At 60.9% G+C, this 224,019-nt stretch carries 221 protein-coding genes, 5 tRNA genes and 1 riboswitch (2 of these 227 cut by a window edge); of the genes, 111 read left to right on the forward strand and 115 right to left on the reverse strand.

The window, feature by feature from the left end; translation table 11 throughout:
• The 3 genes from FHX16_RS02190 to FHX16_RS02200 all read right to left on the reverse strand — a co-directional run.
• Positions 1–396, reverse strand: partial view of a cupin domain-containing protein gene (locus FHX16_RS02190; protein WP_183860532.1) — the 5' portion only. It extends 30 nt beyond the left edge of the window; the window shows 396 of its 426 coding nt (coding positions 1–396); its start codon is at positions 394–396; the stop codon falls past the left edge of the window.
• Positions 397–493: 97 nt separating this feature from the next.
• On the reverse strand, positions 494–1,558 hold the full coding sequence (trpS, locus tag FHX16_RS02195) for a tryptophan--tRNA ligase (protein WP_183753231.1): 1,065 nt from the start codon (positions 1,556–1,558) through the stop codon (positions 494–496).
• Positions 1,559–1,655: 97 nt separating this feature from the next.
• A complete protein-coding gene (locus FHX16_RS02200; RefSeq protein WP_259126400.1) occupies positions 1,656–2,051 on the reverse strand; it encodes a VOC family protein in 396 nt (131 codons plus the stop codon).
• A 702-nt stretch (positions 2,052–2,753) separates the two neighbouring features.
• On the opposite strand from FHX16_RS02200, the gene FHX16_RS02205 reads away from it, so the two are divergent.
• Positions 2,754–3,179, forward strand: a complete 426-nt coding sequence (locus FHX16_RS02205; protein ID WP_183753229.1) for a DUF882 domain-containing protein — start codon at positions 2,754–2,756, stop codon at positions 3,177–3,179.
• Positions 3,180–3,194: 15 nt separating this feature from the next.
• On the opposite strand, the gene murJ is transcribed toward FHX16_RS02205, so the two are convergent.
• From murJ to mutS, 4 genes are all read right to left on the reverse strand, one after another.
• On the reverse strand, positions 3,195–4,775 hold the full coding sequence (gene murJ, locus FHX16_RS02210; RefSeq protein WP_259126401.1) for a murein biosynthesis integral membrane protein MurJ: 1,581 nt from the start codon (positions 4,773–4,775) through the stop codon (positions 3,195–3,197).
• A gap of 10 nt (positions 4,776–4,785) precedes the next feature.
• Positions 4,786–7,695 (reverse strand): [protein-PII] uridylyltransferase, encoded by a 2,910-nt coding sequence (locus tag FHX16_RS02215; protein WP_183860526.1) that lies wholly within the window; start codon positions 7,693–7,695, stop codon positions 4,786–4,788.
• Positions 7,696–7,800: 105 nt separating this feature from the next.
• Positions 7,801–8,076, reverse strand: a complete 276-nt coding sequence (locus FHX16_RS02220) for a hypothetical protein (protein ID WP_183860524.1) — start codon at positions 8,074–8,076, stop codon at positions 7,801–7,803.
• Between the two features lie 3 nt (positions 8,077–8,079).
• Complete coding sequence (gene mutS, locus FHX16_RS02225; protein WP_183860522.1) at positions 8,080–10,812, reverse strand: DNA mismatch repair protein MutS; 2,733 nt, start codon at positions 10,810–10,812, stop codon at positions 8,080–8,082.
• 111 nt (positions 10,813–10,923) lie between these two features.
• Here mutS and FHX16_RS02230 point away from each other — a divergent pair, with 111 nt between their 5' ends.
• On the forward strand, positions 10,924–13,209 hold the full coding sequence (locus FHX16_RS02230; protein WP_183860520.1) for an NADP-dependent malic enzyme: 2,286 nt from the start codon (positions 10,924–10,926) through the stop codon (positions 13,207–13,209).
• Positions 13,210–13,263: 54 nt separating this feature from the next.
• On the opposite strand, the gene FHX16_RS02235 is transcribed toward FHX16_RS02230, so the two are convergent.
• The 5 genes from FHX16_RS02235 to FHX16_RS02255 form a co-directional block, all read right to left on the reverse strand.
• A complete protein-coding gene (locus FHX16_RS02235) occupies positions 13,264–14,139 on the reverse strand; it encodes a GNAT family N-acetyltransferase (protein WP_183753217.1) in 876 nt (291 codons plus the stop codon).
• A 109-nt stretch (positions 14,140–14,248) separates the two neighbouring features.
• Positions 14,249–16,519 (reverse strand): ATP-binding protein, encoded by a 2,271-nt coding sequence (locus tag FHX16_RS02240; RefSeq protein WP_183860770.1) that lies wholly within the window; start codon positions 16,517–16,519, stop codon positions 14,249–14,251.
• A 55-nt stretch (positions 16,520–16,574) separates the two neighbouring features.
• A complete protein-coding gene (gene lspA / locus FHX16_RS02245; protein ID WP_183860518.1) occupies positions 16,575–17,078 on the reverse strand; it encodes a signal peptidase II in 504 nt (167 codons plus the stop codon).
• The gene (locus tag FHX16_RS02250; protein WP_183860516.1) at positions 17,075–17,935 is read right to left on the reverse strand and encodes an RNA methyltransferase; all 861 of its coding nucleotides are present in this window, start codon (positions 17,933–17,935) and stop codon (positions 17,075–17,077) included. The genes lspA and FHX16_RS02250 overlap by 4 nt, the downstream gene beginning before the upstream one ends.
• Positions 17,925–19,031, reverse strand: a complete 1,107-nt coding sequence (locus FHX16_RS02255) for a class I SAM-dependent methyltransferase (protein ID WP_183860514.1) — start codon at positions 19,029–19,031, stop codon at positions 17,925–17,927. Before FHX16_RS02255 ends, FHX16_RS02250 begins: the two co-directional genes overlap by 11 nt.
• A gap of 117 nt (positions 19,032–19,148) precedes the next feature.
• On the opposite strand from FHX16_RS02255, the gene FHX16_RS02260 reads away from it, so the two are divergent.
• Together FHX16_RS02260 and FHX16_RS02265 are read left to right on the forward strand one after the other, a co-directional pair.
• Positions 19,149–19,601: a carbon monoxide dehydrogenase subunit G gene (locus FHX16_RS02260; RefSeq protein ID WP_183860512.1), complete on the forward strand. Its 453-nt coding sequence runs from the start codon at positions 19,149–19,151 to the stop codon at positions 19,599–19,601.
• Positions 19,602–19,610: 9 nt separating this feature from the next.
• Positions 19,611–20,084: a GNAT family N-acetyltransferase gene (locus tag FHX16_RS02265; RefSeq protein ID WP_183860510.1), complete on the forward strand. Its 474-nt coding sequence runs from the start codon at positions 19,611–19,613 to the stop codon at positions 20,082–20,084.
• Between the two features lie 18 nt (positions 20,085–20,102).
• Here FHX16_RS02265 and FHX16_RS02270 read toward each other — a convergent pair whose 3' ends face one another.
• The 4 genes from FHX16_RS02270 to sppA all read right to left on the reverse strand — a co-directional run bounded on the left by FHX16_RS02270 (position 20,103) and on the right by sppA (position 22,893).
• Positions 20,103–21,008 (reverse strand): S1C family serine protease, encoded by a 906-nt coding sequence (locus tag FHX16_RS02270; RefSeq protein ID WP_183753205.1) that lies wholly within the window; start codon positions 21,006–21,008, stop codon positions 20,103–20,105.
• A gap of 149 nt (positions 21,009–21,157) precedes the next feature.
• A complete protein-coding gene (locus FHX16_RS02275) occupies positions 21,158–21,490 on the reverse strand; it encodes a lipopolysaccharide assembly protein LapA domain-containing protein (RefSeq protein WP_183753204.1) in 333 nt (110 codons plus the stop codon).
• A 123-nt stretch (positions 21,491–21,613) separates the two neighbouring features.
• Positions 21,614–21,913, reverse strand: a complete 300-nt coding sequence (locus tag FHX16_RS02280; RefSeq protein ID WP_003544934.1) for an integration host factor subunit beta — start codon at positions 21,911–21,913, stop codon at positions 21,614–21,616.
• A 26-nt stretch (positions 21,914–21,939) separates the two neighbouring features.
• Positions 21,940–22,893, reverse strand: a complete 954-nt coding sequence (gene sppA / locus FHX16_RS02285) for a signal peptide peptidase SppA (protein WP_183860507.1) — start codon at positions 22,891–22,893, stop codon at positions 21,940–21,942.
• A 211-nt stretch (positions 22,894–23,104) separates the two neighbouring features.
• On the opposite strand from sppA, the gene lptC reads away from it, so the two are divergent.
• The 6 genes from lptC to ptsN all read left to right on the forward strand — a co-directional run bounded on the left by lptC (position 23,105) and on the right by ptsN (position 28,304).
• Positions 23,105–23,770, forward strand: coding sequence for an LPS export ABC transporter periplasmic protein LptC (gene lptC, locus FHX16_RS02290; RefSeq protein WP_183860505.1), 666 nt, complete (start codon positions 23,105–23,107; stop codon positions 23,768–23,770).
• Positions 23,771–23,783: 13 nt separating this feature from the next.
• Positions 23,784–24,407 carry an LptA/OstA family protein gene (locus tag FHX16_RS02295; protein ID WP_016552527.1) on the forward strand — a complete coding sequence of 208 codons (624 nt, stop codon included), beginning with the start codon at positions 23,784–23,786 and terminating at the stop codon, positions 24,405–24,407.
• Between the two features lie 39 nt (positions 24,408–24,446).
• A complete protein-coding gene (gene lptB / locus FHX16_RS02300; protein WP_016552528.1) occupies positions 24,447–25,229 on the forward strand; it encodes an LPS export ABC transporter ATP-binding protein in 783 nt (260 codons plus the stop codon).
• A gap of 157 nt (positions 25,230–25,386) precedes the next feature.
• The gene (rpoN, locus tag FHX16_RS02305) at positions 25,387–26,946 is read left to right on the forward strand and encodes an RNA polymerase factor sigma-54 (RefSeq protein ID WP_183860503.1); all 1,560 of its coding nucleotides are present in this window, start codon (positions 25,387–25,389) and stop codon (positions 26,944–26,946) included.
• A gap of 253 nt (positions 26,947–27,199) precedes the next feature.
• Entirely contained in the window at positions 27,200–27,775 is a 576-nt protein-coding gene (gene hpf, locus FHX16_RS02310; RefSeq protein WP_016552530.1) for a ribosome hibernation-promoting factor, HPF/YfiA family, read from the forward strand.
• A 64-nt stretch (positions 27,776–27,839) separates the two neighbouring features.
• Entirely contained in the window at positions 27,840–28,304 is a 465-nt protein-coding gene (gene ptsN, locus FHX16_RS02315) for a PTS IIA-like nitrogen regulatory protein PtsN (RefSeq protein WP_183753195.1), read from the forward strand.
• A 73-nt stretch (positions 28,305–28,377) separates the two neighbouring features.
• Here ptsN and FHX16_RS02320 read toward each other — a convergent pair whose 3' ends face one another.
• From FHX16_RS02320 to FHX16_RS02330, 3 genes are all read right to left on the reverse strand, one after another.
• The gene (locus FHX16_RS02320) at positions 28,378–30,717 is read right to left on the reverse strand and encodes a methyl-accepting chemotaxis protein (protein ID WP_183860501.1); all 2,340 of its coding nucleotides are present in this window, start codon (positions 30,715–30,717) and stop codon (positions 28,378–28,380) included.
• A gap of 219 nt (positions 30,718–30,936) precedes the next feature.
• Positions 30,937–31,836, reverse strand: coding sequence for a ribokinase (locus FHX16_RS02325; protein ID WP_183860499.1), 900 nt, complete (start codon positions 31,834–31,836; stop codon positions 30,937–30,939).
• Positions 31,837–31,884: 48 nt separating this feature from the next.
• Positions 31,885–33,111, reverse strand: coding sequence for a DNA recombination protein RmuC (locus FHX16_RS02330; protein WP_183860497.1), 1,227 nt, complete (start codon positions 33,109–33,111; stop codon positions 31,885–31,887).
• Between the two features lie 194 nt (positions 33,112–33,305).
• On the opposite strand from FHX16_RS02330, the gene FHX16_RS02335 reads away from it, so the two are divergent.
• The 5 genes from FHX16_RS02335 to arsC all read left to right on the forward strand — a co-directional run bounded on the left by FHX16_RS02335 (position 33,306) and on the right by arsC (position 37,692).
• A complete protein-coding gene (locus FHX16_RS02335; RefSeq protein ID WP_183860495.1) occupies positions 33,306–34,802 on the forward strand; it encodes a globin-coupled sensor protein in 1,497 nt (498 codons plus the stop codon).
• A 96-nt stretch (positions 34,803–34,898) separates the two neighbouring features.
• Positions 34,899–35,417, forward strand: coding sequence for a peptide deformylase (def, locus tag FHX16_RS02340; RefSeq protein WP_114712448.1), 519 nt, complete (start codon positions 34,899–34,901; stop codon positions 35,415–35,417).
• Positions 35,418–35,568: 151 nt separating this feature from the next.
• Entirely contained in the window at positions 35,569–36,504 is a 936-nt protein-coding gene (gene fmt, locus FHX16_RS02345; RefSeq protein WP_183860493.1) for a methionyl-tRNA formyltransferase, read from the forward strand.
• Positions 36,504–37,310: a tRNA pseudouridine(38-40) synthase TruA gene (gene truA / locus FHX16_RS02350; RefSeq protein ID WP_183860491.1), complete on the forward strand. Its 807-nt coding sequence runs from the start codon at positions 36,504–36,506 to the stop codon at positions 37,308–37,310. Before fmt ends, truA begins: the two co-directional genes overlap by 1 nt.
• A complete protein-coding gene (arsC, locus tag FHX16_RS02355) occupies positions 37,288–37,692 on the forward strand; it encodes an arsenate reductase (glutaredoxin) (RefSeq protein ID WP_183860489.1) in 405 nt (134 codons plus the stop codon). Before truA ends, arsC begins: the two co-directional genes overlap by 23 nt.
• A gap of 3 nt (positions 37,693–37,695) precedes the next feature.
• On the opposite strand, the gene FHX16_RS02360 is transcribed toward arsC, so the two are convergent.
• From FHX16_RS02360 to dapD, 3 genes are all read right to left on the reverse strand, one after another.
• Positions 37,696–38,292: a hypothetical protein gene (locus FHX16_RS02360; protein WP_183753179.1), complete on the reverse strand. Its 597-nt coding sequence runs from the start codon at positions 38,290–38,292 to the stop codon at positions 37,696–37,698.
• Positions 38,279–39,472 carry a succinyl-diaminopimelate desuccinylase gene (dapE, locus tag FHX16_RS02365; protein ID WP_183860487.1) on the reverse strand — a complete coding sequence of 398 codons (1,194 nt, stop codon included), beginning with the start codon at positions 39,470–39,472 and terminating at the stop codon, positions 38,279–38,281. The genes FHX16_RS02360 and dapE overlap by 14 nt, the downstream gene beginning before the upstream one ends.
• A 160-nt stretch (positions 39,473–39,632) precedes the next feature.
• Positions 39,633–40,493 carry a 2,3,4,5-tetrahydropyridine-2,6-dicarboxylate N-succinyltransferase gene (dapD, locus tag FHX16_RS02370; RefSeq protein WP_183753170.1) on the reverse strand — a complete coding sequence of 287 codons (861 nt, stop codon included), beginning with the start codon at positions 40,491–40,493 and terminating at the stop codon, positions 39,633–39,635.
• 192 nt (positions 40,494–40,685) lie between these two features.
• Here dapD and FHX16_RS02375 point away from each other — a divergent pair, with 192 nt between their 5' ends.
• Complete coding sequence (locus FHX16_RS02375) at positions 40,686–41,552, forward strand: LOG family protein (RefSeq protein WP_183753168.1); 867 nt, start codon at positions 40,686–40,688, stop codon at positions 41,550–41,552.
• A 46-nt stretch (positions 41,553–41,598) separates the two neighbouring features.
• Here FHX16_RS02375 and FHX16_RS02380 read toward each other — a convergent pair whose 3' ends face one another.
• Positions 41,599–42,237, reverse strand: coding sequence for a calcium-binding protein (locus FHX16_RS02380; protein WP_259126409.1), 639 nt, complete (start codon positions 42,235–42,237; stop codon positions 41,599–41,601).
• A 110-nt stretch (positions 42,238–42,347) separates the two neighbouring features.
• Positions 42,348–43,055: a pyrimidine 5'-nucleotidase gene (locus FHX16_RS02385; protein ID WP_114711094.1), complete on the reverse strand. Its 708-nt coding sequence runs from the start codon at positions 43,053–43,055 to the stop codon at positions 42,348–42,350.
• Between the two features lie 101 nt (positions 43,056–43,156).
• On the opposite strand from FHX16_RS02385, the gene FHX16_RS02390 reads away from it, so the two are divergent.
• Positions 43,157–44,236, forward strand: a complete 1,080-nt coding sequence (locus FHX16_RS02390) for a bifunctional transcriptional activator/DNA repair enzyme AdaA (RefSeq protein WP_259126820.1) — start codon at positions 43,157–43,159, stop codon at positions 44,234–44,236.
• Positions 44,233–45,006: an isocitrate lyase/phosphoenolpyruvate mutase family protein gene (locus tag FHX16_RS02395; RefSeq protein ID WP_259126410.1), complete on the forward strand. Its 774-nt coding sequence runs from the start codon at positions 44,233–44,235 to the stop codon at positions 45,004–45,006. Before FHX16_RS02390 ends, FHX16_RS02395 begins: the two co-directional genes overlap by 4 nt.
• An 18-nt stretch (positions 45,007–45,024) precedes the next feature.
• Here the strand turns inward: FHX16_RS02395 and argB are convergent, their stop codons facing one another.
• Entirely contained in the window at positions 45,025–45,912 is an 888-nt protein-coding gene (gene argB, locus FHX16_RS02400; RefSeq protein ID WP_016552548.1) for an acetylglutamate kinase, read from the reverse strand.
• Between the two features lie 132 nt (positions 45,913–46,044).
• Here argB and FHX16_RS02405 point away from each other — a divergent pair, with 132 nt between their 5' ends.
• The 3 genes from FHX16_RS02405 to FHX16_RS02415 all read left to right on the forward strand — a co-directional run bounded on the left by FHX16_RS02405 (position 46,045) and on the right by FHX16_RS02415 (position 47,981).
• Complete coding sequence (locus tag FHX16_RS02405; RefSeq protein WP_259126411.1) at positions 46,045–46,584, forward strand: sigma-70 family RNA polymerase sigma factor; 540 nt, start codon at positions 46,045–46,047, stop codon at positions 46,582–46,584.
• A complete protein-coding gene (locus FHX16_RS02410; RefSeq protein ID WP_259126412.1) occupies positions 46,581–47,300 on the forward strand; it encodes an anti-sigma factor domain-containing protein in 720 nt (239 codons plus the stop codon). Before FHX16_RS02405 ends, FHX16_RS02410 begins: the two co-directional genes overlap by 4 nt.
• Positions 47,301–47,423: 123 nt before the next feature.
• A complete protein-coding gene (locus tag FHX16_RS02415; protein ID WP_183753160.1) occupies positions 47,424–47,981 on the forward strand; it encodes a fasciclin domain-containing protein in 558 nt (185 codons plus the stop codon).
• A gap of 52 nt (positions 47,982–48,033) precedes the next feature.
• Here FHX16_RS02415 and yihA read toward each other — a convergent pair whose 3' ends face one another.
• The 4 genes from yihA to rpmH form a co-directional block, all read right to left on the reverse strand.
• A complete protein-coding gene (yihA, locus tag FHX16_RS02420; RefSeq protein ID WP_183753158.1) occupies positions 48,034–48,693 on the reverse strand; it encodes a ribosome biogenesis GTP-binding protein YihA/YsxC in 660 nt (219 codons plus the stop codon).
• Positions 48,694–48,828: 135 nt separating this feature from the next.
• Complete coding sequence (gene yidC / locus FHX16_RS02425) at positions 48,829–50,622, reverse strand: membrane protein insertase YidC (protein WP_183753156.1); 1,794 nt, start codon at positions 50,620–50,622, stop codon at positions 48,829–48,831.
• On the reverse strand, positions 50,622–51,023 hold the full coding sequence (gene rnpA, locus FHX16_RS02430) for a ribonuclease P protein component (protein ID WP_016552554.1): 402 nt from the start codon (positions 51,021–51,023) through the stop codon (positions 50,622–50,624). The genes yidC and rnpA overlap by 1 nt, the downstream gene beginning before the upstream one ends.
• Before the next feature lie 21 nt (positions 51,024–51,044).
• On the reverse strand, positions 51,045–51,179 hold the full coding sequence (gene rpmH / locus FHX16_RS02435; RefSeq protein ID WP_016552555.1) for a 50S ribosomal protein L34: 135 nt from the start codon (positions 51,177–51,179) through the stop codon (positions 51,045–51,047).
• 446 nt (positions 51,180–51,625) lie between these two features.
• On the opposite strand from rpmH, the gene FHX16_RS02440 reads away from it, so the two are divergent.
• The 3 genes from FHX16_RS02440 (at position 51,626) to FHX16_RS02450 (ending at position 55,503) form a co-directional block, all read left to right on the forward strand.
• The gene (locus FHX16_RS02440; protein WP_183860476.1) at positions 51,626–53,626 is read left to right on the forward strand and encodes a methyl-accepting chemotaxis protein; all 2,001 of its coding nucleotides are present in this window, start codon (positions 51,626–51,628) and stop codon (positions 53,624–53,626) included.
• Between the two features lie 155 nt (positions 53,627–53,781).
• Positions 53,782–55,305 carry a HAMP domain-containing sensor histidine kinase gene (locus FHX16_RS02445; protein ID WP_183860474.1) on the forward strand — a complete coding sequence of 508 codons (1,524 nt, stop codon included), beginning with the start codon at positions 53,782–53,784 and terminating at the stop codon, positions 55,303–55,305.
• Positions 55,306–55,426: 121 nt separating this feature from the next.
• Positions 55,427–55,503 (forward strand) — tRNA-Arg (locus FHX16_RS02450).
• Between the two features lie 137 nt (positions 55,504–55,640).
• On the opposite strand, the gene FHX16_RS02455 is transcribed toward FHX16_RS02450, so the two are convergent.
• The 3 genes from FHX16_RS02455 to FHX16_RS02465 all read right to left on the reverse strand — a co-directional run bounded on the left by FHX16_RS02455 (position 55,641) and on the right by FHX16_RS02465 (position 57,498).
• Entirely contained in the window at positions 55,641–55,904 is a 264-nt protein-coding gene (locus FHX16_RS02455) for a hypothetical protein (RefSeq protein WP_259126414.1), read from the reverse strand.
• Positions 55,905–56,294: 390 nt separating this feature from the next.
• Complete coding sequence (locus FHX16_RS02460) at positions 56,295–56,765, reverse strand: aminoacyl-tRNA deacylase (protein ID WP_183753148.1); 471 nt, start codon at positions 56,763–56,765, stop codon at positions 56,295–56,297.
• Positions 56,766–56,925: 160 nt separating this feature from the next.
• The gene (locus FHX16_RS02465) at positions 56,926–57,498 is read right to left on the reverse strand and encodes a cysteine hydrolase family protein (protein ID WP_183860472.1); all 573 of its coding nucleotides are present in this window, start codon (positions 57,496–57,498) and stop codon (positions 56,926–56,928) included.
• Between the two features lie 116 nt (positions 57,499–57,614).
• On the opposite strand from FHX16_RS02465, the gene FHX16_RS02470 reads away from it, so the two are divergent.
• From FHX16_RS02470 to FHX16_RS02485, 4 genes are all read left to right on the forward strand, one after another.
• A complete protein-coding gene (locus tag FHX16_RS02470; protein ID WP_259126415.1) occupies positions 57,615–58,601 on the forward strand; it encodes a GlxA family transcriptional regulator in 987 nt (328 codons plus the stop codon).
• A gap of 96 nt (positions 58,602–58,697) precedes the next feature.
• Positions 58,698–59,021: a hypothetical protein gene (locus FHX16_RS02475; protein ID WP_016552562.1), complete on the forward strand. Its 324-nt coding sequence runs from the start codon at positions 58,698–58,700 to the stop codon at positions 59,019–59,021.
• A gap of 167 nt (positions 59,022–59,188) precedes the next feature.
• On the forward strand, positions 59,189–59,560 hold the full coding sequence (locus FHX16_RS02480; protein WP_259126416.1) for a surface protein: 372 nt from the start codon (positions 59,189–59,191) through the stop codon (positions 59,558–59,560).
• Between the two features lie 801 nt (positions 59,561–60,361).
• Positions 60,362–61,399: a 4-hydroxyproline epimerase gene (locus FHX16_RS02485; RefSeq protein WP_259126417.1), complete on the forward strand. Its 1,038-nt coding sequence runs from the start codon at positions 60,362–60,364 to the stop codon at positions 61,397–61,399.
• A 3-nt stretch (positions 61,400–61,402) separates the two neighbouring features.
• Here the strand turns inward: FHX16_RS02485 and FHX16_RS02490 are convergent, their stop codons facing one another.
• Together FHX16_RS02490 and FHX16_RS02495 are read right to left on the reverse strand one after the other, a co-directional pair.
• On the reverse strand, positions 61,403–61,885 hold the full coding sequence (locus FHX16_RS02490) for an RbsD/FucU family protein (protein WP_259126418.1): 483 nt from the start codon (positions 61,883–61,885) through the stop codon (positions 61,403–61,405).
• Positions 61,869–63,116, reverse strand: a complete 1,248-nt coding sequence (locus FHX16_RS02495) for an ROK family transcriptional regulator (protein WP_259126419.1) — start codon at positions 63,114–63,116, stop codon at positions 61,869–61,871. The genes FHX16_RS02490 and FHX16_RS02495 overlap by 17 nt, the downstream gene beginning before the upstream one ends.
• Before the next feature lie 231 nt (positions 63,117–63,347).
• Between FHX16_RS02495 and FHX16_RS02500 the strand changes: the two genes are divergently transcribed.
• The 8 genes from FHX16_RS02500 to FHX16_RS02535 all read left to right on the forward strand — a co-directional run bounded on the left by FHX16_RS02500 (position 63,348) and on the right by FHX16_RS02535 (position 70,677).
• Positions 63,348–64,373 (forward strand): sugar ABC transporter substrate-binding protein, encoded by a 1,026-nt coding sequence (locus FHX16_RS02500; protein WP_016552567.1) that lies wholly within the window; start codon positions 63,348–63,350, stop codon positions 64,371–64,373.
• Positions 64,374–64,525: 152 nt separating this feature from the next.
• Positions 64,526–65,590: an ABC transporter permease gene (locus tag FHX16_RS02505; RefSeq protein ID WP_259126420.1), complete on the forward strand. Its 1,065-nt coding sequence runs from the start codon at positions 64,526–64,528 to the stop codon at positions 65,588–65,590.
• 1 nt (position 65,591) lies between these two features.
• A complete protein-coding gene (locus FHX16_RS02510; RefSeq protein ID WP_183753132.1) occupies positions 65,592–66,374 on the forward strand; it encodes an ATP-binding cassette domain-containing protein in 783 nt (260 codons plus the stop codon).
• On the forward strand, positions 66,371–66,997 hold the full coding sequence (locus FHX16_RS02515; RefSeq protein WP_183860462.1) for a nucleoside triphosphate hydrolase: 627 nt from the start codon (positions 66,371–66,373) through the stop codon (positions 66,995–66,997). Before FHX16_RS02510 ends, FHX16_RS02515 begins: the two co-directional genes overlap by 4 nt.
• Before the next feature lie 112 nt (positions 66,998–67,109).
• Complete coding sequence (locus tag FHX16_RS02520) at positions 67,110–67,460, forward strand: DUF805 domain-containing protein (protein WP_183860460.1); 351 nt, start codon at positions 67,110–67,112, stop codon at positions 67,458–67,460.
• Between the two features lie 91 nt (positions 67,461–67,551).
• A complete protein-coding gene (gene pyrC, locus FHX16_RS02525) occupies positions 67,552–68,592 on the forward strand; it encodes a dihydroorotase (RefSeq protein ID WP_183860458.1) in 1,041 nt (346 codons plus the stop codon).
• A gap of 180 nt (positions 68,593–68,772) precedes the next feature.
• On the forward strand, positions 68,773–69,951 hold the full coding sequence (locus tag FHX16_RS02530) for a GGDEF domain-containing protein (RefSeq protein WP_183860456.1): 1,179 nt from the start codon (positions 68,773–68,775) through the stop codon (positions 69,949–69,951).
• A gap of 189 nt (positions 69,952–70,140) precedes the next feature.
• On the forward strand, positions 70,141–70,677 hold the full coding sequence (locus tag FHX16_RS02535; protein ID WP_183860454.1) for a glyoxalase superfamily protein: 537 nt from the start codon (positions 70,141–70,143) through the stop codon (positions 70,675–70,677).
• A gap of 33 nt (positions 70,678–70,710) precedes the next feature.
• Here the strand turns inward: FHX16_RS02535 and FHX16_RS02540 are convergent, their stop codons facing one another.
• Both FHX16_RS02540 and FHX16_RS02545 read right to left on the reverse strand, forming a co-directional pair.
• Positions 70,711–71,208 (reverse strand): DUF1772 domain-containing protein, encoded by a 498-nt coding sequence (locus FHX16_RS02540; protein ID WP_183753889.1) that lies wholly within the window; start codon positions 71,206–71,208, stop codon positions 70,711–70,713.
• Positions 71,196–72,020, reverse strand: coding sequence for an NmrA family NAD(P)-binding protein (locus tag FHX16_RS02545; RefSeq protein ID WP_183753121.1), 825 nt, complete (start codon positions 72,018–72,020; stop codon positions 71,196–71,198). Before FHX16_RS02545 ends, FHX16_RS02540 begins: the two co-directional genes overlap by 13 nt.
• A 98-nt stretch (positions 72,021–72,118) precedes the next feature.
• On the opposite strand from FHX16_RS02545, the gene FHX16_RS02550 reads away from it, so the two are divergent.
• Positions 72,119–72,769 carry a TetR/AcrR family transcriptional regulator gene (locus FHX16_RS02550; RefSeq protein WP_183860450.1) on the forward strand — a complete coding sequence of 217 codons (651 nt, stop codon included), beginning with the start codon at positions 72,119–72,121 and terminating at the stop codon, positions 72,767–72,769.
• Between the two features lie 16 nt (positions 72,770–72,785).
• On the opposite strand, the gene FHX16_RS02555 is transcribed toward FHX16_RS02550, so the two are convergent.
• The gene (locus FHX16_RS02555; protein ID WP_183860448.1) at positions 72,786–74,057 is read right to left on the reverse strand and encodes an MgtC/SapB family protein; all 1,272 of its coding nucleotides are present in this window, start codon (positions 74,055–74,057) and stop codon (positions 72,786–72,788) included.
• Positions 74,058–74,276: 219 nt separating this feature from the next.
• Here FHX16_RS02555 and FHX16_RS02560 point away from each other — a divergent pair, with 219 nt between their 5' ends.
• Positions 74,277–74,966: an orotate phosphoribosyltransferase gene (locus FHX16_RS02560; protein ID WP_183860446.1), complete on the forward strand. Its 690-nt coding sequence runs from the start codon at positions 74,277–74,279 to the stop codon at positions 74,964–74,966.
• A gap of 90 nt (positions 74,967–75,056) precedes the next feature.
• Positions 75,057–75,983: a carbohydrate kinase gene (locus tag FHX16_RS02565; protein ID WP_183860444.1), complete on the forward strand. Its 927-nt coding sequence runs from the start codon at positions 75,057–75,059 to the stop codon at positions 75,981–75,983.
• 8 nt (positions 75,984–75,991) lie between these two features.
• Here the strand turns inward: FHX16_RS02565 and FHX16_RS02570 are convergent, their stop codons facing one another.
• Positions 75,992–76,792, reverse strand: a complete 801-nt coding sequence (locus FHX16_RS02570) for an alpha/beta fold hydrolase (RefSeq protein WP_183860442.1) — start codon at positions 76,790–76,792, stop codon at positions 75,992–75,994.
• A 175-nt stretch (positions 76,793–76,967) separates the two neighbouring features.
• Here FHX16_RS02570 and FHX16_RS02575 point away from each other — a divergent pair, with 175 nt between their 5' ends.
• The gene (locus tag FHX16_RS02575) at positions 76,968–77,252 is read left to right on the forward strand and encodes a BON domain-containing protein (protein ID WP_183860440.1); all 285 of its coding nucleotides are present in this window, start codon (positions 76,968–76,970) and stop codon (positions 77,250–77,252) included.
• An 81-nt stretch (positions 77,253–77,333) separates the two neighbouring features.
• Here FHX16_RS02575 and pgi read toward each other — a convergent pair whose 3' ends face one another.
• On the reverse strand, positions 77,334–78,959 hold the full coding sequence (gene pgi / locus FHX16_RS02580) for a glucose-6-phosphate isomerase (RefSeq protein ID WP_183860438.1): 1,626 nt from the start codon (positions 78,957–78,959) through the stop codon (positions 77,334–77,336).
• Between the two features lie 137 nt (positions 78,960–79,096).
• Entirely contained in the window at positions 79,097–80,797 is a 1,701-nt protein-coding gene (locus FHX16_RS02585) for a long-chain fatty acid--CoA ligase (RefSeq protein WP_183860436.1), read from the reverse strand.
• A 249-nt stretch (positions 80,798–81,046) separates the two neighbouring features.
• On the opposite strand from FHX16_RS02585, the gene FHX16_RS02590 reads away from it, so the two are divergent.
• Entirely contained in the window at positions 81,047–81,439 is a 393-nt protein-coding gene (locus FHX16_RS02590) for a PRC-barrel domain-containing protein (protein ID WP_183753103.1), read from the forward strand.
• A 116-nt stretch (positions 81,440–81,555) separates the two neighbouring features.
• Here the strand turns inward: FHX16_RS02590 and FHX16_RS02595 are convergent, their stop codons facing one another.
• From FHX16_RS02595 to FHX16_RS02620, 6 genes are all read right to left on the reverse strand, one after another.
• Positions 81,556–84,006, reverse strand: a complete 2,451-nt coding sequence (locus tag FHX16_RS02595; RefSeq protein WP_183860434.1) for a glycoside hydrolase family 2 protein — start codon at positions 84,004–84,006, stop codon at positions 81,556–81,558.
• A gap of 9 nt (positions 84,007–84,015) precedes the next feature.
• Positions 84,016–84,411: a VOC family protein gene (locus FHX16_RS02600; RefSeq protein WP_183860432.1), complete on the reverse strand. Its 396-nt coding sequence runs from the start codon at positions 84,409–84,411 to the stop codon at positions 84,016–84,018.
• A gap of 47 nt (positions 84,412–84,458) precedes the next feature.
• Entirely contained in the window at positions 84,459–85,208 is a 750-nt protein-coding gene (locus tag FHX16_RS02605) for an ABC transporter permease (RefSeq protein WP_183860430.1), read from the reverse strand.
• The gene (locus FHX16_RS02610; protein ID WP_183860428.1) at positions 85,205–86,149 is read right to left on the reverse strand and encodes an ABC transporter ATP-binding protein; all 945 of its coding nucleotides are present in this window, start codon (positions 86,147–86,149) and stop codon (positions 85,205–85,207) included. Before FHX16_RS02610 ends, FHX16_RS02605 begins: the two co-directional genes overlap by 4 nt.
• Complete coding sequence (locus tag FHX16_RS02615) at positions 86,146–87,312, reverse strand: ABC transporter permease (RefSeq protein ID WP_259126422.1); 1,167 nt, start codon at positions 87,310–87,312, stop codon at positions 86,146–86,148. Before FHX16_RS02615 ends, FHX16_RS02610 begins: the two co-directional genes overlap by 4 nt.
• 65 nt (positions 87,313–87,377) lie before the next feature.
• On the reverse strand, positions 87,378–88,286 hold the full coding sequence (locus FHX16_RS02620; RefSeq protein ID WP_183860424.1) for an ABC transporter substrate-binding protein: 909 nt from the start codon (positions 88,284–88,286) through the stop codon (positions 87,378–87,380).
• Positions 88,287–88,706: 420 nt separating this feature from the next.
• Here FHX16_RS02620 and FHX16_RS02625 point away from each other — a divergent pair, with 420 nt between their 5' ends.
• Together FHX16_RS02625 and FHX16_RS02630 are read left to right on the forward strand one after the other, a co-directional pair.
• Positions 88,707–89,900 (forward strand): LysR family transcriptional regulator, encoded by a 1,194-nt coding sequence (locus tag FHX16_RS02625; protein WP_183860422.1) that lies wholly within the window; start codon positions 88,707–88,709, stop codon positions 89,898–89,900.
• A 30-nt stretch (positions 89,901–89,930) separates the two neighbouring features.
• Positions 89,931–90,653, forward strand: a complete 723-nt coding sequence (locus FHX16_RS02630; protein ID WP_183860420.1) for a copper homeostasis protein CutC — start codon at positions 89,931–89,933, stop codon at positions 90,651–90,653.
• A gap of 29 nt (positions 90,654–90,682) precedes the next feature.
• Here FHX16_RS02630 and FHX16_RS02635 read toward each other — a convergent pair whose 3' ends face one another.
• The 7 genes from FHX16_RS02635 to FHX16_RS02665 all read right to left on the reverse strand — a co-directional run bounded on the left by FHX16_RS02635 (position 90,683) and on the right by FHX16_RS02665 (position 98,642).
• A complete protein-coding gene (locus FHX16_RS02635) occupies positions 90,683–91,702 on the reverse strand; it encodes a zinc-binding alcohol dehydrogenase family protein (RefSeq protein WP_259126423.1) in 1,020 nt (339 codons plus the stop codon).
• Positions 91,703–91,768: 66 nt separating this feature from the next.
• On the reverse strand, positions 91,769–92,743 hold the full coding sequence (locus tag FHX16_RS02640; RefSeq protein WP_183753083.1) for an ABC transporter permease: 975 nt from the start codon (positions 92,741–92,743) through the stop codon (positions 91,769–91,771).
• A gap of 24 nt (positions 92,744–92,767) precedes the next feature.
• Complete coding sequence (locus FHX16_RS02645) at positions 92,768–94,315, reverse strand: sugar ABC transporter ATP-binding protein (protein WP_183860417.1); 1,548 nt, start codon at positions 94,313–94,315, stop codon at positions 92,768–92,770.
• Between the two features lie 123 nt (positions 94,316–94,438).
• The gene (locus FHX16_RS02650; protein ID WP_183860415.1) at positions 94,439–95,425 is read right to left on the reverse strand and encodes an ABC transporter substrate-binding protein; all 987 of its coding nucleotides are present in this window, start codon (positions 95,423–95,425) and stop codon (positions 94,439–94,441) included.
• Between the two features lie 205 nt (positions 95,426–95,630).
• Positions 95,631–96,077, reverse strand: a complete 447-nt coding sequence (locus FHX16_RS02655) for an RbsD/FucU family protein (protein ID WP_183860413.1) — start codon at positions 96,075–96,077, stop codon at positions 95,631–95,633.
• Positions 96,078–96,086: 9 nt separating this feature from the next.
• Positions 96,087–97,106: an aldo/keto reductase gene (locus tag FHX16_RS02660; protein ID WP_183860766.1), complete on the reverse strand. Its 1,020-nt coding sequence runs from the start codon at positions 97,104–97,106 to the stop codon at positions 96,087–96,089.
• A gap of 33 nt (positions 97,107–97,139) precedes the next feature.
• The gene (locus FHX16_RS02665; protein WP_183860764.1) at positions 97,140–98,642 is read right to left on the reverse strand and encodes a UxaA family hydrolase; all 1,503 of its coding nucleotides are present in this window, start codon (positions 98,640–98,642) and stop codon (positions 97,140–97,142) included.
• Positions 98,643–98,879: 237 nt separating this feature from the next.
• Here FHX16_RS02665 and FHX16_RS02670 point away from each other — a divergent pair, with 237 nt between their 5' ends.
• Positions 98,880–99,791, forward strand: a complete 912-nt coding sequence (locus FHX16_RS02670) for a GntR family transcriptional regulator (protein WP_183753071.1) — start codon at positions 98,880–98,882, stop codon at positions 99,789–99,791.
• Between the two features lie 87 nt (positions 99,792–99,878).
• Here FHX16_RS02670 and FHX16_RS02675 read toward each other — a convergent pair whose 3' ends face one another.
• Both FHX16_RS02675 and FHX16_RS02680 read right to left on the reverse strand, forming a co-directional pair.
• On the reverse strand, positions 99,879–100,160 hold the full coding sequence (locus tag FHX16_RS02675; RefSeq protein WP_183860411.1) for a hypothetical protein: 282 nt from the start codon (positions 100,158–100,160) through the stop codon (positions 99,879–99,881).
• Between the two features lie 122 nt (positions 100,161–100,282).
• Positions 100,283–101,776: an MDR family MFS transporter gene (locus FHX16_RS02680; protein ID WP_183753068.1), complete on the reverse strand. Its 1,494-nt coding sequence runs from the start codon at positions 101,774–101,776 to the stop codon at positions 100,283–100,285.
• Positions 101,777–102,085: 309 nt separating this feature from the next.
• Between FHX16_RS02680 and FHX16_RS02685 the strand changes: the two genes are divergently transcribed.
• Complete coding sequence (locus FHX16_RS02685; protein ID WP_183860409.1) at positions 102,086–103,450, forward strand: sensor histidine kinase; 1,365 nt, start codon at positions 102,086–102,088, stop codon at positions 103,448–103,450.
• Positions 103,451–104,110, forward strand: coding sequence for a response regulator transcription factor (locus FHX16_RS02690; protein WP_183860407.1), 660 nt, complete (start codon positions 103,451–103,453; stop codon positions 104,108–104,110).
• Between the two features lie 451 nt (positions 104,111–104,561).
• On the opposite strand, the gene FHX16_RS02695 is transcribed toward FHX16_RS02690, so the two are convergent.
• From FHX16_RS02695 to FHX16_RS02730, 8 genes are all read right to left on the reverse strand, one after another.
• The gene (locus tag FHX16_RS02695; protein ID WP_259126426.1) at positions 104,562–105,017 is read right to left on the reverse strand and encodes a DUF6065 family protein; all 456 of its coding nucleotides are present in this window, start codon (positions 105,015–105,017) and stop codon (positions 104,562–104,564) included.
• Positions 105,018–105,025: 8 nt separating this feature from the next.
• Positions 105,026–105,769 (reverse strand): hypothetical protein, encoded by a 744-nt coding sequence (locus tag FHX16_RS02700; protein ID WP_259126428.1) that lies wholly within the window; start codon positions 105,767–105,769, stop codon positions 105,026–105,028.
• Between the two features lie 675 nt (positions 105,770–106,444).
• On the reverse strand, positions 106,445–107,662 hold the full coding sequence (locus FHX16_RS02705; RefSeq protein ID WP_183860401.1) for a hypothetical protein: 1,218 nt from the start codon (positions 107,660–107,662) through the stop codon (positions 106,445–106,447).
• A gap of 2 nt (positions 107,663–107,664) precedes the next feature.
• Positions 107,665–108,612, reverse strand: a complete 948-nt coding sequence (locus FHX16_RS02710) for a DUF2950 family protein (protein WP_405049260.1) — start codon at positions 108,610–108,612, stop codon at positions 107,665–107,667.
• 17 nt (positions 108,613–108,629) lie between these two features.
• Positions 108,630–110,135 carry a DUF3300 domain-containing protein gene (locus FHX16_RS02715; protein WP_183860398.1) on the reverse strand — a complete coding sequence of 502 codons (1,506 nt, stop codon included), beginning with the start codon at positions 110,133–110,135 and terminating at the stop codon, positions 108,630–108,632.
• 298 nt (positions 110,136–110,433) lie between these two features.
• Positions 110,434–110,778, reverse strand: coding sequence for a hypothetical protein (locus FHX16_RS02720; protein WP_183860396.1), 345 nt, complete (start codon positions 110,776–110,778; stop codon positions 110,434–110,436).
• A gap of 306 nt (positions 110,779–111,084) precedes the next feature.
• Positions 111,085–111,160 (reverse strand) — tRNA-Thr (locus FHX16_RS02725).
• Between the two features lie 130 nt (positions 111,161–111,290).
• Positions 111,291–112,250, reverse strand: a complete 960-nt coding sequence (locus tag FHX16_RS02730) for a nitronate monooxygenase family protein (RefSeq protein ID WP_183753054.1) — start codon at positions 112,248–112,250, stop codon at positions 111,291–111,293.
• A 255-nt stretch (positions 112,251–112,505) separates the two neighbouring features.
• Between FHX16_RS02730 and FHX16_RS02735 the strand changes: the two genes are divergently transcribed.
• A complete protein-coding gene (locus FHX16_RS02735; protein ID WP_259126429.1) occupies positions 112,506–113,684 on the forward strand; it encodes a hypothetical protein in 1,179 nt (392 codons plus the stop codon).
• A gap of 1 nt (position 113,685) precedes the next feature.
• Here the strand turns inward: FHX16_RS02735 and ppk2 are convergent, their stop codons facing one another.
• Positions 113,686–114,567 (reverse strand): polyphosphate kinase 2, encoded by an 882-nt coding sequence (gene ppk2 / locus FHX16_RS02740; protein WP_259126430.1) that lies wholly within the window; start codon positions 114,565–114,567, stop codon positions 113,686–113,688.
• A 236-nt stretch (positions 114,568–114,803) separates the two neighbouring features.
• Between ppk2 and phoR the strand changes: the two genes are divergently transcribed.
• The 7 genes from phoR to phoB all read left to right on the forward strand — a co-directional run bounded on the left by phoR (position 114,804) and on the right by phoB (position 122,516).
• Entirely contained in the window at positions 114,804–116,027 is a 1,224-nt protein-coding gene (gene phoR / locus FHX16_RS02745; RefSeq protein ID WP_183860762.1) for a phosphate regulon sensor histidine kinase PhoR, read from the forward strand.
• A 198-nt stretch (positions 116,028–116,225) separates the two neighbouring features.
• Positions 116,226–117,260: a substrate-binding domain-containing protein gene (locus tag FHX16_RS02750; RefSeq protein WP_016552611.1), complete on the forward strand. Its 1,035-nt coding sequence runs from the start codon at positions 116,226–116,228 to the stop codon at positions 117,258–117,260.
• Positions 117,261–117,408: 148 nt separating this feature from the next.
• A complete protein-coding gene (gene pstC / locus FHX16_RS02755; protein ID WP_183753048.1) occupies positions 117,409–118,890 on the forward strand; it encodes a phosphate ABC transporter permease subunit PstC in 1,482 nt (493 codons plus the stop codon).
• Positions 118,887–120,209 carry a phosphate ABC transporter permease PstA gene (gene pstA / locus FHX16_RS02760; protein ID WP_259126431.1) on the forward strand — a complete coding sequence of 441 codons (1,323 nt, stop codon included), beginning with the start codon at positions 118,887–118,889 and terminating at the stop codon, positions 120,207–120,209. The genes pstC and pstA overlap by 4 nt, the downstream gene beginning before the upstream one ends.
• 14 nt (positions 120,210–120,223) lie before the next feature.
• Positions 120,224–121,039, forward strand: a complete 816-nt coding sequence (gene pstB / locus FHX16_RS02765) for a phosphate ABC transporter ATP-binding protein PstB (RefSeq protein WP_016552614.1) — start codon at positions 120,224–120,226, stop codon at positions 121,037–121,039.
• 43 nt (positions 121,040–121,082) lie between these two features.
• Positions 121,083–121,796, forward strand: a complete 714-nt coding sequence (phoU, locus tag FHX16_RS02770; RefSeq protein ID WP_016552615.1) for a phosphate signaling complex protein PhoU — start codon at positions 121,083–121,085, stop codon at positions 121,794–121,796.
• 36 nt (positions 121,797–121,832) lie between these two features.
• Complete coding sequence (gene phoB, locus FHX16_RS02775) at positions 121,833–122,516, forward strand: phosphate regulon transcriptional regulator PhoB (protein ID WP_016552616.1); 684 nt, start codon at positions 121,833–121,835, stop codon at positions 122,514–122,516.
• 98 nt (positions 122,517–122,614) lie between these two features.
• On the opposite strand, the gene FHX16_RS02780 is transcribed toward phoB, so the two are convergent.
• Positions 122,615–123,148 carry a GcrA family cell cycle regulator gene (locus FHX16_RS02780; protein WP_183860389.1) on the reverse strand — a complete coding sequence of 178 codons (534 nt, stop codon included), beginning with the start codon at positions 123,146–123,148 and terminating at the stop codon, positions 122,615–122,617.
• Between the two features lie 427 nt (positions 123,149–123,575).
• Between FHX16_RS02780 and FHX16_RS02785 the strand changes: the two genes are divergently transcribed.
• The 3 genes from FHX16_RS02785 to FHX16_RS02795 all read left to right on the forward strand — a co-directional run bounded on the left by FHX16_RS02785 (position 123,576) and on the right by FHX16_RS02795 (position 126,821).
• Positions 123,576–124,772 carry an aspartate aminotransferase family protein gene (locus FHX16_RS02785; protein WP_183860387.1) on the forward strand — a complete coding sequence of 399 codons (1,197 nt, stop codon included), beginning with the start codon at positions 123,576–123,578 and terminating at the stop codon, positions 124,770–124,772.
• Positions 124,773–124,815: 43 nt separating this feature from the next.
• Complete coding sequence (gene argF / locus FHX16_RS02790; protein ID WP_183860385.1) at positions 124,816–125,733, forward strand: ornithine carbamoyltransferase; 918 nt, start codon at positions 124,816–124,818, stop codon at positions 125,731–125,733.
• Positions 125,734–125,825: 92 nt separating this feature from the next.
• The gene (locus tag FHX16_RS02795; protein WP_183860383.1) at positions 125,826–126,821 is read left to right on the forward strand and encodes an Hsp33 family molecular chaperone; all 996 of its coding nucleotides are present in this window, start codon (positions 125,826–125,828) and stop codon (positions 126,819–126,821) included.
• Here the strand turns inward: FHX16_RS02795 and apaG are convergent, their stop codons facing one another.
• Positions 126,822–127,214, reverse strand: a complete 393-nt coding sequence (apaG, locus tag FHX16_RS02800) for a Co2+/Mg2+ efflux protein ApaG (RefSeq protein WP_016552621.1) — start codon at positions 127,212–127,214, stop codon at positions 126,822–126,824. It lies immediately after the preceding gene.
• A 200-nt stretch (positions 127,215–127,414) separates the two neighbouring features.
• Positions 127,415–128,599: an O-succinylhomoserine sulfhydrylase gene (locus FHX16_RS02805; protein WP_183860381.1), complete on the reverse strand. Its 1,185-nt coding sequence runs from the start codon at positions 128,597–128,599 to the stop codon at positions 127,415–127,417.
• Positions 128,600–128,644: 45 nt separating this feature from the next.
• Positions 128,645–128,723, reverse strand: a riboswitch (SAM riboswitch).
• Positions 128,724–128,795: 72 nt separating this feature from the next.
• Between FHX16_RS02805 and FHX16_RS02810 the strand changes: the two genes are divergently transcribed.
• Positions 128,796–129,890, forward strand: coding sequence for a 2'-deoxycytidine 5'-triphosphate deaminase (locus FHX16_RS02810; protein ID WP_183860379.1), 1,095 nt, complete (start codon positions 128,796–128,798; stop codon positions 129,888–129,890).
• A gap of 21 nt (positions 129,891–129,911) precedes the next feature.
• Here FHX16_RS02810 and FHX16_RS02815 read toward each other — a convergent pair whose 3' ends face one another.
• The 3 genes from FHX16_RS02815 to FHX16_RS02825 form a co-directional block, all read right to left on the reverse strand.
• On the reverse strand, positions 129,912–132,080 hold the full coding sequence (locus FHX16_RS02815) for a glycosyltransferase (RefSeq protein WP_183860377.1): 2,169 nt from the start codon (positions 132,078–132,080) through the stop codon (positions 129,912–129,914).
• The gene (locus FHX16_RS02820; RefSeq protein WP_259126433.1) at positions 132,065–133,225 is read right to left on the reverse strand and encodes a hypothetical protein; all 1,161 of its coding nucleotides are present in this window, start codon (positions 133,223–133,225) and stop codon (positions 132,065–132,067) included. The genes FHX16_RS02815 and FHX16_RS02820 overlap by 16 nt, the downstream gene beginning before the upstream one ends.
• 186 nt (positions 133,226–133,411) lie before the next feature.
• Positions 133,412–134,797: an HlyD family secretion protein gene (locus FHX16_RS02825; protein ID WP_183860374.1), complete on the reverse strand. Its 1,386-nt coding sequence runs from the start codon at positions 134,795–134,797 to the stop codon at positions 133,412–133,414.
• A gap of 261 nt (positions 134,798–135,058) precedes the next feature.
• Between FHX16_RS02825 and FHX16_RS02830 the strand changes: the two genes are divergently transcribed.
• Together FHX16_RS02830 and FHX16_RS02835 are read left to right on the forward strand one after the other, a co-directional pair.
• A tRNA-Gly gene (locus FHX16_RS02830) sits at positions 135,059–135,132 on the forward strand.
• A gap of 132 nt (positions 135,133–135,264) precedes the next feature.
• Positions 135,265–135,471 carry a CsbD family protein gene (locus FHX16_RS02835; protein ID WP_183860372.1) on the forward strand — a complete coding sequence of 69 codons (207 nt, stop codon included), beginning with the start codon at positions 135,265–135,267 and terminating at the stop codon, positions 135,469–135,471.
• Between the two features lie 41 nt (positions 135,472–135,512).
• Here FHX16_RS02835 and FHX16_RS02840 read toward each other — a convergent pair whose 3' ends face one another.
• Both FHX16_RS02840 and FHX16_RS02845 read right to left on the reverse strand, forming a co-directional pair.
• Positions 135,513–136,538, reverse strand: coding sequence for a glycosyltransferase family 2 protein (locus FHX16_RS02840; RefSeq protein WP_183860370.1), 1,026 nt, complete (start codon positions 136,536–136,538; stop codon positions 135,513–135,515).
• Positions 136,539–136,556: 18 nt separating this feature from the next.
• A complete protein-coding gene (locus FHX16_RS02845) occupies positions 136,557–137,375 on the reverse strand; it encodes a glycosyltransferase family 2 protein (RefSeq protein WP_405049257.1) in 819 nt (272 codons plus the stop codon).
• Positions 137,376–137,679: 304 nt separating this feature from the next.
• Between FHX16_RS02845 and FHX16_RS02850 the strand changes: the two genes are divergently transcribed.
• Positions 137,680–137,865: a hypothetical protein gene (locus FHX16_RS02850; protein ID WP_016552630.1), complete on the forward strand. Its 186-nt coding sequence runs from the start codon at positions 137,680–137,682 to the stop codon at positions 137,863–137,865.
• A gap of 130 nt (positions 137,866–137,995) precedes the next feature.
• Here FHX16_RS02850 and FHX16_RS02855 read toward each other — a convergent pair whose 3' ends face one another.
• Both FHX16_RS02855 and FHX16_RS02860 read right to left on the reverse strand, forming a co-directional pair.
• Positions 137,996–140,017, reverse strand: coding sequence for a methyl-accepting chemotaxis protein (locus FHX16_RS02855; protein WP_183860366.1), 2,022 nt, complete (start codon positions 140,015–140,017; stop codon positions 137,996–137,998).
• A gap of 243 nt (positions 140,018–140,260) precedes the next feature.
• Entirely contained in the window at positions 140,261–142,180 is a 1,920-nt protein-coding gene (locus FHX16_RS02860) for a glycosyltransferase family 2 protein (RefSeq protein WP_183860364.1), read from the reverse strand.
• 57 nt (positions 142,181–142,237) lie between these two features.
• On the opposite strand from FHX16_RS02860, the gene FHX16_RS02865 reads away from it, so the two are divergent.
• The gene (locus FHX16_RS02865; protein WP_183860362.1) at positions 142,238–143,113 is read left to right on the forward strand and encodes a transporter substrate-binding domain-containing protein; all 876 of its coding nucleotides are present in this window, start codon (positions 142,238–142,240) and stop codon (positions 143,111–143,113) included.
• Here the strand turns inward: FHX16_RS02865 and FHX16_RS02870 are convergent.
• From FHX16_RS02870 to FHX16_RS02890, 5 genes are all read right to left on the reverse strand, one after another.
• Positions 143,110–143,523 (reverse strand): tellurite resistance TerB family protein, encoded by a 414-nt coding sequence (locus FHX16_RS02870; protein WP_007529830.1) that lies wholly within the window; start codon positions 143,521–143,523, stop codon positions 143,110–143,112. The genes FHX16_RS02865 and FHX16_RS02870 overlap by 4 nt on opposite strands.
• A gap of 53 nt (positions 143,524–143,576) precedes the next feature.
• On the reverse strand, positions 143,577–144,311 hold the full coding sequence (locus FHX16_RS02875; RefSeq protein ID WP_183860360.1) for a thermonuclease family protein: 735 nt from the start codon (positions 144,309–144,311) through the stop codon (positions 143,577–143,579).
• An 11-nt stretch (positions 144,312–144,322) separates the two neighbouring features.
• Positions 144,323–144,988 carry a helix-turn-helix transcriptional regulator gene (locus FHX16_RS02880; protein WP_183752876.1) on the reverse strand — a complete coding sequence of 222 codons (666 nt, stop codon included), beginning with the start codon at positions 144,986–144,988 and terminating at the stop codon, positions 144,323–144,325.
• A 102-nt stretch (positions 144,989–145,090) separates the two neighbouring features.
• Entirely contained in the window at positions 145,091–145,738 is a 648-nt protein-coding gene (locus tag FHX16_RS02885; RefSeq protein ID WP_183752874.1) for a response regulator transcription factor, read from the reverse strand.
• A 90-nt stretch (positions 145,739–145,828) separates the two neighbouring features.
• On the reverse strand, positions 145,829–146,227 hold the full coding sequence (locus FHX16_RS02890; RefSeq protein WP_259126437.1) for a hypothetical protein: 399 nt from the start codon (positions 146,225–146,227) through the stop codon (positions 145,829–145,831).
• A 108-nt stretch (positions 146,228–146,335) separates the two neighbouring features.
• On the opposite strand from FHX16_RS02890, the gene FHX16_RS02895 reads away from it, so the two are divergent.
• Both FHX16_RS02895 and FHX16_RS02900 read left to right on the forward strand, forming a co-directional pair.
• The gene (locus FHX16_RS02895; RefSeq protein WP_183860356.1) at positions 146,336–146,689 is read left to right on the forward strand and encodes a DUF952 domain-containing protein; all 354 of its coding nucleotides are present in this window, start codon (positions 146,336–146,338) and stop codon (positions 146,687–146,689) included.
• Complete coding sequence (locus tag FHX16_RS02900; RefSeq protein WP_183860354.1) at positions 146,686–147,774, forward strand: quinone-dependent dihydroorotate dehydrogenase; 1,089 nt, start codon at positions 146,686–146,688, stop codon at positions 147,772–147,774. The genes FHX16_RS02895 and FHX16_RS02900 overlap by 4 nt, the downstream gene beginning before the upstream one ends.
• Here the strand turns inward: FHX16_RS02900 and FHX16_RS02905 are convergent.
• Genes FHX16_RS02905 through FHX16_RS02915 form a run of 3 tightly spaced genes read right to left on the reverse strand, consistent with a single transcriptional unit; the run spans position 147,750 to position 149,893 of the window.
• Complete coding sequence (locus tag FHX16_RS02905; RefSeq protein WP_259126439.1) at positions 147,750–149,096, reverse strand: MATE family efflux transporter; 1,347 nt, start codon at positions 149,094–149,096, stop codon at positions 147,750–147,752. The genes FHX16_RS02900 and FHX16_RS02905 overlap by 25 nt on opposite strands.
• Before the next feature lie 31 nt (positions 149,097–149,127).
• Positions 149,128–149,625 (reverse strand): CAP domain-containing protein, encoded by a 498-nt coding sequence (locus FHX16_RS02910; RefSeq protein ID WP_183752864.1) that lies wholly within the window; start codon positions 149,623–149,625, stop codon positions 149,128–149,130.
• A 1-nt stretch (position 149,626) separates the two neighbouring features.
• On the reverse strand, positions 149,627–149,893 hold the full coding sequence (locus FHX16_RS02915) for a DUF6460 domain-containing protein (protein ID WP_016552643.1): 267 nt from the start codon (positions 149,891–149,893) through the stop codon (positions 149,627–149,629).
• Positions 149,894–150,039: 146 nt separating this feature from the next.
• Here FHX16_RS02915 and FHX16_RS02920 point away from each other — a divergent pair, with 146 nt between their 5' ends.
• Complete coding sequence (locus FHX16_RS02920; RefSeq protein ID WP_259126441.1) at positions 150,040–150,972, forward strand: methyltransferase; 933 nt, start codon at positions 150,040–150,042, stop codon at positions 150,970–150,972.
• Positions 150,973–151,182: 210 nt separating this feature from the next.
• A complete protein-coding gene (locus FHX16_RS02925) occupies positions 151,183–151,818 on the forward strand; it encodes a YitT family protein (protein ID WP_183860348.1) in 636 nt (211 codons plus the stop codon).
• Here the strand turns inward: FHX16_RS02925 and FHX16_RS02930 are convergent.
• Positions 151,815–152,276, reverse strand: a complete 462-nt coding sequence (locus tag FHX16_RS02930) for a carboxymuconolactone decarboxylase family protein (RefSeq protein WP_183860346.1) — start codon at positions 152,274–152,276, stop codon at positions 151,815–151,817. The genes FHX16_RS02925 and FHX16_RS02930 overlap by 4 nt on opposite strands.
• Positions 152,277–152,305: 29 nt before the next feature.
• Positions 152,306–152,806 (reverse strand): Rrf2 family transcriptional regulator, encoded by a 501-nt coding sequence (locus tag FHX16_RS02935; protein ID WP_183752856.1) that lies wholly within the window; start codon positions 152,804–152,806, stop codon positions 152,306–152,308.
• A 174-nt stretch (positions 152,807–152,980) separates the two neighbouring features.
• Here FHX16_RS02935 and FHX16_RS02940 point away from each other — a divergent pair, with 174 nt between their 5' ends.
• From FHX16_RS02940 to FHX16_RS02960, 5 genes are all read left to right on the forward strand, one after another.
• Positions 152,981–153,736, forward strand: coding sequence for an ABC transporter substrate-binding protein (locus FHX16_RS02940; protein WP_183860344.1), 756 nt, complete (start codon positions 152,981–152,983; stop codon positions 153,734–153,736).
• Positions 153,737–153,799: 63 nt separating this feature from the next.
• Entirely contained in the window at positions 153,800–155,053 is a 1,254-nt protein-coding gene (locus tag FHX16_RS02945) for an FAD-binding oxidoreductase (RefSeq protein WP_183860342.1), read from the forward strand.
• Between the two features lie 51 nt (positions 155,054–155,104).
• Complete coding sequence (locus FHX16_RS02950; RefSeq protein ID WP_183860340.1) at positions 155,105–157,615, forward strand: ligase-associated DNA damage response DEXH box helicase; 2,511 nt, start codon at positions 155,105–155,107, stop codon at positions 157,613–157,615.
• A 102-nt stretch (positions 157,616–157,717) separates the two neighbouring features.
• On the forward strand, positions 157,718–158,443 hold the full coding sequence (pdeM, locus tag FHX16_RS02955) for a ligase-associated DNA damage response endonuclease PdeM (protein WP_183860760.1): 726 nt from the start codon (positions 157,718–157,720) through the stop codon (positions 158,441–158,443).
• A gap of 158 nt (positions 158,444–158,601) precedes the next feature.
• Positions 158,602–159,252, forward strand: coding sequence for a glutathione S-transferase family protein (locus tag FHX16_RS02960; RefSeq protein WP_183860338.1), 651 nt, complete (start codon positions 158,602–158,604; stop codon positions 159,250–159,252).
• 63 nt (positions 159,253–159,315) lie between these two features.
• Here the strand turns inward: FHX16_RS02960 and FHX16_RS02965 are convergent, their stop codons facing one another.
• Entirely contained in the window at positions 159,316–159,546 is a 231-nt protein-coding gene (locus FHX16_RS02965) for a hypothetical protein (protein WP_114711272.1), read from the reverse strand.
• 392 nt (positions 159,547–159,938) lie between these two features.
• Between FHX16_RS02965 and FHX16_RS02970 the strand changes: the two genes are divergently transcribed.
• Positions 159,939–160,241, forward strand: coding sequence for a hypothetical protein (locus FHX16_RS02970; RefSeq protein ID WP_183752846.1), 303 nt, complete (start codon positions 159,939–159,941; stop codon positions 160,239–160,241).
• A 57-nt stretch (positions 160,242–160,298) separates the two neighbouring features.
• Here FHX16_RS02970 and FHX16_RS02975 read toward each other — a convergent pair whose 3' ends face one another.
• Positions 160,299–160,880, reverse strand: coding sequence for a transglycosylase SLT domain-containing protein (locus FHX16_RS02975; protein WP_183752844.1), 582 nt, complete (start codon positions 160,878–160,880; stop codon positions 160,299–160,301).
• A 239-nt stretch (positions 160,881–161,119) separates the two neighbouring features.
• Here FHX16_RS02975 and FHX16_RS02980 point away from each other — a divergent pair, with 239 nt between their 5' ends.
• Positions 161,120–162,187 carry a cyclic nucleotide-gated ion channel gene (locus FHX16_RS02980; RefSeq protein WP_183860336.1) on the forward strand — a complete coding sequence of 356 codons (1,068 nt, stop codon included), beginning with the start codon at positions 161,120–161,122 and terminating at the stop codon, positions 162,185–162,187.
• Positions 162,188–162,225: 38 nt separating this feature from the next.
• On the opposite strand, the gene FHX16_RS02985 is transcribed toward FHX16_RS02980, so the two are convergent.
• Positions 162,226–162,783 carry a dihydrofolate reductase family protein gene (locus tag FHX16_RS02985; RefSeq protein ID WP_183860334.1) on the reverse strand — a complete coding sequence of 186 codons (558 nt, stop codon included), beginning with the start codon at positions 162,781–162,783 and terminating at the stop codon, positions 162,226–162,228.
• 89 nt (positions 162,784–162,872) lie between these two features.
• On the opposite strand from FHX16_RS02985, the gene FHX16_RS02990 reads away from it, so the two are divergent.
• Positions 162,873–163,379, forward strand: a complete 507-nt coding sequence (locus tag FHX16_RS02990) for a helix-turn-helix domain-containing protein (RefSeq protein WP_183860332.1) — start codon at positions 162,873–162,875, stop codon at positions 163,377–163,379.
• Here the strand turns inward: FHX16_RS02990 and FHX16_RS02995 are convergent, their stop codons facing one another.
• Entirely contained in the window at positions 163,380–164,186 is an 807-nt protein-coding gene (locus FHX16_RS02995; protein ID WP_183752830.1) for a TIGR02186 family protein, read from the reverse strand.
• Positions 164,186–165,106 (reverse strand): sulfite exporter TauE/SafE family protein, encoded by a 921-nt coding sequence (locus FHX16_RS03000; protein WP_183860330.1) that lies wholly within the window; start codon positions 165,104–165,106, stop codon positions 164,186–164,188. Before FHX16_RS03000 ends, FHX16_RS02995 begins: the two co-directional genes overlap by 1 nt.
• Positions 165,107–165,384: 278 nt before the next feature.
• On the opposite strand from FHX16_RS03000, the gene FHX16_RS03005 reads away from it, so the two are divergent.
• The gene (locus FHX16_RS03005; RefSeq protein WP_183860328.1) at positions 165,385–165,978 is read left to right on the forward strand and encodes a DUF922 domain-containing Zn-dependent protease; all 594 of its coding nucleotides are present in this window, start codon (positions 165,385–165,387) and stop codon (positions 165,976–165,978) included.
• A 24-nt stretch (positions 165,979–166,002) separates the two neighbouring features.
• On the opposite strand, the gene FHX16_RS03010 is transcribed toward FHX16_RS03005, so the two are convergent.
• Positions 166,003–166,635, reverse strand: coding sequence for a TerC family protein (locus FHX16_RS03010; protein ID WP_183752827.1), 633 nt, complete (start codon positions 166,633–166,635; stop codon positions 166,003–166,005).
• Between the two features lie 280 nt (positions 166,636–166,915).
• On the opposite strand from FHX16_RS03010, the gene FHX16_RS03015 reads away from it, so the two are divergent.
• The gene (locus tag FHX16_RS03015; protein ID WP_183752825.1) at positions 166,916–168,538 is read left to right on the forward strand and encodes an ABC-F family ATP-binding cassette domain-containing protein; all 1,623 of its coding nucleotides are present in this window, start codon (positions 166,916–166,918) and stop codon (positions 168,536–168,538) included.
• 104 nt (positions 168,539–168,642) lie between these two features.
• Here the strand turns inward: FHX16_RS03015 and FHX16_RS03020 are convergent, their stop codons facing one another.
• Complete coding sequence (locus tag FHX16_RS03020; protein ID WP_183860326.1) at positions 168,643–169,125, reverse strand: hypothetical protein; 483 nt, start codon at positions 169,123–169,125, stop codon at positions 168,643–168,645.
• A 535-nt stretch (positions 169,126–169,660) separates the two neighbouring features.
• On the opposite strand from FHX16_RS03020, the gene FHX16_RS03025 reads away from it, so the two are divergent.
• From FHX16_RS03025 to FHX16_RS03035, 3 genes are all read left to right on the forward strand, one after another.
• Positions 169,661–170,473, forward strand: coding sequence for an arginase family protein (locus tag FHX16_RS03025; RefSeq protein WP_183860324.1), 813 nt, complete (start codon positions 169,661–169,663; stop codon positions 170,471–170,473).
• A gap of 79 nt (positions 170,474–170,552) precedes the next feature.
• Positions 170,553–171,668 carry an NAD(P)/FAD-dependent oxidoreductase gene (locus tag FHX16_RS03030; protein ID WP_183860322.1) on the forward strand — a complete coding sequence of 372 codons (1,116 nt, stop codon included), beginning with the start codon at positions 170,553–170,555 and terminating at the stop codon, positions 171,666–171,668.
• A 122-nt stretch (positions 171,669–171,790) separates the two neighbouring features.
• Positions 171,791–172,219, forward strand: a complete 429-nt coding sequence (locus FHX16_RS03035) for a plastocyanin/azurin family copper-binding protein (protein ID WP_183860320.1) — start codon at positions 171,791–171,793, stop codon at positions 172,217–172,219.
• A 69-nt stretch (positions 172,220–172,288) separates the two neighbouring features.
• Here the strand turns inward: FHX16_RS03035 and FHX16_RS03040 are convergent, their stop codons facing one another.
• The 4 genes from FHX16_RS03040 to FHX16_RS03055 are packed head-to-tail and all read right to left on the reverse strand — an operon-like array spanning position 172,289 to position 177,811.
• Positions 172,289–174,505, reverse strand: a complete 2,217-nt coding sequence (locus tag FHX16_RS03040) for a 3-hydroxyacyl-CoA dehydrogenase NAD-binding domain-containing protein (protein WP_259126450.1) — start codon at positions 174,503–174,505, stop codon at positions 172,289–172,291.
• Positions 174,506–174,539: 34 nt separating this feature from the next.
• Positions 174,540–174,758 (reverse strand): hypothetical protein, encoded by a 219-nt coding sequence (locus FHX16_RS03045; protein ID WP_153269414.1) that lies wholly within the window; start codon positions 174,756–174,758, stop codon positions 174,540–174,542.
• A gap of 11 nt (positions 174,759–174,769) precedes the next feature.
• On the reverse strand, positions 174,770–175,978 hold the full coding sequence (locus FHX16_RS03050; RefSeq protein WP_153269413.1) for an acetyl-CoA C-acetyltransferase: 1,209 nt from the start codon (positions 175,976–175,978) through the stop codon (positions 174,770–174,772).
• Positions 175,979–176,014: 36 nt separating this feature from the next.
• A complete protein-coding gene (locus FHX16_RS03055; RefSeq protein WP_259126453.1) occupies positions 176,015–177,811 on the reverse strand; it encodes an acyl-CoA dehydrogenase C-terminal domain-containing protein in 1,797 nt (598 codons plus the stop codon).
• A 204-nt stretch (positions 177,812–178,015) separates the two neighbouring features.
• On the opposite strand from FHX16_RS03055, the gene FHX16_RS03060 reads away from it, so the two are divergent.
• From FHX16_RS03060 to FHX16_RS03080, 5 genes are all read left to right on the forward strand, one after another.
• Positions 178,016–178,489 (forward strand): VOC family protein, encoded by a 474-nt coding sequence (locus tag FHX16_RS03060; RefSeq protein WP_183860314.1) that lies wholly within the window; start codon positions 178,016–178,018, stop codon positions 178,487–178,489.
• Between the two features lie 138 nt (positions 178,490–178,627).
• Complete coding sequence (locus FHX16_RS03065; protein WP_259126456.1) at positions 178,628–180,121, forward strand: CHASE3 domain-containing protein; 1,494 nt, start codon at positions 178,628–178,630, stop codon at positions 180,119–180,121.
• Entirely contained in the window at positions 180,118–180,555 is a 438-nt protein-coding gene (locus FHX16_RS03070; RefSeq protein ID WP_183752807.1) for a response regulator, read from the forward strand. The genes FHX16_RS03065 and FHX16_RS03070 overlap by 4 nt, the downstream gene beginning before the upstream one ends.
• Before the next feature lie 16 nt (positions 180,556–180,571).
• A complete protein-coding gene (locus FHX16_RS03075) occupies positions 180,572–181,591 on the forward strand; it encodes a histidine kinase dimerization/phosphoacceptor domain -containing protein (RefSeq protein WP_259126458.1) in 1,020 nt (339 codons plus the stop codon).
• 236 nt (positions 181,592–181,827) lie between these two features.
• Positions 181,828–182,199, forward strand: a complete 372-nt coding sequence (locus FHX16_RS03080) for a hypothetical protein (RefSeq protein ID WP_183860308.1) — start codon at positions 181,828–181,830, stop codon at positions 182,197–182,199.
• Between the two features lie 13 nt (positions 182,200–182,212).
• Here the strand turns inward: FHX16_RS03080 and FHX16_RS03085 are convergent, their stop codons facing one another.
• Positions 182,213–183,496, reverse strand: a complete 1,284-nt coding sequence (locus FHX16_RS03085; RefSeq protein ID WP_259126459.1) for a cystathionine gamma-synthase family protein — start codon at positions 183,494–183,496, stop codon at positions 182,213–182,215.
• A 120-nt stretch (positions 183,497–183,616) separates the two neighbouring features.
• Here FHX16_RS03085 and FHX16_RS03090 point away from each other — a divergent pair, with 120 nt between their 5' ends.
• The 4 genes from FHX16_RS03090 to FHX16_RS03105 all read left to right on the forward strand — a co-directional run bounded on the left by FHX16_RS03090 (position 183,617) and on the right by FHX16_RS03105 (position 189,478).
• A complete protein-coding gene (locus tag FHX16_RS03090; RefSeq protein WP_183860305.1) occupies positions 183,617–184,075 on the forward strand; it encodes an Lrp/AsnC family transcriptional regulator in 459 nt (152 codons plus the stop codon).
• A gap of 58 nt (positions 184,076–184,133) precedes the next feature.
• Complete coding sequence (locus FHX16_RS03095) at positions 184,134–184,835, forward strand: SDR family NAD(P)-dependent oxidoreductase (RefSeq protein WP_183860303.1); 702 nt, start codon at positions 184,134–184,136, stop codon at positions 184,833–184,835.
• A 343-nt stretch (positions 184,836–185,178) separates the two neighbouring features.
• Positions 185,179–188,976, forward strand: a complete 3,798-nt coding sequence (locus FHX16_RS03100; RefSeq protein ID WP_183860301.1) for a peptidoglycan-binding protein — start codon at positions 185,179–185,181, stop codon at positions 188,974–188,976.
• A gap of 286 nt (positions 188,977–189,262) precedes the next feature.
• A complete protein-coding gene (locus FHX16_RS03105) occupies positions 189,263–189,478 on the forward strand; it encodes a hypothetical protein (RefSeq protein WP_016552681.1) in 216 nt (71 codons plus the stop codon).
• A gap of 117 nt (positions 189,479–189,595) precedes the next feature.
• On the opposite strand, the gene FHX16_RS03110 is transcribed toward FHX16_RS03105, so the two are convergent.
• Positions 189,596–190,096 (reverse strand): MarR family winged helix-turn-helix transcriptional regulator, encoded by a 501-nt coding sequence (locus tag FHX16_RS03110; protein ID WP_183860299.1) that lies wholly within the window; start codon positions 190,094–190,096, stop codon positions 189,596–189,598.
• 54 nt (positions 190,097–190,150) lie between these two features.
• Between FHX16_RS03110 and FHX16_RS03115 the strand changes: the two genes are divergently transcribed.
• The gene (locus FHX16_RS03115) at positions 190,151–190,555 is read left to right on the forward strand and encodes a GFA family protein (protein ID WP_183860297.1); all 405 of its coding nucleotides are present in this window, start codon (positions 190,151–190,153) and stop codon (positions 190,553–190,555) included.
• Between the two features lie 13 nt (positions 190,556–190,568).
• Here the strand turns inward: FHX16_RS03115 and FHX16_RS03120 are convergent, their stop codons facing one another.
• Positions 190,569–191,774: an MFS transporter gene (locus tag FHX16_RS03120; RefSeq protein WP_259126461.1), complete on the reverse strand. Its 1,206-nt coding sequence runs from the start codon at positions 191,772–191,774 to the stop codon at positions 190,569–190,571.
• A 131-nt stretch (positions 191,775–191,905) separates the two neighbouring features.
• Here FHX16_RS03120 and FHX16_RS03125 point away from each other — a divergent pair, with 131 nt between their 5' ends.
• The gene (locus tag FHX16_RS03125; protein WP_183860293.1) at positions 191,906–192,460 is read left to right on the forward strand and encodes a TetR/AcrR family transcriptional regulator; all 555 of its coding nucleotides are present in this window, start codon (positions 191,906–191,908) and stop codon (positions 192,458–192,460) included.
• Between the two features lie 4 nt (positions 192,461–192,464).
• On the opposite strand, the gene FHX16_RS03130 is transcribed toward FHX16_RS03125, so the two are convergent.
• On the reverse strand, positions 192,465–195,968 hold the full coding sequence (locus FHX16_RS03130) for a PAS domain-containing hybrid sensor histidine kinase/response regulator (RefSeq protein ID WP_183860291.1): 3,504 nt from the start codon (positions 195,966–195,968) through the stop codon (positions 192,465–192,467).
• Between the two features lie 217 nt (positions 195,969–196,185).
• Between FHX16_RS03130 and mscL the strand changes: the two genes are divergently transcribed.
• Together mscL and FHX16_RS03140 are read left to right on the forward strand one after the other, a co-directional pair.
• Positions 196,186–196,626 carry a large conductance mechanosensitive channel protein MscL gene (gene mscL, locus FHX16_RS03135; RefSeq protein WP_183752784.1) on the forward strand — a complete coding sequence of 147 codons (441 nt, stop codon included), beginning with the start codon at positions 196,186–196,188 and terminating at the stop codon, positions 196,624–196,626.
• 124 nt (positions 196,627–196,750) lie between these two features.
• Complete coding sequence (locus FHX16_RS03140) at positions 196,751–197,917, forward strand: pyridoxal phosphate-dependent aminotransferase (protein ID WP_183860289.1); 1,167 nt, start codon at positions 196,751–196,753, stop codon at positions 197,915–197,917.
• A 74-nt stretch (positions 197,918–197,991) separates the two neighbouring features.
• On the opposite strand, the gene FHX16_RS03145 is transcribed toward FHX16_RS03140, so the two are convergent.
• From FHX16_RS03145 to FHX16_RS03160, 4 genes are all read right to left on the reverse strand, one after another.
• Positions 197,992–198,303 (reverse strand): potassium channel family protein, encoded by a 312-nt coding sequence (locus tag FHX16_RS03145; protein ID WP_183752780.1) that lies wholly within the window; start codon positions 198,301–198,303, stop codon positions 197,992–197,994.
• Positions 198,304–198,437: 134 nt separating this feature from the next.
• Positions 198,438–198,779, reverse strand: a complete 342-nt coding sequence (locus FHX16_RS03150; protein ID WP_183860288.1) for a hypothetical protein — start codon at positions 198,777–198,779, stop codon at positions 198,438–198,440.
• A gap of 97 nt (positions 198,780–198,876) precedes the next feature.
• A complete protein-coding gene (cax, locus tag FHX16_RS03155) occupies positions 198,877–200,022 on the reverse strand; it encodes a calcium/proton exchanger (RefSeq protein ID WP_183860286.1) in 1,146 nt (381 codons plus the stop codon).
• Positions 200,023–200,109: 87 nt separating this feature from the next.
• Positions 200,110–201,612, reverse strand: coding sequence for a DUF1254 domain-containing protein (locus tag FHX16_RS03160; protein ID WP_183860284.1), 1,503 nt, complete (start codon positions 201,610–201,612; stop codon positions 200,110–200,112).
• Between the two features lie 260 nt (positions 201,613–201,872).
• On the opposite strand from FHX16_RS03160, the gene FHX16_RS03165 reads away from it, so the two are divergent.
• The 3 genes from FHX16_RS03165 (at position 201,873) to FHX16_RS03175 (ending at position 204,593) form a co-directional block, all read left to right on the forward strand.
• Positions 201,873–202,064, forward strand: coding sequence for a hypothetical protein (locus FHX16_RS03165; RefSeq protein ID WP_183860282.1), 192 nt, complete (start codon positions 201,873–201,875; stop codon positions 202,062–202,064).
• Positions 202,065–202,356: 292 nt separating this feature from the next.
• Positions 202,357–203,388 carry a UDP-glucose 4-epimerase GalE gene (gene galE / locus FHX16_RS03170; RefSeq protein ID WP_183860280.1) on the forward strand — a complete coding sequence of 344 codons (1,032 nt, stop codon included), beginning with the start codon at positions 202,357–202,359 and terminating at the stop codon, positions 203,386–203,388.
• Positions 203,389–203,528: 140 nt separating this feature from the next.
• On the forward strand, positions 203,529–204,593 hold the full coding sequence (locus FHX16_RS03175; RefSeq protein ID WP_183860278.1) for an enoyl-CoA hydratase/isomerase family protein: 1,065 nt from the start codon (positions 203,529–203,531) through the stop codon (positions 204,591–204,593).
• 3 nt (positions 204,594–204,596) lie between these two features.
• On the opposite strand, the gene FHX16_RS03180 is transcribed toward FHX16_RS03175, so the two are convergent.
• Positions 204,597–206,657, reverse strand: coding sequence for an ATP-dependent helicase (locus FHX16_RS03180; protein WP_183860276.1), 2,061 nt, complete (start codon positions 206,655–206,657; stop codon positions 204,597–204,599).
• A gap of 81 nt (positions 206,658–206,738) precedes the next feature.
• The gene (locus tag FHX16_RS03185; protein WP_183860274.1) at positions 206,739–207,017 is read right to left on the reverse strand and encodes a hypothetical protein; all 279 of its coding nucleotides are present in this window, start codon (positions 207,015–207,017) and stop codon (positions 206,739–206,741) included.
• 467 nt (positions 207,018–207,484) lie between these two features.
• On the opposite strand from FHX16_RS03185, the gene FHX16_RS03190 reads away from it, so the two are divergent.
• Both FHX16_RS03190 and FHX16_RS03195 read left to right on the forward strand, forming a co-directional pair.
• Complete coding sequence (locus FHX16_RS03190; RefSeq protein WP_183752764.1) at positions 207,485–207,742, forward strand: hypothetical protein; 258 nt, start codon at positions 207,485–207,487, stop codon at positions 207,740–207,742.
• Between the two features lie 151 nt (positions 207,743–207,893).
• The gene (locus FHX16_RS03195) at positions 207,894–209,042 is read left to right on the forward strand and encodes an acyltransferase (RefSeq protein ID WP_259126468.1); all 1,149 of its coding nucleotides are present in this window, start codon (positions 207,894–207,896) and stop codon (positions 209,040–209,042) included.
• A gap of 231 nt (positions 209,043–209,273) precedes the next feature.
• Here the strand turns inward: FHX16_RS03195 and FHX16_RS03200 are convergent, their stop codons facing one another.
• Complete coding sequence (locus FHX16_RS03200) at positions 209,274–209,516, reverse strand: DUF982 domain-containing protein (RefSeq protein ID WP_183752760.1); 243 nt, start codon at positions 209,514–209,516, stop codon at positions 209,274–209,276.
• A 298-nt stretch (positions 209,517–209,814) separates the two neighbouring features.
• On the opposite strand from FHX16_RS03200, the gene FHX16_RS03205 reads away from it, so the two are divergent.
• Positions 209,815–210,063 (forward strand): hypothetical protein, encoded by a 249-nt coding sequence (locus tag FHX16_RS03205; RefSeq protein ID WP_016552701.1) that lies wholly within the window; start codon positions 209,815–209,817, stop codon positions 210,061–210,063.
• A 181-nt stretch (positions 210,064–210,244) separates the two neighbouring features.
• On the opposite strand, the gene FHX16_RS03210 is transcribed toward FHX16_RS03205, so the two are convergent.
• Entirely contained in the window at positions 210,245–210,382 is a 138-nt protein-coding gene (locus FHX16_RS03210) for a hypothetical protein (protein ID WP_183860270.1), read from the reverse strand.
• Between the two features lie 250 nt (positions 210,383–210,632).
• Positions 210,633–210,707, reverse strand: a tRNA-Thr gene (locus FHX16_RS03215).
• 152 nt (positions 210,708–210,859) lie between these two features.
• On the opposite strand from FHX16_RS03215, the gene FHX16_RS03220 reads away from it, so the two are divergent.
• From FHX16_RS03220 to FHX16_RS03265, 10 genes are all read left to right on the forward strand, one after another.
• Entirely contained in the window at positions 210,860–211,054 is a 195-nt protein-coding gene (locus FHX16_RS03220) for a hypothetical protein (protein WP_016552704.1), read from the forward strand.
• Positions 211,055–211,157: 103 nt separating this feature from the next.
• Positions 211,158–212,450: a UDP-N-acetylglucosamine 1-carboxyvinyltransferase gene (gene murA / locus FHX16_RS03225; protein WP_016552705.1), complete on the forward strand. Its 1,293-nt coding sequence runs from the start codon at positions 211,158–211,160 to the stop codon at positions 212,448–212,450.
• A 117-nt stretch (positions 212,451–212,567) separates the two neighbouring features.
• Complete coding sequence (locus FHX16_RS03230; RefSeq protein WP_183752756.1) at positions 212,568–213,005, forward strand: DUF2948 family protein; 438 nt, start codon at positions 212,568–212,570, stop codon at positions 213,003–213,005.
• Between the two features lie 35 nt (positions 213,006–213,040).
• Positions 213,041–214,339 (forward strand): histidinol dehydrogenase, encoded by a 1,299-nt coding sequence (gene hisD / locus FHX16_RS03235; RefSeq protein ID WP_183860268.1) that lies wholly within the window; start codon positions 213,041–213,043, stop codon positions 214,337–214,339.
• 3 nt (positions 214,340–214,342) lie between these two features.
• Positions 214,343–214,816 (forward strand): UPF0262 family protein, encoded by a 474-nt coding sequence (locus FHX16_RS03240; RefSeq protein WP_183860266.1) that lies wholly within the window; start codon positions 214,343–214,345, stop codon positions 214,814–214,816.
• A 5-nt stretch (positions 214,817–214,821) separates the two neighbouring features.
• Positions 214,822–215,298 carry a low molecular weight phosphatase family protein gene (locus FHX16_RS03245; RefSeq protein ID WP_183860265.1) on the forward strand — a complete coding sequence of 159 codons (477 nt, stop codon included), beginning with the start codon at positions 214,822–214,824 and terminating at the stop codon, positions 215,296–215,298.
• Between the two features lie 118 nt (positions 215,299–215,416).
• Entirely contained in the window at positions 215,417–215,635 is a 219-nt protein-coding gene (gene infA, locus FHX16_RS03250; protein WP_003545338.1) for a translation initiation factor IF-1, read from the forward strand.
• Positions 215,636–215,684: 49 nt separating this feature from the next.
• Positions 215,685–216,305, forward strand: a complete 621-nt coding sequence (locus FHX16_RS03255) for a Maf-like protein (RefSeq protein WP_016552710.1) — start codon at positions 215,685–215,687, stop codon at positions 216,303–216,305.
• A 17-nt stretch (positions 216,306–216,322) separates the two neighbouring features.
• Positions 216,323–216,529 (forward strand): DNA gyrase inhibitor YacG, encoded by a 207-nt coding sequence (gene yacG / locus FHX16_RS03260; protein ID WP_259126491.1) that lies wholly within the window; start codon positions 216,323–216,325, stop codon positions 216,527–216,529.
• Positions 216,530–216,712: 183 nt separating this feature from the next.
• Positions 216,713–216,788 (forward strand) — tRNA-Phe (locus tag FHX16_RS03265).
• Positions 216,789–216,902: 114 nt separating this feature from the next.
• On the opposite strand, the gene FHX16_RS03270 is transcribed toward FHX16_RS03265, so the two are convergent.
• From FHX16_RS03270 to FHX16_RS03280, 3 genes are all read right to left on the reverse strand, one after another.
• Positions 216,903–217,748: a class I SAM-dependent methyltransferase gene (locus tag FHX16_RS03270; protein WP_183860263.1), complete on the reverse strand. Its 846-nt coding sequence runs from the start codon at positions 217,746–217,748 to the stop codon at positions 216,903–216,905.
• 145 nt (positions 217,749–217,893) lie between these two features.
• Positions 217,894–218,094 carry a hypothetical protein gene (locus tag FHX16_RS03275; protein ID WP_183860261.1) on the reverse strand — a complete coding sequence of 67 codons (201 nt, stop codon included), beginning with the start codon at positions 218,092–218,094 and terminating at the stop codon, positions 217,894–217,896.
• Between the two features lie 180 nt (positions 218,095–218,274).
• Positions 218,275–218,508: a hypothetical protein gene (locus tag FHX16_RS03280; RefSeq protein ID WP_183860259.1), complete on the reverse strand. Its 234-nt coding sequence runs from the start codon at positions 218,506–218,508 to the stop codon at positions 218,275–218,277.
• A gap of 245 nt (positions 218,509–218,753) precedes the next feature.
• Here FHX16_RS03280 and FHX16_RS03285 point away from each other — a divergent pair, with 245 nt between their 5' ends.
• Positions 218,754–219,158, forward strand: a complete 405-nt coding sequence (locus FHX16_RS03285; protein ID WP_183860258.1) for a hypothetical protein — start codon at positions 218,754–218,756, stop codon at positions 219,156–219,158.
• A 112-nt stretch (positions 219,159–219,270) separates the two neighbouring features.
• Here the strand turns inward: FHX16_RS03285 and FHX16_RS03290 are convergent, their stop codons facing one another.
• A complete protein-coding gene (locus tag FHX16_RS03290) occupies positions 219,271–219,477 on the reverse strand; it encodes a hypothetical protein (RefSeq protein WP_016552716.1) in 207 nt (68 codons plus the stop codon).
• Between the two features lie 235 nt (positions 219,478–219,712).
• Here FHX16_RS03290 and FHX16_RS03295 point away from each other — a divergent pair, with 235 nt between their 5' ends.
• Positions 219,713–220,138, forward strand: a complete 426-nt coding sequence (locus tag FHX16_RS03295) for an OsmC family protein (protein WP_183860256.1) — start codon at positions 219,713–219,715, stop codon at positions 220,136–220,138.
• A gap of 147 nt (positions 220,139–220,285) precedes the next feature.
• Entirely contained in the window at positions 220,286–221,182 is an 897-nt protein-coding gene (locus FHX16_RS03300) for a DMT family transporter (RefSeq protein ID WP_183860254.1), read from the forward strand.
• Positions 221,183–221,188: 6 nt separating this feature from the next.
• Here the strand turns inward: FHX16_RS03300 and FHX16_RS03305 are convergent, their stop codons facing one another.
• The 3 genes from FHX16_RS03305 to FHX16_RS03315 all read right to left on the reverse strand — a co-directional run.
• On the reverse strand, positions 221,189–222,208 hold the full coding sequence (locus FHX16_RS03305) for a polysaccharide pyruvyl transferase family protein (RefSeq protein ID WP_183752738.1): 1,020 nt from the start codon (positions 222,206–222,208) through the stop codon (positions 221,189–221,191).
• Between the two features lie 42 nt (positions 222,209–222,250).
• A complete protein-coding gene (locus FHX16_RS03310) occupies positions 222,251–223,741 on the reverse strand; it encodes a lipopolysaccharide biosynthesis protein (RefSeq protein ID WP_016552720.1) in 1,491 nt (496 codons plus the stop codon).
• A gap of 67 nt (positions 223,742–223,808) precedes the next feature.
• Positions 223,809–224,019 carry the 3' portion of a glycosyltransferase family 2 protein gene (locus FHX16_RS03315; RefSeq protein ID WP_183752736.1) on the reverse strand. The gene runs 707 nt beyond the window's last position, so the window shows 211 of its 918 coding nt (coding positions 708–918); the start codon falls outside the window, past its right edge; it ends in the stop codon at positions 223,809–223,811.

Here is a 224,019-nt window from a genome sequence, read left to right on the forward strand (position 1 = left end):
GATCGCCTTCACATGCTCGATGTCGGGTTTCCCATGAACGTTGATGGCCAAAGCCATTTCCTCGAAATAGCGCCTGCCGATCAACCCGGGCGTCATGGTGATCAAGGCCTTGGCGGCTTCACCGTGCAGGTTCTCGTGGGTGTGGACATAGCCGCGCGGAATGAACAGGGTGGCCCCGGGCCCGATCTCGTGCTTGCGCCCGTCCAGCGTCGTCGTCATCGTGCCGGACAAGCCGTAGATCACTTCGTCGACGTCGCGGTGATAGTGAGGGGCGGGGACACGTGCCTGGGGCGGGACCGTGAATTCGAACATCACGAGGCTCTCGGCGCTCTGATCCTCGTCGATCAGAAGCCGGATCTCCATGGTTCCGATCTGGATGAGGTTGCGATCTCGCATCGAAGCCTCCTGACGGTCCGTTTCGATAAGACTACGCCGCAGGTCTGGCTTCGACAAGCCCGGGGCGGTGAGGTCCGCCCCGGGCCAAGGTCATATTTCAGTACAGGAAGCCGACGATGTCGCGCACTTCTTTCATCGTCACTTCGGCCCGCGCCCGCGCCCGTTCGGAACCATTGCGCAGGATCGCGTCGATGTGGCTGGTGTCCGACATCAGGCGACGCATTTCAGCGGTGATCGGCGAGAGCACGTTGATGGCCAAATCAACAAGCGCCGGCTTGAACACCGAGAACTGCTGGCCACCAAATTCGGCAAGCACATCAGCCTTCGACCTGTCGGCGAGCGCCGCATAGATGCCGACAAGGTTGTCGGCTTCCGGGCGGCCCTTGAGGCCGTCGACTTCACCAGGCAAACCTTCCGGATCGGTCTTGGCCTTGCGGATCTTCTTCGAGATCGCGTCCTCGTCGTCCATCAGGTTGATGCGCGACAGATCTGATGGGTCCGACTTCGACATTTTCTTGGTGCCGTCGCGAAGCGACATGACGCGTGGCGCCGGGCCATCGATCAGCGGCTCGACCATCGGGAAATAGGCATGCACCGGTTCGTTGCCGACCGTGATGTCGATGCCGTAGTCCGTCTTGCGGATATGTTCCGCATAGTCGAGGTTGAACTTCATGGCGATGTCGCGGGCGAGTTCAAGGTGCTGCTTCTGGTCGTCGCCGACCGGGACATGCGTGCCGCGGTAGACGAGGATGTCGGCAGCCATCAGGCTCGGATAGGCGTAGAGACCGAGCGAAGCCTGCTCGCGGTCCTTGCCGGCCTTGTCCTTGAACTGCGTCATGCGGTTCATCCAACCGATGCGCGCAACGCAATTGAAGATCCAGGCAAGCTCGGCATGCTGAGGCACGGCCGACTGGTTGAAAACGATATGCTTTTCCGGATCGATGCCGGACGCAATGAAGGCGGCGGCGATCGAACGGATCTGGTTCGGCATGTCCTCATGGACGAGCTGTGCCGTAAGCGCATGCATGTCGACGACGCAGTAGATGCAGTCGTTGCCTTCCTGCAGGGCGACGAACTTGCGGATCGCGCCGAGATAGTTGCCGAGATGGAGATTTCCTGTCGGCTGGACGCCGGAGAAAACCACTTTCTTGAATTCGTTCATCATGTCCTCGATTAGGCTGGTGGAGGGCCCCAGGGCCAATGGCCCATGTTGCTAACGGGCGCGCTTATGCACGCGGACGCCAGCGCAATCAAGGGGTTCAGCCTGCGGTGTGTTCGATCAGATCGAAGGTGTTGCCATAAGGATCCGCAAAGACGGCGACTGTGCCGTAAACCTCGTGCCGCGGCGCCTCGAGAAACTGCACGCCCTTCGCCAGCATCGACGCGTGGTCGCGGGCAAAATCGTCGGTCTTGATGAAGAAGCCGACGCGCCCGCCCGCCTGGTTGCCCATCGCCGCCGTTTGCCGGTCGTTGGCAGCTCGCGCGAGCAGAAAGGCGGCACCGTCCCCGCCCTTCGGCTTGACGACCACCCATCGCTTGCCGTCGGGCTGAATGTCGTCCTGGAGGCAATCGAAGCCAACCGCGCCGCAGTAGAAATCTTTGGCACGATCGTAATCGTCGACGACGAGGGTCACGAGGAAAAGTGATTGGAACATTGCAGGCTCCGATTCGTGGTGTGGTGTTGTCGCCAAGGATGCGTGGCTGGTCAAGGGCGGCCGGGTGCCGGCGTTCGGTGCACGGCGCTTCCCTCACGCGGTCCTTGCGGCCCGTGGCTTGATCCTGCACTTCACTCGGACGGGGCGCTGGAAATTGCCTCGCTGGAGTAAAAACAATATGGCGCTTCCCAGCGCCCCGTTCGGCGGTTTATGCCCGCAACTCCGGTCCCTCTGCCGCCTTGCCCGAGGAAGCTTTGCTTCCCCTGGGGGCCATGTGTGCCACACAGGCACGTCCGGGGCTCAACTCGACGCCGGATTCGCGCGATCGCCGCCGTCCCCGGAGGGAGACCATTTTCTGCGGACCCGGTGCATGAGGTTTTGCGTCCTACCCTCACCCCCCGCGCCGGTCCCGCCTCGCCGCAACGCCTTGCGGTGTATCCGCGACAGGAGGGACGAATTCTAGGATCGGTCCAGATGTCGGGGAAAATTTGCCGAGATTCTTTTTTTGTGAATATGTCTCACAAACTGCGAGCAGAAAATTCGTACCTCTTTTGAGGTATTTCTAACCTATCAATTAGCAGTAAATTATGGCGATGTTCCGTAACGGTAGGTAAACAATTTCACAAAAAGGCCATTTTTAGGGAGATCTTTCCATTCGCCAAAAATTGCGCCACCGCGGCGTATTTCGAGGGGAGGGGAACCATGCAATCCGCATTTTCCATCGCACTCGCCGGCCTGTTCTGTCTGTCGTGTTTCGACAGCGCCGACGCGCAGAATGTCAGAAGAGTGACAATCCCGTCGCTCAAACACAAAGAAACGCTCGCCTACTCGCTGCAGACCGTCAGCGTTCAGGCGAACTGCTTCCCGCCGCAGCTGCGCGGCATTCTCACCTACATAGCCGCTAAGACCGGTCGCCGCCCGATCGTAACCTCCGGGTTTCGCTCGCGTGGTCGATCGCATTCCCAGCATCGCAGTTGCGCTGCCGCGGACATTCGAATTCCCGGGGTATCCGAACGAACGATCATCGCGATTGCCGCTTCGGCTCCCGGCATCGGCGGGATAGGCCGCTACTGCAACGGGATAGTGCATGTCGACATCGGCCCCAGCCGACGATGGACCTATTGCTGAAGCATGCCGGACCGCTTAGCCGTCCACCTTTGCGGTCGGCTTGCGGTTCAGGTTGCGACGGATCATGCCGAGGTTCGCGCCGCCGATCAGGAAGGCTGTCGCGAAGTAGACAGCCATGGCGATGACGATCAGAAGGCCGAGCGTGCCGACCTTCGTCGCCAAATGCGCGCTCGAGGCAAGCCACGGCTCCCAGCGGTGCTGAAGGTACATGATGACTGCGCCCATGACGGCCGCGGAGACGACCAGCAGCGCCGCACGCCGCGCCAGCGCCCATTCCCAGATGAGGTGACCGCGGCGCAGCAAAGTCGTGAACAGAAGCACGGTGCTGATCCAGCCTGCCGTTGCTTCCGCAACCGCAATGCCGGGAGCGCCGATGAACGGGAACAGCGTCAAAGCCGTCGCACAGTTGACGCCAACGGCAACGGCGGAAAAACGCATCGGCGTCCTGGTGTCCTCGCGCGCATAGAAACCCGGCTGCAGCGCCTTGATCAGTACGAAGGCAGGGAGACCGACGCCATAGACCGCGAGGATGGAGCCGACGATCGCCGTGTTTTCCTGATGGAAGGCGCCACGTTCATAAAGGACGCGGATGATCTCGTCGGAGAGGATCCAGAGCGCAAAGGCGGCCGGGATTGTCAGGAACAGAACGAATTCCATCGACCGGTTCTGCAAGTTCGCCGCCTCGCGCAGATTGCCGCCCTTAAGCGCGCGCGCCAATTCCGGCAGCAGCACCACGCCGACGGCAACGCCGACGACGCCGAGCGGCAGCTGGTAGATGCGGTCCGCATATTGAAGCGCGGCGATCGCACCCTCCTTGCTGGAGGCAATCGCCTGGCCGATCATCTGGTTGATCTGGGTGATGCCACCGGTGACGGCGGCAGGCACCGCGAGGATCAGCAGCCGCTTGACGTTCGGCGTAATGCGGGGAAAGCGTAACCCGATGCTCATGCCGGCATGCAGGACGCCGAGATAGACGACGACGAGCTGTAGGATGCCCGCGACGAGCACGCCCCAGGAGAGATACCAGGCTGTCTGCAGCGGTTCAGCGCCGGTGTAGAGCGCGTAAAACAGCGCCCCGATCATCACCACGTTGAGGAAAACCGGGGCGATGGCTGCGGCGAAGAAGTGATGCAGCGAGTTCAGCATCCCGCTCATCATCGCCGTCAGAGACATGCACATCAGATAGGGGAACATCACCGCCGCCATGCGGACGGTAATCGAGAATTTTTCCGCATCGTCGGCAAAGCCCGGCGCGATGACGAAGCGCACGAGCAGCGGCATGCAGAGTTCCATCACGATGGTGATGAGCAGCAGCACCGAAAACAGCACGCCGAAGACTTCCTCGGAGAAGCGCTTGGCTCCGTCAGTGCCGTTCGCTTCGATTTCCTTGGCAAACAGCGGCACGAAGGCGGCGTTGAACGCACCTTCGGCGAAGAGCCGTCGGAAAAGGTTCGGAAACCGGAAAGCGGCATAGAAGACGTCGGCCATCGGGCCGGTGCCGAGGGCCGCGGCCATCAGCGTTTCACGGGCAAAGCCGAAGATGCGGCTGCCGAGGGTGGCGCCGCCGACGGTGGCGAATTTTCTGACGAGGCTCATGCGATTGGGCTCATGCGGGCGAATCCGCCTTCTTGTCTGTCTGCATCGCGGCCCGGACAGGAGTCGGTTGCGCGATGATGCCGGAAGGCATCCGTTCGCGCAGTTCGTCCTGTTCCTCGGCCATGACGGCCTTGAGGCGTGCGGTGATGTTGGCGCGCTTGCTGTCGCCCGAGATCTTCTGGCCGACGAGGTCGGTCACGTAGAAGGTGTCGATCACCTTCTCGCCGAAGGTGGTGATCCGCGCCGATTGAATGTCGAGCGAAAGGTCCGAGAGAACCGCGGTGATTTCCGAGAGCAGGCCCGGCCGGTCAAGGCATTCGACCTCGATGACGGTGAACTTGTTCGACAGGCTGTTGGAGATGTTGACCGACGGCGGGATGACGAAGGCCTTGCTCTTCTTGCGGTTCTTGGTCCGTGTCGCAATTACCTCGGGCAGCCGCTTGCGGCCGGAAAGCACGTCTTCGATCATACGCCCGATCGTGCCGGCACGACGCAGCTCGTCGGCGTCGTCCTTGAACTCGCGGCTGACATGGATGGTATCGAGCGCGCGGCCGTCCGAGGTCGTGAAGATCTGCGCATCGACGATGTTGGCCCCCGCCGCCGCGCACGCACCGGCGATGACGGCAAGAAGGCGCGGATGGTCCGGCGAGAGCACGGTGATCTCGGTGATCGCGTGGAAACTGTCGGTGCGCACCATCGTCGCCAGCGCCTGGCCCGCCTTGTCCGCCTGGCGGATGAAGCCGGCGTGCCGCACCTGGTCTTCCAGCGGAACCGAGAGCAGGTAGGGCTGATAGTGCAGCTTGCTGTAGATCTTGCGGTCCTTCTGGCTCCAGTCGGAGAGCGCATTGTAAAGCGCTTCGGCCGCGAAGTTGGCGCGCTCCTTGCGCGACACTTCCGAGAAGCCGCCGGCAAGCAGCAGTTCGGTTTCGTAGTAGAGTGTGCGCAGCAGCTGGCCCTTCCAGCCATTCCAGACGCCGGGGCCGACGGCGCGGATGTCGCAGATCGTCAGGATCAGCAGCATCTTCAGCCGGTCAAGCGACTGCACCACATCGGCAAAGTCGGTGATTGTCTTGCGGTCGGTCAGGTCGCGGGTCTGCGCGACCATCGACATCGCCAGATGCTCCTGGATCAGCCAGACGACCATCTCCGTCTGCTTCTGCGACAGACCAAAGCGAGCGCAAAGCTTGCGGGCGACGCGGGCGCCGGCAATCGAATGGTCCTCCTGGCGGCCCTTGGCAATGTCGTGCAGCAGCACCGCGACATAGAGCGCCTCGCGGTCTTCAATGCCGGGCATCAGTTTGTTGGCAAGCGGATGCAGATCGTCTGCCTTGCCCTTGTCGATTTCCGAGAGCACGTCGACGGTGCGGATCAGATGCTCGTCCACCGTATAGTGGTGGTACATGTTGAACTGCATCATCGCGACGATCTTCCCGAACTCCGGGATGAAGCGGCCGAGCACGCCGGCTTCGTTCATACGGCGCAGGATCAGCGCCGGGTCGCGCTTCGAGGTCAGGATCGACATGAAGAGGCGGTTTGCCTCGTCGTTCTCGCGCAGATTGTTGTCGATGAGGCTGAGCGAGCGGGTGACGCGCTTCAGTGCGTCCGGATGGAATTCCAGCCCGTTGATATCGGCGACATGGAACAGTCGAATGATGCTGATCGGATCCCGCTTGAACACATCGGGGCTTGCAAGCGCGATGCGGCCACGATCCTCGACGAACTCGGTGCTGCCGGCGATCTTGCGGCTGCGGTGTGCGAAGCGGCTGATGACGCCGGTCAGACCCGGCGTCGACTTCGCCTGCTGATCCTCGAGCGCCGCGCAGAGAATGCGCGTCAGGTCGCCGACATCCTTGGCGACAAGAAAATAGTGCTTCATGAAACGCTCAACGGCCGAAAGGCCAGGGCGCGCATGGTATCCGAGTGCTTCGGCAATCTCGCGCTGGATGTCGAAGGACAGCCGCTCCTCTGCCTTGCCGGTCAGGAAATGCATGTGGCAGCGCACCGCCCAGAGGAAGTCGTCCGCCTTCTGGAACAGGTGATACTCGTGCTTGGAGAGGACGCCGAGCGGCACGAGCTCAGCCGTGTCGCGGACGTGATAATAGTATTTCGAGATCCAGAAGAGCGTGTGCAGGTCGCGCAGGCCGCCCTTGCCTTCCTTGACGTTCGGCTCGACCAGATAGCGCGTATCGCCGGCCTTGCGGTGGCGCTCGTCACGCTCGGCAAGCTTGGCGGCGATGAATTCGGGGCCGGTGCCGGTGACGATTTCCTTGTCGAAACGCGTCTCAAGCTGCGTTTCCAGCGCGCGCAGGCCGCAGATGTAGCGCATCTCGAGGATAGCCGTACGGATAGTCATGTCGGACTTCGACAGTGCGATGCACTCTTCCAAGGTGCGCGTGGCATGGCCGACCTTGAAGCCCATGTCCCAGAGGACATAGAGCATGAATTCGACCGCCTTGTGCGTTTCCTCCGCCGGCTTCGGCTGGAACAGGAACAGGAGGTCGATGTCGGAGCCCGGCGCCAGCGTGTCGCGGCCATAGCCGCCGACGGCGGTGACGGCGAACTTGTCCTTCTGCTTCGGGAAGACGTGCGCGCAGACGAACTCGTAGAGAACCGTGATGATCTGGTCCTGCAGCCAGGAAATCCGGCGGGCGCAATTGATGCCGCTGCCATCGGCCGAAAGCAGCTCGCGCGCCTTCTGCCGACCCTCGCTGCTCGCCTTTTTGAGGATCGCCAGCAGATCCGACCGCATGACGTCGGGCCGAGTCTTGTTGGCCTCGGCGACCGCGTCGCACATCTTCCGGAGATAGTCGGTGTCGAGGATATCGGAGAAATCGATTTCGTTCGTCGTCGCCATGCGCGGGGCGGCTTCCTCTTCGCGCGGGGCAGCCGCTTCGTGCTGCACCTCTCGTTTCGTCTGCATGCGCTATAGCCTCTTTGCCCACCGATGACACGGGCTTTCCTACTGCAGAACGTTTAATTTTGGCGAAAAGGTGTTGCCGCGCCTGAAACCTGCGGCTTCAACCCATCAGGCGGCGATCTGCGCCCGCACGGAATAGAGCACCTGCCGCGTTTCGCTGGTGATCGCCTCCAGGGTCTCTTGGTCGCACTCGCGGTAGCCGGCTTTGGCGACACAGGAGGAGAGTTCCAGAATCCTGGCGCAGCAGCGGATGATTTGCAGCAGGCCGAACGGCGAGGCCCAGCCACGCGGATTGCCGCGCTCGTCGGCAAGCCGCAGCGCTTCAAGCGCGCTGAAGATCGCCGCAAGCCTTTGGGTCTCGTTGAACAGCCGGTCCATGAACATCGGTCAGCCCTGCTTCAGCTTCTTCTTGAGCTCGTAGAGCGCGTCCATGGCTTCGCGTGGGGTCATGTCGTCGAGGCTCATGCCCTTCAATGCTTCCTCGACCTTCGAGGGACCGCGATTGGAATCCTCGCGGCGCACTGCCACTTGGAAGAGTGGCAGGTCGTCGATGAGCTGGCTTGCCGGGTTCTTGCGGTCGGCGTCCTCGAGCCGCGTCAGCACATCGCGGGCGCGGGACACTACGGAAGCCGGCAAGCCGGCAAGCCGGGCGACCTGGATGCCGTAGGAGCGATCGGCGGCACCGGGACCGACTTCGTGCAGGAAGATCACGTCGCCGTCCCACTCCTTCACGCGCATCGTCGCATTTGATAGCCGCGCAAGCTTTTCCGAAAGCACCGTGAGTTCGTGGAAGTGGGTTGCGAAGAGACCGCGGCAGCGGTTTGCTTCGTGCAGATGCTCGACGGCGGCCCAGGCGATGGAGAGGCCGTCGAAGGTTGCGGTGCCACGGCCGATTTCATCGAGAATGACCAGGGAACGGTCGGTCGCCTGGTTGAGGATCGCCGCCGTCTCGACCATTTCGACCATGAAGGTCGAGCGACCGCGCGCCAGATCGTCAGAGGCGCCGACACGCGAGAACAGCCGGTCGACGATGCCGATATGGGCCGAGGTGGCCGGCACGAAGGACCCCATCTGCGCGAGGATCGCGATCAGCGCGTTCTGGCGCAGGAAGGTCGACTTACCGCCCATGTTCGGGCCGGTCAGCAGCCAGATCGCGCCATCCTTGCCGTCGGAAACGGGCGAGAGATCGCAGTTGTTGGCGACGAACGGGCCTGACGATTGCCGCCTGAGCGCCTGTTCGACCACCGGATGGCGGCCGCCCTCGATCGCAAACATCTTCGAGCCATCGACGAGTGGTCGGCAGTAGGCCTGTTCGTCGGCAAGCAGCGCCAGGCCAGCAGCAACGTCGATGACGGCCAGTGCGCGGGCGCCCGCCTTGATTGCCTCCGCTTCGGCTACGACGGAATCCGTCATGCGGTCGAAGGCCGCCAGTTCGATCGCGAGCGCCTTGTCGGCCGCATTGGCGATCCGGCTTTCCAGATCAGCAAGCTCGGTCGTCGTGAAGCGCATCGCGTTCGCCATCGTCTGGCGGTGGATGAAGCGCCCCTTGGCCTCGGGCGTATCGGTCATCGGCCCGGCATTGCCGGCGGTCACCTCGATGAAGTAGCCAAGGATATTGTTGTGCTTGATCTTCAGCGACTTGATGCCGGTTTCCTCGGCATATTGCAGCTGCAGGCCGGCAATCACCCGACGCGATTGATCGCGAAGCGCCCTGACCTCGTCAAGTTCGGTATTGGCACCGTCGCGCAGGAAGCCGCCATCGCGCTTCAATAGCGGCAACTCGTCGCCGAGCGTCTCGGAAAGCAGTATCGCAAGGCCGGAGGGCAGGGCCTGAAGGCTGGAAAGCGCAAGCTGCAGTTCTTCCGGCAGCAGCGCGTCGGACAACAGCCGACCGATATCGCCCGCAGCATTCAGACCTTGGCGGATGGCGGCAAGGTCGCGGGGCCCGCCACGGTCGAGCGCCAGGCGCGAGAGCGCGCGCGGCATGTCCGGAACATGCTTGAGATGGTGGCGCAGGTCGCCACAAAGCGACGGCTCCTCCATCAGGAAGCCGATGGAATCCAGACGCTCATTGATGCGGACGGGATCGGTCAGCGGCGACATCAGCCGTTCGGCAAGCAACCGTGCTCCGCCACCGGTGACGGTGCGGTCGATCGCCTTCAGCAGGGAGCCGTTGCGATCGCCTGACAGCGTGCGGGCAAGTTCGAGGTTGGCGCGGGTCGCCGGATCGATGAACAGCGTGGACGCGCCGCTCTCGCGCTCCGGCCGTCCGAGCGGTGGCCGTTCGGCGATCTGCGTCTTCTCGACATAGGCGACGGCCGCAGCAGCGGCAGCAAGCTCGGCACGCGAAAAGGTGCCGAAGCCGTCGAGTGTCGAGACATTGAAGTAGCGTGCGATCCGCCCTTCGGCCGTGGCACTGTCGAAGAGCACAGCCGGCTGCGGAACGGCGGTGCGACCCAGCACGTCGAAAACAGGCTTCAGTTCGGGATCGTGAAAGATAGTATCGGGCACGATCAGTTCGCGCGGGTCGATACGCAGGATATCGGCAAGCAGCCGCGAGCCTTCAGTCTCGGCCAGCCGGAAAATCCCGGTCGAAATGTCGATCCACGCAAGCGCCAGCACAGGCTCGGCGCCGGCGCGAATCCGGGTAAGTGCCATCAGATAGTTCGATTCCGATGGTGAAAGCAGCTTTTCCTCGGTGATCGTGCCCGGCGTCACCAGGCGGACCACGTCGCGCTTCACCACCGATTTCGAGCCACGTTTCTTGGCCTCGGCCGGGTCTTCAACCTGCTCGCAGACGGCAACCCGGAAGCCGAGTCCAATGAGTTTCTGCAGATAGTCGTCGGCCGCATGCACCGGCACGCCGCACATCGGGATGTCCTGCCCCATGTGCTGGCCGCGCTTGGTGAGCGTGATGCCGAGCGCACGCGAAGCGTCCAGCGCATCCTCGAAGAACAGCTCGTAGAAATCGCCCATGCGATAGAACAGCAGCGAGTCAGGGTTGTTGGCCTTGATCTCGATGAATTGCTCCATCATCGGCGTTGCCGAGGCACGGCTTTCTTCCGTGGCCAGTTCGGCAGCCGAAAAGGCTTCTATTCCAGTGTCTATTCGTTCGTTCACGGAGATGCATTTTTTCCAAAAAAGAGGTGCCAACCCTAGCTGCCCGCCGCTATAGATGACAACTGCGATTGAGGAAGAGCAAGGCGTCACCCACAAGACGTTGGAGGAAAAATGCCCGATACCGAGAAGAAGCAGCGGCCGGTTACATCTGTAACCGACAACGAGGCTCTTGAGTTCCACGCCATGGGGCGGCCCGGAAAGCTGGAGATCAACGCCACGAAGCCGATGGCGACGCAGCGCGATCTGTCGCTTGCCTATTCGCCTGGTGTGGCCGTTCCGGTGAAGGCAATCGCCGCCGATCCGGCGACCGCCTATGATTACACCACGCGCGGCAACATGGTTGCGGTCATCTCCAACGGCACGGCGATCCTCGGCCTCGGCAATCTCGGCGCACTGGCTTCGAAGCCAGTGATGGAGGGCAAGTCGGTGCTCTTCAAGCGCTTTGCCGACGTCGACTCGATCGACCTCGAAGTCGACACCGAGAATGTCGACGAATTCATCAATTGCGTGCGTTTCCTCGGACCTTCCTTCGGCGGCATCAATCTCGAAGACATCAAGGCGCCCGACTGCTTCATCATCGAGCAGCGCCTGCGCGAGCTGATGGACATTCCTGTTTTCCATGACGACCAGCACGGGACGGCGATCATCGCGGCTGCCGGCCTCATCAACGCGCTGGAATTGACCGGTCGCGACCTGAAGACGACGAAGCTCGTCTGCAATGGTGCCGGTGCCGCCGCCATCGCCTGCGTCGAACTGATCAAGGCGATGGGCTTCGCCCCCGAGAATATCGTTCTTTGCGATACCAAGGGTGTGATCTATCAGGGCCGCACTGAGGGCATGAACCAATGGAAATCGGCGCATGCGGTCAAGACCAAGGCACGCACGCTCGAGGAGGCCATGAAGGGCGCGGATGTCGTCTTCGGCCTCTCGCAGAAGGGAGCCTTCTCGGAGACGATGATCCGCTCCATGGCCGATCGTCCGATCATTTTTGCCATGGCCAACCCCGATCCGGAAATTACCCCGGAAGAGGTCGCGCGCGTCCGCGACGATGCCATCATGGCAACCGGTCGCTCAGACTATCCGAACCAGGTCAACAACGTTCTCGGCTTTCCCTATATCTTCCGCGGCGCGCTCGATGTTCGTGCGACCACGATCAACGACGCCATGAAAATTGCGGCCGTCGAGGCGCTGGCAAACCTCGCCCGCGAGGACGTGCCTGACGATGTCGTTGCCGCCTACCAGGGCAACCGCCCGCGCTTCGGCGCGCAGTACATCATTCCGGTGCCGTTCGATCCGCGGCTGATCTCGGCGATCCCAGTTGCCGTGGCGCAGGCAGCGATGGATAGCGGCGTCGCCCGCAAGCCGATCGCCGACATGGCAGTTTATGCCCGCGAGCTGTCCGCCCGTCGCGATCCCATCGCCTCGACCTTGGCGAGCCTTTACGAGCGCGTACGCCGCCGCCCGAAGCGGGTGGTTTTTGCGGAAGCGGAAGAAGAGCAGGTCATGCGCGCAGCAATGTCCTATGCCAACCAGGAACTCGGGACGGCAATCCTGCTTGGCCGCGAGGACCTGATTCAAGCGACCGCGGAACGCGCCGGTATCGATCTCAATCGGCCGGGGCTGGAAATCGTCAACGCGCGCATCTCCACCCGCGTCGAAACCTATGTCGACTATCTCTATGCGCGCTTGCAGCGCAAGGGCTACCTGCATCGCGATGCCCAGCGCCTGATCCACCAGGACCGCAACCACTTCGCCGCCTGCATGGTGGCGCTTGGCGACGCCGACGGAATGGTCACCGGTATCACCCGCAACTATTCGACGGCGCTCGAAGACGTGCGCCGCTGCATCGATATGAAGCCGGGGCACCGCGTGATCGGCGTATCGATTGCGCTCTGCCGCGGCCGAACAGTGTTCGTCGCCGATACGGCGGTTCATGACATGCCGAACGCCGAGGAGCTCGCTGATATCGCTGTCGAGGCCGCAGGCTTTGCGCGTCGCATGGGCTATCAGCCGCGTGTTGCCATGCTGGCCTATTCGACCTTCGGCCACCCGTCGGGCGAACGCTCCGAGCGTGTGCGCGAGGCTGTAAAGATCCTCGACAAGCGTCGCCTTGATTTCGAGTATGACGGCGAGATGGCGGCTGACGTGGCGCTGAACCGCAGGGTGATGGAGCAGTATCCGTTCTGCCGTCTGTCAGGGCCGGCCAATGTGCTGGTCATGCCGGCTTTCCATTCGGCAGCGATCTCAACGAAGATGCTGCAGGAACTCGGCGGTTCGACCGTCATCGGCCCGATCCTCGTCGGTCTCGACAAGGCCGTTCAGATCACCTCGATGGGCGCGAAGGATTCCGATATTGTCAACATGGCGGCGATCGCGGCCTACACGGCCGGATCGTGAAATAAAGACGGAGCGGGAGGCATCCTCCCGCTCCGTCTTTTCATCCGTTTGAAATCAGCTCGCGAACCGTCCGGCGTCGGCGCCGTAATAGTTTAGGTAGCGATCGGAGATGCTTGATATCGGCAGGACGATCAGAACATCCGTCGTGTTGAAGGCCTTGTCGACCACGGCGGTCGAACCGACCATGGCGCCAAGGCGCAGATAACCCTTGATCAGCGGCGGCAGTGCCATCAGGGCCCGCTTCGGGTTGACGGCTTCGGCCGGCATCAGATCCATATCGCGAGCCAGATGCGGAAGGGCGCTGACCGCCCACTCGTCCTTGGCGGCGACGTTGTGATGCAGGAAGGAAAGTGCCAGCGCATGGCTTTCCGGATGGATACCCGGGAAGGACGCGCAGCCGAACATGGCGCTCATGCCATGCTTCAGCGCATAGGCCCAGTTGCCCTGCCACAGAAGCTCGACCGTACGCTTGGTGCGGTAATCAGGCAGCACGCAAGAGCGGCCGAGTTCCATGAACCGCTTATCCGGGTGGCGGGCCAGCAGCTCGTCGATGGCGAATTCCGAAGCCGAGTAAAAGCCGCCGTTTGCCATGGCAACTTCCTGCCGGAGCAGGCGATAGGTGCCAACGATCTGGTCCTCGCTGTCGCCCTCGATCGAGCGGTCGAGCACGAGCAAATGGTCGCAGAACGCATCGTAGGAATCGAAATCGCGTTTGCGGCGCATGGCTTCCTGTGAAAGCTCGGCACCCATTTCTTCGACGAAGACACGGAAGCGAACGGCCTGTGCGGCGTCGATCTCGCTGGAACTACGGGCGAGGCGGGTCTCGAGATTGCCGATGCGGCCGAGAATGTCGCCTTCCTTTGGCGCAAGCGTGCTCGACGGCCGATGAACCTCGGCGACGGCGGCACAATTGAAAGCGTCTGCGGACATGGCGATTCTCCCGTTGCCGGCTTTTGACACGCCATAAAACACTTATGTACGACAGGAAAGTGACATCATGTCGCCGTCACACTTAAGCAGCGTGCCGGTCTCTCGGTGGTTACCGTGCTTCCGCGCGGCGGGCCGAAAGCGCAGCAACGGCTTGGACTTCCGTCAGCAACCTTATCGGGTCAACTGGCTTTACCATGACGCGGTTTGCGCCATTCAGCAAGACCTGTCTACGGGATTCGTCGCGCTTGTCGGCGGTCAGCACGATGATCGGGACCGGGGGAACATCAAGCCGGCGCTCATGTCCGCGTAGCCGGCCAAGCATGTCGATGCCATCGCCGCCCGGCATGGAAAGATCGCTGATGACGATATCGGGGCGTGCGCTTCCTTCCGACAGCGCGCAGTCGAGAAGCGTTTCGAAGTGGTCGACATGCTGGACGGTATGGCCGGCTTTCTCCAACATGGCGCGAATGAGCATCGCGTTGATCGGGTCGTCTTCGGCCAACAGGATTCGCAGCCCGCTCTGGATGCCCGCCTCCGGGATGACGACGCTGAATCCAGGCTGGTTGTCGTTCAGAGCGTCACGCTTCTCCATGCCGCGCATCCTGCCGCGCAATACGTCGATCAGCGACTGCTCTCGCAGCGGCCGTATCAGCCATGCGTCGAAGAGGTCGAGCGCATGGGCGTTGCGCTCCTCGGGGTTGACCAGGAAGATCTTGCGCAGCCCCAGTGCAGCGATTTCCGCGCGATCGGCGAGGTGGTCGGCAAATTCTCCCGACATGCGGTGGTCGACGATAATGTCCGTTGGCCGGCATCCGCGCGCCGTCATGGCAAGCAGCATCGCATGCGCGCTCTCGCCATCAGTGACCAGGTGGCAATCGCCGCCGAGCGTTGTGATCGTCTCAGAAATCGCCAAGCACGCCGCGCCGGGTGGCGCCAGCAGCAGGACGACGCTGCCGGCAAGCACCGTATTCCGGCGCGCGCGGTTTTCCTCCGGAATGTCGATCGGAAAGCGGATGCTGAACTCGCTGCCGGTGCCTCTTTCGCTCGAGACCGCGAGCGAGCCGCCGAACTCGCGCATGATGCGGGCAGAGATCGACAGACCAAGTCCCGTCCCGGCACTCTTGTCGACCGTGCTTCCGCCCTGCTCGAATTCACCGAAGATGCGGTTCTGTTCTTCCTCGGTCATGCCGGGGCCGGTGTCGTTGACGCTGATCAGCACACCATTGCCCTGCTGGGATGCCCGCACGAATACGCCACCCGCCTGCGTGAATTTAACGGCATTGCCGATGACGTTGAACAGGACCTGACGTAGGCGTGCCGGATCGAAGCTCATCAGTTCCGGCAGGTCGGAGGAAACGGTTGCGCCGATCTCGATGCCCTTTTCGTGGGCGCGGTGGGCGAGCATCTCGACCACGCTCTCGAGCAGCTTGCGCAGAGATTCTGCCCGGGGACGGAGCTGAAAACGACCGACCTCAATCGTCGAGAAATCGAGCAGGTCCTCGACCAGTTGCGTCAGTGCATAGCCGGATTGGCGAATGCCGGTGAGGTAGTTCTGCTGTTCCTGGGTCAGACGGGTCTCGCTCAGCAGGTGCGTCATGCCGAGGATGCCCGAAAGTGGCGTGCGGATTTCATGGCTGACGGTCGCAAGCAGCCGCGATTTCGCGGCACTGTTATATTCGGCTTTCTGCCGCGCCTCTTCGCGGGACTGCGCTGTTAGCCGTTCTTCGGTCACATCGCGGGCGATGCTCTGCAGCAACAGCCGTCCGTCGCCGGGATCGCGGGTCACGACGTCGCGCCAGACGTAGATGCGCTGGCCCTCAGGCGTCGAGATCTCCACCTCGAAGCGGTGCGGTGCGGGACCCGGACGAAAGGCGATCCCGATCTCCTCACAGGTCAGCCCTTCCGGATTGAGGCGACCGGTCAGCCGACGGAACATCTCGTTGGCGCCGACGATGCGCCGGTCCATGCTGCGTGTGACGGTAATGTCGCCAAGCGCGTCATGGATATCGGCGAAGAGAACCGCGCCTTGGCTCCACGCGGGAGAAACGCCAGTCGAGGGGCTCCGCGTGCTTCTCCGTTTGGTGGCCGAAAAGACTGCAAGAAGGGCCATGGCGGATAGGGCGGCAACGCCAAGCCCTATCGAAAGCACCGGGGAAATACCGGCTTTGGATATGGCAATGAGGATCAGACCGGCAACAAGCCCAAGTCCGCCCAACCACCATGACAGAAGCTTGCGGCCTATCCGGCGACGATGGGGTTGTGGCGAAACGAGCCCGGTTTGCGGGTCAACAGCATCCAAAATCCACGCGCCATGGCGACGAGCGGTACGCCGCCCAAATGCGGCGGCAAGTCTTTCGTGCAATTGACCGAGACTTTGCATGGTCGCGGGATAGCACAACGGCGGTTCCAAATGCCTTCAGCAAATCGCTAGGATTTTAACGGTCTGCGTTTTTAGGTTGTATCAGCTCGTCAAGAATCACGCATCCCGCGCCGATCGTGATAAAACTGTCGGCTAGGTTGAAGACGGCGAACGACCATGTCTCGGTATGAAACAGGATGTAATCGATCACATGCCCGTAGAGGAACCGGTCGATCAGGTTGCCGAGCGCGCCGGCGATGATCAGCGCATAGCCGAGATGAGCAAAGGTGCGCTGCTTGCCAGTGCGGTGCCAGAGCCAGATGACGAAAGCGACGATAACAAGGCGCATGCCGACGATGAACCACCCGTCCATGCCAGAGAGCATCGAGAAGGCGACGCCGAGATTGTACGTCCGGTAGAGCGCCAGCATCGGGATTAGATGCACCGGCTCCTGAAGTGGCAGCGTACGGTCGACGACGATCTTGACGATCTGGTCAAGCACGACGGCAATGACGATGAAGATCAGGATCGGCAGCGGCCTGGCAAACAGCGTCGGGCGCTCTAGCGTCTGTTCGGTCATTTGGCCTCGTCGAGTGAGAGAAGGTGACGCCGTGCCTCGAAGAGCATGACGGCGCTGGCGACGGCAAGATTGAGGGAGTCGGCGCGGCCCTGCTGCGGAATACGGGCAAGCGCATCGGCTTCCTTTGCAAGATGCTCGGGCAGCCCAGACTGCTCGTTGCCCATCAGGATCACCACCGGCTTCTTCTTGTAGTCGATCGTGCGGTAGTCGACCGATCCGGCCAGGTGCGTCGCGACGACGGAAACGCCGGCGTGCTTCTTCCAGGCGATAAATTCTTCCGCCGTGGCGCGTGCAACGGGAACGGCAAACACCGAGCCCATGGTGGCGCGCACCGTTTCCAGCGAGAAGGGATCAGTCGTTTCGCCGACGAGGATGACGCCGGAGGCGCCGGCAGCATCCGCGGTGCGAATGATCGTGCCGAGATTGCCGGGGTCGCGCACGCGGTCGAGGGCAATCCAGGTTTCGCCTGGCTTCGGGTGGATCTCGCGCAATGGCTTCCAGCGGCTTTCGAAGATGCCGACCACCATCTGCGGATTGTCGCGGCGGGTGATCGAGGAGATCACCTTCTCGCTGACCTCGAGCACCAGGCCACCCGAGGCGACGGTCTTTGCCGCCATCTGCTCGACCAGCGGCTTGCCCTTGGCTGCCTTGGCGTAAACGAGGGTGCGGATTGTCCAGCCGAGTTCAATGGCATCGATGACAAGCTTCAGCCCTTCGGCCATGAAGGTACCGCTCTGCTCGCGGTTTTTCTTGTCGCTAAGCGCCTTGATGTCCTTGATGATAGGATTGGCGAGCGAAGTGACCTCTTTCACGTGCCCGACCTTATGCGGGCCGTGGCCCCTGTGTTCATGGCTCATTTGGGTACCAACGGGAGAAGAGAGAGGTGGAAAGGGCGCGGCCCGGCCTATTGCCGTCCAGCCCGGCCTCGCGAATGACAAGCTCGCCGGATTCGACGACACCGCCGGCCCCGCGCATGGTCTCGCGCATCAGTTCGTGGATCGAATAGAAGCTGGCGCGGATCGAATAGGCGGTCAGCACGAGCCCGACAGCCTTCGGAGACAGGATTTCGCGGCAGATGTCGAGCATTAGCGGTAGGTGGGCGAAAAGATGCCAAACCTCGCCGTTCGGGCCGCGGCCGAAGCTTGGCGGATCAGTGAGGATGATGTCGTAGGTGTTGCCGCGGCGTTCTTCCCGCAGGATGAACTTCATCGCGTCTTCGCAGATCCAGCGGATCGGCGCCTTTTCCAGTCCGCTCATCGCCTGGTTTTCGCGTGCCCAGCCGATCGCTTTCTTGGAAGCATCGACATGCGTAACCTCGGCGCCCGCAGCGGCGGCGACGAGCGAGGCGACACCGGTGTAGCCGAACAGGTTCAGAACCTTCAATGGCCGCTTGGCGGCCTCGACCTGCTGTTTCATCCAGGTCCAGTGGGCGATCTGCTCGGGAAAGACGCCGACGTGGCGGAAAGAGGTGAAGCGGCCGAGAAAATCGACGCCGAGCAGATTAAGCGGCCAAGTCTCGCCGAGCGCTTCCTTGGGAAAGCGCCAGCGCCCGGTGCCTTCCTCGTCGGTGTCGCCGGTGAAGACGGCATCGACTTTCTCCCAGGCCTGTTTCGGCAAGGACGGCTGCCACAATGCCTGGCCCTCCGGGCGCACGATCCGGTAGGGGCCGTATTGCTCCAGTTTCTCGCCATTGCCACTGTCGATCAGATGGAAGTCGCCTGCGCCGAGGGACTCGAGGATAACGGGCACGCGTTCAGCCGGACGTTCGCCAGTGCGCACCATCAGCGGCCGGTCGATTGCCGTCGGCACGGAAGCCGGTTCGCGCACCTTCTCACGAACTGGCGCTGGCTTCGCTGCCGGCTTTATCGGCCGCTGGCCGCGATCGTCAGGGCGGCGTCCGCCCGAGGGGCCGGCGGCGGATTTCTGGCCAGGCCGGCGTTCTTTCTGTCTCACGTGATTTTCCGCGTGCTTCAATTCGATAGAACTCGTGCAAATAGCATCCTGTTTCACCTTGGCAAAGCGCTTTCGGGCTGTGATAAATTGAGGCAGGTCGAAATGGGAGGATTTCGGATGGACTTGACCGGCGAAGAACGGATTACCGCGCCTCGCGATGTCGTATGGGCAGCGCTCAATGACCCGGAGATATTGAAGCAGTGCATTCCGGGCTGTCAGAGCCTGGAAATGAAGTCCCCAACCGAGCTGACGGCTGTGGTCAAGATCAAGATCGGTCCGGTTTCGGCAACCTTCAACGGAGAGGTCACGCTTTCCAATATCAACGCGCCGGAAAGCTACACGATCTCAGGCGAAGGCAAAGGTGGTATCGCCGGCTTTGCCAAGGGTGGCGCCGATGTGGTGCTGAAGGACGAGGGCAACGAAACGGTCCTGCAGTACGAAGCAAAAGCCCAGGTCGGTGGAAAGATCGCGCAGCTCGGCGCACGACTGATCGACTCGACCTCCACGAAGCTGGCGCAGCAGTTCTTCTCGAGTTTCAACGCCGCCGTCAGTGCCAAAGCCGCAGAATAAGGGTCGGAATTGACAGATCTCTCCGTTCAGACGCAGCCGCAATCCGTCAAGTGGACGATCAGATCGCCACGGGAATCGGATCTGGAAACTCTGGCAGACATTTATCTCGCCGTGCGCCGCGAGACCTTTGCGTGGGTCGATCCAGCCAGCTTCCGCCACGATGATTTCAGGGCCCACACACAGGGCGAACATCTGTGGCTCGCGGAGGCGCCAAACGGCGAAATCGCCGGCTTCATGACGTTGTGGCCGCCGGACGATTTCATTCACATGCTCTATGTCAGCAGATCCTGGCAGGGGCAGGGCGCCGGTGCCGCGCTGCTCGCGGCGCTCCCCGATTGGCCGCATAACAAGTATCGCTTGAAATGCCTGGTGAAGAACAACCGCGCCAAGGCCTTCTATTGTTCGAAAGGGTTCGTCGTCACCGGATCAGGCACATCGGCGGAAGGCGACTACGAGGAGATGAGTTTTTATCCAGACGCGTAGAACCACGCGTCTCCGACCCTATTGCAACTGCGGCTTTTTCAGGAACTGATTGCGGTCGGCGGACCTGATGCGCAGCCACGCCTCCCGGCCATCACGCAGCACGCGCATCGGGATTTCCGCGCCCGCCGGACCGCTGCTCCAGACCTTGCGATAGAAATCGGCAAGTCCATCGACTTCGCCATCGCGGATTTCGGAAATGATGTCACCTCGCCGCAGGCCGGCGGTATCCGCGGGGCTGCCTTCAGCGACGCTCATCACGATCACATCGCCGTTGCTTTCCGCCGAGAAGGCTCCAAGCCACGGCCGCGGCGGTTTGTTGACGCGCCCGCGCGTCATCAGGTCGTCCAGAATTGGTGGAAGCAGGTTGATCGGCACGATCATGTTGATGTCGGCGACCTCGCCGTTCTGGCTCATCTGCAAACGCAGCGAACCGATCCCAAGCAGCTTGCCCTCGGCATCAATCAGGGCGGCGCCGCCCCAGGACGGGTGCGCAGGCGTGGTGAAGATTGCCTCATCCAGAAGATATTCCCAGTAGCCGGCGAATTCCTGCTTTGCAACGATCCTCGCCTCCACGAATTGGCCGATGCCATCCGCCAATACGACGGGATCACCGAGGCCGGCTCCGGTCCCGCTTCCGAATTCCAGGGCCGGCAGGCCGAGGTCGCCGAGAGCCTGCAGCAGGCCGAACCCGGTCTCCTGATCATACGCGAGCGGATGGGCTGCGATCACCCGCCCGTCAAGCGTCGTCAGCCAGACTTCCTCGGCTTCGGTGATCAGGTAGCCAATGGTGAGGACCAGCCCGGATGAGTTGATCACGACGCCGCTGCCTTCGCGGCGTGTGCCAAGTGTGCCTGCTGTAAAGGCGTCTTCGGGAATTGATGAGCGGACGGCCACGACTGACCGCAGGATTTCGTCGATATTCATGGTCTCATCCTCGCAAGGCGCCGCGCGTGTGTCGTAGAACGACTGTGCCTAGCAGATGTGCAGCGGGTCTACTTTGTATAGCTATGAAGCTGGGGCGATGGCTGCAAGTGCTTGCCCCGCCGAATTTCAGCCTCGCTTCGGGCGAGCTGTCACCGCGACGGCAGCTGTCCGGCAATTTCCTCGGCGCGGTTTTTGTGCCGATCCGCCTCTGCCTGCCAGCGAACCGCTTCCTTAGCCTCGGTGCGAGCGCGCTTGCGATATTTGCTCTGGTTGAACCAGGTGGCAGCCGAACCGACGACCATGCCGATGATCAGCGCGATAAAGATGAATACAAAGAATGGCGCCGACAGCGAGAGCACGCGGTCTTCCGGCAGGAAGGGATTGAATGCGAGCGTAACCACCTGCCTGTTGGCGACGCAGAAGACAATGAGGATGATTCCGAGTGGCAGCAAAATCAATAGGTTGGTGATCTTTTTCGCCATGCTCGGCCTCCGTATTTCAACGCCCACCGCCTTTGGCGTAGCGCTTTGATCTGGTCAGCAGGATAGTGGGCCGAGAGCCAAGTTCAAGTGCAGGCTTGCCGCAGGCAGTCGTGATCGCGAGGATCAATCCTCTTCGTCGGCCTGTCCCGGGTTGAGACGCTCGCGCAGCTCTTTGCCGGTCTTGAAGAAGGGAACCCACTTCTCCTCGACGAAAACGGTATCGCCGGTGCGCGGATTGCGGCCGGAACGGGAAGGGCGATTTTTGACCGAGAAGGCACCGAAACCGCGCAGCTCGACGCGGTTGCCCGCCGCGAGCGCATCGGTGATCTCGTCGAGCACCGCGTTGACGATATTTTCGACATCGCGATGGTAAAGATGCGGGTTGCGAGCTGCAACAATCTGCACCAGTTCGGACTTGATCACTTCTGCCCCCTTAAATTATTGATTTCTTATTGGTCATTGCCAACCTGCCAAACTGAAAGGAGCCCGTCAAGGAGCAACTTTTGGGGCAGAATTCCACCAAGGTCCCGCGCCTTGGCAAGATTGTCGTAGCCGAGCAGTGTCAGGATTTGAGATGCGCTGTCTGCGAGCAGGAAGGGTGTGCTGCTTCGCTTGTCCCAATCGACCTCCGGTAGGCTCTTGCTGACCTTGCGCGTCTCCAGGTAGGCGCGGATCTCGTCATCCCCGCCGATCTGATCGATCAACTTGGCCTTCAAGGCCTGACGCCCGGTGAAAATCGTGCCATCCGCCAGTTTTAGCACCTCATCACGCGGCAGCTTGCGCCGCTCGGCGACGAGATCGACGAACCACCCATAGCTGTCGACGATCATACTGTTGATCATCGCCTTGGCCTCCTCGCTCGCCGGATGGAACGGCGAGGGTTCGGCCTTCAGGGGCGAGGATTTGATTTCTTCAAGCGACACGCCGATCTTGTCCAGCAGCGGCTTGACCTGCGGATATTGGAAGATCACGCCGATCGAGCCGGTGATCGAGCTGTCGCCGGCAATAATCATGTCGCCGGCAGTCGCGATCATGTAGCCGGCGGAAGCGGCCAGCGTCCGCACGTCGGAGACGACGGGTTTCTTGGCGGCGATGGCGCGGATAGCCTTGAAGACCCTTTCACCGCCATAGGTCGTGCCGCCGGGCGAGGAAATGGAGACGACGACGGCCTTTACCGCATCGTTCTTTTCGATCTTCTTCAGTCGCTCCAGCAACTCGTCATCATCGGTGATCAGTCCGGAAATGGTCACGTGGGCGACGTGTGGCCGGCTGCGTGGGACGTCGCCGATGAAGGCGCTGTAGGCGGCAAAGCCCAGTGCCACGAGCAGCAACACCGCGACGACGCGCCAGAAGCCGACCTTGCGGCGAAGCCTGCGGCGATCGGCGATCATCGAACTGTCCATTAATTCCTCCAGGGGGTGGCGAGCACGCACGACCCCTAACCTTAGGGCTATTGCGCCGTTCGGACACGTTGATTTTACACGTTCCGGCGCCTTTGTTGCTTGTTGCAGAAAAAAATCCATATTGGCAAGTCAGTGTAATAATGCGAAACGAACTGTGATCGGGCGCGGCAACGCCTATATAAGCTGCCCGATCACGGACATGGACCAGGTTATGCTCAATACATTGAACACCAGCGGAAAGGCCGACTATGCGGCGCCGAAGCGAGGCGCCTATGTCGATGCGCGCTTCCATTCCGCACGTGTACGCCGCCTGAAGGTCATTCTGCCGGTGGCGGCCGTCGTGGTGTCGCTGGTCTTTATTGGTGTGTCTGTTATCCGCACCTATCTGCCGGAAAATATAAAGATCGAGGGCGCCAAGATCGAGAACGGCAAGGTCGTAATGGAAAAGCCCGCCATCTCGGGCCGCAATTCGGACGGGATCAACTATTCGATGCTGGCCGAACGGGCGCTCCAGGATATCAAGAATCCGAACCTGATGACGCTTGAGAAGATCAAGGCTGCGGTGCCGATGAAGGACGACCTGATCGCTCGCGTCGAAGCGACGTCTGCGGACTACGATCGCGCGACCGACAATCTCGATGTTCGATCCCCCTTTGCCATTCTGTTGAGCAACGGCCTTACGGCCAAGTTCCAGACCGCCAAGGTGGATATCAAAGGTGGGAAACTCACCAGCGAGGATCCCGTAAGTATTCAGAAAGATGGCGCCTCTATTGTTGCGCAGTCGATCAAGATGACGGATAAGGGGCAGACGATCACATTCGAGGGGAATGTACGCATGAATGTCGATCCGTCCGCTATTCACAAACAGGGCACTTAACAGCCGGGTCACCATGACAAACGATTGTCGCATTTCTACCCGCAAGGCGGGAGCAGTATTTTTCAATGGCGCGGTCGCGCTGCTGCTGTTGGCCGGAGGCGCCCTGGCGCAGGCAACGACCAGCCAAATGGACGGCCTGAAGCTGAACAGGGACGAACCGATTCAGATCGAGAGCGACAAGCTGGAGATCCACGATCAGGAGCACACGGCCGATTTCACGGGCAATGTGAAGGTCGTACAAGGCAAGACAACGCTGCAGGCCGGCCACATGACGGTCTATTACAAGCCGAAGGCCGATCCCAACGCGGCGCCGGCCGCTGGCGCCAAGAAGGCTGCACCCGCCCAGAACACCTCGGCGTCGATTTCATCGGGAAACACGGATATCGATCACATCGTGGTCACGGATAAGGTGTACCTGACCTCGGGCACGCAGACAGCGACCGCCGACAACGGTTCGTTCGATATGGCCAAGCAGCTGTTCATCCTCAAGGGGGACAAGGTTGTCTTGACCGATGGACCGAACGTCTTTACGGGCTGCCAGTTGACGGTCCACATGGAAACAGGTCAGGCACAGTTGGACAGCTGCGGGGGGCGCGTCCAGATCCAGCTTGATCCGAAGTCACAGAAACAGAACTGACCCCGGCCTTACCACGTGAAGTTATTCTCGCTATCGACCATGTTCGGCAGGTCCGGGCAGCAAGCTGCTGAGACCCCCGCCGGTGACAAGAGCCGCTATCAGGGCACGCTAATCGCGCGCGGTCTGACAAAGACCTACAGCACGCGGCGCGTGGTGAACGGCGTGTCGCTGGTCGTTCGACGTGGCGAAGCCGTCGGGCTGCTCGGCCCGAACGGTGCCGGCAAGACTACCTGCTTCTACATGATCACCGGGCTCGTACCCGTTGACGAGGGTACGATCGAGATCGACGGCAACGATGTCACGACGATGCCGATGTACCGTCGCTCGAGGCTAGGTGTCGGCTACCTGCCGCAGGAAGCGTCGATCTTCCGTGGGTTGACCGTCGAAGAAAATATTCGCGCGGTTCTTGAAGTGCACATCAACGACAAGGCTGCACGCGAGAAGAAACTCGACGAGCTGCTCGACGAATTCCATATTCGCAAGCTGCGCAAGAGCGCCGCGGTGTCGCTCTCCGGTGGCGAGAGGCGGCGTCTGGAAATTGCTCGCGCACTGGCAACCGATCCGACCTTCATGCTGTTGGACGAGCCGTTCGCCGGCGTCGATCCGATTTCCGTCGCCGACATCCAGCACCTCGTGCATCACCTGACAGGGCGCGGTATCGGCGTGCTGATCACCGACCACAATGTGCGCGAGACACTCGGCCTGATCGACCGCGCCTACATCATCCATGCAGGCGAAGTGCTGACGCATGGTCGCGCCAACGACATCGTCAACAATCCGGAAGTGCGCCGCCTGTATCTCGGCGACAATTTCAGCCTCTGACGCGTGCAGGCCAGCCCGGAAATTCACCTTCCGTGACGGTTCTGCTTGACCAAATAGAATAAAAAAGCAATTTTTGGGCCAACTTGGATATCCGTGGCCTGAGCCCGTGGCAGGACGCGGTTTCCCGGAGGAGACGAACGGGAGTTTCGCGTCCGCTATGGCATTGTCGGCCAACCTTTTTCTGCGCCAGAACCAGTCGCTGGTGATGACACCGCAGCTGATGCAGTCCATCCAGTTGCTGCAGATGACGCATTTTGAGCTGACCCAGTTCATTGCCCAGGAAGTTGAGAAAAATCCGCTGCTCGAGATTCCGTCGACTGACGCAGACGCAGCTCCCGAGCGCGGCGGCGCGGAAGACGAGGCTTACGCATCGCAGCCGGACGAGACCTCCGAAGACGGCTACGACAGCCGGACTGAAGTTCTGTCGGGCGACTGGTACGAGAGTGGCAACGCCGGGGGCGCAAACCGCCTCAGCGATGAACTCGACGCCAACTACGCCAATGTCTTTCCCGATGACGGTGCCCCGCAGCGCGCCGATGCGCCGGAGCTGATCAGCCAGTGGAAATCGATGCCCGGCGGCGGCGATGGGGCAGAGAGTTACGATCTCGATGATTTCGTTGCCGGCCAGACCTCTCTGCGCGACCACCTGGCCCAGCAACTGCCCTTTGTTCTGCCCGACATGGCCGACCGGATGATTGCCCAGCATCTCGTCGACCAACTCGACGAGGCCGGCTACCTTCACGGCGATGCGACCGAGGCGGCCGATCGCCTGGGCGCCGACCCCGACGATGTCGAGCGGGTGATCGCAGCCCTGCAGACCCTCGATCCGCCCGGTGTTTTCGCCCGCAATCTGGCGGAGTGCCTGGCGATCCAGCTTCGCCAGAAGGATCGCTTTGATCCTGCTATGCAAGCGTTGGTCGGCAATCTCGAGCTTCTGGCGCGGCGTGACTTCGCGACACTGAAACGGCTTTGCGGCGTTGACGAGGAAGATCTGCTCGACATGCTGAGCGAGATCCGCCAGCTCAACCCGAAGCCCGGCACCGGCTTCGAAGCAGGGATGTCCGAGGCGATCATGCCTGACGTCGTCGTGCGCGCAAGCGCCGATGGTGGCTGGCTGATCGAGCTCAATCCGGACACGCTGCCGCGCGTTCTGGTCAATCAGGCGTATTTTTCAAAAGTTACGAAAAGTGGCGATGACTACGCCTTTCTGTCGGAATGTCTGCAGACCGCCAACTGGTTGACCCGGAGCCTCGATCAGCGGGCTAAGACGATCATGAAGGTGGCAAGCGAGATCGTCCGGCAGCAGGATGCCTTCCTGATGCATGGCGTCGATCACCTGCGACCGCTCAACCTCAAGACGGTGGCGGATGCCATCAAGATGCATGAATCCACGGTCAGCCGCGTGACGTCAAACAAGTACATGCTGACACCACGCGGCCTCTTCGAGCTCAAGTATTTCTTCAGCGTTTCGATCAGTGCCGTTGAAGGCGGCGATAGTCATTCGGCCGAGGCCGTCCGCCACAAGATCCGGACGCTGATCATGCAGGAAACCCCGGAGGCCGTGCTTTCGGATGACGATATAGCGGATATCCTCAAGAAGAGCGGCGTCGATCTCGCTCGTCGCACAGTGGCAAAATACCGTGAAGCAATGAGCATTGCTTCCTCCGTCCAGCGCAGGCGCGAAAAGAAAGCCCTGGCCAAGGTCGCGGGCTTTTGAGAGCGATTTCGCAGCCATCAGTGCGTGTATTTCAAGGCGCTAATAAAAGTCTGTTGACATTTTGGTAACTTCTGGCTAGAAGCCCGCCGCAATTGGCGCTGTGGACAGCGCTAGGAAGTTATCCCCATCATCCTCAGGGCGCCTGAAGCCGGCAACTTCGGCCGATCTTGCTTGGGATCGTGCGAAGTGCTTGGATGAGCGGGAGCCTTGGCGTAAACTGGTACTCGCAAACTACCATAAGAAGGGAAACTCCATGAGTGTGCGTGTATCCGGTAAACATATGGAAATTGGTGACTCGTTTCGTCAGCGGATCGAGGACCAAATCGGTGTAGCCGTCACGAAATACTTCGACGGAGGGTATTCCGGTCAAGTGATCGTACATAAGGCCAACGCCCGGTTTTCCGCGGACTGCAAGCTTCATCTCGATAGCGGAGTTGTATTGCATGCCGCCGGAGAGGCGATGGATCCGCAGTTGGCGTTCGATGCCGCTTCCGAGCGGATCGAAAAGCGTCTTCGCCGCTACAAGCGCAAGCTGAAGGATCACTACTCTGGAAATCACCAGAATGGTTCAGCGGAAGTTGCCTATACCGTCATGGATGGCATGTCGGACAACGAAGACGAGATCCCGGATGATTTCGCGCCGGCGATCGTCGCCGAAAGCACCAAGCAACTGAAAACAATGTCGGTCGCGACCGCCGTGATGGCGCTCGACATGACGGATGAGCCGCTGCTGCTGTTTCGCAGCCCCGGCAAGGAACAATTGAACATCGTTTATCGTCGGCATGACGGTAACATTGGCTGGATCGATGCAGCCAGCATCAAAAGCTGAGGTTAAGGCGAAGGGCGGCAGTTAGGCTGCCGCCATCGCTCTCTCGGCGCAGAAGGAAAATAAAATGGCATTGGCAGATTTGCTGCAGCAAAATGCGATAATTCCCGCCCTCAGGGTAAATTCCAAGAAACAGCTCCTCCAGGAATTGGCTGCAAAGGCGTCGAAAGTCACAGGACTTTCGGAGCGGGAAGTTTTCGATGTTGTCCTGCAGCGCGAGCGCCTCGGCTCCACCGGCGTCGGCAACGGCATCGCCATACCGCACGGCAAGCTCGCAAGCGTCCACTCCATCGTCGGCATCTTCGCGCGCCTTGAGCAGCCGGTCGATTTCGAGGCTCTGGACGATCAGCCTGTTGACCTTGTGTTCCTGCTTCTCGCGCCAGAAGGCGCCGGTGCGGATCACCTGAAGGCCCTGTCTCGCATCGCCCGCGTGCTGCGTGACCACGATCTTGTCGCCAAGCTGCGCGCGACCGACTCCGCGTCGGCGATCTATGCATTCCTCAATGAAGAGCAGACCTCGAACGCTGCCTGAGCATTCGACATTCCATTAGAAAAGGCGCCTGATTGCTCAGGCGCCTTTCTTGTTTTGAGCGACCGGGCTCGGCTTAGAATTCCTCCCAATTGTCCTGGGCCAGTGCTGCCGAACCGTGTGTCTGCGGGACGGCCCGGCGCGGTGCCGGAGCTGCGGCCTGGCGATAGGTCGCAGCGGCGGTCGGCGCACGCATCTGCTGAGCCGTCGAGCGCAGCGCCGAAGCGTGGCTCATGCCGGATACGCGGAAGCGCGTGACGAGCTGCTTCAGCGTCTGCGCCTCGTCGTTGAGCGTGACGCTGGCGGCCGTCGTCTCCTCGACCATGGCGGCGTTCTGCTGGGTCACCTGGTCCATCTGGTTCATGGCCTGGTTGATCTCTTTTAGGCCGATCGCCTGTTCGCTGGCCGATGCCGAGATCTGGCGGATGAGACCGTTGATACCCATGACCTGCTCGGAGATCTTGTGGAGCGTGTCGCCCGCGCGACCGACGAGATCGACGCCTTCCTTGACCTGTACGGCCGAGGTGTTGATGAGCGTCTTGATCTCCTTGGCGGCATTTGCCGAACGCTGAGCTAGCTCGCGGACTTCCTGCGCGACGACGGCGAAGCCCTTGCCGGCTTCCCCAGCGCGGGCGGCTTCGACGCCGGCGTTCAGTGCCAGCAGGTTGGTCTGGAAGGCGATCTCGTCGATGACGCTGATGATGCGCGAGACCTCTGTCGAGGACTGCTCGATGCCCTGCATCGAAGCGATCGCCTTGCGCACGACTTCGCCTGACTTTTCGGCATCCTCGCAGGCGAGGTTGACGTTATCAGCGGCGGTGCGGGCATTCTCGGCGCTCGAGTTGACCTGGGCGGTAAGCTCGTTCAGTGCCGCCGCCGTCTCTTCGAGGCTTGCTGCCTGCTGTTCGGTGCGCTTGGCGAGGTCAGAGGCACTGCCACTGATTTCGCTGGTGCCGGAGCCGATGTTCACGACGCTGAGGTTCATCGTCTTGATGGTTTCCTCGAGGCTTTCGAGCGCCGCGTTGAAATCCTGCTTCAGCTTGGCATATTCGCCCGGGAACTCCTCGGTGATGCGGTGACCGAGATTGCCCTGAGACAATTCGGACAGGCCAGAACCGACGATCGAGACGATGTGACGCTGCAGCGTGACGGACTGCTGCCGCTCGGCCTCCGACCGGCCGCGCTCGGCCTCGGCTGCGTCTCTCTGGTTGTTCGCTTCAGCTTCGAGGCGCTGCGTGTCGGCAAGCGCAAAGCGGAAGCCTTCCAGCGCCTTCGCGACCGAACCGATCTCGTCGGCCCGCTCCTGACCGGCAACCGGCTGCTCGTACTTGCCGTCGCTAAGTGCCTTGACGCTGGCGACGAGGCCGCCGATCGGGCGCTGGACGAGAGAACGGACGGCTAGGTAGAGGGCAATCATGACCGCGGCGAGCACGAGAATGCCGGCTGCGACCATCATGAAGGTCTGATCTTGAACAGGCGCGTTGATGGCGGTGTGCGGGACGTCGACGAGGACGACCCAAGTCGTGTTCACGTCGGGTAGGGCGAAGGGGTAAACGACGCGATCGAAGGGTTCATAACCGTCATAGGCGAGGTTCTTGACGACGGCGGGCTGCAGTGTCGAAAGCGCGCTCTTTACGGCGTCGGTGCCTTCGCCGTCGTAGTCCTTCATGGCGAGTTCGGGGATCGGCGAGACAATCCATTTGCCGGTCTGCGAGAGCAGCGTGACGCGGCCGGAACCGAAGGGATGCAGCGTCGAGAGCTTGTCGCGGAGCGACTTAAGCGAGATGTCGACGCCGCTGACACCGATCAGCTTGCCACCAGACATGACCGGATAGGCAATCGAGGTCATCGCGGTGTTTTCACCGGTGGTCGTTTCCGCATAAGGCGGCGACAGTGCGCCCTTCTTGCTCTCCGCAGCGAGCGCGTACCAGGCAGCCTTGTAGTCGGAATCAAAGGTCGAAAAGGTGAAGCCACCATCCTTGCTCTTCGTCCAGTAGGGGTTGAACGTGCCATCCTTGCCGGCGCCGAATTCGACCTTGCCTGCCATCGTCGGCGACTGGCCGTCAAAGGCGTTCGGCTCTTCGGCGAACCAGCTTCCGAAGGCGAACTGGTTGCGTTCGACGTTTGCCTTCAACATGTCGAGAACGGCCTTGCGGTCGAGATATTTGCCTTCCTGACCGCGGCCGATCGTGCCGGCCATCGAGCGGGCCGCGCCCGCCAACTCTCCAACGGAGGAAGCAACCTCGTTGGCGATCGCCTTCGCTTCGAGATTGGCTTGATCCATCGTTAGCGTCTGGACGCGGTTGCGCGTCTCGCCGATGAGGAAGAAATTGGAGACGAGGAGGACGAATGCGATGGCAATGCCGGTAATGAGGATAAGCTTGGCTGCAAGCGATTTCATGCGAAAGATGAACATGGAGTCCTCGGGGAGCAAGGATGTGCCGGACGGGGCATTCATCGGCACAGGGGACGGAGGCGTCGCCCCCTCATGGAGCAGCCGTTACAGAAACCGGCCCCCTAGGGAAGTCCGGTGATGGCTGGAACATCACCGAAAACCTCTTAAATTTGAATGAAATCCTATAAAAATCGACTGGATCTGCAGCGAACGGTTCAATGTGTCGCGGGTGAGGCTGTCTTATAGCGCGTTTGCGACGTCCGAGCTCGATGGGATCGATGGCTGGGCCCCCTGCTTGAGGCAAGCGAGTGAGCCGGCCACCGCCGCGCGGCGCAAGGATGCTTCGAAATCCAGTCCCTCATCGAGGCTCGCGGCGAAGTAGCCACAGAAAGTGTCGCCGGCGCCCACCGTATCGACGGGCTCGATCTTCAGTCCCTTGGCCCGAGAAACGACACCGTCGCGAATGGCAATGACGCCGTCCGCGCCAAGCGTCACGATCAGGGTCTGCCCGGTCTCCGCATTGAGGCGCTTCAATGCGGCCTCGCGGTCGCCTGCGCCCATGTTCTCCTGGCCGGCAAGCCGCTCGAATTCCGTCTCGTTCGCAATCACGATGTCCGCGAGGCGGCCGAGGCGGGCGGCGTCTTCGATCAGCGGCGCAAGGTTGAGCACGGTCGTCACGCCCTTGGCGCGGGCGTTGGCCAGGGCCTGCTCGACCGCCGGGACCGGAACTTCGAGTTGCAGCATCAGGATGTCGCCCCTGCTCATGGCACGGACCGCCGCGTCGGCATCGGCTGGCGTTATCGTGCCGTTTGCCCCTGGCACCACGGCAATCATGTTCTCGCCGTCACCGCCGACGAGGATCAACGCGGTGCCAGTCGGCTCGTCGACCTGTTTGACCGCCTGAAGCTCGGTGCCGGCTTCCTTCAGCAGCGCGAGCGCCGGCTCGGCGAAGCCATCTCGCCCGACTGCGCCTGCCATGTGAACGGTTCGTCCCGCCCGTCGCGCAGCAAGCGCCTGGTTGGCGCCCTTGCCGCCAGCAGCCGTCGAGAAGCCGTTGCCGGCGACGGTCTCGCCGGGCTTCGGCAACCGCGCGGTGGTGGCGATGAGGTCCATGTTGATGGAGCCGAAAACTGTGATCATGAGTGTCCCGTCCCGTGCTTTTCTTGGGCGCGACACTGCCCGAAGGGCTTACTCGTCGTCAACCACTCTGAGCTTCAGAAGCCCGCTGCGGCTATCGACGGATTTCGGCGAGGAGTCGTTGTCGCGCGCCGCGGCCTTGCCATTGTCGCTGCCTTCGAACTCCAGGGCCTCGATCTTTGCGCCGCGCTTGGTGAGCTTATCGGTGGAGGTGAGAATCTGGTCGACGTCCCTCTGAGCCATGGAAAAATGGCTCTGCAGCTTGCGGACGCGCTCGTCGAGCCGGCCGAGGTCATCCATCAGGTTCGCCACCTCGCCCTGGATGACATGCGCTTGGGCCCGCATGCGCTGATCCTTCAGCACCGCCTGGATGACCTGGATGGAGAGCATCAGCAGTGACGGCGACACGATGACAATGCGCGACCGATGCGCCTTCTGGACGATCGCTTCGAAATTCTCGTGGATCTCCGCGAAGATCGATTCCGACGGGACGAACATGAAGGCGGTGTCCTGCGTCTCCCCCTGGATCAGATATTTTTCGGAGATATCGCGTATATGCGTCTCCATGTCGCGGCGAAACTGCTGCGAGGCGACCTTGGCTCCGTCAGGCCCGCCGGCATCGCGTATCGCGTTCCAGGCCTCAAGTGGAAACTTGGCATCGATCACCAGCGGCGGCGCGCCGTTCGGCATGCGGATCGTGCAGTCCGGGCGCGAGCCGTTCGACAGCGTCTGCTGGAAGGCATAGGCGCCCATCGGCAAGCCATCCGCGACAATCGTCTCCATGCGCGATTGGCCGAAGGCTCCGCGCGTCTGCTTGTTGGAGAGGATCGCCTGCAGGCCGACGACGTCCTTTGCCAAAGTTTGGATATTGTTCTGTGCGGCATCGATGACGGCGAGACGTTCCTGCAACCGCTGCAGGTTTTCGTGTGTCGACTTCGTCTGTTCGCTGATCGTCGTACTGACGCGCTGCGACATTCCGTCCAGGCGCTGGTTGATCGCCTGGTTCAATTCGGATTGTCTCGAGCCGAACACTTCCGCCATCGTCGACATCCGCCCGTGCATCTCGGACTGGATCTTCAGAAGTTCCGCCATGCGGGCATCCGCCTCTGCCGCGCGCAGGCTCGCAACCTCCGCCTGCTCGCGCCGCACCTGCCCACTGCGGACAAGGAGGACGACCAGGAGCAAGATCATTGCGGCAATTCCGCCGCCGGCGAGCGCCAGCATTGCGGGGCTAATATGCGACAGGGCGAGGAAGAGCGACTCAGAGCTGGTGTTCATGGCGCAACCATAGCAAATCGGGATGAGATGACTAGATCAAAACGTGAACAACTCACAGTCACTTCGAAACGCTCGCAATGCCGGAAGAAACGAGTGCTGACAAATGACAAGCTCATTTAACCATTACTCAACCATATTGCGCAAAAGCTCTGCTCAATTTTTCCCTTCCGTATCAATCACGAAGCAGAGACATCATGACCAGCCAGCAGTCCGACAGCGCGCTCAAGCAACGCCTCGATTTCATTGAGCTGGATGATGCAGCGCGCACGGCCCTGCGGGAGATGCGCCCGGCGATCTCCGAGCTGCTCGGTGGCGCACTGGACAAGTTCTATGCGAAACTGGCGAAGACCTCTGATGTCGCAAGCTTCTTCGCCGACAAGGCGCACATGGGCCATGCTAAGAAGCGCCAGGAAGACCACTGGGCGAACCTAGCGGGCGGCAACTTCGACGAGTCCTATGTGAAGGGGGTGGTTGCGGTCGGCAAGACGCACGCCCGCATCGGGCTCGAGCCACGCTGGTACATCGGCGGCTATGCTTTGCTGATGAGCGAACTCGTGAAGGGCCTCATGGCCAAGCAGTGGCCTTCTATGTTTGGCAGGCAGCAGGGCAAGGTCCTGGCCGAGAAGCTGGCAGCTGTCATCAAGGCCGCGATGCTCGACATGGATTACTCGATCTCGGTCTACCTGGAAACTCTTGAAGAAAAGCGCCGGACGCTGGAAGCGGAACGTGCAAAGGCCGAACAGGATCAGGCGATCGCACTCGATCATCTTCGCCGCGGGCTGGAGGCACTCTCTAACGGCGATCTCGAGGCGACTCTGCCACCCGATCTTCCGGGCAACTTCAAAGCCATGGCTGACGATTACAACCGTGCTGTCGCCGCACTTCGCACCTCCTTCGTCTCTGTGCGGGCAACCTCGGGTGAGATTCTCAAGGGTACGGATGTAATTGCCAAGGCGTCCGATGACCTTGCTCTGCGTACCGCTCAGCAGGCCGCCGGTGTCGAAGAAAGTTCGGCGGCGCTGCAGCAGCTCTCGGTCAGCGTCGGCCAGACGGCGGCAAATGCCGAAAAGGCATCTGGCGCCGTTCGCGAAACGCAGCAGAAGGCGAAGAACTCCGGCGAGCTTGTGACCAGCGCAGTTTCCGCCATGGCCGGCATCGAAAAGTCTTCCACGGAGATCTCCAAGATCATCGGCGTGATCGACGAGATCGCCTTTCAGACAAACCTTTTGGCACTGAACGCCGGCGTCGAAGCGGCGCGTGCCGGCGATGCGGGCAAGGGTTTTGCAGTTGTCGCGCAGGAAGTCCGCCAGCTCGCTCAACGCACAGCCGACGCCGCCAAGGAAATCAAGAACCTGATTTCGGAGAGCTCGATCCAGGTGAACGAGGGCGTCGACATCGTCAGCAGCACCGGTGAGGCGCTCAACGACATGATCAACCGCATCGACATCATCAACCGCTTTGTTGCCGATATCGCCGCCGCCGCGCGCGATCAGGCAACCGGCGTCAATGAGGTCAGCATCGCCATCCGCAACATGGATACCATTACCCAGCAAAACTCGGGCATGGTCGAGAACACTTCGGCCGAAACCCGGCATCTGCGCGGCGAGGTCGACAATCTTGTGGCGCTGCTGCAGCGGTTCCGTACCGGCGGCGAGCATCGCTCGATGGCCGCGCCACGCCGCGCCGCTTAAAGGAATGCGGCGAAAATCCGGGCTGGGACGTAAAAAAGCGTCCCGCCCGCCTGCCGGATAATTCCATCCTGGAAAAAGATGCGTTATGGGAACGCCATGACCATCAAGCCACTCATCATTCTCCCCGATCCGCTGCTTCGTCAGGTTTCCAAGCCGATCGAGCGCGTCGACGCCGATTTTCAGCGTCTCGCCGACGACATGCTTGAAACCATGTATGACGCGCCAGGCATCGGCCTTGCTGCCATCCAGATCGGCGTGCCGCGCCGCATGCTGGTGATTGACGTTTCCCGCGAGGGCGAAGAGAAGCAGCCGCTGGTATTCGTCAACCCGGAAATCGTCGCATCCTCAGACGAGCGCTCGGTGTACGAAGAGGGCTGCCTATCCATCCCTGATTACTACGCCGAAGTCGAACGGCCGGCGACCGTCACCGTCAACTATCTCGACCGCGACGGCAAGGAGCAGACGGTGCAGGCCGACGGCTTGCTCGCGACCTGCTTGCAGCACGAGATCGACCACCTGAACGGCGTGCTTTTCATCGACCACATCTCGCGCCTGAAGCGCGACATGGTGATCAAGAAGTTCACCAAGGCAGCGAAGTCGGCGAAGGCGCTTTAAGCGGGGTTTGCCGGGAGTCGATTACGATCCGACGACGACCCCAAGCGCCTGGAACTCCGGCGGCGATGTCGCCGGGCAAGCCAATGGACTTGATCTTAGGCTCGTAAGCCCGTTTGAAGACGGGTGACGATCTGCAACATGGCGAGATACAATGTCGCTTCGCATCATCTTCATGGGTACGCCCGAATTCTCTGTTCCGACCTTGCGCGCGCTGGTCGATGGCGGGCATGAAATCATCGGTGTCTATACGCAGCCTCCGCGGCCGGGTGGGCGGCGCGGTCTCGATCTGCAGAAGTCGCCGGTGCATCAAGCCGCTGAACTGCTCGGCATTCCCGTCTTTACGCCAGTGAATTTCAAGGATCCGGAAGAACGTGAGCGCTTCAAGGCGCACGACGCCGACGTTGCCGTTGTCGTGGCCTATGGCCTGCTGCTGCCGGAGGCGATCCTGACCGGTACCCGCCTTGGCTGCTACAATGGTCATGCCTCGCTCTTGCCGCGCTGGCGCGGTGCCGCCCCGATCCAGCGGGCGATCATGGCCGGCGACGAAAAGACCGGCATGATGGTGATGAAGATGGACAAGGGGCTGGATACCGGCCCGGTCGCCCTCACCAGCGAAGTCGAGATCGGCGCCAACACCACGGCTGGCGAGTTGCACGACAGACTGATGCATGTCGGTGCCAAGGCGATGGCCGAGGCGATCGTCAAGCTCGAGATGGGCGAGCTGCCCCTGACGCCCCAGCCGTCGCACGGTGTGCTCTACGCCGCCAAGATCGACAAAGGCGAGACGCGGATCGACTTTTCGAAGAACGCTACCGACGTCCACAATCACATTCGCGGCCTGGCGCCGTTTCCCGGCGCATGGTTCGAGGTTGCGATCGGCGGCAAGCCGGAACGTGTGAAGGTGCTGGCGTCCGAGCTCGCACAAGGTCAAGGGGTTGCGGGTGACCTGCTGACCGACGATCTGGTTGTCGCCTGCGGAACCGGCGCCGTACGTCTCACTAAACTGCAGAAGGCTGGCGGCAAGCCGCTACAGGCTGCCGATTTCCTTCGCGGAACGCCGCTTGCATCAGGTACGAGGCTCACCTGATGCATCGCTACCGCATGATCGTCGAATATGACGGTGGCCCTTATGTCGGCTGGCAGCGGCAGGACAACGGACCTTCCGTCCAGGGCGCGATTGAGAAGGCGATTCTTTCGGCAAGCGGCGAAACGGTGTCGATCCGCGGGGCCGGCCGCACCGATTCCGGCGTCCATGCGACAGGCCAGGTCATCCATGCCGATCTTGCCAGGGAATGGTCGCCCTTCAAGCTGCAGAATGCGCTGAACGCCCACCTCAAGATGGCAGGCGAACGGGTCGCGATCATCAACGTGGAAGCGGCCAGCGAGTTTTTCGATGCCCGCTTCTCGGCGCTGCGGCGCCATTATCTCTACCGCATCATCAGCCGCCGGGCGCCGCTGGCACTCGAGGCTGGCAAGGCCTGGTGGGTGCCGAAACCTCTCGATCACGATGCTATGCATGCGGCCGCGCAGACCCTTGTCGGCAAGCACGATTTCTCCACCTTCCGTTCCGCCCATTGCCAGGCGAATAGTCCTGTCCGTACGCTGGATCGGCTGGACGTCACAAGAAGCGGCGAACTGATCGAAATCCGCGCGACCGCACAGAGCTTCCTGCACAACCAGATCCGCTCCTTCGCCGGCACATTGAAGCTCGCCGGCGAGGGGAAATGGACACCAGACGATGTGCGCGCCGCGCTCGAAGCCCGCGACCGCAAGGCTTGCGGCCCGGTGGCGCCGCCGGACGGACTTTATTTCATGCAGGTCGATTATCCCGAGGTGATCACCGATCGCCGGCGGGAAAAGGAGGCACGCGATGACGACGACGATCTATCATAATCCCGCTTGTGGCACCTCGCGCAACACGCTTGCGATGATCCGCCAATCCGGCGAGGAGCCGGTAGTGATCGACTATCTGAAAACGCCGCCGACACGCGAGCGATTGGCCGAGCTGGTCGCTGCGATGGGGATCCCCGTCCGCGCGCTGCTGCGCCAAAAGGGCACGCCCTACGATGAACTCGGATTGGACGATCCATCGCTGAGTGATGACCAGTTGCTCGACGCGATGATCGCGCATCCGATCCTGATCAATCGCCCGATCGTCGTCACGGAAAAGGGCGTGCGGCTCTGCCGGCCCTCGGAGACGGTGCTGGATATCCTGCCGAATGCCTCCATCGGGACCTTCACGAAGGAAGATGGTGAAGTCGTTCAAGGCAAATAGCTGCTAGACGGGATAGATGCCGAGAAAGCGTTGCAGGTATTCCGACAGCATCAGCGACGGGACCAGCAGCACCAGCGTCATCGCGCCAACCATCAGCCCTTGGCCGTGGAAGATCATCCTGAGAATGCGGGCGATGGCGAAGACCTGCGCCAGCATGAAAGCCAAAAGCAGCAGAGACACGAAGCCCATCAGTTGCGGCAGGAAGAAGACCAGCGCCAGCAGCAGCCCGTTGATATAGGAAAGCGGCACACCCAGCCAATTGACGCTGACGATGACGGGCGCGAAACGCTCGCCCTTCTTGAAGGCGAGCAGCAGCAAGCCCGCAAAAACCAGCGGTACGAACCAGTTGGCGGCTTCGACGAGTCCGAGGCGGAAATAGAAGAGCGCGCCGACATTGGTGTGCGGCGGCATCGTTTGCAGGAAGGCCTGGCGCCACCAGAGCCACGAGATCCCCATCGGCGGCAGGCACCAGAAGATCGCCCAGAACGAGCGGTTGACGCCGCGCTCCGACATGTCGAGAAAACGGAAGCCGCGCGGGTCCATGCGGATCAGCAGCCAGATTCCGGCAAGATAGTATTGAACTTCCCTAAAGCCCGGCATTCGCGAACCAGCGCTCGATGAAGGTTTCATAGATTACCGTGAGTCGCTCGAGGTCGGAAACGGCAACGCGCTCATCGACCATATGCATTGTCTGACCAACGAGGCCGAACTCGACGACCGGGCAATAATCCTTGATGAAGCGGGCGTCGGACGTGCCGCCCGTGGTGGAAAGCTTCGGCGACTGGGCGGTTACGCTCTCGACGGCGGAGGATAGCGAGGCGATCAGCGCATTGTTGCGCGTCAGGAAGACGTGGCTCGGACGCTCAGCCCACATGATGTCGTATTTGAGCGGCGGACGGCCGGGGCGCAGCACACCGTCCGCGGCGGCGGCATCGAGCCGGCGCAGGATCTCCTGTTGCAGGCTTTCCGCTGTCCACGTGTCGTTGAAGCGGATGTTGAAGCTCGCTGTCGCCTTGGCCGGCACGACGTTCGTCGCCGGATTGCCGACGTCGATGGTCGTCACTTCGAGGTTCGACGGCTGGAAGTTGTCGGTGCCGGCATCGAATGGCGGGTGCATCAGGGCCTGCGTCAGTTGCAGGATGCCGCGCACCGCGTTGTCGGCCAGATGCGGATAGGCGGCATGGCCCTGGACGCCGTGCACGGTGATCTTGCCGGACAGCGAACCGCGACGACCGATCTTGATCATGTCGCCGAGCTGGTCCGGATTGGTCGGTTCGCCAACGAGGCAGGCATCCCATCGCTCGCCGCGCTCGGCCGCCCACTTGAGCAGCTTGATCGTGCCGTTGACCGCCGGGCCCTCCTCGTCGCCGGTGATCAGGAAGGAGACCGAGCCCTTCGGCGCTCCATGCTTTTCGACATGGCGGGCAATGGCCGCAACGAAGCAGGCAACGCCGCCCTTCATGTCGACCGCGCCACGGCCAAAGAGTTCGCCGTCGGCGATCTCGGCGGCAAAGGGCGGATGCGTCCAGGCCGCTTCGTCGCCAACCGGCACCACATCCGTATGCCCGGCAAACATCAGGTGCGGGCCCTCGGTGCCGAGCCGCGCATAGAGGTTCTCGATGTCGGGCGTTCCCGGTTCCGTCGCCGTCACCTTGTCGACCTTGAAGCCGAGCGGCGACAGCATTGCTTCGAGTGCCGAAAGCGCACCGCCCTCGGCAGGCGTGACGGACGGGCAGCGAATCAGGGTCTGAAGATTGGCGACGGGATCGGTAGCGGTCATGGGAGTGGAACTATCCAGCTGTAATGGCAAAGAAAAGGCAAGCCGGCGATGCCGCCTTGTTGAAATGTGCCGTTCATTTTGCCGGATCAAGTCCGACCGTCAGCGTTCGGGCGGCGCGCGTCTTTTCAGATGCGCGGACCGCCGGAACGCCAAGACTTGATCAGTCGCGCAGCAGTTCGTTGATGCCCGTCTTCGAGCGGGTCTTTTCGTCGACGCGCTTGACGATGACGGCGCAGTAGAGGTGTGGTGCCGGCAAGCCGTTCGCCATGGTGGCGTTGCCCGAAGGCATGGAGCCTGCAACGACGACGGAGTAGGGCGGCACTTCGCCGTACATCACTTCGCCCGTGGCGCGATCGACGATCTTGGTCGACTTGCCGATATAGACGCCCATGCCGAGGACCGAGCCCTCGCGGATGATGCAGCCTTCGACGACTTCCGATCGCGCGCCGATGAAGCAGTTGTCCTCGATGATCGTCGGGCCGGCCTGCATCGGCTCAAGAACGCCGCCAATGCCGACGCCGCCAGAGAGATGCACATGCTTGCCGATCTGTGCGCAGGAACCGACTGTCGCCCAGGTATCGACCATCGTGCCTTCATCGACGAAGGCGCCGAGATTGACGAAGGACGGCATCAACACGACGTTCTTGGCGATATAGGCCGAGCGACGCACGACGCAGTTCGGCACGGCGCGGAAGCCGGCGGCGCGATACTGGTTTTCACCCCAGCCTTCGAACTTGGAAGGCACCTTGTCCCACCAGGTCGAGTTGCCCGAACCGCCCTTGACGACCTCCATGTCGTTCAGGCGGAAGGAGAGAAGCACGGCCTTCTTCAGCCACTGATTGACCTTCCAGGCGCCGTCGCTGCCGCGCTCGGCAACACGTGCCTTGCCGCCATCGAGCAGTTCGAGCGCTGCCTCGACAGCGTCGCGAACTTCGCCCTTCGTGGACGTATTGACGTTGTCACGGTTATCGAAGGCAGCTTCGATTGTCTTTTCAAGGGAAGAAAGGTCGCTGGCGCTCATGGGAATTCCTTAAACTTCGATCTCTATCGTGGAGACCGAAGCCTCCGGAATTGTGATTGGCGGGACGCGATCTGCTCTATCCCATGCAGGGGTAAAATGGAATGATTTTTCGGGGCGTGGTAACTCTCCCAATTCAAAGCAGGAAACGACATACCGGCACCACCTGCCGGGCGTACTGAGAGGCATTTTGACATGGCAAAAACAAAAAACAGCAGGCTGCGGCGCAAGGATGGCGTCTGGGACCCGCTGAAGACGAGCGCAACCGACAAGCATCGCGCCGAAGCCGTGCCGAAAACACCCCAGACGCTGTCACCTGCCTATCGTCTTGCCTATGTCGATGAAGACTTTCTATGCCGCGAAGAGCTGCGGCCGATCCGCCTGCAACTGGAGCTGATGAAGCCGGAAATGCTGCTGACCGAGCGCGGAATCAAGTCGACGGTCGTCATGTTCGGCGGCGCCCGCATTCCGGCGCCAGGCCAGAGCGCCTGGGCAGCGAGAAACGAAACGCAGCGCGCCAACCTCGAGGCAGCTTCGGTCTACTACGACGAAGCACGCAAGTTCGCCCGTCTGTGCTCGAAATATTCGGCGGGCTTCGATTTTCATGAGTATGTCGTTGTTACGGGCGGCGGCCCTGGTGTCATGGAGGCCGGCAACCGTGGTGCGGCTGATGAAGGTGCTCCCTCGATCGGCCTCAACATCGTGCTCCCGCATGAGCAGGCGCCGAACGTCTATGTGACGCCGGAACTGAGCTTCAATTTCCACTATTTCGCGATCCGCAAGATGCACTTCATGGTGCGGGCAAAGGCGATCGCTGTCTTCCCTGGCGGCTTCGGTACGCTCGATGAATTCTTCGAGTGCCTGACGCTGATCCAGACCGGCCGGATGGAAAAGATGCCGTTGATCCTGTTCGGCGAGAAGTTCTGGAGGAGCATCGTCAATTTCGAGGCGCTTGCGGAATTCGGCACGATTGCGCCCGACGATGTCGACCTGATCAGCTTCGTCGATACTGCCGACGCTGCCTGGAAGATCATCCAGGATTTCTACGAACACCACGAGTAAGAAAAAGCCCGCCGGTGGGCGGGCTTCGATCTATGTAAGCTCTAGCTTACGGGAACGGACGATCCGGCATGTCGTCGAGCGAGATCGTGCCGTCCTTGTTGCGATCCATCCAGGTGAAGAACTTGTCGAATGCCGCTTCGGCTTCCTGCTTGGAGATCTGGCCGTTCTCGTCGGTATCGAAGCGCTGCATCATCATCATGCCGCGCATCATCCCGCCATGCATGCCGCGGCGATCCGGACGGCCGTCGGGACCGGGCTGCGGTTGCGCCGGCTGAGCATTGTCGGCATCGGCCGGCGGCGCCATCGGCGTAGCATCGTCATCCGTTGCATCATCGGCGGGTGCCTTTACCTTGGCCATCTGCGCTTCGCGGTATTTGCGGATTTCGCCTGGCGTCAGGGAGCCGTCCTTGTCGGTATCGATCGCGACGAAGATTGCCTCCATCCCGTCCTTGGCTTCCTGCTTGGAAATCTGTCCGTCCTTGTTCGTGTCGAACTGCTTCAGCATGCGAACGAAGATGACTTCACGGATCGCGCCCATGCGCGGCCCCATCATCATGCCCATGGCGTGTTGCGGGCGCGACGAATGGTGCTTCTTGTCGTGAGAGGCGGCAAAACTGGTGCCGGCTGCGGCACCGACGATCATGACGGAGGAGAGTGCGGCCAGTATCAGCTTGTTTCGTGACATCTCAATTCCTTTCGATCTGCAATCACAATGAGGACTACAGGTGAAAGGGTAGGGCCGGTGCGGCAAATTGCCCAATTAAAGATCGGTAAGCTGGATGAAATTTCTGTAATCTAGTCGGCAATCTTCGCAAGAAAATCAGTGAGATCGTCGGTCACGAAGTCGATGTGATCGTCCTCTCCGCTGGTCTTTTCCCACCATTCGACGACCGTGTCCTCGAGATTGTTCGGCACCAGCAGGACCGTCTGCATGCCGAGCGCTTTCGGGACCTTCAAGTTGCGTGGGAGATCCTCGAACATCGCCGCCTTGCCGGTTTCGATCCGCTTCAGCGCAGTGAACTTGTCATAGGTCTCCTGCGCCGGTTTCGGCACGAAATCGGCGGCCACGATGTCGAAGATGTCGTCGAAATGCTCGAGGATGCCGAGCGCGCCCGCCGCCATCTCGGCATGCCTGACGCTGCCATTGGTGAAGATGAACTTGCGGCCCGGCAGGGCCTTGATTGCCGCGCCGAGTTCCGGCTGCGCCGTCAGGCTCGAATAGTCGATCGCATGCGCCTTCTCGAGGAAGTCGTTCGGATCGATACCGTGGTGGATCATCAGCCCCTGCAGGGTCGTACCGTGATCGAGGTAGTACTGTTTCTGCAGCTTACGCGCCTCGTCCCGCTCCATCTGCAGCAGGGTCGCGACATAGGCCGTCATGTTCTTGTCGATTTGCGCGAAAAGATTGACGTGGTGCGGATAGAGCGTGTTGTCGAGGTCGAAAACCCACTCGGTCACATGCGAGAAGTCCGCCTTGGTCGGCGTGCGATCTATCTTGGTCATGCGGTCGTTATGGCACGGCTTGCCGGGCAAGGAAATCGGCAAGAAAAAATAGACGCCCGATTTGCGGCGGACGCAGCCGGGAAGGGATGGTAGAACTCCTCATGCTCTTCGACCTTCCCAGTGACGACGCGCTTTACGATGCGCTGATTGCCCGCAGCCCGGCCTATGAAGGCCTTGCCTATGTCTGCGTCAAGACAACCGGCATCTTCTGCCGGCTGACCTGCCCGGCTCGTAAACCGAAGCGGGAAAACACGCTGTTCTATGGTTCTATCGCCACCTGCATGCAGTCCGGATTTCGGCCCTGCCAACGCTGCCGGCCTCTGGAGGAGGCGGGCAGGGAGCCGATCGTCGACCAGCTCCTCACCGCGCTCGACCGCGATCCCGCAGCGCGATGGACGGAGGACGATCTGATTGCGGGCGGCTACGATCCCTCGACCGTACGGAGAGCCTTCAAGCGATCCCTCGGCATGACCTTTCTCGATATCGCCCGTTATCGCCGTCTTGGCGAGGCGGCGAAACAGCTGGCGAATGGCGCCCGTGTCATCGACGCTCAGATCGAGGCAGGGTATGAATCGGGCAGCGGCTTCCGCGCGGCATTTCAGCGGCTGATCGGCAAAGCGCCCGCGCTATCGCAGAAACGCGACCTTCTGCGTGCGGATTGGTTCGAAACGCCGCTCGGCCCCATGGTTGCTGTGGCCGACCAGACGCATTTGCATCTCCTCGAATTCCACGACCGCAAGGCGCTGCCTGCTGAGCTAGACAAGCTGCAGCGCAAGACGCGCTCTACCGTCGCAGCCGGCCGCACGCCGGCGATCGAGCAGATCGATGCCGAGCTGAAGGCGTATTTCGATGGCAGATCGGCATCCTTCCGGACGCCGCTTGCGCTGGGTTTCGGCACGGCTTTCGAGCGGCAGGTCTGGTCGAAGCTGATGGAGATACCCGTTGGCGAGACACGCGCCTACGGCGACATTGCGCGCGATATGGAAAACCGGCAGATCGTGCGCGCCGTCGGCCGCGCAAACGGGGCGAACCAGATGGCGATTGTCATCCCCTGCCACCGGCTGATTGGCGCCGATGGCTCACTGACCGGCTACGGCGGCGGGCTCTGGCGCAAGCAATGGCTTTTGCGACACGAAAATGAGATGAAATCCAAGAGATTGTCTGTGGAGGGAATTCAATGAACCAGGCTGAGAAGGCAAAGGCGTTCGGCGCCTTGCATCAAAAGGGCAATCCCGTCGTCCTTTATAACATATGGGACGCCGGAACGGCGAAGGCGGTGACCGAAGCCGGCGCAAAGGCGCTGGCGACCGGAAGCTGGTCGGTCGCGGCAGCGCAGGGCTATGGTGATGGTGAAAAGATTCCGATGGAGGCGTTGATCGCCACTACCCGCCAGATCACCGCGGTCAACGGCCTGCCTCTCTCGGTCGATTTCGAGGGTGCCTATTCCACCGATCCGGCGGGTGCTGCCACCAATGTCGAAAAGCTGATCGACGCCGGCGCAGTCGGTATCAACTTTGAAGATCAGGTGGTTGGCGGCGAAGGGCTGCACGCCGTCGAGAAGCAGGTCGCCCGCATCCGCGCCATCCGCGAGATGGCGGACCGCCGCGGCATTGCCTTCTTCATCAATGCACGCACCGATCTGTTCCTGCGCGAAGGTGATCTTTCGAAGCATGCCGGTCTGGTTGAGGAAGCGATCGAGCGCGGCAAGGCTTACGCCGCCGCCGGCGCCAACGGCTTCTTCGTGCCTTGGCTGATCGACGAGGGTCTCATCGAGAAGGTCTGCGCCGCGTCGCCGCTGCCGGTCAACATCATGATGCGGCCGGGCGCCCCGGACGTGAAAACGCTGGCGAAGCTCGGTGTCAGCCGCGTCAGCTACGGGCCGGGACCATATCGGGCGATGATGGAGAAGCTGAAAGAGGCAGCCGCGGCGGTCTATGCCGCCGCGGGCTAACAGAGGTCCGGCAAAGGCTCAGGGAACGATCAGCGTTCCCGCGCCGTGCTCGGTGAAGATCTCGAGCAGCACCGAATGGGCGGTCTTGCCGTTCAGGATGACGACACCCTGGACGCCGGCCTTGATCGCATCGATGCAGGTCTCGACCTTCGGGATCATGCCGCCGGAGATCGTGCCGTCGGCGATCAGCGCGTGCGCCTGCGCGACGGACAATTCCTTGATCAGGTTGCCCTGCTTGTCGAGAACGCCAGGAACGTCAGTTAGGAAAAGCAGGCGGGTGGCGTTCAGCGCACCGGCGATCGCGCCGGCAAACGTGTCGGCGTTGATGTTGTAGGTCGCGCCGTCGCGGCCGGGGGCGACCGGTGCGATGACCGGGATCATCTCCGAGCGGGCAAGCAGGTCAAGCAGCGTGCGGTCGACTTCGACGACCTCGCCGACGAAGCCGAGGTCGAGCACGCGCTCGATGTTCGAATCCGGGTCCTTGATCTTCTTCTGCGCCTTTTCGGCGAAGACCATGTTGCCGTCCTTGCCGCAAAGGCCGATCGCCCATTCGCCCGTCTGGTTGATGAGCGCGACGATTTCCTTGTTGATCGAGCCGGCGAGAACCATTTCGACGATCTCGACCGTCTTGGCGTCGGTGACGCGCAGGCCGCCTTCGAACTTCGATTCGATGCCCATCTTCGTCAGCATCGCGCCGATCTGCGGGCCGCCGCCGTGGACGACGATCGGATTGACGCCGGACTGTTTCAAGAGCGCGATGTCGCTCGCGAAAGCCTTGCCGAGCTCGGCATTGCCCATGGCATGGCCGCCGTACTTCACGACAATCGTCTTATTCTCATAGCGCTGCATGAAAGGCAGGGCCTGCGCAAGCAGGCGTGCCTGGGTTTCGCTTTCGGACTGGTTCATGGGATACCCCGCGGAATTGATCGCGGCCTTTTATCTCAAGTTTTTGACAGATGGAATAATCCAGAGGCCATTAGTTTGCCGTATCAGCTGGCAGTAAGCCCGGGGAGTCGGGCTAGTGGTAAGGGGCATGGCATGACAAGCGACGAAATCGCGCATCTGATCAGCCTGGTGGCGATCGGCGATCGCAAGGCCTTTGCCACGCTCTATCGCGAGACCAGCCCGAAACTCTTTTCCATCTGCCTGCGTATCTTGAAGGACAGAACCGAGGCCGAGGAATCGCTTCAGGAAGTCTACGTGAAGATTTGGCAGCGTGCCGGCGTGTTCGCTGCCGGATCCGGTGCGCCGTCTTCCTGGCTCGCGGCAATCACGCGCAACCAGGCGATCGACATCATGCGCGCGCGAAAGCCGATTGCCGACGAACTCGATAGTGCCTACGACCTCGCGGATGACGAACCCTCCCCCGAGATACAGACTGTGATCAAGGATGAAGGAAGGCGCATTGACACCTGCATGGAAGAGTTGGAAGCTGATCGGGCAATGGCGGTGAAGAAAGCTTACGTCGAAGGGCAGAGCTATCAGGAACTGGCCGATCAGTTTGGCGTCCCTTTGAACACGATGCGCACATGGCTGCGTCGCAGCCTCTTGAAACTGAGAGAGTGCATGGAACGATGACATCGCCGGATCAGAGCAAGGGAGGCCGCTCCCGCGACGAGGTACTCGCCGGTGAGTATGTTCTTGGTGTTCTTTCCTTCAAGGATCGGCGAGTTGTAGAGGAGCGGATGCGTCGCGACAGGCAGTTCGCGGCCATCGTCAGCCGCTGGGAAACCAATCTCTCCTCCTTCAACGACGATTACGACGTCGTTAGCCCCAGCCAGGAAACGTTCAAGCAGATCGAGGCGCGGTTGTTTGGTGCGCCTGAAGCAACCCCGGCGCCGGCGCGTGGAGTGTGGGGTTCGCTCATTTTCTGGCGCTGCCTCGCGCTCGTCTCGCTGTTGATCACCGCGGGCGCACTAACGATTGCCACCGTTGCCGTCACTCCGCCTCAGGCCCCTGCACCGCTCGTGGCTGAACTGACAGCCTCCAGCAGCCAGGTCAATCTACTTGCCTCCTATGAACGACAGAGCGGAAAACTGCGGATCGTACCCATCGCCACCGGCAAGCCCGAAGAGAAGTCGCTGGAGCTCTGGCTTGTTCCGGCAAGCGGTGCACCAAGATCGCTTGGCGTATTTCCTCCCGGTCAGGCAGGCGAATTGGTCATCCCTGTCGATATGCGCGGCAGCGTAGACGAAGGCGCGACTCTGGCGGTCAGCCTCGAGCCTTTCGGCGGCTCGCCGACCGGGCAGGCCACCGGGCCGATCGTGGCAAGCGGTACGACGCACCGCCGTTGACCTTTTTTCAGCAAGTTTGCGCTCTGGCTGAAACTCTCCCCACGAGCCTCTCGTAGATCCTCATGTCCGTAAGGAATGTCGGCATCCGGTCGGCTTAGCCACGGACGCTAGAGGAGAACCATCATGATGAAGTCCGCACTGCGCTTGAGCGTGCTTGCTGCTGCCGTTTCCGCATTTGCTTTCGCTGCGCAGGCCAAGAACCCAATGGTCGGTGGCGCCGCAATGTATCCGACCAAGGATATCGTGCAGAATGCCATGAACTCCAAGGATCACACGACGCTGGTTGCGGCGGTAAAGGCTGCTGGTCTGGTATCGACGCTGGAAGGCAAGGGACCTTTCACAGTCTTTGCTCCGACCAATGAAGCCTTCGCGGAATTGCCCGCCGGCACGGTCGATACGTTGCTGAAGCCGGAAAACAAGGCCCAACTAACGAAGGTCCTGACCTGCCACGTCGTCGCCGCTGACGCGATGGCCAAAACCGTTGCCAAGATGATCAAGGCCGACGGCGGCGAACACGACATCAAGACGGTCGGCGGTTGCGTGCTGAAGGCCAAGGAAAACATGGGCAAGATCACGATCACCGATGAAAACGGCGATGTCGCCCATGTGACCATCGCTGACGTGAAGCAGTCCAACGGCGTCATCCACGTCGTTGACAAGGTTCTGCTGCCGAAAATGTAAGCCGGTTCAGGCAGTCAGCGTAAGGCGCCCAATTCCATCTGGGCGCCTTCTTTCATTTCCAGTTGGCGATCCCGACCGTTTGGGCAATCGCCTCACGCAGGTCATCGAGACCCTCGCTCTTTTCCGAGGAGGTGGCGATGATGCCGGGATAGGCGGCCGGCCGTTTTTTGATCTTTTCCGCGGTGTCCGCGAGCAGCTTGGTCACAGCCGGTGGTTTGATCTTGTCCGTCTTGGTCAGAACGATCTGATAGGAGACCGCCGCCTTGTCGAGCAGATCCAGAACCTCGTCATCGTTCTTCTTCACGCCGTGGCGGCTGTCGATCAGCACATAGACCCGCTTCAGCGTCGCGCGGCCGCGCAGGTAATCGAAGACGAGCTTCGTCCAGGCGTCGACCTGGTCCTTCGGCGCCTGCGCGTAGCCGTAGCCCGGCATGTCGACGAGCGCCATCGGTGGCAGGTCGCCGGCTTCACCGGAGTAACCCTCCGGCACGAAGTAGTTGAGTTCCTGCGTGCGCCCCGGCGTATTCGAGGTACGCGCCAGCCCCTTGTGACTGACGAGCGCATTGATCAGCGACGACTTGCCGACGTTCGATCGGCCGGCAAAGGCCACTTCCAGCGGCCCTTCCGGCGGCAGGAACTTCAGGGACGGTACGCCGCGGATAAAGGTCCAGGGGCGCCCGAATAGCGGCTTGTCGTTCTTGTTGTCGGTCATTCGGCCTTTTCCAGTCCAGATCCAATGTGCCTATGGCATTCAGGTTTCCGGCGATTTTGTCAACCGACCGGCAGCTGCCAGGTTACCGCAGCAATGCCGGCTGAAATGAAAAGCCCCGCCGAAGCGGGGCTTTGGTCATTTCTCCGTCGGGGCCGGCTTTCGTTTGAAGAGCCCCTTCAGGTTGCTGAAGAGTTCGATCTTCACGCCGTGGCGCTTCATGATCACCGACTGCTGGATCACCGACAGCGTGTTGTTCCAGGCCCAGTAGATGACCAGACCTGCCGGGAAGCTCGCCAGCATGAAGGTGAAGACCAGCGGCATCCAGTTGAAGATCATTGCCTGCGTCGGATCCGGCGGCGTCGGGTTCATGCGCATCTGCAGGAACATCGTCACACCCATGATCAGCGGCCAGACGCCGAGATGCAGGAAGGCGGGCGCCGCAAACGGCAGCAGGCCGAAGAGGTTGATGAACGACGTCGGATCGGGCGCCGAAAGGTCCTGGATCCAGCCGAAGAACGGCGCGTGGCGCATCTCGATGGTGATGTAGATCACCTTGTAGAGCGAGAAGAAGATCGGGATCTGTAGTGCGATCGGCCAGCAACCGGCGATCGGGTTGATCTTCTCTTCCTTGTAGAGCGCCATCGTCGCCTGTTGCAGGCCCATGCGGTCGTCGCCGAACTTGGCCTTCAGCTCTTCCATCTTCGGCTGCACGCGCTTCATGTTCGCCATCGAAGCGTACTGCTTGCTGGCGAGCGGGAAGAACAGCGCCTTGACGACGATGGTGGTCATCAGAATGGCGACGCCGAAGTTTCCGAAGTAACGGAAGAAGAAGTCCATCAGCCTGAACATCGGCTTCGTCAGGAAGTAGAACCAGCCCCAGTCGATCAACCGGTCAAACTTCGGGATCGAATAGGTCTTCTCGTAGCCGTCGATGACAGGAACTTCCTTGGCGCCGGCGAACACGAGGTTCTTCAGTTCAAGCGACTGGCCAGGAGCGACGGTAACGGCGTTCTGCTTGTAGTCGGCCTGGAAACGCGGCTGACCATCCGTGAAGTGCGTGAAGCGTGCATCGTACGGGGTCTGCTGCGGCGGAATGATCGTTGCCGCCCAGTACTTGTCGGTGATGCCGAGCCAGCCACCGGTTGCCGTTGCCGGCGTTACGGCTTCCTTCTCGACAGCGGCGTACTTGCTCTCGAGCAGGCTGTCGCCGATCACGCCGATGAAGCCTTCGTGCAGCACGTAGGTCGAGGCAACGGCAGGCTTGTTGTAACGGGTGACGCGGCCATAGGAGGACAATGCCGCCGGAGCCTGGCCCGCATTGGTAACCTTGTCGGTGACCGTGAACATGTAGTGCTCATCGACCGAGATCGTGCGGGCAAAGGTGATGCCCTTGTCATTGGTGTAGGTCAGCGTAACCGGTGTCGTTTCGGTCAGCTTGGCGCCTTCCGGTGCGGTCCAGACGGTCGAGGGACCCGGAACGCTGCCGGTGGTGGCGTCGCCGATGTAGCCGAGTTCGGCGAAGTAGCCGTCCTTCGTCTCCGACGGGCTGAAGAGCGTGATGATCGGGCTCGAATCATCCACGGTCTCGTGATAGCCCTTGAGCTTCAGGTCATCGAGACGGGCGCCGACGAGGTTGATGGAGCCGGCAAGAGCGGCGGTATCGATCGTGACGCGCGGGTTCTTGGCAAGTGCGTCAGCAAGCGAGGTTGTCGCGGCAGCCTGGCCGGAAGGCGCGGCGCCACTCGTCTGGGCCGTACCCGCGCCACCCGCAGCAGGGGTCTGCACCTGTTCGGTCTTCTGCTGCGCTTTTTGAGCGAGTTCAGCCTTGCGCTGCGCTTCGATGCGCGGATTCATGTAGAGGAATTGCCACCCGAGAACGATCAGCACGGAGAGGGCGATCGCAATGAAGTAGTTGCGGTTGTTTTGCATCATACGTTCCTGGGGCGGCCGTCTCCGGACCGCTTGTGTTTCGGCTTGGTCTCGACGCGAGTTTTGAGCTCTGCGGCTAATTTTTCGAAGGGTGCTTGCAGCACGTCTCTTCGCGCGACAACCACATAGTCGTGTCCGGGCTGCATTGCAAACCCTGCATGAAGTCGCACCGCCTCTTTCAGGCGCCGCCTCATGCGGTTTCTTTCGACCGAGTTGCCATGTTTCTTGGTGACGGTGAAGCCGACGCGGGCTTCGGCCTCTGGTTCCTTCCGGTCGAGGACTTCGAGCAGGAAGAAGCTGCCCCTGCGCTTTTCGCCATTGCGGACAGCAAGAAACTGCGGGCGGCTTTTCAGCCGCCCGGCAGTCATTTTCTTCTTATTGGTCGTCAATTCGCCCGCCATCTCTTATCGGGCAATTCGGCCTTAGGCCGAAAGACGCTTGCGGCCGCGTGCGCGGCGAGCAACGATAACCTTACGGCCGCCCTTGGTGGCCATGCGTGCACGGAAACCGTGGCGGCGCTTGCGAACAAGCTTGGATGGTTGGTAGGTACGCTTCATTTATTTAAACACCGCGGAGTGCGGCCCTTCTTGAATTTGCATATTGCAAGGAGCGTTGTTTTTCGAACGGGCGAGGCTAACGAGAGCCTTATATGACCGGACGTGCGGCGGCTTATACGGATGAAGGCCGTCAAAGTCAATTATCGCCCGGAATTTCTGGATTTCAGCCCAGCGCTACAAGATTTAGCGACGCACATTAATGTTTGTGACGGCGCGTTAAAGTCGGCCGTGCGTAATATTTTTCTTCGTTCGCAACTGCTGCGCGCATTCTCGGGGCGATCTAGCGTTTTTCGGCGCAAAAAACCAAACGTTGACGACTAAGTACAGGTAATTTTTTGTAGTTAGGCGGCCAAGCATCCGAAATCTAACGTTAATTTATTTCGGCCAAATTTAGCTATCGGCCGGAAAGCTTTCCCGGCTTGTCATCAGTTTCTGGGGGGCTTCCTTTGAAAATCCGAGGTAAGATCAATCTGCTCGTTTCCGCCATGTGCGGCGTTGCATTGCTGATCGGGGCAACGGCACTTTGGGCCGTGCATCAATATGACGAGAATCTGTCGGCATATGAAGACGCGTCTGATCGCGCTTACTATGGCGAGCGCCTCAACCGCTTCGTGACGGCGACGGTCATGGAGGCCCGCGGAATCTACGGCGCTCCCTCGACAAAGGAAGCCGCTGCCTTCGCCAAGGGGCTGCTGACGGATCTCGATCAGATCGACAAGGTAATTGCCTCCTGGGCTCCGCTGGTTCCTGAAAGCCAGAAAGACACCTTCGTGAAAATGACCGAGCGCGCCAAGGAATTCCGCGCGTTCCGCGCTGAAACAGCCCGCCTCGGCACCGAAGTGAGCCCGCAGGCAGCGAACGAGCAGGGCAACAACGACGCCAACCGAGCCAATCGCAAGGCTTTCCAGGCGGAGATCGATGCGATCGTCGCCACCGACAAGGCGACACTCGATGCTGTCAATGCGCAGGTCGAAAGCTCGCGCACCTCCGTCTTGTGGCTCGTGATTGCGATTACCGGTGTTGGCATTGTGGCTGGCGTCGGTATGGGCTTCTACATCGGCACCATTCAGCTCAGCCGCCCGATCAAGAAGGTCACGGACGCGATCAAGCAGGTTGCCGACGGTAACTTTGAGGCCGAAGTGCCTTTCGCGGGACGTCAGGATGAAATCGGCGAAATGGCCGCCGCCGTCGCTGTCTTCAAGGAGAATGGTCTCGCCGTACGTCGCATGAATGCGCAGGAAACCGCCATGCGCGCCAAGAGCGACGATCTGCAGTCCAGCATGTCCGTCGTCGTTGCATCCGCAGCCGCCGGCGACTTCAGCCGCCGCATCGAAAAGGACTACGGCGACGACAACCTCAACCAGTTCGCCAGCAACATCAACCATCTGCTTTCCAGCATCGATGCGGGTGTCGGCGAAACGCGCCGGGTGATTGCAAGCCTGGCGGAAGGCGACCTGACGCAGACGATGCGCGGCAACTTCCAGGGCGCCTTCGCCGAACTGCAGCAGAACGTCAACAGCACATTCGCGACGCTGCAGACAACGATGCGCGAAGTACGCGAGACGGCCGAAGGCTTCCACGGCAACACAAACGAGCTGCGCGCCGCAAGCGACGACCTTTCCAAGCGTACCGAGCAGCAGGCCGCTGCCCTCGAAGAGACCTCGGCGGCGCTCGACGAGATCACCGCGGTCGTCAACAATTCGACCGAGCGTGCTCAGGAAGCCAGTGTCATGGTCTCCGAGGCCAAGGACGACGCCGGCAAGTCGGGCGTGGTCGTCCGCAATGCCGTCGACGCCATGGGTCGCATTGAGCAGGCTTCGCGCGAAATCAGCCAGATCATCAACGTCATCGACGAGATCGCCTTCCAGACGAACCTGCTGGCGCTGAACGCAGGCGTCGAAGCGGCGCGTGCGGGCGAGGCAGGCAAGGGTTTCGCTGTCGTCGCTCAGGAAGTTCGCGAGCTGGCACAGCGTTCGGCAACCGCCGCTAAGGACATCAAGGGCCTGATCACCAAGTCCGGCGATGAAGTACAGGTTGGCGTAAAGCTGGTGCAGGCGACTGGCGAGGCGCTGTCCCAGATCGAACGCCGTGTCAACGCGATCAACGACCATATCCACTCGATCGCGACGGCTGCGAAGGAGCAATCAACTGGCCTCAAGGAGGTCAATACCGCCGTCAATCAGATGGATCAGGTGACGCAGCAGAACGCTGCCATGGTCGAGGAAACCTCGGCAGCAACGCACAAGCTCTCCGGCGAAGCCGATGGTCTTGTCCGCCTGATCTCACGCTTCAAAGTCTCCAACGTGCCGGCAGCGGCCGCCGTCGCCGTCGCGCGCCATCAGGAACATCGTCCGGTGGCCTCTCCGGCCCGTCGCGCCATGGGGACCGTCGCGCGGGCGTTTAGCGGCAACGCCGCCGTTGCCGAGCAGAATTGGGAAGAATTTTAAACGCCCTGCGCTCCCTTGGACAAAGACGAAACGCCGCCTCAGGGCGGCGTTTCCATTTGTCGCAAATGGCCTTGCTCGCAAAGATTTGAAAGCGGACCGTCATCGTCTAATATAGAACGCGCAAAGGGCGCCCGGCGCCAAGCGGACGAAAGACAATGCAAGCCCACGATCAAGGCGACAATCTTCTCCCAGACGGTGCTGCCGGGACCGAGCCCGACCGGGCGGACCAGCGCCCGTCCGGCATGTTCGGCGGGCTTTCCGGCAAGTTGCTGTGGCTGACGGTTGTCTGCATCATGCTCGCCGAGGTGCTGATCTTCTTTCCGTCGGTTGCCACCATGCGCCTGCGGTGGCTGGACGAAAGGCTGAATGCCGCGGCTGCGGCCGCGATCGTGATCGACGGTCTACAGCCGGTGGAACTGCCGCGCGCGCTGCAGAAGGAAACGTTGGAAGCGACCGGCACCAAGGCGATCGTGCTGCGGAAAGAGGGCACCTCGCGCCTACTTGCGACGACGGACATGCCGACCTCGGTCGATGAACAGTATGATTTGACCGACGTGCCATCAGTGACCGCGATTCGCGACGCGCTCGATACGATGATTTTTGGCGGCAACCGCCTGATCCGCGTCTATGGTCCGGTACAGGACACCAATACCGGTGTCGAAGTGCTTATGAAGGACAAGCACCTCCGCAATGCGATGCTTGTTTATTCCCGCAACGTCTTTCTGCTGTCGATCCTGATTTCACTGTTTACCGCGACGCTGGTGTTCTTCGCGATCAACCGCATCCTGATTCGGCCGATTCGCGAGCTGACCGGCAGCATGCAGCATTTCTCCTCCGATCCGGAAAATCCGCAGAATGTCTTTGTCGGCGACGGCGGTCGCGACGAGCTTGCCGTTGCCGGACGGCACCTGACCTCCATGCAGTTGGAACTGCAAAAGACGCTGAAGCAGCAGAGAAACCTTGCAGCGCTCGGCCTAGCAGTTTCCAAGATCAACCACGACATGCGCAACATCCTGGCCTCGGCACAGCTGATGTCGGACCGTCTCGTGGACGTCGATGATCCGATGGTGAAGGCCTTTGCGCCAAAGTTGCTACGCACAATCGACCGCGCCGTCGGTTATACGACTGAGGTGCTGTCCTATGGCCAGGCAAGCGAAGCGGCACCCCGTCGGCGCCGCATCCGGCTCTATGACCTGACCCAGGACGTGAAGGACATGTTGGCGATCGATGCTCAGAGCGGTATCGAGTTCGTCGGCCAGGTCGCGCCCGAGCTCGAGGTCGATGCAGACAGCGAGCAATTGTTTCGTGTCATCCACAATCTCTGTCGCAACGCCGTGCAGGCCCTCAGCGCACCGGCGGTAGCGCGTGGAGCCGACGGCGCCAAGCGCATCACCGTTTCGGCGCAGCGTGTCGGTAGCGTGGTCAGCATCATCGTCGATGATACCGGGCCCGGTATGCCGCAAAAGGCCAGACAAAATCTCTTTGCTGCCTTCCGCGGCTCGGCCCGCTCCGGCGGCACGGGCTTGGGGCTGGTGATCGCCCGCGAACTCGTGCTGGCGCACGGTGGCACCATCGCTCTTGTGGAAAAGCCTTCGGTTGGAACGCAGTTTCGCATCGAGATTCCGGATCGCCCGCTATCGCTGGACGACTACCGCGGCCGCGCGCTGCAGGAAAAGTGATGCATTTTGCGCATTTCCGCTCTGCGCCATCAAAGTCGCGATTTTTTCAGAAAGCCTATTGCAATCCCCGAAAGGACCCTTTAGAGAACCGCCCACGCAAGCGGTTCGGCCGCTTCGGCACGCACCCGTAGCTCAGCTGGATAGAGCACCAGACTACGAATCTGGGGGTCAGGAGTTCGAATCTCTTCGGGTGCGCCATTCTCTTCCTCATATCATATTTATGTCTGGTTGGCGCCGTACTGCGCGCACAACCATCCCTCTGCGGCTTAGGCAAAAAAAGCCCCGCCGACTCGGCAGGGCTGCAGGGATTCGGTCTACGGTGGCGTCAGCTATCGTTAGTGACGGCAAACCGTCTTGTACTTGGTAATCTCATGGTGATGGCTGCGCACCTGGTAGGGTTCCCTCCAGCAACGCTGGTAGGAAGAATAGTGGCGATCGCGCCAGTAGCGTGGCGGCGGGCCGTGGCGATAGTTGGGCCGGTAATCATCATGGTAGCCCGGCGTTCCAATAATCACTCTGACATTATCGGCAAACGAAGGGGCGGCTGTTGATGCAAGCGATGTCAGGACAATGGCTGCTACGGTAGTAAGCTTTTTCATGTTTTACTCCTTTGAGCACGTAACGCCGTTGGCTAGGCGTTTGTTTCAAAGGATATTTTTCTCAACATGAACCTTGGCTGAGGCGGCCGTTCATAAACGTCGCCGTCAGTCAGTCCCAAGACGGCGAGGGTAGTCGACGCGCCTACCGCCGCAATAGAGCGATTATGAGATCGCGGCGATCAACGCTTTTCTTCGATTGTTCGGATGTAAGGAAGGCCGCTTGTGATCTGCGAGGCTGCGTTAGAACGACATGCACGTCAGTCATGAAAATGACGTGACTCCAACCAGGGTATGGTGTGAGACCCGCAAGTCTTCCCGAGACTCACCAAAGTCAGCCGATGTGTGTTTCAGGCGGCAATCACCTGATCCGCCGCCCGTGGAATCGAGTCGTTACGGTCGGTGACTGAAGCGGGCGATTTGCGCATTCTTCATCAGGTTGCGAAAGTTGGGACCGCTGACATGTACCAAGGTCGTATGGTCGCCGCCCTCGAAATAGACGTCGCTGGCGTTGCCGAGGCTTTCGTCGAGAATGACAGGCACGTCGTAGGCCGATCCGATCGGCGGGACCGCACCTATATCGCAATCGGCGAAAAGTGTGCTGACTTCATTTTCCGAGGCGAGGCCGAGGCGCTTGTTCATCACATCCTGCAGCGTGCTGAGCTCGAGCCGGTGAGTGCTCGGAACAACGGCCAGTACATATCCCATTTCGTGATGGACGACGACAGATTTGGCGAGCCTGCTGCCCGGAACATGGGCGGCCTGCGCTGACTGGCTGGTCGTCGCTGTACGATGATGAGGCACGGTGTCGTAGGCGATGCCTTCACCGTCGATATAGTCCTGAAGCTTCCTTGCGATGGTCATCTTGGGTTCCCCTTAAGATTGCGTCGGAAGGCATACAAGGCATTCTCCTCTCATCGTCCGCGAAGTCAACGGCGGAGGGTGCAATGCCTGATGACCGCCACAGGACGATGGCGGTCACGCAAGTTCGACGCACCACTTTGGCGCGCCGGCTGTCGCCTCCCTAGGCGGAGACTCTCACCTCGCCATGCTTGGCCAGTGTCTCCTCCGTCGAAAGCACGGAGGCGTAGGCAAATGCGAACGCCGCCATGAACGCCGCATGCGCTTGTGCGGCAGGAACCAGCGTGCCGTTGAATTCGAGGTCGCGTGTTGCGCAGGCATCATGGACAACCGTTACCCGGTAGCCGAGATCGCTGGCGGCGCGTGTCACGGCATCGATGCACATGTGGCTCATGCTGCCGACGACCGTCACCTCTTCGATGCCATGACGATCAAGCGTCGCCTTCAGCTCTGTTTCACGGAACGCGTTGACATGGTTCTTCACGATGACGGTCTCGCCCGGTCGATTCAGCACCTTCTGATGAATCTGTGCACCCTCGGACCCAGCAAGGAAGAAAGCCGCAGTCTCGCCGATCGACTCATGCCTGACGTGGATGACTAGGTCGCCGGCATCGCGGGCCGCCGCGACGATCCGTGCAGCATTGTCGGCGGCGGCATCGGCGCCGCTCAACGGCCATTTGCCGTTCGGGAAATAATCGTTCTGAATGTCGACGACGATGAGGGCTTGTTTGGTCATGTCCTGATATCCTTTCATTCCTTCCGGGACCGTCCCGTCCGTTGATGGACAAACTATGTCTGAAGCGGCATGGTGTGGATTGGCGAAATTGACATTATCGAGGTCAAAACTGACAAATGATCCAAGCCGACGCACCGACCGAGATCGGCATCCTGCTCTATCCGCACGTCCAACTCGCGGCCGTCTATGGGCTGACTGATCTATTCAATCTGGCGAATCGGTTTGCAACGAGGCAACGGACTTCGGGGAGCCCGGCGTTGCGCGTAAGCCATTGGCGGGAGACAGACGCCGCGGAGGCGGTCGAGCGCGTATTCGATACGGCACCTGGCACCCAAGGGGCGCCCGACGTGCTGCTGCTGCCCCCGAGCTTCGGCGAACCGATGACATCCGAGGAAGCCGCTCCGCTGGCCCGATGGCTTCGCCAGCGGCATGCCGAGGGAACGACGCTGAGTTCCGTCTGCATCGGCGCGTTCCTGCTTGCCGAGACCGGTCTTCTGGCGCACCGGATGGCGACGACCCACTGGACCTACGCGGCTGTACTGGCTGAGCGCTTTCCCGATGTGCGGGTCGATACCGACAAGCTCATCATCGATGAAGGCGACGTCATTACCGCCGGAGGCCTGATGGCCTGGACCGATCTCGGCCTGAAGCTCGTCGACAGATTGCTGGGATCGGCTGTCATGCTGGAGACGGCACGCTACCTCCTGGTGGATCCGCCTGGCAGGGAGCAACGCTGCTACAGCAGCTTCTCGCCCCGCCTGAACCATGGCGACGAACCGATCCTGAAGGTGCAGCACTGGCTGCACGCGAGCGGCGCGCGCCAAGTCACGCTGCCCGCGATGGCCGAGTGCGCGCGCCTGGAAGAGCGCACCTTCCTTCGCCGTTTCCACAAGGCGACAGGGTTTCGACCGACGGAATACTGCCAGCATCTGCGGGTCGGCAAGGCGCGTGAAATGCTGGAGTCTTCGAAACGGACCGTCGAGCAGATCGCCGTTGCTGCCGGCTACGAGGATCCGGGCGCCTTCCGCAAGGTGTTCCAGAAGATTACCGGCCTGTCGCCGGGAGACTACCGCAGCCGCTTCGGATTGAACGGCAGGGTATGAATTGAGGCCGGCTGGCTAGCTTGGCGCAACATTGCGACGCGATGGTGCAATGGGCGCTGCGTGGGCAGCGATTCATGGCGCATGGCCGGAGGAAATATGCTGAGGAATACGGTGCAAGCGTTTGCGTTGTGCGCGGTCATGGCAACGCTTGCCAGCTGCGTCGATGCCAATATGCCGACACTTGTACCTGTTGCATGGCCTTCCGATCCACCGCTCAATCTGCCGGCAGTCGCCCATCACATCTGCACCGGTGACAGCAACTTTATGTACCGCGAATCAAAGAAGCAGTACGAGCTGCGCGCCGGAATGGGCCGCTATCCGATCGATCCCGCCCAGCAGGAAGCGACCGCGATCGCCGCGGCACAACGGCAGTATGTTACCTGCCTGTCGAGCCAAGGGTATCGAATTTACGGCCGATAAGCTCGCTGGCTGAAGCCTGCCGCCTAGCCCGCTGTGGCGCCTGCCGCGTCAGCCCGCTTCACGCGCAATCGCCGCTGATCACGACTGCAGGAGGGAGCGTGTGATCGCGGAACTTTGCTACGCAGGAACGCATTTTTCTTTGATAAATCCAAGAAGGAGGATTTATCATGAACATGTCCAACATTGCTTTTGCCCTGTCAGCCGGAGCGCTCCTCCTACTGCCATCAACCGTTCCCGTGCAGGCGGCGCCTATGCAGCAGGTTCCTCTCCCAAGCGCCTCGAACGTCGAAATGGTGCAGTACAATCAGCAGCGGTCAGGCTATTTCAACGGCTATCGCGGCTCGCGCACTGAGCGCGCCGGCACCCGCCGCGGGCCAGATGGCTACTGGTATCCGTTGGCTGCCTTCGGTGTTGAGGGCGGTACGACAGGTTCCATCGGCACTCAGCCGGTGCGACCCATGCAGCGCCAGACCTACTGCCAGAACACGTTTGGCGGCACCAACGGTGATGGCAGCATGCCCTGCGACAACGGCTACTGATGACGTAACGTCCTGAATGTGAGGCGGGATAGCTCCCGCCTTCACATTCACTGCTTCCTCAACTGCTGGTGATACTTTTTCGAGGTTCGTCGGCGAAGGGCGACTCACAACAGATCGTATCGGTGCTCCGCCGTTTGGCCCACTACCGCAGTCGAGCTCCACATCAATTCGCGTTCCGCAGCGTAGATGTTCCCCCGGCTAGTTCGCATAATTCGGCGTGATAGCAATTGGCGAGAGTTCGAGTCACTGGGCCCCTCATCGGTCCTCGAATGGGAATTCTGACGTCTCATCGCGCAATTCCGGCAGATTGAGCGCCGTATTCGCCCAAAAAATTGACTAGTTGATCAAAAATGCCACAAAAAGAGGCCAACTGCAGTTGCGAGGTATGCGTTATTTGCATTGCTGCGTTGCGGTAATCTCCCTATTCCTGATCGAAACAATGGGCTATCTATTACCTCGAAGGCAGCGCACTCCTCCTCCCAGCGCTCCTTCATCGGACTGACAACACTCCTCCTCCCAGTTGTCAGTCAGGATCAAGAGCCCGGTGCACCTCCTCCCGCACCGGGCTCTTTTCTATTTTGCCTCCTGCATCGACAAATCGTGGCTTCTCGCTCGCAGAGACGTGCGCCGTCGCGCTACATTGCTTGGCGTGTAGCAGGCGGTGGGCTGCCGCAAGTCCGCATCAACGAAAATTCCCCATAGGCAACCGCCGACGATCTGATATATCAGGCTGATAACATGACGCGGATGCCGAAGCTGCTTCGGCCGACATGATACGACATGCTTGAGAGGAGTTGACTGATGAGATGGAAGCGCACGATCCAGCTTCTGGATGTTCACGCCGAAGGGGAGATCGGCAAGGTCGCAATCGGCGGCGTGCCGAAGATCCCTGGCAATACGGTCGCCGAACAACTGAACTGGCTGAACACCGATCCAAAGGGTCAGGAACTCCGTCGTTTCCTCTGCCTCGAGCCACGCGGCGCTCCGATCGGCTCCGTCAATCTGCTGCTGCCGCCGAAGCATCCGGATGCCGATGCGGCTTTCATCATCCTGCAGCCCGATCAGGCGCACGCCAGCTCGGGTTCGAACTCGATTTGCGTCACGACGGCATTGCTGGAATCCGGGATCGTCGAGATGAAGGAGCCGGAAACCATCGTCACGCTGGAAACGGCAGCCGGCCTCGTCAAGGCGACAGCGACCTGCCGCGATGGGCGTTGCGAGAAGGTCAAGCTCACCATGGTCCCGTCTTTCGTGCAGGAACTCGACGTTGACGTCGACACGCCGCACTGGGGCAAGATCAAGGTCGATATCTGCTACGGAGGTATCTTTTACGCGCTCGTCGATGTCGGGCAGATCAATCTGACAATCGAGAAGGGCAATGCCGCGGCTCTCGTACAGGCCGGCATGGTGTTGAAGGAGCTGATCAATCGCAGCATCGAGGTCGTCCATCCGGAAATTCCGGCGATCTCCGGCGTTGCCTATGTCATGTTCCGCGACCTCGAGGCCGACGGCACTGTTCGCACCTGCACCACCATGTGGCCGGGCCGCGCCGATCGCTCACCCTGCGGCACGGGCAATTCCGCCAACCTTGCGGCACGACACGCGCGCGGCGAGGCGAAGGTCGGGGATGTCTTCAAGTCACGCTCGATCATCGGTTCGGAGTTCGAAGTTGGACTGTTGGCGGAAACCGAAGTTGCTGGTCGTCCCGCAATTGTCCCGACGATTGCGGGTCGCGGGTTCACCTTCGGTCTTTCGCAGGTCGCGCTCGACCCCTTCGATCCGCATCCAGGCGGCTTTGCATTGACGGACGTCTGGGGGCCTTTGGCGGGCGAGATCTGACGCTCAGTAAGTGAAGGGGTCGAGCTCTGCCTTTTCAACGGCGTGGTCGCCCACCTGCTCCGGGTAGATGACACCCTTGCGCAGGATGATATTGGCGTAAAGCCGTGGTTCGCTGGTCTGGATCACGGCATGGGCGGCCCGCACGCGATTGTAAAAGTCGGCGCCGACGAGTGGCACCACCTGTCGGTGCGGCTCGTGACGGGCGCAGCAGTCGATCATTTCCTCATGCACAGGATCGAGTTTGTCGCGATCGGCCTTGACGGTGGAGCGGAAGATCGCGTCCTGCACGAAATCGTCGATCGGCAGGACGCTCAAGACGGCGTCGAGAACGCGCACGATGCCATGGCCATCGAGGCGAATCAGCCGCCGCGCATGCTCGACACCCGGATAATTGCCGTCGACGATCGCGATCTCGTCGCCATGCCCCATGGCACGCAGCGTCGAAAGCAGTTCGGGGCTCAGAAGCGGGTTAAGTCCCTTCAGCATATTCGACCTCCTTGAATAGAACGTTCTGGTCCGTGAGGTAGCGCGCGAAGATCGGCAGACTGGCGCCGCCGATGGCGCGCGCATGGGCGCCAACCGCGCCCTCGATGATATCAGGCATGACAACACCCTGAAGGTCGAGCAGATCCGCCTCGCGGATCGTCGCCTGCACAATCCGCTCCCGCACCCATCCGGGAAAGCCGCCGTCGATGACGGCCGCGCTGAAGTCGATGATCGAGGCCGCGGCGACGATTGCCTGCGCGAGCGCTTTGGCGGTGTCCTGGATCCACGTTTCGAGCGGCTCGCCGAAATCGATCCAGTCGTCGGCAGAATACCACAGCGGCTGCGGGTCAATGCCGCGTTCGCGCAGCATGTTTTCCAGCACGAAGATCGAGGCGACCTCCAGCAGCTGCAGCGTCTCACCGTTCTTGCCGCGGACGGGAAGGGGGCCAATGGCTCCGGCCGTGCCGGTGCGTCCGGAAAAGATCGCTGAATTGAGAACGATGCCGCCGCCGATGAAGGAGCCGATGAAGAAATAGACGAAATCGGGATAGGAGGGGCCGATACCGAACACGAGCTCGGCGCCGCAGGCGCTTGTCGCATCGTTCTGCAGGTAGACCGGATAGGGAACGCGCGCAGTAATCTCGGCATGGAGATCGAAGTCGCGCCACACATCCATCGCGCCTTTGGGAGAGCCGACCTCTTCCTCCCAGTTCCAGAGTTCGAACGGGGCGGCAATGCCGATGCCTGCGATGCGGCTGCGCTGCTTCTCGTCGAGCCGGCCTTCGAGCTCTTGGATGCCGGAGGTGATGAAGTCCAGGAAAGTATCGGGCAGCGGATAGGCGTAGGTCTTGTGCAGTTGCAGGCGGATCTGGCCAAGGAAATCCATCAGCACCAAGTCGGCGCTGCGTCGGCCCATTTTTACGCCGAACGAGTAGACCGCATCCGGATTGAGGCGCATCGGGATCGATGGTTGACCAACCCGACCGCGCACCGGCTCGCCGCGGGAGAGCAGCCCTTCCTTCTCCAGTGCCCGCATGATGACGGAGACCGTCTGCGCTGAAAGACCGGTTCGACGTGCAATATCCGCCTTCGACTGGGAGCCGTAGAGGCGCACCAGCGACAGCACAAGCCGCTCGTTATAAGCGCGCACCCTGATCTGGTTCGCGCCCCCGGCCGGACTCAAAATAGGCAGTTGGGCCGGTGTCTGCACCGGACCGTCCAAAGACGACATAGCCGCTCCTCCCGCCTCTTGGTCTATGCTCCATTTTTGCCAAGCATGCCATACGGAATTAATAATTCAATTGGATTTATTTATTGACAAGGCGATTTCTTTCGCTCTTAATTGCCATCGTCAACGGCACGGAACGGCTTGGGGGAGGCCGCCGGCGAGACCGCAGCGGTTCTTGTGCTTGTCAATTCCGGCACCGCCTGGGGCGGGTCGGCAAATCTCTGGGAGGACTCAATGAAGAAATCAGTGCTTTCCGCCGCGCTCGGCGCGCTCGCTCTAGGGGTCGCCTTCTCGGCGCCTGCCATGGCAGCTGACGTTTCGGCCTGCCTCATCACCAAGACCGACACCAATCCCTTCTTCGTGAAGATGAAGGAAGGCGCGACGGCCAAGGCCAAGGAACTGGGCGTCACGCTGAAGTCCTACGCTGGCAAGATCGATGGTGACAGCGAAAGCCAGGTTGCCGCGATCGAAAGCTGCATTGCCGACGGCGCGAAGGGTATCCTGATCACCGCGTCCGACACCAAGGGTATCGTTCCCTCGGTCAAGAAGGCTCGCGACGCAGGCCTGCTGGTCATCGCACTCGACACGCCGCTCGATCCGGCTGACGCTGCCGACGCAACCTTCGCAACCGACAACCTGCTCGCCGGCAAGCTGATCGGCCAGTGGGCGAAGGAAACGCTCGGCGACAAGGCAAAGGATGCCAAGGTCGGCTTCCTCGACCTGACGCCATCGCAGCCGACCGTCGACGTTCTGCGCGACCAGGGCTTCATGATGGGCTTCGGCATCGACACCAAGGATCCGAACAAGATCGGCGATGAAGACGATGCGCGCATCGTCGGTCACGACGTAACGAACGGCAACGAAGAAGGCGGCCGCAAGGCCATGGAAAACCTTCTGCAGAAGGATCCGAGCATCAACGTCATTCACACGATCAACGAGCCGGCTGCTGTTGGCGCCTACCAGGCCCTCAAGGCTGTCGGCATGGAAAAGAACGTTCTGATCGTCTCGGTTGACGGCGGTTGCCCGGGTGTGAAGTCGGTCAAGGAAGGCGTGATCGGCGCTACCTCGCAGCAGTATCCGCTGCTCATGGCGTCGCTTGGCATCGAGGCGATCAAGAAGTTTGCCGACAGCGGTGAAAAGCCGAAGCCGACCGAAGGCAAGTCCTTCTTCGACACCGGCGTTTCGCTGGTGACCGACAAGCCGGTTTCGGGCCTCGAGTCGATCGACACGAAGGTCGGCACCGACAAGTGCTGGGGCTAAATCCCGCGATATAACTTACCGCCGGCCGGGGCTTGATCCTCGGCCGGTTTCGACCGACCATAGCTGTTGTCTCGGGAGCCGGCGAACAAAGACCGGAGCGATATGGGGCAGGGCTTCCGCGCGCGGTTTGGCGCGAAAGCGGAGGAGAAACAATGACCGGAGCACAAGACTTCGAACGGGTGCTTGACGGAAGCGACAAGAATGTCGCGTCGTTCGAGCATCAAGCCGTACCATTTGTGAAGCGTGCGCAGCACTTCCTGCACTCGACGCCGGCCGCCGTGCCGCTGATCGTGCTCGTGCTGTCGATCATTATCTTCGGGATCGCGCTTGGCGGACGCTTCTTCTCGTCCTACACGCTGACGCTTATTCTTCAGCAGATAGCCATCGTCGGTATTCTCGGCGCCGCGCAGACTCTGGTTATTCTCACAGCGGGCATCGATCTCTCGATCGGCGTGATCATGGTTATTTCGGCCGTCATCATGGGCAATTGCGCCATCACCTATGGCATTCCAACGCCCATCGCGGTGCTGGCCGGCCTGCTGGTCGGCGGCTTTTGCGGTCTACTGAACGGCTTCCTCGTCGCGTTCATGAAGCTGCCGCCGTTCATCGTGACGCTCGGTACGTGGAACATCGTGATGGCCACGAACTTCATCTATTCCGCCAACGAAACGATCCGCGACACCGATGTCGACACGCAGGCGCCGTTGCTGCATTTCTTTGCAATCAGCTTCAGGCTCGGCAGTGCAGTCCTGACGCTCGGCGTCATTGCCATGGTGCTGCTCGTCCTTGCGCTCTGGTATATCCTCAACCACACCGCTTGGGGGCGCCACGTCTACGCCGTCGGTGATGATCCCGAAGCGGCAAAGCTTTCGGGTATCCAGACGAAGAGCGTCCTGCTCACGGTCTATACGGTTTCGGGTGTGATTGCCGCCTTCGCAGCCTGGGTCTCGATCGGCCGAAATGGCTCGATCTCTCCCTCGTCAGCAGTGACGGATTATAACCTGCAGGCCATCACGGCAACCGTGATCGGCGGCATCTCGCTCTTCGGTGGCCGCGGCTCGATCCTCGGCACCCTGTTCGGCGCGATGATCGTCGGCGTTGTCTCGATGGGCCTCAACATGCTCGGCGCCGATCCGCAGTGGAAGGTGTTGCTCACCGGCGTGCTTATCATCGCCGCAGTCGCAATCGACCAGTGGATCAGAAAGGTGTCGGTGTAATATGGCGAACGAACCTCTTCTCTCGGCACGCGGTCTGGTCAAGCGCTACGGACGCGTTACCGCGCTCGATCATGCCGATTTCGATCTGTACCCAGGCGAGATCCTGGCCGTCATCGGCGACAACGGTGCCGGCAAATCGTCGCTCATCAAGGCGATCTCCGGCGCCATCACGCCCGATGAAGGCGAGATCACGCTGGAGGGCAAGACCGTCAACTTCAAGTCGCCGATGGAGGCGCGCGAAGCCGGCATCGAGACGGTCTACCAGAACCTCGCCTTGTCGCCGGCGCTGTCGATCGCGGACAATATGTTCCTCGGTCGCGAGATCCGCAGGCCCGGCATCCTCGGTAGCTGGTTCCGCATGCTCGACCGCCCGGCGATGGAGAAACGGGCTCGCGACAAGCTGACCGAGCTTGGCCTGATGACCATCCAGAACATCAACCAGGCCGTCGAAACCCTTTCGGGCGGCCAGCGCCAGGGTGTGGCGGTCGCGCGGGCGGCCGCCTTCGGATCGAAGGTCGTCATCATGGACGAGCCAACGGCGGCTCTTGGCGTCAAGGAAAGCCGCAAGGTGCTGGAACTCATCCTCGACGTCCGTTCGCGCGGCTTGCCGATCGTGCTGATCTCTCACAACATGCCACACGTTTTCGAGGTTGCCGACCGCATCCATATCCATCGGCTTGGACGTCGCCTCACGGTCATCAATCCGAAGGAATATACGATGTCGGACGCCGTCGCCTTCATGACCGGCGCCAAGGCGGCTCCGACGGAGCCGGTCGCAGCATGAGCGTAACGATCGATGAAATCGCCGGCGACGTCGTCAGCCGCGCCGGCGATGTAAAGCGCTTCCTGATCGCCATCGCCGGCCCGCCCGGCGCTGGCAAGTCGACCATGGCGGACAATCTCGGCGACGCCCTCAGAGCTAGAGGAGAGACGGCCGAGGTCCTGCCGATGGACGGCTTCCATATGGACAACGCCATCCTCATCGAACGTGGCCTGCTTTCCCGGAAAGGTATCCCGGAGACCTTCGATGTCCGCGGCTTCCTCGATATCATCCGCGCCGTGCGTCCGGCCGACCAGGAAGTGTTGATCCCGGTTTTCGATCGTTCCCGCGAACTTGCCATCGCCTCGGCGCGCGTCGTCTCGCCGGAACATCGGTTTATCATCGTCGAAGGCAACTACCTGCTTTTCAGCCAAGGCAAATGGGCGGAGCTCGAAGGCATCTTCGACTACTCGGTCATGCTTGCGCCACCGATCGAGGTGCTCGAGGAACGGCTGTGGGAGCGTTGGCGCGGCTACAAGCTCAGCGAAGAGGAAGCGAGCGCCAAGGTCTATGGCAACGACCTCCCCAATGGCCGGCTGATCCTCGGTAACCGCCGTAGGGCGGACGTAACGCTTGAGGTAGCCTGATCCGCCTCTGCCGGGCCAAGCAGCCTTGCGGCAATAGATGGAATCGTTGCACGCTCGCCTACATGCAACTTCCGCTTTGTGAGCGGAACGCTTGGACATGGAGGGATAGCGCATGAGCTTCACCGAAGCAGTCTCGTCAGTCTTCTCTAAATATGCCGTTTTCAGCGGGCGCGCCGGGCGACCGGAATTTTGGTGGTTTGCGCTCTTCAATGTTGTCGCATCGCTGATCCTGGCCGTCGTCGACTATCTTCTCTTCGGCCACGAGATTCTTGGCGCAATCTACGGGCTTGCCGTCCTGCTTCCCGGCCTGGGCGTGGCGATCCGCCGCCTTCATGATGTCGGCCGCTCCGGCTGGTGGATCCTCGTCGGCATCATTCCGCTCGTAGGCTGGATCGTTCTGCTCGTCTGGTATCTCAGCCCCGGCACATCAGGCGTCAACGAATACGGTTCACCATCTGCTTGAAAGAGCCGCGGGCAAAATGTTTGCCATGCCCCGCTTCGGGGTGATAATGCGCAGGGCTGAACGTTATCAGCAGCCCGCGGAGTTTCAGCGCATGCAATCGATCACCATCCGTCGCCCCGATGATTGGCACCTTCACCTGCGTGATGGAGCCATGTTGGAGGGTGTGATTGGTGATACCAGCCGCGACTTCGCCCGCGCAATCATCATGCCGAACCTGGTGCCTCCGGTGGTCACCACCGCGGATGCTGAAGCCTATCGCGGTCGCATCATGGCGGCACTACCAAAGGGCGACAGGTTCCAGCCGCTGATGACGCTCTATCTGACGGAACATACCAACCCAGATGACGTCGAAGCCGGCAAGACAAGCGGGCTCATCACCGCGGTCAAGCTCTACCCGGCTGGTGCGACGACCAACTCGCATGGCGGCGTGCGCGATATCGAAAAGGCGATGCCGGTGCTGGAGCGGATGGCGAAGATCGGACTTCCGCTTTGCGTTCACGGCGAGGTGACGACATCTGAGGTTGACATCTTCGATCGCGAAGCGGTGTTCATTGAAACGGTGCTCGATCCCCTGCGCAAGCGTCTGCCCGAACTCAAGGTCACGATGGAGCACGTGACCACCAAGGACGGCATCGACTACATCAAGTCTGCGAAGGCCAATCTTGCAGGGTCGATCACGACGCACCACCTGATCATCAACCGCAACGCCATTCTCGTCGGCGGTATCCGCCCGCATTACTATTGCCTGCCGGTCGCCAAGCGCGAAAATCACCGGCTTGCGTTGCGTGCCGCCGCAACGAGCGGCGATCCGCGTTTCTTCCTCGGCACGGATTCGGCTCCGCATGTCGATCCGTTGAAGGAATGCGCCTGCGGCTGCGCCGGCATCTACACCTCGATCAACACGATGAGTTGCCTTGCGCATGTCTTCGAACAGGAAAACGCTCTCGACAAGCTCGAGACCTTTGCGTCGCTGAACGGACCCGTCTGGTATGGTCTGCCGGTGAACGAAGAAAGAATAACGCTGGTCAAGCGTGAAGAGCCGGTCAATTTTCCAGGTAAAGTTGAAACCGGCGGGGGCCTAGTTACAGTTTTCGATCCAATGTTCCCGCTCCATTGGGACGTTGAGCGGTAGGATTTGCTGGCATCACGCAGTTTTTACTGCTGCTGTTCTTTCAGGGCGGCGGCAATGTGCTGTCCGCGCCTTATTGTTGATTTAAATGCATGAATTTTTAACGAAATAGGTAAGACATTCCTCATAGCAGACTCGTAGGCTTCGCACGAATGAGGGGCGCGGCAGCCGTCGCGATAAAGCATGACGCTTGATTACAATTCCCTTTTGATGGCGCTTGCAGTCTCGGCCACGTGTCTTGCTGTCACGCTGCTCGGGAGTTGGTTTGCGCGCCGGACCGAGACTTTTCTCTTAACCTGTACCTTCGGTCTTGTTCTGATCGTCAGCGGCATTGTCGCCTATGGTCTTTATGTCGACGAGCCCAAGATGGGCCTTGCCGTCGTTGCCTTCGTGTTGTTCCATGCCGGCTTTGCCGCTGTTTGGGGTGCCGGCTATCAATTCCGAACTGGCAAGCTGCCGCGCATTGCCATCATTTGCTGCGCTCTCGCCGCGATGCTCGTCTCGATCCCGCTGTTGCTGCTTGGATTGGACGGGCTGGCCTTCATCGCGGATAACCTCGCGATCGCCGTATTGCTTTTTGCCACGGCCCATCAGTACTGGCGGGCGCGCGCGGAGGCGCCGGCGCCTTTGACGGGAATTACCGGCCTCTATGCCCTGACGGCGATCTCCTTTGTGCTTTGCGCCGCCGTTCTGATTGCCGATGGAAAGATGGTCCTCGGGGTTGCGCCCAGCAATTGGGCCGAGGATCTAAGCCTTGCGATCTGCATCGCCAGCATGACCGGTATCGGCGCGCTGTCGCTGGCGCTTCATCAGTGGCGGCTCGCCGCTCGCCATCGCCTGGATGCCATGACGGATCCGCTCACGGGGCTTGTGAACCGGCGGGCTCTTTTCGATCGCTATGGACAGGGCACCATGGGGCCGGCGACCGCCGTCCTGGTGTTCGATCTCGATCACTTCAAATCGATCAACGACACGTTCGGACATGCCGGCGGCGACCGCGTGCTGAAGGTCTTTGCCGGCGAGCTCGCTGCGAATTGCCGGGCCGGCGATACCGCCGCCCGTTTGGGTGGCGAGGAGTTTGCGCTGGTTTTGAAAGAGATGGCGCCGGGCCGCGCCGAAATGGTGGCGGAGCGCATCCGCAAGGCATTCGCCGCCCGAGAGATCTATCTTGAGGACGAAACCCTTAAATGCACGGTCAGCGTCGGCGTCGCGCCGGGGCGATCAATGCCAATGGATTTCGACGCCATGCTGAGCGCCGCCGACAAGGCGCTCTACGAAGCCAAGCGTGCGGGTCGTAACCGGATCGAGCTTGCAAGCCGTCTCCATTCCGTACCGGCCGGACCCGTTCGCACCGGCTCTTGATCGGAAACGTCGGCTCGCCTATGGTCGCAGTCGGCCGGATGCGGCCAGCCGCCCCGCGGCGCGAAAGCGCGATGGTGAATGCATCCAGATACCTCCTTCACATCCCTTGCCGTTTGGCGATCGATGGCGAACGGGTCAGCAGACGCGGGCACTGATCATCCTGTTTGCCGCCAACGGAAGGAATGAATCATGCGCGATTTTCGCGACGCCAAACTCATGGCGAAAGCGTTGCGGCAGGCAATGGCCGCCCGCAATATAGACCTCACGCACAGCGAAACTCTGGAGATCGTTGCTCGCCAATTCGGCTTCGATCAATGGAATATCCTATCGGCCAAGCTTGACGAGCAGGAAGCGGCGCCGTCGGCCATTGCTATCCAGCCACCAATCCCGATCTTCCGCATCTTCGACGTCGACAAGACGAAGGAGTTCTATTGCGGCTTCCTCGGCTTCGCCCTCGATTGGGAGCACCGCTTCGGCGATCATTTCCCGCTCTACTGCCAGGTATCGAGAAGCGGCATGATCTTGCACCTCAGCGAGCATTCCGGCGATGCCAGCCCCGGTGCCCGCGCCTTCATTCCCGTCACCGGCGTTCGCGCCTTTCAGGCGGAACTTGCGGCCAAGGACTATCGCTATATGAAGCCCGGTTTGCAGGAAGCACCGTGGGGCCTGGAAATGGAGGTCATTGACCCCTTCAATAACCGGCTAACATTCTGCGAGCGGACGTAACGCCGGCAGGGCGGGAAGATCGCCCCCGCCTTTTCATATTAGTATTAGGGCGCGCACGAAGGCGATCGAGGCGAGCAGCGAGGCGACCGTCCTGACATGGTTCCACCATGTCCAGTCCTTGAGATAGCTGGTCCAGAGAGCGGTCGCCTCGGCGCCGCTGCCGCTCACCTTTGCCAAGGCGTCATTCATCGGCACGTTGAAGACGATCGTCGAGAGAAACGATGCAAGCAGATAGAGCGCTGCGCCCGCGAGCATCCAAACGCTGAGGCCACCACGCCAATGAAGGAACGCGAAGGCGGCGATCACGAGACAGAGGGCCGCCGTCGGCACGAACAGCAGCATGAAGGGCGAGCGCACGATCGTGAGGTTGATGGAGTTCATCGCGGCGATGCCCTGCTCGGGAGGAATGCGGGCAAACGAGGTCATGATGAAGGTCGAGAAGGCAAAGAAGATACCCGCGACGAGGCCGCTGCCGATCGCAGCGGCCGCCAAAACGATACCGAGAACACCTGCCACTGTCATACCCTCCATGTGCGACATGCCGCGGCATCTCGAGCATAAACACCGAAATCCCTGGCAGGGCGGCCTAGAATATCCGCGACTCCACTCGCAACCTGCGAATTCCTGCCGTCAAGCACCTGCGTGAAGAGCTCCTCGAGCAGGTCGATGATGTCTTTCGGCAGCCCGGCGGCCGCAAGACCCTCCCTGAACTCTCCCATTGAGATCTGCTCATAGCTGAGGTCCCTGCCGCTCGCTGCAGCGATCTCGGCGACGGCCTCGCGGAAGGTCAGCGCCCGCGGACCGGTCAGTTCGTAGGTCTTCCCGAGGTGTCGGGTATCGGTCAACGCAGCAACGGCCGCGTCGGCAATGTCGTCCGCATCGACGAAAGGTTCTTTCACCGCGCCCGCCGGAAGCGCCAATAGACCCGCGCCGATCGGCTCGGCAAAGGCGCCCTCGCTGAAGTTCTGGCAGAACCACGAGGCGCGCAGGATGGTGTAGCCGATGCCGGATGCCTTGAGCGCATCCTCCGCCCGGTGCGCACCTTCCTCGCCGCGACCGGACAACAGCACCATATGCGTAAGGCCACAGTCGATAGCCGTGTGGGCGAGTCTGCCGATTGCATCGGCGGCCCAAGATACGGAAAGGTCAGGCTGAAAGCTCACATAGGCGCTTTTTGCTCCGACGAGCGCTGCGGCCCAGGCGGCCGGCTTTTCCCAATCGAATGGCCGCACGCTGGAGCGGGAGGCAAAGCGGAAGCCAAGTTCTCTCTTCTTCAGCCGGTCGGCCACGCGGCCACCTGTTTTGCCTGAGCCGCCGATGAGAATGATTTCGGAATCTTGCATGCTGAACACTCCTCCGATCAAAATAAGAGAAAGTCTCCCATTTGCAAAATGAGATAAACTCTCTTATTTTGATCGTCAAGTGAAAAATGGAGAGCGGAATGGGCGACAAGGTTGCCGCCAGGCGCAGACGACAGCCGGAACAGACCGGCCAGCCACGCCGCATCCCGCAGCAGAAGCGAGGCCGGGAGCGTTTCGAGAAGATCTTGTCGGCGGCGCTGGAACTGATCGAGAGGAATGGCAGCGACGCGCTGAAAATGAGCGAGATCGTTGAAAAGGCCGAGCTATCCTTCGGGGCGCTCTATCAGTATTTCCCCGACAAGAGTTCGATCATCCGCACGCTTGCTGAGCGCTTCAACGAGCAGGGCAGGGCTTGCGTCGAGGCGGAGCTCGCAACAGTGGCGGACGCGAAGACGCTCCGCCAGGCTCTCTGCAACATCGCCGACCAGTACTACGCCTTTTTCCGGCAGGAGCCGGTGATGCGAGACATTTGGATCGCCACCCAGGCCGACCGGCTGCTGCAGCAGGTCGATGCCGAGGACATGGAGTTTCATGCCCAGGCCTTGTTTTCCGTTCTTGCAAAGCTGGAGCCGGAGCGGAGCAGAAGCGAGCTGATCGCCGTTGCCAGACTGACGATGCAGCTTCTCGCCGCCGCCGTCCGCTACGCGATTTCGCTGGATGATGCCGAGGGACAGGCAGCGATTGCCCTTTATCAACGAATGCTGCCGGCCGATATCGCGCGACTGTCTTAGCCGCTGGCGCAATCGGCTAAGCCGGCAGGAAACTGCGCGCTGTGAAGTAGCCCACGCCTCCGAGCACGACCGCCACCGCCGACGCTTCACCGAGCGCCATCGCGTATTCCCGGCGTCCGGCCGTGAAGGCCAGTACAACCTTCGTGATGGTATTGACCGCGACGGCGATCAGGATGACATCGGCCGCCGTCGTCACATCGATCGTCGAGCCGACGAGGCGTGCCGTGGAAAGCGTGATGGCATCGACATCGACGAGGCCGGAGATGGCTGCCACGACGAAGAGCGCGGATGCCCCGACGTAGTCGATCGCCATCTTCGACACGAGGCTGATGAGACCGAGCAGCGCCGCGAAGGAGATGACGGTCGTGAGCTCGAAGGGGTTTTTCAGGTCAATCTCCGGCGCCTCGGTGGCAGTCTTGGAACGCCACGCTGCAAACAGGCCGGCGGCCACAAAACCGATGATCGCCGGGACGAGCGCTGAGGCGAGCGGTACCAGCATCGTGAAGGACAGGGCACTGGCGATGACAAGAACGCGAGCGTAGGAGAGGGCGCCAGCAATGCCAGCGCCGGCCGCAAGATGCCGCGCACCTTCAGGTGCCTCCGCTGAATAGCGGGCGAAGGACAGCGTCAAGGCCGTCGACGAGACAAGCCCGCCTGCCGCCCCGGCGAGCAGAACGCCTCGACCGCTGCCCATCAATCGGATCGCGATGTAGCCGGCAAAGGACAGCGCCGCTATGGTGATCGTCAAGAGCCAGAGCGAGTAAGGATTGAGCGCACCCCAGGGATCAAGCGCTCTGTCCGGCAGCAGTGGCAGAGCAATCACGGTCATCGCGAGCAGCAGCAGGGCGGAACGGAGTTCCACCCACGTCAACCCTCTGAGAAAGCCGTGCAGGCTGTGGCGCGCCGCGAGAATGACCGTCGTTGCGACGGCGCCGGCTGCCGCGGTCACAACGTCGCCGACGGCAGCCAGGACGCCGAGCCCGAATACCACAAGGGCGGCGACGACGGTGGTAATGCCATAATCGTGGTTCTCCTCCGTCTCCTGCCACTTACCGGCTATGTAAACGAGACCCAACAGCACTGCGATCGTCGCAGGGAGATACGGACCCGTCATGGATTGAAGCGTTCCGGCTATTCCGCCGAGAAAGCCGGTGAGGCCGAACGTGCGGATACCCGCGGCCCTGCCTCCAGCACGGATCTGACGCTCCTGCCAGCCTCGTTCGACGCCGACGAGGAGGCCGATGGCAAGCGCCACGCCGAGGCGCTGGAAAACTTCGATATGGTCCATGGCATGACGATATCGCCGCTTTATACGCGCGCAAGCGCAAATATCTGAAAGAATTGGTGCATTGCGGCCTCAAGGCCTCGAACGCTGCGTGGCTGGAGTGCGGCGCCGGCGACACCGTTCGATCGTCAGGACGTTTTCTGAGTATCGAACCGCTGGCCGTTCTGGAAAACTGTCGCGCTTGCTGCTATTGGCCCATAGATTTGACCAAAGGAGAGAGCGATGATCCAGACGACATTCACCGACCGCGCCGCGATGGCGGAACTCGTGGCGAAGATGCTCTGGGAGATCAAGGCGGTGCATTTCAATGCTGCCCAGCCCTACAAGTTCGCGTCCGGCATGGCGAGTCCGGTCTACATCGATTGCCGCAAGCTGCTCTCTTTCCCGCGCGTCCGCTCGACCGTGATGGATTTTGCCGCCAGCGTCGTGCTGCGCGAAGCCGGTTTCGAGCAGTTCGATTGCATTGCCGGTGGCGAGACCGCGGGCATCCCGTTTGCGGCACTGCTCGCCGATCGCCTCAGCCTGCCGATGATCTATGTCCGCAAGCAACCGAAGGGTCACGGCCGCAACGCACAGATCGAAGGCAACATGCCGGAGGGCTCGCGCGTCCTCGTCATCGAGGACCTGACGACGGCAGGCGGCAGCATGTTCAAGTTCATCGATGCTGTCAGGGCTGCCGGTGGCGTGGTCGATCACGGTATCGCGCTGTTTTATTACGGCATTTTCGATGAAGGCGCGTTGCGCTTTGCCGATGGCAAGGTGAAGCTGCACTACATCGCCACCTGGCGCGATGTTCTGGCGGTCGCCAAGGCGCAGAAGCTGTTCGACGAGAAGATTCTGAACGAAGTCGAAGCGTTCCTCGATGCGCCGCTCGCATGGTCCGGACGCAACGGCGGCATTTCATCACTTTGAATGAAGAATTGCGTCGCGGCGCTTTGCTTTTGCCACGAAATTATCTAATCGATTTGAACATCGATGGATCGTAATGCTTGGGAGGCCGGAATGATTTTGTGCTGTGGCGAAGCGCTGATTGACATGTTGCCGCGGGAAACGACTCTCGGTGAGAAGGGGTTTGCGCCCTACGCCGGCGGTGCGATCTTCAATACGGCGATCGCGCTCGGACGCCTCGGCATCCCGACGGCCTTCTTCACCGGCCTCGCCGACGATATGATGGGCGAGATCCTGCGCGATACGCTGAAGGCGAGCAATGTCGACTTCAGCCTCTGCGCCATTACCCCGCGCCCGTCGACGGTCGCCTTCGTCAAGCTCGTCAACGGTCAGGCCACCTATGCCTTCTACGACGAAGGCACGGCCGGGCGCATGATCACGACCGAAGACCTGCCCGTTCTCGGCGACGATTGCGAGGCGCTGCATTTCGGCGCGATCAGCCTGATCCCCAGCCCTTGCGGCGAGACCTATGAAGCGCTTCTCGACCGCGAGTGCGACAAGCGGGTGATTTCGCTGGATCCAAACATCCGCCCCGGCTTCATCAAGAACAAGGAAGCCCATATGGCGCGTATCAAGCGCATGGCGTCGAAGTCCGACATCCTGAAGTTCTCCGACGAGGATCTGGAGTGGTTCGGCCTCGAGGGCAGCCATGACGACCTGGCGGCCTACTGGCTGAAGCAGGGTGCCAAGCTCGTCGTCATCACCAAGGGAGCTGAAGGTGCATCAGGCTACACCAACGAACGCAAGGTCACCGTCCCGAGCGAGCGCGTTACCGTCGTCGATACCGTCGGCGCCGGTGATACCTTCGACGCCGGCGTGCTTGCGTCGCTGAAGATCGATGATCTCCTGACCAAGGAAAAGGTCGCGTCGCTCAGCGAAAAGGCGCTGCAGAACGCCCTCTCGCTCGGCGCCAAGGCCGCAGCCGTCACCGTCTCGCGCGCCGGAGCCAATCCCCCGTGGGCAAAAGAAATCGGTCTCTGAGCCGAGGCCTATAACCGATCGAGAAAGGCGAGCACTTCGCGGTTGAAGTGCTCGGGCCGCTGCAGCGGTGCGAAATGGCTCACCTCTGGCAGGAGGATCAACTCGGCATCGGGAATGCTGCGTGCCAGATAATCCGCGTGCTCGCGCTTGATGAATTCGTCGTTCTCTCCGAGCACGACCGCGACCGGCACCTTGATGCTCGCGAGGTCGGCGGGCTTATAGTTCGGCTCGCTTGCCATCATCTTCGACACGTCGCCGACGAAGCTCTCGAAGGCGTCGGGCGTGGCGGATAGCGCCCGATAGTCCTTTCGATGCCGGCTGAAGCAACGATCGATGATCGGGGTCGGCTTGAATTCAAGCGTGCCGCTCGGGTCCATGTTGCAGGCGAAGAAAAACACACCGGAAACCCGCTCCGGCCGCTGGTCGGCGAGAATAAGCGCCGTGCATGCCCCGTCGCTCCAGCCGACGAGCGCGGCCTTTACCAGTCCTAGGTGATCCATCACCGCAAGCACGTCTTCGGACATCCGCGTGTAATGATAGGGACGCGCGTCACGCGTGCTGCGGCCGTGGCCGCGGCTGTCAATGACGACGACTTGCCGGCCCGTGGCGACGAGCGCTGGCACCTGAAAGCCCCAGTTTCCTGCATTGCCGAGCCCACCATGTAACAGGATCACGGCCGGACCGGAGCCGTAGCTCGCATACCAGATGCGGGCGCCGTCATTCTCAACGAAGCCATGGTGCTGCGACCTAGGTAGCGGCGCCGCGCCATGCGCTTCGAAATTCACAAGTTCGTCGTCCGTTACGCTCATTCAACCTCTCCGCATCGCGACGTACCTATAACGCATGGCGAGGTCGGATTTCGACATGGACTACGCGAAATACCGCGTCGCGGGCGAGCCTGGGTAGAAATCGACGCATGTCATACTTAATAGACCGCTAATATTGCGACCTGTACCTTCAATGTTTAACGTTGGAGGAGAAGAAATGGTTCTACGCGTTGACGGTCACGGCTGGTCGCTCGGCAGCGTCGAAGCCGGTCATTGTTCGGCGGCGACCAAAGCCGCGATCAAGTGCGCACTGGAAGCGTCATCGGAGTTCGACAGCACGCAGATCATTGTTTCAATGCTTGGCGATTTCGTGGTGCTTGAAGGCTTTGTCCGCTGTCGTGGAGATGACGAACTGGCCGTGGATGTCGCCGCCGCCATCGTCGGGTCGAGTCACGTTCACAATCGACTGCTATGTCGTGGCTTCCCGAAGAGGCCGAACTAGAGGCGGCTTTCTGAGCCCCCAGTTCGCAAACTGTGAGAAGCTCCCGCGGTCAGCCGCGGGAGCTTTTTTGTCTCGATGCTCTTACTTGGCGAGCTTCGCCAGCGCGGCGACCAGGCCCTGTGTCGAGGAATCGTGACCGGCGGCGCTTTCCTTGCCTTCCACGACGGGCAGCAGCCCGGTTGCCAGTTCCTTGCCGAGCTCGACGCCCCACTGGTCGAACGAGTTGATGCGGAACAGCACGCCTTCGACGAAGACGCGGTGCTCGTAGAGCGCGATCAGGCGGCCGAGCGCATAGGGTGTCAGCTTGTCGTAGACGAAGGTGATCGATGGGCGATTGCCGGTGAAGACACGGTGCGGCGCGATGAAATCGGCCTTTTTGTCGTCCATGCCCTTGTCGGTCAGCTGCTTCTTCGCTTCTTCGAAGGTACGCCCCTTCATCAGCGCTTCCGACTGTGCAAGCACATTCGAGATCAGCAACTGGTGCTGGTGGCGGAGATTTGGTTCGAAGGCGTTCGCCGCGATCATGAACTCGGCCGGGATGACGCTCGTGCCCTGGTGGATCAGCTGGTAGAAGGCGTGCTGGCCATTGGTGCCGGGCTCGCCCCAGACGACCGGGCCGGAATTGCCTTCTACCGGCGTGCCGTCGATCGTGACGCCCTTGCCGTTCGATTCCATGTCGAGCTGCTGCAGGTAGGCCGGAAAGCGGGACAGGCGCTGGTCATAAGGCAGGACCGCTCGGGTTGGATAGCCGAGCACATTGCGGTGATAGAAGCCGATCAGGCCGAGCAGCATTGGTAGGTTCTTGGTAACGGGCGCCGTGCGGAAGTGATTGTCGACGGCATGGGCGCCCTCGAGAAACTTGATGAAATTCTCCGGCCCGATGGCGATCATGATCGGCAGGCCGATTGCCGACCAAAGCGAATAACGGCCGCCCACCCAATCCCAGAAGCCGAAGACGCGCTCGCTCCCGATGCCGAAAGCCGCGACCTTGTCGAGTGCGGTCGAAACGGCGGCGAAATGATGCTGAACGGCAGCCTCGCCGAGCGCGTCGGCGATGAACTTGCGCGCCGTCTGCGCGTTCGTCATCGTCTCCACCGTCGTGAACGTCTTGGAGGCGACGATGAAGAGCGTCGTCTCGGGCTGAACGAGCTTCAGCGTATCGGCGATATGGGCGCCATCGATGTTGGAAACGAAATGCGCGCGCGGGCCGTCATGGAATGGTGCCAACGCCAGCGTCGCCATCACGGGGCCGAGGTCGGAGCCGCCGATGCCGATATTGATGACGTCGGTGATCGCCTTGCCGGTCGCGCCCTTGAGGCTGCCGGAGCGGATGCCGTCGGCGAATGTGCCCATGGCTGATAGAACGGCGTTGACGTCGGGCATCACGTCCTTGCCGTCAACCAGCACCGGCGTGTTGGAGCGGTTGCGCAGAGCGGTGTGCAGAACGGCACGGTTTTCAGTGAAATTGATCGCCTTGCCTGAGAACATCTCGTCGCGCTTGGCTTCGACGCCGCCCGTTTCCGCGAGCTTAACCAGGAGAGCTAGAATCTCGTCGTTCACCGCCGTCTTGGAATAGTCCATCAGGAGGTCGTCAAGCGACACGCTAAAATGGGAGAAGCGCTGCGGATCGGCGGCAAAGGCGGCGCGCAGATCAGTCGCCTTGGTAGCGGCCGCAGTGCTCTTCAATTGTTCGACGATGGCATTCATGGGAGGCTCCTTTGCAGGGCGAGAGGGTCGCGGAAACTATTCGCTTTGTAGGGCGCAAATCAAGTTCGGCGACCTCCCTGGACGCAAAAAAGCCACCCGCCTAAGCGGATGGCCGTAATTTCACGCAACCGTCAAACTTAGCCGCGGAGATCCTTGCGCAGGATTTTTCCGACCGGCGTCTTTGGCAACTCGGTGCGGAATTCCACGAAGCGCGGACGCTTGTAGTTGGTGAGGTTCGCAGCGCAATGCGCCTTCACATCGGCCTCCGTCAGCGCCGGATCCTTGCGCACCACAAAGAGCTTCACGGCCTCGCCGGAGTGCCCGTCGGGGATGCCGACCGCTGCCGCTTCGAGAATGCCCGGATGCATCGCCGCCACTTCCTCGATTTCGTTCGGATAGACGTTGAAGCCGGAGACGAGGATCATGTCCTTCTTCCGGTCGACGATCTTGGTATAGCCGCGTGCATCCATGAAACCCATGTCGCCGGTGCGGAAATAGCCGTCCGCCGTCATCACACGGGCGGTTTCCTCCGGCTTGTTCCAATAGCCGGCCATCACCTGCGGCCCGCGGATGCAGATTTCGCCGATTTCGCCGAGAGGCAGCGAGTTGCCGTCCTCGTCGCGAATGTCGAGATCGGTGGAGGGGATCGGCAGGCCGATCGAGCCGGTGAACTCCGCCGAATCGAAGCGGTTCGCCGTCGCCACCGGCGAGGTCTCGGAAAGCCCGTAGCCCTCGGTAATGTGGGAGCCGGTGATCTTCATCCAGCGCTCGGCGACCGGCCGCTGCACTGCCATGCCGCCACCGAGCGACATCACGATGTTAGAGAAGTCCAGCTTGGCAAAATCGGCATTGTTCATCAGCGCATTGAAGAGCGTATTGAGACCGGGGAAGATATGAACCTTCACCTTGCCGAATTCCTTGACCAGGGCCGGAATATCGCGCGGATTGGCGACGAGGATATTGTGGGCGCCGAGCGACATGCCCATCAGCGAATTCACCGTCAGCGCGAAGATGTGATAGAGCGGCAAGGCGCAGAGGAAGTTCAGGACCTCCGGGCGCGGCTTCTTGTCGAAGGCCGATTCCAGCCAGAGTTCGAGCTGCAGCTTGTTGGAGAGCAGGTTCCTGTGCGTCAGCACTGCGCCCTTGGCGATGCCCGTCGTGCCGCCGGTGTATTGCAGGAAGGCGATGTCGTTACCCTTGAGGCTTGCGGGCTTCAGTGATTTGCCTGCGCCCTCGCCGAGCACCTGCTTGAACGTTTTGTGCTGGGGGATCGACCATGAGGGAACGAGCTTCTTGACCCTTCGCACGAGCAGATTGACGATCAAGCCCTTGGCGCCCAGCATCTCGCCGAGCGACGTGACGACGACATGGCGCACGTCGGTTTTGACCAGCACCTGCTCGACCGTGCGAGCGAAATTCTCGAGCACGAAAATGGCCTTGGCGCCGGAATCGCGCAGCTGGTGTTCCAGTTCGCGGGGCGTGTAAAGCGGATTGACATTCACGACCACGAAGCCGGCGCGCAGGATGCCGTAAACGGCGACCGGATTCTGCAGGACGTTCGGCATCATGACGGCGATGCGATCACCCTTCTCGAGGCCGATGCTCTGCAGCCACGCCGCAATCTTGCGGGTTTGGCTTTCAAGCGCGCCGTAGGTCAGTGTCTTGCCCATGCTGGAAAAGGCGGTGCGATTGGCATAGCGCGCGCAGGATTTCTCGAGCAATTCCGCCAACGATTCGTATTCCAGTGCGGGAAGCTCTGCCGGCACACTCTCGGGATAAGTCGCAAGCCAGGGCTTTTCGGGCTTCGCACCGCCTGGATGGACGGAAATGCTGTTCATATTGTCTCTCTCCCTGTCGCTGCCGGCCGGTCCAACCGGCAAGCCGATTGGACGATCCTCCATCTTCCAACGCGGCAGCTTATGTCATCGCCTGAATGGTTCAAGCTGAGAATAGAGCTACACTAACCTTAACGTAAACGTCAATAACGCAGCGTCTGCGGTTGTCGTGAGTAAAGTTGGGAACATCGAGTTCGGGGTAGCGTTTTTATGCGTGGACCAACCACGAGGAAAACCAAAAGGAGGTGCACCATGCTGCATCAGGACGCTGACAACACCCGCCGTGACCCGAACGTGAAGGATACTCCGACGCTGATTGCCAGCGACCGCGTGGAAGGCACCCGCGTCTATGGAGCCGATGGCAAGCATATCGGTTCGATCGAACGATTGATCCTCGGCAAGCGGGACGGCCGCGTTGCCTACGCCGTGCTTGAGTTCGGCGGTTTCTTGGGTATTGGCCACGATCACTATCCACTGCCGTGGGAAAAGCTGAGCTACGACACCCAGCTGGACGGCTATCGCATCGACCTGACGAAGGAGCAGATCGAAGGCGCGCCGAGCTATGCGGATGATGACGACACCTGGTACAACGATAATGGCCGCCGAGTGTATGATTACTACGGCGTGCCGCCCTACTGGATGTAACGTCGTCCGCTCACGTGCGATCCATCGATCGCGCGTACATGCGCTGCGCCAACGCGCCTTCTGACGCGCGGCGTGGTAAAACGACCTGGATGGGCCCCGTCGCGGACGGGGCCTTTTCAGCTTCTGGCAACGAGGTCGTTGGCTGAGCGCAGCACTGTGCCAAGTGCGATATCGCCTGCCGAGAACGCTTTTGCAGTGCGCAGCGCGAATGTGTGGCTTTCACCCGGAAGCAACGTGACCAGCATGGAATCGACGACTGCATCAGGATCGAGCCGGTCGGCCATGAGGCAGAGATCCTTAAGGAAGGTCTGTGCCGTAATTGTCACAGCATATCCTTCCGTGGTGGCGCTAAGCTCGATCGACGCCCGCGGTGCCGGGAGCTTCAAATCAAAGTCCTCGGCGAAATAGTGGAAGGCGCGCCGGTCAAGCATCTGCACGACGATGAGCTCGTTACCGGCATCATCCGGCGTTGCGACATCGGCCGACAGCGGAAACTCCTTCGCCTCAAACCGGTCGCAGAGCAGCCGCCAGAACTCGAATTCGGCCAGTACCGTTCCGTCAAGCCGCAGCCGTTTGCCTGATATTTTCGAGCGCCAGAACAGCGTGCGTTCGTTGACGGCGACGGCTGCCAGTCCACCGTTGCGTGGCTGGATCGTCAGCAGCCTGGGATCGAATGCCTGCTGCATTGCATACCAGAGCGGCTTGCGCCGTCCCGCTGAATCGAGTGCTGCCCAGGACGTCACCGGCCAGCAATCGTTGAACTGCCAGACGACGGCACCTTTGCAGATGTCGCGATGCGAGCGCATGTGCTCGATCGCAAAGCGGATGGCGCGTGCCTGGTTCAGCTGTGTTGCGAAGTGCCAGTCGTCCATCGTCTGCGGCACAGGCAGATGCCCGGCAAGGCCGCGGATCAGCTTGTCATTGCCTTGGGTGGCCTTCTGATGATGGAACACGCCGTTGGAAACCGGCGTCAGCGGCGCGTCGTGCACGCTTTCTTCGATCGTCGCCCAGTTCGGCGGCGCCTGCCAGCCGAATTCGGAGCAGAAGCGCGGGATGTAGTTGCGATAGATCTCGTAGCCGACGTCGTTCCAGACGTCCCAGATATGCTTGCAGCCGTGCTCATCGGCGTTGGGCTCGATCTCCATCGTCCCGGAGTAGGGGCTACCGGGATAGTACGGCCGATCGGGATCCAGCTCGGCGCAGAGCTTCGGCAGGACGTCGAGATAGTAGCCGAGCCCCCAGCTCACGCCCTCCTTGATGATAGGCCGCCAGCCCCATTCGTCGAAACCCCAGATGTTCTCGTTATTGCCGTTCCAGACGATCAGCGACGGATGCGGCATCAGGCGCACGACGTTGTCGCGGACCTCGGCTTCGACCTCGCTGCGCAAGGGTTCTTCTTCCGGATAGGAGGCACAGGCAAACAGGAAATCCTGCCAGACGAGCATGCCGGCGCGGTCGCAGGCCTCGTAGAATTCGTCGCGCTCGAAGATGCCGCCGCCCCAGACGCGCAGCAGGTTGATGTTCGCAGCTTTCGCCTCCTCGATGCGGGAAACGTAGCGCTCGACCGTTACCCGCGACGGGAAGCAATCGTCAGGAATCCAGTTCGCGCCGCAGACGAAAAGCGGCACGTCGTTGATGACGAAGGTGAAGGCGGAGCCGTGTTCGTCTGGAGCCGTATCGAGCCGAACCGAACGAAAGCCGATCTCCTTCGAATAACTGTCGAGTAAGTCATAGCTTACGCCGTCCCGCAATTCGATTTGCAGCGGATAGAGCGGCTGGGCGCCAAGATGGTGCGGCCACCAGATCTGCGGCGAGGGAACGGTCAGCTGGAACTCGACCTCGTCAGCTCCCTCCGGGAGTTCGGCGACATGGCTGACGCCGGCGAGGGTTGCAACAAGTTTTGCCGGAACGCCGTCTTGGCGCTCGACGCTTGCACGAACTGTCACGCGCCCGTCGCCGCCGGCAAGCGTCGCCGAAACCCGTGTCTCCGCAAGTCGGGCTCGCTCCCAGCTTTCCAGCCGCGCCGGCTTCCAGATCCCCGCTGTCACCAGCGTCGGACCCCAGTCCCAGCCGAAGTTGCAGGCCATCTTGCGCATCAGGTTGCCGGGGCCGGGATAATTGTTCGGGCGATAGCCGTAATGCGCCTCCATCTCGGCGCCGTAGGCGTAAGCGGAGCGGAAGGTCACGACCAGCTCGTTCGCACCTTGCTTGAGCCGCTCCGACACGTCGAAGCGATAGATGCGGTGCATGTTGAAGGTGCGGCCGAGCTCCTCGCCGTTCAGCACGATCGTCGCGACGGTATCGAGGCCTTCGAACACCAGTTCCTGGACCTTCCCGGCATCCGGCGATGCATCGAAGCTGCAGCGATAGGTCCAGTCTTCCTTGCCGATCCAGTCGTTGGTGATCTCGTTGACGTCGAGATAGGGATCGGGGATGAGTCGGTTGGCGAGCAGGTCGAGATGCACGTAGCCGGGTACCTGTGCCGGAATTTCAGCAGGCAGGTCGCGTCGACCTGTAACGTTGCAGGAGAGCGTCCAGCCCCGGTTCAGTTCGGTCTTTTCGATCATGAGAAACTCTTAGAGATAACGGCCGTGACGCTGCAGGACTTCGATCTTGTAGCCGTCGGGATCGGTGATGAAGAAGAACAGCGCCAGCAGCTTGCCGTCGCGATTGAGCTCGACGATCTTGCCGGGGTTCAGGCCGGCCTCGGTCAGGCGCTTGTGCTCCACCTCGACCTCCTGGACGGAGAGGGCCAGATGCCCATAGCCGTTGCCGAGATCATAGGGCTCGCTGCGCCCCTTGTTGACCGTCAGCTCCAGCTCGAAGCCGGTCTCGTCATTGCTCATGTAAATCAGGGTGAAGGTGTCGAAGTCGATGCGATCGGCGACCTTGAGGCCGAGCACCTTGCCATAGAACTCGACCGAACGCGCCTCGTCGAGGACGCGGATCATGGAGTGAATCATCTTGGCCAAAGCTGCCTCCCATTGCCGATATCACGGCAGCCTTGGTAGCCGCCGCCTCATGCCGGGCGCAAGCCAATTCTTTCAGTGATGGCGTTTTCGATCAGCCCCATCGCGTCATAGATCAGCACCGCCATCAGGCCGACGATCAGGCCGCCCTGGAGGATGAAGGCGGTGTTGTCGGAGATCAGCCCGGCGATGATGACTTCGCCGAGGCCCTTGGCGGCCACCGTCGAGCCGATCGTTGCCGTGCCGATATTGATGACGGTCGCAATCTTCAAGCCCTCGAGGATCAGCGGCAGGGCGAGCGGCAATTCCACCTGAAAGAGCCGCTGTGTACCATTCATGCCCATGCCGTCGGCGGCATCGAGCACCGAGGGAGACACCTGCTTGAGGCCAGAGACGGTGTTCTCGAAGATCGGCAGTAGGCCATAGAGAAAGAGGGCGATCAAGGTCGGTCCGGCGCCGAAGCCGGTCGCGGGTACGGCAAGGGCGAGCACCGCCACCGGCGGGAAAGTCTGGCCGGCACTGGCGATCGCCCGGGACAACGGCAGGAAGTCCTCACCGCTCTTGCGGGTGACAAAGATGCCGCCGAGGATCGCCAGAACGGCGCTGCCGACGATCGAGATCGCCACGAGGAAGAGATGCGAAGCGGCAAGCTGCGGAAGGCTGTTTTGGGTATAGACTGCCGGCGCATTGTTGCTCGTCAACGGCACGAGCAGGAACGACAGCCACTCCGTCCTGAACAACAGGATCAGCAGCAATACCAGCGCGCCAACGCGAAAGAGGTTCGCAAAGACGAGCCTCATGCTTTGCGGCCCAGTTCGAGCAGTCTGGTCATAGAGATAGAGCCAACAGGTGCCTTGTCCGCGTTTTGAACCGCGGCTTCGTCAACGCCCTGCCAGATCATCTCGGCCAGGGCGTCGCGCAAGCTGAGCGATTGCGGTAATGCGTAAGCCAGGCCTGACTTTGCCGGCTCCATGCTTTCCCTCAGCGGCAGCAGCGACATCAGCTTCAGCGCCCGGTCGGAGGTGCCGGTCAACTGCTGTACAAAGGGGTCCGCCGGCTCAGTCAGGATCTTTTCGGGTGCAGAGCATTGCAGCAGCTTGCCGGCGCTCATCACGGCGATCTGGTTGCCAAGATGGAAGGCTTCGTCCATGTCGTGCGTCACGAGGACGACGGTTGTACCGAACTGCTTCTGGATCGCCAATAGATCGTCCTGCGCCTTGCCGCGGATGACGGGATCGAGCGCACCGAACGGCTCGTCCATCAGCAGCAGTTCCGGTTCCGCGGCGAGGGCCCGCGCAACGCCGACTCGCTGCTGCTGGCCGCCGGACAGCTGGTGTGGGTATTTCTCGGCAAATGTCGCGGGATCGAGGTTGAACAGGCCGAGCAGTTCCTCGACGCGGTCGTTGACTTTCACCGTATCCCAGCCGAGGAGCTGCGGCACCGTCGCGATGTTTTGCGCAACGGTCCGGTGCGGAAAAAGGCCGTGCCCCTGGATCGCATAGCCGATCTTGCGGCGCAACTCGGTCACAGGCACGTCCATGATGTTCTGGCCACCGACGAAGATCTCGCCCGACGTGATCGGCACAAGCCGGTTGATCATCCGCATGAGCGTCGATTTACCCGAGCCGGAGGTGCCGACAACGACGGTGATCGAACCCTTCTCCACAGCCATCGAGACGCTGTCGACCACGGTCGCCGTGCCGTAGCGCTTGGTGACGTTCCTGATTTCGATCATGCTCATGCGGCGGATCCCCGTATGCTGTCGATGACCGCATCGAGGATGACGGCCGAAGAGAAGGCGAAGAAAACGGTCGGCACGGCGCCGAGCAGAACGAGGTCCATGGCCGTTTGACCAAGCCCCTGGAAGATGAAGATGCCGAAGCCGCCACCGCCGATCAGAGCCGCGACCGTCACCAGGCCGATCGCCTGCACCAGGACGATGCGGATGCCGGTGAGGATGACCGGAAAGGCAAGCGGCAGGTCGATGCCGGTCAAAATCTGGCGGCGCGTCAATCCCATGCCCGCCGCGGCATCACGCACCGAGGGATCTACGCCCTGCAGACCGACGACGGTGTTGGCGACGATCGGCAACAGCGAATAGAGGACAAGCGCGATCAACGCCGGCGCGGCTCCGATGCCGCGAATGCCGATCGAGGCCGCGGCGGGCACATGCGTCGCGAGGTAGCCGAGCGGCAGCATCAGGATGCCGAAGAGCGCGAGGCTCGGGATCGTCTGGATCAGGCTAAGGCCCTGCAGCACGACGGCGCGTAACTTTGGAACCCAAAAGCACAGGATACCTAGCGGCAGGCCGATGACGATGGCGATCGCCAGCGAGCCGAACGCCAGCAGCAAATGAGCGAGCGCTTCCGTCCAGAACTGAGCGGATCGGGTCGCGAATTCCTTCATGATAGAGAGATCGTCGAGCAGTCCGGACGCAAGGAAGATGCCGAGCAAGCCAGTGTATATAACAAGCGCCGCAATGCGCATCCACGGGGTCAGCTTGATCTTCACAAGAGCATCCGAGACGATGAGCCCGATCACCGCAAACAGCACCCAGAACCCACCGCCCGGCGTCATGCGCGCGGCATTGCTGTTGGGCGGGGTGAAGGCCGAGGCAGCAAAACCGATGGTCGCCAGCAGGGCTGCAAAACAGAGGGTCGAAACCACCAGCCGCAGCATCGCATTTTGCAGAAACAGAACGGCCAGAGCGGTGACGATAAGCAGAATTGTCAGGATGATGGCGGAGGGTTGATTGAGCAGCTGCGTCAGCAGCAGGGGCTTTCCGGCGGCGATGCGGTTTGCCTTCACATAGATGAAGGGCAGGAGCGCAGTTGCAACGACACCTGCCGTCACCAGCACCACGCCAAGCCGGTCCAGTTTGCGGACCGCTAAGGTTTCTTCCATCGATCCATCCTGTCCGGTCGAAAGGCTGCTCCGCCCGCGAACAGGCGGAGCGTCTGGCAACGAGATTACTTCAGGAAGCCCTTTTCCTTCAGGTAGCCTTCGGCAACCGATTTCGCCGGCTCGCCGTCGACCTGGATCTTGCCGTTCAGCTTGCGCAGTTCGTCGGCGTTCAGGCTCTTGAAGATTGGGGCGAGCACTTCCTCGATCTTCGGGTTTGCCTTCAGCACCTCCTCGCGGATGATCGCGGTGGGCGCATAGACCTGCTGGACGTTCTTGTCGTCTTCCAGGACCGTCAGTTCCGCAGCCTGAATCGCGCCGTCGGTGCCATAGACCATGGCGGTGTTGGCGCCGTTCGTCTGGTCGGCTGCCGCCTTGATGGTCGCGGCCGTGTCACCGCCCGAAAGGACGATTTCCTGGTCCGGCTTCAGCGTGAAGCCGTAGGTCGTCTGGAATGCCGGAAGCGCGCCGGCCGAGTTGACGAATTCGGCGGAAGCCACAAGCTTGGCAGCGCCACCGCCGGAGACCCACTTGCCGAAGTCCGACATGGTCTTCAGGTTGTTCGGGCCGGCGACGTCGTTGCGTACAGCGAGCGCCCAGGTGTTATTGGCCGGGGAGGGCGTCAGCCAGACGATCTTGTTGGCGTCGTAGTCGAGCTTCTTGGCGAGGTCGTAGCCCTGCTGCAGGTTCTTCCAGGCTGCATCGTCGGCCTTGTTGAAGAAGAAGCCGGCATTGCCGGTATATTCCGGATAGATGTCGATTTCGCCTGCGGTGATTGCCTTGCGAAGAACCGGCGTCGTCCCAAGCGCAACGCGGTCCTGCGTCTTGATGCCGTTTGCATTGAGCGCGAGCACGATCACGTTGCCGAGCAGCGTGCCTTCAGTATCGATTTTGGATGAAACGACGACGTCTGCAGCATGGGCCGCACCTGCCGCAAATGCGGAAAGCGAGACGGCAAGAGCGAATTTCTTCAACATGGATTGTCCCCTTGATTTACACCGTTTGACCTCGTGGCAGGCCCCGGCGGGAGCCTTTCACGTATAAAATCACCGGCGAAAGCAGCCTGGCTGCGATCATGCCGGAAATACGTGCGTCATGGAAATAGCGTTCGCGTTCGAAAAATCGATGCAAGCCTCTCCAGTTTTGCGTTCGCGGCGCGATTATGGCGGTGAATGCAAATGCTTGCGCGAAAATGCATTTCCTTTTCCGTCGCTGCAGCGATTTGTTTTTGTTCCCTTGCGTGTTTCCGCAGATGTCCGGTGCTCTTCAGTGCTTCTACTGTCCAACCCGGTTTTGTTCTTGATGAGAACGATACCGGTCTGATTTTGCGACAGGGATATCTTTTTTCGCGAACACACCATATCGTTCGATTTTTCATATTGTTACGGAGAAAACGATTGCAGCTCGGCACGTTGTTTGTCGCCAGTCACGTGCTCGCATCCGGCTCGGTCAGAGAGACGGCGCGCAGCCTTTCGCTTGCAGCATCGACGGTCTCGACGGCGGTCCGCAATCTCGAGACCGAGCTTGCGCTCAAGCTGACGGAGCGCAGCTCCGGTGAGCTAACCACGCTTCTCGCCAGCAACGACGTGCGCGAAAAGCTCGCCCCGATCGTACAGTCAGCCGAAGAACTGGCAAATTGGATCGGGACCGGCGAACCGGCGCGTCTGCCGATCAAGATCGCCACGATGGAGCGATTTCTGGAGGTCGCCGACCAAGGCAGCATCAACCGGGCGGCGCGACGGCTGAAACTTGGTCAGCCGCAGCTTTCGCTTCAGATCGCGACTTTGGAAAAGGCGCTGGGTCATCGCCTCTTCGAGCGCCAAGCCAACGGCTCGGCGCTGACCGAGCAGGGCGGCCGGGTCTACGCCATTTTCCAGGCCGTCACGCAGGAGTGGAATGATCTGAAAGCGACCGCCGACGAACGCTATCAGCGCACGGCGCGGGCGCTGCGCATCGGTTCGATCATTCCGACAGGATCGGAAAGCTGGGTCGCGCGGTGCCTCGGGGCCCTTGTCGCCGAATGGAACGCCCGCCGCAGTAAGAATGCGCTGTCTCTGGTTCTGATGACGGCGGATGACTTGCGGGAGGCTTTGAAGTCCGGCCGGATCGACGTTGCCATTCTCGACTCCGTTTTCGGTCTGGAGCACTTCCAGCATCGAGAGTTGCTGAAGACCGACATGGTCCTCATCGCACCGCCCCAGAGCCGCGAACGGACGGTGGCCGAGCTCGTCGAAGGTCACGCGATCTGCACGCCGAGTTCTCGAACAGGGCTTGGGCACGCCGCAATGGCGCTCAGCCATGAGCGCACCGCCAATCGCAGGCACCGCAATCAGGACATTACCGCGGCCGACTCCCTGCCCGTGATCGTCGACCTTGTCGCCAACCATGGCTACATCTCGTTTCTAGGCCGCGTCAGCGCCATGCCCATTGCCGACAAAGTTCGCATCGTCGAACTCGAGGAGTCCATCCCGATGTCTTATCATGTCGCCTTCAACCATCGGAAAGCTTCGGCTGACGCAAGCGCCATGATAACAGCGGCCATTGCCAAAATAATCGCCGAACCCGTCGCACAAGAGCGCGCCTTCGCTTAAAGAGACAGCGGCGGACAAGGAGATTCGAGCGTGAGTGTTTTGCTGGAAGTGTGCGTGGACAGCCCGCAAGGTCTTGCGGCAGCAATTGCCGGCGGCGCCAACCGCATCGAACTCTGCTCGGCCCTGGAACTGGGCGGATTGACGCCCGTCGCGGGCCTGATGAAAGCCGCAGCTGCGGCGCCTATTCCGGTCTATGCAATGATCCGCCCGCATGCCGGCCCCTTCGTGTTCGATGCGGCCGACGAAGAAGCGATGATGACCGACATCGATGCCGTGCGTGCCTTCGGCCTAGCCGGCGTCGTCATCGGTGCCAATCGCAAGGACGGCACGCTTGATGTGCCGCTGATCAGCCGGCTGAAAGCCCGCGCCGAGGGGCTTGGATCAACACTCCATCGCGCCTTCGATCTTGTGCCGGATGCCGATGCGGCATTGGAGCAGGCGATCGAGCTTGGCTGCGAGCGCATCCTGACATCCGGCTGTGTGCCGAAGGCAATCGATGGCCTGGAGACGCTGAGCCGTCTCTCCCGCAAGGCCGCCGGCCGTATCGCCATCATGCCGGGTAGTGGCGTACGGCCCGGCAACGTTGCTGAGTTCCTGCGGGCCACCGGAACAAGCGAGGTTCACGCCTCCTGCAGTTCGCCGGTCGAGAGTCTCGATCCGCGCGCCGTCGCCTTCGGCTTTGAGGCTGCAGCGACAAACCGGACGGATGCCAGCGTCGTCCGCCAGATGCGGGCAGCGATCGACGCAGCCTGATCGTTCGCCAGCGTAGGCATTGGGATGGCTTAGGTGCCGATCTTGATCACGGCCTTGATCAGCCCGCCTTTTTCGTGTGCCCAGCGTGCCAGGTCTCGTGGTGCATTCGCCAATGTCGTTCGATGCGTGATCAGCTTGTCGACCGGGACAAGGCCCTTGGCAATCGAGTCCGCCACATGCTCGAAATCCAATCGGGTCGCGTTGCGGCTGCCGATCACCATCATTTCCCGCTTGTGAAACTCAGGATCGGAGAAGCGGATGTCGTCCTTGACGACGCTGACCAGCACCAGCGCGCCGCCATGGGCGACAAAGCTGAAGGCTTTCTCCATGGATGGGCCATAGCCGGTCGCATCGAAGACGACGTCGAAACCATCGCCGTCGGTCTTCACCTTGACCGCTTCGGCGACGCCTTCCCCGGCGAGGATGCCTGAGGAGAAGCCGAAACGATCCGCAGCCATCTGCAAACGCTCTCGGCTGGTATCGAGCAAGGTCACATCATGTCCCGCAATCCGCGAGAAGATCGCCGCGCCCAGCCCGATCGGACCGGCGCCGATGACAAGGGAGCGCGATCCGGCTGGCGCCATCGAACGGCGAACCGCATGGGCGCCGATCGCCAGAAATTCGGTGGTTGCTGCCGCTTCAAGGCTCACGCCGTTCGCAGCATAAAGATTGCTGGCTGGAACGGTGATTTCCTCGCAGAAGGCTCCGTCGGTATGGACGCCAAGGACCTTGATGCTCGTGCAGCAATTCGGTTTGCCCTGACGGCAGGCGACGCAGATGCCACAAGAAAGATAGGGGTTGACGATGACAGGTGAACCGACCGCCATGGCAACCCCGTCGCCGGCTTCCAGAATCGTCGCCGAAATCTCGTGCCCCATCACCCGGGGATACTCCAGGAACGGATGCTTGCCCTCGAAGATATGGTAGTCCGTACCGCAGATGCCGACGTGGCTGACCGCAAGCCTTACCCAACCGGCTTCGGGCGCGGCAGGGGAAGGGCGTTCCACGAGTTCGAGGACACCGGGTTCTTTGCAGAGCACTGCTTTCATGATGATCTCGCATTCCTGGAATGGAAGAAGCCGGCCGTGGGGCCGGCTCCGTATGTCGCTGCCGGCTTACGGGTTGCGGCGGCGGCGCAGCTGATCGAAGTAGACGATCACGATAATCAGCAAACCGGTGATGATGCGCTGCCAGAACGAGTTGACGTTGAGCAAGTTCGCGCCGTTGTTGATGGTTGCCAGAATGAATGCACCGATCAGTGGTCCATGAACCGAACCGACAGCGCCGAACAGGCTGGTGCCGCCGATGACAGACGAGGCGATTGCCTGCAGTTCCCATCCGTCCGCCTGTGTGGCGTTGCCGATCGCGATACGCGAGGCAAGGAGAACGCCGACGAAGGCCGCAAACGTCGCGGAGAGAATGTAGGCAAGATAGATGATGCCGTTCACCCGCACGCCCGACAGGCGGGCCGCTTCGCGGTTCGAACCGACGGCGAAGAGATAACGCCCCCAACGGCTCAAGTGCAGGAAGACATAGGACGGGACCGCAACGAGAATGACCATCCAGAACAGGCTTGGCACGCCGAGAAAGTCGGCGCGGGCAAAGTTCGTGAAGGGCTCGTTGACGATGTTGATCGTCGAACCATTGGTGATCAGCAGTCCGATACCACGCAGCGAGGTCAGCGTTGCCAGCGTGATGATGAACGGCGGCAACCCCATCTTGACGATGCCGAAGCCGTGGAACACCCCGATACCGACGCCGATCAGTAGGGTGATGAGAATGGAGGCCCAAACCGGCACGCCCGCCTGCAGCAGCCAGGCGAGGATGACGGTGCAGAAACCGACGATCGCGCCGACCGAGAGGTCGATGCCGGCGGTAATGATCACGAAGGTCTGCCCGAGCGCCAGAATGGCGGTCATGGCGCCCTGGCGCAGCAGGTTCGAGATGTTCAGCGGCGTCCAGAAGCTGGCGGTCACGAAGCCGAGAAGGATCCAGAGGAACGCCAGGAGACCGATAAGGGTCAGGCCGAAGAGGATATTCACTTTCCGGCGCGCCGGCGGCGCTGCGATCTCAGTGGGGGTTACGGTCATTGATGGTCTCTCCCTCTTATTCTTTTAGACGCCGATCGCTTCGCCGAGCACTTCTTCATGTGTTGCCGCGTGGAAGTCGTGGCTGGCAACAAGCTGGCCGCGACGGAAGACGTGCAGCCTGTCCGCGAGTTCATAAACTTCCGGCAGATAGGACGAGATCAGGATGATCCCGGCGCCCTGCTTCAGAAGCTTGGCAAACAGCCGGTAGATTTCCGCCTTCGTGCCGACATCGACGCCCACCGTCGGCTCATCGAAGATGAAGAGCCGGGCGCCATGGCTCAGCCACTTGCCGATGACGACCTTCTGCTGATTGCCGCCCGACATGGCCGAGACGAGAACGCGTCGGCTTGGCGTCTTGATCGCGAGATCGCGAATCTGCTGGTCGGCGTTCTGTGATTCCTCGCTGTGGCTGATGACGGGGCCTTTGCTCAGCCGTTTGAAGACGGGGAGGTTGATGTTCAGCCCGATCGGCAAGTTGAGGCAAAGTCCCTGGTCGCGGCGGCTCTCAGGTGCCAGCGCGATGCCAAGTTCCATCGCAGTGCGCTCATCCTTGATATCGACCTTCTTGCCCATCCAATGGATCTCGCCGGTCGTTTTCTCTCTGCCGTAGAGGCCAAGCGCGAACTCGCTGCGCCCTGCGCCGATCAAGCCGTAGAGGCCGACAATCTGCCCGGCCTTGACCGAGAGCGACACGTTCTCGAAACCGGGGCCGGACAGCCCACGCACGTCGACGATCGTTTCGCCGATCGGGATCTCTTCCTTGTGGTAGATCTGCTCGATCGAACGGTTGATCATCAGCGCGATCAGCTCGCCTTCGTTCGTCTCGCCGATCGTGCGCGTGCCGACATGCGTTCCGTCGCGCAGCACCGAAACGCGGTCGGCGAGCTCGAACACTTCTTCCATGCGGTGGCTGATGTAGACGATGGTGACGCCCTCACCCTGCAGACGGCGGATCAGCTTGAAAAGCTGGGCCGATTCCTGGCGGGTCAGGTAGGCGGTCGGTTCGTCGAAGATCAGGAACTGCGTGCCGCGCATTGCCGCGCGTGCCGTCGCGACGAGTTGCTGCTGGCCGATCGTCAGATCGCTCAGCAGGACATGGGCTGGGAGCCCGAAGCCGAGATCGTCGAGGACGGCCTGTGCCATCCTCTCCATCTCTTTCTTGCGCATCAGGCCGTACTTGTTGACCTCGTCGCCGAGAAAGAGGTTGGCCGCGACCGTCAGATGCGGGCAGAGAACGACTTCCTGATGGACGGCATTGATGCCGCGTGCGATCGCCTCGTTCGGCGTCGCCAGGGCGACCGGATGGCCGCACCAGAGAATTTCGCCAGCCGTTCTGGTGATTACGCCGGTCAGAAGCTTGATGAGCGTCGATTTACCGGCGCCGTTCTCGCCGACGATCGCATGAATTTCACCGGCCAGGAACGTCACCGTCGCTGGTTTCAGCGCCTGGACGTAGCCGTAATTTTTTTGGAGTCCCTTGAGTTCGAGGATCGGGGCGCCCGCAGGAATGCGGTTTGCCTCCGTCAGCTTGGCGCTGTCATCGTGGCGATGACTGACCTCTTCCAGGCTCATGGGCGTTTCCTCCTCGCGAATTGCCGTCTCTCCACCGGCCGCCCGCACTCCTCAGGCGGACGATAACACAGGTGAAGGAAAGGCCGCGCGGGATTTCCTCTCGCGCGGCCACCGTCATGTTATTTACTTGATCTTGGGGTTCAGCAGAGCGTCGATCTTCGGGTCGCTCATGTTGGCCTTGGTGACCAGGTTTGCACCGGTGTCGACGTTTTCTTCGACTTTTTCGCCCTTGGATACGGCGAGCGCGGTTTTCACGCCGTCATAGCCCATGCGATAAGGATCCTGCACGACGAGACCTGCAAGCGAGCCGTCCTTGAGGAAGCCGACCGTCTTGTCGTCGCTGTCGAAGGCGATGACCTTGATCTTGTCGCCGAGCTTGTTTTCCGCGATCGCCTGGCCAACACCCTGTCCGAGGATGAGGTTCGAGGCGAAGACGCCGACAAGGTTCGGATTGGCAGTGATCAGGTCGGTCATCATGTTGAGACCGGTCGTTGCCTGACCGTCGCCGTACTTGTCGGCGATGACCTTCAGGCCAGGATGCTTCGTCTTGACCTGATCGAGGAAACCTTCACGGCGCTGCTCGAGAGAGCCGACGCCCGGAAGGTTGGTGAGGATGACGACCTCGCCTTCTTCCTTGCCCGTCATTTCCTTGATGGCAGCGGCAAGCCCGTCAGCAGCGATACGTCCGCCCTGGACGTTGTCGGTTGTCAGGAACGATTTGAAGGCCTTGGAATCAGCGCCGGAGTCGATGCCGATGATCGGAACGGACTTGGCAGCTTCGTCGATCGGCTTGCCGAGTGCCTTGAACTCGGTCGGCGAGATGACGATTGCAGCCGGCTTGCCGGCAACAGCGTTCTCAAGAATGCTGATCTGGCCGTTGATGTCGGATTCGGCCTGTGCGCCGAGTTCCGGAACGTTGACGCCGAGATCCTGACCTGCCTTGCGGGCGCCGGCCAGAACGATCTGCCAGTAGAAGGACGTCGTGTCCTTGACGATGATCGGGATCGTCACGTCAGCCGCAAACGACGACACCGGCATTGCGGTGGCGATAACGGCGGCGCCCGCGAGAGCCGTAAAGGCTCGGCGGGAGAGAATCGATTTCATGCGCATGTGGTTCTCCTCCAAGATGCGTTCTCCTCCTAGAAACCGTACCGCTGAACGCAGGCGGGCGATTTTTATCGATAAAAAACAATTACCATCAGAAGCTAGCCGAGCGAAAGTCAAATTGCAAGTAGCGCGGCGGACTTGATTATCGTTTCTTTCTTCACCCCAAGTAATTGTTTTTTCAGTTGTTCAATCGCTGGCTAAAGTTCTGTCAGCCGCGATAGACTTCATGCGGATGGACCACGCCTTTCTTCAAAATCAAGTTGCCATACAACCGGAATTCAGTCGTCGCCACGATGTAGGCAGCGGTCCGCGCACGCTCATAGAAGGCGAAGCGTTCCAGCGAGGCAATCGTGAAATCGCCGGCCCGTCTTGTCACGATCTCCTGAAACTCGGCGCAAACTTCGGGCACGGCGGTCGGATCGCCCACCACCTCCATGCGCCATGCGGACTCGGGCACGAAGGTGTCGAGCGGAAAATGCGTGAGGATGGCCTCGGCCATATCGGTCGCGGTGACGCCGTCTGCACGAATGACCTCCGGGCCCATGGTGCTTGAAGGGAAATTGGCATCGGCGATGACGATATCGTCCCCATGTCCCATGCGGGCAATCGCACGGAGCAGGTCGGGATTGAGAATGGGGTGAATACCTCTAAGCATGGTAGGTCCTCAAACACGCACGGCGTCTTCGCCGAGCGGCGGAGCGACGAGCGTCAGGGGGTCGAATTCAGGGAAGATCGAGTCCGGCAAAGCGGGCTCGAAAAGCGCCATGTTGCGCGTCAGGCTGGAAGCCTTTGCAGTACCGATCAGCACGGACGATACGATTGGATCCTGGAGCGCAAACTGCAACGCCGGAGCAGCCAGCGGCACGCCATATTTGGCGGCGATCTTCTCCATATCGCCGACCTTGGCGAGAATGTCGTCCGTCGCCGGCATATAGTCGAAATGCGACCCGGGCACCGGGCCCGTCGCCAGGATGCCGGAGTTGAAGACGCCCCCGACCACGAGCGAGGTACCCTTCTTCCGGCAGAGCGGCAGCAGCTCGGCAACCGCAGACCGGTCGAGCAGCGTATAGCGCCCTGCCATAAGGATGCAGTCGATGTCGGCGTTGTGCATGACGTCGAGGCACACCGGGACCTCGTTGACGCCGAGCCCGAAGGCCTTGATCGCGCCGGAAGATTTCAGTTCCTCAAGCGCCTTGATGCCGGTGTCCAGGAACTGCTTCTGAAGAACGGCGTTTTTCGCCGCACCATGTGTGTATCCGCCAAGATCGTGGACATAGAGGATGTCGATCCGGTTCAGTCCGAGACGCGCGTAGCTGAACTCCACCGAGCGCATGATGCCGTCGTAGGAATAGTCGTAGTCGGCATCGAAGGAGAGCGGGTTGACATAGCTGTAGTCGGGGACCGTCCCCGTCGGCACTGGGCGTAGAAGCCGGCCGACTTTGGTCGACAGCACCCATTCGTTCTCCGGCTTGTCGCGCAGGAAGTCGCCGAAGCGACGCTCGGCGAGGCCGAGGCCATACCATGGTGCGACATCGAAGTAGCGAATTCCGCTGGCCCACGCAGCCTCGAGCGTCTCCATGGCCTGTTCGCGCGGGCAGGCCCGATAGAGGCCACCGAGAGCGGCGCCACCGAAGCTCACTTCGGTGACCTCAAGCTCTGTCCTGCCGATCCTCCTCGTCTTCATCATTCCTCCTCTGAAGACTTGATATGCGCTGCCTTAGAGCGTGGCTCCGAGGTGCCACGGCACGAATTCGTTGTCGCCGTAGCCGAATTCCTCGCTCTTCGTCTTCTTGCCCGATGCCGTGTCGATGATCAGGTCGAAGATCTCGCGGCCCTTGGCGCTGATCGTAGCGTCACCTGTCGCGATCGTGCCGCAGTCGATATCCATGTCCTCTTCCATCGAGGCATAGAGAGCCGAATTGCTGGAAAGCTTGATCGACGGCGCCGGGCGACAGCCGAAACAGCTGCCGCGACCGGTGGTGAAGGCGATCATGTTCGCGCCGCCGGCGACCTGGCCGGTCGCCGAGACCGGATCGTAGCCGGGGGTGTCCATGAAGACGAGACCCGGTGCGGTGACGCGCTCGGCATAACCGTAGACGGCGGTCAGAGGCGAGCGGCCGCCCTTGGCGACGGCACCCAGCGACTTTTCGAGGATCGTCGTCAAGCCGCCACGCTTGTTGCCAGGCGAGGGGTTGTTGTCGAGCGACGCGCCGTGCAACTCGACATACTTTTCCCACCAGGCAATCTTGTCGTCGAGCTTCCTGGCAACCTCGTCGCTGACGGCGCGGCTGCGCAGAAGATGCTCCGCACCGTAGATTTCGGAGGTTTCGGAAAGGATCGCCGTGCCGCCGGCAGCCGCCAGCAAGTCGGCGGCCACGCCGAGCGCCGGGTTGGCGGTGATGCCGGAAAAGCCGTCCGAGCCGCCGCATTGCAGGCCGATGATGATATCGCTGATTGGCAGCGCAACCCGCTTTTCCTTGCCGACATCCTGGGCAATTTCACGTAGCATGCCCATGGCGCGCTCGACGGCGCGGCGCGAGCCGCCGGCGTCCTGGATGTTGAAATGACGCTTGGCATTGCCGGCGCCGCTCTGGCCGTAGAGTGTGAGCTGGTTGACTTCGCAGCCAAGGCCGATCATCAGCACGCCGCCGAAGTTGACATGCCGGGTATAGCCGGCAAGTGTCCGGTGCAGTACCGCCATGCCGTCGCCGGTGGAGCTCATGCCGCAGCCCTGATCGTGCACGATCGGCACGAAGCCGTCGATGCCGTCGAAATGCGGAAGGATCGTCCGGTTGGCCTCGTCAGCAATCGCCCGACAGACCGTGGTGGAACAGTTCACACTGGCAATGATGCCGATGTAGTTGCGCGTCGCCGAACGACCATCGGCGCGGCGATAGCCCATAAAGGTGCGCGCCCGGTCCGTCGCACTTGCTTCCTCGGGCGCCGAGTTGGCGGTTGCCGCAAGGCGGTCGTTCTCGAAATGCAGATTGTGGCTGTGAATATGGTCGCCGGCCTTAACGTCAGCCGTCGTGCGTCCAATGGCCTGACCGTATTTGACGACCGGCTGGCCAAGCGGAATATCGGCCAACGCGATCTTGTGGCCGGGATCGATCTTCTGCCGTGTCTGGATGCCGGCGACCGTCGCGCCGGAGGGAATCGCCGCCGTCGCGACCGCAACATTGTCGCCGGCGGACAGGATGATCCAAGGGTCTTTGGTCAACATTCTTCTCCCTAGGGAAACACTCGCTGCGTCGGCGAATGTTCATTGATTTTGTTTTTTATCTACAATAAACATTTTCAAGTCAACGGGATTATCGATCCTGTGGACGAGGGAGGCAAACAGCCGCATGCAATCCAAAATAAGATAAGGATTGCCGAGAGATAAGCTTCTGCCACGCTGCGCACCGCAACTCTGCGGCCGCCCGATCCGTGTTGCCGAGGCAAGAGGGCGGGGTGCATGGCAAGGCAGAATACAGTCTTCAAGGAAGCCTACAACCGCTATGTCGCCGCTTTGCGCACCGACGCGGCGCTGCCGTCTGAGCCTGAGATCGCGGCCCAGCTGGGGATCAGCCGCAGCACGGCGCGCGCCATCCTGACACGGCTCAGCGATGCAGGAATCATCCGCTGGAACAAGCGCCAGAAGATCGTTCTGCGCCAACCGACGGAAGACGATTTCTTTCCATCGGAAGAGACGAATTCACTCCACGACATCATCGAGCGCAGCTTCATGCAGCGCATCTTGTCGGATGATGCCGCGCCAGGCATGCAGATCAATGAGCTGGAACTGGCGCGCGAGATCGGCACCGGCACCACGAGCGTCCGTGAGTTCCTGATCCGCTTTTCGCGGTTCGGCCTGATCGAGAAACGGCCGAACAGCCACTGGATACTCAAGGGGTTCACCCGCGATTTCGCGCTTGAGCTCGCCGAGGTGCGCGAGATGTTCGAGCTGCATTCGGCCGCCGAATTCGGCCGGCTTCCACCAGAGAGCGAGGCATGGCGCGCATTGTCTGACATCAAGGCCGAGCATCAGGCCATGCTGCGCGACCTCGACAGGCGCTACAAGGATTTTTCGGCGCTCGACGAACGTTTCCACCTGCTGATCCACGGAGCGTCGAAAAACCGCTTCATCGCTGACTTCTACGACGCGATCGCGATCATCTTTCACTATCACTACCAATGGAACAAGGCGTTCGCGCGCGAGCGCAACGAACGCGCCATTCATGAGCATCTCGACTACATTGCTGCGCTGGAGTCAGGCGATCAGGCGGCGATCAATTCCGCCTGTCGTCTGCATTTGAGGTCGGCGCGTCAGACGCTGCTCCAATCCATTCCATTAACCGCCACCGACGACGGTGCTATCGAGAAGTAGTCTAAGAGCAAACACGGCCGAAGCCGGGTTTACGCTACTGCACGTCCGCCGCCTGCTGGGGTGAAAGGATATCATCCGCGATCGTGATTATCTGCAGCGACGCACCGTTTTGGTGATCTCATCCCCATCGTCGGTCGTTGTTCTGATGGTCTTGGTGTAGCAGCCATCACGATAATAGCGATCACGATCACGATCACGGACGGCGCCAACTCTGATGCCGTGTTCGTTAATGGTAATTGCAGGGCGCGCCTGGTCGTAGTCGTCGTAACTTCGTTCGCGAGTCACGATCACACCGTCGGCCATGGCAGGAGCGACGAACGAACATAGCGCCATCGCCGCAACGGTACAGTTCATAAGGGTCTTTCGCATGTCAATTCTCCTTCATTCATGGAAGACCAACGAAGGAGGAAAGAACTGGTTCCTTGAAAAATGACGCGCCGAGCCACCGCATTGGCGTTGTTCGGGAGCATAATGAGGGTGGCGGCGAGGATCTAATGCGACGCTTCGCTGGCGGCTGACGCCACCGGCGTCCGGCTATGTTCGCGTCCCACGGGAATGAGCCAGGCCGACAGGAACGTGAGGACGGCGACCACGGCCACCCCCCAGAACGTCCAGTGAAGGGAGGCATCGAAGACCGTGCGGATGGCAGGGTCTGCTGCCAACTCGGACAATCCTGTCGGCTGGTTCAACACGTCATGAAGCGACGCTGCTGCATCGCCGACCGCATAGTGGCTGATGCCGGCGTTGAGAATGGCGCCAAGCACTGTCGCACCGAGCGTATTGCCGAGGCTGCGAGCGAAGATGATCGACGCGGTGGCGCTGCCACGCATCGACCATTCGACGCTGTCCTGAACGAGCGCGATGCTGGTGAGGCTGATCAACCCCATCCCGAAGCCCATGAAGAAGGAGCCTGCACCGGCAAGCGCGGGGTGGCTGTCGGGCGTCAGAAACAGCAGGAAACTTGCGCCAAAGGGAAACATCAAGCTGCCGACCCGTAGCGTGCGTCGGATGCCGAACGCCTTGAAGAAGCGGCTGGAGAGCATGACGGCCAGAGGCCAGCCGACGACCAGCATGGTCAAAGTGAAGCCGGCGACGATCGACGATCGCCCAAGGACACCTTGGACATACATGGGCAACACGGTCGAAAGACCGATCAGCGCCATCCCGGCAAGCAATGTTGCGGCGTTGCTGGTCGCGACCAGCCTGCGGCTCCAGAGAGCAATCGAAATGATCGGTTCTGCCGCCCGCTTCTCCTGTCGCAGGAAAAGCACAGCAGCAACGACGAAGACCACCGCAAGCGACACCAGGACCCACGCATTGGCATCCGCCGCTTCCGTGAGGAGGACGAGCAAGGCAATGACGGCGACCGAAAACAGAATGGCGCCGAGATAGTCGATCTTTGCCTGCTTGTGTGCGACCGATTCCTTGAGGAAGGCGGCAAAAGCCGCGATCGACACGATGCCGATCGGCAGGTTGATCCAGAAGATCCAGGCCCAGGAAACGGTATCGACGATAACGCCGCCGGCAAGCGGCCCGACGACAGCCGATGTGGCCCAAACCGTCGCCATGATGCCTTGCACCCGGCCTCGCTCCTCGAGAGTGAAGAGGTCGCCGATGATCGTCATCGTCACCGGCTGGATGGCTCCGGCGCCAAGCCCTTGCAGCAGGCGAAAGGTGATCAGCGACGCCATGGACCATGCGAAACCGCAAAGCAGAGAGCCGACGAGAAAGATCAGAATGCCCGAAATCAGCACCGGCTTGCGTCCGAAGATATCCGAAAGCTTGCCGTAGATGACGGTCGTCGTCGACTGCGCCAGAAGAAAAGCCGAGAACACCCAGCTGTAGTAGGTAAAGCCGCCAAGCTGCCCGACGATCTTCGGCATCGCCGTCGCGACGATCGTGGCCTCGATGGCGACCATGAAGGTTGCGAGCATGATGATGGCGACAATGAGCGCACGGTTCGAGCGCTGGGCTGTATTGGACACGACATCTTCTCCGGGTACTCCGCGAAGTGCCTGAGATGATCGGCAAGTCGACTGGGGGAAAAGCGCCGGCGCGAAGTGTTGCCCCGTTCTATGCCGCCGAGGCAAAGGCGTCAATTATTATCCGTTTGGTTACGAGGCCGGTTTGGCGGCGCCCAATGGCAGAGCCCCGATGCAGGACCAACATTCGAGACCGAGTCAGTTTGAGCCAGTCTTTCAATTCGACGCGAACACTGCGATCATTGTACTGACAAATAGCTGCTTTCTTCGATCGGGGGACAAGGATTGCGGTCCAAAGGGTTGCTGAGTTGGATGAGGCGCCGACCGCTGTCGATCCAGTTCCTGTTTGCCAGCGGTATCCTGATCTTCTTCGCGACATTGATCTCGGGCTACGTCATATCCGGAATCGTCGAGCAAAACGCGATCCGCAGCAAAGCCGGTGCGGCCGCAACGTTCGTCCAGAGCATGATGGAGCCGCTTGTTCAGAAGCTGGCTTCGGCGGACGCCCTGCCACAGGGGGATATCGAGAGGCTCCACGGGCTTTTCACCGATCCAATGCTGAGGGGGCGTTTCCCGCATGTGGAGATCTGGACGACCGATGGTACAATTGCCTATTCGCTTGCCGCAGACCTGATCGGTCACCGCTTTGAGCTCCCCGCCGGGGCCGAGAATGCACTTTCGGGCGAGGTTTCACTTTCCTTCGCCGATCTTGATGCAGGCGAACATGTCGCCCGCAATTTCCAGACACGCTATCTAGAGATCTATAGCCCGCTGCGTGACAACTCGACCGGCCGGATCATAGCCATTGCGGAGATACAGGAGGATCCCGCGACCTTTGATCACGATGTGGAGCGCGTGCGGATGGTCAGTTGGGCAGCGGTGGCGCTTGCCTCCTGCGCGATCCTGCTCTGTCTTTACGCGATCGTTCGCCGGGGAAGCAACACCATAGAAGAGCAGCGGCGGACCCTGCGTCAGCGCGCGGAAGACGCGGAGTCCGCATCGCGCAAGCTGACCGAACTGCAGAGTGTTGCCCGCCAGGCCTCGATGCAACTCGCCGAGCGTAACGAGAATCTGATGCGTGGCGTTGGCGCAGACCTCCACGATGGCCCGGCCCAGCTTCTCAGCTTCGCGCGCCTGCAGGTTGAACAGGTCCGCCAAGCCAGGTCCGATCCGGGGCGCGAAGCGCCGCTCGCCGTACTCGAGGAGTCGCTCGATATCGCCTTGACCGAGATCAGGGCGATTGCCCGATCGCTGATCCTGCCAGAAATCGAGCACTTCCCGCCTAGCCGCATCATCGAACGTGCGATCAAGATGCACGAGGGCCGCTCAGGGACAGAGGTCGCTTGCACCATTGTCGGGGCAGAACGGGAGATTCCGGCAGCAATGAAGATCTGCCTTTTCCGCTTTGTCCAGGAGGGCCTAAATAACTCTTACAGGCACGCTGGCGGCAATGGTCAGGAGGTTTGGTGCGAGATGGGGGCAGTGCATATGAAAGTGGTCGTCTCCGACAAGGGCCCACCGCAGGGTTTCGTCAAGCCGCCTGCCCGCGCCGGCGGAGGAATGGGCATTCAGGGCCTGCGGCAGCGCATCGAGAGCCTGGGCGGCAGCCTGCAGATCGCCGGCGGGGACGCCGGGACAAAACTGACAATGTGTTTCGAGCTTGGGGAGGCAGTCTGAATGGTAGAGCCGGCTTCTGTCATCGTCGTTGACGACCACGCGTTGTTTCGGATGGGCGTGTTGCAGACGATTGCCCTCAATGAAAACTTGCGGGTCGTTGCGGAGGGCGCATCCAAGCAGGATTCTCTGGATCTCGTGGCGCGCCATCACCCGACGATCGCGCTTCTGGATATTTCCATGCCGGGTGGCGGGGTCGCCGCGGCGCGCGAGATCCACGAGCGATGGCCTGATGTGAAGGTGGTGATGCTGACGGTTTCCGAGGATGACCAAGACGTCCTGGAGGCCCTGGAGGCTGGCGCGTCCGGATACATTCTGAAAGGCATCGCCGCAAACGAGTTGCTCGACGCGTTGACGACCGTCCAGCGCGGCAGCACCTATTTAGCGCCGACACTGGGTTCCAAACTGGTCGCCGCAATGAGAGGACACACACAGCCGCGAACCGACGGCAATCCGCTGACCGCGTTGTCCGCAAAGGAGCGCCACGTGTTGGAATGCGTGGGTCGCGGAATGGGGAACCAGGCCATTGCCGAAGCGACGGGAACGACTTTGCGCACCGTGAAGTTTCATGTCTCCAGGCTTCTCAAAAAGGTTCAAGCGAAGAACCGCGTTGAATTGGCCCTCATCGCGCAGAAAGCGGCGGATGTGTCTGGCAAAGAGTAGCAGGCGCCTGAGCTTCGAATGCGTTGTCGGTTCCGATGCGAGTGTCAGAGAAGCGTCAGGGCGTTTCCCAATGAGCACACAAGCGACATGGTTAGGAGCATGGCGGCGGCGTGCCTCCATGTTACGGAAAGTCCTACCAAACATTTGAAGGCTGGAAACCTGGCCGGTTGATGCGCCGGTGTCATGGCAAGCAATTGATATTATTGGAGAAAAATGGTGTCGCTTACGCGACTAGAACACGCGACCCCATCATTACGAATTTCAGGAACTACCATTTCCACCACATACCCGATACAGCATGGCAACAGGCCACCGAGGACACGTTCCGAAGGATCGACCGACCGGGTTTGGGCAAGCGCACTTTACGCGAACGAATTGTAATTAACCGCTTCCTCTCAATCACTCGGTCAGCCTCGACACGCCAGGACAACTTGGTGGTGGAAAGCGCGCTCTACGCCTTCGAGAACGGCTTCAACCGAAGCCTGCTCTTGTGATCGCTCGGCCCGGGCGCACCGCTGGGAGCCGCCCCCCGGAAGTAGGACTTCTGCCATTTGTCCTGGGATGCCTTCGAATCCGGTTCGGTTAGGGCCGCATTGAAGGTGTTGCGGCTCTTCGTCCACTGGTCATATTCCCTCGCCAGATCCGGATTTTCCGAGAGATTGCGGATGTCCGGGGCGATGTCCTCGAGACTTCCTCGCGCGAGCGGAAAGAGGTGGCAGTAGGGTTCGTCCGCTTCAAAATACACCTTCTGGAACGGTCGGGTGAACTTCCAGTTCATCGTGAAGGTGTATGGAGACCAGTCAGTCTCGATGACGCCTGATAGCGGAGCAATGGCATCCTTGGGCCGGTTGATCGGGCCAGAGACGAAAAGGTCGACCCCGGACTCCGTCCGGAAGAGACAGGGCACGTGGAACGTCAGGACCCCGTCAATGTGTCATGCAGTGATGTGCCGGCGCCCGGTGCATCGTTGGTGAGGTCAATGATACCTGCGTTGTTCACGGTCACCAATTGCGAATTGTTGGCCGGTACGATGGCGTAGCCAAAGGAATTTCCCGCCTCGATCTTGCTGGTGGCGTCGATCGAGATCGTGCCAGTGCCAGTCGTCGAATCGCCGAGTGTCAGGACGCTCGTGGTATAGATGAACACGAACTCAGACTGATTGGTGAGATTGATGGTTTCCCAGTTGATCAAGCTCGATGGGGCGTCGCCTCCCTGGCCGCCGTCGTCATTGGAAGTGTGATCCCAGATCAGGGTGTCAGTCCCCTGGCCGCCGTCGATGAGCTTCCCCGCCGTCAGGTTTGCCTGCGTCAGATTAGTGAATCGTGCGGTGTCGTTTCCGCTTCCCATCTGGACGGTAGCGGCGATGTTGCCAACGAGCCAAGTGAAATTGTCGTCGCCCGCGCCCATGTCCACCTGTGTCTGGACGGTCCCCCCGAGCAGCTCTAGGGTATCGTTGCCGTCACCGAGGCTAATGGAGCCCTGGAAAGAGCCACGGTTGATCACCGTGTCGACAGAACTCCCTGTACTCGTCACCCCATTTGAGACCGAGCCTTCGGCGAAGTTGAAAATGAAGTTGGTTCCAACACCACCGAGGTTGATATTCCCATCGATATGCCCGCGGTTGTTGAGCGTGAAACTGTCGTTGTCCGTGGCCACCACGCTGTTGGTGAATCTTCCGCCGTTGTTGTTAACGACGCTGGTTCCGGGCCCGGTGACCACTACGTTACTGGTTAGGCTCGCCGTATTGTCTGCATTGATGGTTACAGACCGACCGGTCGTAGTTGGGCCAGGAGTTGAACCTGAGCAGTCGATAACACCGGGTGTATTCTCGACGCAGGCCGCTTCCGCTCGTGTGCCACTCAGGCCGAGAAGGGCGATTGAAGCAACGGATGACTGGAGAAGGAGAAGGCGTACGGATGCGCGACGCGACGCGCTAGGCCGAGCCGGTGGATAATTTGGGATCCGTGAAGGAAGTTGCACGTCAGCTAGATGCTCGCCGATCGGATGAACGCAAAACTGTGTGTACCCCGGATCAATCATCGATTACCCCCAGTAGCCAGCCCAAAGGCAAGTGTCGGTTGAGTTTTTCAAGCTGTCAATTGATTAGGTCAGGCTGAAGCATTGCAATTCGGAGCCCATGTGGTTCTTCGGCAACAGAGGGATTGTCTTGAAAAATATGATAATTTCACAAATGGGCAATCGCCACCGAAGGATCCGGCGGTTGATGCGCTCGGGTCGCCCACTGTGAGAAGCACCACCTAAGGGCGATTTTATTTGCAAGACCTGCGGGAAGCCAGCCCAACTTCCCGCACCCTTGGGAGGGACCTATGACGCTCAGATGAGCAGAAGCTTTTTGAGGACCGAGAAGACCTCCTTGTAGGGCAGCTTGGTCGCGCCCGCGATTGCAAACGGCAGGAGCGCTGCGGCGGCGACCGGCAGCAACGTGCTGCGGTTGACGAGCATCGACGACAGCTTGCGCGTTTGCTCGTACTGTTTCGTAAGATCGGCAGGCTCGATTGCCTGTTCCGCTTCGTCGGCATCTGGTGCAACAACGTTCGCGCCGATCGACTTGCGCTCCGCAGCCCTCTGCTGGGTCGTCGCTCGCGCCGATAGGGTCAAAAGCGTCTTGTCCTTCAGTTGAGTGAGCGGTTTCGAGAAGGCGGAGAGCGGATAGGCGAAAAACGCGAGGACGACCAAAAGCCAGGCGGCCATGATAGTCGTGAGCGTCGTGGCTGACAGATCGGCCTGCATCTGGTGCTTAGCGACCGCAGCCGCCATGCCGCAGCTGATACCGAAGACGAAGAGAACATAGGCGTTCGGATATTCCCCGAGGAAGGCAAGTCCGCCTTTGCCGTCCGGATGGGTCGACACCAGCCTCAGGTCGAGGCGCGCGATGCTTCGTAGCAGTTCAGCCCAGACAAGGTGTCGCCAGATGCCGCGGACCAAGAGGAAGATGAAGAGCGGTATGCTGACGACCACGCACCACCAGCCCGCTATTGTCAGGTGATGAGCATCACCTGTCACCGTCGTTGCCCAACTTGTCGATGGGAGCTGCTTGAATGTGGCAAAGGCAAGAACTGCGGAGACGGCTGCGAGAGCGAGGCACACGAGTTCCGCAAGCACCGAATCGCGTCGACCGAGCGCCGTGTTCAATGCAACTAGTGCAGCGCCCTCGGAGGTCGGTGTGATCAGGGGGGCGCGGAGGAATTGTCCAAGCTTGCGCCGCAATCCCGCTTCGACAGCCTGCTCGGCGGCCAAAAACGCGGCAATGCCAACAAAGAACCGCGCCCAGGGACCGGGGTCGGTAAGATAGGCCTTCAGCGTCGGCGTCTCCGAAGCCAGGGTGGGTAGGGTCAGAAGGAGCGGAACGGCCCAGGCGATGGCGACGAACACAAGGATTCGACGACCGGTATGGAGGTTTCTCTCATGAACGAGTTTGAGCCGCCGCTGAAGTTCGAAGAACGGGCCGCCATGTGACGCGAGGAATTGCAGTCGATCCTGCGGTTGATCGAGCTTGCCGGCAGTTGGCGGTGCAGCCTTCATCTCCGCCATCTTCAGTCCTCGGTGACCGACCAGCGGTCGCCGGGATTGAACTGCTTCATGGCGCGCGCGATCTTGTCTGTGTCCGCTCCGAGATCGGCCTGATAGACGATGCCGTTGCGGTTGACGACGAAGGTATTGACGCCCGTCTCGCCATACTTGACCGGCCACGCCACCAGGGCAAAGCCCGCGATCATGTTGCCGTTGATGACGTAGTCGTAGGGACCGCCGGCGATATTGCCGCCCTGGCGAGTCAGGACCTTGTAGCGGTAACCGAAGTATCCATTGTCTTTCGACTTCTCGAACTGGACATAGTCAAGATAGGGCGCAGCCGGACTTTCACCCAAGCCTTCGCTTTCGGGCCAATAAAGACCATCGGCCCGACCGGGACTGCTTACAAGCTTCTGAGCATATTCCAGCACGCCGTCGCCGTCATGGTCGGCGCTGGCGTATTGCTGCTGAGCGTCGACATAGCCGCGGACCGTTTCAATCGTTTGGATTTCGTTCTCACCGATGCGGCGATTGATAATCTCCTCGATACCGACGACGGGGTCGAAGGCATACTTGCCGTTCTCTACCTTCACGATCGGGAAGGGGAATGGCCACATGATCTCGCCGACATCGATGATGTTCTGGCCATTTTTCTCTTCGAGCGCGATGCGTTTTCCGATGCCGTCCTTGATGGCCGCAAGCGTTTCCGAAACGCCGTCGGTGGCTTTCAGGTGGGCCGCGTCGACGCCCAAAGCGGACGCCAGCTTGTCGAGGTCTGAGGCATTGACCGCGTCCTTGAACGCTGTCATCGCAGCTTCGGCGCTATCGTACTCGGTTGGCAGCTGCTTCGAGACGAGATCAACAAGATCCTTCTCGGCAGCCGACGTGCCGGCAGCCGACAGCAGAACCGACAAGACCGCGGAGGCAATCAAACGAAATCCAATGCGATGGCTATGAGCACTCATGGCAATAACTCCGTTTGGTTCAACTAGCGACGACGTCCACCGTGGGGGACGCGGGCATGACCACCGCCACCACGACCGCCAGCACCACTGAAGTGGGCCCCGCCGCCTCTGCCGCCGCCGCTGAAGTGAGCGCCGCCTCCGCCGCCACGGTGTGCGGCGAATTCCGGGCGGCTGGCATGGTGCCCGCCGCCCATCGCGCGGCCACCACGTTGCGAGTGAAGGTTGGCGGCGCTACGGGATCGAATTTCGCCAAGGCCCGAAGGACCATTGGGACGAATGTCGCGCTTGCCGGCCATCGCGTGATGTCCGATGTCGCGGTTTACGCGGTCTCCGATCTCACCGCGGCGTTCGCCAGGGCGGTTGTCGATGCGATCGCGGAGTTCTCCCTCACCGCCGGCACCAGGGCGGTTGGCAACGCGATCACGTAAATCTGAACCTCCGCCCGGTCTGTTGGCGACACGGTCGCGCAGTTCGCCACCGCCGCCAGCGATCTTGTTGGCTCTGATGTCCTTGATGGCAGACGGCGTCACTCTCGCATGGTTGGCATTTGCGGCTCGTGCCTTGACGGATTTGGCCTTCGTGCGGATGTCGTTGTTGCCGCCCGCTTCCAGCCTGTTGCGAATGTTCGTTTTGTCGATGTTGGCGAACTGGTTGTGATCGAACTTGATTTTGCTGCGATCGACATTCTTCCAGTCGACGTCGTTGAAGTTGACCTTGCCGTTCCGATCGAACCTGTTGAAGCAGTGGTCGCAATCGATATCGATGTCGTTGCCGTCGAAGCGACCGCCCCAGACGCCCCATCTGTCCCAATCGACCACGGCTCCAAACACCGCGCCCGTCACGAAGCCGGCGAAGTAGGTGGCGGTCGGGTAGTAGTAGTTCGGATAGGGATCGGGATAGTAGCCGATCGGCGCGGGAGCGTATCCTTCTTCGTAGAGCATCTGCGGCTCATACTGCGGGACGTATATCTTTTCCGGATTGGCGGCCTGGATCACGACGTTGTCGTTCTGCTGAACGACCTTCACCTTGTCGTCGGTCTTGATCATGCCATCCGCGACCGCCTTGTCGCGAAGCGTCTGAATGGCGATCAGCAGGTCTTTTTGCTGGTCGGCGACTGCATCGCCGAGCTGCTGCGTCCAGTCGAGGTCGTCACCCATCATTTTGACGATATCGGGGTAGTTGAGCAGGGAGACGACGCTGCCGTCCCAATCGTCCTTGGGCTTTAGTGTCGAGTTGACTTTGACCTGATCAAGAAACCGGGACGCTTCGACAATCTGAAGCGGATAGAGCGAGGCCGAGGTTACCAGTGCGATGAGTTCGTCGGGATAGAGCGCGATACGTGCGACAAGGACCTGCATTTCCGCGTCGCTCAGTTCGGTCGAGGCCGCGCTCTCGGTCGTTGCGGATCTTTGCGTGGCAGCCGCTTGGTCTTGGGCGTGGACCAGCCCGGCGCCGAAGCCGATGACAGTTGCCGCCGCGAGAAAGATCGCTGAGCGTCTTGCGTAGGCGTTAAAGAAGCGAAATCCCATTGACACGTCTCCAGGAGTTGCCGGCCTGGCTCACCGCATACGCAAGTCGTCGGGCAAACCATCTAACTTCAGGGAGGCAGCCGAACAGAATTCGAGCAGTTGCGAAAGTACTTTACGGTAAACTTGAACGTAACAAAGAAGGATCGAGCAACGTTCAGGCTTAGGCCCGGCAACGCGATCTACTGAATTGGCACGGGAGGCGGGCGCGCTTCGCCAAGTCCTTGCCTGGTCCACTCGTACATACGGACGTCCGTTCGGAAACTGCCAAGGCGAGCCGTGGCCAGATCGAGGATGTCGATCACGACGGCGTCCAGACCAAAGTAAGAAGGAGAACAAGGAAACGCACGGGTCGTCCCTTGATCCCGAACTGATATCCGAGGGTCGCCGTGCTCAGCACCATGACCCCGATGAGCCAGAAAATCTGGGCGGGCAGGCGGGTATCAAGCGCAAGCCGCTCGGAGGTCCCGGTATCAAAAGTCTCGTTGACAGCGCTCATCAGGGCTGCCGTAACGGCGTCCGGGCGTTGGCGAACGATAACAGTGACCTGGCTCCAGATTTCCTGCGCGGAGGTTTGCTGGTTCGCCTTCTCGATCGACTGCTGATCGCGCCCCGCACGAACGAAGCCTTTGATTGATGCCCGCATTCGACGCAACGAGGCGCAAAAATCGCCGCTTGGGCTCGCATTTACCACTATTCGATTATTTAGCTCTGTCGTGTGTGTACAGGAAGAACGCGACACTCAAACTCGCAGAGTGCGTGGAGAAGAATCTCTCAACGTTGCATTCCATGTCGCGTGGATTCGCCGACAGCTGCCTTCATCCGTTGGAAATCAACGGGAATGGCGGCAACAGGAATGGAACATGGCCGCCACGGTGACGACCCGCCGATTGCGTTCACCAGCGTGCAGCTGGTGGGCGCACGTCAACACATTGATTATAAAAGATTAAAATGGTGCCGCTTACGTGACTCGAACACGTGACCCCATCATTACGAATGATGTGCTCTACCGACTGAGCTAAAGCGGCAACCCGTGCGGGCGAACCATGCGGCCCCGCGATTTGCATGGGGCTGATACAGGCATTGTTTGAAGATTTCAAGCGCCCCGTCATCTCTTCGGTAAAAAAGAACGGCGCTGTGGAAATCTGTGGTCGACCGTTATAACGACAGGCGTGCACGGGCAGCCGTATATTCGCTCTCGAGCCGGTCGACGAGCTTGCCGACCGGTTCGATGGCCTTGATGGCGCCGATGCCCTGGCCGCTGCCCCAGATATCCTTCCAGGCCTTGGCGCCGCCGACGGCCTGTTCGAAATCCATCTTGGAGGGATCGGCGGCCGGGAGATTGTCGGGATCGAGGCCGACGGATCTGACCGAGGGCTTGAGGTAGTTGCCGTGAACGCCCGTGAAGTAGTTGGAATAGACGATGTCGTTCGCCATGCCGTCGACGATTGCCTGCTTGTAGGCCTCGGAGGCGCGAGCCTCCTCGGTCGCGATGAAGGGCGTGCCGATGTAGGCCATGTCGGCCCCCATGGCCTGCGCCGCGAGGATGGCGCCGCCATTGGCGATGGCGCCGGCAAGCAGCAGCGGCCCATCGAACCATTCGCGGATCTCCTGAACGAGGGCAAAGGGCGAAAGTGTCCCGGCATGACCGCCGGCACCGGCTGCGACGGCAATCAGCCCGTCGGCGCCCTTGCGGATGGCCGAGTTGGCATGGCGATTGTTGATGACATCGTGGAGTACGATGCCGCCATAGGAATGCACGGCGGCATTGACTTCCGGCACCGCGCCAAGCGACGAGATGACCACAGGCACCTTGTATTTGACGCAGAGCCTGAGGTCATGCTCCAGCCGCTTGTTCGACATGTGGACGATCTGGTTGACGGCAAACGGGGCAGCCGGCCGATCAGGGTTTGCCGCGTTGTGGGCAGCGAGATCCTCGGTGATCATCGCCAACCATTCGTCGAGCTGGCTCTCCGGCCGTGCGTTCAGCGCGGGAAAGGCGCCAACGACCCCAGCCTTGCACTGCGCCAGCGTCAGCGCCGGGTGCGAAATGATGAAGAGCGGCGAGGCGACAACCGGCAATCTGAGATTCTGGGTGAGGATCGGAGGCAGGGCCATAAGACACCGTAAGAATTGACGTTTACGAAAACGTCAATGTGATAGCAGAGACTTTCGGTGAGGAAAAGCTCGCTCTATCGATTCCATAAATATCGGCTATTCTTGCAAGACGATAAGGCAGCATGCGGCAACCCTGCGTTTTCCCCGGCCGATCCGACCCGGTAGCGGGGTGAGGCTTGCGATTTGCCCTGGTAGCAGCTACCGCTTTTACGAAGTGTTAAGGACAAAGCCCAGTCTCAGAGTAAAGGACCGGACGTGAGCGGATTAGAAACGGCTATCAGAACGGCGCTCAACAATGCCGATCGCGACAATCCCGAAGTCCGTGCAAAGATTTATCAATCCGCACGTCAGGCGCTCGAATCCGGTCTCCGCAAACAGGACATCACCGACGCGGAAGCGGTGACCCATCATCGCCATAGACTCGAAACCACGATCCATACGATCGAGGCTGAAGAGCGCGAGCGTCTGCATCCGCGTCAGGGGCCGCCTGAAATTCCTGTGCCACCCGAGGTGGAAATGCCGAAGCCCGTGGCCCATGCCGCAGAGGACGAGGCGGCAAACGTCTCGATCGGCGGCGAGACCCGCGAGCATTCTGTCACGGACCCACGCTTCGACGACGAATCCAGCCTCGCCGGCGTGCATGCGGGCAGCGGCGATCACCTCGGCGCTGCGCCGACTGCCGAGGCGCCGGCGACGGTGGAGCAAAAACCGGCTCGGATGGACTTTCGGCCGGAGCGTGCGGCGGTTCGGCGCAAGCCGCGTAAGTTCTTCTCCAGGCTGCTCGTCGCTTGCGTTCTTCTCGCCTTCATCGGCATGGGCGCATGGTGGGTCTATTCATCGGGCCTGCTGATGACCGCCGCAGAACGAGATACGGGCGTTGCCAATCCGCCGGCGACCACGCAACCGGAAGACTTTGACGGCACCGATAACGCTGCTGCGGGCGATAATGCGGCTCCCGTCACAATCGACCCGCAAAACTCGTTCTCGGCAGATTGGATCGAGGTTTTCAAGCCGTCCGATGCGGACAAGATCAAGACCGGCCCGCAATCCCAGACGCAGAACGTCGCTGAAAACGATGGCCCGGCAGTACGCCTGACCTCGCAAACCAATGGCAACGACGGCAATGTCAGTGTCAGCGTGCCGGCGGATGTGCTGCAGCAATTGGCCGGCAAGTCCTCGACGATTGCAATCACGCTGCAGTCGACGTCTGACGAACCGACGCAGATTACCGTGGAGTGCAATTTCCAGTCGCTCGGCGACTGCGCCCGCCACCGCTTTTCCGTCAGCCGCCAGAAATCGGATGTGCTTCTGCAGGTCCGCTTCGATCGATCACTGGCGCCGAACTCTGCCGGCAGCCTGACGATCAACACCGACGTCGACGGCAAGGCGCGCAGCATCAATCTTTACGCCGTGCGGATCCTGCCGGGACAATAAGCTATTTCAGGAAGCCGGGACCCGAGCCGATGATCTTGTCGTCGAGCTTGCCGATGGCGTCCTTGTCCTTGCCGTCGTAGTCCATCCTCTTCAGCATGTGACGGATCAGGTTTAGCCGCGCGCGACGCTTGTCGTTGGCGTGTATGACCGTCCAGGGCGCTGCGTCCGTATGCGTCTCCTTCAGCATACGGTCCCGCTTATCGCTATAGTCGCCCCATTTCGTCAGCGCCGCTATATCCATCGAAGAGAGCTTCCATACCTTGAGCGGATCGTGCCGCCGGTCATGGAACCGCTTCAGCTGCATCTCGCGGCCGATATCGAGGTAGAACTTGAAGAAGAAGATGCCTTCGTGGGCGATGCCGTTCTCGAGCTGAGGCGTTTGCTTCAGGAAGTCTTCATATTGCTTTGGAGTGCAGAAACCCATGACCGGCTCGACCCCGGCCCGGTTATACCAGGACCGATCGAACAGCACGAACTCGCCGGCGGTGGGAAACTGCGTGATGTAGCGCTGAAAATACCATTGCCCTGCCTCGCGTTCAGTGGGCTTGGTCAGGGCAACCACCCGGGCGAGGCGCGGATTCATATGGGCTGACGAGGCCGAAATCGCCCCACCTTTGCCCGCCGCATCGCGTCCCTCGAAAAGCGCCATGACGCGCTTGCCGGTCGCCTGCAGCCAGAACTGCACCTTGACGAGTTCAATCTGCAGTTTCTGCAGCTCCTCGAGGTATTCCTCTTCCTTGAGTTTCTTGTTGTAGGGGAAGTCGCCCGATTGCAGGGCTGCTTCGTCCACCCAGTCCGGCAACACGGGATCGTCGACATCGAAGACGCGCTTCTTTCCGCGGATGTCCAGTTCGACGGCTCTGCTTTCGACATCATCGGCCATGACTTCTCTCCCGCTGTAACCTTCGCTGAGACAGGCGATCATATTTTCTTTTGAAAATCAAATGTCTTGCAGATCGCGGAAATTCCTGTGCGTTCCTGTTACAGCCCTTCCACTGCTGGCTGCGGTCGAAAACTTCTGTCATGATTCACGGCTATCACGCAGAGGTTTGAAGGCAATAGTACGAGTCGGGATCGCGAGGGGCAGTGGAAGACAAAGTACCGTGGACAAGAAGCTTGATCGCACGCGTTCGGCAGGAACGCCCGGTTCTGCTGGTGGCGTTGCTGATCGCACTGATCGCTCTTGCCGCGGGCGTGAACAAGTGGGTCGTCCTCGGGCTTTTGCTATTGATGGTCATCACCGCCGTGTGGCACGCGGTTCCGGTCATCCGAGAGGCGCCGCTTGAGCCTGCTCCTGAGATTATCGAAACGCCGCCCAGCAGATTGGTTGAAGTAACGGCGACGTTGGCCGCGCTCGACATGCCCGTCATGGTGCTTTCAAACGATGCCTCGGTGCTTTACCAAAATCGCGCTGCGGAAAAGGCGTTTGGCGAGGTCACCATTGGTGCCCACATTTCCGCGCGCCTGCGCTCGCCGGGCGTCCTCGACATTATCGCCGAAACGATTGCGACCAATGCGCCGAACCAGATCGAGCACTCCGAGCGCCTGCCGTCCGAGCGCGTTTACATCGTCCGCAGCGCACCCGTGGAGTTGGATCGACAGCAGCCGACGGATGAGCGCTTCTTCTTGGTCTCGTTTCGCGATATTTCCGAAGTCCGGCGCATCGACCGCATGCGTTCCGACTTCGTCGCCAACGCCAGCCATGAGTTGCGGACGCCGCTGGCGTCCCTGCGAGGCTTCATCGAGACCATCCAGGGACCAGCAAAGAACGACGCGAAGGCGCAGGAGCGCTTTCTGGGTATCATGCTGGATCAGGCCACCCGCATGAGCCGTCTGGTCGACGACCTGCTTTCCCTTTCTCGGCTGGAACTCAAGTCGCATATCGCCCCGGATCAGAAGGTCGACCTCGTCCCCCTTCTCGGCCACGTCAGGGACTCGCTGGTGCCGCTTGCAAATGACGTCGGTGTGGAGATCGCTCTGCATCTGCCGCAAGGCAAGGCAGAGGTGCTCGGCGACCGCGACGAGTTGGTTCAGGTATTTGAAAACCTGATGGAAAATGCCTGCAAATATGGGCAGGAGGGGAAGACCGTCGATGTCTTCTTGAAGAATGGCTCGGGCGAACCTGTCGAGGTCACCGTGGTCGACAGGGGGCCGGGCATTCCTGCCGAACACGTGCCCCGTCTGACCGAGCGATTCTATCGCGTGAGCATCGAGGATAGCCGTTCGAAGAAGGGCACGGGGCTGGGCCTTGCCATCGTCAAACACATCCTGACCCGGCACCGCGCCCGGCTGATCGTCAAGTCGGAAGTCGGGAAGGGGACGAGCTTCACCGTGCGGTTTTGACATAAAACTGCAGCGACCTCGACCATCGTCTATTCTTTGTATTGTAAATTCAAATACATAAGCTGTCACAAATGTTTCGTCAAAATGACATAAAAGCTCTAGTCATCAGGGGCTAAAGAGAGCGTGCCGCTGATGAGACGGCACCGCCAAAGGCCACTGAAGGCCGCACTCAGACCGCATTATGCCCGGGAGATTGTTATGAACGCTTTTAAACTTACGGTCGCTGCACTTGCCGCTTCCGCCGCTTTTGCTGGCGCGGCTGTTGCTCGCGACCAGGTTCAGGTAGCCGGTTCCTCCACCGTCCTGCCTTACGCCAAGATCGTTGCCGAAACTTTCGGCGAAACCTTCACGGACTTCAAGACGCCGGTCGTTGAATCCGGCGGCACGGGCGCAGGCCTCAAGGAATTCTGCAAGGGCGTTGGCCCGGATAGCATCGACGTTGCTAACGCTTCGCGTCCGATCAACGCCAAGGAACTGGACGCCTGCAAGGCAGCTGGCGTAACCGACATCCAGGAAGTCAAGATCGGTTATGACGGCATCGTCTTCGCAACCGACTCGTCCAACCCGGACGTTGCTTACGTTCCGGCCGACATCTACAAGGCTCTGGCCGCTCAGGTTGTCGTTGACGGCAAGCTCGTCGACAACCCGTACAAGAAGTGGTCGGAAGTCAACCCGGCTCTTCCCGCTGTTGATATTGCTGCCTACATTCCGGGCGAAAAGCACGGCACCCGCGAAGTCTTCGAACAGAACGTTCTCGCTGCTGGCTGCAAGGCTTCCGGCGCTCTCGACGTCATCAAGGCTGCGATCTCTGACGCTGCTGCCCAGACCAAGGCTTGCGTTGCAGTTCGTAAGGACGGCGCTGCCGTCGACATCGACGGCGACTATCCGGAAACGCTGGCGCGCATCGCTGCCAACAAGACCGGCGTTGGCGTCTTCGGCCTTTCCTTCTATGAAAACAACGCCGACAAGCTGAAGGTTGCGACCGTCAACGGTATCGTTCCGTCGACCGAAACCATCTCCAACGGCACCTACCCGGTTTCCCGTCCGCTGTTCTTCTACGTCAAGAAGGCACACCTCGGCGTCATCCCGGGCCTGAAGGAATACGTCAACTTCTTCGTTTCCGAGCAGATGATCGGCCCTGACAGCCCGCTCGTCGAGTACGGCCTCGTTGCCGCTCCGGACGCTGAGCGCGACGCCATCCGCAAGAGCGTTGAAGACGGCAAGACCATGTAATGACCTTTGCCGGCGCGATCACCAGATCGTGCCGGCATTGCCTTGTTCCGTCGCTGGGACGAGGTTTGAACTTCTCCAAGTTTGAGAGCCGGATCGGTCTGCCTGCCGCTTCCGCTTTTGGAGTCAAAGGGCCTGGGGACCTAAACGAATGGGTACATCCATCATTCTCTTGTGCCTCGTGGTACTTGGCGCCGTTGCATATCTTGCAGCGCGCAGCCGTGCTACGGCACTTGCCGGGGGCAAGTCCTCCGCACTGCATTCGCGACCGGGTTACTATGGCGTCTATGCCGCAATCTGGACGGTGCTGCCTGCACTGATCTTGCTGTGCGCCTGGCTGGCGATCAGCCCTTCAATCATTGAATCGTCCGTCCGTGGCGCCTTCCCGGATGACGTAAAGGCCCAACCGGCCGCACAGCAGAACCTGAACTACGGCATGGTCAGCGCCATCGCGCGGGGCTTGCCGCTGCTCACTGCTGACGAGGTTGCCGGTGCTGCCGACGATCCGGCCGGCCTCCAGGCAAAGCTTGCCGCAAAGGGCGTTCCGCTCGCCGGTCCGCCTCAGCCCTATATGATCGAGGCGGCGCAGAAGCTGAATGCAGAATCCGGCTCCAGCCGCCTCGTGATGACGGCGCTGGTTCTCGTCCTTGCCGTCGCTGGCGCATTCTATGCGCTTCGCGAAGTCGCTCCGCGGTTCCGCGCACGAAACCGCGTCGAGCGCGTCATGCTCTGGGGCCTGCTCCTGGCATCGTCGATCGCCATCCTGACGACAATCGGTATCGTTCTGTCGATGCTGACGGAAGCGGCCCACTTCTTCGCTGCCGTTCCCGCTGCAGACTTCTTCTTCGGGACGGTATGGGATCCGCGCTTCGCCGGTGCTGGCAGCTCGTCCTTCGGGCAATTCGGCTTGATCCCGCTGTTGCTCGGTACGCTCTATATCGGCTTCGTTGCAATGCTCGTGGCGGTACCAGTCGGTCTCTTCGCGGCGATCTACATGGCTGAGTACGCCGCTCCCAGGGTTCGCTCGATCGCAAAGCCGCTGCTCGAAGTTCTCGCCGGTATTCCGACGATCGTCTACGGCTTCTTCGCCTTGGTCACCGTCGGTCCGTTCCTGCGCGATTTGTCTTCGCAGGTGAGCGGCCTCCTTTCCGGCAACTACACGAACTTCATTCAGGCGCAGAGCGTTCTGACTGCGGGTATCGTCATGGGCATCATGCTGATCCCGTACGTTTCGTCGCTGTCGGACGATATCATCACAGCGGTGCCGCGCGCGCTTCGTGACGGTTCGCTCGGTCTGGGTGCGACGCGCTCGGAAACGATCAAGAAGGTCGTGCTTCCCGCAGCGCTTCCCGGCATCGTCGGCGCACTTCTGATGACGGCCTCGCGTGCGATCGGTGAAACCATGATCGTCGTGCTGGCGGCAGGCGTTGCTGCCCGCATCCAGATCAATCCTTTCGAGCCTATGACGACAGTGACGGTCAAGATCGTCAATCAGCTGACAGGCGACCTTGAATTTACCTCGCCGCAGACGCTGGTTGCCTTCGCCCTCGGCATCACGCTGTTCTTTATCACGCTTTGCCTCAACATCTACGCGCTCTACATCGTGCGCAAATACCGGGAGCAGTACGAATGACGGATATTGTTTCTCCGGTTCAAGGCGTTGTCGTCTCGAAGGCGCCTGAACGTCGCGACATCGGCCTGAAGCGCCGCTATGCCGCCGAACGTCGGTTCCGGGCCTATGGGATTGCCGCAATCTCCTTTGGCTTGATCTTCCTGGCAATCCTGCTGACGAGCGTTATCAGCAAAGGCTATACGGCCTTTCAGCAGACGGCGATCACGCTGCCGATCGAGTTTAGCGAGAAAACGATCGACCCAAACAACAAGCGAGCGACCGATCCCTCGGTTCTGGTTGCTGCGAACTACGCGCCTCTCATCCGCGACGCGACGATCAAGGCGCTCAACCTCAATCCGTCGAGCCGTCCGGACCTTCGTGACGCAGCCGCGATGATCTCGAAGGGTGCGCCGATCCAGCTGCGCGACATGGTCGTTGCCGATCCGTCGCTGATCGGCAAGACGGTCAGTGTCACGCTGCTTGCGGACGCCAATATCGACTCCGCCAACAAGGGTCAGATCGACCTCAACGTGGACGAAAAGAACCGCAAGGTGAACGACAAGCAGGTCGGCTGGATGAACCAGCTTGCCGCCGATGGCACCCTGCACAAGAAGTTCAACACCGGTCTCTTCGTCAACGGCAACTCCAGCCGTCCGGAGGCTGCGGGACTCGGCGTTGCGCTGATCGGTTCGCTCTACCTGATGTTGATCGTGCTCGCCCTCTCACTGCCGATCGGTGTCGCAGCTTCGATCTATCTCGAAGAGTTTGCGCCGAAGAACAAGCTGACCGACCTGATCGAGGTCAACATCAACAATCTCGCGGCTGTTCCCTCGATCGTCTACGGCCTGCTCGGTCTTGCCGTCTTCATCAACTTCGCAGGCCTGCCGCGTTCCGCGTCGCTGGTCGGCGGTCTGGTGCTGTCGCTGATGACCCTGCCGACGATCATCATCGCGACGCGCGCAGCGCTCCGCGCCGTGCCGCCGTCAATCCGCGCGGCTGCCCTTGGTCTCGGTGCCTCGAAGATGCAAATGGTGTTCCACCACGTCCTGCCGCTCGCGATGCCAGGCATCCTGACCGGCACGATCATTGGCCTGGCACATGCACTCGGCGAGACGGCTCCGCTGCTCTTGATCGGGATGGTCGCCTTCGTCGCCAACGCACCGGCAACGCCGATGGAGCCTTCGACAGCCCTGCCGGTCCAGGTCTACATGTGGGCCAACGAAGCCGAGCGTGCCTTCGTCGAGCGCACATCGGGTGCCATCATCGTCCTGCTCCTGTTCCTGGTCGTCATGAACTTCGGAGCCATTCTCTTGCGTCGTCGCTTTGAGCGCCGCTGGTAAACGGAGTAGACATTATGAACATGTTGACGGAAGCAGCAGTTGAGAAGGCGCTGGATCAGAAGATGAATACCGTTCCCTATAAGATGATCGGCCAGGACGTCTCGGTTTACTACGGCGAAAAGCGTGCGCTTTTCGATGTGAAGCTGAACATTCGCGAAAACACGGTGACAGCATTGATCGGCCCGTCCGGTTGCGGCAAGTCCACCTTCCTGCGCAGCCTGAACCGGATGAACGACACGATCGATGGTTGCCGCGTTACCGGCAAGATCACGCTCGATGGTGACGATATCTACGATCCGGATATCGATGTCGTGGAGCTCCGCGCTCGCGTCGGCATGGTGTTCCAGAAGCCGAACCCGTTCCCGAAGACGATCTATGAGAACGTCGCCTACGGCCCGCGCATCCATGGTCTTGCCAAGTCGAAGGCCGACATGGACCAGATCGTCGAGGTCAGCCTGCAGCGCGCCGGTCTGTGGAACGAGGTGAAAGATCGCGTTCATGAAGCCGGCACCGGCCTTTCCGGTGGTCAGCAGCAGCGTCTCTGCATCGCCCGCGCCGTTGCCGTCAGCCCGGAAGTGATCCTGATGGACGAGCCATGCTCGGCTCTCGATCCGATCGCCACGGCAAAGGTCGAGGAATTGATCCACGAGCTTCGCGAAAATTACACGATCGTCATCGTGACGCACTCGATGCAGCAGGCCGCCCGCGTTTCGCAGCGCACGGCCATGTTCCACCTCGGCAATCTCGTCGAGGAGAACGACACCGACAAGATGTTCACCAACCCGGACGACCCGCGCACCCAGGACTACATCATGGGTCGCTTCGGTTGATCGCCGACGACGGTAACACTCACGACATTCAAGGATGATCCCTATGGCATCGACACATATCTTTTCTGCGTATGACGATGATTTGAAGTTTCTGACGCGCCGTATCTCGGAAATGGGCGGCCTGGCCGAGCAGATGGTTTCGGATGCGGTTCGCGCCCTTGTCAACGGCGACACGGCCCTGGCCCAGAAGGTCATCTCCGACGACGTGATCCTCGATCACGCCGAACGCGAGGTTGGTGACAAGGCGATCGTTACCATCGCCCGTCGCCAGCCCATGGCCGCCGACCTTCGCGAGATCATGGGTTCGATCCGCATCGCCGCTGACCTTGAGCGCGTCGGCGATCTTGGCAAGAACACCGCCAAGCGCGTTATCGCCGTGCAGAGCGCCGGCGTCCCGCGCAAGCTTGCCCGCGGCCTTGAGCACCTCTCCGAACTGGCGCTCGTCCAGCTCAAGGAAGTCCTCGATGTCTATACGAGCCGCGCTGCCGACAAGGCAAAGTCGATCCGTGAGCGCGACGAGGAAATCGACGCGATGTACACCTCGCTGTTCCGCGAGATGCTCACCTACATGATGGAAGATCCGCGCAACATCACCAGCTGCACACATCTTCTGTTCTGCGCCAAGAACATCGAGCGTATCGGCGACCACGCCACCAACATTGCCGAGACAATCTACTACATGGCCACCGGTGCTCAGCCGGAAGGCGAACGTCCGAAGGACGATACCGCCAACACCGTCGGCGCTGTCACCGAATAATCCTTCCGCGACCGCGCCCCCAGGAGACCGAAACGAATGATTCCAAAAGTAGCAGTCGTTGAAGACGAGGAAGCACTGAGCGTGCTTCTCCGTTATAACCTTGAGGCTGAAGGTTTCGAGGTCGATACCATCCTGCGCGGCGACGAGGCCGAGATCCGGTTGCAGGAACGGACCCCGGACATCCTGATCCTCGATTGGATGCTGCCTGGCGTATCCGGCATCGAACTCTGCCGCCGCCTGCGTATGCGGCCGGAGACCGAGCGCCTGCCGATCATCATGCTGACGGCCCGCGGCGAGGAAAGCGAACGCGTTCGCGGCCTCTCCACCGGTGCCGACGATTACGTCGTCAAGCCGTTTTCGACGCCGGAGCTCGTTGCTCGCGTCAAGGCGATGCTTCGCCGCGCCAAACCGGAAGTGCTCTCCACGCTCCTGAAGTGCGGCGATATCGAGCTCGACCGCGAGACGCATCGCGTTCATCGCAAGAGCCGCGAAGTTCGCCTTGGTCCGACCGAGTTCCGGCTCCTCGAATTCCTCATGGCGTCCCCTGGCCGCGTCTTCTCGCGCTCGCAATTGCTCGATGGCGTCTGGGGTCATGACATCTATGTCGACGAACGCACCGTCGACGTCCATGTTGGTCGTCTGCGCAAGGCGCTGAACTTCTCCAACATGCAGGACGTCATCCGCACCGTTCGCGGCGCCGGATATTCAATGGAAGCCTAGGCTTTCCCCGGAAAGCCTGCGCGACTTTCATAAAATTTCACAAATGAAAAACGGGCCCGCGAGGGCCCGTTTTCTTTGGTCCTTATCCGGCTTCCGGGTCAAGCGACCCGGTTGGCGGCCTTACGGCGCTCGTTTACCGGCTGATAGGCCATGCGTTGATGGTACGTGCAATATGGGGAGTTGTCCGGGGACTCGCAGCCGCAGAAGTGGAAGTCGTCCTTCAGCGGATCGCCGACCGGCCACTTGCAGGTGCGTTCGGTCAGCTCCGTCAGGCCCAGGCGACGCGAAATCGGAACGACCACGTTTGCGGCCGGACGATAACGGACTTCCTCGATCGCATCGATCTCGATTTCTTCCTTGAGCATCGTCGCGCCCTGCTGGCGAGTGACGGTGCGCGTGGCGACGCGAGATGCATAGTTCGGAGCGCGCGGTGCGGATGTCGTGCGCTTGGGTGTCCGGACGGTCGTCGTCGAGCCTCCGGCCTTGGCACGGCCGGGCAAACTCAAACGGTGGACTTTGCCGATGACGGCATTACGGCTTACACCGCCAAGTTGTGCTGCAATCTGGCTGGCGCTCAGGCCTTCGGACCAAAGCTTCTTCAGTTTTTCAACGCGCTCGTCTGTCCAGTTCATGCCCCTGTCTCCGCCTTATTAGCGTTGGTGTAGGCAGAATCCTTCACCGTTGCCCCGGACGTATCCGAGGCAAGAAACGCTTGCTCGATTTTGGTGACTAGTTCCGCCGCATGCAGTCTAGTAATTGAGTTTTAACCTAGTGTGAGGCTGACTCCGTGACAAGAGTCGGTTGAATCCCGGCGAATCGAATTTGGAGTTTTCCCCAACTTGCTGGACGGCAGAGTCATTTCTGCAACATTAGTTGTTGATAGGTCGGACGCCTCGGGATGGCAGCTTGACGCATGCAGCAAAAGCTCAGTTTTGTTGACATTGCAGTGCGAAAAGTAAATAGTGCTGCTCGCCGCCGAAAGGCGGCATTTTTAATTTTCAGGCCCGCCTTCCTTAGCCGGAGTCCGGCCGCTGATGATCAATGACAGGAGATCGCGCTATGGCTGAAGCCGCGCTTTACGATACCTACTCTCGTGCCCCCTTGCGGTTCGAGCGAGGCGAGGGCGTGTGGCTGATCAGCGAAACGGGCGAGCGATATCTTGACTTCGGTGCGGGCGTGGCCGTCACCTCCGTTGGCCATGGTCATCCGCATGTCGTCGGCGCCCTGAAGGAGCAGGCCGACAAGGTTTGGCACCTTTCCAACATTTATGAGATTCCGGGCCAGGAAACGCTCGCGAAGCGTCTGACCGATGCGACGTTCGCCGATAAGGTATTCTTCACGAACTCCGGCGCGGAAGCTTTGGAATGCGCGATCAAGACTGCGCGTCGCTATCAGTATTCCAAGGGCCACCCCGAGCGGTTCCATATCATCACCTTTGAAGGCGCCTTTCATGGACGAACGCTGGCGACCATCGCCGCTGGCGGCCAGGAGAAATATCTCGAAGGCTTCGGTCCCAAGGCGCCCGGTTTCGATCAGGTTCCCTTCGGCGATCTCGACGCCGTTCGTGCCGCCATCACGAGCGAAACAGCCGCGATCCTTATCGAGCCCATTCAGGGGGAAGGCGGCGTCCGGCCGGCGACCAACGAGTTCCTGAAGGCGCTCCGCGCAATCTGTGACGAGAACGGCCTCCTGCTAATCTACGACGAAGTGCAAACGGGTGTAGGACGTACCGGCAAGCTCTTTGCGCACGAGTGGTCTGGCGCCACGCCTGATATCATGGCGGTCGCCAAGGGCATTGGCGGCGGCTTCCCGCTCGGAGCCTGCCTCGCGACGGCAGAAGCCGCATCTGGGATGAAGGCCGGCACGCACGGCTCCACCTATGGCGGCAACCCGCTGGCTATGGCTGTCGGAAGTGCCGTGCTCGACGTGGTTCTCGCGGACGGCTTCCTGCAGCAGGTGCGCGACGTCTCGCTGGTCTTCCGCCAGGGGCTGGCCTCGCTCAAGGATCGCTATCCTGATATTATCGAGGATATCAGGGGCGAGGGACTGCTGCTCGGCGTCAAGGCCGCCGTACCATCCTCGGAACTGCTGCAGGCGATCCGTGACGCTCATCTGCTCGGCGTTCCCGCTGGCGACAACGTCATTCGTCTTCTGCCCCCTCTGGTCGTCACGGCTGACGAAGCCCGCGAGGGCCTTGCCCGCCTTGAACGCGCCGCTGAAAGCCTGCGCGCTTCGAAGGCAAAGAAGACGGCTTGAATGGATAAAGCCTGCCGAAAGGCGGGCGTGATAGGTAAAGACGATGGCATCCCCCAAACACTTTCTCGATCTCTCCGCCGTCGCGGCATCTGACCTGCGGCTCATCATGAACGACGCGATGTCCCGCAAGGTGGCCTTCAAAGCCGGCCAGGGTGACAAGCCGCTCGCCGGCAAGATGCTGGCGATGATCTTCGAGAAGCCCTCGACCCGAACCCGCGTGTCTTTCGATGTTGGCATGCGCCAGCTTGGCGGAGAGACGCTGTTCCTGTCGGGTACCGAAATGCAGCTCGGCCGCGCCGAGACGATCGGCGATACGGCGAAGGTGCTGTCGCGCTATGTCGATGCGATCATGATCCGGACGACCGATCACGGTCGCATGCTGGAGCTTGCCGAACACGCGACTGTTCCGGTTATCAACGCGCTGACCGACGACACGCATCCCTGCCAGATCATGGCCGACATCATGACCTTCGAGGAGCATCGCGGCCCCATCAAAGGCAAGACGATCGCCTGGACCGGTGACGGCAACAACGTGCTGCATTCGTTGGTCGAGGGGGCTGCCCGTTTCGGCTATCGAATGAATATGGCGGTGCCCCTTGGTTCCGAGCCGAAGGATCACTATTTGAACTGGGCCCGCAATGAGGGCGCCGAAATCATGCTTTGCCATGATGCCGACCGTGCGGTCGCCGGCGTCGATTGCGTGGTGACCGATACCTGGGTCTCCATGAATCAGGAACATCGGGCCCGGGGTCACAACGTCTTCCAGCCTTATCAGGTCAATTCGGCTTTGATGGCACAGGCCGGCAAGGATGCATTGTTCATGCATTGCCTGCCTGCCCATCGTGGCGAGGAAGTCACGGACGAGGTGATCGACGGCCCGCAATCCGTGGTCTTCGATGAAGCGGAAAACCGTCTTCATGCGCAGAAGTCGATTCTTGCTTGGTGCCTGGGCGCGATCTGAACCATACTGGCGCCACGTTTGGCCGGAAGGCCCGGTGGCCGCGCGAGCGGATGGACACTCTTGTCCGCCCGCTCTCAGACTAGGAGAAGACCATGGCAGAACCTGCAGCCGCCCTCGGCGAATTCAATTTCGCCGGTGATGATCATGTCGTTCCTTTTCAGGTCGAGGGCCTGGATGTGCGCGGCCGCGCCGTCCAGCTCGGCCCGATGCTCGACGCGATCCTCGAGCGCCATCGCTATCCTGCGCCCGTCGCGAGGCTTCTCGCCGAAGTCGTCGTGTTGACGGTGCTGCTCGGCACGTCGCTGAAATTCGAAGGTAAATTCACGGTCCAGACCAAGGGCGACGGCCCGGTGGACTTGCTCGTTTGCGACTTCTCGACACCTGAGAACGTGCGTGCCTATGCACGCTTCGACCAAGGCCTCCTCGATAAGGCGATTGCCGCCGGCCAGATCGAGCCGGAGCAGCTGCTCGGCAAGGGCATGCTGGCCTTTACCATCGACCAGGGCAAGTTCAGCCAGCCCTATCAGGGCATCGTTGCGCTGGATGGTACAACGCTCGAGGAGATTGCCGGCACCTATTTCCGCCAGTCGGAGCAGATCCCGACGCAGGTGCGTCTGGCTGCGGCCGAACTCTTCGATCGCGACGAAGCCGGCAAGCCGCGTCATCGCTGGCGGGCAGGGGGGCTCGTTGCCCAGTTCCTGCCGGAAGCACCGGAGCGCATGCGCCAGCCGGACCTGCATGGGGGCGACGGCGACACGGCTGGCAGCACCCACAAGGAAGACGATGCCTGGATGGAAGCGCGCTCGCTCGTCGATACGATCGATGCCGACGAGTTGACCGATCCGCAGGTCGGCACCGAGCGGCTGCTTTACCGGCTGTTCCACGAGCGAGGCGTTCGCGTCTACGAACCGAGAGAGGTTTTCGATCGGTGCAGTTGTTCGCGTGAGAAGATCAAGGGTGTGCTGAAGGGGTTCTCGAGCGAAGAAATCGATGCCAGTCAGGAAGACGGCAAGATCTCTGTCACCTGCGAATTCTGCTCCACCACCTATCGCTTCGAGGTGGAAGAGGTGGCGCAAGCTGCCGAGTGATCAGTTCAGGACCCTGAGAAGTCCTGGCGAATCCAGGGAGAAGGCGGGTATTTCGACATTGAAAAGCTCGCCTTCGTCGGTTTCCATCTGGTAGTGGCCGAACATCAGTCCTGATGGCGTATCCAGTGGGCAGCCCGAGGAATATTCATACGTATCGCCCGGAGAAAGGCGCGGCTGCTCGCCGACTACGCCGGCGCCCGTGACCTCATCGACGATACCGTTCTGATCGGTGATGTTCCAATAGCGGTTCACCAGTCGCACGGTTTTGTCGGAATTGTTGCTGATGACGATCCGGTAGCCCCAGACATAGCGATCGTCCTCCGGATCGGATTGCTCCTCCAGATAAAAGGGTTCGACGACGACTTCAATGTCTCGTGTAAGGGCGCGGTACATACCTACACCATAGTCAACATACGTTACCGGTATCTTATACAGCGACCAATCCGTCAATAAACCGATAGTCGATCACGTCCGAAATGCCTGTAATGGCAAGAAGTTTCGCGTATTAAGTCCGATTTTCGGCAGTCTTGCTTGCGACAAAGGGCGTATGGCTGTCGGCCGGATTTGCTTCAATCCGGCCGATGCCAGACCAATCAGGCGTTTACTTTTGCGAGGGCCTGGGCGAAATCCTCGATCAGGTCGTCCGTGTCCTCGATGCCTGCAGACAGACGAACCGTGCCGCCGGAAATGCCGAGTTCTGCCCGCGCTTCGTCCGTCAGGTTCTTGTGCGTCGTCGTCGCCGGGTGGGTGATCAGGCTCTTGGCATCGCCCAAATTGTTGGAGATCTTCACAATCTGCAAGGCGTTCTGCAAGGCGAAAGCCGCTTCCTTGCCGCCCTTCAGTTCGATGGCGACCAGTGTCGAGCCACCCTTCATCTGCTTGGCGACGATGTCGGCTTGCGGATGATCCTTGCGGCCTGGATAGATGACCTTGGCGACCTTCGGCTGCTCGGCCAGGAAGTCGGCGATCTTCGCTGCGTTTTCGGTCTGCTGCTTGACGCGAAGCGGCAAGGTCTCAAGCCCCTTCAACAGCGTCCATGCCGTGAATGGCGACATCGCAGGGCCGGTGTGGCGGTAATAGTCCTGGAGATGTTCGGTGACCCACTCCTTGTCGGAGAGGATCACGCCGCCGAGGCTGCGGCCCTGGCCGTCGATGTGCTTGGTGGCCGAATAGACGACGATATGGGCGCCGAGTTCAAGCGGCTTCTGGAAGATCGGGGTTGCAAAGACGTTGTCGACGACGACCTTGGCGCCGATCTGGTTGGCAAGCTTGGCAACGCCGGCGATATCGATCACCTCAAGGGTCGGGTTGGTCGGGCTTTCCAGGAAGAACACCTTGGTGGTCGGGCGGATCGCCTTTTCCCAGTTCTCAAGATAGCGGCCATCAACGAGCGTGCATTCGATGCCGTATTTCGGCGCGAGTGTCTCGACGACCCACCGGCACGAACCGAAAAGTGCGCGGGCGGCAACGATGTGGTCGCCTGCCTTCAGCTGGCAGAGGATTGCTGCCGTGACGGCTGCCATGCCCGAAGCGGTAGCGCGGGCTTCCTCGGCGCCTTCGAGCGCGCACATGCGCTTCTCGAACATGTCGTTGGTGGGGCTGCCGTAGCGGGCGTAGATATAGCCCTCCGTCTCGCCCTTGAAGCGTGCTTCCGCCGCTTCCGCGCTGTCATAGACAAAGCCCTGCGTGAGGTAGATTGCTTCCGAGGTCTCGCCGTATTGCGAGCGCAGAGAGCCGTCGTGAACGAGTTGGGTTGCGGGGCGCCAAGTCTTGCTCATGAATCACCACTTTCAAACAACAAAAAAACCGGCCGCGAAAGCAGACCGGTTTTGCACCCGGTCTTTTTAGCCACTTGTTTAACGTGGCTGCAAGCCGACCGGCCAAATCACCACGGGATAAAAGTGCAATACTGCCGTTCTATGCTTGCGTCAATTCCTTGAGTTTGGTTTTGTCTCCACCGAATATGGATGGGGCATGATGGCTCGCGAAACAGGAATTTTGGCGGATCGCGCGATAGCTGCGCTCTTTGAGGCGGGACGTCTCACCAGCGAGCGCGATTTGGACCACGACCAGATCCAGCCGGCAAGCCTCGATCTCAGGCTCGGCGCAAGGGCTTTTCGCGTTCGCGCGAGCTTCATGCCGGGCCCATCCCATCTTGTGTCCGACAAGCTCGATCGCCTCAGCCTCCACGTCGTCGACCTCTCCGAGGGTGCGGTTCTTGAGACAGGCTGCGTTTACATCGTTCCGTTGATGGAGCGCCTCGACCTGCCGGCCGACATGTCGGCCTCGGCCAATCCGAAGAGCTCGACGGGACGGCTAGATATCTTCACGCGCGTCATCACCGACTACGCTCAGGAGTTCGACAAGATCCCGGCGGGCTATTCCGGTCCGCTCTATCTCGAAATTAGCCCGCGCACCTTCCCGATCGTCGTGCGCCGCGGTTCGCGCCTGTCGCAGATTCGCTTCCGCGTCGGTCATTCCGTGCTTGGCGAGCCAGAGCTTCTGGCGCTGCACGATGCCGAAACGCTGGTTGCCAGCAAGCAGCCGAACGTCTCGGGCGGCGCAATTGCCCTGTCGATCGATCTGGCTGGCGACAAGGATGGCTTGATCGGTTACCGCGGAAAACATCACACGGCGGTCGTCGATGTCGACAAGAAGGCGCAGCACGACATCTACGACTTCTGGGAACCTCTCTATAGCCGCGGTCGCAATGAACTGATCCTGGATCCGGACGAGTTTTATATTCTCGTCTCGCGCGAAGCCATCCATGTGCCACCGCACTACGCGGCCGAAATGACCCCCTTCGATCCCCTGGTCGGCGAATTCCGCGTGCACTATGCGGGCTTCTTCGATCCGGGCTTTGGGCACGCCCCTGCCGGCGGTCGCGGCAGCCGCGCCGTGCTTGAGGTTCGCAGCCACGAGGTCCCGTTCATCCTCGAAGACGGCCAGATCGTCGGCCGTCTTGTCTACGAGCACATGCAGGAGCATCCGGAGAGCCTCTATGGTTCCGGCCTCGGCTCCAACTATCAGGCGCAGGGCCTGAAGCTCTCCAAGCACTTCCGCATCTGAGAACTCTGCCGGCGTGCGCCATTATTCGGCGAGAGGTGGGGCAACGTTCCTGCTGCCGATCTGGAGAAGCGGCGTTCGACGGCTGATAAAGGGTGGGCGGTAGAGCCTTCGTGAGCGCTGCGGTGTCCGCGCGGTGACGGTGTGGCGTTCCAGCTTACCGACAAGGACCGAAGGGCGCGCGAACATACGTTTCCAGAGGCCTCTTCCTGCCGCAAGCGGGTAAGCGCGCCGCGGCATCACTTCCGGCATCTCGCTGAAGATCCGCTGCACCATCTTCTGGCGAACCTCTTCCGGCGTTTTCTTGATTTCCCAGGCATCCCGCCGGTCCCTGATGCCGACGATCGACACCGATACGCCCGATCTCCCCCTGTCCATGGCGGTCACTTGGCCGGCGACATCGAAGTCGGCGAAAGGCGTAAAGATCAGAAGGTCACCCAACCGCATGTCGGCGAAGGCGACCTCGTCCTGCATGGTCATCCTTGCCCTGTGAATCGATATTGTGTCGAAGGTGCAGGGGGCTGATTTGCCGCGGCTGGCGACATGCCCTTGGCGCTCGAGGGGAAACTCGATGTCATCAAGCGCCTCTCTTGGAAGCTCGATGCAGACGAGCAGTGACACGAAGGCATAAACCATCACGACCATGCCCCATGCAACGCTGAAGCCGTCGAGATCATTGTAGGTTCCGAGCAGCGGTCCGTTCAGCATCCCGACAAATGTCAGCACAATGACGCAGAGAAATGTCCCGGCAATCGGATAAATGACTTCGACCCGCCCGCGGTCCTCGCCCTTGGCCGTCACCTTGAACGGGCGGCCGAACGGATGCAGGAGCGCATGAAAGAGGGCGATGGTGATCGGCACGGCCGAAACCATTTGCGACACTTCGGTAAAGAGCGGCAGGCTGCGTCCGCCCGAGACCCATGCGTGGAACGCCCACATGCCGGCGACCATCGGCAGTGCGTAGAGAAAGAAAGCCTCGGGCTCCATGCGAATGGCCGGTAGGCCAAGGAAATAGTAGAGCAGCGGTGCCGCCATCAGCAGCAGGATGAACGGGCGGCAGAACCAGAAAAGCAGGCCGTGAAAGTAGTGCATCCTCTGCACGATGGTGAAGCCTTTGCCAAGGAAGGGACCATCACGAAGGAGCGCTACCTGGATAGTGCCAAGGCACCAGCGGCAGCGCTGTGTAATGTAGCCGGAGAGGCTTTCGGCCGACAGGCCAACGCTCAGGCGCTCGTTCAGCCAGCGTGTCTTCAGCCCCTTCTGCAGCAGCCGATAGGTCAGGTGAATATCCTCGGTTACCGTTTCCTGGGGCATGCCGCCAATCATCGCCAAGGCGTCCCGGCGGACCACGCACGACGTTCCGACACAGAATGCGGCCCCCCAGCCATCCTTCGACGGCTGCATGACATCGAAGAAAATACGCTGGTCATCGACCCAGGCTTTCGAGGCCAGGAGATTATGCTGGACAGGATCGGCGTTGTAATAAAACTGCGGGGTCTGGATGAGGCCGACATCCGTGTTGATGAACTGGCCTACCGTACGGTTCAGAATTGCACGCTGTGGCGCGAAATCCGCATCGAGGATCAGAATGAAGGGCGCGTTGGTTTCCTTCGCCGTCTGCCGTATCGCATTGTTGATATTGCCGCCCTTGGCACCGGCATTGTCCTCGCGCCTCAGGTAGCGGACGCCGACCTCTGCGCAGTAATCCCGCAGCCAGTCTCGCCGTCCGTCGTCTAGCACCCATACCGTGAAGTTGCTGTAGTCGATCGCCTTAGCGGCAAGGATCGTTCGTTCCAGGATCGATAGTTCTTCGTTGTAGGTGCAGATGAAAACGTCCACGGCAGGCTGTCGAGCAAGTCTTGCCAGCAGTGCCTCGCTGGCGTCGGCCGCGCCGTGATGATCGGTTCGTCGAAAAAAGAAAACGATCGACAAGACCGTGTAGAAGATGACGACCAGTTCGAAGGACAAATAGATCCTGGGCCAGATCGCGTAGGCGCTCCATTCGAAGTCCGGCAAGGTCTTGGTGAGGCGAAAATACAGGTAGTTCGACAGCATCACGACGAGGATCGAACCGAAGATAATCCGGTCGGCGCTGCGGCGGCTATCGAGAAGCCAACTGCATCCCAGTATCAGCGCAATGGCCAGCGCCGAAAACAGCATCGAATCGGACAGCGTGACTACTTCTGGGGACATGGGGACTCCTTGCCATCGGACGCCTGGCCCGCGCTGCCAACGAAGGGGTTCAGATCGAGTGCGGCAAGGACGGCCCAGCCTGTGGCGCCGATATGCGGCAAACGGTAATACTTGAAGTCTCCCGGCGTAGAGTTCGGCCCGACCTGGAGGCCAGTGGACAGCTGCTCGTTGACCGTCGCGTAGATCAGGTTGCCGGGGGTTCGTTGAGCTTCGATCGTCTTGAACAATGGCTCCGCCTTCGCCGGTTGGCCGGTAAGGCGAAGCACGAGGGCTACCTGCGCTGTTCCTTCGAGCCAGATCCCGTCGCGGTCGCTGTTGAAGTCGAAGCCTCCGTCGACGCCGTGATGGATTTCTGTCCACTCGATCACGCGGCTAGCCTTGCCCTTGAAATCGGGAACCGCAATCAGCGGCCAGAGCTCTGCGTCGAGGCCGGACATCTCGATGTTCGGAGCGTTGCTATCGGGCACGCTGCCGATAAAGAACCGCCCTTCACCCTCGTTCCACATGGCGTTGAGGAACTGCAGAGCGCGGTCGCCTTGGTGCGGCCAATCCCCGCCTTCGTCCAGTTGTGCAAGCCAGCGGTCTGCCGCATAGACGTCGACATTATGCTCGGTCGATTTCCACGTCATGCGCTCAGGCGTTGGCTCGTGGCCGAAGTAGCCGCCGAAGTAGCCGGCGTTCCGGGGATCTGCCGTGCTTCGGTGAATCCAATCCATGATTTTGCGGGCGGCGTCGAGATAGGCCGGCTGCTCTGTTTCCTCAAAGGCCATCAGCAGCGCCAGCGCGCCCCACGCGGTGCTGCCCGTTGCCGATCCCACCTGGTAGCCGTCCTCGATCCAGGAGTTGCTGGTGGCATTCCAGTAACCAGGCAGCAGCATCCCTTCCTTGCCTGGGGTGACCGGGCCCGAACGATATGCGTTACGAAGACGTCCGTCGTGGTAGTGACGATCGGTTTCCAGTGAGAGCACCAGCGCGTCGGCAACCCGGCGCGCCTCCTTCTTTCGCTGGCAGCCGTAGAGGGCCATCAGGGCGACCGCATTGTCGTAGGTGAATCCCGTATTCTCGAGAGCCGGGTGTAGCGCGGAGCCGCCATTCGCGGGTTCGAAGCTCCGAAAGATGAAAGGCTGTTCCGGCTCGCCACTCATCTGCGCGGCCAAGCCGTCACAAAGCGAGCAAGCCAATTGCCTGCGCTGTTCGTCATCCGCCTTCGCCAAAGAGGCGAAAAGCACAATGCCCGCTAGAATAAACGCAAGCACCGGTAAGGTTTGTATCGACCAATTCGCACGCTTCATTCCTGCCTCGCAATACAACGGTTGAGACCGGCGTGGTGTTTATGGGGCTGCGGTCTGAGCGCTTGCGGCGCGTGGACGGACGGTCTTGTCGAACAGTGTCGAGGCGGAGAGGATATTGCCGGAGGAAAAGATCGTATTGATCGCCAAGCTTGAATATCGGGCGACCCGCGAGATCATCGTTTCCCCGAGTGAAACGATGACGTCTTCGCCGACGTGGCATCCGAAGAATTTGTCATTGCTCCGCTGTGCCGTCGTCGCCTCGTCCGCGGCCGGCTCATCCATCTTGACCAGTACGTAGACTTCGTGGCCTTCGGCTTCCGGGAATTTTGCAAAGTACCGGTTCTCAGGCCCCGAGTTGAAGTACCGAACGATCTTGTAGATGTGGGCGCTTCGCTTGACCCCCAGGCTGCGAAAATTGACCATCGCCGGCATCCCGATCTCAAGCGAGGTCACGTCGCGGCTTCGATAGACGGCGGCGGCAAAAGCATCATTGCAATCGAGTGACTTGGCGACCGGTTGCCCCTGCATGACGAAATCACCGAAGGAGGCATCCACGCTGACAATCTGGCCGTGGCGCTCCGCCACCACCTCTGCGGCGCCGGTCTTGCCGAGGCGTCCCTCTTCGCGTCCAATGAGGTTTTCGACCTGTTGCTTGCGCTCTGCCATCTGATTGATTTCGATGGTGTCTTCGGCGATATCGCCGGAGAGCTTCGACCGCTGCATCTCAAGCGTCAAAAGGTTGGCGGCAACTGTGCCCCCGGTGTAGATATCGCGGCTGACAAGCGATTGGACGATCTCGTTGCGGCGCAGTTCGCCCCTCGCGGCGTCGAGTTCATATTGCGCAGCATTGCGCTTCTGGCGCTGCGGCTCGATGCTCGCGTCGGAGACGAGGCCCCTTTTCAGGAGTACCAGTTGCCTCTGCAGCAACGCATCCTGTTCGCTGAGGCGCGCCTCGTATGTCTGGACGTTGGATTTCGCATTGTCGATCACCGCGGATAACTCGCTGAGCACACCGTCCTTCACGCTGGCAATCTGGGCTTTGACCTTCTCCAGCTGCTCGTTGCGTTCGGCAACAACGCTCGTCGTATTGTTGAGCTTTTCCGCCAGGTCGAGTTTCTCGAGCCGCAGTCCCGTCAGCGACGTTTGGTCCTGATTGGGATTGGAAACCGTTGCCATCACGTCGCCGAGATTGACGACCTGCCCGACTTGCAGCGCAATCTTGTCGACCCTGCCATAGATTGGCGAAGCAATCATTTGTACGGGAGCGTTGACGACGGCGCGCGTCGAGACGATGAAAAACTGATTGGGGATCATCGCCATCGCGATGATGAAGACAAGCATAAAGGCAAATGAGTAGCCCAGAATGCGAGATATCAAAAGTATCCTGTGATCACGATGATCAAGGCTAGCAGTTGCGTCCTTCATTTTCTTCAATCCTGACCTTGTCACGATCTCGATGAACTGAAGGGCGTTTCCAAAGTTATTTTGTTTTGTTCCTGCCGGCGCTTATAACATTGGGGTTAGTCTTGGTAAAATGACATTTCCTTATTAAAAGGAGGTAGTGACCGGGAGTTGCGTTAAAGTCGCAGCGGTGGGCCGAGGCCGCAATCCACTACCGCAACTTCTTGCCGGCTCGATTTTGGCGGCTTGACAGACACCGCCATCTGTAGAAAGTCTCGCTCTCACGCGGGTGTAGCTCAATGGTAGAGCAGCAGCTTCCCAAGCTGAATACGAGGGTTCGATTCCCTTCACCCGCTCCAAAATCAACGATTGTTAGCCGAACATCTGCCGACGGTTTCCCGCCGCGATGCCAAAACGGATATGCGAAGTTGCGGAACACTCCGACGCCGCCGTCGTTAACTTCCAGTCCAACAACGCAAGGAGAAAGCGCCATGGATTGGAACCGCGTCGAAGGAAACTGGAAGCAGATGAAGGGCAAGATCAAGGAGCAGTGGGGCAAACTCACCGACGACGACCTTGATCAGATTGCCGGCAAACGCGACCAGTTGGAAGGCAAGATTCAGGAGCGCTACGGCATCGAGCGCGATCGCGCGCGGCGGGACATCGACGACTGGTACGGTCATCAGACCTGGCACTGACCCTGACAGCCCGGAGCTAACCCTCCGGGCTTTCCACGGCGCTAATCCAGCGACACGAAGTCGATCTTCGTCATGAAGCCACGATCTATGAGTTGTTGTGGTCCGTCATAGCGGATCGAGTGATCGTAACTAAAATCGATTTCCCCTTCGCGATCGAGGATATCCATCATTTTCTGATAGTGCTCGGATGCATTGTAGTGCTGCCTGCCCTCCACCGCTTCCGTTATCTTCGCCTTGTAATTGGTGTAGAATTTGAAGTGCAGAATAGCGCCCCAGATCGAGGGGAAGTTGCGGCCGTAGGGCAGTGGCTGGTGCGGGCTACTGCCAAAAAAGCACGCCTCGTCCCAGAAAATGACGGGGTACTTGATGAGCTCATTGCCCTCGGAAAACTTCCGCCCCCTCGGACCGCCTTTGATACTGATGCCGCGTTTGGTAAGCGTTGGCAGGTAGCTGTCGCCATCAAAATAGCGCGAAAATTGCCAAGGCCTGTCGACGGAAAGCGAGCCTTCTGCGACTTCGCTGAGCTTGGGATACATGTCCAACATGGGGGCTGCCATTCGCTTCAGGCCCCTCGTTTCAAGCGCATTGAACAGCGATGGCAACGATCGTTTGAAACAGTCGTCGTAGACAAGGAATTCATCGGAATCGACGTTGACGTACCATCGCCCAAAACCATAGATCGAGAAGAGACGCTCCCTCCAGTTTCGACCCCGCCGCGCCTGGCCATACCTTATCGGCGACGTCCAGACGTCGACATCCGGTTCGCTCAGCAAAGCCTCGCGTGTTCCGTCGGTTGAAACGTCTTCCACACAGATGAACCGTGTTACACCCAGTTGGCGGTAGTGTTGGATGAACGCGCCTAGAAGCGCAGTGTCGTTATGCGTGACAAAGACAAGCGGCACATCGGCCGGCGCAAGGGACTTGATCTCGCGAAGTGGCTGAATCGTCACATCGGTTCTATTCCGCCTCTCGCGACGAGTTACACGAAGCGTGTCGTAGGCGGTCCGGAGACGATCGAGGAAGGATCGCGCAAGGTCCGGCGCGCCAGAGGGGAATGGGTAGTTCATGAGCTGGACACCGAACTCCTAGAAGATCCAAAGCAGCTTATAGCGCGTTTTCCGGCGTGCATCGTTCCAGCACATCCTGAAAAACTTCGCTCGTGTCAGAAGAGCAACCGGCGGCAGTTTGTCGACGAGACGGTAGCAGCCAAGAGTGTATGTCAGTCGCTGCGAAAGCTTGTCACGGAACCCCTTCGCCCCGTACTTTTGCTGCGAGCCGGATCCTTCCCTGAAATCGAGGGTGGGGCCGGAGACATAGGCGACCAAATCGCGAACAACAAATTCCGAGAGGACATAAGACGCAAAGCCCCAAGGATTGCCGAGCTCGTACCAGCGCGCCATCAAGATGTCGACTGACCGCGATCTGAAAAGGCCGTAAATCCACTCCGAGGGAAATGTCAGGTTCCGTGGGACACGTCCCCTTGCGTATGACTTCTGGAAATCGAATATGTTGGCTGCCGGGCTTTTCAGCTTAAAGCCCTTGTCGTTGAAGCTCTTTGTCGGGCAGGCGGCCAGCAACTTGGTGCCGTCCGCGTCAAGCGCCTCGACCAACCTTCCCAGGAAATCCCGAGATGAAAGGTCGTCCGCTGCCCTGAGGCAAAAATACTCTGCGGCTTCAGCGCCGAGCTGTACGGCCTTGGCGAAATTAGCCTCGGCACTCAGGTGGGCGTCGTTCGATACGACGGAAAAGCGGGCGTCTTTCTCGCAAAAACGCTGCGCTATCTGCAATGTCTCATCCGTCGAGCAGTTGTTGAGAACAATGGCCCGGAAATCAACGAAATCCTGATCCGCAATGGATTGCAGGCTCTCCTGCAAGGTGGCGGCACCGTTAAAGACCGGAAACATCACCACAACTCTGGCATTTATCGGCATAACATCACCACAGACACGAAGAGAGCCGATACCGGCGAGCGACAGGTTGCTGGCTTAAACCGCCGCTGATTTACCTCCTTGGCGCGGAAATGCAACGATTCCGTCGCCCAGATGCCGTGATCCGCCCAAAAGGACGTCCCTAAGACGTAGGCCTGCAGCAAACCGCAGTAGTTGACAATTCTCTAATAAACATAGTTAATTTTTAACTATTCTCCGATATCACGGGAACGCAGACGACCCCTTGGTCGTTGTCGGCATGATCAGGAGGACTGGCAGCATGCTTTTGAAGATTTTCACGGCAAAGCGCGAAATCCGGGACAATGGCGATACCGGCACCTACGCGGACGGCTACCATGCCCCGGAGGTGGTTCTTGCGTCAGCGCGCGAAGACGACCGTGCCTCCTATGAGCGTGACTACGGTCGCGGTCGTAAGGTCGAGCAGATCCCGCTTGGGTTCGCCTGAGTTCACATTTTGGCTTGTCTCTCGGCGCGATTCGGCGCCTGCAGCGAAGCCATGACCTTCGATATCGCAAGACTGTGAATGAGAAGGGCGGCATTGAGCCGCCCTTTGTTTTTGATCGATATTGCCGGGATCAGAATTCCGTCCAGTCGGCATCGTCGCGGGCGCTGGAAGGCGTACTGCCTGCCCCGAAGGCGCTTGCGAGCTTTTGCCCGAGTGCCCGCGCCGGTGAGCTGGTGGGGCGGGTAACGCCTGCGGTAGCGATACGGACCGGCGCCTTTCTCGTCGCGATCGGCGGTGCAGCCGGGCGCGGTGTGGAATGGATCGCGGCGGTTGGCATCGGTGCAGCGGCGACGGTTGCACTGAAGTTGCCGGTGCCGGTGAGCTTGAATTGGTCGAGCAGATGGTTAAGCGCCGCCGCTTCCGTCGCGAGCTTGTGGCTTGCCGCCGTGCTTTCCTCAACCATGGCCGCATTCTTCTGCGTCCCCTGGTCCATGGTGTTCACCGCCGTGTTGATCTCCTGCAAACCGGTCGATTGCTCGCGCGCCGCTTCTGCAATCGCGTCGACATGTTGGTTGATCTCCTGAACCTCATGCACAATGGTATCAAGCGCCTTGCCGGTTTCCCCGACAAGCGACACGCCAGTCTGCACGTGATCGCCGGATGTCGTGATCAGCGACTTGATTTCCCGGGCGGCATTGGCCGAGCGCTGCGCGAGTTCGCGCACTTCCTGGGCGACGACGGCAAAGCCCTTGCCGGCTTCCCCCGCGCGAGCGGCCTCGACGCCGGCATTGAGGGCGAGCAGGTTCGTCTGGAAGGCGATGTCGTCGATAACGCCGATGATGTTGCCAATCTCCGCGGAGGATTGCTCGATCTGTTGCATGGCGTTGACGGCCTTGCGGACGACCTGACCGGACTTTTCGGCACCGGCGCGCGTGCGCTTCACGAGCCCGCGTGCTTCCTCGACGCGTCTTGCGGCATCCTTCACCGTCGTGGTGATTTCCTCGAGGGCGGCGGCTGTCTCCTCGACGGAAGCTGCCTGCTGCTCGGTCCGTTTCGAAAGCTCGTCCGCCGAAGCGCGGATCTCGCTTGCGCCTGCCGTAATGGCGCGGGCATTGGCGCCAACCGTCTGCATGGTATCGTTCAAGCGCAGGACAGAATTGTTGAAATCCTGCCGAAGGATGTCAAGATCGCCGACGAAGGCCGTGTCGATCCGCGATGCGAGGTCGCCCGCGGCCAGCCGTCGCAAGCCATCGCCAAGTGCGCCGACGGCGCGCGATAGGTCAGCGGCATCGGTTGCGCGCTGCGCTTCGCGCTCACGGCGTTCACTGTCGCTAAGACTGCGGCTCTTCTCGGCCTCGCCCTCAAGCCGGATCCGATCAAGAGCGTTGTCGCGGAAGACGGCAACTGCGGCGGCCATCTGGCCTACCTCGTCGCGACGATCGAGGCCGTCGACATCGCTCTTCGTGTCGCCCTGGGCAAGCTGCATCATCCGGTCCCGCAGACGAGCCATCGGGGTAGCGATTCCCGCCTGCGCAATCCATACCGAGAGACCGAGCGCGCCCAAGACGGCGAGTCCGATCAGCGCGAAAGAGAGTGTGATGCGCTCGTTGACGGTAATGGAAAGCGCGTCGCCGCCATCGTTCAGCAACGCCATCAGCGCGTCGTTGTTGGCAATCATTTTGGGAGTGACGGCGTTCAGCTTGGCGTTCAGCATGCTTGCCGCGAGCTGTGCACCCGCACTGTCCTTCTCCTTTGCAAGGTCGATGACCTTGGCGGAAAGCGCCTCCATCTCACCAATTCCGGCGAGGATGTCGTCGATCGCTTGCTTGCGGCCTGGGACCAGGGCGGCGGCCTGTTCCAGGCGTTCGCGCGCCTGGGGCATTTTGCTGGGCGCTACGACCGCTGTATCGAAAGCAGGCGTGTCCGGCTTGAGGCCAGCGATCAGCGTGACCTGAAGCACGGCGGCAGTCGCCGATGCGCTGGCGCGCGATGCCTGCATGGCCGCCAACGCCTCGTGATCGATGAAGGCGCTGTAGGAGGAGTCGGCACCACGGAATTCGGTGATCACATAAGTGAGGCCTCCGAGCGCGATCGCGCCGAGAAGCGCGACGACGGAGATGATCTTCGTCCTGATTTTGAGGTTCATCAGCATGGATATGTCCAGTCGCTTGATCCGACCGATGGGGGCCGGATATGGCAGCATTTTGAGAGGCAGGGCATGTCGCGGGATACGGCACGGTGGTATGCCTTGAAGGCTCGACATGCGCATCATGCATTTCGGCCCGCAAGCCGGCGTCGTCCCGGCGAATAGAATGGGACATTGTTTAATGCGGCCCTAACGCTTGGCGCCAATCCCAGGAAAAATTTGAGGCCTGCTGCCTAGGGCTGAATAGCGCTAGAAGCGGCGCAACTTCTCACTGCTGCTGACGGGGATATGGGGCGTCTTGTCCCAGAAGAAGGGTTTCCTTGGCAGCTCGAAAAGCGCACGCCATGACGCGACCGATATCATCATCCAATAGAGCGGAACATAGAGCCAGCGCCAGCCGACGCTGCGCCTTTCCTCGCGCAGCATCACGGCTCTGCCGAGTAGCAGAAACAGGCCATAACTTGCCGCCATGTTGGCAAGATCGAGCAGGAAGAGCGCACCCTCGCTGCTGCCGGTGGGCGGAAAACCGAGCGCAAGGTACCCGGCGGTGGTGACCAAGAGCATGATCAGCCAGGGATGGGTTAGCGAGGAAAGCAGCATGCCGCCGATCAGCAACTGGAACATCAGGAAGCCGCCCATGCCCATCTCGCGCAGGAGGCGTGCCGGCTCGCGCATCATCACCAGCCAGGTCTGTAGCCAGCCTTTGAACCAGCGAGTCCGCTGGTTGAGCCAGACCCTGAACGTGGCCGGGGCATCCTCGTAGGTCGGGCAGTCGATGACGCCGCATCTGTAGCCCAGCCTATAGAGCCGCATGCCAAGATCGGCGTCTTCAGTGACGTTGTGGGGATCCCAGCCGCCGCACGCCCTAAGGTCGGCGACGCGCATATGATTGGAAGTTCCGCCAAGCGGTACCGGCATGCGCCGTCGTGCCAGCATTGGCAGCAGCATACGAAACAGGGCAGCATATTCCAGCGCGAACGCCGCACTGATCCACGATGCTGATCCGTTGGAAATGACGAGCGGTGCCTGAAGGCAGACGACATCAGGCGGGCTCGCGGCAAACTGCGCATAGGCGGCACGCAATTGGTCGGGGTGGGGGCGGTCCTCGGCATCGTAGATCACCACGAATTCGCCCCGCGCGCCGGCCAGAGCGTAGTTCAGCGCCTTGGGTTTCGTACGCGGATGGGCGGGTGGCACCTCGACGATCTCGAATTGCGGTTCAAGGCGTTCGGACCTCAATGCCTCAATCGTCGCATGATCGTCCGCCTCGCACACCAGCTTGATATCGAGCCTTGACATCGGCCAGTTCAGCCGGCGAAGCGCCCTGACGAGTTGGGCTACCACGTCCGCTTCCCTATAGAGGGCGATGAGGACGGTGTAGACGGGAAGACGTTCCGATGCGGGCAGGCTCGGAACCCCGCTCTTGCGGTCCACTAGGGCGACCGCTCGGACAAGGATTGCGGCCAGGTAAAGCAGAGAGATCGCCGCGTGCAGGATGGTCAGACTGAGTGTGCCTGTTGCAAGGGCGAAGGCAAATGCGCAGACGCCTGTCCCGGCGAGAAATCCCTGCTTGCCCGACAAGACAATCCGGGCGCTGAAGCGAGCCTTGTCCTCGAAGAGTGTGGTTACACTTTCTCGCAGCCGCCTGACGCTGCCGGTTCGCCATACCGCGGCTCGCAATGCGGCCGGCGTCGTGATGACGATGCTGTCGGCCAGTCCCGGCTTCTTCTCGAATAGCTGCGAGAGTGCCGCGAGGTTTCGAGCCTCCGGCACAATCGCGAGCATGCCTTTGTTGATATAGGTGAGGCGGACGCAGCGGGCCTGCGCGAGTTGGCTGTCGAGTGCCTTGTCGTCGTTGACGAGGGAACTGTCGATTGTCGGAAGAAATGGAAGCCGAAGCCCGCGTGCGAGCGCGGCGTAGTAGCTGTCGGCGTCGACCGCCCCGCCGGCAAGCAGTTCCTGTTCGATGCTGGTGCCGTTGCGGCGGGCGAGTTGCATTGCACGGGCGATTGTCGGCTTGCCGATGCCGAGTTGCAGCAGAACCTCGGCTTCCTGCTCATAGGAGTCAGTCGCTACGCGCGCCGGTGGTGGCGCGTCGTGGCGTATTGAATGATCATACAAGCGCGTATGGGCCTCGATGCCGCCCGGCGCATATTCCCCGACACGCATGACTCTGATACACCGTTTTCAGAATGGCAGTGCATGCTTTCCCCAGGGCGGATCATAATGGTGCAATTTAAACTAGCATCCCTGAATCTTAAGGGGCTACGCAGCTTTTGGCTGTCTCTGGTTGTGTTTTTTTGCCCGTTTCTGGCGTTCGCGCAGCAGGCGACGCCGAGTTTGCCCCTGCTGTTCGATTCCAGGGAACGGCTTGCAAAGCCGGATCTTTCGTCGCTCGTGCGCCTGCGTTTCCTGACGACCATCGATTTTCCGCCCTTCAACTTTACGGATCAGAACGGCAAACTTGCCGGCTTCAATGTCGATCTCGTTCGCGAGATCTGTAACGAACTGGAGATTGCAAACAGATGCCAGATCCAGGCGCTGCCGTTCGCTGACCTGAATGCCGCGCTCGCCGCCTCGCAGGGTGACGCCGTGATTGCGGGCATTGCAGTCAGCGAAGAACTGCGGCGGCAGTTCGCCTTTTCGCGCCCTTACCTGATGTTGCCCGCCCGCTTCGTTCTCAATCTGAAGGCGCCGATCAAGGGCAAGGATGCGAGCGCTCTGGCCGAGCATCCGGTCGGCGTTGTCAAGGCGACAGCACACGAAGCGATGCTGGCCGCCTATTTCCCGAAGGTGAAAGCCGTACCATTCGACAACAAGGACGCGCTTCTGGCGGCGCTGAGGGATGGTAAGGTCGAGGCCGCCTTCGCAGATTCGCTCCAGCTTTCGTTCTGGGTGTCGTCGCAGGCCTCGTCGAAGTGCTGCGCGCTCTTCGACGGCCCCTATTTGTCTGAGCAGTTTCTTGGCGAGGGAATGACGATCATGCTGCGCCAGAAGGACGATGTTCTGACGGCTGCGCTCGACCACGCGCTAGCAGCCTTGTCGCGCAGCGGCCGACTGCAGGAAATCTACCTTCGCTATTTCCCTTACGGCCTGTATTAGCCTTTGCGGAAGCGGGCGATCGCGCTGCGCTCAATGGCGGCGCAGGTGAGCTTGTCGAGACCGAGGCGGTCGCGCAGCAGGCTGAGCAGGCGTAACTCTTCGGCCTTGACCGAAAGGTCGGCGGAGGCGACTTCCACCGCCAGCGCGTAGGCCGTGTCATAGAGGCGCGAAGGCAGCGTGTCCTTGACGGTTTCGAGCACGATGTCGAGGCCCTCGGGGCCAGCGAGCAGCGCAGCGCAGTCGCGCGCCACGGAAATCAGCTTCTCGTCGTCGAAATCACGAAAGACCGGCAGGAAGCCGATGAGTTGGCCGATGCGCTCCATCTCGCGATCGTTCATCGTGCTGTCGACGGCGGATGCCATCACCATCACGTAGATCAGTGCGTCATGCGCAGAAAGCGGCTTGTTCATATCTCGATGATTCCTCTGGAGCGAGCCCAGAGTCTAGGAATTGGCCGGCGACATTACAAGCCGTCGGACGGGAGATCGGAGGGTGGATTCTCAAGGGTGCCGGTTTCAGCGGCGCTACGAGGGTCGTCGCCATAAATGCCTTTGCCCGCCTGCCTTGCCGTCTCGCCGGCTTCGGTGAGTGCTGATCCTTTTTCCGCCTCTGCCCAGCCGTTCGCAACAAGCCACTGCGAAATGTCCTGCGTGCCGATCCTGCAGGCTGCCGTCACCATGCCTGTCCACTCGGTGCTGTCGAGATCGCAGCGCACGGTCCTGAGGCGTAGAAGCAGCCGCACATTGGTCTTCGCCAGCATCCCGCATGGCCATACCCGGCCCTTGCCGTCAGTACATGTTTTGTCCGCCGGCGTCGGGTTGATACCTGCAAGCTGCAGGCGGCGGTCGCCAAACGCGAGGACGCCAGCGCTTTCGGCAATCGGGCGAACGAGGTTGACGCCAGTATCGTCGGCAGGCTTTGCCGGCGGCTGCGGCTCCACCGCCGCGATGCGCTCGAGCGGCTTGCCGTCGATGGCCGCGGGGTAGAACTGGCTGGCCTCGTCGACGCGCCGCGCGTGCATGCTGGCCTCGGGATTTGTCGTCGATGGGATCAGGGCGGGAGGAGGCGCATCGATTTCTACAGGGGCTGCAGTTTCCACCGGATCAATAGCCGCACCAAGCCGTTGTCCGCCGGCCGTGATCAGGCCCGCGACAATTCCGATCCCTGCAACAGCCGTCAGAATTGCCGCAGGACGCATGGAATATCTTCCTACTGGCTGGCCCAGATGATCCGGGCGATCCAATCGACGTCGGAAAGCTCGATCGTCCGGTTCGGATGTTCGGGATTCAGCGACATCAATTCGATCGACCGGGGGCTCTGGCGCAACAGCACCTTCGCCATCACTTCGCCTTCGCGCGTCTTGACGACGACACGGTCGTTGCGGCGAACTTGCGCACCTGGCTCGACGATCAAAACGTCGCCGTCGCGGTAGAGCGGCATCATGCTCTCGCCCTGGACCTCGAGCGCATAGACGCCCGCCTTCTGCGACGGCGCCGCGGGAAACTCCACCACGTCCCAGCCTTGTCCGGCCGGAAAGCCGCCATCATCGAAGAAACCGCCGGCGCCGGCCTGCGCAAAGCCGAGAAGTGGGATCGAGCTGCCCTGCGGCGGGAAGGCGCCGTCAGGAAGGCTGGAAAAACTTCCCGCGGGGCGCATGAAGGTCAGGAACTGCTCCATGCTGGCGCCCGTTGCATCCAGCACCTTGGCGATCGATTCCGTCGACGGCCAGCGCAACCGCCCATCGGCAGAGAGCCGCTTGGATTTGTTGAAGGAGGTCGGGTCGAGCCCCGCCCGTCGGGCAAGACCGGATGGCGTCAGGTCATGCCGTTCGGCAAGCCTGTCGATCGCCCCCCAGATCTGCTCGTGTGACAGCATGTCGCCTGATTCCTGCGCGCGTGCGCGATCCTTCACGGCGAAATATTACCCGCAAGCCTATCGGGAGTAAAGAGAGGAAAGGAATAAAATCCTGTCGACAGATCAGGCCACCATGGCCATGTTGATCTTGCCGAGTTGGATGACCGCCTGCGTGCGGCTATCGACATTGAGCTTGAGCAGAATGGCCGAGACATGCGCCTTGATCGTCGCCTCGGACACGCCGAGCTCGTAGGCGATCTGCTTGTTGAGGAGCCCTTCCGCCAACATCGTCAGCACACGGCTCTGCTGCGGTGTCAGCGTGTGCAGCCGATGGATCAGATCGGCGACATCGGGGTCCTGCTCCTGGCCGTCCCGATAGCTTTCAGGTGTGGCGATATCGCCGGCGAGAACCGTCTGGATGCCGCGGCGAATGTCGTCGATCCCCGAGGACTTGGAAATGAAGCCGGATGCGCCGAGTTCCAGTGCGCGTCGGATCGTGGTGGCGTCATCGGTGGCCGAGACAATGACGATTGGCAGCCCGGCGAATTCGGAGCGAAGCGCCATCAGCCCGGAAAAGCCGCTGACACCCGGCATCGAAAGATCGAGCAGCATCAGATCCGCCTCGGGATGCTTCCCGGCCGCCATCCGTGCTGCAGCAAAATCGCCGGCCTCAACGATATCGGGATGGCTTTCCATGCCGATCACCGCCTGGCGAAGCGCATCCCGGAAAAGCGGATGGTCGTCGGCAATGATGATTGTCTGTTCCTGCATCGATAACTCCCTCCCAAGAGCTCGACTGCCGCGTCATGTCTCGTGCTCCTCACGCGATACATGCCGTCATTCCGATGCGACTATAGCAAATCATGTCTTTTGAGGAAGGGTATTGCGGTCCTCTTCGCCTTGGAATTCCTTGACTATCCCCATGAAGCTGCGCATCCAGCGTTCCATGATGCCGATCGAGCGGTTGATTTCCTCGTCGGAGGGCAAGGCCTTGTTGACGATACTTTTGTTCTCCAGTGCCGTGACGCGAGCCGAAAGCCGGTCGAGCTCCTGCTCGTAAGCCGCCCGCTCATCGGCGGCCATACGGCAGACGAGCGTGCCGTCCTTTTCCTCGCAGAGCGACATGGCGCCGGTCTGCCTGTCGAGACGCACGAAGTGGTCGCCGCTCCGCTCCAGCTCGAAGCGCGACGCTCCCGTTTCCGCTGCCTGGACGCCGAGCGGCAGGAGAAGCGCAAAAAGGCCGATTGCGATATTTCTCATGGTTTCCTCCGGAAATCTCGGTGGCCACCGCATTTTTCGCGGCAAGGCGTGGACAACGCCGCCGCTTTGCGGCAAAGCCCGGGAAAGACCAGCGATACCGAGGCCATCATGACCCTGACACCCACGCTTTACAAGATCGTGACGGAAACGCTCTGGCAGGAAGCGAAGGAGGCCGGCGTTTTTCGCGGCGCTCCGATCGACCTTTCGGATGGCTACATCCACTTCTCGACCGCCACGCAGGTCAAGCAGACGGCAGCACTCTATTTCGCCGGCCAGACGGGACTTCTGCTCGTTGCCGTCGATAGCAGCAAGTTCGGCGACGAGCTCGTTTTCGAAGCCTCGCGCGGCGGTGCCCTCTTCCCGCATCTCTATGCGGAACTGCCATTGTCGGCCGTTTTGTGGGAGGCGGCGCTGCCGCTCGATGTCGCCGGCCAGCACATCTTTCCGGACCTTCAACCATGATCGATCTCTTCAAGCATGCCGCCCGCAAGGGTCTCTTCCTCTTCGACCCGGAAACGGCGCACGGCATGTCGATCGCCGCGCTGAAGGCGGGGGCCGTACCGGCCTGCCGGATTGCGCCGGATCCGCGCCTGCGGCAGACCGTTGCGGGGCTCGATTTCATCAACCCGATCGGCATGGCTGCCGGCTACGACAAGAACGCTGAGGTACCCGAAGCGTTGCTGAAGATCGGCTTCGGCTTTACCGAGATCGGCACCGTGACGCCGAAGGCCCAGCCTGGCAATTCGCGCCCGCGTATCTTCCGTCTGGTCGAGGATGAGGGCGTCATCAACCGCCTCGGCTTCAACAATGAAGGCCACGATACCGCCTTTGCGCGTCTCGCGACCATTCGTGGCAACGGCATGATCGGCGTCAACATCGGCGCCAACAAGGACAGCGAAGACCGCATCGGCGACTATGTCCTCGGCATCCGCCGGTTCTATTCCGTTGCCCGTTATTTCACCGCCAACATCTCATCACCGAACACGCCGGGCCTGCGTGATCTGCAGGCGCGCGAAAGCCTTGCAGCCTTGTTGTCGGCCGTGCTCACCGCCCGCGACGCCGAAGCGGAAAAGGCAGGCAGAAAAATCCCGGTCTTTCTGAAGATCGCACCCGATCTCACGGAAGAGGGACTGGACGATATCGCCGCCGAAGCGCTGTCGAATGCCCTGGACGGCCTGATCGTCTCGAACACGACGCTCTCCCGCGAAGGCCTCAGGGACCAGCATCAGGCGAAGGAGGCGGGCGGGCTTTCCGGCAAGCCGCTCTTTGACAAGTCGACCGCCGTCCTCGCCAAGATGCGCAAGCGCGTCGGTCCGGCTCTGCCGATCATCGGTGTCGGCGGCGTTTCGTCTGCGGAAACGGCGCTCGAGAAGATCAAGGCCGGCGCCGATCTCGTGCAGCTCTATTCCTGCATGGTCTATGAAGGGCCAGGCCTGCCGGGCACGGTCGTTCGCGGCCTCTCAAAGCTGCTCGATCGGGAGCAGGTCAAATCCGTCCGCGACCTCAGGGACACGAAGACGGATTACTGGGCGGCACGGAACGTCTGATCCGCCCGCGGCCGCACGAGCATTGCCAGGAAGACGCCGCGGAACAGCAGGAAGCCGTTCATCGCCAGCCATAGGCCATGGTTGCCGAACGGCGGCACGAAAGCGGCCAGCGCTAAGAGATAGCCGGCAAACGACATCAGCATTCGATTGCGCATGTCGGTCGACCATGTGGCGCCGATGAACACGCCGTCCATCAGGAAGGCCAACGCGCCGGTAAGCCCGGTAACGGCGGCCCAGGGCAGGTAGGTTTCGGCTGCCTGCTGTACTTCGGGCGAAGTGGTCAGCAGCGAAATCAGCCACGGACCGGCCAGCAGGAAGAACACGGAAATGATGCCGGCGAGCCCAAACGACCAGAGCGCCGTTAGCTTCAGGCCGCGGTCGAACGCCGGCCGGTATCGTGCCCCGATTGCCCGTCCGGTGATCTGTTCCGCCGCATTGGCCAGTCCGTCGAGATAATATCCCGACAGCAGGAAGAAGTTCATCAGCACGGCGTTAGCGGCCAGCGTCACCGCCCCGAAGCTTGTTCCGATCCTTGTCATGACAGTGAAGGCGGCGAGCAGCACGAACGTGCGGATCAGGATGTCGCGGTTCAGCGCGAAGAGCTCGGCCAGGCGATGCCGAGAGAAAACCTCCGTGCGGGTTGGCCGATGTGCGCGAGCGAAGCCGCGGAGGACAATCAGCAGGCCGACGACAGCGCCGACCGTCTCGCCGACCATCGTACCCCACGCCACGCCCGCGACGCCCCAGTCGAGCCAGAGGCCAAGGAAAATCGCCAGCACGATGTTGATGCCGTTGATGATCGTCTGCAGCAACAGGCCGATGCTGCCCTGGCCGCGACCGAGGACGAAGCCGAGGATCGCGTAATTGGCAAGCGCCGCCGGGCCGGCAAGAATGCGGATGGAGAAATAGGTGCTCGTGGCAGCGGCAACAGCGCTTTCCGGTCCCATCAGCTTCAGCCCGGCCGTTAGTAGCAGCGGCGAGAGACAGAGAAGTGCTATGCCGCAACCAAGCGCAGAGATCAGCGCTCGCCAGAAAACACCCTGCTCTGCATGTCGGTCGTGCCGCCCAAAGGCCTGCGCCGTCAGTCCGGTGGTGGAGGCGCGCAGGAAATTGAAGCTGCCGAGGATCAGATCGAACAGCATGGCGCCGATCGCAAGGCCTGCCAAAGCATCCGGCTGGCCCATGTGCCCGACGACGCCGGTGCCGACAAGGCCGAGCAGCGGCGTAGTGATAAAGCCGAGCGTCATCGGAATCGCGATCGACAGCACCAGTCGGTGCGTCACGTCGAAGGCTAGCCTATTCTCGTGACCGTGAGTATCCATGTCTGCCTCTGGGGAGAGAGGCAGAATCGCCTCAGCCGGAAAGCACCATTGCCCAGTAAGGGACATTTTTGGAAGCGGAATTGTGGGCCACGGCAACACCGAGACCGCTGTAACGGCCGAGCATGTTTTCTAGATGGTGTGGAGAATTGATCCAGGCGGTCACGACGGCCGGAACCGACTGCTGACCGGCCGCTATGTTTTCCGCAGCCGGCATCTGTACACCGCTTGCCTTGACGCGTGGCGCGAAACCGTCACCGATGCCCATCACGTGCTTCATCTTGCCGGCGGACGCCATGCGCTTCGCCTGGAACATCGCCGCATCCTTCGCTGCCGGATCCGCCGACAGCGGCGGCAGCCCGTTCTTGGCGCGCAACTGATTGACAAGCGGCAGGGCGTCCGCCGTCTCGTCTTCGCCGTCCGAAGGGGTGCCCGAAAACTTTGGCGCGGTCGTGCAGCTTGCAACACCCGCAACCAGCACGAGACCGGACATGTGCAGCAGGCCGCGCCGCGAGAGGATCAGAGAGGTCATGTTATCGCCGATAGCTGAAGAGACGGATGATGACGAAGATGGGGATGACGACGGTCGCACCAAGCAACAGATAGTCGCCGACGCGTCCCAAAGCGGCAAAGCCGCGGTGCCAGACTTCCAGAACGAAATTGCGGAGGCCGTAGACGAAATCCAGCGGCGCCCACCCGAACACGGCCATGATGAAACCGACGATCAACGATACGACCAAAAGCTTGACCAACGTGCGGCCGAGGGAATCGCCGAGAAACTTGTTCACCTGATCGGACATGCGCCATCTCCTGTTTATCCCTGAAATACGGCCGCGAATCGCCGCTCGCAAGCCTTTTTCAGGTCTGGCGCCTCCGCCTCTGAAATAGGACTTGAGTTTTTTTGTGGCCGCAGCCAAATGCGAGCCGATCCCAACAGGTCCGTACCATGCAGCCCAACCAGCTCACCTCAGGCGACGTGATCGCCGACCGCCGCGCAGACTATGCCAAGATGCTCGACGAAAGCGGCGAGCCGGATGCGGCTGCTGAGTTGATGGAGCAGGCGCTAGAGCTTGCTCCTCGCTGGGCGGCCGGCTGGTATAGGCTCGCCGCCTACCGCGAGAAGGCGGGTGACAGGGCAGGCGCAATCGGGGCCTACCGGCAGACTTTGGAAGTCACTCCCGAGGATATTTTCGGCGCCGGGCTCAAGCTCGCTTTGCTCGGCGATGTCGAGACGCCGGACCAGCCGCCGAGCAGCTATGTCGAGCGACTGTTTGACGACTACGCCGATCGCTTCGAGACCTCGCTGGTGGAAAAGCTGGATTACAGCGTCCCCGCCAAGCTTGCTGCGCTCGTTGCCACCACGGGCAGGAACTATGCGCTCGCCGTGGACCTCGGTTGCGGCACCGGCCTGCTTGGACCGGAAATCCGCGACAGCGTCGCGCGGCTCGAGGGCTTCGACCTGTCGCAGAATATGCTTTCCAAGGCCGCCGAGAAGCATGTCTACGATCACCTGGCCCAGGCCGACCTGTCGCTGGCGCCGGAGGCATCAGGCCTATTTGCCGAGGGAACGACGCACCGTGCCGACCTCGTCACCGCAGCCGACGTGCTGATGTATCTCGGCAATCTCGAAAGCGTGTTCGCGGCTGTTTCAGCGCTTGTTGTGGCCGGCGCCGATTTCGCTTTTTCGGTTGAGGATGCGGGCGAGGGCGATGGCTTCCATCTTGCACCGTCGCTGCGCTACGCCCATTCCGAAACCTACGTCCGCGCGCTCTGCGTCCGCCACGGCCTCGATGTCGCCGCCGTCAGCAAGACAGCCATTCGCAAAGATGGCGCAAACGTCATTTCAGGCATTCTGTTCCTTACGCGCAAGGCCGCATAGCGGAACGATTCTTGCGAAGTGATAATAGGTCAGTATTGCTTACGTATTTTGCTTGATTGCACCGCGAAAACGCCTGATAATGCTGACTAATTCAGTAGGGATGCCCGCAGAAATTCGAGGCGTCCGGCATCATTCATCACGTACGTTTCGTCACGCTCGGGTTTTGCTCGGGCGCATTTGAACATGTCTGCCGTTTGGGGATCAACGACAATGGCACAGCTCTTCAACGCCCTCGGTTTCCGGAATACCAGCGCTACCCGCCATACCCCCATCGAAGACGTTCAGGGGATCTTCTCGGGCAGCCTTGTTGCGGGGCTCGGGCTTTATGTTCTGGCCAGCGCTGGCCTTCTGACCGGAAGCACCGCAGGTATTGCGTTCCTGCTGCACTATGCCTTCGGGATAAATTTCGGGCTCGCCTTCTTCCTGCTCAACCTGCCGTTCTTTTATCTATCGTGGACGCGGCTTGGCGTAGCCTTCACGATAAAGACCTTCATTGCCATCGGCCTGACATCGGTCATGACCAGCCTGCAGCCGAAGGTCATGGACATTTCCGCCATCCAGCCTGCCTGGGCGGCGCTTCTCGGTGGTCTTCTGCTGGGTTTTGGTCTTCTTGCGCTCTATCGCCATCGCGCGAGCCTCGGCGGCGTTGGCATTCTCGGCATCTACATGCAGGAGCGTTTCGGCATCCGTGCCGGCCTCGTGCAGATGGCGATCGACCTCTGCGTATTGGCCGCTGCCTTCTTCGTCACCACGCCGCCGGTGGTCTTCTACTCGGTTCTCGGCGCGGTGGTGCTGAACCTCTTCGTGGCCATCAATCACCGCGCCGATCGCTATATCGCGCTTTAGGCAGCCTGTGCCGGCTTGTCGATCGGGTGCTGCGAGCGGAAGCCGACGGCGAGACGGTTCCAGATGTTGATCGCGCCGATCGCCACCGTGAGCTTGGTGATCTCTTCTTCGGTGAAGTGACCCTTCAGGGCTTCGAAGTCGGCGTCCGGAGCGCCGGTTTCGGCAATGCGGGTGACCGCATCCACCCAGCCGAGCAGGGCGCGCTCCTTGGCATCATAGACCGGCGATTCACGCCAGACGCACATCAGGTTGATCCACTGTTCGCTCAGGCCGTCGTGCCTGGATTCCTTCACATGCATGTCGACACAGTAGGCGCAGCCGTTAATCTGCGATGCGCGAAGCTTGATCAGGTGGATGAAGCGGCGCTCGAGGCCCGATTCCTGAACATACTGCTCCAGTGCGGCGACCGCCTTGTAGGCGTCCGGTGCGGCCTTGGCGAAGTTGAAACGTGCTTGCATGGTTCATTCTCCTTTTTGGGTTGGGCGGCTCAGCGAGCCGCTCGGCGTTCGTTCATTTCAAGGAAGGCGCAGCCGCGGGCGGCGATGCCGCCGTCGTCATCAGCAGCGAGCTGCACCAGGATGTCGGCGATGCTGGTCTTGGCGAGTTCGGCGCGGTAGACGCGCTCGGCCCTCAGCATCGCCGCGCTGATTTGGCAGGGTTTGGTGAAATAGCGCCCCGGCAGCTGGTTCGGTCCGCGCTGGCGGATTTCGCTGCATCGGAACGCCGGCTCCGGTCCTTCGACCGCCAGCACGATGTCGAGGAGGCTGATCTTTTCCGTCGGCTTCGCCAACCTGTATCCGCCCTTCGGCCCCGGAACCGTGTTCACAATGCCGGCACCTGACAGCGCCTGCAGGTGCTTCAGAAGGTAGCTCGTCGAGACGCCGTGAAATTCCGCCAACGCAGCAGCCGACAGCACACCGCCGTCGGACAGGCCGGCCAGCATCGAGACACTGTGGATTGCCTGCTCCACTCCATCGCCCAGTTTCATCGGATCGCTCCTTAATTCGTGGATAAAAAATATCCACGATTATGCTGGATGTCAAGCGGCATGTTCGAGCAGTCGAAATAGGCGATCGGTCGTGTTCGTCCGGGGTTGTGAAGCCGGATGGATTCGCTAAAGTCGGCCCCGTTGGGCAAAAACAATTCCGATAAGGGAACAGCAATGAGAAAGACGATTTTCCTGGCGGCCGCTGCCTTGCTTGCCGCGACGCATCTCGCCTCCGCCGAAGACAAGATCCGCATCGCAACCGAGGGCGCCTATCCTCCCTTCAACTACGTCGAATCCGACGGCAGCCTAAAGGGTCTCGACGTCGACATGGCGAATGCGCTCTGCGCCGAGATGAAGGCCAAGTGCACGATCGTCGCGCAGGATTGGGACGGTATCATCCCCGGCCTTCTGGCCAAGAAGTACGACGCAATCATCGCCTCGATGAGCATCACCGACGAGCGTAAGAAGCAGATCGACTTCACGAACAAATACTACACGACGCCGCTCGCGGTCGCCGTGCCGAAGGACAGCCCGTTGAAGGGTGTCACGGTCGACGACATGAAGGGCAAGACTGTCGGCGCCCAGGCGTCGACCACGCAGGCGGACTACACTAGTGACGTCTACGCCAAGGGCGGCGCCGAGGCGAAGCTTTACCCGACGCAGGACGAGGCCGTCGCCGACCTGCAGAACGGCCGCCTGGACGCACTGATCTCCGACAAGTTCGTGGTGGTCGATTGGTTGAACAAGGCCGGCAAGGATTGCTGCAAGCTGCTCGGCGACGTTCCCGGCACGGAAACGCAGGCCGGCATTGGTATCCGCCAGGGCGAGACCGACCTGAAAGAGCGCTTCAACAAGGCGATCGATGCGCTGGTCGCCAGCGGGAAGTATCAGGAAATCACCAAGAAGTATTTCCCCTTCGACATCTACTGATCGCGTGCCGATCCAATCGCGCGGAGGCCGAAAGCCTCCGCGCCCTTTGACCAAGTCCATCCGATGAAAACAGATATCCTCGTTCTCGGTGCCGGCATTGTCGGCGTCAGTGCGGCCATTCATTTGCAGGATCGCGGCCGCTCCGTCGTGCTTGCCGATCGCGGCGAGCCGGGCGGCGGCACCAGCTACGGCAATGCCGGGCTGATCGAGCGCTCCTCCGTCGTTCCCTACGCCTTTCCGCGGCAGCTCGGCGCCATTGCCAAATATGCGCTGAACAATTCATCGGATGTCCGTTACGATCCGGCCTACCTGCCGCGCATCGCCAAATGGCTGGCGCGCTATTGGTGGCATTCCTCGCCGACCAATCTGGAAAAGGCGACACGGGCGCTCCTGCCGCTGATCGAGGCCAGTGTCACCGAGCACGACAAGCTGATTGGCCGCGCCGGCGCCTCCGACCTCATCCGCGAGCGCGGCTGGATGTCATTCTACAAGAACCCGCGCCGTTTCGAGGCTGCCCGTGCAGAAGCCGAGAGCCTGTCTACCCATGGTCTGGCAATCCGCATTCTCGACGCCAGCGAGTTTCTGGCGCTCGAGCCCGCTTTCGCCGCGAGTGGTCGCAGCATCGCTGGCGGCGTGCACTGGCTCGACCCGAAGACCGTGACCGACCCGCAGGCGCTGACGACCGCCTATGCCAACCTCTTCACCGCAGCCGGCGGCAAGATGGTCCGCGCCGACGCATCGGCATTGCGCGAGGAGAAGAACGGCTGGTCGATCACGACGGATGAAGGCGAGATCGTCGAAGCCGGCGAGGTCGTCGTCGCCCTCGGCCCGCAATCCGGCCTGATCTTCCGCAAGCTCGGCTATCCCCTGCCACTGGCGGTCAAGCGCGGCTACCACCGGCATTATGCGCAGCGCGAGGGCAAGCCGCTCGGCCATTCCGTCGTCGACGAGGAAGCCGGCTACGTGCTGGCGCCGATGGCGCGTGGCATCCGCCTGACGACAGGCATCGAATTCGCCGCGCCGGATGCGCCGCCAAATACCATCCAGCTCCGCCGCGATGAGGCCCATGCCCGTCAGCTCTTTCCGCTTGGCGAACCGGTGGAGGCGACGCCCTGGCTCGGGCTGAGGCCGTGCCTGCCTGACATGCGCCCGGTGATCGGCCCGGCGCCCCGCCATCGCGGCCTCTGGTTCAATTTCGGTCACGCCCATCACGGCCTGACGCTCGGCCCGGCCAGCGGCCGGCTGCTGGCCGAGCAGATGGCCGGCAACGACACCTTTGCAGATCCCAAGCCCTTCCACCCGCATCGCTTCCTCTAGTTCGCGGGTCCGCCATTCTATTTCGGTTGCCGGTGCACTACCTTTAGCGCCGTGGACCAGATCGATTCCGAAGCCCGCGTTGCCCTGCCTCCGCCTTTCACCCGCTGGTTCGCGGACAAGGGATGGCGTCCGCGTGCCCATCAGCTGGAATTGCTGGCCCGCGCCGAGGCAGGCGACAGCACGCTGCTGATCGCGCCAACCGGCGCCGGCAAGACGCTCGCCGGCTTCCTGCCGTCGCTGACCGATCTGACGCGCCGCGGCAAGATCCCGCCCGGCTCGGCGTTTACCGGCATCCACACGCTCTACGTCTCACCACTGAAGGCGCTCGCCGTTGATATCGAGCGAAACCTGATGAAGCCGGTCGAGGAGATGGGGCTGCCTGTTACGGTCGAGAACCGCACCGGCGACACGCCCGTTGCCAAACGCCAGCGACAGAAGCTGAACCCGCCCGACATTCTGCTGACGACGCCGGAGCAGGTGGCGTTGCTGCTCGCCAACAACGAGGCCGAGCGCTTCTTCAAAGACCTAAAGTATATCGTCTTCGACGAGTTGCATTCGCTCGTGACCTCGAAGCGTGGCCATATGCTCTCGCTCGGTCTTGCCCGCCTGCGAAGGCTGGCGCCCGCCCTGCAGACAATCGGCCTTTCGGCCACCGTCTCCGACCCGATGGACTTGCAGAAGTGGCTGGTCGCACAGCGGGAAGGCGAGGACCACCATGCAGGCCTTGTCATCGTCGAAGGTGGCGCCAAGCCCGATATTTCGATCCTGTCGACCGAGGAGCGCATCCCCTGGTCCGGTCATTCGGCGAAATATGCGATCCCCGACGTCTACAAGCAGCTCCTCGAACACCAGACGACACTGCTCTTCGTCAACACCCGGTCGCAGGCCGAGATGCTGTTCCAGGAACTCTGGACAGTGAATGACGAAAACCTGCCGATCGCCCTGCATCACGGCTCGCTTGATGTCGGGCAGCGCCGCAAGGTGGAGGCCGCGATGGCGGCCAACCGGCTGCGCGCTGTCGTCGCCACCTCGACGCTCGACCTCGGCATCGACTGGGGCGATGTCGATCTGGTCGTCCATGTCGGTGCGCCGAAAGGCGCCTCGCGGCTTGCCCAGCGCATCGGCCGCGCCAACCACCGCATGGATGAACCGTCGAAGGCGATCCTCGTCCCCGCCAATCGCTTCGAGGTGATGGAATGCCAGGCCGCTCTCGACGCCAACTATATCGGGGCGCAGGATACGCCGCCAGTCGGCAAGGGTGCGCTCGATGCACTGGCGCAGCATGTGCTCGGCATGGCCTGCGCCGAGCCCTTCGACATGCTGGAGCTTTACGACGAGGTCACCAGCGCTTCGCCTTACGCCGACCTCTCCTGGGAAACCTTCGAGCGCGTCGTCGATTTCGTCGCGACGGGGGGCTATGCGCTACGCACCTACGAGCGCTATGCCCGCATCCGCAAGACCAAGGAGGGACGCTGGCGCGTTTCCAATCCGCAGGTCGCGCAGCAATACCGGCTCAATCTCGGCACCATCGTCGAGAGCCCGATGCTCAATCTGCGCATGGTCAAGCGTGGCGAAGGCGGGCGTATCGGCCGCGGTGGCGCGACGCTCGGCAAGATGGAGGAATATTTCTTCGAGCAGCTGTCGCCCGGCGATACCTTCATCTTCTCCGGCAAGGTGCTGCGCTTTGAAGGGATCCGCGAGAACGAGGCGCTCGCCAGCCAAGCCTTCTCGATGGATCCGAAGATCCCCTCCTATGCCGGCGGCAAGTTCCCGCTCTCCACCTATCTGGCGGATCAAGTGCGTTCGATGATCGCGGATCCCGATCGCTGGCGCCATCTGCCGGATCAGGTGCGCGACTGGCTGGCGATCCAGCAGGAAAAATCGATGCTGCCGAAGCGCGACGAGCTGCTGATCGAGACCTTCCCGCGCGGCAGCCGTTGTTACATGGTCATCTATCCCTTCGAGGGGCGACTGGCGCACCAGACGCTCGGCATGCTGCTGACGCGCCGGCTCGAGCGGGCCGGCGCCAAGCCGCTCGGCTTCGTCGCGACCGATTATTCGCTCGGCATCTGGGGCTTCGAGGACATGGGACTGATGATCCAGAACGACCGGCTCAGCCTCGCTGACCTCTTCGATGAGGACATGCTGGGCGACGATCTCGAAAGCTGGCTCGACGAATCCTTTCTCTTGAAACGCACCTTCCGCAATTGCGCCGTGATTGCCGGTTTGATCGAGCGCCGTCACCCGGGCAAGGAAAAGACCGGGCGACAGGTCACGGTCTCGGCCGATCTGATCTACGATGTGCTTCGAACCCACGAGCCGGATCACATCCTCCTGCAGGCGACGCGGCAGGACGCGGCGACCGGGCTTTTGGATATTTCACGGCTTGGCGATATGCTGAGGCGAATCAAAGGTCACATCACGCATCGTGCGCTCGACCATATCTCGCCTCTGGCGGTTCCCGTCATGCTGGAGATCGGCAAGGAGCCGGTGCATGGCGAGGCGCATGACGCGGTGCTGGCAGAAGCCGCCGACGACCTGCTCGCCGAGGCGCTGGCCTAGAATGGTGCCGGATAGGTTCGTGTCGGCTTACCATCCGGAATTGCATGAGACAAAGGCCTTCGAAGATGAAGGCGCTTTAGGAATCAAGGACTGACCAGATTGATGAATCGCCTAGCGCTCGCGCGTGAACTGAACGGACTGACTGCGCTGCCAGGCGTGGAGACTTCCGTCCATGGCGTCGCTGCCGTCTGTGATCCACTCGGCGCGCTCTACATGCCCGATGCCGGCATCCTCGTCGTCTCCGACCTGCACCTCGAAAAAGGCGCGGCCTTCGCCCGCCGCGGGATGATGCTGCCACCCTACGACACGCTGGCGACACTGACGGTTCTCTCTGCTGTCATCACCCGCTACGACCCGAAGCTGGTGGTCTCTCTCGGCGACAATTTCCACGACCGCGTCGGCTCGGCGCATCTGCCTGAGGCATTCCGGAGCCTGATTGCGGAAATGGCGCGCGGCCGCGAATGGATCTGGATCAACGGCAACCACGATCCAGACGGCACCGTCGATTTGCCGGGCACGTCTGCCGACGAGATACACTCTGGAGGCCTGACCTTCCGCCACGAGCCGAGGGGAGGCCTGCAGAAGGGCGAGATCGCCGGGCACCTGCATCCGGCAGCGACCGTGCGACGTCGCGAAAAATCCGTCCGCCGTCCCTGCTTTGCCACAGATGGCGCCCGCCTGCTGATGCCGGCGTTCGGTGTCATGACCGGCGGCCTCGACCTTCGCCACAAGGCGATGAAGGGCCTGTTCGACCACACGCTGCTGATCGCCCATCTTCTCGGGCGGGACCGGATCTACTCCGTCAGGTTCGGAAACCTTGTCGGGTGAAAAGTCCAAAGGGTGGAATGTGCGCCAGTCGCCTCGCTCTATGATCGGAGCGTTGACCGCCCTCAGATAACGGTTGATAGCACTCAAGAATGCGCGGATGGTGTCGGAATCTCGTTTAGCCCGTCGTCTTCAAGGCAGACAAGCTATGGAGAACAGCAATGACGATCACTATTACCGCCTTTGAACGGTCGCCGGATCGCGGCAGAGGTTTGGCGCGTGACATGCGCGTTCGCTGGGCGCTCGAGGAAGTGGGGCAGCCCTACGAAGTGCGCCTTCTTTCCTTCAAGGCTATGAAGGAAGCCGCACACCTTGCGCTTCAACCGTTCGGGCAGATTCCGAGCTATGAAGAAGGCGATCTCGTCCTATTCGAGTCCGGGGCAATCGTGTTCCATATCGCGCAGCGCCATGCCGGCTTGCTTCCGGTCGACACGAACGCTCGGGCGCGCGCAATCACCTGGATGTTTGCCGCGGTCACTACCATGGAGCAGCCGATCGTCGACCGCGAAGCAGCCAGATTTTTGGAAGGCGATAAGCCCTGGTATCAGGAGCGCCTGTCCATGGTCGACGAACGTATTCGCAAGCGACTGAACGAACTCTCTACCCAACTTGGGGATGCCGACTGGCTCGACAGCGAGTTCAGCGCGGGCGACCTGCAGATGGTGTCGGTGCTGCTCCGGTTGAAAGGATCAGGCATGCTGGACGAGTATCCGAACCTTGCAGCCTATGTCACCCGCGGCGAAGCGCGGGCTGCATACAAACGTGCGTTCGACGCTCAACTGGCGGTTTTCAACGCCGCATCGACCGGCTGACAAAGGTTCGCTCCAAGCTCGAAGCCGTCTCCAGCGTCTTCCGCTGAGCTTATGGGTTCAGTCCTAATCGCCGAAGTAATAGAGAGGCTGGCGCGTCAGTTCGCCGCGACCGATGTGGCCGTAGACGTCCTTTCCCAGGATCCAGAAGGAAATCGTTTGGGTTTCCATGCAGAAGATGTAATCACCGGAAATCCAGTGTTCTGCCTTGTTGCCGGAAATGGCATAGAGATAGTCGCCAATCTCATACATGACGGCCCGGTGCGAGCTGTGGTCGTATAAGTAGCGCTCTGCCATCTATTCTCCTGATTCCATTTCAGGAAGAATCCCATGGCTGCGAATGTATTGTCAAACAATACTGATGATATAGGCCGATCAACCCAATTTTGTTTCGGCAAAGGCGGTTTCATGCGGCCTTTACTGTGCTTACGAGGCCGATGTTAGGTCGTCGAGATGTTAAAGCTAGGCGATCACGAAGCACAGCATTTCGGCCGTGAACTTCGAGACAGATCCCTGAATCCCGCAGTCGATCATCGTGCAGTACGCTCGGTATGATGTCGCAAAGGCAATCAGCAACGTCTCCACGGTCGGCGGCCGATCTGCGTCCCGGTTGTCGTGAACAGTGCCGAATTCCTGTATGTTTATCGGACCGCCTCAGGTCATATGCGATCTGAGAAAAGGGGCCAAAAATGTCCACTCAAGCGCTACTAATCGTGCATGCCGATGTTCCGAATGAAGCGGATCGTGCCTCCTTCGATCGATGGTACGATCGCCATCTGCCAGAGGCATTGCGCGCGTTCGGGGCACTCCGGGCCTGGCGCGCCTGGAGCCGAACCGATCCTTCGAAGCACACTGCCTTCTATGAGTTCTCTAGCTTAGAAGCGGCGAACGTCGCTATTCAATCGTCGGGCAACGAATTTGATGGCAAATGGGGCGGGCGCGCGACACGCACCCGAGACATTGTCGAGGTTGCCCAGCGGCTACCGGACTAAGACTGAGATACTGTCAAAAGCTTCGCGTGCGTCTGCTTTGGCCCGGTAGAGGAGACCTCAATTGCACCCCTGCAACTGCTGCTGATAGGTCACCGCCATATTGCTGAATCGTTGCGCCGTCTTCTGCAGTTGCCCATTCGAGCGCCAGTCGCCGCGCATGTAGCCCTTCGGGCCGGAATAATAGGCGAGGTAGAGGTTGTAGGCATCGTTAAGCGGGATGCCGGTCGTTTGACTGTTTTGCGAATGGTACCAGCCGATGAAGTCGATCGCATCGGCGAAGTTGGTGCGGCGGGCAGCGAAGCTCCCGGTCGCCGATTGATAGTGATCCCAGGTGCCGTCGAGCGCTTGCGAATAGCCGTAGGCCGTCGATGGCCGCGTCCAGGGAATGAAGCCGAACAGCTTGGTGCGCGGCGGCCGCGCATAGGGCTGGAAGCCGGACTCGGTGTACATCGTCGCCATCAGGATCGGAACCGGAACCCCGTATTTACGCTCCGTCTTTTCCGCCGCGCGCTGCCAGCTCGTGAACATTCCGTCGCGCTGGTCGAAGACAGCGCAGATGTTTCGGGTTTGTTTGGGAGCCGTTGCACAACCGGCAGCAAGTGCCAGAAGCACGAGGACGGGGAGGGTACGGATACGCATTACAGAAAACCTCTCATTCCGAGAGATTACTAACTCGTAAATATTAACGAGCGGTTTTTAGTCGATTGGGAGTTGCCACGGGTGAAAGGGTGACCACGATTCGCCATGCCAGCGAGAGGCATTTGGCGCGGTCACCGGGCCGAGAGGTGCCGGAACAACGCAAGGGGCTGAACGCTCCCCTTGCGCGCGACCCCAACGTATCTATTGTCGAGAAATGCCGGGGCGGTTGGGAGTGTCTGATGTCGGCAGTGCCTTTTTCGAAGATTTCCTCGCCACTCAATGCGCTGCTTGCCGCGACCGGACTGCTGATGGTGGCTTTGCTTACGACACCGGATCTGACCCCGCAGGCGAGATTCGCCTGCCAGCTTGTGCTTGTCGCGATCTGGGTGGCCTACGTCTTCCAATTGGCCGGCACCTTGCTGTCCCGGCGACACCGCCTGCCGGGCGGAACACCACCTCTGCTGATCGACGTAATTGCGGTCCTGCTTCCCCTGGCCGCATTCCTGTTCGTCGGATCTCGCGATCGGAGCTTGTACTGCGCCATCTGGCTTCTCAAGCCGCTGCGGGACTCGAGCTTCTTCAGGTTGATGGCAAAGGTGGTTGTCAAAGAATACCGCAACCTCCTCGGCGTGACGTCGGTTTTCGCCAGTGTTCTCTTCGGCGCGTCGGTGGCCGGTTATGTCATTGAGCGGGATATCCAGCCGGACAAGTTCGGCAGCATTCCGCAGGCGATGTGGTGGGCGGTCGTGACCCTGTCGACGACCGGCTACGGCGACGAGATCCCCCAAAGCCTGGCTGGGCGGGTGCTCGCCGGGTTGGTGATGATGAGCGGCATCGGCATTTTCGCACTTTGGGCCGGTATCCTCGCCACGGGCTTCTACGAGGAGGTTCGCCGTCGGGATTTCGTGCGCAACTGGCAACTCGTCGCCGCCGTGCCTCTGTTTCAGAGTCTTGGCTCGGCAGCTCTGATCGAGATCGTCCGCGCGCTGCGGCCGCGCACGGTGCCCGCTGGCGCCGTGATTTGCCGCAAGGGCGATGTCGGCGATCAGATGTTCTTTATCGTCGAAGGGCGGGTCAGCGTTGCGACGCCCGATCATCCGGTCGAACTCGGTACTGGAAGCTTTTTCGGCGAGATGGCACTGATCAGTGGAGAGCCACGCTCGGCGACCGTCAGTGCGGCCACCGAGGTCTCTCTCCTGTCGCTCTCCGCCGTTGATTTCCAGATGCTCTCGAGCAGCAGTCCGGAGATCGCCGAGACGATCCGCAAGACGGCATTTGAGCGACGGGGCGGCTTGCCGAAGGAATGATTTAAAGCCACGGTATCGCATGACCGCAGCCACCGGCTTCATGCCCTGACCGGCTTGTAGCGCAGGATGACCGCGCCGCTCTTTGTTGTCGCACTGTCGAGCAGTGTCATGGGGATCTGCTGGCTGGCCGGTTTGAAGAGCGGGTTGCCGCCGCCGAGAATGACCGGCACCAGGCAGATGCGGACCTCGTCCACCAGTCCTTGCTGCAGCAGTGAATCTGCGAGTTCGGCGCTGCCGAAAATGAAGATCGTCTTGCCGGCCTCGATCTTCAATTTCTTCAGTTCCGGGACCGGATCGCTGACAACGCGCGTATTATTCCAGTCGGCCGTCGTCATCGACCGCGACACGGCGATCTTGGCAATGCCGTTCATATAGGCCTTGATCTTCTCTTCTCCCTCCGCCGCCGGCCAATAAGCCGCCATGCCTTCGTATGTCTTCCGGCCGAAGACCAGCAGATCGCCTTCCTCGCCGAATTGCTCGGCATAACGCTCGAGCTCGGGACCCCAAGCCAGATTGTGGAACTCGATATCCCACGGCTTCGTGCCTTCGAAGTAACCGTCGAGTGTCATCAGATTCCAAACGACAAGCTTTCTCATTTCGTCCTCCTTCCAACTGATTGCAATTTGCAACTGGTTGAAAGTTAGATTGACTGATGGCAAAATGCAAGCAGTTTTTGGAGATACTCATGGACGATGCTCACCGCTCCGGCTGCCCGATCAACCTGACGCTGGAAGTGCTCGGCGATCGCTGGAGCCTGATCGTCATCCGCGACATCATGTTCGGCAACCGGCGCCATTTCCGTGAGTTGCTGCAGAATTCGCAGGAACGAATCGCCTCGAACATTCTGGCCGATCGCCTGCGTCGCCTCGTCGACAGAGGGCTGCTCACAAGAGAGGACGATCCAAGCCACAAGCAGAAGGCCATCTACAGCCTGACGGAGATGGCGATCCAGCTGGTCCCGATCTTCGCCCATATGGGTGCCTGGGGCAGAAGACACCTTCCGGTGTCCGAGGAGCTCTCCATTCGCGCCGAGCTTTTGGAGACCGGGGGCGCGGAGCTTTGGGAGGGCTTCATGGACGAGTTGCGCGCCAAGCACCTCGGCAAGACGCTGCCTGCCGGAACGCCATCGGTGCTCGGGCGACTGACGGAAGCCTATCTCGATGTGGTTGCGCGCAAGACGAAATCCGCCTGATCAGTCCTTGCGGAACACCACGCTGGCGCCCCAGCCGGTAATCAGCGCCAGGAAGACGGAGAGCAGGCCATAGGCGATCGGCTGCGCGTGCGCCGCGTCCGTGATCATCTGCTCGATCCCGGTCTTGATGACGCGCAGCGGAACCGACTTCTCGGTGACGAAGTTGCCGCTCTTGAAGAGGTAGGCGCGGACGGTGTGCACGCCATTCGGAATATTTGCCGGGAGTCGCAGACTCGCCTTGAAAAGGCTGGAACTGACGAAGCGCACGCCGCTCGGGTCGCGATCGTAGAGACCGCCATTCTCCTGCAGCCGGCGAAAGGCCTGCCGGAACTCGCCAAGATTGCTGGCATTGCCGACGAAGCCGACCGGGGTCAGCGGAATGTGGTCGATCCCGATCCCCATATCCGTCAGGTCAAGCGGCGTGGTGATGTCGTCGAGCATGCGGGAGCTCGACATCGAATAGGAATGCGGCACCGCCTCGAAGGTCATCGAGCGGGTGTTGACCCAGATGCCGAAGACGCGCTCCTTGCGGCGTACCGTGGCGTTCTCCCGCGGCCCCTCGAGAACGACAACGACATCGTACTGGCCGATTGCCAACAGCAGACTGTCGGTGTTGGTCACCGCGCCGAAGATCGTGAGGTCCGCGCCGCGAAAATCCGAGGTGATGGCGATTTCACTGGTCGACGTGCCAATCTCAAGGCCCTCGGCCGTCGTTTGCGTTGCCTGCCCAGGGAGGAGCATTTGCGCCTCCGCGACAGCCGGCAGCATGATGACGCAAAGCAGCAGGGCGGTGAGAACGCGGCGCATCAGTTCCCCCCCATGACCACGGAGTAGACATCCGCCGGGGTGACAATTAGCGCAACGGCAAGGCGAAGGCCGACGGCGAGGACGAGAAGCCCAAGCAGCGCGCGAAGCTGTTCGCCGCGCAGCTTCTGTCCGACGCGGACGCCGTATTGCGCGCCGATGACGCCGGCAATCATCAGGATGAAAGCGAGCACGATATCGACCGAGAAGTTGGTCGCCGCCTGCACGACCGTCGTATAGGCGGTCACGAAAATGATCTGGAACAGCGATGTGCCGACAACCACGTTGGTCGGGATGCGCAGCAGATAGATCATCGCCGGCACCATGATGAAGCCGCCGCCGACGCCCATGACCGACGTCAGCACGCCGATGCCGAAGCCGAGCGCGATTACCGGGATAACGCTGAGGAAGATCTTCGACTTCTTGAACCGCATCTTGAGCGGTAGCTTGTGCACCCAATGGTGATGACCGGGGCGTCGCGGCGTTGGTGGCACGTTCTTCGCCGCGCGGCGCATGGCATTGACGCTCTCGAGCAGCATCAGGCCGCCGACGGTGCCGAGGAAGATAACGTAGAGCAGCGAGATGATGAGATCCAGCTGGCCGATCTGTCGCAGCAGCGAGAAGATCCAGATGCCGACCGTGGCGCCGGTCAGACCGCCGATCAGCAGCACGGTTCCAAGCTTCAGGTCGAGCGATCCGCGACGAAAATGCGTGATCGCACCCGAGATCGACGAGGCGACGACCTGGTTGGCGCCAGTGGCGACGGCGACGACCGGGGGGATGTTGTAGAAGATCAGCAGCGGTGTGATCAGGAAGCCACCGCCGACACCAAACATTCCGGACAGAAAGCCGACGGCTGCTCCCATGCCGAGAATGATGAAGATGTTCACCGACAATTCTGCGATAGGCAGATAGATTGTCACAGCAGACCCCAATCTATGAACTGCCCCCACAGGCAGGCGTCTTACATCCCGTTCGAATGGCACATCATACGGTGAAATCGTTGCCAGAGGCTTTCGATAAGCGACATGCAATCCGCTCGATAGCGTGATGCTCTCGAATAATCAGGCTTTTTTTGGGTTTTATGACAAGCCTTTAGGAGGAGGTCTCGGCAGAGCATCCGATCGCGGCAATCCGATCGCCGGTTGAATGCAAGGCGCCTGCCGACTAGGGTCCGAGCGTCATTGTCCGGGGGATTCGCGTGAAGGCAGGATTGGTTCGTTGGTTGCTGGTGGCCTGCGTCGTGCAGCCGTTTGCGGCGAGGGCGGAATGGCAACCGATCGAAGAGGTGCGGACTTATGCGGTGACGGGGAGTTCCGGCGCGGCGCTGTACGATTCCATCGGCGAAAACGGCCCGGACCTTGGCGGCAGCCGCGTCGTGGCGCACACAACCTTCAAGCTGACCTGGACCAGAAAATACGAGCGTCGCGGCAACGCCTGCGTGATTGCGGTGGCGCGGCCGAAGCTGATCATCACTTACACGCTGCCGAAGCCAGCCGGAAAGCTGCCCGCTTCGACGGCGGCAAGCTGGGCGACGTTCATCGCCGGCATCGAAACGCATGAGCGGGTGCACGGCGACTACATCGAGCAGATGGTCCGCGAGATCGAAGCGATGAGCCTCGGCTTTTCCGCCGACAATGATCCGGACTGCCGCAAGATCCGGGTCGAGTTGACCAAGCGGCTTGGCGAACTCTCGGCGCGGCAGCGACAGCAGGGCCGGGATTTCGACAAGGCCGAGATGAGCGAGGGCGGCAACATCCGCCGCCTCGTCCTGCAGTTGGTGAACGGCCCCTGAGGGGCCGCTCGAAGCTTTGCCGGATCAGCCCAAGGCGGCAGCGGCAACCGGAGCGAGGTGCGGCCAGACCTCCAGCGCGCCGCGATAGATCATGTTCAGCGCCACGTAGATGATGATGGCAAGGCCGAGATAGGCGATCCAGTGGTAGCGGTTGAGCAGGCGCGCGATGAAGTTCGCAGCGATACCCATCATGGCGATCGACAGGATCAGGCCGATGACGAGGACCGTCGGATGTTCGCGGGCGGCACCTGCGACGGCAAGCACGTTGTCGAGTGACATGGACACGTCGGCGATGACGATCTGGCTGGCGGCCTGGAAGAAGGTCTTCCTCGGCGCCGCCGCCCCTTCAGGGCCCTCGGCTTCCCCTCCGCTGCCGTTGCGCAGATCGCGCCACATCTTCCAGCAGACCCAGAGCAGCAGGATGCCACCCGCGAGCAGCAGGCCGATGATCTCGAGGAGCTGAACGGTGACGCTGGCAAGCGCGATGCGCAGCACGGTGGCGGCAAGAATACCGACGAGGATCGCCTTCTTGCGTTGGTCGGCCGGTAGCCCGGCGGCGGCAAGACCGATCACCACGGCGTTGTCCCCGGCAAGCACCAGGTCGATGAGAACGACCTGCAACAGCGCCGCCAAGCCGGCAGAAGTGAAAATTTCCATGTATGACAATCCCCGACTTTTCGAAACGCACCGCCGGCGCGTCGTTAACGCATAGATGATCGTTGATCGGCTGATCAAGTGGCGCTGGCGTATTGTGGAAAAGTTCTGCCGGCCGTTGCAGTTCCGCCGAAACCGACAAACAGCCTTCATTTTCCTCATTTAAGCTTCTTTGCATGGTCGGGGATTGGCCATGACGCGGCGAACGTGCTAGCGAGAGCCGCAAAAAGCCCCGGCCGGCATGATCGAGGGGCGCAGCAACGCTTTCGGACTCCACGCAGACATGATTCGTATCGAGAATATCAGCAAGCAGAACAGCCACCGCATCCTCTTCATAGAGGCATCCGCAGCCCTCAACAAAGGCGAGAAGATCGGCCTCGTCGGTCCGAACGGCGCCGGCAAGACGACGCTCTTTCGCATGATCACGGGACAGGAGCAGCCCGACGAAGGCCAGGTCGCCGCCGAAAAGGGTGTGACCATCGGCTATTTCAATCAGGATGTCGGCGAGATGGAAGGCCGCAGCGCCGTGGCCGAGGTCATGGAAGGCGCCGGTCCCGTCAGCGTCGTCGCGGCCGAGCTGCGTGAGCTCGAAGCGGAAATGATTGACCCCGACAAGCTCGACGAGATGGACCGGATCATCGAGCGCTACGGCGAAGTCCAGGCGCGCTATGAGGAACTGGACGGTTATGCGCTCGAGGGCCGTGCGCGTGAAGTTTTGGCAGGTCTGAGCTTCACGCAGGAAATGATGGACGGCGATGTCGGCGGACTGTCGGGCGGCTGGAAGATGCGTGTCGCGCTCGCGCGCATTCTGCTGATGCGCCCTGATGTCATGCTGCTCGACGAACCGAGCAACCACCTGGATCTCGAGAGCCTGATCTGGCTGGAAGATTTCCTGAAGACCTACGACGGCGCATTGCTGATGACTTCGCACGACCGCGAGTTCATGAACCGCATCGTCGGCAAGATCATCGAGATCGACGCCGGCTCGCTGAACAGCTACTCCGGCGATTACGGCTTCTACGAGCAGCAGCGGGCTCAGAACGAGAAGCAGCAGCAGGCGCAGTTCGAGCGCCAGCAGGCGATGCTTGCCAAGGAGATCAAGTTCATCGAGCGGTTCAAGGCGCGGGCCTCGCACGCTTCGCAGGTGCAGAGCCGTGTCAAGAAGCTCGAGAAGATCGACCGTGTCGAGCCGCCGAAGCGCCGCCAGACCGTTGCCTTCGACTTCCTGCCGGCGCCGCGTTCCGGCGAAGACGTGATCAACCTCAAGAACGTTCACAAGAAGTACGGTAGCCGCACCATCTACGAAGGCCTGGACTTCATGGTCCGCCGCAAGGAGCGCTGGTGCATCATGGGCATCAACGGCGCCGGCAAGTCGACCCTGCTGAAGCTGGTGGCTGGCTCCGCCGAACCCGATGAGGGCAGCGTCGCTCTCGGCGCCAGCGTCAAGATGGGCTATTTCGCGCAGCACGCGATGGATCTGCTCGACGGCGAGCGGACGGTGCTGGAATGGCTGGAGGATTCCTTCCCGCAGGCGGGGCAGGCGCCGCTGCGTGCACTTGCCGGCTGCTTCGGCTTCTCCGGCGACGATGTCGAGAAGAAGTGCCGGGTGTTGTCCGGCGGCGAAAAGGCGCGGCTGGTCATGGCCAAGATGCTGTTCGATCCGCCGAACCTGCTCGTCCTCGACGAGCCGACCAACCACCTCGACCTCGATACCAAGGAAATGCTGATCAAAGCGCTGTCGCAATACGAGGGCACCATGCTGTTCGTCTCGCACGACCGGCATTTCCTTGCTGCGCTTTCCAACCGCGTGCTGGAATTGACGCCTGACGGCATCCATCAGTACGGCGGCGGCTACACCGAATATGTCGAGCGCACCGGCTACGAGGCACCCGGCCTGCGGGGCTGACGGCGCCGGGGCACCCGTCGGCCTCCGGGCTCGACACAAAACCGCTATCGTGGCGACCTTCGCACAGGGTTGCCGCGCAGCTGCCTTTTGAACACCAGGCGCCGCTATTTCTGGCATTTCGGCGCTGCCGGCAGGCCGTAGCGGCCGGGAAAGGCGCTGAGCCGCGATCGGAGTTCCGGTTGCAGCCGTGCCGCCTCTGCCAAGCGACGCTCCAGATCGCGGAATTCCGCCGTGTCGTCGGCAGTCGTCTCTGGCATCCTGCCCATCATCCGAAGGATAGCCTGCCGCCGGTCCTCGTTGGCGCGCGTGCAAGGCGGAAAATAGGGGTGATAACCGGAGCCGTGCTGTATCTGTGCCGCTGTCAGCTTGCCCCGGCAGGCCCGAGCGCGACGGCAGCCGGGGATGACGCAATCCTTCCAGAAACTGCATTCGCCGGCCGCAAGACGGGTGATCACGCAGCCGCCGGGCCGCGCCTTCTCCTCGTCGTGGACCAGTCCACCATCCTCGAAATTCATGGCTTCGACGACGGCGAGCACCTCGACCACGGGCAGGGCGAGAAGTCTTTTCAGGAACAGGCTGCTTCTCATGCGTTTCCTCCACGGCGGCTCCGCCGCCATGTTTCGAGCATCGATCCGGAGAGCCCACGCAAATGCGGAACCTCACTGGTTGGTTTTATGGTGGCTCCGCATTTGCGTGGCCTTCGGCGTTCTTCGGGACTTCCGCTCCCTTCAGATGATCGCCTCGTCTCGCTGCGTCCGGGCATTCTCGCCCGGACTTGCATGGCTGAACCAAACCGGATGCTGGAACATCCGGGGGAGACTTATGACGGCAGCGGGTTTGACCCCGATGCCCGGCTTTCACCTCCCCGCGTTCGGCTGCACGTTACAGCCTGGTACAGGGCGCCGGCTCCCGCCTGCCCGCGAACGTCTCGCGAAACACTCCGGCGACGGAAGCGGGGCGATTGTAGGCATGGAGCCGAAGGGTGGGGAAAATCGGAGCGAATTTTTCTTCCGCGCCGGACCGGATGACCGAGTAGGTGCAACGTATGGATCCGCCACAAGCAGGCTTCCTCGATCTGCAAATTGCCTTTAGGGTTGCGGCGCATAGTCGGAGGTTGCAGTCTTGGCGAAGCGGGCAGAGTATACAGTTTTCCAAGGGCGTGCAGGCGATCATAACGATCTGGCCATTCCCGGCGCAAAGGCCATTGGCGAGGAGTTGGAAAGCCGCACTGGTATCTCGCCTACAGTGATCGGCACCCCGGCATCCGCATTGAATGCCGGCTGGCATGAAGAGCTGGATGCGGCTCTTCCATCGCTGAAGGAAATTCAGTCTCGCTTCGACGATGTATTTGCCGGAGGGGCAGTCTCGATTGCCGCAACCGGCCGGTGCGCCGTTTCTCTGGCGACGCTGCCGGCGGTCGCAAAGCATTTTCCCTCCGCCTGCATCGTGTGGTTCGATGCGCATGGCGATCTCAATCCACCGGAAGCGAGCCCGACTGGATATCTCGGTGGATTGGCGTTGGCAGGGCCTGTCGGGCTTTGGGATTCAGGCCTTGGTGCAGGCTTGAGCCTGGATCAGGTCGTTCTGGTGGGGCAGCGCGACCTCGATCCATTTGAACTTGATCTTATAGCGACGCACAACATTCCGCTCATCAAGCCGGGCGCTGATCTGGCAACTGAGCTTCGGAACGCAATAAGTGGTCGATCCGTCTATGTGCATCTCGACTGCGATGTCTTGGAGCCGGGCATTGTACCGACGGATTATAAGCACGAAGGCGGCCTATCGCTGGATGATCTGCGGATCTGCTGCGAGCTAATTGCAGAGCATGATTTCATAGGGATCGAGATCGCGGAGTTTCAAAGCGCCTGGAAGGCGAACGGTTCTCCCGTGTCCCCGAATGCTCTGCTCGATGCTTTGAAGCCCGTTCTGCGATAGCGATATCCCGAAACACGCTCGCTCGTCAGCGAAATCTCCTCTATGCTTTGTCCCGGCTTCCGGCCGCCGGAGATCTCTATTGACGGATGCAGAGACGATCATCATCGGCGCGGGACCGGCAGGATTAGCCTGCGCTGTGGCGCTGCAGGCGCGTGGGCGCTCGTTTGTCGTGCTTGAGAAAGGCGAGACGCTCGCCGCCGCCTGGCATCATCACTACGACCGCCTTCACCTGCATACCCACAAGAGGCACTCGGCCCTGCCGGGAATGCCGATGCCGCGGCATTTTCCAAGATATCCATCGCGGCTTCAGGTGATCGAGTATCTCGAAACCTATAGCTCGTCGAACGACATCGAGGTGAGATTTGGTGTGCGCGCGACGACGATCCGCAAGGACGAGACGTGGACCGTGGAGAGCTCTGACGGGACCTTGAAGGCGACGAACGTCATCGTCGCGACCGGCCTCGCGAACACGCCGATACGGCCGGTATGGGAAGGGCGGGAGCTGTTTGCGGGCAAACTTCTTCATTCCTCCGAGTTTACCAATGCCGCCGCGCTTGCCGCCAAGCGCGTCCTCGTCGTCGGCTTCGGCAACTCGGCCGGCGAGATCGCGCTGGAATGCGCCGAGGCCGGTCTTGACGTTGCGATGGCGGTGCGCGGCCCGGTCAGCGTCGTGCCGCTCGAACTGTTCGGTGTGACGAGCGCCAGCATCGCCATCGCGCAACGCTTCCTTCCCTATCGCCTGGTCGATGCGATGAATGCGCCGATCCTCAGCCTGCGGTTCGGCGACCTCGGGAAATTCGGGGTGGAGCGGGCAAAGGGCGGCCCGCTGACCGGCATCATCGAAAGGGGCCGTACGCCTCTGATCAATATCGGAACGATCGAGCGGATCCGGTCAGGAGATATCACGGTGTTCCCGGCTATCTCGAACAGCGAGGCGCGGCGCGTCAATTTCGTCGACGGCCGATCCGACATGTTCGATGCGATCGTTCTGGCGACCGGCTACCGATCAGGGCTCGAAGCGCTTCTGCCCGATTTCGCTGAGCGATTTGCCGGCGCTGACGGTCCCGCCCGCGGCGCGCTGCAGCCGGCGAATGACGGTCTCTACTTTTGCGGCTTCACTGCCGTGCCGACCGGTCTTCTCCGGGAGATCGGACTAGAAGCGGAAAAGATCGCGGCCTCTATCGCCGGCAAATAATGCGCTTTACGTCGCTTGAACCAGTATCGACTTTGCGTCGCAACCTGGTGGACCAGCCTTTCAGGTTAACGTCAGACGTGCTGCCTACGGGAAGCGCGGGCTGCAACGGAAAGGCTGATTTGATGAACAGGTACGCATGGTATGCTCTCGCAGCATCCGCCGTAATCGCAATTGCTTCGCCGTCATGGGCGGCAACGACGGTGAAAGTCACAGAAGGCGGCGAGGGCGGCGGGCCGATGACCCTGACGCTCGACCAGACCACGATCAAGGCGGGCGAAACGGTCTTCGCCGTTCATAACGATGCGATGACCGAGGATCACGAGATGGTGCTGGTCAAGCTGAAATCCGCCGACCAGAAGATCCCGGTGGTTGCTTCACGGCATCGTGTCGACGAAAAGCAGCTCAAAAGCATCGGCGAAGTCTCGGACCTCAAGCCGGGAGCGGACGGGCAGTTGAAAGCAAAACTTGCCCCGGGTGCCTATCTGTTGCTGTGCAATATCAAAGGGCACTACGAGGCGGGCATGCAGGCCGGCCTGACGGTCACGAAATAGCCGTTATCCGAGATGGAAGGCCAGCCGAAGGCGACGGCTGGCTTTTGCTTGAGATTGTCCGGTGGCGGCTTATGCCGCCGCCTTCTCCTTTGCATAGGGATCAAACCGGCCGTAGAAGGTCTCTCCCTTCGCGGCCATGTCCTTCAGTAGCGCCGTCGGCTTGAAGTGTGCGCCGTAGGTTGCCGAGAGTTTCTCGCAGAGGTCCACAAAGGTCTTCACGCCCATGCCGTCGATGTAGGAGAGCACGCCGCCGGTGTAGGGAGCGAAGCCGAAGCCGAGGATGGAGCCGACATCAGCCTCGCGCGGATCGGTGACGATGCCTTCTTCGATGGTGCGGGCTGCCTCCAGCGCGATGGTGACGAGGAAGCGCTGCTTCAGCACTTCGACGTCGATGTCGTCGGCCTTCTTCTGCGGGTAGAAGGTCTTCAGCTCCGGCCAGAGCGACTTCTTGGCCGGTTTCGCCGGATAGTCGTAGAAGCCCTTGCCGTTCTTGCGGCCGCGGCGGTCGAGTTCGTCGACCATCTTGTTGATCAGCGCCATATGCTTGGGATTGACGGCGGCCTCGCCGAGATCAGCGACGGTGGCCTTCAGGATCTTCTGGCTGAGATCGATCGCCACTTCGTCGTTCAGCGACAGCGGACCGACGGGCATGCCGGCCATCTTGGCGGCATTCTCGATCATCGCGGGCGGAACGCCCTCGATCAGCATGTCGTAGGCTTCGTGGATGTAGCGGAAGACGCAGCGATTGACGAAGAAGCCGCGCGTGTCGTTGACGACAATAGGCGTCTTCTTGATCGCGGCGACATAGTCGAGTGCCACGGCGAGCGCCTTGTCGCCGGTCTCCTTGCCTGTTATGACCTCCGTCAGCATCATCTTCTCGACCGGCGAGAAGAAGTGCACGCCGACGAAATCGGCGGGCCGCTTGGAGTTCCCGGCAAGGCCGGTGATCGGCAGGGTCGAGGTGTTGGAGGCGAAGATGGCGCCCTCGGGCAACACGGCTTCAACCGCCTCGATCACGGCCTTCTTGACCTCACGGTCTTCGAACACCGCTTCGATGACGAGATCGGCATCCTTGAGGTCGCCATAGTCGGCGGACGGGACGATGCGCGACAGCAGCGCCACACCCTCGTCTTGCGTAAGGCGTCCCTTACCGATCGAGTCCTTCACCAGGCCTTCGCCGACGCTCTTGCCCTTGGTCGCCGCTTCGATGTCGCGGTCGATGAGGGTGACGGGGATGCCGGCGGCGGCGGTCACATAGGCGATCGAGGCTCCCATGAAACCGGCGCCGACGACACCCACTTTCTTCAACACCGTTTTCGGGATCCCGGCGGGGCGGCGGGCCCCTTTGCCGAGCTCCTGCATGGAGATGAAGAGCGAACGGATCATCGAGAAGGCTTCGCTGGTCTGCAGAATCTCGGTGAAGTAGCGCTGTTCGATCTTGAGGCCGGTGTCGAACGGCACCTGCAGGCCTTCATAGACGCATTTGAGGATGGCGAGTGCTGCCGGGTAGTTGCCTGCCGTTTCGCGGCGCAGGATCGCGGGTGCGGCCGGCCAGAGCTGCGCTGCCGCAGGCGTCCAGATGCCGCCGCCGGGCGCCTTGAAGCCCTTCTCGTCCCAGGGGGCGACAGGCTTGAGGCCGTCCTTGATCATCTGCTTGGCTGCCGGGATCAGCTGATCCGGCTCGACCACCTGATGCAGGAGGTTCATCGCCTTGGCGCGCGCCGCCGTCAGCGACTGGCCCGTCGTCATCATCTGCAGGGCCGACTGAGCGTCGGCAAGCCTCGAGATGCGCTGCGTGCCGCCGGCACCCGGGAAGATGCCGACCTTGACCTCGGGCAGCGCGATCTTCACGGACTTGGCATTCGAGGCGACGCGGCCGTGGCAGGCGAGCGACATTTCGAAGGCGCCGCCCATGCAGGTGCCGTTGATCGCCGAGACCCAGGGCTTGCCCGAGGTTTCGATCTTGCGGAACAGGCCGGTCATGCGACCGACGAGATCGAACAGCTTCTGCGCGGCGCCATCGGGGTTGGTTGCCTTCTCATGCTGGTAGAGCGAGAACATCGACTTGATCATCGACAGGTCCGCGCCACCGGAGAAGCTCGACTTACCTGAGGTGATGACCGCGCCCTTGGTGGCGCTATCGGCAACCACGGCATCGACAATGGCGTCGAGCTCATCCATCACCTCTTCGGTGAAGACGTTCATGGATTTGCCGGGCATGTCCCAGGTGACAAGGGCGATGCCGTCCGCGTCGGTTTCGACGGTGAAGTTCTTGTAGGTGGTCATTGTGGGATTCCTCTTCCCTGAATTTCCCAAACTGTCAGAAGGCGCCTAGAAGGTAGCAAAGGGTGGCGATCAGACCGATCGGTACGGCCAACGCGATCCAACCGGCGACCCGGCTTCGTGCGGCATCCCGCTTCGACAAGATCGGTGGTCCTTTGCGGGCAGCCTGCGCCATGTCCTTCTCAAGATTGTGCTGTGCGAACTGCCGTTCGATCTCGTTACGTTCATTTTCGTAGACGTCACGGTCGATCGGCATCTCACGCTCCCTCAGACGCGTTCGATGATGGTCGCCGTGCCCATGCCGGCGCCGATGCAGAGCGTGACAAGCGCGGTGTTGAGATCGCGCCGCTCCAGCTCGTCCAGCACCGTGCCGAGGATCATCGCACCGGTGGCGCCGAGCGGGTGGCCCATGGCGATCGCGCCGCCGTTGACGTTGATCTGGTCATGCGGGACCTCGAAGGCCTGCATGAAGCGCAGCACGACGGCGGCGAAGGCTTCGTTGAGCTCGAAGAGATCGATGTCGGCAAGCGTCATGCCCGTGCGCTTCAGAAGCTTTTCGGTGACGTCGACGGGGCCGGTCAGCATCAGTGCCGGGTCGGAGCCGATATTGGCGAAGGCCTTGATGCGGCCGCGGGGCTTGATACCCATGCTCTCGCCGCCGGCCTTGGAGCCGAGCAGCACGGCGGCCGCGCCATCGACGATGCCCGAGGAGTTGCCGGCGTGGTGGACGTAGTTGAGGCGCTCGACCTCCGGATGCGCCTGGATTGCAACGGCCTCGAAGCCGCCCATCTCGCCCGGCATCTGGAAGGAGGGGTTCAGCGCTGCCAGCGCCTGCATGTCGGTGCCCGGGCGCATGTGCTCGTCATGGGCAAGGATAACAAGGCCGTTCTGGTCCTTGACTGGGATGACGGAGTTCTTGAAGTAACCCTTCTCCCAGGCATTCGCAGCGCGCTTCTGACTCTCGACCGCATAGGCATCGACGTCGTCGCGCGAGAAGCCATACTTGGTGGCGATCAGGTCAGCGGAGACGCCCTGCGGCATGAAATAAGCCGGGAAGTTCACCGACGGATCCATGAACCAGGCGCCGCCGGACATGCCGAGACCGACGCGCGACATCGACTCGACGCCGCCTGCGATGACGATGTCGTCGGCGCCCTGGGCGATCTTCGCCGCGCCGAAATTCACCGCGTCGAGACCGGAGGCGCAGAAGCGGGAAATCTGCATGCCGGGTGCCTTGGTGGAATAGCCTGCCTCGAAGGCCGCCCCGCGCGGGATCACCGCGCCGGCTTCCATGACAGGATCGACGCAGCCCATGACGATGTCGTCGACAGTGGCCGTATCAAGCCCGTTGCGGTCGCGGATAGCCTCTAGCGTCTTTGCGGCAAGGCGCACCGACGGTACCTCGTGCAGCGAGCCGTCCTTCTTGCCGCGACCGCGTGGCGTGCGCACGTGGTCGTAAATGAAAACCTCGGTCATTCCTCTATCTCCCTATCGGCGCGAGCGCCGTTGAACTCAAAAGGCCTCGGCGGCCAAGGTCATCATCGTTTCCGCACCGGTTTCGATCCGGGCCTTGCGCAGCGCCGTTTCCGGCATGATCCGCTCCATGAAGAAGCGCGCGGTGATCAGCTTGTTGCGAAGGAATGCCTCGCGATCCGCGTCTCCCGTAGCAAGGCCGTCCTCGGCAGCCTTCGCCATCTTCGCCCACATGTAGCCGAGCACGACGAGGCCGAAGAGGTGCATGTAGTCGGTCGAGCCGGCGCCGGCATTGTCTGGCTTGGCCATGGCGTGCTGCATGAACCACATGGTCGCCGCCTGCACGTCGTTCAACCCCTTCTTCAGGTTCTTGGTGAAGAAGGTCATCTGTTCGTCGTTACGGTTCTCCTCGCAGAAATCGCCGATTTCCTTGAACAGTGCCATGACGGCGCGGCCGCCGTTCTGGCCGAGCTTGCGGCCGACGAGATCGAGCGCCTGAATGCCGTTGGCGCCTTCATAGATCATGGCGATGCGCGCATCGCGCACATACTGGCTCATGCCGTGCTCTTCGATATAGCCGTGGCCGCCGAAGACCTGCTGGGCCATAACGGCGTGGTCGAAGCCCTTGTCGGTCAGGACACCCTTGAGGATCGGGGTGACGAAGCCGAGAATGTCGTCGGCGGTCTGGCGTTCCTTCTCGTCCGCCGAGCGGTGGGCGATGTCGGATTTCAGCGCCGTCCAGAGCAGGAAGGCGCGGCCGGCCTCGTTGAAGGCACGGATCGTCATCAGCGAGCGGCGGATATCCGGATGCACGATGATCGGGTCGGCCTTCTTCTCCGGCGCCTTCGGGCCGGAGAGCGAGCGGCCCTGGATGCGCTCGCGGGCGTAGTTGACGGCGTTCTGGTAGGCGATTTCCGAGATTGCCAGTCCCTGCAGGCCGACGCTGAGACGCGCCTCGTTCATCATCACGAACATGGCGCTGAGGCCCTTGTTCTCGGCGCCGATGAGGAAGCCGGTGGCCTCGTCATAGTTCATGACGCAGGTTGCATTGCCGTGAATGCCCATCTTGTGTTCGATCGCGCCGCAGGAGACCTGGTTGCGCTTGCCAACCGTGCCATCTGCCGTGACGAGATATTTCGGCACTATGAACAGCGAAATGCCCTTGGTGCCCTCGGGGGCGCCCTCGATGCGCGCCAGCACCAGATGGACGATATTGTCCGTCATGTCGTGCTCGCCGGCGGAAATGAAGATCTTCTGGCCTGATAGTCTGTAGCTGCCGTCTGCCTGCGGCACCGCCTTTGTACGCAGCAGGCCGAGATCGGTGCCGCAATGCGGCTCGGTGAGGTTCATGGTGCCCGACCATTCGCCGGAGACCATCTTCGGCAGATAGGTGTGCTTCTGCTCGTCCGAGCCATGGACGAGGATCGCCGCGATTGCACCCTGGGTCAGCCCGGGATACATCATCAGCGACATGTTGGCAGCGGACGTATATTCGCCGACAGCCGCATGCAGTGCGTAGGGGAGGCCCTGTCCGCCGAATTCCTCGGGAACGGCAAGCCCGATCCACCCGCCCTGGCAATAGGCGTCGTAGCCGCCCTTGAAACCATCGGGAACGGAGACCGATCCGTCTTCGTGGCGCACGCAACCTTGCTGATCACCTGAATAGTTGAGCGGAAATAGCGCTTCCTCCGCAACTTTCGCAGCCTCGCCGAGGATCGCCTCGATCATGTCAGGCGTGGCGTCGGCAAACCCCGGAAGATTGTTGTAGCGTTCCAGGCCGAGCACGTCATTCAGCACGAAGAGCGTGTCGTTAACCGGGGCCTTGTAGACTGGCATCGTTCGAATTCCTCCAATTCGGCACGCCGGATGACACCGGCATTCGAGAGTCTCTTACAAAATATTGACGTTTGCGTAAACGTCAAATTTTGCGCGGACTCGAATTTCTGATGACGATTGTGTGTGCGCTGTCGGGAAGGGCGGGCCAAGAACGTCCTAGGGCTGTCGAACCCATCATCGGAGCAGCAACGAGGAGGACAATCCATGCTCAAGGTCAGTTCGAACCTCTGGTTTGAGAAGGACGTCCGGGAGGCCGTCGAATTTTATGTGGCGACCATCCCGAATTCGTCCATGGGGCGCACGACCATCCTGCCGGCCGAAACGCCGAGCGGCCCTCCGGGCAGCGTCATCATCATCGAGTTCAAGCTCGGGCATCAGGATTTCGTGGCGATGCAGGCCGGCCCGCTCGATGCGTTCAACCACGCCTTCTCGGTCTCGGTACAGTGCGAGACACAACAGGAGATCGACAGGATTTGGCGCGCCTTCCTGGAGAACGGCGGCGTCGAAGAACAGTGCGGCTGGCTAAGGGATCGCTGGGGCTTGTGCTGGCAGATCGTTCCGCGTGTTCTGTCGGAGATGGTCGCAGATCCCGACCGCGAACGCGCCAAGCGCGTCACCGAGGTCATGCTCGGAATGGTCAAGCTCGATATCGCGAAGCTCGAGGCAGCGTATCGCTAGTCGCCCGGCTCGCGACTCCCTCCCGCAACGGCTCGCAGTCGCTGCGGGAGAACTGTTAGAGCGGCATACTATAAGGGTGCTATCTTTCGCGGGTGGCTGTGTATACAAGAAGGCGCCCACCGATAATGCGGATGCCTGATGACTTCCACCGCTGCCTTCTACCGTTCCAGTTTGATCATGCTCGCCGTCGGGGTGCTGATCCTGCTTGGCATTGTTGGCTCGTCGATCTGGCTGGTGCGTGCCAACAACAATTACTCCGAGGAGACGGCCTCGCTTCGTCGCGTGCGGAGTTCGATCGTTGGCCTTCTGACAACGGTGCAGGACGCGGAAACCGGCCAGCGAGGCTTTCTGCTGTCGAGCGACCTCAGCTATCTCGAGCCATACGACAAGGCGCTGCAGGCGTTGCCTGAACGCCGCAAGGCTCTGGTCGACAACGTCTCGCCGCTGCCAAACTACGCCCTGCAACTCGATGCACTGAGCACGGCCATAGACGGCAAGCTGCAGGAGCTTTCGACCACGGTTGCGCTTGCCAAGGAAGGCAAGCTCCCCGAGGCCGTGGCTATCGTTCGCGATGACGCCGGCCGCGAATACATGGATAAGGTGCGCACGATCCTCGGCGATTTCCTCGAGCAGACCGACGACCGCCTGCGCGTCCTCGTGCAGGCGCAGCTCTCGGCCGCCGGCAATCTGCAATGGGTGACGATCGGCGGTGCGATCGCGATCCTGATCGTGCTCGGCGGCGCGATCATGATCATCGTGCAGCATGTGCGCGATCTGCAGGCGGCAACCGACGAGGTCGAACTTCTCAACGTTGGGCTGGAGACACGTGTGCGCGAGCGCACGGAGGAGGTCATCCGCGCCAACCAGGAAATCCAGCGTTTCGCCTACATCGTCACCCACGATCTGCGCGCGCCGCTCGTCAACATCATGGGCTTCCTCAGCGAGCTCGACACGGCGATGAAGTCGGTCACGGCTTACATTCTTGCAGACGACAAGTCGCCGACTGCGGAGGAAATTCGCGAAGCCCGGCAGGCGGTCGAGGAGGACCTGCCTGAAGCTCTCGGTTTCATCCGCTCGTCGACGCGCAAGATGGACTCGCTGATCAACGCGATCCTGAAGATTTCGCGTGACGGTCGCAGGAAGCTTCAACCGGAGCGTATTGACCTCAAATCCCTGCTGGAAACGGCGGCCGCAAACGTTCAACACCAGCTGTCCGAATCCGACGGAGCGGTGGACATCCGCGTCCGCGCGGGCGCGGTCATCACCGATCGTTTTTCGCTTGAACAGATTTTCGGCAATCTTTTCGACAATGCTGTGAAGTACCAGATGCAAGGTCGGCCGCTGGCGCTTGAGATCGACGCCCGTCCGGATGGTCCGGGCCGCGTGCGGATCGATTTCAAGGACAATGGACGCGGCATCGGGCCTCAGGACCTCGAACGGGTGTTCGAGCTGTTTCGTCGGGCGGGAGAGCAGGATCAGCGCGGCGAAGGCATTGGCCTTGCGCATGTGCGCTCGTTAATACGAAATTTGGGCGGAGACATTACGGTCGAATCCGAACTCGGCCAGGGCAGCACCTTCATTCTGACGCTGCCGTCCGACCTCACGAAAATCGTCCGGAGCATGGAATCATGAAAGCCACGGGTCAGGAAGTAACGATCGTCATGATCGAGGATGACGAGGGCCACGCCCGTCTCATCGAAAAGAACGTGCGCCGCGCCGGCGTGCACAACGAGATCGTGCCCTTCACCCTCGGCAAAAGCGCGCTCGACTACATCCTCGGGCCGAGCCGCGATGGCGTGGTCAGCAAGGATCGTTATCTGCTCGTGTTGCTCGATCTCAACCTGCCCGACATGTCGGGCCTCGACATTCTCGAGCAGATCAAGAGCAACGAATACACCCGCCGCCTTCCCGTCGTCGTGTTGACGACCACGGACGACGAGCGGGAAATCCAGAAGTGCTACGATCTCGGCGCAAACGTCTACATCACCAAGCCAGTCGACTATGACGGTTTCGCCACCGCGATCCGCAATCTCGGCCTGTTCTTCTCCGTCATCCAGATCCCCTAACGAGTAGCCAATATCTGTGCGCATTCTTTACATCGACGATGATCCGGCTCTAGCCCGTCTTGCCACACGGGTCCTTGCGCGCAGTGATTTCGAAGTCATTCATGCCCCGTCGATCACCACCGGGCTCGAACTGTTCGAAGCCGAGGAATTCGAGGCGGTCGTTCTCGATCACTATTTCGAGAACCAGACGGGCCTGCATTTCCTCGAGGCAATCGCCGAAACCCATCGGCGAACGCCGGTTCTTTATGTGACAGGGTCGAGCGACGCCGACGTGGCGATCAAGGCGCTGAAGGGTGGCGCTGCGGACTACGTCGTCAAGACCGCGACGGACGACTTCTTCCCGCTTCTCGTCAGCGCGCTCGAGCAGGCGCTGGAAAATGCACGCCTGCGCAGCGAGAAGGAAGAGGCGGATCGGCAGCTCGTCGTCGCCAAGGAGCGCGCGGAACTGCTGCTCGCCGAAATGAATCATCGTATCGCCAACAGCCTGTCGCTTGTTTCAGCGATGATCCGCATGCAGATGCAGATTGCTCGCAGCGATGAAACGAAGACGGCGCTTGACGAGACGCAGAACCGGATCACGGCGATCGCCGGCGTCCACCGCAGTCTCTACACGTCAAGTGACGTCGGCGAAGTGCAGCTCGACGTCTATCTGCGGCCGCTGCTGGCAGAGTTGCACGGCACAAGCAGTTTTTCGCGCGGCATAGCGGTCCAATCCGACCTTTGCCGCATATCAACGACCGCCGACAGGGCCGTTGCACTCGGCGTCATCCTGACAGAGTTGGTGACCAACGCGATGAAGTACGCCTATCCCGGGGCGGAGGGCGAGGTGCGCGTTGTCCTGCGAAGAACCGAAGACGGCGGCAATGTGTTGTCCGTCGAGGACGATGGCGTCGGCTTCGATCGGGCGAGCGGGCCAAAGGGGACCGGCCTCGGCACACGCCTGATCAACGCCATGACGACGACACTCGGTGCGGAGATCACCTACGGCCGTGATGGTAAGTCGACGGGCACATATGTGGCCGTGCGCTGGCACTGAGAACGCGATCACGAACGGTCGCGACCGGCAGACCTGGCCTGTCCATGTGTTCCATCGATGCGTCGGGGCGGCGTGTTGAATCGGACAAAGCCCATAGCGCGACACAGAAATGATAATGATTGCCATGCCTGTGCGTGAAGCTTTCGTCTAACCTTTGTCGGAACTGTTTGCTTCCGGGAGAAGACACGCTAGATTTCGCAGGCAGACTGATGAAAGAGCTTTGGAGGAGCGATTTTATGAGACGGATGTGGCCGGAGGAGTTCAATTCCATTCTCGATGGAGCCGAGGAAGTCACGCTGGAACTGCCGGCTGTTGAGCACGAAGACGGCTCACGCAGCGAAGCGGTGAGCCGCAAAGCCCTGAAGGTCCGCATATCCATGGAGGACTATGAGCGCATCTGGCCGCTGGCCGAAATGCGTTACCGTCTCGACGGCAAGATGGCCGGCAAGGCGATCACCCTGATCACGACAAGCCCGCACTATCATCGCTGGCATCCCGCCGATGGCGGCAGTGTCGACAAAGTGTCCGACAGCGGCCGCCACTACACGACGAAATATGTCGTCGTGCATTTCCTGCTCGACGATGTGAGGGAAACGGCGGCCGCCTAGGCCGCCGCCCAAATCACGCGGCGTCCAGCGCCTGTTGCAGATCGGCGACGAGATCATCCGGATGCTCGATGCCGATCGACAGGCGGATCGTCGATTCCAAAACGCCGATCCGTTGGCGCACGTCGGACGGCACGCCGGAATGCGTCATCGTTGCCGGATGGCTGGCGAGCGATTCCGTGCCGCCCAGGCTGACCGCGAGCTTGAAGATCTGCAGGGCGTTCAGGAACTTGAAGGATGCCGGCTGACCGCCCTTGATGTCGAAGGAGAAGGTGGATCCGGCACCGGTGCACTGCGCCGCAAAGGTCTTTCCAAGCGGTGAGTTGGCATCGTGATAGGGCAGGTAGTGAATCTTCTCGACCTTCGGATGCTCGCGCAGGAAATCGGCAACGACGCGGGCATTGTTGTCAGCGCGCTCCATGCGGATCTGCAGCGTTTCCAGCGAACGACCGAGCATCCAGCAGGAGTGCGGGTCGAGCTGGGTGCCGATGGCGCCGCGTAGCGCCTTGACCTGCTTCATGACTGCCTTCGAGCCGAGGGCTGCGCCGGCGATCAGATCCGAATGGCCGCCGACATATTTGGTCAAAGAATAGAGCGAAATGTCCGCCCCGTGCTCAATCGGTCGCTGGAAGACCGGACCAAGCAGCGTGTTGTCGCAGGCAATAACAGGCGTATGCCCCTGCTTCCTGCCGATCGCGTCGGCGACGCGGCGGATCATTGCGACATCGACGAGGCTGTTGGTCGGATTGGCTGGCGTCTCGACGAGGATCATTGAGACCCGGCCCTTGGCCATGGCTTGTTCCGCAGCCGATTGCACCGACGCTTCGCTGACGCCGTCGGCGAAGCCCACGGCAGCAACGCCGAGATTGAGGAAGGTCTTTGCCAGCAGCGTCTCCGTTCCACCATAGAGCGGTTGCGAATGCAGGACGGCATCACCCGGCCGGACGAAGGCCAGCAGTGTTGTCGCGATTGCCGACATGCCTGACGAAAAGAGGGCGCAGCTTTCGGTCCGTTCGTAGACCGCAAGCCGGTCCTCGACGATCTCGCTGTTGGGGTGATTGAAGCGGGAATAGACCAGCCCGGCGCCCTTGCCAGCTGGTGGCTCCTTGCGGCCGGAGACATAATCGAAGAAGTCGCGGCCATCCTCGGCAGACTTGAAGACGAAGGTCGAGGTCAGGAATACCGGCGGCTTGACTGCCCCTTCCGACAATTCCGGATCGTAGCCATAGTTCAGCATCTGCGTTTCGGGATGCAGGGCGTGGTTGCCGATGTGGGTCTTGGAAGGGTGCGGTGCGGTCATTGTCGTCTCCTCGCGCGATGCCGTGATGCTGGCAAATTATATCAGAATGCGACGGCTGTTCTTGCTATTTGCCGCGCGGTTATGCTCTTTGAAGCAACTTAGTGCGGAGAATGAAGCATTGTGACGCAGAAAATTGCTGACGAGATGGATCGGAAGATCCTCAAGGAGTTGATGAATGACGCCCGTCTGCCAAACAACGAACTTGCCGAGCGAGTCGGACTTTCTGCATCCGCTTGTCTTCGCCGTCTGCGCCGGCTGGAGGACGCGGAAATCATTCAGGGCTATACGACCCTCGTCGATCCGGCGGTCGACGGCTGGACGATGACGGCGCTGGCTTCGGTTCGGCTCAGTCGCCAGCACGAGGATGAAATCCAGATGTTCGAGAGTGCGGTTCGCGGATGGGACGAGGTGCTCGAGTGCCATCTTGTCACCGGATCACGGGACTATGTGCTGAAGGTGATGAGTTCGGGTCTCGAGGATTACGAGCGCTTCATCAAGGAAAAGATTGCCCGGCTGAAATGCGTCGATACTATCGAGACCAGCTTCGTGATGAACACGATCAAGGCGCGGCGGGTGTGATATCCGCGAGAGCTTGATCTTGCGCCCAGGTTTCGGACAAAACGACCGGAGGATAGCGATGACCGAGTTTCCCTACCGTTCCGCTTTGATCGTCGGTGCAGGCCCGGGTCTCAGCGCCTCGCTTGCACGTCAATTGACGCGGCGCGGCGTCAAGGTCGCGCTGGCGGCGCGCAACGTTGACAAGCTGAGCAAGCTCACTGACGAGACCGGGGCGAGGATGTTTGCGGCGGATGCCGCCCAGCCGGCGTCCGTCGCGGCGCTTTTCGATGAGGTCGCGGCAGCCATCGGCGATCCGGAGGTTGTCGTCTACAACGCCAGCGGCCGGCTACGTGGCCCCTTGGCCGAACTCGATCCGGCAGCGGTCGAGCAGGCAATTGCCGTCAGCGCCTATGGCGGCTTTCTCGTCAGTCAGCAGGCGGCAAGGCGCATGCTGCCGTATGGGCGCGGCGCAATCCTATTTACCGGAGCGACGGCGAGCGTGAAGGGATATGCCCAGTCGGCCGCGTTCGCCATGGGCAAATTCGCGCTTCGCGGCCTTGCCCAGAGCGCTGCCCGTGAACTCGGGCCGAAGGGCATTCACGTCGCCCATTTCATCATCGACGGTGGAATCCGATCGGAGATGCGCCGGGAGGATCCGGCCAAGCCGGATGCGATGCTCGACCCCGATGCCATCGCGCAGACCTATATCGACGTCCTGCTGCAGCACAGGAGCGCCTGGTCGCAGGAAATCGAGGTGCGACCGTGGACGGAATCGTTCTGATAGCGGCCTAACATGCGCACACCGCCTAATGTTGCGGACGCGGCACGCGCAGGTCGGTTTTGACACGGAAACCGGCCGAAAATCCTCAAAAGTTAAAAAAATCTCACGCCGATTAACGGGTTGTTTACCACGTTTCGTGAATGGTGCTGTCTGAGCATTGGCGACTTGCATTCCTTTTTTCAGTCTCGCGTTTCATGGGAATGCCGCTACGCCGTACAGGTTGAGGAAAGTCTAATTGATTATCCCTTCATGAACGGTGCTCTCGTCCGCATTCCGGTGCGGCGGTGACGGAAGCCAATGATCGGCCCTGACGAGGGTTCGGACAGATGAAGCGAGCAAGAAGATGAACGGATCGCGATCAAATTCCCCACGGCATTCCGACAGGGCGTCGCTCGATGCGCTGAACCGCACCATCGAAGGTCTGGAGGCGAGGATCGAGGGCTTGATCGGCACCAATCCACGCGATCAGCGTCAGCGCGCTCCCGCGCCGGAGCGTGAGATCTATGCCGATCCCTATGTCGCCCGCGCGCCCTATACGGCCGAAGCGCGACCCGATCCTTTCGCCGAAATTCGCCAGCGCCAGCGCATCCTCGAAGCCAGCCGCGAACGCCCGGCAGCGCGCGAGCCTGCCTCCTACACGCGCGAGCAGCCGGCGGCCGCTCCGCGTGCACCTCTTCCGGTCGCCGAACGCGCGCCGCGCGCCCCGGCTCCGCAACCGGGCAACAGAGCCGCCGAAGACACGATGACCGAGATCGCGCAAGCGCTGGTCAACCTTCGCCAGGACCTGAAGCGTGACATCTCCGATGGCGTGACCCGGGAAATGAATGCGCTGCGCGACGAAATCCGCAGCATCAAGGTTGGAGCGGAAGACCGCCGCTTCGCCGATGACATCCGCGCCGATATGAGCCGTCTCGCCAGCAGCATCGACCAGCTTGCCGGCCGTTCCAACGCGCCTGAGGCGCAAGGCTTGCGAGGTGAGTTCGAAGAGCTGCGTTCGCTGATGGACGGGCTCGCACGCGAAGATTCGATCCGCCACATGGAAACCCGCTGGGACGGATTCGAGAACCAACTGCACGCGCTCGACACCGCAGGCCTGCAGGAGGAGCTTGTCGCGCTCGCCTACCGGCTCGATGACATCAAGCGCCATATCGGTGGCATGGGCGATAGCCCGGCCGTGCGGGTTCTCGAAGACAAGCTTATCTCCATCGCGACGGCGATGGAGCAGTTCGGCAGCATGATCCAGCCGCACGACCGGGCGATGTCCGAGCAGTTTGCGGCGATGGACAGCCGCCTCGACGAAATCAGCCGCGCCATCGCCGCAACCAGTCGTGCGGCCGCAAGCGGCGATCCGGCCATGATGCATCGCCTCGAAGGCCGCCTGAATGCGCTTGGCGACCAGATCGACATGATGGGCCGCAGCGTTGCCAGTCGGGCCGCGCCGACGGATGCCCTGGCGGATCGGCTCGAAACTCTGACGCTGCGCGTCGAGGAACTTGCCAACGCCGAGGCAACGTCGCGCCTCGATGAACGTCTGGAGCACTTGTCCTACCTGCTCGAGCGAAACCACAAGGCTGCGCCGCAGCCGGAGCTGACAGGCGCACTTGCCGACATTTCGCGCAAGATCGATGCGCTCGAGACCGGTTCGGTCAATGATGCGCTGGCGCAGCGCCTCGACTATCTCGCCCGCCGCATCGACGAGATGGACTTCCAGCCGCTTCAACCTGTCGCGGCCCCAGTGGACGACAGCGCCTTCCGCCGCATCGAAAGCAGGCTTGGCGATATCGCCGCGCGCCTCGAGGAGAGCACTGCAGCACCGGCGGCCGACCCGCACGCGCTGAAGAGCCTTGAGGATCAGATCGCAAACCTGTCGGCGCTGATGAGCGAGCCACGACCTGCGGCCGAGCTGCCGGCGGAGTTCGACAGGCGGATGGGCGCCATCGAAGACTACATGGCGACCAGCGACGAATATATCATCGAGGCTGCCCGCCAGGCGGCGGAAGCAGTGGTCGAGGCCTATGCGAGAAGCGGCGCCCTGCAAGGCGGTGCACCGGCAGCCGCCGACATGTCGGCGCTGAATGCGCTTGCCGAAGACCTGCGCCAACTGGAAGATTTGAGCCGCAGCAGCGAGGAGCGCACGCACAAGACCTTCCAGGCGCTGCATGAAACGCTTGTTCAGATCGCCGAGCGCCTCGACACCATGGAAGATCGCGCCGTCGCAAGACCGGCGCCGAGAATGCCTATCGCCGATGTCGATTTCGCGGTCGATCCCTACGCGATGATGCAGGCTGGCGCCGAAGACGCCCTGAAGCCCGTTGCGTTCGGAACCCGTACATCGGTCAGCCGCGAGCCCGAGGTTGCCGAGGAAGCACCCCTCGTTCCGGTCATGGCGGCAACGGATACCAGTGTGATCGCGATCGAGGCAGCGACGAAGACGGCAGCCTCTCCCTCGAAGGGCAGCCTGCTTTCCAGCCTTGGCAAGCGTCTGCTGCCCAGCAAGAAGGCGACGGCGGAAACGGCCGTCACCGAACGGACCGTTGTCGATCCTGCGCCGTCGATCGATCCGGTCGATGTGATGCCACCGGAGGCCGCCAATGAGCCGCTTGAACCGGGCTCGGGTGCACCTGACATCAAGAAGATCCTGGAGCGGGTGCGCGCCAGCCAGAACGCCGCCCGGACAAACGCCAAGCCGGCAACGGAAAACGAGCGCGCCGACTACATAGCCGCCGCTCGTCGCGCCGCGCAGGCCGCCGCCATGGAAACCGAGCCGACCGCCAAGCCGCAGCTGGCGAAGGCCGAGAAGAAGGCAAAGGACAAGGATACGACCAAGGGCGGCGCTTTCTCGCGCTTCCGCCGTCCGATCCTGCTCGCCGTCGGCGCAGTCCTGTTGGCGATCATGGCCTTCCCGTTGGCCCGCACGCTGACCAGCGGCCAGCCGGCGCCGTCCGCCGAAGTTGCAGTACTGACGGATTCGTCCAGCAATGTCCTTCCGGTCGATAGCGAAACCGCACCCGACCAGGTGGTAGCAACCGCTCCGGCAGTCCCGGCCGAAGAAGCCCCTGTCGTGCCGCTCGCAAGCGCCGATCCAACGCCCGCACCGGCCGTACCCGACCACTTGACGGCGACAGCACCATTGAATGGCGATGCGGCCGCTCCACTTGCGCCCTCCGGCACTCCGCAGGATGCCTCCGGCTTCGTGGCCAAGGATACGGCCCCGGTTGCCGCTGGCGTGGCCGCCGCGCCCGCCCCGGCGGTGGAAACAGCCGGCATCGCCATTCCGGACGTCGTGCAGCCGAAGTCGCTTGCCGATGCCGCCAAAAGCGGCGACCCGCTGGCGCTCTTCGAGATCGGCGCCCGCTATAGCGAAGGTCGTGCCGGCATTGCCGCCGATCCGAAGGAAGCGGCACACTGGTACCAGCTTGCGGCCGACAAGGGCTTCGCGCCGGCTGAATACCGTCTCGGCAACATTTATGAAAAAGGTACGGGCGTTGACCGCGACGTCGCCAAGGCGAAGCAGCATTACGAGCAGGCCGCCAACAGCGGCAACGCAAGCGCGATGCACAATCTCGCCGTGCTTTATGCATCGGGCGCGCTAGGCCAGCAGGACTACAAGGCGGCCGCGGACTGGTTCATCAAGGCGGCCGACCTCGGCATCGCCGACAGCCAGTTCAATTTGGCGATCCTTTGCGCTCGCGGCAACGGCGTCGTGCAGGACCTGACCGAATCCTACAAGTGGTTTGCGATTGCTGCCAAGGGCGGCGACAAGGACGCCGCACAAAAGCGCGACGAAGTGGCGAACGCGTTGAAGCCTGATCAGCTGGAGAAGGCGCGTGCCAAGGCTGACCAATGGAAGGCGGCACCGCTTGACAGCAAAGCGAACGCTGTCGACGCTCCTGACGAGTGGGTCGGCAACGCCACCAAGACCTCGACCGTCGACATGAAGAAGGCGATCCGCAACATCCAGGCGATCCTCAACAACAACGGCTTCGATGCTGGTCAGCCGGACGGCGAGATGGGCGCGAAGACGGTCGCGGCGATCAAGAACTTCCAGAAGTCGGTCGGCCAGGAGCCGAGCGGCAAGATCAACGACGATACGGTGAAAGCTTTGCTGGAGCGCAATAAGGGCCCTGCCACCAAGGTCTGATGGCAGCGCGCCAGGCTCTTGGGGCGACGCGCCTGCTCGCGTGGGCAGGCCCGTGCAAGCTTCGCCGAGTATTTATGGGCAAGCTTGGAGTCCGTTCATGCGGCTCAGAGGCGGGCGGTTGTATCTATCGCAGCTCAAGAAGAATAAATTTCGCATTTGGCGCGTGTTGTTCCAAAAATGCCATTTGCAAAATATTGCAACTATGATTCTTCTTGCTGCGTAAGTGCTCTGCGTATCGTGATTCGGTGAATGTCTTTGATGCTGAATGATTTGGCGGAGATTCCGAATGATTAGTCTTGATATTGAGAGTTGGGCGCTGACGCGAGCTCACCATATCGTCCTGAACGAGGGGTTGAATCTTGCGAAGGCGGCGCAAGATCTGGATCGCAAACGGTCGCGCACACTGGTTTACGAGCTTCAGAAAGTCATTGCTGCCGCCATCCTTGAAGCGCATGCGGCCTCTTTGAATTCCGACAGGCAGCTCGCTGCCCAAGAGACCTGATCGCAGTCCGTCGCGGGAGCCGCCGGTCCAAGGGGTAGAGCCAGGCGCCTGCTTTGCGTCTTCTTCGTTGCGATTCTTTTCTGGCAGCTTGCATCGGTCGACTGGACGATCGTCTGCCTATGGTTTGCCGGCCTCCGCGTCGAGGGTATCGATCAATCTGGCCATGACGAGCCGGGCTGCCTCGAGCTCGGTGGCGATGAAGGACTGCCCGAGCCTGTCGGCCCAACCTGCTTGCGCTATTTCGATAGCGGCGAGGCGGGCTTCACCCTCCTTCGTCAGCTGTACGAGCTTGGCGCGCTGATGCTGCGGGTTGTCGACGTAGCTGATCAGCCCATCATCCTCCAACGTGTCCGCCAGCCGCTGCACACCCTGCCGGGCGACCCCGAGCATCCGGGCGATCTGCGCGACGGAATGTGTGCCGTTTCGCGCCCCCGCGAGTACCTGCCAGCGAGCGCTCGTCTGCCCGGCGGGCTTTGCCAACTCATCGCCGGCGGTGGTCAGGCGACCGGCAAGCCGCAATGCGGTGATAGCAAACAGCGAGAACGCATCGCCTTCCACCGTCCGCTTCGAATGGTTACGTTTGACAACATGTTGTCGCTTTGCTATCTCGTCAATCATGACAACATATTGTCATTATTGGGAGCTCTTGCAAAGGGCCGGAGGAGGAATTCCATGAAGAAGACCTACACGGGCAGCTGCCATTGCGGCGCGATCCGCTACGAGGTCGATGTTGACCTGCAGGCTGGCACCGGGCGTTGCAATTGCTCGGTCTGCGGCAAGCGGCGTTATTGGGGGGCCATTGCTAAGCCCGAGGATTTCCGTCTGCTATGTGAAGAGACGGCGGCTGGCGATTATCAGTTCGCAACGATGAGCGGCCATCACCGCTTTTGCACCACCTGCGGCCTGCATGCCTACGGACACGGCCATATCGAGGAGATCGGCGGGGACTACGTGTCAATCAACGTTGCCTGTCTCGACGACATATCACCAGAAGAGCTTGCCGCACTGCCCGTCCGCTTCATGGACGGGCGCCACGACAACTGGTGGAACGAGCCCGCTGTGACGAGTTACCTCTAGACGCTGAAAGGCTCTAGCCGCAGGCCGGGACTCTCGCAGCCCGGCCGCGCTCGGCGCGAAGACCGAGCAGCCCGGCTCCGCTCACGAGAATGATCGCCGTTGCATAGAGGTCGGCGGTTATTTGGTAGCCGAGCGATTTGGTCAGGAAGCCGGCGAGGATGGCCGGCAGGCTGAAGGCGAGGTAGCTCTGGATATAGAAGGCGGACAGGAGGCCGGCACGCTCATCAGCCTTTGCAAGTGGCATGATTGTGCCGATTGAGCCGAGGAAATTTGTGCCGAAGCCCGCGCCTGTCAGGAGCGTGCCGATAAGCAGCAGCGGGACGTTGCCGAGATGGACGCCTGCGACGACGGTCAAAATTCCAAGTGTGGTCGCGGCTGTGCCGAAGCCGAGATTGGCGGCGCCGGACTTGTTCCTCCTGCAATAGACAGCCACTGCGCCCGATACCATCAACGCGGTCACGATCGAGCCACCCGTGAGCGGCGCCCGGCTGCCGGTTGTGCTGGCAACCAGTGAGGGGACCAGCGAGAGGTAGAACCCGCCAAGCGTCCAGTTGGCGATGTTGATCGGCGTCACCAGGGCGAGCGGGCGTTTCACCTGCGGCGGAATTGAGATCGTCGGTTTCAGCGAGTTCCAGAAACCCGGCCGGCGACCACCGGTTTCGCCGGTCGCCCAGATCGCGGCGGCCTGTCCTGCGAAAGCAGCGAGCAGGATCGCATAGACGAGGTGAAGCGGGAACGGTCCGTACTGGATCAGAGCGCTGGTGCCGATGGCGCCGACGGCCATGCCGGAAAGCGGCGCGATCGAGTTGACGAGTTGGCCCTTGGCGCGGTCGATATCGACAAGGGCTGCGCCGATAGACGCGCCGGCAATGCCGGTTGCCAGTCCCTGGACGATCCGCGCGGCAACCAGCCAGCCGGGACCGCTTGCCACAACGAACAGCCCCATGGCGATGATCTCCAGAATGAGCGCCGTGAAGATCACCGGCTTGCGACCGAGGTGATCGGAGATCGAGCCGGCGATCAGCAATGCTGCGAGGAGCGCGAATGCATAGACCGCGAAAATGACGGTGACCAGCACCGGCGAGAGGGCAAGATTTTCCTGATAGATCCGGTAAAGCGGCGTCGGCGCGGCCGATGCGCCGAAGAAGGTTGCCAGCGTAATCGCGTGGAAGCGGATCGGATTGCGCGAGGTCTCTGTGGAATTGGCGGCGCGGAACATATAGCCTCTTAAAGCTAATTCGATGCGTTAGCCATTTAGGTCGACTCAACGCTAAAAGCAAATAATTTGCGTTAATGGATCGGTCAAAGATTTTGAACCATGCGCCGGGCAGGAAGACAGGACTTAAGAATATGGCAGCTAAGGAAAATCTCCGCCCCGGTGGCCGCAGTGCCCGAGTGCAGGCGTCCGTGCATCAAGCGGTGCGCGCGCTGCTTGCCGATATGGACCGGGCGGATGTCACGATCCCGCTGATCGCCGCAAGGGCTGGTGTCACGCCCTCAACGATTTACCGTCGCTGGGGCGATCTGCAGGAACTGCTGGCGGATGTCGCTGTCGAGCGCCTGCGCCCCGACATGCAGCCAATCGACACCGGCAGCGGTCGCGGGGATCTTCAAGCCTGGGCGGAGCAATATGCCGAAGAAATGTCCTCGGGCATCGGACGCGAGATGATCCGTGACGTGCTCGCCGCGCAAGACAACGCCAACGCCTGCCAGTGCTCTGCCTTCACGCGTGAACAGATGCAGCTGCTGAGCAACCGGGCGCTTGCCCGTGGCGAAAGCTTTCCGACTGTCGATGCCGTCATGGATCAGGTCGTTGCACCTATCGTCTACCGCATTCTGTTTGACGACGCGCCGAGTGCGGAGCGCGTGCGTGGCCTTGTGGCCGAGGTAATGACCAAGGCCTAGCCGCTCACTCGGCTGCCGCGCGTTTGTGCGCCGAAATCTGCGTAATGTGGGCCCTGAGCGCCGCCGGGCGTACCGGCTTGTGTTGGATGCCGATTCCGTGTCGCTCCGCTTCGGCGCGGACCTCCGGCGTCCGATCCGCCGTGACGATCAGCGCCGGGATGAAGGCGGCGAACCGTTCCCTCAGCGTCAGAATGGCGGCAACGCCTGTGCCGTCGCCAAGGTGGTAGTCGGCAATAACCAGGTCCGGAGGCGGCTGACGGGCACCGAGCCCGCTGATGGCGCTTAGCGAATCGACGCACTGGACCTCGCAACCCCAGCCGCTGATGAGGAGCTGCATGCCTTCCAGGATGTGCGGCTCATTGTCGACGCAGAGGACCTTCAGTCCCTTGAGGCTCTGCGCCGAATGCTCGACCGGCTGCACGGCGCCAACCGATTCGACCAGCCTGGACGTCTCGCGCGGCATGACGATGCGGAAGTCCGTGCCCTTGCCGTGCGTCGAATGCAGTTCCACCGGGTGATTGAGAACGCGCGCGATGCGGTCGACGATCGACAGGCCGAGGCCCAGTCCAGAGGCCGTCTTGGCACCCTCGTCGAGCCGAGCGAACTCCTTGAAGACCGTCCGGAACTTCGACGGCGGGATGCCGATCCCCGAATCCATCACCTGGATCACCACCTGGTTTCCGCGCCGCCGCGCGCCGACCAGCACCTTTCCGTCGACTGTGTACTTGATCGCGTTGGAAACGAGGTTCTGCACCAGGCGGCGCAGCAGGTTCGGATCGGAACGGACCCTGAGCGTGGTTGGCATCACCACCAGTTTCAGCTTCTTTTCGCGGGCGATCGGCGCGAAGTCGGTCTGAATCCGCTCCAGTAGATCGGAAAGCGGCACCGAGGCTAGCCGTGGCCGCATGGCTCCGGTATCGAGCCGCGAAATATCCAGCACGGCTCCAAGGATGGTCTCTACCGATTCCAGCGCGGAATCGATGTTGCGAACGATGGCGCTGCTGTCGGACTGGCCCATGCGCTCGACCAGCGCCGATGAGTAGAGCCTGGCGGCATTGAGCGGCTGCAGGATGTCGTGGCCGGCGGCGGCAAAGAAGCGCGTCTTGCCGAGATTGGCTTCATCCGCCGCTGCCCTTGCCTCGCCGAGTTCGTGGTTGACGCGAGTGAGCTCGGCGGTTCGTTCGGCAACGCGCTGTTCCAGCGTTTCGTTCGCCTGCTTCAGCGCCCGGTCGGCTGCAACGCGTTGGGTGATATCGGTAAAGGTCGCCACGATACCTTTGTCCGGCATTGCGTTCGAGCGCACTTCGATGATCCGCTCGCCGCCGCCGAGCACCAGCGCGAAGGGCTTGTCCAGCGTCAGGAAGTGACGGACGGTGTGGTGCACGTCGCCGGCTGGAATATCGCCGCGCTGGCTGAGGATCGCCACGATGTCAGCCAGCGGGAAGCCGACTTGTCCGGCGTTTTCGGGCAGATCGAGCAGTTGTCGGAAGCGTCGGTTCCAGATCGTCAGGTTGTTCGAGCTGTCGAAGACCGCGATGCCCTGGTCCATCTGCGAAAGCGCTGTCTGCAGCATGTCCTGGTTATATTGCAGCGCCTCGCTTGCCTGGTCGAGCAGCCAGGCCGTATCGGCGGAGGCGTCCTCCATCTTCTGAAGGATCAGCGACAGAACGAGCCGGGCGGAGGAGGATCCGATGGCGCTGCCGAGCAGCTGCTCGGTGAAGTGAATGAGCGCCATGTCCGCCGGCTGATCGTCCTCCAGCTTGCGGCCCGAATTCTGCTGATAGGTCTGGAACGACCGTTCCATGCGCTCCTCACCGAGGTAGCGCGAGATTGTCGCCTTCAGGTCGGCGATGCTGATGCGAGTTTTCCAGCCGCGCGTCGCAAACTGCGAGCGCGACTGCCGCTTGACGAAGATGCCGGCCTGGATGCGTTCGAGCGGTCGCGCATTGCGGGTCACCGAACCGATGATGAAGAAGGCCGTGTTGACGAGCAGGCTCATGACCGTGGCATTGACCAGCGGGTCGGCGTCGGGCCCGCTGAAAACCGTCGTGCCCGGAAACAGGAATCCAAGGACCGCCCTTGCGACGGAAGAGTAGTCCGGTCCGCCAAGTGATGGGAGGAACAGCAGGTAGATCCAGATCACGAAGCCGGAGGTCAGCCCCAGGATGGCGCCGCGCGCGTTGGCCCGCCGCCATAAGAGGCCGCCGAAGAGCGAAGGCGCCATCTGGGCGATGGCGGCAAAGGAGAGCAAGCCGATCGAGGCAAGCCCGGTCGTGCTGTCGGTCGATCGATAATAGGCGTATCCGAGTAAAAGCACGGCGAAGATCGCACTGCGCCTGACGTTGAGCAGGGTTTTGGCGAAGTCGTTGCGCTGTCCGGTACGGTCGGTCAGCTTCCGGTGCAGGAAGATCGGCATGATGATGTCGTTGGACACCATGATCGACAGCGCCACCGATGCGACGATCACCATGGCCGTTGCTGCCGAAAACCCGCCGATAAAGGTGATCAGCGAGACAACAGGCATCTGCCCGGCAAGCGGCAGCGAGAGCACATAAAGATCCGCATTGCCCCCACCGCCGAAGGTTAGCAGGCCGCCGATCGCTACCGGCAGCACGAAGAGATTGATGACGATGAGGTATAGCGGGAACAACAATCCCGCGAGCCGGAGCTCCCGCGCCGTCCTGTTCTCGACAACCGTGACGTGGAATTGTCGCGGCAACATAATGATGGCGAAGGCCGACAGCAGAATGAGGGTGATCCAGCGGCTGAGCGGCGTCTGATAGTGGAGAGCCGAGAGCACCAGCTGGTTTTCGGCGGCCCTCTGCCAGAGGTCGGACGGGCCGTCGAATAGGAACCAGATCACGCAGACGCCGGCCGTCAGGAAGGCGAACAGCTTGACGACCGACTCCATGGCAATGGCGAGGATCAGCCCGTCCTGGTGTTCGGTTGCATCGGTGTGGCGCGTGCCGAACATGATCGCGAAGCAGGCGAGGACCAGAGTGACCAGCAGCGGCAGGTCAAGGAAGTAGAGATTGCCGCTGCCGATGCCGTAGTCCGACGGATCGAGCATCGCCGTTACGGTGGTGGACACCGATTTGAGCTGCAGCGCGATATAGGGGATGGCGCCGACCAGCGAGATCAGCGCAACGATGGTCGCGACCGTGGAATTCTTGCCATAGCGCGCAGAAATGAAGTCGGCGACGGATGTCAGCTTTTCCGCCTTGGCGAGCTCGATGATCCGGCGCAGCAGCGGCATGCCGAGCGTGAACATCAGGACCGGTCCGATATAAATCCCCAGGAACTCCAGCCCGCGCTGCGATGCCTGTCCGACGCTGCCGAAGTAAGTCCAGGATGTGCAATAGATCGCAAGGCTGAGTGCATAGACGACCGGCCGCCCGCCTGGCGGCGTGCCGAACATCCGCCGCTTGCGATCGCCATGGCTTGCCACGGCAAAGAGCAGCAGCAGATAGCCGAATGCAGATGCGAGTATGACCCAACCTGGCAGCATCGAACCTCCGCCAGCGCACCACGCGCCGGCTCTCCCGGATGCTTCGAGACTACGGCAATTCCCCACCTTTGAACATCAGGGGGCATCTAGGCATTAAGTCAAAGGCCGCTCACCCCAGCCGATATTCTGTAATTAGCGATTGAATAATTGCATCGAAGATGTAGCTAATGAAAACAATGACCTGTCAGTGAAACTGCATCAGAGGGAGACGGATCGGATGCTCAACGAGTTCAAAGCATTTATCGCCCGCGGCAATGTCATGGACCTTGCAGTCGGTGTCATCATCGGCGGTGCGTTCGGCGGTATCGTCAAGTCGTTGGTGGACGACGTCATCATGCCGATCGTCGGGGCTCTCTTCGGGGGCTTCGATTTCTCGAACTACTTCATCGGTCTGTCGTCCAACGTCAATGCGCCGACTCTGGCCGCCGCACGCCAGCAGGGTGCGGTTCTTGCCTATGGCAGCTTCATCACGGTCATGATCAACTTCCTCATTCTCGCCTGGATTATCTTCCTGATGGTCAAGGGCGTGAATACGCTGCAGAAGCAGGTGGACAAGCAGCTGAAGCTCAAGCAGGCCAAGGAAGAGGACGCTCCGCCACCGGCCGATGTCGCGCTTCTGACTGAAATCCGCGACCTGCTGGCCAAACGCCCGGCCTGATGGCCTTGAGCCCGCCGACGAAGGCCGGGCTCGTCCATCCATCACGAAAAACGATATTGCATCACCGATTGTCATGGGATTTGCCGCCGCTTTTGCTTTAAGTAGGCGCAAACCGGAGTGATGCATGTCGATTGTGAGCAGCCTTAGCCCGCGCGCCGTCCTGGCGCCCGAAAGCGGGATCGTCGAAGTCGTCAACTATGCCCGTGGCCGTGATGGCCTGCTGCCGCTTTGGGTCGGCGAGGGGGATTTGCCGACGCCCGAGTTCATCAACAAAGCGGCGATGGATGCGCTTTCCGGCGGCGAGACCTTCTATACCTATCAGCGTGGCATTCCCGAGCTGCGTCAGGCGCTCTCTGATTACTACGCCAGGCATTTCGGCGTCACCCTGCCGGTCGAGCATTTCTTCGTCACCGGTTCCGGCATGCAGGCGATCCAGATCGCCGTGCAGGCGCTGACCTCGCCAGGCGATGAACTCGTCTACTTGACCCCTGCTTGGCCGAACATCGCGGCAGCCCTGGAAATTGCCGGCGCGCGTTCCGTCGCAGCCCAGCTGAGTTTCGAAGGTGGCAAATGGGCGGTCGATCTCGATCGCATCGCGGCGGCCATCACGCCGAAGACCAAGGGACTGTTCATCAACACGCCGTCCAATCCAACTGGATGGACCGCAAGCGAAGACGACCTTCGGGCCATCCTGGCGCTGGCGCGCACGCATGATCTCTGGATCATGGCGGATGAGATTTATGCCCGCTACTACTTTGCTGGCGGTCGCGCGCCCTCTTTCCTCGACGTGATGGAGCCGGACGACAAGGTGATGTTCGTCAACTCCTTCTCGAAGAACTGGTCGATGACTGGCTGGCGTGTCGGCTGGATTGTCGCCCCGCCGCAGGCCGGTCAGGTGCTCGAAAACCTGATTCAATACTCGACGTCGGGCGTGGCGCAGTTCATGCAGCGTGGCGCTGTAGCGGCCCTGAATGACGGCGACAGCTTCGTGCAGTCCAACATCGACAAGGCCAGGCGCTCCCGCGACATCTTGTGTGACGCGTTGATCGCCACGAACCGTGTCGAGACGCTGAAGCCGGACGGTGCCCTTTACGCATTCCTGAAGATCGACGGCGTGACCGACAGCCGCAAGGCGGCGATCGACATCGTCGACAAAACGGGTGTTGGCCTGGCGCCGGGCGCGGCCTTCGGTCCGGGCGGTGAGCTCTTCCTGCGCGCCTGCTTCCTGCGCGATCCGGCCCAAGTCCAGATCGCCGCCGACAGGCTGTGCGACTACATCCTGAAGCTCTGAGCGAATTTGCGGCATATCACGCGGCGCCAGCCAGCTCATGAGCTGGCCTCGCCGCTCCACTCGGCCCCGTCACTCTACTCGGCTTTGCCGCGACCTGCCGCGTCAAGCGCCTGCACGCTGGCGGCAGCAACTAGGCCGGTCAGGACGATTCCGGAGAGTCCGATCGGCAGGATGAGCATCCGCGCCACAGTATGCTTGGGCGCAAGGTCGCCATAGCCGATCGTGAGACCAGTTACGAAGGTGAAGTAAAGGGTTTCACCGATCCGCCAACCCTCGATCCGACCGATGACAAACCCGGATCCGATCATGATGACAAGGACTCCCGAGAAGATAGGCCAGAGTACGCGAACCTGCTGAAGCAGCGCGGCAAAGAACAGCCGTCTCATCCGTTTGGCTTGGTTCCTGGAGCCTGCCGACATCGTCATGTGCCTTTCGAGATCGCGTGCGATGCATGCTACGCCTGCAAACGGATAAATGGCCCTGCGCGACGTTGTGTCATGGAAAGGGTGCCGAGAAGGTTTCAGTCACCAGGACCGTCATCATAGTCATCGTCGTCGTCATCATCGTCGAACTCGGTAGGGTCGACCACGGCGACTAAGTAGACTCGCCAGCTTCGGTCGTCGTCGGACAAGGACGCCGTTGCTGTCGCGGGCCGCTGCTGCCAAATCTCAAGCTCCGGTGGCGAAGGTTCCCGCAGCCCTATCGGCGAAACGCCGTCCCAGAGCGAACGGCCCTCATTTTGCAGCACGCGGAGATCGCGCAGCAGTGTCCTGTCGGTGAGCCGGGTTGCGGCATCGACATCGTTTGCCGCTTCAAAGGCGATGACACCGCGCCCCGAGACTTCGGCCACATAGACGGTCATTTTCGATCCTTTCGCGAGATGACTGGACGGCATGCGAAGGCGAAGTAATTCGGCGACACGCTCGTCAACCCGCCTGCCGTGGGATGGCCCCGTGGCATCACGACGGATTAGTCGGAGGCAAGACAAATAACGTGAACGCGAAAATTGCATAAAGCGCCAGAGCCATGACGCCGACATACCAAGCCCCACGGCCGCCATTGGACAAGAGGGCCGCGGCCAAGGCGGCGACGATCATCATCGTCACGGCGCCCCGCCAAAACTGCAATGTCATGGGTTCCGGGCCGATGAAATAGCTGACGAGCACCAATACCGGCGCGACAAACAAGGCAATTTGGGCTGCACTCCCCAGCGCAATCCCGACACTGAGGTCCAGCCGATTTGCACGAGCGGCGGAAAACGCTGTGGTCATCTCCGCCGCCGCACCTACCAAAGCGACGACGATGAAACCCACAAATGCCGGCGTCATCCCGAGGTGCTCGGCGGCAGCCTGAACAGAGCCGACAAAGATCTCGCTGACCAGTGCGACCAGCAGCGTCACGACAATCAATATGGCGATGCTCAGGCCAAGCGGCCATAGCTTTTCGTCTTCTTCCGCGTGGCTGACGCTTGCGAAAAGCTCGCGGTGTGTCCGCAACGAAAACAACATGCCCAGCGCATAGACGGCAATGAGAAGGATCGCCAATCCAAGGCTCAGCTTTTGGGAGACGTCAAGTGCGGGAGGCTGGTCCACCTCGCTGATCAGTGAAGGAACCAGGACAGCAATCGTCGCGAGGAATAGCAGGCAGGCCTGAAAGCGAGCATTGACCCGGTTGAATTCCTGAACGTGATGCTTGAGCCCCCCGAGCAGGAACGACCCTCCCAGCATGAACAGGGTATTGGTGACGATCGCGCCGGCGAGCGACGCCTTGACCAACAGGTATTGTCCGGCCTGCAAAGCCGCGAGCGATATCACGAGTTCGGTCAGGTTCCCGAGCGTAGCATTGAGCAAGCCGCCGACGGCGTCTCCGGTCCTGGCCGCAACCGCTTCGGTTGCGCGGCTGAGGAGCGCGGCCAAAGGTACGATCGCGACGACCGAAGCAAGGAACAACAGCGTGTGGCGATCGGGAAAAATCCGTTCCAGAAGAATGACGACAGGTACGAAAACGATCAGCCCGAGAACCGGTGCGTGACGGATTTCGTCGATGACAACTCTTCCCACCGAAGACGGCGGCGCGATGGAAGGCCTTTCCCCAAGATTGCCCATATCTTTTGTCCGGAATCGGAGCGACCCAAGACGAAGCCTACCACCTTTCATAATTGCTGTCGCGACGTCTTGAACGTGTGGTGCAGCCTATTTCAACTTGACGACGTCATCCGGTTTCCATGTCTGGTCGAAGAACTCGACTCCAGTTCCATAGAGACGCACAGCGGCAATGAAGTCACGGCCCGCGACCGTCTGGATCCAGTTGCTGTCAGGAGCCTCCGCTGGTTTGGTCGCTCCGAAATAGAGGTCGACCGATCCGTCATCGTTGGTCTTCACCTTGTAGAAGGCATTGATCGACGGCAGGAGCTGCTTTGTCTCGGGCATCGAGCCATCGGTAACATTGTACGCTGTGACGGCCCAGAACAGCGCGGCGGGCGGGTGCGGCGGCAGGTGTAACTTGTAGGAATTCGAGCCGTTCAGGAAATCGCCATCCGCATCGCGGGCTGTGAATGGATACTTCGAACCTGCGTCGAGAGTTCGCATGACCATGGCGGGAGCTGAGGAATAGGCGAATTGGAAGTAAGAGGCGCGCTGCAAGACATCCAGATAGCTGTCCTGCATCCATTCGGCGGTGCCGCCCGCCCAGATGTTCTCGTACTGCCGATCCGTATAGTACAGATTGCGCTTATCGGGACGGCCGAGCTGGCGGCTTGCCAGGATCATCTTGGGTGCGGTTTCGATAGCTTTCTGCAGGGCGGCGTTCTGCTTGTCGGTGGGTTCAAACGGCTGGCCCTTGATGATGCCGACCGAGGCGAGCACGCCGCGGGTCACAGGATCGATCGAGGCAACGGGCTCGTAGTCGACGAACGCCTTCAGTTTCGTCCAGTAGGTGCTGCCCGTCGGATACATCATATTGACGCGCTTGCCGCTGGCGTCGGGAAACTGCATGGGCTTCACGTCCTTCTCCGGAGCCCAGAGGGGGTAGACGCGCGTCCGCTCGGCATTTGCGGCGGCGGGAGCCGGGTCAGGTCCGTTCTCTCCCTTTGCCATGATGGTGCGGAAGAACAAGAAGACGTTGTATGTCGGCGACTTGAATGCGAAGTAGCCCTTCGGTACTTCCCCGTCATAATCTGGCGGCAACAGCAGATATAGCCCGCCCCGCGCCCTGTCGGGACCAATCGCGCCGACATCGGTGAGTGTGTGCTGGTAGAAGTCAGTAAACATGCCGATGACGTTCGGGGGCGCAGCCACGACCAACGGCCCGTCCTTCTTGAGGTCGAGATAGCTCATCGAGTAGATGACGTCGGCGTTGGGTGTTGGAACCCATGTACGGCTGTCCATGCGCTCCTTCCAGATCGGCAAGACATTGTAGCCGGCGCCGAAGGTTGCTTCCGAACCGTCCCGCATGCCGATGGTGTTGAGAATGGGCAGCGTCAGGACATAGGCTTGTACGGCGTTCTGATAGTAGAACTCATCGCGAAGCGACTCCGCTTCCTGCTGCGGCAGCCAGTTTCCCTTGTTGATCTGCTCCATGAGAGGAGGGATTTTACTGTCGTCCTGCGCACGGAGCGACGAATTGCTCATGGAAAGTGCAACGCCCGTGAGCGACGTCAGAAGCGAGGCATACGCCAAAGCCGCAAGCCGGTTCATTGGGGAACTCCTAAGAATGAGGAACAGATCATTCGCCGGTGGATCGGGCCATTCTTTTCGCGTTCGCGTAAGTACGTTACGGTAAATTTTGCAACGGGTGGACGATCGTGGACGCTCGGAGCGCCGGGAGCCCGAAGACAGCGCCCTACCCAAGACCCGTCACCTCGTTCAGCCTTCGGACCCCAGACAGCCGGCATACCGGCTATACAGCTTGGACATGTTTGGTGTAGCAATTCCCTTAGAGGTTTAGGGGGTGCATCTTGGTCAGGAAGATAATTTCCCTTGTTCTGGGGACCGTTTTGGTACTCGCCGGGATCTACGGCCTTCTGTATCTGCTGTTCTTCACCGTTGATCCCGTCAGAACTCTGTACTTCCTGGTTCCCATCGGTTTGTTCGCCGTTGGGATAGCCATTCTCTGGGAAGATCTGACGGCATTCATTCGACGCGATTGAAACTTGGAAGGTTGGTTGTCGCCAACGGCGTTCACATCGCCGCTTAGGCGACCGGCGCCCCGATGGTGCATTGTCTGGTCCGTAGCAACAGGCGGTTGATCGGAGCGACGGATTTCGAAAATAGTCCCCCCGAAACGGCACATCCATAAAATTGTAACAGAGCTCGAAATCCGCCCCTAACCAAGCCGTCAAACTTACCGGCGTGGAAGCCCCTCGGGGCTCATTCGATAGGAGATTCTGAAAGGAAAAACGGCGTCAGATGCCCCGCGTGAATGAAGCGGGGATGTGGGATATGGCAATTTTAGTCACGGGCGGGGCGGGCTACATCGGCAGCCACATGGTCTGGACATTGCTGGATGCAGGCGAAGACGTCGTTGTGCTGGACAACCTTTCGACCGGGTTTCGCTGGGCGGTGGCTCCGCGCGCACGCTTCTATCTCGGTGATGTCGCCGATGCCCAGTTGCTGAAGACGATCTTCATCGAGAACGACATCGAAGCCATCATTCATTTTGCCGGCTCGGCGATCGTGCCCGTATCCGTTTCAGACCCGCTTGCCTACTACGACAACAATTCCGGCAAGACGCGGGCGCTATTGAGCGCCGCAATCAATGCGGGCATCCGTCATTTCGTCTTCTCCTCGACGGCAGCGGTTTACGGTCCGCAGATGACGTCCGAGCCGGTCAAGGAGACGGCGCCGCTCAATCCCGAAAATCCTTACGGCCAGTCGAAGCTGATGACGGAATTCATGTTGCGGGACGCGGCGGCGGCCTACGATTTCGACTATGTCGCGCTGCGCTACTTCAACGTCGCCGGCGCCGATGCGCTGGGGCGTACGGGCCAATCGACATCTGGCGCCACCCACCTGATCAAGGTCGCCTGCGAGGCGGCTCTTGGTAAACGCAGCGGCGTGCAGGTTTACGGCATCGATTATCCGACCCATGACGGCACCGGCGTCCGCGACTACATCCACGTCAGCGACCTCACCGCGGCTCACCTGAAGGCGCTGCAGCATTTGCGCCATGGCAGCGGCTCACTGGTTGCCAATTGCGGCTATGGCACCGGCTATTCGGTGCTCGACGTGCTCAACATGGTCACACGCCTGCACGGGCATTCCTTCAAGGTTCACATAGCGCCGCGGCGTCCAGGCGATGCGGCAAGTGTCGTCGCGGACTCAGGCCTTGCCCAACGCGTTCTGGATTGGAAGCCGAAGCACGATTCGCTGGAGACGATCGTGCAGAGTGCGCTCGACTGGGAACTGTTCCTGATGAACCGCAACGTCGACGATCTGCAAAGCCTTCACCGGGCGCTCGCCGCCTCGTTCTGAGAAACAAAGCCCATCCCCAGTCCCAGCCATCGACTATGCCGTCGAGTGCGTTAAGGTGGCATGACGCTTGGTAGCGCCGTTTTCGTCAAGGCGAGCCCGGATCGTGATACCAACGCGCAACGGGAAACGAGGAGGTCAGCATGCGGGACGAGGTTCAGCAGAGTGAGGTGATTGTCGAACGGCGTGCCTCGGCCGGCATCATCCGTCTCAATCGACCGCGTGCGCTGAACAGCCTGACACTCGACATGGTCCGCGCCTTTGCCGATGCAATGGACGACTTCGCGGCGGACGCCAATATCGCCACCGTGATCGCCTCGGGGGAAGGGGACCGCGGCTTCTGCGCCGGCGGCGACATCCGCGCACTGCATGAAAGCGGCCGGGCCGGTACTGATCTGGCTATGACCTTCTGGCGCGAAGAATTCCGCCTGAATCACCGGATTGCCACCTATCCGAAGCCCTATGTGGCGCTGATGGACGGCATCACCATGGGCGGAGGTGTCGGCCTCGGCTCGCATGGCCGCCACCGCGTCGTGACGGAGCGAACCAAGCTTGCCATGCCGGAAACGGGTATTGGGTATTTTCCGGATGTGGGGGCAACCTGGCTGCTGCCGCGCGCACCCGGCGAAGCCGGTACCTGGATGGGTCTCACGGGCCTGACCGTCGACGCGGCTGATATCATCTATGCCGCGCTGGCCGATCATTACATCGCGTCCTTCCGGCTGCCTGACGTCGTTGATACGCTGGCGGAATTGCCCCGAAACGCAGGGACGCGCGATGTCGAGGCGGTCCTGAAGAACCTTTCCAGCGATCCGGGGACGAGCGCCATAAAGAGCAACCGCGACCTGATCGAACGTTGCTTTCATTTTGGCACTGTCGAGGAAATCATCCATGCGCTCGAGAAGGAGCCCGGCGAATTTCCCGCCGAAACACTGCGGGTCATTCAGACGCGCTCCCCGACCAGTCTGAAGCTTGCGCTTCGTTTGTTGCGTCAGGGAAGGCAGAGCAGAAACATCGCCGAATGCCTGAACCACGAGCTCGGCGCCTGTCAGCAGATATTGAAAAGCCCGGATTTCTACGAAGGCATCCGCGCAGCCATCATCGATAAGGATCGCAACCCACACTGGATGCCGGCGACACCGGAAGCGGTCGACCAGGCGGCGATCGATGCCTTCTTCCGGCCCGCCGAGCCGCCGCTCGCGCTCTGAGCTTCAGCGCCACATGCCGCGCATGCGCGCGCCGACATCGACACGCACTTGCCGCGCCTGGTGCGACGCGCCGCCGTCGGCTCTCGATTGCGGCCAGCCGACCACCTCGAAGAACTGCAGCAAGGTTGCCGGGATGAAGCGCGTGCGCGAGGCGTAGACATGCTTATCACCCTGCGCGTTCTGGCCGTGCGTGAAGAAGCGTTGCGGCACGACGAGGTCGAGATTGTCCTTGGCGCGCGTCATCGCGACATACAGCAGTCGCCGCTCTTCCTCGATCTCGGCGCTCGTGCCGACCGCAAGGTCGGAGGGGATGCAGCCATCGACGACGTTCAACATGAATACGCGTGTCCATTCCTGCCCTTTGGCGGAATGGATCGTGGAGAGGATAAGATAATCCTCGTCGAGCAGCGGCACGCCTGCCTGGTCGCTGGTGGCATCCGGCGGGTCGAGCGTCAGCTCCGTCAGGAAGCGCTCACGGGAAGGATAGCCGCTGGCAATCTGCTCGAGTTGCAAAAGGTCGGCCTGGCGGGTCGAGGCGTCGTCGTGCAGGCGTTCGAGATGCGGCGAATACCATTCGCGGACAAGGCCGATCTCCGCCGGCCAGCCGGCCTTTCCGGTCTTCACCTCCTGCAGCATCGCAACGAAGGCCGTCCAATCCTCGCCCGAACGGGGAGGGGCCGGCAGTTCGGCAAGCGCCTGCATCGGGCTCGCATCTGCCGCCATCTGGTCGATGACGCGCTGCGCCGTCGAGGGCCCGACGCCGGGGAGCAACTGCATCAACCGGAAGCCGGCGACGCGATCGCGGGGGTTCTGGGCAAAGCGCAGGGCAGCCATCATGTCCTTCACATGGGCGCTGTCGAGGAACTTCAGCCCGCCGAACTTCACGAACGGGATGTTGCGGCGGGTGAGCTCGACCTCCAGCGCGCCGCTGTGATGCGAGGCGCGGAAGAGCACCGACTGCTGCTTGAGCGTCACGCCTTCTTCGCGGTTCTCCAGCACCTTGTCGGCGACATATCGCGCCTGTTCGGTTTCATCGCGCACGGTGACGAGCCTCGGACGCTGAGCCGACTGGCGCTCGGTCCAGAGGTTCTTGGTGAAGCGTTCCGAGGCGAGGTCGATCACGGCGTTCGCCGCAGCGAGGATTGTCTGCGTCGAGCGGTAGTTGCGATCAAGCGTGATGACGTTGGCCGACGGACTGAACGCCGCGGGAAAGTCGAGGATGTTGCGCACGGTGGCGGCGCGGAAGGAATAGATTGACTGCGCATCGTCGCCGACGACAGTCAGGCCTTGCCCGCCGGGCTTCAATGCGAGCAGGATCGACGCCTGCAACCGGTTCGTATCCTGGTACTCGTCGACAAGGACATGATCGAAGCGGTTGCCGATATCGTCCGCGATCATCGGTTCGCTGACCATCTGCGCCCAGTAGAGCAGCAGATCATCGTAATCCAGAATGTTCTGGCTCTGCTTGGCCTCGACATAGGCGCCGAAGAGGTCTCGCAGCTGGTTCTCCCAGGCCGAGCACCAGGGGAAGGCGTCGCGCAGAACGAGACCAAGTTCACCTTCCGAATTGACGACGCGCGAATAAATCGCAAGGCAGGTGCCTTTGGTCGGAAATCGGCTCTCCATCTTCGAGAAGCCGAGTTCGTGCCGGATGAGGTTCATCAGATCGGCGCTGTCTTCCCGGTCATGGATCGTGAAGGCGGGGTCGATGCCGATCTGCTCGGCGTAGTCGCGCAGGAGCCGCGCCCCGATCCCGTGAAAGGTTCCGCTCCAGGCCAGCGCATCCGCCATGATCCCGGAATTGCTGCCGAGTACCTGGGCGCAGATACGCTCGACACGCCGCGCCATCTCGGCGGCCGCCCGCCGGGAGAACGTCATCAGAAGGATACGGCGTGGATCGGCGCCCTTGACGATCAGGTGCGCAACACGGTGCGCCAGGGTGTTGGTTTTGCCCGAACCAGCGCCGGCGATCACCAACAGCGGGCCGGCAACGTGGCTGCCGTCAGTGAGCGTGCCGTATTCGACGGCCGCGCGCTGCTGCGGATTGAGCTTTTCAAGATACATTCAGCCGTCCGGTTGCTTCGGCGGAGAATCGCCCCGCGAAAATATTCGACGTTCCTTGAATGTTCTCGAACGGCGCGTGTGTCAAGAACCGCCTCGTGAGGGGAAATCGGGCACGATGACGCGTCGCACGAGCTTCAGGCTGCGATCCGGTTGAAGGATATAGGTCTCTTTGACCCTGCTGCCGGTGGAGTCATAGAACGAATTGTAGATGGCACTGCCCGGCGGAGACTTGGTCAGCTTCGTGCGCGGCTGCCCGCCATAGGTGATGCTTCCCGGAATTGGCTGAACCTCGGTCGAACTGTCCGTCGTGCAGCTCGATAGCATGACGAGCGATAGAATTGTCGGAAGCAGACGTCTCATCGTTGCAACCCCCACCCAAGCCGTTGGTATATATGGCCCGGCCGGTCGAGACGCCAAGTAGCTTGCACCGGCATCGGTGAGATTCTTTCGAGTATAGATTGGTGCAGCCCGACTAAAGCGCCAGCATGGCGTCAGTCGATGCGGGCTTTTCTATCAGAGGAAGGGTTACGTCGGACGGACCGTTTGGTCTGGCGGGAGCCTTGCTCGCAAGGGGCTATGCCCAGGGCCGCAGCTGCGGGCATTAGGCGGCCTACCCAAATATAATACTGTAAGGTCATCCGTTTTGGCGCGCGCATACAGCATGTAGCTGGGTGCCCGGAAACATCCGACTATCATTATGTAAAATCATACAATTTAGCCTGATCGAAAATACGAAGAATTAACTGTGCGAAAGTAGTAGCGGCGGCACTGGAACTAAAAGCGCTTTTCATTAGTTAATGCTTGTAATCAAAACACGGGAGAAGCGCATGCAAAGACTTCTTCGATTGGGAGTGCCGGCATTTGCGCTGGCAATAGGGACCTTCATCACCCCAGCTTCGGCTTCGCTCGAGATTACGAGCGACTACTCCGCCCTGCCTCGGGATGAAATGGCAATGAACGAATACACTGGCTCCGTGTCCTGCACCGAGCCGGCGACACACTATGTTCCCTCGTTCATTCGATCGTTTGACGGCACCATTATCGGTGTCGGCTATCTCGAGGTGCAGAGCGACGATCGTTGTTGATCGCCTCATTTCGTCATGGAATCCCTGAAATAAGGTAGCCAAGGTCGGCGCTTCCCAAGGGCGTCGATCAACTTTTCTGGTTGCGCGTTGTGCATTGCAGCACATTGCGTTAGCTTCCCGCGAAGCTGAGCCTCAACCAGAAGGATACCCTATGATCATTGAGAGCAAGCGGATCGGATGCCTCGACGGGCTGCGCGGGCTAGCCGCGCTCTGGGTCCTCCTCGGCCACAGTCTGCAATTGACGGGCTGGCACCTTCCGATCCTTTCGTCGCCGGATTTGGGCGTCGACCTCTTCATTATGCTGTCCGGCTTTCTGATGGTCTTTCACTATCGGCTGCGCGAGACGGCCAACCCCTGGGAAAAGCCGGCCACCTGGTTCGGCTTCTGGTTGAAGCGCTTTTTTCGCATCGCGCCGCTCTATTATGTGATGCTGTGTGTGGCGCTGCTTCGAGGTCCGCAGCTCTATCAAGCCCGCATGGTCATCGACACGTTTCTCGCGCATGGCCCGCAATTGCCGGAGCGCTATCTGGACGACAGCCTGCGTAATCTTCTCATGCACCTGAGCTTCCTCTTCGGGCTGCATCCCGCTTACGCGTTCCGCACGGCGTTGCCGGATTGGAGCCTCGGTCTGGAAATGCAGTTCTATACCGTGTTTCCGATTGCGATGCTGCTCTTGAGGAAAACCAGATGGCTGCCGGGCGCCGCCTTGATTGCGCTTATGGGCTTTGTAATCGCAAAGGCGATCCAGGCTGCGCATATCGACTTTCCGATGCCGTCTTTCCTGCCACTGAAGATGCACGTTTTCCTGTGCGGCATGCTGATCGCCAATGGGTTGTTCGTGACGCCGCGGCAAACCGTCATGAACGGCCTCTTGGCAGTCATTCTGGTGATGATTCCGATCGGCGGCGATATGACCACGACGAAGATCGGCGTCCGGCTGCTTCTCGTCGTCGGCTTCTTCGCCTTGGTGCATTACCACCTGCTGCCGGGCCTGATTGGAAAGCTTGGCGACCGCGTTTCGTCACTCATGGGAAATCGCTTCTGCCATTGGCTGGGCGAGCTTTCGTTCGGCGTTTACCTGATCCATCTGCTGTTGCTGCAGCCGATCGCCGCGTTCGTCATCAGGCATTTCGGGGCTGGGATTTCCGCACCGGAACGATTTGCGATCGTTGTCGCCGCTCTTTTGCCGACGGCCTATGTGCTTGCATACCTGGGCTTCACCCGTATCGAGGGACCGGGTCAGAAGCTCGGGCGTAAGGTTCTTGAAAGGATCCGCGGGCGCCGGCTCGAGCCGGCGTGATGGGGCGAGCTATTGCAATCGAGGCTCGTCTGCTTTCGCAGAGGGTGACGAGCCTCTGACCATCATCATGATGGCTGCCGATGTTCTATTGAGGGACGTGCCTGAATGGCAATGAACTTCACCACGATCCCAACAGCTGGCGTCGCCGAGGGTTAAATAAAAATAAACTATTGGCCTGTTCCGGCACAGGCTATCGATAATGATGGGCCGGCGACCGCCGGCTGCTGTTGCTCAATTGACCTTCAGCTTGGCTTCTTCTGCCGCCGCTACAAATTCCGCGCGCGCCTCTTCGACCGTCTTACGACCATCGAGGGCTGCCCTGCATGTGCTTCTTGCCTTCAGGTAGCGTAGTCCGCGGGCGTTCGGCCACAGGTCCGCCAAGCACTTCAGCGCGTCCAAGGGCCCGAGGATCGTGCGCGCGCCGGTGCTTTCGAACCCCACGTGGATAGGGTCATTCCATTTCTCTACGGCCATCGGCGTCTTTCCTCCATGCTTAGGCCAAAACGTGCGAATCGGCCTCCGCGTTCCTCTAGAAGGCCTCATGCAGAAGGTATTTTAGCGATATTTTCGACGTCCGCAAACGGGAAAACCGCTGCCCGGGTCTCCCCTCATTCTCCGGCCGCCTATCCGATCTTTTTGCGTCGCGAAGCGTTATTTTCTCGTTGGCGATAGCGGATCTGTTGCTTGCACTTTTAACTGGCTGAATCCGGCACTTTGTGCAACCATCAAAAGCTCAACGTCAGTCGCCCCTTGTCAGCGTTGGAGATCGGTAATGCAGGACCTCAAAAACGTGCTGAATGCGGAATGCCAGAAGTATGTTTCCATGGTGGTATCCATGCGGCGTGGCAAGCAGCGATGGCTCGAAGTCGACGAGGCAACGGGCAGCAACGTGGACGTCACCGACGCCAAGCTTGCGACATTCGAGGAGACGGTCCGAACCCTTAGGCAGATGATCCAGGACCTCGATGCGTCCGATTATCTGTCATCCCGCCCCACGAAGGATTGGCATTTCGACGCCTGATCCTGTCGTCAAATCAGTTTGGATGTTAGGCCAACGACTTTGCGGTGCCTTCAACTCCGAATGGAAGTTGTAGACGGAATCCGGATCGTAGACGCAGGTGTAGTCGAGTAGGCATTGCTTTCCGCTGGCATCTCGCAGGCCGGTCGTGTCGCGCTTTCGGCCGGGCCGGCAGGCTTGTTGATTACGGGATAAATGTCGCCTTGTAGACCGCCACCGCGCCTCCGATCGCGACCACGACCGCAAGTGCCATGGCCACAACAATAATTGCTTTCCCTACCCATCCGGTGTTTGATGGCTGATCGTCGTTGTCATTGCTCATAGGGTCGACTTTCAGTCAGCTTCTTGTCTACACGGGCATGGGATCGCTACGCAGCCTGTGATCAGGTGTCAGTCGCTTTCGAAGCTCCCAATGCCCCTACCGCAGCCCGTCAAGTGTTGATGTCGGCCGCGTGAGGTCGAGTACCATCTCAGAACGCATGACGGCAAGCGTCTGCGGTCGCTGGACGAGAGCTATACGACGTGATCTTCAGGTTCGTGAGTGCTGTTTTGTCGATTTCGCGGGAGAAAACTGGTGCTGCCGAGTGGGATTGAACCACCGACCTCACCCTTACCAAGGGTGTGCTCTACCACTGAGCTACGGCAGCAAGGACCAGACGCGCAACCGAAGCGGCTGCATTGCGTGAACGGGGGGGCTATTGCCACAGCTTCATGATAAGCGCAAGCCGCAATTTCCATCTTTGTGTAGATTGAGGTCGGGCCACTTTTGGATTGGCGCAAATTCGGGTAAGGCTGCGGCATGACCGAGAACACCGAAAAAGGCCAGAAGAGCCGGAAGGCGGCGATCGAACGCCAGGCGGAGTTGCGCCGCGAGCGTGCTGCCGAAAAACTTCGCGAAAATCTGTCCCGCCGCAAACAGCAGACCCGCGCCCGCCGTTCGGGGCAGGCAGATGAGACGGATGGCCTGCCTGCCGCAAAAATGGACGAATCGTAATGTTCCGTTCACGGCGAATTGAAGCCCCCGCTAATTTCGTCTAAACACCCGCATCTTTTTTCAGACAGCCTTTCAGAAAGGCGGGCACCGCCCGTAAGCGCCCATGGATCGTATTAGAATTGTCGGCGGTAATGAGCTTAACGGCATCATTCCGATTTCCGGCGCCAAGAATGCCGCCCTGCCGCTGATGATCGCCTCGCTGCTCACCAGCGATACACTGACGCTCGAAAACGTGCCGCATCTGGCCGATGTCGAGCTTCTGATGCGTATCCTCGGCAATCACGGCGTCGACGTCGCCGTCAACGGCCGCCGCGAACGCCAGGAAGACGCCTACTCGCGCACCATCCACTTCACCTGCCGCACCATCGTCGACACCACCGCTCCCTATGAGCTGGTGTCCAAGATGCGCGCCTCTTTCTGGGTCATCGGCCCGCTGCTGGCGCGCGAAGGCCAGTGCCGCGTCTCGCTGCCGGGCGGATGCGCAATCGGCACGCGTCCCGTCGACCTGTTCCTTGATGGCCTGACGGCGCTCGGTGCGAACCTCGAGATCGACGGCGGCTATATCAATGCGACGGCCCCGCAAGGCGGCCTGATTGGCGCCCGCTATACCTTCCCGAAGGTATCGGTCGGTGCGACCCACGTGATGATGATGGCTGCAACCCTTGCCCGCGGCACGACCGTGATCGGCAACGCCGCCCGGGAGCCCGAAGTCGTCGACCTCGCCAATTGCCTGATCGCCATGGGTGCAAAAATTTCGGGTGCCGGCACGAGCACGATCACCATCGAAGGTGTCACCTCGCTCTCCGGCGCGCGCCACCGCGTGCTGCCAGATCGCATCGAGACCGGCACCTACGCCATGGCCGTCGCCATGGCCGGGGGGGACGTGGTTCTCGAAAACACCGATGTCGCTCTGCTCGACACGGCGCTTGAAACGCTTCGCCGCGCCGGCGCGGAAATTTCGCCGACCAACAACGGCATGCGCATCCGCCGCAATGGCGCCGGCATCAAGCCGGTCGATATCGTCACTGATCCGTTCCCGGGCTTCCCGACCGATCTGCAGGCGCAGTTCATGGCGCTGATGACGCGTTCGACCGGCATCTCGCATGTCACCGAGACGATCTTCGAAAACCGCTTCATGCACGTGCAGGAACTGGCGCGCCTCGGCGCCAAGATCTCGCTGTCGGGCCAGACCGCGAAGATCGAAGGTGTTCCGCGGCTGAAGGGTGCGCCCGTCATGGCAACCGACCTGCGCGCGTCTGTTTCGCTCGTCATTGCCGGCCTTGCCGCCGAAGGCGAGACGATGGTATCCCGCGTTTATCACCTCGATCGCGGCTTCGAACGGCTGGAAGAAAAGCTCACCCGCTGCGGCGCCATTGTCGAGCGCGTCAGCGAGTAACCAAAAGGGCGTCAAATTCGCCCTTAAGCCCGGTTGCGCATCGCGTTGCCGCGCCTTATGTCCGTTGTCTGACGCATCGCCATTCCGGCGATGCATTGGCGATGGGGTAATGCCTGCATGACTGATCTGAGGCTGGTTGCGCTCGATAGCGAAGATCTTGCCGTTGTCTCCACGCATTTGCAGGATAGCGTCTTCAAGGTCGCCGATATCGCCTGGTCGCCGCGCGAGGGGCAGTTCTCGGTCGCGGTCAATCGCTTCGCGTGGGAGGAAGCCGGCAAGAAGCGCAAGGGTTTCGAGCGCCGCCGCGCCGCTGTTGTCTTCAAACGCGTGCTTGCGGTGCGCTCCACCGGCATCGATCGCCAGAACCGCGACGACGTCTTGTCGTTGCTGGCCGTCCGCTTCGAGCAGAAGGGCGAGGGGCCTGACGGCACCGTTGAACTGGCGCTCTCCGGCACGGCGACCATTGCGCTGGATGTCGAATGCATCGAGGTTCAGCTTGCGGATATCGGCGGGGCGTGGGAAACCGCTTCGAAGCCCCGTCATCCTGGCGCTTGAGATCTGGTTAGTCTGTTATCAAGAGGAATATCGCATTGGCAATCTGGCTGGATCAGGCATCGGAAGGCTTCGAGCAACGGTTTGCCGCCTTCCTGACGACCAAGCGCGAAGTTTCCGAGGATGTGAACACGGCGGTCCGCGCCATCATCGATGACGTCAGGGCGCGCGGTGACGAGGCGCTTGCCGAGTATTCGAAGAAATTCGACGGCATCGATTTTGCCGTGACGCCGATGCGCGTGAGCGAGGCGGAGATTGACGCCGCCATCGAAGCGGTTCCGGCGGAAGTCCTCGGCGCGCTGAAGGTTGCGCAGGTGCGCATTGAATCGCACCACCGTCGCCAGCTGCCGAAGGACGATATCTACGAAGACGACATGGGCGTAGGCCTCGGTTCCCGCTGGACCGCGATCGAGGCAGTCGGCCTTTATGTGCCGGGCGGCACTGCGAGCTATCCGAGTTCGGTGCTGATGAATGCGGTGCCGGCGAAGGTCGCAGGCGTCGATCGCATCGTCATTGCCGTTCCCGCAACAGGCGGCGCCGTCAATCCTGCGGTGCTTGCCGCGGCCAAGCTCGCGGGCGTCAGCGAAATTTACCGCGTCGGCGGCGCACAGGCGATTGCCGCGCTGGCTTACGGGACGGCGACCATCGCGCCCGTCGCCAAGATTACCGGTCCCGGCAATGCCTATGTCGCCGCCGCCAAGCGGCATGTCTTCGGCACCGTCGGTATCGACATGATCGCCGGTCCCTCGGAAGTGCTCGTCATCGCCGACAAGGACAACAATCCGGACTGGATCGCCGCCGATCTGCTGGCGCAGGCCGAGCATGATGCGAGCGCGCAGGCAATCTTGGCAACGGATGATGCCGAATTCGCCAGGTCGGTGGAAGCAGCCGTCGAGCGGCAGCTGAAGACGCTGAATCGCGCCGAAACCGCTGCCACCAGCTGGCGCGACTATGGGGCGATCATTCTGGTGAAGTCTCTGCAGGACGCCATTCCGTTGGCAAACCGCATCGCGCCTGAACACCTGGAGCTTGCCGTTGCCGATCCGGACGCGCTGCTGCCGCGTATCCGCAATGCCGGCGCGATCTTCGTTGGCGCCCATACGCCCGAAGTGATCGGCGACTATGTCGGTGGTTCGAACCACGTTCTGCCGACGGCCCGCTCGGCGCGGTTCTCTTCAGGGCTTTCCGTGCTCGATTTCGTCAAGCGCACCTCGATCCTGCGCCTTGGTCCCGAGCAGCTGCGCACGCTGGGCCCGGCCGCCATCGCGCTCGCCGTGTCCGAAGGACTGGACGGGCATGCGCGATCGGTTGCGATCCGCCTCAATCTGGAAGGGTGACAGATGGCGGCGGGCGACTTTCGGCTTTGCGACGTCGTCCTTGACGACACCATCGGCCGAGCGACGCCCGACGTCGAGCACGAGCGCGCCGTCGCCATTTTCGACCTTGTGGAAGAAAACAGCTTCACGCCCGTCGGTCATTCCGGCGGCCCCTATCGCCTGAACATATCCCTGGTCGATTCAAAGCTGGTGTTCGCGATCACGACAGAGAATGGCGGTGCCGTCGCAACCCACATTCTGTCGCTGACGCCGTTTCGCCGCATCGTCAAAGACTATTTCCTGATCTGCGAAAGTTACTATGAGGCAATCCGGTCGGCTTCGCCGAGCCGCATCGAGGCGATCGATATGGGTCGGCGCGGTATTCACAATGAGGGCTCGCAGACGCTGAGGGACCGTCTGAACGGCAAGATCGAGATCGATTTCGATACGGCACGCCGGCTGTTCACGCTGGTCTGCGTGCTCTACTGGCGCGGCTGACGCCAATGGAAACGCCGGTCGGGGCAGGCGAAGGGAAGAGGCCGGGTGCCATCCTGTTCATGTGCGGCATGAACTGTATCCGCTCCCCGATGGCCGAAGTGATTGCCCGCAGCATGCTGCCGGCCAATGTCTACATCAGGTCGGCGGGCGTCCGTGCCGGAGAGCGTGATCCTTTCGTTGACGTTGCGTTGGACGAGATCGGCCTTTCGCTCGGCCGGCATCATCCACACACGCTGGAAGAACTGGAAGATGACTATTTCGACCTCATCATCACGCTCTCGCCGCAGGCGCACCATGCTGCGCTGGAACTGACCCGGTCAAACGCCATCGAAGTGATGTATTGGCCGACCCTGGATCCGACCGTTGTTCAAGGCACGCGGGAGCAGATTCTGGACAGTTACCGCGAAGTCCGCGACCACCTGATGGAACTGATTGAGAGCCGGCTGGTGAGACGAAACTCCACCGCCGCGCAATCGGCGTGAAACAAATGACAGAAACACGATCAATTAGGTTCACAAACCCCCATTGATTGTGTAGTTTCCGCGCAAATTTTTGGGCGGCTGTGGCTGCCATCTCAACCGACAGGAAGAAAACCAATATATGCCTAAAGAAGAAGTCCTCGAATTTCCGGGTATTGTAACCGAGCTTCTGCCGAACGCGACGTTCCGCGTAAAGCTCGAAAACGAACACGAGATCATCGCCCACACGGCCGGCCGCATGCGCAAGAACCGCATTCGCGTTCTGGCAGGCGACAAGGTTCTCGTCGAAATGACCCCCTACGACCTGACCAAGGGCCGCATCACCTACCGCTTCAAGTAGGCCTGGTCTCGAAAGGCCGTTGTCTCCGTCTCCCGGTGGTCGAGGTTCCATGGCGCTGAAATACAAGCTCATTCTGGCTTCCGGCTCGCCCCGCCGCGTCGATCTGCTGAACCAGGCAGGGATCGAGCCCTCGCGTCTGATGCCGATGGACATCGACGAGACGCCGAAGAAGTCGGAGCACCCGCGATCGCTTGCGCGGCGCCTGTCGACGGAAAAAGCCGAGGCGGCCCTTGCTGCCATCAAGGGCGACATGACGTGGAAGGGCAGCTATATCCTCTCTGCCGATACCGTAGTTGCCGTCGGTCGCCGCATCTTGGGGAAGGCTGAGTTCGCGGATGAGGCATCGGCCTCGCTCTATCTCCTGTCTGGCCGCAGCCACTGGGTTTACACCGGCGTCTGCCTGGTCACGCCAGACCGCAAGGTCAGGCAGAAGATCGTTGAGACCAAGGTGCGCTTCAAGCGCCTTTCCGGTTTCGAGATCGAGAACTACCTTGCCTCCGGGCAATGGCGCGGCAAGGCCGGCGCTTATGGCATCCAGGGGCTGGCCGGCACATTCGTGCAGAAGATGGTCGGTTCCTACACCAATGTCGTTGGTCTGCCACTTTATGAAACCATCCTTCTGCTGACCGGCGAAGGCTTTGACGTGCACAGCCGGTGGCCCGAGGGCTGATCCTCGAAGGGACGCTGATGTCTGACGAAAACAAGACCGCCAAAGTCGAGCCGCTGCGTAAGACACGGCCCTGCCCGGAATGCGGCAAGCCGTCGAGCCGCGAACACTATCCGTTTTGCTCGAACCGCTGCCGTGAGCTCGATCTTTCACGCTGGCTCTCCGGCTCCTACGCCATCCCCGTTGCCGACGACGAAGCAAAAGCGAAGCATGAGGACAACGAATAGGCTCGTTTTCCACGGGCGAAGCCATTAAATTCGTTGATGAATCCGGAAAAATCCAAGGCGTCTCAAAAAACTGTCATTTTGACGCTTGCCATGTCCGGACAAGATGCTATAACCCCGCTCGCTTCCGGGGCGAACCAAGGTCCCCGGTTCTTTCTCAGGAAAGAATCTGCATGAAGCGGGTTAGCCCAGATAGCTCAGTTGGTAGAGCAGCGGATTGAAAATCCGCGTGTCGCTGGTTCGATTCCGGCTCTGGGCACCACTCCAAAACTTGCTTCCAAATGTTTCCGAACGAAACGCTCAGAATTAGATCCCGTTCTTTCCGAGCGGGCTGATTGACCCTTCGGGTGTCGAACAACCTACTTTGATGTTCGGCTCAGCGCTTCGGCACGATACCCAGGCTGAGGACCCACATTTCGCGGTAGCAGAAGTCGGGGTCGGAAATCAGGCGGTCCGGCTCTTCGCCAATCGCCTTCCATTGGTCATGATCCGCTTCCGGCAGGTCACAGGTTCGAGCGAGCCTGGATAAGAATTCGAGGTTGTTGCGGATATACTCGTGCTCCACGGGCTTTAGCGGCTGACGTCGCTCTGCGAGTGTCGTGATGGCAGAGACGCGCTCAAGGCCCGCCGCTCGAAACCAGGCTGGCAAGCGCGTTCCCCGCATGGCGCCGGAGATCTGCGTATCGCCGGATAGCGCATCGAGCAGCCGCCACATGAGTTTGGGATCTTGCGGCTGATATTGCCAAACCGAGATGTCGACCTCTTTCACGGCCACGAGCCCGCCTGGCTTTACGACGCGGCGAAACTCCTCGACTGCGCGGGCGAGCTGTTCGTCACTCAGATATTGGCTGGCGTTCGCGCTCCAAACCGCATCAAACGTTCCCGTCTCTTGTGGCAGCGCGGTCATGTCTCCGGTTCGCGTGCTTATCGGACAGGGAAATTGTTGATCGGCAATCAGGCTTTCGATTGCCTCGATATTTTCGGGTGCCAGATCCAGAGCCTCGATGTGTCCCTGGCTACCCAGCAATTCCGCCATCAAAGGCAGGAAGACCCCATTCCCGGCACCAGCGTCAAGCACCGACCAACCGGGTCGGATGCCGGTGGCGCGAAGCGTAGCATCGTACTCGTCCTTTAGCGCCAGGTAGTGAACGTCGAGATGCCTGCCGCCACTGAGCCTGTGCCCAGCCGATGTAACGCGTTCGGGACTTGAGGCGTTGTTCATCTTGTCCCCCGGTCTGGATCCGAATGACAGCTCTCAACGCCATATTGTTATGGATATCTCGTACGCAGACAATCCCCATCCAGAGCGAGTCACGGCACCCTGATCGCTCTGCTACGATCGACCGCCAGCATCGGGCCCGATAGTGCTATTCGCGGTTGAGCCGCTGGACGAGCTCCTCGAACAGCGCTTCGCCTCGCCTCGTCAGGACAAGATCGATTGCGGCGGTAAGGGCGCGATGCCCTTCACTGCTGTCAACGTCGATCCGTTGGGCGGAACACCATTGCCGAACGGCATCGGTAACGCGCGCAACATCATGGTCTGTAAGCGATATGAGAGATTGGAGCATTTTTGTGCCCTTCGCTAAAGCGGCAAGAGCACGTAAAAACTCCCAAGCAGTCCCCGCCGATTAATCTTATGGGGCCGATTTCATCGGTGTACTCTCATTCCACGGGAATGATACAAGCTCTTCGAGCAATTTTTACGAAGGCAATTGCGACCGCCGGTGGTCCGCTGAGGTCGAGCGGAATTACGCCATCCTGCGCAGCACATCGAGCAGTGTCTGCGCGTCATCATTGGCGCCGATCCGCCTTAGGGCGTCGTCCGCGAGCGTGATGATGGCCTCGAGCGCTTCATGCTCGCTCCAGCCCGCCTCGACCGATGCTGCGACAAGATCGCGGAAGGCAAACTGCAGGGCGTCCTGGCAGCGGACGTCCCGATCGGGGTCGTCTGTGGTGACGAAGGGTTTGTAGATGTCTCTCATCTCGCTCTCCGCGAATGTGCCGACGAGACAGAATAGCGGGAATGAGTTTAAGAAAGTGCTTAAGAAATAGCTACTGGGCGGGGCTGTGGCACTTCCGCGCGGCGATGCCGGCGCGCCGCCTTCGGGACATGGCTCACGCGATGGTAACATGGTGATTTTCCGAAGGTTAAAACTCCGTTCATCTGCCGTTCTCAATCCGCTTTTGCAATGATAATACTAACGGCGCAAACGGAGGGGGATACTCTATGCCACGCATCTCGCAGCTATACTTTAAGACCGCAATTCTATTTCTGATTATCGGCATTGTCATGGGTCTCAACATGGCGATCTCCCAAGATCACACCGTCATCGGCGCCCATGCGCACTGTAATCTGTTAGGCTGGGTGACCATGGCGATCTTCGGCGGTTACCATGCGCTCAATCCACAGAAGGCGGAGACGCGCCTGGCCATGATCCAGTACTACGTCTACACGGCCGGCATCGTCCTTATGGTGCCGTCGCTCTATCTCATGCTGCAGGGCAATGCGGCGATGGAGCCGATCGTCGCGCTCGCTTCTGTCGTCACCTTTGTGGGCGTCTTGCTCTTCGCGTTCATCATCTTCTCGAGCGGAAAAGTCGTCGTCACACCGTCGGCACCCTCGTATCGCTGACATCACCCAACGCGGTGTTCGGCGGGGCGTGATCGCCTTGCCGAACGCTCTTGGTGCAGATATCCGCTCGTGATCTCAGGCTCTGACGGTGTGGTGCCGTCGGACCGGAGCTTCAGTGGATGATCTGTATGCGGATCTGTTCCTTGGCCGCGTAGTCATGGCAATCGCTGGCGGCGTCGCCGACAAAGATCACGTCGCCGTCGGAATCGAAAAGACCCCAGCAGGGGTCTTCGTCGACATAGACTTTTCTGACGTAGCCGAAGGGCTCGGCATCGATGATAACGCTGGGTGCAACAGGAACAGCCGCAAGTGCTCGCATGGATAACTCCAATGAGTCGTTTCTGTTTTAGTGCATTTGCATATTGCGCCTTGAAGCTGACTCGGAGCTATCCTCAGAAATCGGGATGGGAAACTGAGGTTGACGAGCGGGCCGATTGTCGCCGGCCGAATCACTTTTGATTGTCTGTTCCCGCCGCGAGCAGATCAAATGCGCGTTGCCGCGGCGGTTCAAAATCCCTATCTAGAGCAGGCTATCATCACCAAAGGATTTTCCCATGGCCGACCTCAAGGCGCGCCCCCGTCCCGTTGGCGCAACCGCCGTTCTCGGCCGCACCGGCTTTCCGCATGTCACGTCGGCCACTAAGGGCGAGTTGCATATCGTCACCGGCGCTTCGCAGCCTGGTTTCAATCCGCTGGACCTTCTATATGCGTCGCTGTCGGCCTGCCTGGTCCTCAGCGCCCGCATCGCTGCGAGCCAGATGGGCATTCTCGACCGCGTAACCGAGATCACTGCAGACGTGACGGGCGAGAAGGCAAGCGAGGGTCCGTCGCGGGTTCAGGCATTCAACATTGCCTTCGCGATCAAGGGTGACATCGACGAAGAGACGCGCTTGAAGATCGCTCATGCGGCCGAAGAGATCTGTACGGTCAGCAACACCATCCGCGGGACGCCCGAATTCTCGACCGTCGTTTCCGGTTGATGGGCGCAGTGCTGCAAATGCGCATCGGCGGACAATAAGATTACGCTTTTGCCTACCCTTGTCGCTCCTCGGCTATCCACTCGGTACAGCTTCTGATAGGCCCGTTCCGTCGCCTGTCTCCAGGCGGCTCAGAAAGCATCGAGAGTCATGTCGCAGGCCGCTTCCACAATCGCAGACCCCCCTACCTCCAACCGGTTGGCTCTTGCCGCCCTGATCCTCGGCGGCGCGGCGATCGGCGGCTCGCCTATCTTCGTTCGGCTGTCGGAAGTAGGCCCAATGGCAACCGCCTTCTGGCGCGTGGCGCTTGCCCTGATCCCGCTCTTCATTTTTTCGCTTGCCAAGGGCAAGAACGCCGGCCCGAAGCCTGAAAAACTCTCGGATTATGCCCTGCTGATCCTGCCGGGCGTGGTTCTCGCGATGGATCTGGCGGCCTGGCATCTCTCCATCACCATGACGTCGGTGGCCAATGCGACGCTGCTTGCCAATCTTGCCCCCGTCTTCGTCACGGTGATCGGGCTTCTCTTTTTCGGCGCGTCCGTCACCCGTGTGTTCGTTCTCGGGCTGATATTGGCGCTTGCAGGCGTGGTCATCCTGAAGGGAGGCCCTGCGGCACTCGGCAATGGCGACCTGCGTGGCGACGGTGTGGCGGTCATCGCCGCCGTCTTCTATGCCGGTTACATCCTGGCGATCGGCAAGCTTCGCAGCCGTTTCGATACTGTCCGTATCATGCTCTGGAGCACGGCATCCGCCGCTGTCTGCATCTTTCCGCTTGGATTCTTCTACGAAGGCCACATGCTGCCGCCGACGGCCTATGGTTGGGCAATCGTCTTCGGCCTTGCCTTCGTCAGTCACGCGGGAGGGCAGATGGCCATCGCCTACGCGCTCGCCTATCTGCCAGCCGCCTTCTCCTCACTGACGCTGCTGCTGCAGCCGGTGGTGGCGGCAATCCTCGCCTGGGTGCTGCTCAGCGAGCCGATCGGTCCGATGCAGGCGATCGGCGGCATTGTGGTGCTCGCCGGGATTCTGGTTGCCCGGCGAGGCTGATCTCAATCAGGCGACCGCTGCAGGAGCGACACGTCGCGCATCGAGGATCGCAAGCGCCTCGTCGACTGTCGAGGCAAGTTCCGCCTTGTCGCTGTTGCAGGTGCCCCAGGCCGCGATGAAGCTGCTGGTCTTGCCATAGCTGTTATCGAGAACGCAGTGATCCGCGCCGAGAAGCACGCACATGATGTGTCCGTGCATACGGTCGGTAATGACCTGGCGTGCCGAGCCCAATAGAGCCACGCCGCGGTCGAAACGCTGCTGCGCCCGTTCGCGATAGGCTAGCTCCGTCATCCGCGCGCGACCGCCGATGCGGCCGGTCAGAAGGCCCTTCAGGATCGCGGCGTGCTTCGTCTGGCGCTGGAAATCGGCAGGCTCGTCGGGCCAGTCCGATTTCACGGTGCCCGGACGCAAGGTTGCTGCTGTCAAGTCCTGTGCGGTACCGACCTCCTGGTCCTCGCGCAGATTGAGCAGCAGTTCGTGCTGCGGCGTCGGTCGAGCGACCGGACCGATGCAGAAGGCCATGTCGGGGCAAAGGCGCGTTTCGCACTGGAACCAGCGCTGGGCAAATTCCAGGCTTCGCTGGTCGCGGACGAGCAGCGTGAACTGACCGTGACGCTCGATCGCGCGCGCGGTGCTGTCGACGTTCGCCTGTTCCTTGAAATGAATGGTCTGCGGCATCTGCACGATCGGCCGGCCCTTGTGCTTGTCGAGCAGACCTTCGCGGAACTGGCGGTAGCCGGCCCAGATGTCACCGAAATTGCCGCCGCCGTGCAGGAAGATGCGACCGTTGCCGATCGCGCTGAGCATCCGGCCTTCATCGTAGGTCGGGATCTCGGTCACGTAGGTCGGACGGGTGCGCTTCCGGTCAAAATAGGCCAGTTCGCCAAGCCAGATGGCACTGTCGCCGATGTTGTAGTGGTTCGGGAAGTCGAGAAGCGCAAAACGCTCGGACGGATCAAAGAGATCGGAAAGGCAATTGGCGATCACACCCTGAAGACGGTTGATGATCGTAATATTGGATTCCATGGAATGCTCCTTGTTTGCGGACACTTGGGTCCATGCAAGCGGCTAGGCTTCGGCCTGTTTGCGGAATGGGTTGAGGGACATGGCAAGCGCGATGTACGGACGGATGACCGAGCGGCCGAAGATCGGCAGGAAGGCGAGGTAAATCAGTCCGCCGAGACCGATGCTGAGGCCGAGCGCCAGCCAGCGGTTTTGAATATGTGCGAGGATGACTGGATGTGCGAACCAGACGCAGACCGCCATCAGCGCCGCGCCGCAGAAGGGCAGGGCGACAGCCTTCAACGTGCTCTTGGCGTCGATATGCGCATATCGTGCAAGCACATATTGCTGATAGGGCATCGTCAGCCAGGCCCGCAATGTGTAGCCCGCGGCAACGGCCACGACGCCGTAGGGGACGAGCAGCCAGGTGAGGATCAACGTCGTCGCGAGCTGCAGGGCAGCGACGGACAGGATCGATTCCGCCCGGTTGACCGCAGAAAGCGCCGACGAGGCGAAGAAGTTCATGACGAAGGGAACCGCCATCAGCACGAGAACGGTGGCGATATCGCCGGCATTGCCCCACTTGTCGCCGAAGAGCAGGGCGATCATGTCGTTGGACAGAGCGCCGAAGCCGAGCAGCAGCGGGATGGTTCCGAGCGCGGCAGCGCCGACGATCTTGTTATAGGCATTGCGAAAGGCCGTGTGGTCGTTCTGCAGGCGCGACAGCGTCACGAGCGACACGCTGCCGATCGGCGCCAGCACCGCTTGGCCGATCAGCTCGATCAGTCGCCAGGCAATGCGGTAGCGGCCGACTTCGACCGGGCCGAACCAGCGCGAAATGAAGATGTCCTGCACGCGGGCAAGCAGCATCCACATCAGCTGGGTGACCACGAGGCTGATGCTGAAGAGGAAAACGGACCGGAACATCGGCACGTTGAAGCGAAACTTCGGCATCCAGGGATAGTAGAACCAGCCGAGGAGCACGGTCACGGCAGCGTTGACCGCGGTCTGCGCCACGAGCGCCCAGACGCCCCAGCCGAGGAAGGCGCAGACGACGGCGGTGATGCCGGACAGCAGGCTGGCGGCGATCGCCTGCCCGGCAAGGCTCTTGTGGCCGAACTCGCGGGCAAGGCGGGCATTGTGGATGACTGCCAGCGAGGAAATCGGAAGCAGTGGCGCCAGCCAGCGTAGAATGCCTGAGACCGATGGGTCGCGCACCAGATCGCCGTAGTAGGGCGCGAAGAAGAACACCAGCGAGGCAACGATGCCGCTGAAGGCGATCGTCGCCCAGAAGGCCGTGTCGGCAAGCTCCTCGTCGAGATCGAGCTGGCGCGTGACGGCATCGCCGAGGCCCGCATAAGCCAACACGCGGCCGATTTCCACGAACAGGCTCGCAAGCGCGAAGGTCCCGAAATCGCCCGGCCCGAGAATGCGCGCCAGGATGACGAAGATCACAAAGGTTGCGATCGTGCTCCAGGCCACGCGGACGACCGACCAAAGGACGGAGAGCGCGGTTTTCTTCTTAAGCTCGGCGTGCGCAATTGCCGTATCGGCCATGCATTATCCAATCGAATCTGGCTCGCGATCGGTCTCGCGTGTTTCCGTTGACGGTGAGGCGGGCGCCCTAGGCGGGCTGCTTTGCCTTCGGCGCCCGCCAGTAGGCGAGCATGCCGGTCAGGTTGTCACGAAGCTGGCTGCGATAGGTCAGGCCAAGGTCCTCGTTGAGTTTCTGGCGCCCCATGGCTTCCATGAGCGCCTGGCGGATTTCCCAGCGCAACATGCCGCGCATGTTCGAGCGACGATCGAAGAGATATTTGGCGTACAGCGCTCCGTTG

The organism is Rhizobium sp. BK661, assembly GCF_024808825.1.
Classification (GTDB): Bacteria; Pseudomonadota; Alphaproteobacteria; order Rhizobiales; family Rhizobiaceae; genus Rhizobium.

Excerpts from the sequence above, each read along its gene's own strand:
- trpS (WP_183753231.1), bottom strand. The coding sequence starts at position 1,558 with ATGAACGAATTCAAGAAAGTGGTTTTCTCCGGCGTCCAGCCGACAGGA.
- FHX16_RS02200 (WP_259126400.1), bottom strand. The coding sequence starts at position 2,051 with ATGTTCCAATCACTTTTCCTCGTGACCCTCGTCGTCGACGATTACGAT.
- FHX16_RS02205 (WP_183753229.1), top strand. The coding sequence starts at position 2,754 with ATGCAATCCGCATTTTCCATCGCACTCGCCGGCCTGTTCTGTCTGTCG.
- murJ (WP_259126401.1), bottom strand. The coding sequence starts at position 4,775 with ATGAGCCTCGTCAGAAAATTCGCCACCGTCGGCGGCGCCACCCTCGGC.
- FHX16_RS02215 (WP_183860526.1), bottom strand. The coding sequence starts at position 7,695 with ATGCAGACGAAACGAGAGGTGCAGCACGAAGCGGCTGCCCCGCGCGAA.
- FHX16_RS02220 (WP_183860524.1), bottom strand. The coding sequence starts at position 8,076 with ATGTTCATGGACCGGCTGTTCAACGAGACCCAAAGGCTTGCGGCGATC.
- FHX16_RS02230 (WP_183860520.1), top strand. The coding sequence starts at position 10,924 with ATGCCCGATACCGAGAAGAAGCAGCGGCCGGTTACATCTGTAACCGAC.
- FHX16_RS02235 (WP_183753217.1), bottom strand. The coding sequence starts at position 14,139 with ATGTCCGCAGACGCTTTCAATTGTGCCGCCGTCGCCGAGGTTCATCGG.
- FHX16_RS02240 (WP_183860770.1), bottom strand. The coding sequence starts at position 16,519 with ATGCAAAGTCTCGGTCAATTGCACGAAAGACTTGCCGCCGCATTTGGG.
- lspA (WP_183860518.1), bottom strand. The coding sequence starts at position 17,078 with ATGACCGAACAGACGCTAGAGCGCCCGACGCTGTTTGCCAGGCCGCTG.
- FHX16_RS02250 (WP_183860516.1), bottom strand. The coding sequence starts at position 17,935 with ATGAGCCATGAACACAGGGGCCACGGCCCGCATAAGGTCGGGCACGTG.
- FHX16_RS02260 (WP_183860512.1), top strand. The coding sequence starts at position 19,149 with ATGGACTTGACCGGCGAAGAACGGATTACCGCGCCTCGCGATGTCGTA.
- FHX16_RS02270 (WP_183753205.1), bottom strand. The coding sequence starts at position 21,008 with ATGAATATCGACGAAATCCTGCGGTCAGTCGTGGCCGTCCGCTCATCA.
- FHX16_RS02275 (WP_183753204.1), bottom strand. The coding sequence starts at position 21,490 with ATGGCGAAAAAGATCACCAACCTATTGATTTTGCTGCCACTCGGAATC.
- sppA (WP_183860507.1), bottom strand. The coding sequence starts at position 22,893 with ATGGACAGTTCGATGATCGCCGATCGCCGCAGGCTTCGCCGCAAGGTC.
- lptC (WP_183860505.1), top strand. The coding sequence starts at position 23,105 with ATGCTCAATACATTGAACACCAGCGGAAAGGCCGACTATGCGGCGCCG.
- FHX16_RS02295 (WP_016552527.1), top strand. The coding sequence starts at position 23,784 with ATGACAAACGATTGTCGCATTTCTACCCGCAAGGCGGGAGCAGTATTT.
- lptB (WP_016552528.1), top strand. The coding sequence starts at position 24,447 with ATGTTCGGCAGGTCCGGGCAGCAAGCTGCTGAGACCCCCGCCGGTGAC.
- rpoN (WP_183860503.1), top strand. The coding sequence starts at position 25,387 with ATGGCATTGTCGGCCAACCTTTTTCTGCGCCAGAACCAGTCGCTGGTG.
- hpf (WP_016552530.1), top strand. The coding sequence starts at position 27,200 with ATGAGTGTGCGTGTATCCGGTAAACATATGGAAATTGGTGACTCGTTT.
- ptsN (WP_183753195.1), top strand. The coding sequence starts at position 27,840 with ATGGCATTGGCAGATTTGCTGCAGCAAAATGCGATAATTCCCGCCCTC.
- FHX16_RS02320 (WP_183860501.1), bottom strand. The coding sequence starts at position 30,717 with ATGTTCATCTTTCGCATGAAATCGCTTGCAGCCAAGCTTATCCTCATT.
- FHX16_RS02325 (WP_183860499.1), bottom strand. The coding sequence starts at position 31,836 with ATGATCACAGTTTTCGGCTCCATCAACATGGACCTCATCGCCACCACC.
- FHX16_RS02330 (WP_183860497.1), bottom strand. The coding sequence starts at position 33,111 with ATGAACACCAGCTCTGAGTCGCTCTTCCTCGCCCTGTCGCATATTAGC.
- FHX16_RS02335 (WP_183860495.1), top strand. The coding sequence starts at position 33,306 with ATGACCAGCCAGCAGTCCGACAGCGCGCTCAAGCAACGCCTCGATTTC.
- def (WP_114712448.1), top strand. The coding sequence starts at position 34,899 with ATGACCATCAAGCCACTCATCATTCTCCCCGATCCGCTGCTTCGTCAG.
- fmt (WP_183860493.1), top strand. The coding sequence starts at position 35,569 with ATGTCGCTTCGCATCATCTTCATGGGTACGCCCGAATTCTCTGTTCCG.
- truA (WP_183860491.1), top strand. The coding sequence starts at position 36,504 with ATGCATCGCTACCGCATGATCGTCGAATATGACGGTGGCCCTTATGTC.
- arsC (WP_183860489.1), top strand. The coding sequence starts at position 37,288 with ATGACGACGACGATCTATCATAATCCCGCTTGTGGCACCTCGCGCAAC.
- FHX16_RS02360 (WP_183753179.1), bottom strand. The coding sequence starts at position 38,292 with ATGCCGGGCTTTAGGGAAGTTCAATACTATCTTGCCGGAATCTGGCTG.
- dapE (WP_183860487.1), bottom strand. The coding sequence starts at position 39,472 with ATGACCGCTACCGATCCCGTCGCCAATCTTCAGACCCTGATTCGCTGC.
- dapD (WP_183753170.1), bottom strand. The coding sequence starts at position 40,493 with ATGAGCGCCAGCGACCTTTCTTCCCTTGAAAAGACAATCGAAGCTGCC.
- FHX16_RS02375 (WP_183753168.1), top strand. The coding sequence starts at position 40,686 with ATGGCAAAAACAAAAAACAGCAGGCTGCGGCGCAAGGATGGCGTCTGG.
- FHX16_RS02380 (WP_259126409.1), bottom strand. The coding sequence starts at position 42,237 with ATGTCACGAAACAAGCTGATACTGGCCGCACTCTCCTCCGTCATGATC.
- FHX16_RS02385 (WP_114711094.1), bottom strand. The coding sequence starts at position 43,055 with ATGACCAAGATAGATCGCACGCCGACCAAGGCGGACTTCTCGCATGTG.
- FHX16_RS02390 (WP_259126820.1), top strand. The coding sequence starts at position 43,157 with ATGCTCTTCGACCTTCCCAGTGACGACGCGCTTTACGATGCGCTGATT.
- FHX16_RS02395 (WP_259126410.1), top strand. The coding sequence starts at position 44,233 with ATGAACCAGGCTGAGAAGGCAAAGGCGTTCGGCGCCTTGCATCAAAAG.
- argB (WP_016552548.1), bottom strand. The coding sequence starts at position 45,912 with ATGAACCAGTCCGAAAGCGAAACCCAGGCACGCCTGCTTGCGCAGGCC.
- FHX16_RS02405 (WP_259126411.1), top strand. The coding sequence starts at position 46,045 with ATGACAAGCGACGAAATCGCGCATCTGATCAGCCTGGTGGCGATCGGC.
- FHX16_RS02410 (WP_259126412.1), top strand. The coding sequence starts at position 46,581 with ATGACATCGCCGGATCAGAGCAAGGGAGGCCGCTCCCGCGACGAGGTA.
- FHX16_RS02415 (WP_183753160.1), top strand. The coding sequence starts at position 47,424 with ATGATGAAGTCCGCACTGCGCTTGAGCGTGCTTGCTGCTGCCGTTTCC.
- yihA (WP_183753158.1), bottom strand. The coding sequence starts at position 48,693 with ATGACCGACAACAAGAACGACAAGCCGCTATTCGGGCGCCCCTGGACC.
- yidC (WP_183753156.1), bottom strand. The coding sequence starts at position 50,622 with ATGCAAAACAACCGCAACTACTTCATTGCGATCGCCCTCTCCGTGCTG.
- rnpA (WP_016552554.1), bottom strand. The coding sequence starts at position 51,023 with ATGGCGGGCGAATTGACGACCAATAAGAAGAAAATGACTGCCGGGCGG.
- rpmH (WP_016552555.1), bottom strand. The coding sequence starts at position 51,179 with ATGAAGCGTACCTACCAACCATCCAAGCTTGTTCGCAAGCGCCGCCAC.
- FHX16_RS02445 (WP_183860474.1), top strand. The coding sequence starts at position 53,782 with ATGCAAGCCCACGATCAAGGCGACAATCTTCTCCCAGACGGTGCTGCC.
- FHX16_RS02455 (WP_259126414.1), bottom strand. The coding sequence starts at position 55,904 with ATGAAAAAGCTTACTACCGTAGCAGCCATTGTCCTGACATCGCTTGCA.
- FHX16_RS02460 (WP_183753148.1), bottom strand. The coding sequence starts at position 56,765 with ATGACCATCGCAAGGAAGCTTCAGGACTATATCGACGGTGAAGGCATC.
- FHX16_RS02465 (WP_183860472.1), bottom strand. The coding sequence starts at position 57,498 with ATGACCAAACAAGCCCTCATCGTCGTCGACATTCAGAACGATTATTTC.
- FHX16_RS02470 (WP_259126415.1), top strand. The coding sequence starts at position 57,615 with ATGATCCAAGCCGACGCACCGACCGAGATCGGCATCCTGCTCTATCCG.
- FHX16_RS02475 (WP_016552562.1), top strand. The coding sequence starts at position 58,698 with ATGCTGAGGAATACGGTGCAAGCGTTTGCGTTGTGCGCGGTCATGGCA.
- FHX16_RS02480 (WP_259126416.1), top strand. The coding sequence starts at position 59,189 with ATGAACATGTCCAACATTGCTTTTGCCCTGTCAGCCGGAGCGCTCCTC.
- FHX16_RS02485 (WP_259126417.1), top strand. The coding sequence starts at position 60,362 with ATGAGATGGAAGCGCACGATCCAGCTTCTGGATGTTCACGCCGAAGGG.
- FHX16_RS02490 (WP_259126418.1), bottom strand. The coding sequence starts at position 61,885 with ATGCTGAAGGGACTTAACCCGCTTCTGAGCCCCGAACTGCTTTCGACG.
- FHX16_RS02495 (WP_259126419.1), bottom strand. The coding sequence starts at position 63,116 with ATGTCGTCTTTGGACGGTCCGGTGCAGACACCGGCCCAACTGCCTATT.
- FHX16_RS02500 (WP_016552567.1), top strand. The coding sequence starts at position 63,348 with ATGAAGAAATCAGTGCTTTCCGCCGCGCTCGGCGCGCTCGCTCTAGGG.
- FHX16_RS02505 (WP_259126420.1), top strand. The coding sequence starts at position 64,526 with ATGACCGGAGCACAAGACTTCGAACGGGTGCTTGACGGAAGCGACAAG.
- FHX16_RS02510 (WP_183753132.1), top strand. The coding sequence starts at position 65,592 with ATGGCGAACGAACCTCTTCTCTCGGCACGCGGTCTGGTCAAGCGCTAC.
- FHX16_RS02515 (WP_183860462.1), top strand. The coding sequence starts at position 66,371 with ATGAGCGTAACGATCGATGAAATCGCCGGCGACGTCGTCAGCCGCGCC.
- FHX16_RS02520 (WP_183860460.1), top strand. The coding sequence starts at position 67,110 with ATGAGCTTCACCGAAGCAGTCTCGTCAGTCTTCTCTAAATATGCCGTT.
- pyrC (WP_183860458.1), top strand. The coding sequence starts at position 67,552 with ATGCAATCGATCACCATCCGTCGCCCCGATGATTGGCACCTTCACCTG.
- FHX16_RS02530 (WP_183860456.1), top strand. The coding sequence starts at position 68,773 with ATGACGCTTGATTACAATTCCCTTTTGATGGCGCTTGCAGTCTCGGCC.
- FHX16_RS02535 (WP_183860454.1), top strand. The coding sequence starts at position 70,141 with ATGCGCGATTTTCGCGACGCCAAACTCATGGCGAAAGCGTTGCGGCAG.
- FHX16_RS02540 (WP_183753889.1), bottom strand. The coding sequence starts at position 71,208 with ATGGAGGGTATGACAGTGGCAGGTGTTCTCGGTATCGTTTTGGCGGCC.
- FHX16_RS02545 (WP_183753121.1), bottom strand. The coding sequence starts at position 72,020 with ATGCAAGATTCCGAAATCATTCTCATCGGCGGCTCAGGCAAAACAGGT.
- FHX16_RS02550 (WP_183860450.1), top strand. The coding sequence starts at position 72,119 with ATGGGCGACAAGGTTGCCGCCAGGCGCAGACGACAGCCGGAACAGACC.
- FHX16_RS02555 (WP_183860448.1), bottom strand. The coding sequence starts at position 74,057 with ATGGACCATATCGAAGTTTTCCAGCGCCTCGGCGTGGCGCTTGCCATC.
- FHX16_RS02560 (WP_183860446.1), top strand. The coding sequence starts at position 74,277 with ATGATCCAGACGACATTCACCGACCGCGCCGCGATGGCGGAACTCGTG.
- FHX16_RS02565 (WP_183860444.1), top strand. The coding sequence starts at position 75,057 with ATGATTTTGTGCTGTGGCGAAGCGCTGATTGACATGTTGCCGCGGGAA.
- FHX16_RS02570 (WP_183860442.1), bottom strand. The coding sequence starts at position 76,792 with ATGAGCGTAACGGACGACGAACTTGTGAATTTCGAAGCGCATGGCGCG.
- FHX16_RS02575 (WP_183860440.1), top strand. The coding sequence starts at position 76,968 with ATGGTTCTACGCGTTGACGGTCACGGCTGGTCGCTCGGCAGCGTCGAA.
- pgi (WP_183860438.1), bottom strand. The coding sequence starts at position 78,959 with ATGAATGCCATCGTCGAACAATTGAAGAGCACTGCGGCCGCTACCAAG.
- FHX16_RS02585 (WP_183860436.1), bottom strand. The coding sequence starts at position 80,797 with ATGAACAGCATTTCCGTCCATCCAGGCGGTGCGAAGCCCGAAAAGCCC.
- FHX16_RS02590 (WP_183753103.1), top strand. The coding sequence starts at position 81,047 with ATGCTGCATCAGGACGCTGACAACACCCGCCGTGACCCGAACGTGAAG.
- FHX16_RS02595 (WP_183860434.1), bottom strand. The coding sequence starts at position 84,006 with ATGATCGAAAAGACCGAACTGAACCGGGGCTGGACGCTCTCCTGCAAC.
- FHX16_RS02605 (WP_183860430.1), bottom strand. The coding sequence starts at position 85,208 with ATGAGGCTCGTCTTTGCGAACCTCTTTCGCGTTGGCGCGCTGGTATTG.
- FHX16_RS02610 (WP_183860428.1), bottom strand. The coding sequence starts at position 86,149 with ATGAGCATGATCGAAATCAGGAACGTCACCAAGCGCTACGGCACGGCG.
- FHX16_RS02615 (WP_259126422.1), bottom strand. The coding sequence starts at position 87,312 with ATGGAAGAAACCTTAGCGGTCCGCAAACTGGACCGGCTTGGCGTGGTG.
- FHX16_RS02620 (WP_183860424.1), bottom strand. The coding sequence starts at position 88,286 with ATGTTGAAGAAATTCGCTCTTGCCGTCTCGCTTTCCGCATTTGCGGCA.
- FHX16_RS02635 (WP_259126423.1), bottom strand. The coding sequence starts at position 91,702 with ATGAAAGCAGTGCTCTGCAAAGAACCCGGTGTCCTCGAACTCGTGGAA.
- FHX16_RS02640 (WP_183753083.1), bottom strand. The coding sequence starts at position 92,743 with ATGACCGTAACCCCCACTGAGATCGCAGCGCCGCCGGCGCGCCGGAAA.
- FHX16_RS02645 (WP_183860417.1), bottom strand. The coding sequence starts at position 94,315 with ATGAGCCTGGAAGAGGTCAGTCATCGCCACGATGACAGCGCCAAGCTG.
- FHX16_RS02650 (WP_183860415.1), bottom strand. The coding sequence starts at position 95,425 with ATGCGCATGAAATCGATTCTCTCCCGCCGAGCCTTTACGGCTCTCGCG.
- FHX16_RS02655 (WP_183860413.1), bottom strand. The coding sequence starts at position 96,077 with ATGCTTAGAGGTATTCACCCCATTCTCAATCCCGACCTGCTCCGTGCG.
- FHX16_RS02660 (WP_183860766.1), bottom strand. The coding sequence starts at position 97,106 with ATGAAGACGAGGAGGATCGGCAGGACAGAGCTTGAGGTCACCGAAGTG.
- FHX16_RS02670 (WP_183753071.1), top strand. The coding sequence starts at position 98,880 with ATGGCAAGGCAGAATACAGTCTTCAAGGAAGCCTACAACCGCTATGTC.
- FHX16_RS02675 (WP_183860411.1), bottom strand. The coding sequence starts at position 100,160 with ATGCGAAAGACCCTTATGAACTGTACCGTTGCGGCGATGGCGCTATGT.
- FHX16_RS02685 (WP_183860409.1), top strand. The coding sequence starts at position 102,086 with ATGAGGCGCCGACCGCTGTCGATCCAGTTCCTGTTTGCCAGCGGTATC.
- FHX16_RS02690 (WP_183860407.1), top strand. The coding sequence starts at position 103,451 with ATGGTAGAGCCGGCTTCTGTCATCGTCGTTGACGACCACGCGTTGTTT.
- FHX16_RS02705 (WP_183860401.1), bottom strand. The coding sequence starts at position 107,662 with ATGGCGGAGATGAAGGCTGCACCGCCAACTGCCGGCAAGCTCGATCAA.
- FHX16_RS02715 (WP_183860398.1), bottom strand. The coding sequence starts at position 110,135 with ATGGGATTTCGCTTCTTTAACGCCTACGCAAGACGCTCAGCGATCTTT.
- FHX16_RS02720 (WP_183860396.1), bottom strand. The coding sequence starts at position 110,778 with ATGCGGGCATCAATCAAAGGCTTCGTTCGTGCGGGGCGCGATCAGCAG.
- FHX16_RS02730 (WP_183753054.1), bottom strand. The coding sequence starts at position 112,250 with ATGGCCCTGCCTCCGATCCTCACCCAGAATCTCAGATTGCCGGTTGTC.
- ppk2 (WP_259126430.1), bottom strand. The coding sequence starts at position 114,567 with ATGGCCGATGATGTCGAAAGCAGAGCCGTCGAACTGGACATCCGCGGA.
- FHX16_RS02750 (WP_016552611.1), top strand. The coding sequence starts at position 116,226 with ATGAACGCTTTTAAACTTACGGTCGCTGCACTTGCCGCTTCCGCCGCT.
- pstC (WP_183753048.1), top strand. The coding sequence starts at position 117,409 with ATGGGTACATCCATCATTCTCTTGTGCCTCGTGGTACTTGGCGCCGTT.
- pstA (WP_259126431.1), top strand. The coding sequence starts at position 118,887 with ATGACGGATATTGTTTCTCCGGTTCAAGGCGTTGTCGTCTCGAAGGCG.
- pstB (WP_016552614.1), top strand. The coding sequence starts at position 120,224 with ATGAACATGTTGACGGAAGCAGCAGTTGAGAAGGCGCTGGATCAGAAG.
- phoU (WP_016552615.1), top strand. The coding sequence starts at position 121,083 with ATGGCATCGACACATATCTTTTCTGCGTATGACGATGATTTGAAGTTT.
- phoB (WP_016552616.1), top strand. The coding sequence starts at position 121,833 with ATGATTCCAAAAGTAGCAGTCGTTGAAGACGAGGAAGCACTGAGCGTG.
- FHX16_RS02780 (WP_183860389.1), bottom strand. The coding sequence starts at position 123,148 with ATGAACTGGACAGACGAGCGCGTTGAAAAACTGAAGAAGCTTTGGTCC.
- FHX16_RS02785 (WP_183860387.1), top strand. The coding sequence starts at position 123,576 with ATGGCTGAAGCCGCGCTTTACGATACCTACTCTCGTGCCCCCTTGCGG.
- argF (WP_183860385.1), top strand. The coding sequence starts at position 124,816 with ATGGCATCCCCCAAACACTTTCTCGATCTCTCCGCCGTCGCGGCATCT.
- FHX16_RS02795 (WP_183860383.1), top strand. The coding sequence starts at position 125,826 with ATGGCAGAACCTGCAGCCGCCCTCGGCGAATTCAATTTCGCCGGTGAT.
- apaG (WP_016552621.1), bottom strand. The coding sequence starts at position 127,214 with ATGTACCGCGCCCTTACACGAGACATTGAAGTCGTCGTCGAACCCTTT.
- FHX16_RS02805 (WP_183860381.1), bottom strand. The coding sequence starts at position 128,599 with ATGAGCAAGACTTGGCGCCCCGCAACCCAACTCGTTCACGACGGCTCT.
- FHX16_RS02810 (WP_183860379.1), top strand. The coding sequence starts at position 128,796 with ATGATGGCTCGCGAAACAGGAATTTTGGCGGATCGCGCGATAGCTGCG.
- FHX16_RS02815 (WP_183860377.1), bottom strand. The coding sequence starts at position 132,080 with ATGTCCCCAGAAGTAGTCACGCTGTCCGATTCGATGCTGTTTTCGGCG.
- FHX16_RS02820 (WP_259126433.1), bottom strand. The coding sequence starts at position 133,225 with ATGAGTGGCGAGCCGGAACAGCCTTTCATCTTTCGGAGCTTCGAACCC.
- FHX16_RS02825 (WP_183860374.1), bottom strand. The coding sequence starts at position 134,797 with ATGAAGGACGCAACTGCTAGCCTTGATCATCGTGATCACAGGATACTT.
- FHX16_RS02835 (WP_183860372.1), top strand. The coding sequence starts at position 135,265 with ATGGATTGGAACCGCGTCGAAGGAAACTGGAAGCAGATGAAGGGCAAG.
- FHX16_RS02840 (WP_183860370.1), bottom strand. The coding sequence starts at position 136,538 with ATGAACTACCCATTCCCCTCTGGCGCGCCGGACCTTGCGCGATCCTTC.
- FHX16_RS02845 (WP_405049257.1), bottom strand. The coding sequence starts at position 137,375 with ATGTTTCCGGTCTTTAACGGTGCCGCCACCTTGCAGGAGAGCCTGCAA.
- FHX16_RS02850 (WP_016552630.1), top strand. The coding sequence starts at position 137,680 with ATGCTTTTGAAGATTTTCACGGCAAAGCGCGAAATCCGGGACAATGGC.
- FHX16_RS02855 (WP_183860366.1), bottom strand. The coding sequence starts at position 140,017 with ATGCTGATGAACCTCAAAATCAGGACGAAGATCATCTCCGTCGTCGCG.
- FHX16_RS02860 (WP_183860364.1), bottom strand. The coding sequence starts at position 142,180 with ATGCGTGTCGGGGAATATGCGCCGGGCGGCATCGAGGCCCATACGCGC.
- FHX16_RS02865 (WP_183860362.1), top strand. The coding sequence starts at position 142,238 with ATGGTGCAATTTAAACTAGCATCCCTGAATCTTAAGGGGCTACGCAGC.
- FHX16_RS02870 (WP_007529830.1), bottom strand. The coding sequence starts at position 143,523 with ATGAACAAGCCGCTTTCTGCGCATGACGCACTGATCTACGTGATGGTG.
- FHX16_RS02875 (WP_183860360.1), bottom strand. The coding sequence starts at position 144,311 with ATGCGTCCTGCGGCAATTCTGACGGCTGTTGCAGGGATCGGAATTGTC.
- FHX16_RS02880 (WP_183752876.1), bottom strand. The coding sequence starts at position 144,988 with ATGCTGTCACACGAGCAGATCTGGGGGGCGATCGACAGGCTTGCCGAA.
- FHX16_RS02885 (WP_183752874.1), bottom strand. The coding sequence starts at position 145,738 with ATGCAGGAACAGACAATCATCATTGCCGACGACCATCCGCTTTTCCGG.
- FHX16_RS02890 (WP_259126437.1), bottom strand. The coding sequence starts at position 146,227 with ATGAGAAATATCGCAATCGGCCTTTTTGCGCTTCTCCTGCCGCTCGGC.
- FHX16_RS02895 (WP_183860356.1), top strand. The coding sequence starts at position 146,336 with ATGACCCTGACACCCACGCTTTACAAGATCGTGACGGAAACGCTCTGG.
- FHX16_RS02900 (WP_183860354.1), top strand. The coding sequence starts at position 146,686 with ATGATCGATCTCTTCAAGCATGCCGCCCGCAAGGGTCTCTTCCTCTTC.
- FHX16_RS02905 (WP_259126439.1), bottom strand. The coding sequence starts at position 149,096 with ATGGATACTCACGGTCACGAGAATAGGCTAGCCTTCGACGTGACGCAC.
- FHX16_RS02910 (WP_183752864.1), bottom strand. The coding sequence starts at position 149,625 with ATGACCTCTCTGATCCTCTCGCGGCGCGGCCTGCTGCACATGTCCGGT.
- FHX16_RS02915 (WP_016552643.1), bottom strand. The coding sequence starts at position 149,893 with ATGTCCGATCAGGTGAACAAGTTTCTCGGCGATTCCCTCGGCCGCACG.
- FHX16_RS02920 (WP_259126441.1), top strand. The coding sequence starts at position 150,040 with ATGCAGCCCAACCAGCTCACCTCAGGCGACGTGATCGCCGACCGCCGC.
- FHX16_RS02925 (WP_183860348.1), top strand. The coding sequence starts at position 151,183 with ATGGCACAGCTCTTCAACGCCCTCGGTTTCCGGAATACCAGCGCTACC.
- FHX16_RS02930 (WP_183860346.1), bottom strand. The coding sequence starts at position 152,276 with ATGCAAGCACGTTTCAACTTCGCCAAGGCCGCACCGGACGCCTACAAG.
- FHX16_RS02935 (WP_183752856.1), bottom strand. The coding sequence starts at position 152,806 with ATGAAACTGGGCGATGGAGTGGAGCAGGCAATCCACAGTGTCTCGATG.
- FHX16_RS02940 (WP_183860344.1), top strand. The coding sequence starts at position 152,981 with ATGAGAAAGACGATTTTCCTGGCGGCCGCTGCCTTGCTTGCCGCGACG.
- FHX16_RS02945 (WP_183860342.1), top strand. The coding sequence starts at position 153,800 with ATGAAAACAGATATCCTCGTTCTCGGTGCCGGCATTGTCGGCGTCAGT.
- pdeM (WP_183860760.1), top strand. The coding sequence starts at position 157,718 with ATGAATCGCCTAGCGCTCGCGCGTGAACTGAACGGACTGACTGCGCTG.
- FHX16_RS02960 (WP_183860338.1), top strand. The coding sequence starts at position 158,602 with ATGACGATCACTATTACCGCCTTTGAACGGTCGCCGGATCGCGGCAGA.
- FHX16_RS02965 (WP_114711272.1), bottom strand. The coding sequence starts at position 159,546 with ATGGCAGAGCGCTACTTATACGACCACAGCTCGCACCGGGCCGTCATG.
- FHX16_RS02970 (WP_183752846.1), top strand. The coding sequence starts at position 159,939 with ATGTCCACTCAAGCGCTACTAATCGTGCATGCCGATGTTCCGAATGAA.
- FHX16_RS02975 (WP_183752844.1), bottom strand. The coding sequence starts at position 160,880 with ATGCGTATCCGTACCCTCCCCGTCCTCGTGCTTCTGGCACTTGCTGCC.
- FHX16_RS02980 (WP_183860336.1), top strand. The coding sequence starts at position 161,120 with ATGTCGGCAGTGCCTTTTTCGAAGATTTCCTCGCCACTCAATGCGCTG.
- FHX16_RS02985 (WP_183860334.1), bottom strand. The coding sequence starts at position 162,783 with ATGAGAAAGCTTGTCGTTTGGAATCTGATGACACTCGACGGTTACTTC.
- FHX16_RS02990 (WP_183860332.1), top strand. The coding sequence starts at position 162,873 with ATGGACGATGCTCACCGCTCCGGCTGCCCGATCAACCTGACGCTGGAA.
- FHX16_RS02995 (WP_183752830.1), bottom strand. The coding sequence starts at position 164,186 with ATGCGCCGCGTTCTCACCGCCCTGCTGCTTTGCGTCATCATGCTGCCG.
- FHX16_RS03010 (WP_183752827.1), bottom strand. The coding sequence starts at position 166,635 with ATGGAAATTTTCACTTCTGCCGGCTTGGCGGCGCTGTTGCAGGTCGTT.
- FHX16_RS03015 (WP_183752825.1), top strand. The coding sequence starts at position 166,916 with ATGATTCGTATCGAGAATATCAGCAAGCAGAACAGCCACCGCATCCTC.
- FHX16_RS03020 (WP_183860326.1), bottom strand. The coding sequence starts at position 169,125 with ATGAGAAGCAGCCTGTTCCTGAAAAGACTTCTCGCCCTGCCCGTGGTC.
- FHX16_RS03035 (WP_183860320.1), top strand. The coding sequence starts at position 171,791 with ATGAACAGGTACGCATGGTATGCTCTCGCAGCATCCGCCGTAATCGCA.
- FHX16_RS03040 (WP_259126450.1), bottom strand. The coding sequence starts at position 174,505 with ATGACCACCTACAAGAACTTCACCGTCGAAACCGACGCGGACGGCATC.
- FHX16_RS03045 (WP_153269414.1), bottom strand. The coding sequence starts at position 174,758 with ATGCCGATCGACCGTGACGTCTACGAAAATGAACGTAACGAGATCGAA.
- FHX16_RS03050 (WP_153269413.1), bottom strand. The coding sequence starts at position 175,978 with ATGACCGAGGTTTTCATTTACGACCACGTGCGCACGCCACGCGGTCGC.
- FHX16_RS03055 (WP_259126453.1), bottom strand. The coding sequence starts at position 177,811 with ATGCCAGTCTACAAGGCCCCGGTTAACGACACGCTCTTCGTGCTGAAT.
- FHX16_RS03060 (WP_183860314.1), top strand. The coding sequence starts at position 178,016 with ATGCTCAAGGTCAGTTCGAACCTCTGGTTTGAGAAGGACGTCCGGGAG.
- FHX16_RS03065 (WP_259126456.1), top strand. The coding sequence starts at position 178,628 with ATGACTTCCACCGCTGCCTTCTACCGTTCCAGTTTGATCATGCTCGCC.
- FHX16_RS03070 (WP_183752807.1), top strand. The coding sequence starts at position 180,118 with ATGAAAGCCACGGGTCAGGAAGTAACGATCGTCATGATCGAGGATGAC.
- FHX16_RS03080 (WP_183860308.1), top strand. The coding sequence starts at position 181,828 with ATGAGACGGATGTGGCCGGAGGAGTTCAATTCCATTCTCGATGGAGCC.
- FHX16_RS03085 (WP_259126459.1), bottom strand. The coding sequence starts at position 183,496 with ATGACCGCACCGCACCCTTCCAAGACCCACATCGGCAACCACGCCCTG.
- FHX16_RS03095 (WP_183860303.1), top strand. The coding sequence starts at position 184,134 with ATGACCGAGTTTCCCTACCGTTCCGCTTTGATCGTCGGTGCAGGCCCG.
- FHX16_RS03100 (WP_183860301.1), top strand. The coding sequence starts at position 185,179 with ATGAACGGATCGCGATCAAATTCCCCACGGCATTCCGACAGGGCGTCG.
- FHX16_RS03105 (WP_016552681.1), top strand. The coding sequence starts at position 189,263 with ATGATTAGTCTTGATATTGAGAGTTGGGCGCTGACGCGAGCTCACCAT.
- FHX16_RS03110 (WP_183860299.1), bottom strand. The coding sequence starts at position 190,096 with ATGATTGACGAGATAGCAAAGCGACAACATGTTGTCAAACGTAACCAT.
- FHX16_RS03115 (WP_183860297.1), top strand. The coding sequence starts at position 190,151 with ATGAAGAAGACCTACACGGGCAGCTGCCATTGCGGCGCGATCCGCTAC.
- FHX16_RS03120 (WP_259126461.1), bottom strand. The coding sequence starts at position 191,774 with ATGTTCCGCGCCGCCAATTCCACAGAGACCTCGCGCAATCCGATCCGC.
- FHX16_RS03125 (WP_183860293.1), top strand. The coding sequence starts at position 191,906 with ATGGCAGCTAAGGAAAATCTCCGCCCCGGTGGCCGCAGTGCCCGAGTG.
- FHX16_RS03130 (WP_183860291.1), bottom strand. The coding sequence starts at position 195,968 with ATGCTGCCAGGTTGGGTCATACTCGCATCTGCATTCGGCTATCTGCTG.
- mscL (WP_183752784.1), top strand. The coding sequence starts at position 196,186 with ATGCTCAACGAGTTCAAAGCATTTATCGCCCGCGGCAATGTCATGGAC.
- FHX16_RS03140 (WP_183860289.1), top strand. The coding sequence starts at position 196,751 with ATGTCGATTGTGAGCAGCCTTAGCCCGCGCGCCGTCCTGGCGCCCGAA.
- FHX16_RS03145 (WP_183752780.1), bottom strand. The coding sequence starts at position 198,303 with ATGAGACGGCTGTTCTTTGCCGCGCTGCTTCAGCAGGTTCGCGTACTC.
- FHX16_RS03150 (WP_183860288.1), bottom strand. The coding sequence starts at position 198,779 with ATGACCGTCTATGTGGCCGAAGTCTCGGGGCGCGGTGTCATCGCCTTT.
- cax (WP_183860286.1), bottom strand. The coding sequence starts at position 200,022 with ATGGGCAATCTTGGGGAAAGGCCTTCCATCGCGCCGCCGTCTTCGGTG.
- FHX16_RS03160 (WP_183860284.1), bottom strand. The coding sequence starts at position 201,612 with ATGAACCGGCTTGCGGCTTTGGCGTATGCCTCGCTTCTGACGTCGCTC.
- galE (WP_183860280.1), top strand. The coding sequence starts at position 202,357 with ATGGCAATTTTAGTCACGGGCGGGGCGGGCTACATCGGCAGCCACATG.
- FHX16_RS03175 (WP_183860278.1), top strand. The coding sequence starts at position 203,529 with ATGCGGGACGAGGTTCAGCAGAGTGAGGTGATTGTCGAACGGCGTGCC.
- FHX16_RS03180 (WP_183860276.1), bottom strand. The coding sequence starts at position 206,657 with ATGTATCTTGAAAAGCTCAATCCGCAGCAGCGCGCGGCCGTCGAATAC.
- FHX16_RS03185 (WP_183860274.1), bottom strand. The coding sequence starts at position 207,017 with ATGAGACGTCTGCTTCCGACAATTCTATCGCTCGTCATGCTATCGAGC.
- FHX16_RS03190 (WP_183752764.1), top strand. The coding sequence starts at position 207,485 with ATGCAAAGACTTCTTCGATTGGGAGTGCCGGCATTTGCGCTGGCAATA.
- FHX16_RS03195 (WP_259126468.1), top strand. The coding sequence starts at position 207,894 with ATGATCATTGAGAGCAAGCGGATCGGATGCCTCGACGGGCTGCGCGGG.
- FHX16_RS03200 (WP_183752760.1), bottom strand. The coding sequence starts at position 209,516 with ATGGCCGTAGAGAAATGGAATGACCCTATCCACGTGGGGTTCGAAAGC.
- FHX16_RS03205 (WP_016552701.1), top strand. The coding sequence starts at position 209,815 with ATGCAGGACCTCAAAAACGTGCTGAATGCGGAATGCCAGAAGTATGTT.
- FHX16_RS03210 (WP_183860270.1), bottom strand. The coding sequence starts at position 210,382 with ATGAGCAATGACAACGACGATCAGCCATCAAACACCGGATGGGTAGGG.
- FHX16_RS03220 (WP_016552704.1), top strand. The coding sequence starts at position 210,860 with ATGACCGAGAACACCGAAAAAGGCCAGAAGAGCCGGAAGGCGGCGATC.
- murA (WP_016552705.1), top strand. The coding sequence starts at position 211,158 with ATGGATCGTATTAGAATTGTCGGCGGTAATGAGCTTAACGGCATCATT.
- FHX16_RS03230 (WP_183752756.1), top strand. The coding sequence starts at position 212,568 with ATGACTGATCTGAGGCTGGTTGCGCTCGATAGCGAAGATCTTGCCGTT.
- FHX16_RS03240 (WP_183860266.1), top strand. The coding sequence starts at position 214,343 with ATGGCGGCGGGCGACTTTCGGCTTTGCGACGTCGTCCTTGACGACACC.
- FHX16_RS03245 (WP_183860265.1), top strand. The coding sequence starts at position 214,822 with ATGGAAACGCCGGTCGGGGCAGGCGAAGGGAAGAGGCCGGGTGCCATC.
- infA (WP_003545338.1), top strand. The coding sequence starts at position 215,417 with ATGCCTAAAGAAGAAGTCCTCGAATTTCCGGGTATTGTAACCGAGCTT.
- FHX16_RS03255 (WP_016552710.1), top strand. The coding sequence starts at position 215,685 with ATGGCGCTGAAATACAAGCTCATTCTGGCTTCCGGCTCGCCCCGCCGC.
- yacG (WP_259126491.1), top strand. The coding sequence starts at position 216,323 with ATGTCTGACGAAAACAAGACCGCCAAAGTCGAGCCGCTGCGTAAGACA.
- FHX16_RS03270 (WP_183860263.1), bottom strand. The coding sequence starts at position 217,748 with ATGAACAACGCCTCAAGTCCCGAACGCGTTACATCGGCTGGGCACAGG.
- FHX16_RS03275 (WP_183860261.1), bottom strand. The coding sequence starts at position 218,094 with ATGCTCCAATCTCTCATATCGCTTACAGACCATGATGTTGCGCGCGTT.
- FHX16_RS03280 (WP_183860259.1), bottom strand. The coding sequence starts at position 218,508 with ATGAGAGACATCTACAAACCCTTCGTCACCACAGACGACCCCGATCGG.
- FHX16_RS03285 (WP_183860258.1), top strand. The coding sequence starts at position 218,754 with ATGCCACGCATCTCGCAGCTATACTTTAAGACCGCAATTCTATTTCTG.
- FHX16_RS03290 (WP_016552716.1), bottom strand. The coding sequence starts at position 219,477 with ATGCGAGCACTTGCGGCTGTTCCTGTTGCACCCAGCGTTATCATCGAT.
- FHX16_RS03295 (WP_183860256.1), top strand. The coding sequence starts at position 219,713 with ATGGCCGACCTCAAGGCGCGCCCCCGTCCCGTTGGCGCAACCGCCGTT.
- FHX16_RS03300 (WP_183860254.1), top strand. The coding sequence starts at position 220,286 with ATGTCGCAGGCCGCTTCCACAATCGCAGACCCCCCTACCTCCAACCGG.
- FHX16_RS03305 (WP_183752738.1), bottom strand. The coding sequence starts at position 222,208 with ATGGAATCCAATATTACGATCATCAACCGTCTTCAGGGTGTGATCGCC.
- FHX16_RS03310 (WP_016552720.1), bottom strand. The coding sequence starts at position 223,741 with ATGGCCGATACGGCAATTGCGCACGCCGAGCTTAAGAAGAAAACCGCG.